The sequence below is a fragment of the Hydrotalea sp. GW822-HT8A01 genome (genome assembly GCF_058798575.1).
Genome location: NZ_CM179506.1, coordinates 1,358,187 through 1,588,872 on the forward strand (window position 1 = coordinate 1,358,187; position 230,686 = coordinate 1,588,872).

At 36.8% G+C, this 230,686-nt stretch carries 195 protein-coding genes, 2 pseudogenes and 2 riboswitches (2 of these 199 only partly in view); of the genes and pseudogenes, 112 read left to right on the forward strand and 85 right to left on the reverse strand.

All coding sequences use genetic code 11. The features are described from left to right. The 3 genes in view from AC3QLY_RS05975 to AC3QLY_RS05985 are tightly spaced (at most 36 nt apart) and all read left to right on the forward strand, a layout consistent with a single transcriptional unit that may run on beyond the window. Positions 1–1,532: the 3' portion of a peptidase domain-containing ABC transporter gene (locus tag AC3QLY_RS05975; protein WP_218330958.1), read on the forward strand. 151 nt of this gene lie to the left of the window's left edge; only the last 1,532 of its 1,683 coding nucleotides appear in the window; its start codon lies beyond the left edge, outside the window; the stop codon is at positions 1,530–1,532. Next, positions 1,529–2,893, forward strand: coding sequence for an HlyD family secretion protein (locus AC3QLY_RS05980; protein WP_492990938.1), 1,365 nt, complete (start codon positions 1,529–1,531; stop codon positions 2,891–2,893). The genes AC3QLY_RS05975 and AC3QLY_RS05980 overlap by 4 nt, the downstream gene beginning before the upstream one ends. Before the next feature lie 36 nt (positions 2,894–2,929). After that, entirely contained in the window at positions 2,930–4,330 is a 1,401-nt protein-coding gene (locus AC3QLY_RS05985) for a TolC family protein (RefSeq protein WP_218330956.1), read from the forward strand. Position 4,331: 1 nt separating this feature from the next. Here AC3QLY_RS05985 and AC3QLY_RS05990 read toward each other — a convergent pair whose 3' ends face one another. From AC3QLY_RS05990 to AC3QLY_RS06000, 3 genes are all read right to left on the reverse strand, one after another. Beyond that, on the reverse strand, positions 4,332–5,102 hold the full coding sequence (locus tag AC3QLY_RS05990) for an enoyl-CoA hydratase/isomerase family protein (RefSeq protein WP_074417834.1): 771 nt from the start codon (positions 5,100–5,102) through the stop codon (positions 4,332–4,334). Positions 5,103–5,113: 11 nt separating this feature from the next. After that, a complete protein-coding gene (paaZ, locus tag AC3QLY_RS05995; RefSeq protein ID WP_288071418.1) occupies positions 5,114–7,159 on the reverse strand; it encodes a phenylacetic acid degradation bifunctional protein PaaZ in 2,046 nt (681 codons plus the stop codon). Between the two features lie 169 nt (positions 7,160–7,328). After that, positions 7,329–7,907 carry an adenylate kinase gene (locus AC3QLY_RS06000; RefSeq protein ID WP_074417832.1) on the reverse strand — a complete coding sequence of 193 codons (579 nt, stop codon included), beginning with the start codon at positions 7,905–7,907 and terminating at the stop codon, positions 7,329–7,331. A 331-nt stretch (positions 7,908–8,238) separates the two neighbouring features. Between AC3QLY_RS06000 and msrB the strand changes: the two genes are divergently transcribed. Both msrB and AC3QLY_RS06010 read left to right on the forward strand, forming a co-directional pair. Continuing rightward, positions 8,239–8,712 (forward strand): peptide-methionine (R)-S-oxide reductase MsrB, encoded by a 474-nt coding sequence (gene msrB / locus AC3QLY_RS06005; protein ID WP_228733164.1) that lies wholly within the window; start codon positions 8,239–8,241, stop codon positions 8,710–8,712. Between the two features lie 120 nt (positions 8,713–8,832). Further along, the gene (locus AC3QLY_RS06010) at positions 8,833–10,092 is read left to right on the forward strand and encodes a pyridoxal phosphate-dependent aminotransferase (protein WP_218330954.1); all 1,260 of its coding nucleotides are present in this window, start codon (positions 8,833–8,835) and stop codon (positions 10,090–10,092) included. Positions 10,093–10,286: 194 nt separating this feature from the next. On the opposite strand, the gene AC3QLY_RS06015 is transcribed toward AC3QLY_RS06010, so the two are convergent. Further along, entirely contained in the window at positions 10,287–10,535 is a 249-nt protein-coding gene (locus tag AC3QLY_RS06015; RefSeq protein ID WP_068242312.1) for a hypothetical protein, read from the reverse strand. A 205-nt stretch (positions 10,536–10,740) separates the two neighbouring features. Between AC3QLY_RS06015 and AC3QLY_RS06020 the strand changes: the two genes are divergently transcribed. Then, complete coding sequence (locus AC3QLY_RS06020; RefSeq protein ID WP_492990942.1) at positions 10,741–11,853, forward strand: glycosyltransferase; 1,113 nt, start codon at positions 10,741–10,743, stop codon at positions 11,851–11,853. A 31-nt stretch (positions 11,854–11,884) separates the two neighbouring features. Then, positions 11,885–12,820, forward strand: coding sequence for a DMT family transporter (locus AC3QLY_RS06025; protein ID WP_492990944.1), 936 nt, complete (start codon positions 11,885–11,887; stop codon positions 12,818–12,820). On the opposite strand, the gene AC3QLY_RS06030 is transcribed toward AC3QLY_RS06025, so the two are convergent. The 7 genes from AC3QLY_RS06030 to AC3QLY_RS06060 all read right to left on the reverse strand — a co-directional run bounded on the left by AC3QLY_RS06030 (position 12,780) and on the right by AC3QLY_RS06060 (position 18,613). Next, on the reverse strand, positions 12,780–13,283 hold the full coding sequence (locus AC3QLY_RS06030; RefSeq protein WP_492990946.1) for a SixA phosphatase family protein: 504 nt from the start codon (positions 13,281–13,283) through the stop codon (positions 12,780–12,782). The two genes, AC3QLY_RS06025 and AC3QLY_RS06030, sit on opposite strands and share 41 nt — an antisense overlap. Before the next feature lie 18 nt (positions 13,284–13,301). Beyond that, on the reverse strand, positions 13,302–15,149 hold the full coding sequence (locus tag AC3QLY_RS06035; RefSeq protein ID WP_288071424.1) for an amidophosphoribosyltransferase: 1,848 nt from the start codon (positions 15,147–15,149) through the stop codon (positions 13,302–13,304). A 55-nt stretch (positions 15,150–15,204) separates the two neighbouring features. After that, entirely contained in the window at positions 15,205–15,768 is a 564-nt protein-coding gene (locus AC3QLY_RS06040; RefSeq protein WP_492990948.1) for an NADPH-dependent FMN reductase, read from the reverse strand. Between the two features lie 135 nt (positions 15,769–15,903). Beyond that, positions 15,904–16,431 (reverse strand): YceI family protein, encoded by a 528-nt coding sequence (locus tag AC3QLY_RS06045; RefSeq protein WP_492990950.1) that lies wholly within the window; start codon positions 16,429–16,431, stop codon positions 15,904–15,906. 43 nt (positions 16,432–16,474) lie between these two features. Then, entirely contained in the window at positions 16,475–17,347 is an 873-nt protein-coding gene (locus AC3QLY_RS06050) for a pirin family protein (RefSeq protein WP_074417824.1), read from the reverse strand. Between the two features lie 21 nt (positions 17,348–17,368). Next, the gene (locus tag AC3QLY_RS06055) at positions 17,369–18,079 is read right to left on the reverse strand and encodes a pirin family protein (protein WP_074420746.1); all 711 of its coding nucleotides are present in this window, start codon (positions 18,077–18,079) and stop codon (positions 17,369–17,371) included. 75 nt (positions 18,080–18,154) lie between these two features. Further along, on the reverse strand, positions 18,155–18,613 hold the full coding sequence (locus AC3QLY_RS06060) for a MarR family winged helix-turn-helix transcriptional regulator (RefSeq protein WP_218330949.1): 459 nt from the start codon (positions 18,611–18,613) through the stop codon (positions 18,155–18,157). 243 nt (positions 18,614–18,856) lie between these two features. Here AC3QLY_RS06060 and sufB point away from each other — a divergent pair, with 243 nt between their 5' ends. The 7 genes from sufB to AC3QLY_RS06095 all read left to right on the forward strand — a co-directional run bounded on the left by sufB (position 18,857) and on the right by AC3QLY_RS06095 (position 25,034). Continuing rightward, positions 18,857–20,302, forward strand: coding sequence for a Fe-S cluster assembly protein SufB (gene sufB, locus AC3QLY_RS06065; RefSeq protein WP_074417822.1), 1,446 nt, complete (start codon positions 18,857–18,859; stop codon positions 20,300–20,302). 33 nt (positions 20,303–20,335) lie between these two features. Further along, entirely contained in the window at positions 20,336–21,097 is a 762-nt protein-coding gene (gene sufC, locus AC3QLY_RS06070) for a Fe-S cluster assembly ATPase SufC (protein WP_074417821.1), read from the forward strand. Positions 21,098–21,124: 27 nt separating this feature from the next. After that, a complete protein-coding gene (sufD, locus tag AC3QLY_RS06075; RefSeq protein WP_492990953.1) occupies positions 21,125–22,444 on the forward strand; it encodes a Fe-S cluster assembly protein SufD in 1,320 nt (439 codons plus the stop codon). A 7-nt stretch (positions 22,445–22,451) separates the two neighbouring features. After that, on the forward strand, positions 22,452–23,696 hold the full coding sequence (locus AC3QLY_RS06080; protein WP_492990955.1) for an aminotransferase class V-fold PLP-dependent enzyme: 1,245 nt from the start codon (positions 22,452–22,454) through the stop codon (positions 23,694–23,696). Between the two features lies 1 nt (position 23,697). Then, positions 23,698–24,132, forward strand: coding sequence for a SufE family protein (locus tag AC3QLY_RS06085; RefSeq protein ID WP_068242339.1), 435 nt, complete (start codon positions 23,698–23,700; stop codon positions 24,130–24,132). Positions 24,133–24,144: 12 nt separating this feature from the next. Then, complete coding sequence (locus AC3QLY_RS06090; RefSeq protein ID WP_492990957.1) at positions 24,145–24,456, forward strand: iron-sulfur cluster assembly protein; 312 nt, start codon at positions 24,145–24,147, stop codon at positions 24,454–24,456. 83 nt (positions 24,457–24,539) lie between these two features. Next, positions 24,540–25,034 carry an RrF2 family transcriptional regulator gene (locus AC3QLY_RS06095; protein ID WP_074417819.1) on the forward strand — a complete coding sequence of 165 codons (495 nt, stop codon included), beginning with the start codon at positions 24,540–24,542 and terminating at the stop codon, positions 25,032–25,034. Between the two features lie 187 nt (positions 25,035–25,221). Here the strand turns inward: AC3QLY_RS06095 and AC3QLY_RS06100 are convergent, their stop codons facing one another. From AC3QLY_RS06100 to AC3QLY_RS06115, 4 genes are all read right to left on the reverse strand, one after another. After that, positions 25,222–26,592 (reverse strand): peptidylprolyl isomerase, encoded by a 1,371-nt coding sequence (locus AC3QLY_RS06100; RefSeq protein ID WP_218330945.1) that lies wholly within the window; start codon positions 26,590–26,592, stop codon positions 25,222–25,224. 212 nt (positions 26,593–26,804) lie between these two features. Beyond that, a complete protein-coding gene (gene infB, locus AC3QLY_RS06105) occupies positions 26,805–29,879 on the reverse strand; it encodes a translation initiation factor IF-2 (RefSeq protein WP_074420745.1) in 3,075 nt (1,024 codons plus the stop codon). 143 nt (positions 29,880–30,022) lie between these two features. Further along, entirely contained in the window at positions 30,023–31,276 is a 1,254-nt protein-coding gene (gene nusA, locus AC3QLY_RS06110) for a transcription termination factor NusA (RefSeq protein WP_218330944.1), read from the reverse strand. A gap of 57 nt (positions 31,277–31,333) precedes the next feature. Further along, complete coding sequence (locus tag AC3QLY_RS06115) at positions 31,334–31,804, reverse strand: LSm family protein (protein ID WP_218330943.1); 471 nt, start codon at positions 31,802–31,804, stop codon at positions 31,334–31,336. Positions 31,805–31,974: 170 nt separating this feature from the next. Here AC3QLY_RS06115 and AC3QLY_RS06120 point away from each other — a divergent pair, with 170 nt between their 5' ends. Then, positions 31,975–32,211, forward strand: coding sequence for a hypothetical protein (locus AC3QLY_RS06120; RefSeq protein ID WP_068242352.1), 237 nt, complete (start codon positions 31,975–31,977; stop codon positions 32,209–32,211). Between the two features lie 82 nt (positions 32,212–32,293). Beyond that, a complete protein-coding gene (locus tag AC3QLY_RS06125) occupies positions 32,294–34,036 on the forward strand; it encodes a glycoside hydrolase family 13 protein (RefSeq protein WP_492990961.1) in 1,743 nt (580 codons plus the stop codon). Positions 34,037–34,041: 5 nt separating this feature from the next. Here the strand turns inward: AC3QLY_RS06125 and AC3QLY_RS06130 are convergent, their stop codons facing one another. The 8 genes from AC3QLY_RS06130 to trxA form a co-directional block, all read right to left on the reverse strand. Further along, positions 34,042–34,656: an HAD family hydrolase gene (locus AC3QLY_RS06130; RefSeq protein WP_218332056.1), complete on the reverse strand. Its 615-nt coding sequence runs from the start codon at positions 34,654–34,656 to the stop codon at positions 34,042–34,044. A gap of 74 nt (positions 34,657–34,730) precedes the next feature. Beyond that, positions 34,731–35,207: a PAS domain-containing protein gene (locus AC3QLY_RS06135; RefSeq protein WP_218332054.1), complete on the reverse strand. Its 477-nt coding sequence runs from the start codon at positions 35,205–35,207 to the stop codon at positions 34,731–34,733. A gap of 178 nt (positions 35,208–35,385) precedes the next feature. After that, positions 35,386–37,770, reverse strand: coding sequence for a ribonucleoside-diphosphate reductase subunit alpha (locus AC3QLY_RS06140; protein ID WP_218332052.1), 2,385 nt, complete (start codon positions 37,768–37,770; stop codon positions 35,386–35,388). 48 nt (positions 37,771–37,818) lie between these two features. Further along, on the reverse strand, positions 37,819–38,790 hold the full coding sequence (locus tag AC3QLY_RS06145; protein WP_218332050.1) for a ribonucleoside-diphosphate reductase small subunit: 972 nt from the start codon (positions 38,788–38,790) through the stop codon (positions 37,819–37,821). A gap of 115 nt (positions 38,791–38,905) precedes the next feature. Beyond that, positions 38,906–39,092, reverse strand: a riboswitch (cobalamin riboswitch). A gap of 227 nt (positions 39,093–39,319) precedes the next feature. Next, positions 39,320–39,661: a hypothetical protein gene (locus AC3QLY_RS06150; protein ID WP_218332048.1), complete on the reverse strand. Its 342-nt coding sequence runs from the start codon at positions 39,659–39,661 to the stop codon at positions 39,320–39,322. 122 nt (positions 39,662–39,783) lie between these two features. Next, entirely contained in the window at positions 39,784–39,948 is a 165-nt protein-coding gene (locus AC3QLY_RS06155) for a hypothetical protein (RefSeq protein WP_218332046.1), read from the reverse strand. Positions 39,949–39,997: 49 nt separating this feature from the next. Further along, positions 39,998–40,594, reverse strand: a complete 597-nt coding sequence (locus AC3QLY_RS06160) for a class I SAM-dependent methyltransferase (RefSeq protein WP_218332044.1) — start codon at positions 40,592–40,594, stop codon at positions 39,998–40,000. A gap of 83 nt (positions 40,595–40,677) precedes the next feature. Then, on the reverse strand, positions 40,678–41,052 hold the full coding sequence (trxA, locus tag AC3QLY_RS06165; RefSeq protein WP_218332042.1) for a thioredoxin: 375 nt from the start codon (positions 41,050–41,052) through the stop codon (positions 40,678–40,680). Positions 41,053–41,255: 203 nt separating this feature from the next. Here trxA and AC3QLY_RS06170 point away from each other — a divergent pair, with 203 nt between their 5' ends. The 5 genes from AC3QLY_RS06170 to AC3QLY_RS06190 all read left to right on the forward strand — a co-directional run bounded on the left by AC3QLY_RS06170 (position 41,256) and on the right by AC3QLY_RS06190 (position 47,605). Further along, positions 41,256–42,587, forward strand: coding sequence for a TolC family protein (locus AC3QLY_RS06170; RefSeq protein ID WP_287101034.1), 1,332 nt, complete (start codon positions 41,256–41,258; stop codon positions 42,585–42,587). Positions 42,588–42,608: 21 nt separating this feature from the next. Continuing rightward, complete coding sequence (locus tag AC3QLY_RS06175; RefSeq protein ID WP_218331763.1) at positions 42,609–43,715, forward strand: efflux RND transporter periplasmic adaptor subunit; 1,107 nt, start codon at positions 42,609–42,611, stop codon at positions 43,713–43,715. Positions 43,716–43,804: 89 nt separating this feature from the next. Beyond that, positions 43,805–47,050 (forward strand): efflux RND transporter permease subunit, encoded by a 3,246-nt coding sequence (locus tag AC3QLY_RS06180; protein WP_492990966.1) that lies wholly within the window; start codon positions 43,805–43,807, stop codon positions 47,048–47,050. A gap of 21 nt (positions 47,051–47,071) precedes the next feature. Continuing rightward, positions 47,072–47,380, forward strand: a complete 309-nt coding sequence (locus AC3QLY_RS06185; RefSeq protein WP_218331759.1) for a hypothetical protein — start codon at positions 47,072–47,074, stop codon at positions 47,378–47,380. Positions 47,381–47,401: 21 nt separating this feature from the next. After that, complete coding sequence (locus AC3QLY_RS06190; RefSeq protein WP_074421167.1) at positions 47,402–47,605, forward strand: YgaP family membrane protein; 204 nt, start codon at positions 47,402–47,404, stop codon at positions 47,603–47,605. Positions 47,606–47,669: 64 nt separating this feature from the next. Here the strand turns inward: AC3QLY_RS06190 and AC3QLY_RS06195 are convergent, their stop codons facing one another. From AC3QLY_RS06195 to AC3QLY_RS06220, 6 genes are all read right to left on the reverse strand, one after another. After that, positions 47,670–48,149 carry a hypothetical protein gene (locus tag AC3QLY_RS06195; RefSeq protein WP_492990969.1) on the reverse strand — a complete coding sequence of 160 codons (480 nt, stop codon included), beginning with the start codon at positions 48,147–48,149 and terminating at the stop codon, positions 47,670–47,672. A 9-nt stretch (positions 48,150–48,158) separates the two neighbouring features. After that, positions 48,159–48,815, reverse strand: a complete 657-nt coding sequence (locus AC3QLY_RS06200) for a hypothetical protein (protein ID WP_492990971.1) — start codon at positions 48,813–48,815, stop codon at positions 48,159–48,161. 1 nt (position 48,816) lies between these two features. Continuing rightward, positions 48,817–49,143, reverse strand: a complete 327-nt coding sequence (locus tag AC3QLY_RS06205; RefSeq protein WP_111296850.1) for a hypothetical protein — start codon at positions 49,141–49,143, stop codon at positions 48,817–48,819. A 569-nt stretch (positions 49,144–49,712) separates the two neighbouring features. After that, positions 49,713–50,366, reverse strand: a complete 654-nt coding sequence (locus AC3QLY_RS06210; RefSeq protein WP_111296848.1) for a hypothetical protein — start codon at positions 50,364–50,366, stop codon at positions 49,713–49,715. Between the two features lie 19 nt (positions 50,367–50,385). Next, complete coding sequence (locus tag AC3QLY_RS06215; protein WP_146250508.1) at positions 50,386–51,903, reverse strand: hypothetical protein; 1,518 nt, start codon at positions 51,901–51,903, stop codon at positions 50,386–50,388. Between the two features lie 436 nt (positions 51,904–52,339). Beyond that, positions 52,340–54,568 (reverse strand): transferrin receptor-like dimerization domain-containing protein, encoded by a 2,229-nt coding sequence (locus AC3QLY_RS06220; protein WP_492990974.1) that lies wholly within the window; start codon positions 54,566–54,568, stop codon positions 52,340–52,342. Between the two features lie 246 nt (positions 54,569–54,814). Here AC3QLY_RS06220 and AC3QLY_RS06225 point away from each other — a divergent pair, with 246 nt between their 5' ends. Continuing rightward, positions 54,815–55,987, forward strand: coding sequence for an amidohydrolase family protein (locus AC3QLY_RS06225; RefSeq protein ID WP_074421161.1), 1,173 nt, complete (start codon positions 54,815–54,817; stop codon positions 55,985–55,987). 12 nt (positions 55,988–55,999) lie between these two features. Here AC3QLY_RS06225 and recO read toward each other — a convergent pair whose 3' ends face one another. Both recO and pheS read right to left on the reverse strand, forming a co-directional pair. Next, positions 56,000–56,746 (reverse strand): DNA repair protein RecO, encoded by a 747-nt coding sequence (gene recO, locus AC3QLY_RS06230; protein ID WP_074421162.1) that lies wholly within the window; start codon positions 56,744–56,746, stop codon positions 56,000–56,002. 72 nt (positions 56,747–56,818) lie between these two features. Further along, positions 56,819–57,847, reverse strand: a complete 1,029-nt coding sequence (gene pheS / locus AC3QLY_RS06235) for a phenylalanine--tRNA ligase subunit alpha (RefSeq protein ID WP_074421163.1) — start codon at positions 57,845–57,847, stop codon at positions 56,819–56,821. A 138-nt stretch (positions 57,848–57,985) separates the two neighbouring features. Between pheS and AC3QLY_RS06240 the strand changes: the two genes are divergently transcribed. From AC3QLY_RS06240 to AC3QLY_RS06255, 4 genes are all read left to right on the forward strand, one after another. Beyond that, positions 57,986–58,735: a DUF4290 domain-containing protein gene (locus AC3QLY_RS06240; protein ID WP_074421171.1), complete on the forward strand. Its 750-nt coding sequence runs from the start codon at positions 57,986–57,988 to the stop codon at positions 58,733–58,735. Between the two features lie 97 nt (positions 58,736–58,832). Continuing rightward, positions 58,833–60,140 (forward strand): UDP-N-acetylglucosamine 1-carboxyvinyltransferase, encoded by a 1,308-nt coding sequence (gene murA / locus AC3QLY_RS06245; protein ID WP_074421164.1) that lies wholly within the window; start codon positions 58,833–58,835, stop codon positions 60,138–60,140. 283 nt (positions 60,141–60,423) lie between these two features. Continuing rightward, a complete protein-coding gene (locus AC3QLY_RS06250) occupies positions 60,424–61,233 on the forward strand; it encodes a glucose 1-dehydrogenase (protein WP_492990977.1) in 810 nt (269 codons plus the stop codon). A 28-nt stretch (positions 61,234–61,261) separates the two neighbouring features. Next, entirely contained in the window at positions 61,262–63,886 is a 2,625-nt protein-coding gene (locus AC3QLY_RS06255) for an MGH1-like glycoside hydrolase domain-containing protein (protein ID WP_492990979.1), read from the forward strand. 93 nt (positions 63,887–63,979) lie between these two features. Here AC3QLY_RS06255 and AC3QLY_RS06260 read toward each other — a convergent pair whose 3' ends face one another. From AC3QLY_RS06260 to AC3QLY_RS06285, 6 genes are all read right to left on the reverse strand, one after another. Beyond that, on the reverse strand, positions 63,980–64,684 hold the full coding sequence (locus AC3QLY_RS06260; RefSeq protein WP_228733245.1) for a GDSL-type esterase/lipase family protein: 705 nt from the start codon (positions 64,682–64,684) through the stop codon (positions 63,980–63,982). 272 nt (positions 64,685–64,956) lie between these two features. Beyond that, a complete protein-coding gene (locus AC3QLY_RS06265) occupies positions 64,957–65,211 on the reverse strand; it encodes a SemiSWEET transporter (RefSeq protein ID WP_492990982.1) in 255 nt (84 codons plus the stop codon). An 84-nt stretch (positions 65,212–65,295) separates the two neighbouring features. Further along, the gene (gene bcp / locus AC3QLY_RS06270) at positions 65,296–65,763 is read right to left on the reverse strand and encodes a thioredoxin-dependent thiol peroxidase (RefSeq protein WP_492990984.1); all 468 of its coding nucleotides are present in this window, start codon (positions 65,761–65,763) and stop codon (positions 65,296–65,298) included. 479 nt (positions 65,764–66,242) lie between these two features. Beyond that, entirely contained in the window at positions 66,243–66,758 is a 516-nt protein-coding gene (locus tag AC3QLY_RS06275; protein ID WP_492990985.1) for a stage II sporulation protein M, read from the reverse strand. Position 66,759: 1 nt separating this feature from the next. Further along, positions 66,760–67,419, reverse strand: coding sequence for a hypothetical protein (locus AC3QLY_RS06280; protein ID WP_492990987.1), 660 nt, complete (start codon positions 67,417–67,419; stop codon positions 66,760–66,762). Between the two features lie 197 nt (positions 67,420–67,616). After that, entirely contained in the window at positions 67,617–67,895 is a 279-nt protein-coding gene (locus AC3QLY_RS06285) for a hypothetical protein (protein ID WP_492990989.1), read from the reverse strand. A 306-nt stretch (positions 67,896–68,201) separates the two neighbouring features. Between AC3QLY_RS06285 and AC3QLY_RS06290 the strand changes: the two genes are divergently transcribed. From AC3QLY_RS06290 to AC3QLY_RS06305, 4 genes are all read left to right on the forward strand, one after another. Continuing rightward, complete coding sequence (locus tag AC3QLY_RS06290) at positions 68,202–68,519, forward strand: response regulator (protein ID WP_492990991.1); 318 nt, start codon at positions 68,202–68,204, stop codon at positions 68,517–68,519. Between the two features lie 254 nt (positions 68,520–68,773). Further along, a complete protein-coding gene (carB, locus tag AC3QLY_RS06295) occupies positions 68,774–70,420 on the forward strand; it encodes a carbamoyl-phosphate synthase large subunit (RefSeq protein WP_492990993.1) in 1,647 nt (548 codons plus the stop codon). Positions 70,421–70,542: 122 nt separating this feature from the next. Then, positions 70,543–73,953: a trifunctional glycoside hydrolase family 18/polysaccharide deacetylase/glycosyltransferase family 2 protein gene (locus AC3QLY_RS06300; protein ID WP_492990995.1), complete on the forward strand. Its 3,411-nt coding sequence runs from the start codon at positions 70,543–70,545 to the stop codon at positions 73,951–73,953. A 156-nt stretch (positions 73,954–74,109) separates the two neighbouring features. Further along, a complete protein-coding gene (locus AC3QLY_RS06305; protein WP_218331733.1) occupies positions 74,110–75,078 on the forward strand; it encodes a transketolase family protein in 969 nt (322 codons plus the stop codon). Between the two features lie 221 nt (positions 75,079–75,299). Here the strand turns inward: AC3QLY_RS06305 and AC3QLY_RS06310 are convergent, their stop codons facing one another. From AC3QLY_RS06310 to AC3QLY_RS06320, 3 genes are read right to left on the reverse strand one after another with little or no spacing between them, the layout of a single operon-like run. Then, positions 75,300–75,530: a 4a-hydroxytetrahydrobiopterin dehydratase gene (locus AC3QLY_RS06310; protein ID WP_218331798.1), complete on the reverse strand. Its 231-nt coding sequence runs from the start codon at positions 75,528–75,530 to the stop codon at positions 75,300–75,302. Between the two features lie 18 nt (positions 75,531–75,548). Continuing rightward, entirely contained in the window at positions 75,549–75,992 is a 444-nt protein-coding gene (locus AC3QLY_RS06315; protein WP_228733248.1) for an IPExxxVDY family protein, read from the reverse strand. A 21-nt stretch (positions 75,993–76,013) separates the two neighbouring features. Further along, positions 76,014–77,270 carry a hypothetical protein gene (locus AC3QLY_RS06320; protein ID WP_492990998.1) on the reverse strand — a complete coding sequence of 419 codons (1,257 nt, stop codon included), beginning with the start codon at positions 77,268–77,270 and terminating at the stop codon, positions 76,014–76,016. 128 nt (positions 77,271–77,398) lie between these two features. On the opposite strand from AC3QLY_RS06320, the gene feoB reads away from it, so the two are divergent. Next, complete coding sequence (feoB, locus tag AC3QLY_RS06325) at positions 77,399–79,552, forward strand: ferrous iron transport protein B (RefSeq protein ID WP_228733249.1); 2,154 nt, start codon at positions 77,399–77,401, stop codon at positions 79,550–79,552. 245 nt (positions 79,553–79,797) lie between these two features. On the opposite strand, the gene AC3QLY_RS06330 is transcribed toward feoB, so the two are convergent. Beyond that, a complete protein-coding gene (locus tag AC3QLY_RS06330; protein ID WP_074421027.1) occupies positions 79,798–80,694 on the reverse strand; it encodes a helix-turn-helix domain-containing protein in 897 nt (298 codons plus the stop codon). Between the two features lie 153 nt (positions 80,695–80,847). Between AC3QLY_RS06330 and AC3QLY_RS06335 the strand changes: the two genes are divergently transcribed. From AC3QLY_RS06335 to AC3QLY_RS06355, 5 genes are all read left to right on the forward strand, one after another. Further along, complete coding sequence (locus AC3QLY_RS06335) at positions 80,848–81,837, forward strand: aldo/keto reductase (RefSeq protein ID WP_492991001.1); 990 nt, start codon at positions 80,848–80,850, stop codon at positions 81,835–81,837. A 133-nt stretch (positions 81,838–81,970) separates the two neighbouring features. Then, complete coding sequence (locus tag AC3QLY_RS06340; RefSeq protein ID WP_492991003.1) at positions 81,971–82,276, forward strand: hypothetical protein; 306 nt, start codon at positions 81,971–81,973, stop codon at positions 82,274–82,276. A 675-nt stretch (positions 82,277–82,951) separates the two neighbouring features. After that, complete coding sequence (locus AC3QLY_RS06345; protein WP_288072711.1) at positions 82,952–83,761, forward strand: DUF3050 domain-containing protein; 810 nt, start codon at positions 82,952–82,954, stop codon at positions 83,759–83,761. Positions 83,762–84,098: 337 nt separating this feature from the next. Then, positions 84,099–84,289: riboswitch (cobalamin riboswitch) on the forward strand. Positions 84,290–84,463: 174 nt separating this feature from the next. Next, positions 84,464–86,791, forward strand: coding sequence for a 5-methyltetrahydropteroyltriglutamate--homocysteine S-methyltransferase (gene metE, locus AC3QLY_RS06350; RefSeq protein WP_288072713.1), 2,328 nt, complete (start codon positions 84,464–84,466; stop codon positions 86,789–86,791). 139 nt (positions 86,792–86,930) lie between these two features. After that, positions 86,931–87,116 (forward strand): hypothetical protein, encoded by a 186-nt coding sequence (locus tag AC3QLY_RS06355; protein ID WP_143439591.1) that lies wholly within the window; start codon positions 86,931–86,933, stop codon positions 87,114–87,116. 79 nt (positions 87,117–87,195) lie between these two features. Here AC3QLY_RS06355 and AC3QLY_RS06360 read toward each other — a convergent pair whose 3' ends face one another. After that, positions 87,196–87,981, reverse strand: coding sequence for a hypothetical protein (locus AC3QLY_RS06360; protein WP_074421031.1), 786 nt, complete (start codon positions 87,979–87,981; stop codon positions 87,196–87,198). Between the two features lie 922 nt (positions 87,982–88,903). On the opposite strand from AC3QLY_RS06360, the gene AC3QLY_RS06365 reads away from it, so the two are divergent. Further along, positions 88,904–89,173, forward strand: coding sequence for a cyclic nucleotide-binding domain-containing protein (locus AC3QLY_RS06365; RefSeq protein ID WP_218331818.1), 270 nt, complete (start codon positions 88,904–88,906; stop codon positions 89,171–89,173). A 140-nt stretch (positions 89,174–89,313) separates the two neighbouring features. Beyond that, complete coding sequence (locus AC3QLY_RS06370) at positions 89,314–89,652, forward strand: Rossmann-fold NAD(P)-binding domain-containing protein (protein ID WP_218331828.1); 339 nt, start codon at positions 89,314–89,316, stop codon at positions 89,650–89,652. A gap of 235 nt (positions 89,653–89,887) precedes the next feature. Here AC3QLY_RS06370 and AC3QLY_RS06375 read toward each other — a convergent pair whose 3' ends face one another. Continuing rightward, entirely contained in the window at positions 89,888–90,118 is a 231-nt protein-coding gene (locus AC3QLY_RS06375) for a TIGR03643 family protein (protein WP_218331830.1), read from the reverse strand. After that, positions 90,115–90,591 carry a flavin reductase gene (locus tag AC3QLY_RS06380; protein ID WP_218331832.1) on the reverse strand — a complete coding sequence of 159 codons (477 nt, stop codon included), beginning with the start codon at positions 90,589–90,591 and terminating at the stop codon, positions 90,115–90,117. The genes AC3QLY_RS06375 and AC3QLY_RS06380 overlap by 4 nt, the downstream gene beginning before the upstream one ends. Before the next feature lie 383 nt (positions 90,592–90,974). On the opposite strand from AC3QLY_RS06380, the gene AC3QLY_RS06385 reads away from it, so the two are divergent. After that, positions 90,975–95,150: a PAS domain S-box protein gene (locus tag AC3QLY_RS06385; protein WP_492991007.1), complete on the forward strand. Its 4,176-nt coding sequence runs from the start codon at positions 90,975–90,977 to the stop codon at positions 95,148–95,150. Positions 95,151–95,369: 219 nt separating this feature from the next. Beyond that, complete coding sequence (locus AC3QLY_RS06390) at positions 95,370–96,776, forward strand: PAS domain-containing sensor histidine kinase (protein ID WP_074421033.1); 1,407 nt, start codon at positions 95,370–95,372, stop codon at positions 96,774–96,776. Positions 96,777–96,921: 145 nt separating this feature from the next. Here the strand turns inward: AC3QLY_RS06390 and AC3QLY_RS06395 are convergent. Both AC3QLY_RS06395 and AC3QLY_RS06400 read right to left on the reverse strand, forming a co-directional pair. Beyond that, positions 96,922–97,299, reverse strand: a pseudogene (locus AC3QLY_RS06395) (GxxExxY protein). 62 nt (positions 97,300–97,361) lie between these two features. After that, positions 97,362–98,141, reverse strand: a complete 780-nt coding sequence (locus tag AC3QLY_RS06400; protein ID WP_074417939.1) for an SDR family oxidoreductase — start codon at positions 98,139–98,141, stop codon at positions 97,362–97,364. A 786-nt stretch (positions 98,142–98,927) separates the two neighbouring features. On the opposite strand from AC3QLY_RS06400, the gene AC3QLY_RS06405 reads away from it, so the two are divergent. From AC3QLY_RS06405 to AC3QLY_RS06480, 16 genes are all read left to right on the forward strand, one after another. Next, the gene (locus AC3QLY_RS06405; RefSeq protein WP_288073159.1) at positions 98,928–99,377 is read left to right on the forward strand and encodes a hypothetical protein; all 450 of its coding nucleotides are present in this window, start codon (positions 98,928–98,930) and stop codon (positions 99,375–99,377) included. Positions 99,378–99,455: 78 nt separating this feature from the next. Next, entirely contained in the window at positions 99,456–99,983 is a 528-nt protein-coding gene (locus AC3QLY_RS06410) for a DUF3347 domain-containing protein (RefSeq protein ID WP_228733261.1), read from the forward strand. A 90-nt stretch (positions 99,984–100,073) separates the two neighbouring features. Next, on the forward strand, positions 100,074–100,694 hold the full coding sequence (locus AC3QLY_RS06415; RefSeq protein ID WP_218332017.1) for a DUF3347 domain-containing protein: 621 nt from the start codon (positions 100,074–100,076) through the stop codon (positions 100,692–100,694). A gap of 2 nt (positions 100,695–100,696) precedes the next feature. Continuing rightward, the gene (locus AC3QLY_RS06420) at positions 100,697–101,164 is read left to right on the forward strand and encodes a heme-binding domain-containing protein (protein ID WP_218332020.1); all 468 of its coding nucleotides are present in this window, start codon (positions 100,697–100,699) and stop codon (positions 101,162–101,164) included. Between the two features lie 90 nt (positions 101,165–101,254). Continuing rightward, a complete protein-coding gene (locus AC3QLY_RS06425; RefSeq protein ID WP_492991011.1) occupies positions 101,255–103,297 on the forward strand; it encodes a copper-translocating P-type ATPase in 2,043 nt (680 codons plus the stop codon). Between the two features lie 622 nt (positions 103,298–103,919). Continuing rightward, entirely contained in the window at positions 103,920–106,505 is a 2,586-nt protein-coding gene (locus tag AC3QLY_RS06430) for a multicopper oxidase domain-containing protein (RefSeq protein WP_228733263.1), read from the forward strand. 491 nt (positions 106,506–106,996) lie between these two features. Beyond that, positions 106,997–107,326, forward strand: coding sequence for a TolC family protein (locus AC3QLY_RS06435; protein WP_218332022.1), 330 nt, complete (start codon positions 106,997–106,999; stop codon positions 107,324–107,326). A 381-nt stretch (positions 107,327–107,707) separates the two neighbouring features. Further along, a complete protein-coding gene (locus tag AC3QLY_RS06440) occupies positions 107,708–108,088 on the forward strand; it encodes a hypothetical protein (RefSeq protein WP_287101517.1) in 381 nt (126 codons plus the stop codon). Positions 108,089–108,170: 82 nt separating this feature from the next. After that, positions 108,171–111,431: a SusC/RagA family TonB-linked outer membrane protein gene (locus AC3QLY_RS06445; protein WP_492991014.1), complete on the forward strand. Its 3,261-nt coding sequence runs from the start codon at positions 108,171–108,173 to the stop codon at positions 111,429–111,431. 19 nt (positions 111,432–111,450) lie between these two features. Further along, a complete protein-coding gene (locus AC3QLY_RS06450; RefSeq protein ID WP_218331537.1) occupies positions 111,451–112,932 on the forward strand; it encodes a SusD/RagB family nutrient-binding outer membrane lipoprotein in 1,482 nt (493 codons plus the stop codon). A gap of 173 nt (positions 112,933–113,105) precedes the next feature. After that, positions 113,106–113,786: a response regulator transcription factor gene (locus AC3QLY_RS06455; protein ID WP_068246340.1), complete on the forward strand. Its 681-nt coding sequence runs from the start codon at positions 113,106–113,108 to the stop codon at positions 113,784–113,786. Positions 113,787–113,836: 50 nt separating this feature from the next. Beyond that, positions 113,837–115,111 carry a sensor histidine kinase gene (locus AC3QLY_RS06460; protein WP_218331539.1) on the forward strand — a complete coding sequence of 425 codons (1,275 nt, stop codon included), beginning with the start codon at positions 113,837–113,839 and terminating at the stop codon, positions 115,109–115,111. Then, a complete protein-coding gene (locus AC3QLY_RS06465) occupies positions 115,111–116,352 on the forward strand; it encodes a TolC family protein (RefSeq protein ID WP_218331541.1) in 1,242 nt (413 codons plus the stop codon). Before AC3QLY_RS06460 ends, AC3QLY_RS06465 begins: the two co-directional genes overlap by 1 nt. 6 nt (positions 116,353–116,358) lie before the next feature. Next, positions 116,359–116,586: a hypothetical protein gene (locus tag AC3QLY_RS06470; RefSeq protein WP_492991017.1), complete on the forward strand. Its 228-nt coding sequence runs from the start codon at positions 116,359–116,361 to the stop codon at positions 116,584–116,586. Positions 116,587–116,592: 6 nt separating this feature from the next. Beyond that, complete coding sequence (locus tag AC3QLY_RS06475) at positions 116,593–117,543, forward strand: efflux RND transporter periplasmic adaptor subunit (protein WP_218331543.1); 951 nt, start codon at positions 116,593–116,595, stop codon at positions 117,541–117,543. Positions 117,544–117,693: 150 nt separating this feature from the next. Continuing rightward, positions 117,694–120,762 (forward strand): efflux RND transporter permease subunit, encoded by a 3,069-nt coding sequence (locus AC3QLY_RS06480; RefSeq protein ID WP_288095669.1) that lies wholly within the window; start codon positions 117,694–117,696, stop codon positions 120,760–120,762. 157 nt (positions 120,763–120,919) lie between these two features. Here AC3QLY_RS06480 and AC3QLY_RS06485 read toward each other — a convergent pair whose 3' ends face one another. Next, on the reverse strand, positions 120,920–123,091 hold the full coding sequence (locus AC3QLY_RS06485) for a TonB-dependent receptor family protein (RefSeq protein ID WP_218331553.1): 2,172 nt from the start codon (positions 123,089–123,091) through the stop codon (positions 120,920–120,922). A 198-nt stretch (positions 123,092–123,289) separates the two neighbouring features. Continuing rightward, positions 123,290–125,101, reverse strand: a complete 1,812-nt coding sequence (gene typA / locus AC3QLY_RS06490) for a translational GTPase TypA (RefSeq protein WP_074418345.1) — start codon at positions 125,099–125,101, stop codon at positions 123,290–123,292. Between the two features lie 112 nt (positions 125,102–125,213). Here typA and AC3QLY_RS06495 point away from each other — a divergent pair, with 112 nt between their 5' ends. After that, complete coding sequence (locus tag AC3QLY_RS06495; RefSeq protein ID WP_176713008.1) at positions 125,214–126,083, forward strand: formylglycine-generating enzyme family protein; 870 nt, start codon at positions 125,214–125,216, stop codon at positions 126,081–126,083. A 1-nt stretch (position 126,084) separates the two neighbouring features. Here the strand turns inward: AC3QLY_RS06495 and AC3QLY_RS06500 are convergent, their stop codons facing one another. The 7 genes from AC3QLY_RS06500 to AC3QLY_RS06530 all read right to left on the reverse strand — a co-directional run bounded on the left by AC3QLY_RS06500 (position 126,085) and on the right by AC3QLY_RS06530 (position 132,438). Further along, entirely contained in the window at positions 126,085–127,215 is a 1,131-nt protein-coding gene (locus tag AC3QLY_RS06500) for an acyltransferase family protein (RefSeq protein ID WP_074419563.1), read from the reverse strand. 176 nt (positions 127,216–127,391) lie between these two features. Then, a complete protein-coding gene (locus AC3QLY_RS06505) occupies positions 127,392–129,428 on the reverse strand; it encodes a M13 family metallopeptidase (protein WP_218331555.1) in 2,037 nt (678 codons plus the stop codon). A 270-nt stretch (positions 129,429–129,698) separates the two neighbouring features. Continuing rightward, on the reverse strand, positions 129,699–129,812 hold the full coding sequence (locus AC3QLY_RS06510; RefSeq protein WP_068246315.1) for a 30S ribosomal protein THX: 114 nt from the start codon (positions 129,810–129,812) through the stop codon (positions 129,699–129,701). Positions 129,813–129,898: 86 nt separating this feature from the next. Further along, complete coding sequence (locus tag AC3QLY_RS06515; protein WP_068246313.1) at positions 129,899–130,168, reverse strand: HU family DNA-binding protein; 270 nt, start codon at positions 130,166–130,168, stop codon at positions 129,899–129,901. Between the two features lie 298 nt (positions 130,169–130,466). Further along, positions 130,467–130,772: a DUF4286 family protein gene (locus AC3QLY_RS06520; protein WP_218331565.1), complete on the reverse strand. Its 306-nt coding sequence runs from the start codon at positions 130,770–130,772 to the stop codon at positions 130,467–130,469. Next, positions 130,769–131,560 carry an exodeoxyribonuclease III gene (locus tag AC3QLY_RS06525; RefSeq protein WP_228733238.1) on the reverse strand — a complete coding sequence of 264 codons (792 nt, stop codon included), beginning with the start codon at positions 131,558–131,560 and terminating at the stop codon, positions 130,769–130,771. The genes AC3QLY_RS06520 and AC3QLY_RS06525 overlap by 4 nt, the downstream gene beginning before the upstream one ends. A gap of 41 nt (positions 131,561–131,601) precedes the next feature. Continuing rightward, complete coding sequence (locus AC3QLY_RS06530; RefSeq protein WP_288072660.1) at positions 131,602–132,438, reverse strand: hypothetical protein; 837 nt, start codon at positions 132,436–132,438, stop codon at positions 131,602–131,604. A gap of 280 nt (positions 132,439–132,718) precedes the next feature. Here AC3QLY_RS06530 and AC3QLY_RS06535 point away from each other — a divergent pair, with 280 nt between their 5' ends. Beyond that, a complete protein-coding gene (locus AC3QLY_RS06535) occupies positions 132,719–133,450 on the forward strand; it encodes an LOG family protein (protein ID WP_218331576.1) in 732 nt (243 codons plus the stop codon). 893 nt (positions 133,451–134,343) lie between these two features. Next, a complete protein-coding gene (locus AC3QLY_RS06540; protein ID WP_218331580.1) occupies positions 134,344–135,801 on the forward strand; it encodes a Gfo/Idh/MocA family protein in 1,458 nt (485 codons plus the stop codon). Positions 135,802–136,484: 683 nt separating this feature from the next. Here the strand turns inward: AC3QLY_RS06540 and AC3QLY_RS06545 are convergent. Continuing rightward, positions 136,485–137,033, reverse strand: coding sequence for an REP-associated tyrosine transposase (locus AC3QLY_RS06545; protein ID WP_218331590.1), 549 nt, complete (start codon positions 137,031–137,033; stop codon positions 136,485–136,487). 712 nt (positions 137,034–137,745) lie between these two features. Here AC3QLY_RS06545 and AC3QLY_RS06550 point away from each other — a divergent pair. From AC3QLY_RS06550 to AC3QLY_RS06605, 12 genes are all read left to right on the forward strand, one after another. Then, entirely contained in the window at positions 137,746–140,220 is a 2,475-nt protein-coding gene (locus tag AC3QLY_RS06550; protein WP_492991023.1) for an SLBB domain-containing protein, read from the forward strand. A gap of 17 nt (positions 140,221–140,237) precedes the next feature. Next, positions 140,238–141,299: a Wzz/FepE/Etk N-terminal domain-containing protein gene (locus tag AC3QLY_RS06555; RefSeq protein ID WP_492991025.1), complete on the forward strand. Its 1,062-nt coding sequence runs from the start codon at positions 140,238–140,240 to the stop codon at positions 141,297–141,299. A 12-nt stretch (positions 141,300–141,311) separates the two neighbouring features. After that, the gene (locus AC3QLY_RS06560) at positions 141,312–142,238 is read left to right on the forward strand and encodes a glycosyltransferase family protein (protein ID WP_492991027.1); all 927 of its coding nucleotides are present in this window, start codon (positions 141,312–141,314) and stop codon (positions 142,236–142,238) included. After that, entirely contained in the window at positions 142,232–143,008 is a 777-nt protein-coding gene (locus AC3QLY_RS06565) for a methyltransferase domain-containing protein (protein WP_492991029.1), read from the forward strand. The genes AC3QLY_RS06560 and AC3QLY_RS06565 overlap by 7 nt, the downstream gene beginning before the upstream one ends. A 1-nt stretch (position 143,009) precedes the next feature. Beyond that, positions 143,010–143,747 carry a glycosyltransferase family 2 protein gene (locus AC3QLY_RS06570; RefSeq protein WP_492991031.1) on the forward strand — a complete coding sequence of 246 codons (738 nt, stop codon included), beginning with the start codon at positions 143,010–143,012 and terminating at the stop codon, positions 143,745–143,747. Then, positions 143,740–144,369, forward strand: a complete 630-nt coding sequence (locus AC3QLY_RS06575; RefSeq protein WP_492991033.1) for a class I SAM-dependent methyltransferase — start codon at positions 143,740–143,742, stop codon at positions 144,367–144,369. Before AC3QLY_RS06570 ends, AC3QLY_RS06575 begins: the two co-directional genes overlap by 8 nt. After that, positions 144,366–145,829 carry an oligosaccharide flippase family protein gene (locus AC3QLY_RS06580; RefSeq protein ID WP_492991035.1) on the forward strand — a complete coding sequence of 488 codons (1,464 nt, stop codon included), beginning with the start codon at positions 144,366–144,368 and terminating at the stop codon, positions 145,827–145,829. The genes AC3QLY_RS06575 and AC3QLY_RS06580 overlap by 4 nt, the downstream gene beginning before the upstream one ends. Further along, positions 145,819–147,075 (forward strand): O-antigen ligase family protein, encoded by a 1,257-nt coding sequence (locus AC3QLY_RS06585; protein ID WP_492991037.1) that lies wholly within the window; start codon positions 145,819–145,821, stop codon positions 147,073–147,075. Before AC3QLY_RS06580 ends, AC3QLY_RS06585 begins: the two co-directional genes overlap by 11 nt. Beyond that, positions 147,059–148,201, forward strand: coding sequence for a glycosyltransferase family 4 protein (locus AC3QLY_RS06590; RefSeq protein ID WP_492991039.1), 1,143 nt, complete (start codon positions 147,059–147,061; stop codon positions 148,199–148,201). Before AC3QLY_RS06585 ends, AC3QLY_RS06590 begins: the two co-directional genes overlap by 17 nt. Continuing rightward, complete coding sequence (locus AC3QLY_RS06595) at positions 148,198–149,166, forward strand: glycosyltransferase family 2 protein (RefSeq protein WP_492991041.1); 969 nt, start codon at positions 148,198–148,200, stop codon at positions 149,164–149,166. Before AC3QLY_RS06590 ends, AC3QLY_RS06595 begins: the two co-directional genes overlap by 4 nt. 1 nt (position 149,167) lies before the next feature. Beyond that, positions 149,168–150,325: a glycosyltransferase family 4 protein gene (locus AC3QLY_RS06600; protein ID WP_492991043.1), complete on the forward strand. Its 1,158-nt coding sequence runs from the start codon at positions 149,168–149,170 to the stop codon at positions 150,323–150,325. A 116-nt stretch (positions 150,326–150,441) separates the two neighbouring features. Further along, positions 150,442–151,152, forward strand: a complete 711-nt coding sequence (locus AC3QLY_RS06605) for a sugar transferase (protein ID WP_492991045.1) — start codon at positions 150,442–150,444, stop codon at positions 151,150–151,152. Between the two features lie 246 nt (positions 151,153–151,398). Here AC3QLY_RS06605 and AC3QLY_RS06610 read toward each other — a convergent pair whose 3' ends face one another. Then, positions 151,399–151,743 carry a hypothetical protein gene (locus tag AC3QLY_RS06610; RefSeq protein WP_074418069.1) on the reverse strand — a complete coding sequence of 115 codons (345 nt, stop codon included), beginning with the start codon at positions 151,741–151,743 and terminating at the stop codon, positions 151,399–151,401. After that, entirely contained in the window at positions 151,740–152,543 is an 804-nt protein-coding gene (locus AC3QLY_RS06615) for a type II toxin-antitoxin system antitoxin SocA domain-containing protein (RefSeq protein WP_074418068.1), read from the reverse strand. Before AC3QLY_RS06615 ends, AC3QLY_RS06610 begins: the two co-directional genes overlap by 4 nt. Positions 152,544–153,160: 617 nt before the next feature. Between AC3QLY_RS06615 and AC3QLY_RS06620 the strand changes: the two genes are divergently transcribed. The 3 genes and pseudogenes from AC3QLY_RS06620 to AC3QLY_RS06630 all read left to right on the forward strand — a co-directional run bounded on the left by AC3QLY_RS06620 (position 153,161) and on the right by AC3QLY_RS06630 (position 153,827). Continuing rightward, positions 153,161–153,379: a UPF0175 family protein gene (locus AC3QLY_RS06620; protein WP_492991049.1), complete on the forward strand. Its 219-nt coding sequence runs from the start codon at positions 153,161–153,163 to the stop codon at positions 153,377–153,379. After that, positions 153,372–153,542 (forward strand): PIN domain-containing protein, encoded by a 171-nt coding sequence (locus AC3QLY_RS06625; protein WP_492991051.1) that lies wholly within the window; start codon positions 153,372–153,374, stop codon positions 153,540–153,542. The genes AC3QLY_RS06620 and AC3QLY_RS06625 overlap by 8 nt, the downstream gene beginning before the upstream one ends. Beyond that, positions 153,493–153,827, forward strand: a pseudogene (locus AC3QLY_RS06630) (PIN domain-containing protein). The gene AC3QLY_RS06625 and the pseudogene AC3QLY_RS06630 overlap by 50 nt, the downstream one beginning before the upstream one ends. Positions 153,828–153,883: 56 nt before the next feature. Here the strand turns inward: AC3QLY_RS06630 and AC3QLY_RS06635 are convergent. Continuing rightward, positions 153,884–155,047: an ATP-binding protein gene (locus AC3QLY_RS06635; RefSeq protein WP_074418078.1), complete on the reverse strand. Its 1,164-nt coding sequence runs from the start codon at positions 155,045–155,047 to the stop codon at positions 153,884–153,886. 394 nt (positions 155,048–155,441) lie between these two features. On the opposite strand from AC3QLY_RS06635, the gene AC3QLY_RS06640 reads away from it, so the two are divergent. The 7 genes from AC3QLY_RS06640 (at position 155,442) to AC3QLY_RS06670 (ending at position 160,397) form a co-directional block, all read left to right on the forward strand. After that, positions 155,442–155,792 (forward strand): type II toxin-antitoxin system HicB family antitoxin, encoded by a 351-nt coding sequence (locus AC3QLY_RS06640; protein WP_074419065.1) that lies wholly within the window; start codon positions 155,442–155,444, stop codon positions 155,790–155,792. A 4-nt stretch (positions 155,793–155,796) separates the two neighbouring features. Then, on the forward strand, positions 155,797–156,045 hold the full coding sequence (locus AC3QLY_RS06645; RefSeq protein ID WP_074419066.1) for a hypothetical protein: 249 nt from the start codon (positions 155,797–155,799) through the stop codon (positions 156,043–156,045). An 885-nt stretch (positions 156,046–156,930) separates the two neighbouring features. Then, positions 156,931–157,125, forward strand: coding sequence for a hypothetical protein (locus tag AC3QLY_RS06650; RefSeq protein ID WP_074418064.1), 195 nt, complete (start codon positions 156,931–156,933; stop codon positions 157,123–157,125). Positions 157,126–157,225: 100 nt separating this feature from the next. Continuing rightward, complete coding sequence (locus AC3QLY_RS06655) at positions 157,226–157,714, forward strand: RNA polymerase sigma factor (protein ID WP_074418063.1); 489 nt, start codon at positions 157,226–157,228, stop codon at positions 157,712–157,714. Between the two features lies 1 nt (position 157,715). After that, complete coding sequence (locus AC3QLY_RS06660; RefSeq protein ID WP_074418062.1) at positions 157,716–158,801, forward strand: hypothetical protein; 1,086 nt, start codon at positions 157,716–157,718, stop codon at positions 158,799–158,801. Between the two features lie 19 nt (positions 158,802–158,820). Continuing rightward, positions 158,821–159,723, forward strand: coding sequence for an outer membrane beta-barrel protein (locus AC3QLY_RS06665; protein WP_074418061.1), 903 nt, complete (start codon positions 158,821–158,823; stop codon positions 159,721–159,723). Positions 159,724–159,863: 140 nt separating this feature from the next. Next, complete coding sequence (locus tag AC3QLY_RS06670) at positions 159,864–160,397, forward strand: L,D-transpeptidase family protein (protein WP_492991056.1); 534 nt, start codon at positions 159,864–159,866, stop codon at positions 160,395–160,397. Here the strand turns inward: AC3QLY_RS06670 and AC3QLY_RS06675 are convergent. Both AC3QLY_RS06675 and serS read right to left on the reverse strand, forming a co-directional pair. Next, positions 160,394–161,341 (reverse strand): alpha/beta hydrolase, encoded by a 948-nt coding sequence (locus AC3QLY_RS06675; protein WP_288071699.1) that lies wholly within the window; start codon positions 161,339–161,341, stop codon positions 160,394–160,396. The two genes, AC3QLY_RS06670 and AC3QLY_RS06675, sit on opposite strands and share 4 nt — an antisense overlap. Before the next feature lie 40 nt (positions 161,342–161,381). Continuing rightward, the gene (gene serS / locus AC3QLY_RS06680; protein WP_218331416.1) at positions 161,382–162,653 is read right to left on the reverse strand and encodes a serine--tRNA ligase; all 1,272 of its coding nucleotides are present in this window, start codon (positions 162,651–162,653) and stop codon (positions 161,382–161,384) included. An 80-nt stretch (positions 162,654–162,733) separates the two neighbouring features. On the opposite strand from serS, the gene AC3QLY_RS06685 reads away from it, so the two are divergent. From AC3QLY_RS06685 to AC3QLY_RS06710, 6 genes are all read left to right on the forward strand, one after another. Next, the gene (locus AC3QLY_RS06685; RefSeq protein WP_074419069.1) at positions 162,734–163,087 is read left to right on the forward strand and encodes a hypothetical protein; all 354 of its coding nucleotides are present in this window, start codon (positions 162,734–162,736) and stop codon (positions 163,085–163,087) included. A gap of 18 nt (positions 163,088–163,105) precedes the next feature. Beyond that, the gene (locus AC3QLY_RS06690; protein WP_074419070.1) at positions 163,106–163,786 is read left to right on the forward strand and encodes a peptidylprolyl isomerase; all 681 of its coding nucleotides are present in this window, start codon (positions 163,106–163,108) and stop codon (positions 163,784–163,786) included. Positions 163,787–163,832: 46 nt separating this feature from the next. Continuing rightward, the gene (gcvH, locus tag AC3QLY_RS06695) at positions 163,833–164,207 is read left to right on the forward strand and encodes a glycine cleavage system protein GcvH (protein ID WP_074419071.1); all 375 of its coding nucleotides are present in this window, start codon (positions 163,833–163,835) and stop codon (positions 164,205–164,207) included. A gap of 100 nt (positions 164,208–164,307) precedes the next feature. Continuing rightward, on the forward strand, positions 164,308–164,814 hold the full coding sequence (locus AC3QLY_RS06700; protein ID WP_074419087.1) for an RNA polymerase sigma factor: 507 nt from the start codon (positions 164,308–164,310) through the stop codon (positions 164,812–164,814). A gap of 2 nt (positions 164,815–164,816) precedes the next feature. After that, the gene (locus AC3QLY_RS06705; RefSeq protein ID WP_074419072.1) at positions 164,817–165,635 is read left to right on the forward strand and encodes an anti-sigma factor; all 819 of its coding nucleotides are present in this window, start codon (positions 164,817–164,819) and stop codon (positions 165,633–165,635) included. Between the two features lie 171 nt (positions 165,636–165,806). Then, on the forward strand, positions 165,807–166,220 hold the full coding sequence (locus tag AC3QLY_RS06710; protein ID WP_074419073.1) for a VanZ family protein: 414 nt from the start codon (positions 165,807–165,809) through the stop codon (positions 166,218–166,220). Positions 166,221–166,421: 201 nt separating this feature from the next. Here AC3QLY_RS06710 and AC3QLY_RS06715 read toward each other — a convergent pair whose 3' ends face one another. From AC3QLY_RS06715 to AC3QLY_RS06760, 10 genes are all read right to left on the reverse strand, one after another. After that, on the reverse strand, positions 166,422–167,129 hold the full coding sequence (locus AC3QLY_RS06715) for a sulfite exporter TauE/SafE family protein (RefSeq protein ID WP_218331418.1): 708 nt from the start codon (positions 167,127–167,129) through the stop codon (positions 166,422–166,424). Continuing rightward, positions 167,129–167,563: a FixH family protein gene (locus AC3QLY_RS06720; protein WP_074417379.1), complete on the reverse strand. Its 435-nt coding sequence runs from the start codon at positions 167,561–167,563 to the stop codon at positions 167,129–167,131. Before AC3QLY_RS06720 ends, AC3QLY_RS06715 begins: the two co-directional genes overlap by 1 nt. Positions 167,564–167,574: 11 nt before the next feature. Continuing rightward, on the reverse strand, positions 167,575–168,900 hold the full coding sequence (gene ccoG / locus AC3QLY_RS06725) for a cytochrome c oxidase accessory protein CcoG (protein WP_394369758.1): 1,326 nt from the start codon (positions 168,898–168,900) through the stop codon (positions 167,575–167,577). A gap of 114 nt (positions 168,901–169,014) precedes the next feature. Next, positions 169,015–170,193: a cbb3-type cytochrome c oxidase N-terminal domain-containing protein gene (locus tag AC3QLY_RS06730; RefSeq protein WP_288071710.1), complete on the reverse strand. Its 1,179-nt coding sequence runs from the start codon at positions 170,191–170,193 to the stop codon at positions 169,015–169,017. A gap of 38 nt (positions 170,194–170,231) precedes the next feature. Beyond that, positions 170,232–170,405 carry a CcoQ/FixQ family Cbb3-type cytochrome c oxidase assembly chaperone gene (locus AC3QLY_RS06735; protein WP_074417382.1) on the reverse strand — a complete coding sequence of 58 codons (174 nt, stop codon included), beginning with the start codon at positions 170,403–170,405 and terminating at the stop codon, positions 170,232–170,234. A 17-nt stretch (positions 170,406–170,422) separates the two neighbouring features. Further along, complete coding sequence (ccoN, locus tag AC3QLY_RS06740; RefSeq protein ID WP_074417383.1) at positions 170,423–172,573, reverse strand: cytochrome-c oxidase, cbb3-type subunit I; 2,151 nt, start codon at positions 172,571–172,573, stop codon at positions 170,423–170,425. A gap of 33 nt (positions 172,574–172,606) precedes the next feature. Then, on the reverse strand, positions 172,607–172,822 hold the full coding sequence (ccoS, locus tag AC3QLY_RS06745; RefSeq protein ID WP_074417420.1) for a cbb3-type cytochrome oxidase assembly protein CcoS: 216 nt from the start codon (positions 172,820–172,822) through the stop codon (positions 172,607–172,609). 206 nt (positions 172,823–173,028) lie between these two features. After that, positions 173,029–175,428, reverse strand: coding sequence for a heavy metal translocating P-type ATPase (locus AC3QLY_RS06750; protein WP_492991062.1), 2,400 nt, complete (start codon positions 175,426–175,428; stop codon positions 173,029–173,031). Next, on the reverse strand, positions 175,421–175,951 hold the full coding sequence (locus AC3QLY_RS06755) for a hypothetical protein (protein WP_074417385.1): 531 nt from the start codon (positions 175,949–175,951) through the stop codon (positions 175,421–175,423). The genes AC3QLY_RS06750 and AC3QLY_RS06755 overlap by 8 nt, the downstream gene beginning before the upstream one ends. Positions 175,952–176,070: 119 nt before the next feature. Continuing rightward, entirely contained in the window at positions 176,071–176,850 is a 780-nt protein-coding gene (locus AC3QLY_RS06760; protein WP_492991064.1) for a glycoside hydrolase family 25 protein, read from the reverse strand. Between the two features lie 130 nt (positions 176,851–176,980). Here AC3QLY_RS06760 and AC3QLY_RS06765 point away from each other — a divergent pair, with 130 nt between their 5' ends. From AC3QLY_RS06765 to AC3QLY_RS06775, 3 genes are all read left to right on the forward strand, one after another. Continuing rightward, positions 176,981–178,012: a radical SAM/SPASM domain-containing protein gene (locus AC3QLY_RS06765; protein WP_218331422.1), complete on the forward strand. Its 1,032-nt coding sequence runs from the start codon at positions 176,981–176,983 to the stop codon at positions 178,010–178,012. Positions 178,013–178,037: 25 nt separating this feature from the next. Next, complete coding sequence (locus AC3QLY_RS06770; protein ID WP_074417388.1) at positions 178,038–178,481, forward strand: MarR family winged helix-turn-helix transcriptional regulator; 444 nt, start codon at positions 178,038–178,040, stop codon at positions 178,479–178,481. A 171-nt stretch (positions 178,482–178,652) separates the two neighbouring features. Further along, on the forward strand, positions 178,653–180,143 hold the full coding sequence (locus AC3QLY_RS06775) for a glycoside hydrolase family 10-like protein (RefSeq protein WP_492991067.1): 1,491 nt from the start codon (positions 178,653–178,655) through the stop codon (positions 180,141–180,143). A 26-nt stretch (positions 180,144–180,169) separates the two neighbouring features. Here AC3QLY_RS06775 and AC3QLY_RS06780 read toward each other — a convergent pair whose 3' ends face one another. The 4 genes from AC3QLY_RS06780 to mgtA all read right to left on the reverse strand — a co-directional run bounded on the left by AC3QLY_RS06780 (position 180,170) and on the right by mgtA (position 187,185). Beyond that, positions 180,170–182,155 (reverse strand): KUP/HAK/KT family potassium transporter, encoded by a 1,986-nt coding sequence (locus AC3QLY_RS06780; protein ID WP_492991069.1) that lies wholly within the window; start codon positions 182,153–182,155, stop codon positions 180,170–180,172. A 253-nt stretch (positions 182,156–182,408) separates the two neighbouring features. Beyond that, complete coding sequence (locus AC3QLY_RS06785; protein WP_492991071.1) at positions 182,409–182,915, reverse strand: SRPBCC family protein; 507 nt, start codon at positions 182,913–182,915, stop codon at positions 182,409–182,411. An 86-nt stretch (positions 182,916–183,001) separates the two neighbouring features. Then, on the reverse strand, positions 183,002–184,342 hold the full coding sequence (locus tag AC3QLY_RS06790; protein ID WP_288095244.1) for a carbohydrate porin: 1,341 nt from the start codon (positions 184,340–184,342) through the stop codon (positions 183,002–183,004). Positions 184,343–184,473: 131 nt separating this feature from the next. After that, positions 184,474–187,185 carry a magnesium-translocating P-type ATPase gene (gene mgtA / locus AC3QLY_RS06795; RefSeq protein ID WP_218331427.1) on the reverse strand — a complete coding sequence of 904 codons (2,712 nt, stop codon included), beginning with the start codon at positions 187,183–187,185 and terminating at the stop codon, positions 184,474–184,476. 477 nt (positions 187,186–187,662) lie between these two features. Between mgtA and AC3QLY_RS06800 the strand changes: the two genes are divergently transcribed. The 9 genes from AC3QLY_RS06800 (at position 187,663) to AC3QLY_RS06840 (ending at position 198,735) form a co-directional block, all read left to right on the forward strand. Then, positions 187,663–188,226, forward strand: coding sequence for a helix-turn-helix domain-containing protein (locus tag AC3QLY_RS06800; protein ID WP_218331428.1), 564 nt, complete (start codon positions 187,663–187,665; stop codon positions 188,224–188,226). Between the two features lie 127 nt (positions 188,227–188,353). Next, positions 188,354–190,573: a heavy metal translocating P-type ATPase gene (locus AC3QLY_RS06805; RefSeq protein ID WP_492991074.1), complete on the forward strand. Its 2,220-nt coding sequence runs from the start codon at positions 188,354–188,356 to the stop codon at positions 190,571–190,573. 114 nt (positions 190,574–190,687) lie between these two features. Continuing rightward, positions 190,688–190,900 carry a heavy-metal-associated domain-containing protein gene (locus tag AC3QLY_RS06810; protein ID WP_074417395.1) on the forward strand — a complete coding sequence of 71 codons (213 nt, stop codon included), beginning with the start codon at positions 190,688–190,690 and terminating at the stop codon, positions 190,898–190,900. 209 nt (positions 190,901–191,109) lie between these two features. Next, a complete protein-coding gene (locus AC3QLY_RS06815) occupies positions 191,110–191,514 on the forward strand; it encodes an HYC_CC_PP family protein (RefSeq protein ID WP_492991076.1) in 405 nt (134 codons plus the stop codon). A gap of 111 nt (positions 191,515–191,625) precedes the next feature. Continuing rightward, the gene (locus AC3QLY_RS06820; protein ID WP_492991078.1) at positions 191,626–192,897 is read left to right on the forward strand and encodes an efflux RND transporter permease subunit; all 1,272 of its coding nucleotides are present in this window, start codon (positions 191,626–191,628) and stop codon (positions 192,895–192,897) included. A 10-nt stretch (positions 192,898–192,907) separates the two neighbouring features. Further along, positions 192,908–194,845 (forward strand): efflux RND transporter permease subunit, encoded by a 1,938-nt coding sequence (locus AC3QLY_RS06825; RefSeq protein ID WP_492991080.1) that lies wholly within the window; start codon positions 192,908–192,910, stop codon positions 194,843–194,845. An 11-nt stretch (positions 194,846–194,856) separates the two neighbouring features. After that, on the forward strand, positions 194,857–196,107 hold the full coding sequence (locus AC3QLY_RS06830; protein ID WP_492991082.1) for a TolC family protein: 1,251 nt from the start codon (positions 194,857–194,859) through the stop codon (positions 196,105–196,107). A 10-nt stretch (positions 196,108–196,117) separates the two neighbouring features. Next, positions 196,118–197,515 carry a heavy metal-binding domain-containing protein gene (locus AC3QLY_RS06835; RefSeq protein WP_492991084.1) on the forward strand — a complete coding sequence of 466 codons (1,398 nt, stop codon included), beginning with the start codon at positions 196,118–196,120 and terminating at the stop codon, positions 197,513–197,515. A gap of 2 nt (positions 197,516–197,517) precedes the next feature. After that, positions 197,518–198,735, forward strand: a complete 1,218-nt coding sequence (locus AC3QLY_RS06840) for an efflux RND transporter periplasmic adaptor subunit (protein ID WP_492991086.1) — start codon at positions 197,518–197,520, stop codon at positions 198,733–198,735. Positions 198,736–198,739: 4 nt separating this feature from the next. Here the strand turns inward: AC3QLY_RS06840 and AC3QLY_RS06845 are convergent, their stop codons facing one another. The 7 genes from AC3QLY_RS06845 to AC3QLY_RS06875 all read right to left on the reverse strand — a co-directional run bounded on the left by AC3QLY_RS06845 (position 198,740) and on the right by AC3QLY_RS06875 (position 208,782). Continuing rightward, the gene (locus AC3QLY_RS06845; protein WP_492991260.1) at positions 198,740–198,955 is read right to left on the reverse strand and encodes a membrane dipeptidase; all 216 of its coding nucleotides are present in this window, start codon (positions 198,953–198,955) and stop codon (positions 198,740–198,742) included. Positions 198,956–199,150: 195 nt separating this feature from the next. Then, positions 199,151–200,590, reverse strand: coding sequence for a hypothetical protein (locus tag AC3QLY_RS06850; RefSeq protein WP_492991088.1), 1,440 nt, complete (start codon positions 200,588–200,590; stop codon positions 199,151–199,153). Next, positions 200,590–203,835 (reverse strand): Eco57I restriction-modification methylase domain-containing protein, encoded by a 3,246-nt coding sequence (locus tag AC3QLY_RS06855; RefSeq protein WP_492991090.1) that lies wholly within the window; start codon positions 203,833–203,835, stop codon positions 200,590–200,592. Before AC3QLY_RS06855 ends, AC3QLY_RS06850 begins: the two co-directional genes overlap by 1 nt. Before the next feature lie 131 nt (positions 203,836–203,966). After that, positions 203,967–204,428, reverse strand: a complete 462-nt coding sequence (gene tnpA / locus AC3QLY_RS06860) for an IS200/IS605 family transposase (RefSeq protein ID WP_492991092.1) — start codon at positions 204,426–204,428, stop codon at positions 203,967–203,969. 4 nt (positions 204,429–204,432) lie between these two features. Further along, positions 204,433–207,936, reverse strand: coding sequence for an SNF2-related protein (locus AC3QLY_RS06865; protein WP_492991094.1), 3,504 nt, complete (start codon positions 207,934–207,936; stop codon positions 204,433–204,435). After that, positions 207,933–208,220, reverse strand: a complete 288-nt coding sequence (locus tag AC3QLY_RS06870; protein ID WP_492991096.1) for a helix-turn-helix domain-containing protein — start codon at positions 208,218–208,220, stop codon at positions 207,933–207,935. Before AC3QLY_RS06870 ends, AC3QLY_RS06865 begins: the two co-directional genes overlap by 4 nt. A gap of 130 nt (positions 208,221–208,350) precedes the next feature. Then, a complete protein-coding gene (locus tag AC3QLY_RS06875; protein ID WP_492991098.1) occupies positions 208,351–208,782 on the reverse strand; it encodes a hypothetical protein in 432 nt (143 codons plus the stop codon). A 226-nt stretch (positions 208,783–209,008) separates the two neighbouring features. On the opposite strand from AC3QLY_RS06875, the gene AC3QLY_RS06880 reads away from it, so the two are divergent. From AC3QLY_RS06880 to AC3QLY_RS06915, 8 genes are all read left to right on the forward strand, one after another. Continuing rightward, positions 209,009–212,140, forward strand: coding sequence for an ATP-dependent helicase (locus AC3QLY_RS06880; protein ID WP_492991100.1), 3,132 nt, complete (start codon positions 209,009–209,011; stop codon positions 212,138–212,140). Positions 212,141–212,234: 94 nt separating this feature from the next. Then, positions 212,235–213,650 carry an Ig-like domain-containing domain gene (locus AC3QLY_RS06885; RefSeq protein WP_074420897.1) on the forward strand — a complete coding sequence of 472 codons (1,416 nt, stop codon included), beginning with the start codon at positions 212,235–212,237 and terminating at the stop codon, positions 213,648–213,650. Between the two features lie 65 nt (positions 213,651–213,715). After that, the gene (gene recR / locus AC3QLY_RS06890) at positions 213,716–214,333 is read left to right on the forward strand and encodes a recombination mediator RecR (protein ID WP_074417417.1); all 618 of its coding nucleotides are present in this window, start codon (positions 213,716–213,718) and stop codon (positions 214,331–214,333) included. Positions 214,334–214,490: 157 nt separating this feature from the next. Beyond that, the gene (locus tag AC3QLY_RS06895; protein WP_074420896.1) at positions 214,491–214,907 is read left to right on the forward strand and encodes an OB-fold protein; all 417 of its coding nucleotides are present in this window, start codon (positions 214,491–214,493) and stop codon (positions 214,905–214,907) included. 62 nt (positions 214,908–214,969) lie between these two features. Continuing rightward, a complete protein-coding gene (locus AC3QLY_RS06900; protein WP_074420895.1) occupies positions 214,970–215,497 on the forward strand; it encodes a YceI family protein in 528 nt (175 codons plus the stop codon). A gap of 365 nt (positions 215,498–215,862) precedes the next feature. Then, the gene (locus AC3QLY_RS06905; protein WP_074420894.1) at positions 215,863–216,879 is read left to right on the forward strand and encodes a homocysteine S-methyltransferase family protein; all 1,017 of its coding nucleotides are present in this window, start codon (positions 215,863–215,865) and stop codon (positions 216,877–216,879) included. A 26-nt stretch (positions 216,880–216,905) separates the two neighbouring features. Next, entirely contained in the window at positions 216,906–219,629 is a 2,724-nt protein-coding gene (gene metH / locus AC3QLY_RS06910; RefSeq protein ID WP_074418469.1) for a methionine synthase, read from the forward strand. Between the two features lie 130 nt (positions 219,630–219,759). Continuing rightward, entirely contained in the window at positions 219,760–220,680 is a 921-nt protein-coding gene (locus AC3QLY_RS06915; protein ID WP_074418468.1) for a PfkB family carbohydrate kinase, read from the forward strand. Between the two features lie 32 nt (positions 220,681–220,712). Here the strand turns inward: AC3QLY_RS06915 and AC3QLY_RS06920 are convergent, their stop codons facing one another. Next, positions 220,713–221,411: an SDR family oxidoreductase gene (locus AC3QLY_RS06920; protein WP_074418467.1), complete on the reverse strand. Its 699-nt coding sequence runs from the start codon at positions 221,409–221,411 to the stop codon at positions 220,713–220,715. A gap of 75 nt (positions 221,412–221,486) precedes the next feature. Here AC3QLY_RS06920 and AC3QLY_RS06925 point away from each other — a divergent pair, with 75 nt between their 5' ends. Further along, the gene (locus AC3QLY_RS06925; RefSeq protein WP_068243789.1) at positions 221,487–222,182 is read left to right on the forward strand and encodes a YjjG family noncanonical pyrimidine nucleotidase; all 696 of its coding nucleotides are present in this window, start codon (positions 221,487–221,489) and stop codon (positions 222,180–222,182) included. A 72-nt stretch (positions 222,183–222,254) separates the two neighbouring features. On the opposite strand, the gene AC3QLY_RS06930 is transcribed toward AC3QLY_RS06925, so the two are convergent. Both AC3QLY_RS06930 and AC3QLY_RS06935 read right to left on the reverse strand, forming a co-directional pair. Further along, a complete protein-coding gene (locus tag AC3QLY_RS06930) occupies positions 222,255–222,437 on the reverse strand; it encodes a hypothetical protein (RefSeq protein ID WP_141676812.1) in 183 nt (60 codons plus the stop codon). Positions 222,438–222,499: 62 nt separating this feature from the next. Then, the gene (locus AC3QLY_RS06935) at positions 222,500–223,168 is read right to left on the reverse strand and encodes a phosphatidylserine decarboxylase family protein (protein WP_074418465.1); all 669 of its coding nucleotides are present in this window, start codon (positions 223,166–223,168) and stop codon (positions 222,500–222,502) included. A 259-nt stretch (positions 223,169–223,427) separates the two neighbouring features. Between AC3QLY_RS06935 and AC3QLY_RS06940 the strand changes: the two genes are divergently transcribed. The 4 genes from AC3QLY_RS06940 to AC3QLY_RS06955 form a co-directional block, all read left to right on the forward strand. Continuing rightward, positions 223,428–225,416: a M1 family metallopeptidase gene (locus AC3QLY_RS06940; protein ID WP_492991106.1), complete on the forward strand. Its 1,989-nt coding sequence runs from the start codon at positions 223,428–223,430 to the stop codon at positions 225,414–225,416. 70 nt (positions 225,417–225,486) lie between these two features. Continuing rightward, positions 225,487–226,092 carry an RNA polymerase sigma-70 factor gene (locus tag AC3QLY_RS06945; protein ID WP_492991108.1) on the forward strand — a complete coding sequence of 202 codons (606 nt, stop codon included), beginning with the start codon at positions 225,487–225,489 and terminating at the stop codon, positions 226,090–226,092. A 53-nt stretch (positions 226,093–226,145) separates the two neighbouring features. Beyond that, the gene (locus tag AC3QLY_RS06950; protein WP_288097227.1) at positions 226,146–227,282 is read left to right on the forward strand and encodes a FecR family protein; all 1,137 of its coding nucleotides are present in this window, start codon (positions 226,146–226,148) and stop codon (positions 227,280–227,282) included. A gap of 168 nt (positions 227,283–227,450) precedes the next feature. Further along, a protein-coding gene (locus AC3QLY_RS06955) for a TonB-dependent receptor (RefSeq protein WP_492991110.1) crosses the window boundary here: on the forward strand, positions 227,451–230,686 show its 5' portion. 118 nt of this gene lie beyond the right edge of the window; 3,236 of the gene's 3,354 nt are visible here — the first part of the coding sequence; the start codon lies at positions 227,451–227,453; its stop codon lies off the right edge, out of view.

Genomic DNA, 230,686 nt, shown 5'->3' on the forward strand with positions numbered 1-230,686 from the left:
TCATCAGTTTTGTACAGGCAAATACCATCTCAATATCAATTGTGGTGCTTATTTCAATTGTATTGATAAGTGTATTTATCAATGGTTTATTACAGATACGGCAGATGGAAATAATAGAAAAAATTGAGCAAAAAATTTTTGTAAGATATGCATTAGAATTTGCTGACCGTATTCCTAAATTGGATGTTGAAAAATTAGACCACTACCACCTGCCGGAACTGGTGAATCGTTTCTTTGATACTACTGCTTTAATCAAGAGTATTGAAAAAATTTTATTAGATATACCGGCAGCAATCATTCAAATATTTTTTGGTTTGGTTTTATTGTCCTTCTATCATCCTGTTTTTATTGCATTCGGTGCTTTACTGGTAATAGTACTTTCTGTTATCATTAAATTTACTTCACCCCAAGGTTTTGAAACCAGTTTAATTGCAAGTGATTATAAGTATAACATTGCCGCCTGGTTTCAGGAAATGGCTGCAGAAATTAAAACGTTTAAATATGCAAAGAAAACAAACATTCATATTAAGAAAGCCGATGAAGATGTAAATGGATACCTCATCGCAAGAACAAACCATTTTCGCATTTTAGTAATGCAGTATTGGAGTTTTATATCATTTAAAATTATCATTATTGCCACAATGCTGATTGTTGGGTCAATATTATTGGTGAACCAGCAAATTAACATTGGGCAGTTTATCGCCTCAGATATTGTTATCATTCTCATTATCAACTCCATCGAGAAATTAATTCAGTCGCTGGATAAAGTGTATGATACCCTTACTTCAGTTGAAAAATTAAGTAAGGTGGTTCACGCACCCATTGAAAATGAAGGCAGCATGCTATTGCCAAATAATAATGTTGGCGTGCAAATAACACTGAATCAGGTAAATTTTACCTATCCTGATGGTAAAATAGCCTTAACTGATATTCATGTAAATATACCTGCAGGCAGTTTGGTGCAATTGTGTGGTGCTTCCGGTTCAGGAAAATCATCATTTCTGCGTTTATTAACCGGGGCATTTAATCATTATACCGGTAATATTTTAATTGACGGAATGCCCATCAATAATTTTCAATTGGCCGATTTACGTGCCAAAACTGGTATTTTATTTGGCAGGCAGGATGTTTTTAAAGGTACATTACTCGAAAATATTACAATGGGGAATGAGGCCATTGCAGTGCAGGATGTTTTAAAATTGGCTGAACAAATCAATTTTCTTTCTTACATTAATGAACTGCCAATGGGACTGTATACACCGATTGATCCTGTTGGTAAACGATTGTCGCAAAAAATAAAAAAAGAAATTTTATTAATGCGTGCCCTGATTGGCGATGCACGTTTAATATTACTGGAAGATCCTTGTGCACACAAATCTGAACAACAAATGTTAGCCTTGCTTGAATTTTTAAGAAAGAAAAAAAGCAATGCTACCATTATTATAACAACCGAAACACCCGTGGTAAAACATTTGTTTGATATGTTCATTCAATTAGATAATGGTAAAATAATTTTTATTGAGGAAAAATGAATACAGAAAAATCAACTTATTTAAACATTGAAATTGAATCGGCAACAACAAATCATTCGTTGCAATCATTTCATTCTATCTATAAAATACACAAAAAAAAATACATCAAAAAATGGGTTATTGGCTTAATTGTTTTTTGTGTAATTGTACTTTTTTTACCCTGGACACAAAATATCAGAACCAAAGGAAAAATTACTACTTTACGTCAGGAAGCTCGTCCGCAACAGCTCAATACCATTCTGCCCGGTAAAATTGTAAAATGGTATGTAAAAGAAGGTGATATGGTAAAACAAGGTGATACCATATTACAATTGGGAGAAGTAAAGGTAGATTATTTTGATCCACAATTATTAAACCGCACACAACAACAAATTACTGCAAAAAAACAAAGTATTCAGGCTTATCTTGAAAAAGCTGCAACTGCCGATAAACAGGCTGCTGCATTAAAAAAAGGGTTGCAATTAAAATTAGCATCTTTCGATAATAAAATTGCGCAGCAACAATTAAAAATAGTGAGCGATAGTATGGATGTTTTAGCAGCTGTGAATGATGTAAATATTTATAAGCGACAAATTGAAGCTGCCAGGCTAATGCTGGATAGTGGCGTAATTTCATTAACAGATTTTGAAAAACGAAAAGCGAACTATCAAAATGCTATTGCAAAAAAAACAAGTGCCGAAAATAAATTTTTACAAAACAAACAGGAACTGTTGAATCTTAAAATTGAAAAAAACAGTGCCATTCAGGATTATACCGATAAAATTTCAAAAGCCGAAGGTGATAAGTTTGCTGCCCTTTCGCAAGTTGCTTCAACCAATGCCGAAGTAAGTAAATTAGAAAATATTTATACAAATTATGATATCCGAAATCAACTCTATTATATTACCGCACCTCAGTCTGGCCAAATAACAAAAGCTAAAAAAGCCGGGTTAGATGAAATTGTTAAGGAGGGGGATATGATCGTTGAAATTGTACCCGATTTCAGCAATTATGCTGTTGAAATGTATGTATCACCCACCGATATTCCGCTCATTTCTAAAGGGCAAGAAGTGGCTATTATTTTTGACGGATTTCCTGCCATTGTTTTTAGCGGATGGCCCGAATCGACATATGGCACTTTTACAGGTAGGGTTTCAGCTATCGAAAATAATATCAATACATCAGGAAATTACAGAGTGTTAATAGCACCGGATACTACCAAAAAACCATGGCCCAAACAATTAAAATTAGGTGGTGGGGCTAAATGTATTGCGCTGTTAAAAAATGTACCGGTTTATTATGAATTATGGCGAACCATTAATGGCTTTCCACCAGAGTACTATTCAGCAGAAAATAATTTTGAAAAAATATCAAAAAAATAAACTAATTTTTGAATGTGTAAATAGAAGTCATTTGATATGAAAGTATTTTTTATTGGTATATTATTGTTTTGCATCAACAGCTTTGCTTCAGCCCAAACTGAATCAGAGATTGTGTTTTCATTCAATGAGTATATACAAGGAGTGAAAAAAAATCATCCGGTTGCACGTTCTGCAAATCTGTCTGTTGAAAGTGCTCAGGAAGGAATTGTAGCCGCGAAGGGTGAATTTGATCCGAGCATTAGTTATACAAACAATCAAAAAACTTTTAACGGAACCAATTATTTCTATTATAACAATGCTGAACTAAAAATACCCATACCAATTGGTATGGATATTAAAGCCGGAGTAGAGGACAATGGGGGCAACTACATTACAAGAGAAGTAACAACAGGTAAAACAAGTTATATTGGTGCAGAAGTAGCAGTATTAAAAGGATTATTAATTGATAAAAGAAGAGCCGCTATTCAACAGGCTAAAATTTTAAACAGCCAGTCAGTTCAGGAAAGAAATGCAATGGTCAACGATTTACTGCTTGATGCAGCATTGCGCTACTGGCAGTGGTATGGTGCCTATGCACAAAAAAAACTGTATGAAAGATTTTTGGACGTTGCTAAAAACAGGTTACATTTAATAGTGATTGCTTACCAACAAGGTGATAAAGCTTTAGCAGATACTATTGAAGCGAATGCACAGGTTTTAAACTATCAGTTATTGCTGGGTGAATCAATCATTAAATTCAATAAAGCAAGTTTTGAATTAACCGATTTTTTATGGGATGAAAACGCAATGCCTTATTTTTTGCCCGGTCATTTTATTCCTGATACCACAGCACTGCAGGATTATATTGTTCCATTGTCATTGGATGATTTGATGAATCAGGCAGTACCTAATCATCCGGAAATAAAACAATATGAATTTAAGCTAGATGCATTGGAGGTTGAGCGGAAATTAAAATGGCAAAGTTTTCTGCCTGCACTAAATCTAAAAGCAAACTTGCTTAATAAAGGGTACAATGCTTTATATAATGTTGCTGATGCAGCTTTTCTTGAAAATAACTACAAGTTCGGCATTGATTTTAAAGTGCCTTTGTTTTTACGAACAGCCCGTGGTGAGTACAGGAAAACACAAATTAAAATTCAACAAACCAATTTAAGTTTGGCTTCAAAAAAATGGCAGATTCAAAACAAAATAAATTCTTACTATGTTCAAAATCAATTGTACGCAGCACAATTTCAGCAAGTTGCAGCTCTGATTAATAGTTTTGAAATTTTATTTAGAAATGAGTTGTTGAAATTTAATAATGGCGAAAGTTCTCTGTTTTTAATCAATAGCCGTGAATCCAAATTATTAGAAACAAGGCAAAAAATGATTGATTTACAAACAAAATTGGTTGTATCAAAATTTCAAACCGAGTGGGCTGCGGGTTTACTTTTTTAAACTATTTCCGCTTATTTTTAAATTGCTCAATAAACTTTTTGGTATAGTCGCTCAGCACCAATTTACCGCTAACGGATGCACGTTTGTGTAAAAGGTCATCCCAGTGTTCTGTTCCCTGCCAAAATACATGTTTCAGTTCTTTAATGGCAGTGATGCTGCTTTGCGATAAAAAGTTAGCCAGACGATGAATGCTTTCATCCATTCCTGAAATTTCAGCATGCAGCTCGGCATACAAGCCTTTTTGTTTGGCCCATTCTGCCGGTCGCCAGTTGGCTGCATCAATGGCTAACTGCGAAAAAGCAGATAATCCTATTTTTCTTTCTACTGCCGGTCCTACAACAAATGGCCCAATGCCTACTGCCAACTCGCTTAATTTAACATCAGCACCTGTTGTTGCAATGGCATAATCGGCTGTAGCTGCTAATCCTACGCCACCACCTACACATTTTCCCTGTATACGTGCAATAATGAGTTGTGGTGCTTTACGCATGGCATTAATAACATGGGCAAAACCACTAAAAAATTGCTCTCCGGCTGCTTCAGTTTGAATGGCTGCCAATTCCTCAAAAGAAGCGCCGGCACAAAAAGTTTTTTCGCCGGCAGAACGCAGTATAATCACTTTTATATCTGCATTAATGCCTTCATTGTGTATGGCTTCTGCTAATTCATGCAAAATTTTTCTGGGTAATGAGTTACTTTGTGGATGATAAAATTCAATGGTGCTAATACCATGACTTCTGTGCACTGATACATATCCATGATCGTTATCCATATAAAATTATTTTATTGTTTTTGTTTTTTTACCATCGTTAAAATGGTGGCTATACCTACCAATTCATTCGTATCATCTATCATTTCTACCAGCCATTTTACAATGCCCTTTGCAATATCAGTTGGTTCTTTTCTTTCCTGACTAATTTTTTCTTTACAGGTAAATTTAACATGCATTGACGTGCCCGGATATACCGGCTTGGTAAATCGCAACTCATCAATGCCATAATTCAACAATACCGGATTTTTTTCATAACTGTCTACAAACAAACCTGCAGAAAGGCTTAATAACAAATACCCATGTGCTACCTGTTGAGTGAACATGGTGCCTTCAAAATTGGTATTTCTTAAATGAGCATAAAAATGATCGCCCGATAAATCGGCAAATGCATCAATCAAATCGTGGGAAATGGTTACAGAGGGGGTAATCATTTGCTCACCAATCCTTAGTTCTTCAAAATATTTTTTGAAAGGATGAACGGTTGCAGCTATACCATTTGCGCCTTGTTGGTATTGTTGTAAAACAGCAGTGAGCATATCTGGCGAACCCTGAATGGCTACGCGTTGCATATAATGTTGCAGGCCTCTTAATCCGCCCATTTCCTCACCTCCTCCTGCACGTCCGGGGCCACCATGTACAAGCAGTGGCAATGGCGAACCATGTCCGGTATTTTCTTTGCCACATTGCTGGTTTAAAATCAATATTCTGCCATGATGAGTACCTGCTCCCAATACATAATTTCGGGCAGTTTCTGCAGATGCGGTAATAATGGTAGATACCAATGATCCCTTTCCTAATTTAGTAATGTGAATTGCTTCCTCTAAATTGTGATAGGGCATTAAAGTTGAAACAGGCCCAAACGCTTCAATAGCATGTACTTCGGGTGAATGCAGTGGGTTATTGTTTCGCAATAGTAACGGACTCATAAAGGCGCCTGCAGTAGCATCTGCATCCATTACCTCAACAGTATCTAAATTGCCATACACCAATTCACTGCTTTGTAATAATAATTGTACCTGATGAAGCACTTCTGCTTTTTGAGTTTTGCCTGCCAGGCTACCCATTCTTACTTTTTCATGCAATGGATTGCCAATGATTGTTTGCGACAGTGCTTTGCTGATATCTTGTTGCACTGCTTCAATTTTATTTTCCGGAACCAAAATGCGGCGAACACCTGTACAACGTTGTCCGCATTTTAAAGTCATTTCCTTTCTAACTTCCTTAATAAATAAATCCCACTCGGGCATTCCGGGTGCAACATCGTTACCCAAAACAATGGCATTCAATGAATCCGCCTCCATTGTAAATGATACGTTGTTTTGCACAATAGCAGGAGTGGTTTTTAGTTTTAATCCGGTATGTGCACTGCCGGTAAATGTAATGGTGTCTTGTGCATTCACTAAATCCAACAAATTCCCTGTACTGCCACAAAGCAGTTGTAATGCACCTTCAGGGAATATGCCTGATGCAACAATTTGTTTAACCACAGCCTGGGTTAAATAACATCCAACGGTAGCAGGTTTTACAATAGCGGGCACACCTGCTAAAAAATTTACTGCAATTTTTTCTAACATGCCCCATACGGGGAAATTATAGGCATTAATATGAATGGCAACTCCTTCTTTCGGTAACAATAAATGGTGCCCCATAAATGTATGGGCTTTGCCCAGCATGTGCGCCTCTCCTTCGGGCCAGTAGGGCAAATCGGGGAGTTTTCTTCTCAGCGATGCATATGAAAATAAATTACCGATTCCACCCTCAATATCTACCCAGCTATCTGCTTTGGTTGCACCGGTTTTGTAACTGAGGGTATACAATTCGGGCAAGTACTGTTGTAAATGCAGTGCTAAGGCTTTTAATAGTAATCCACGTTCCTGAAAAGTCATTTTCCGTAAAGCGGTATTTCCTTTTGTTCTGGCATACTCCATAATTGTAGCCATATCAAACCCTTCTGTACTGGCCGCTGCAATGTATTCGCCGTTTACTGCATTGTACAAAGGCTGCCCTTCGCCGCTGCCGGCAATCCATTTTCCTAAGATATAACTTTCTAATATCATTTCTTTTGTTAAGATTATTGCTGCAATAATGCGCTTCAAAAATAAGGAAAGCAGTATTTAAATACTAATGATTGTTAGTTTAAATTGAGGTTGCATAAATAAAAAACCCGCTTCAAGGTTTGTATACTCAAGCGGGTTAGCAGTTGGTTTTGGTAGTATCTTTCTGCTATTAAGACAAGCGTTTGTTAATTTCGCTGCATAAACTGTTAAAAATTTCTTCAACAGTACCTTCGCCTTTTACATCTACTACCTTATTAAATTTTGCGTAATATGCTTTTACGGCTGCTGTTTTAGCATTGTATTCTTCAATTCTGGCCCTGATAATAGCCTCATTGGTATCATCACTACGACCACTGGTTAAGCCTCTGTTCAATAGGCGTTTCACCAATTCTTCTTCACTTACTTCCAGCGCCAGCACTACATTTATCTGGGTATGTTTTAATTTTAAAAGTGCATCCAATGCTTCACATTGTGTTTTGGTTCTGGGAAAACCATCAAACAAAAATCCTTTGGCATCAGGATGATGCTCCAACGCAGAACTAATCATACCAACTACTACTTCATCGGGAACCAATTGCCCTTTGTCCATTAGGCTTTTGGCTTCCAAACCCAAAGGAGTTTGCGCTGCAATTTCGCTGCGTAATAAATCGCCGGTACTTAAATGTTTCAGGTGATATTTAGCTACTAATTTTTCACTTTGTGTTCCTTTTCCGCTTCCGGGAGGGCCAAACAGAATAATATTAAACATAGCCACACGCTCTTTAAATGAGGAACAAATATAAGCCTTGCGCTTTACATTTCCTTTAACAAATGAACAAACTACTGCGCTACCTGTTAATTATTTGGCTTTAACATTTGCCTCCAAACCATTTTCTGTCTATTTGCGTAGTTTTATTGTCTGCATATAGCATGCTGAAATTTTTTATAAAGCGCTTTGCAATGCATTCATAGAATCTCATACAATCATTGCTGGCAAGCAAATGGTTAAAACGAAAATCATGAAATTAAATTTATTTTCAATAACACTATTTTTGCTAATGAATAGTTGTTATAGTCAACCCCAAACAAAAACAACAGTTATGGAAAACAATTCCAAAAACGAATTTTCAAAAACCGGTGCAGATGCCGGTGCTGCCATTGTAAAAACCGATGCGGAGTGGAAAGAATTGCTTTCACCCGAAGTGTATTATGTGGCAAGAGAAAAAGGCACCGAACGTCCATTTACCAGTAAGTTTGAAACTTTTAAAGAAGTGGGTACCTATTATTGCGCTGTTTGTGGTAATGCATTATTTAAAAGCGATACAAAATTTGACAGTGGATGTGGTTGGCCAAGTTTTTATGAACCCATTAGTAAAAATTCAGTAATTTATTTACCGGATAACAGTTATGGCATGAAAAGAACTGAGGTGGAATGCGGTCGCTGTAAATCGCATTTAGGCCATGTGTTTGAAGATGGTCCGCCACCAACAGGGTTGCGTTATTGTATTAATGGCGTGGTTTTAGATTTTAAAAAGGCACAGGAAGCAGAAAAAAAATACAACGAGAATCATTAATAGTACATATGTATCATTCAATAGCGGCTCTTTAAAAGCGGTCGTTTTTTTTATGGCCACTCCGCCCGATTACTGTAATTTTGCTAACAGTTGTAAGTTTTAATCAATAAAAATTTGGAAATGGTAAAAGTAAGTAAGTTGGCTGAGAGCCTGATTGGTAGTGAAATTGTAAAGTTGGGCAATGCTATTACAGAACGCATTAAGAAAGGAGAAAAAATTTATAATTACACCATTGGCGATTTTGATTCTTCCGTATTTCCTATTCCTACCGAGTTGGAGCAATATATTATAGAAGCCTATCAAAAAAAGTTTACCAATTATCCGCCTGCAGATGGTATTGCTTTGTTACGTAAAGCTGTTTCGGCATTTTTGGCGCAAAGAGAGGGGTTGGTTTATGCTGAAAATGAAATACAAATTGCATCAGGTGGCAGGCCATTAATTTATACCTTGTTTGAAACATTGGTAGATGCAGGCGATAAAGTAATTTATGGGGTACCATCCTGGAATAATAATCACTACGTTCATTTAACACAAGGGCAACATTGTACCATTGAGTGTACTGCGGAAAATAATTTTATGCCTACAGCCGAAGCCATTGCACCACACATCAAGGGGGCTACGTTACTTTGTTTGTGTACACCGCAAAATCCTACCGGAACTACACTATCCAAAACATCTTTAGAGCAGATATGTGATATGGTACTGGAAGAAAATAACAACAGGCCGCCCGATGCAAAAAAATTATATGTGATGTTTGATCAAATGTATTGGACACTTACCTATGGCGATATTCAACATTATAATCCGGTTACCTTAAGGCCAGCAATGCGGGAATACACCATCTTTATTGATGGTATTTCTAAAGCTTTTGCAGCAACGGGTGTACGGGTAGGATGGGCAGTTGGTCCTGCTGCTATCATTGCCAAAATGAAGGCAATTTTAAGCCATCTTGGTGCATGGGCGCCAATGGCAGAACAGCATGCAGTTGCAAAATATTTGGGACAAACAGAAGCAATTGATCGGTATTTGAACAGCTATAAACAAGCACTTGAGTTTAGATTGAACAGTATTTACCAGGGTATTAAAGCATTGCAAAAAAAAGGATATTCTGTTGATGCCATTGCACCGCAGGCTGCTATTTATTTAACTGTTCAAATGAATTTAACCGGCAAAAAAACAAAGGAAGGCCAACTGCTTGAAAACCAGGATGCGGTTACAGGTTATATTCTATCTGAAGCTAAAATAGCCATTGTTCCTTTTTATGCTTTTGGCGCCGGCCGCAATAGCAGTTGGTACAGATTGAGTGTAGGTACCTGCCGGGAAGAAGATATTGTTCCTATGCTGAATGGATTGGAAAAAGCTTTGGCTGCATTACAATAACTGAAATAAAACGTATAAAAAAGAGGAAATTTCAAAAGTAAAATGAAGCGTTTGAGAATGGCTTAAATGAAAACTTTCTCCACCACCCCCCCCTTACCGAATAAAAAGAGGCTGCCTCGGACTTTTGAGACAGCCTCTCTTTTTAAAATTATTTTTGGATCAATAGGACGTGGAACAGGTGATGAAGGTGGCAATTAGTTTTTATTGCAGATAAAAACAAAAGGTTTGTATAACCGGTCTTTAATAGCTTGTTGCATTAAATGTTGCGAACGGATTATTTTCGATCGGTTCACATCAATTAATTCATTGGCAATACAAAAATTACGGAAACTTTCTGTTCGGTGCAGTAATAGATTTAATTGCGCAACTTCATTGGCAAAATCATCGGGTCCAATTAACTCGCTTTTAGAAAGTACTAAAAGATCTCTGCTGCTATTTTTCATATATATTTAATTCATTTGGGGATAAATGAAATTTTTTATACAGGTTTATAAACAGGGCACATACAATGTTTCTTATAATTAGATTTACTCAAAATTCCGCAGGAAACTAATCCCATCATCATTAATAATAACAGAACTATTCGTATTTTGTTGCGCTGATGAAACATGATTATTTTCTTCCGTAAAAATAAAAATACGGTATAAATTGATAAAAAAATCATCAACACCAAATATTTCGGTGAAAATTAAGGGCAAAAATGTATTGGTAGCACCATTAGATTGGGGGTTGGGTCATACAACCCGCTGTATTCCTATAATTAATGCCCTGATTATCAATCATTACCATGTAATTCTGGCTGCATCCGGTAAGTCGGCTGCTTTGCTGCAAAAAGAATTTCCTCATTTAACCATTGTTCCCTTAGCCGGATATCATGTTCAATATGCGCAAAGCAGTACATGGTTGCCAGTTAAATTATTGCTGCAGGTGCCTAAAATTATTCGTGCCATTAAAAATGAACATGCAGTACTGAATGAAATGGTACAGCAATATTCCATTAATTGGGTAATCAGTGATAACCGTTTTGGATTATACCATCCTGCTGTTCATTGCACCTTCATTACCCATCAATTAACCATTCTGGCTCCTTATCAATGGTTAAGAAATTTGCTGCAACGTATCAACTACCAATACATTAATCGTTTTGATACTTGTTGGGTGCCTGATATGGGCGGTGATGAGGGATTAGCGGGAATACTGTCTCATCCCAAACAATTACCTGCTATTCCAGTGCAATACATGGGAATGTTATCTAGATTTGAAAACACTGCTACATTCCATTCGGAATATGTTTATGATTATTGCTTTCTGTTATCCGGCCCCGAACCGCAGCGTACCCTTCTTGAAAATATAGTCCTTTCTAAAATAGAGCAGATAGATGCAAGTATTATTGTTTTGCGAGGGTTGCCAGAACAGGCAAATGCCATCAAAAGCAAACACAATATTTTATCACATTTACCGGGTAAGGCATTGCAACAGGTAATTGAGCAGAGCAAATTTGTAATTGCAAGAAGTGGTTATACTACGGTAATGGAATTATTATCATTGCAAAAAAAATGTTTTTTTATACCTACGCCCGGGCAAACGGAACAGGAGTATCTGGCAAAACGTTTAGCCGACTTACAATTATGTTTTATGGTGAAACAAGAGCATTTGAATATAGCAGAACAGTTAACAGCACTTGAACAGTTTCCTTTTAAAACTCTACAGCCCAAAATTTTTACCGCGCAACAATTAAAGTTGCTCATACAAAATCTTTAAAACCAAGTAAGCGTGCTGCTATATTTGCAATATGCTCAGTAATACCAGGTGGAATGCACATGCAGCCGTATTAATCACCAATCTGCTTTTTGGCGTAAATTATGCAGCCGTAAAATATATTACCCCTGCATTTATTTTACCTTTTGGATTAAACTTTGCGAGGGTAGTAACAGCACTGATATTATTTTGGACATTGTTTTTATTAAAGCCTGGAAACAGTGCCGGCATTGAACGCAAACATATTTCCTTATTTGTGCTCTGTGGTATTACAGGTGTAACAATTAATCAGTTATTTTTTATTAAAGGCCTGTCACTTACTTCTTCTATACATGCATCGCTACTTGCTTTGGCAACGCCCATATTCATTACATTCATTGCTGCATGTTTGTTAAAAGAACAATTATCTGTTGTAAAAATATTGGGATTATTAATGGGCGTATCAGGCGCTGTTATTTTAATTGTCATGAAACAAAATAGTGGCAACAGGCAAGACAGCCTTATTGGCGATTTGTATATTTTGGTGAACGCCATCTCTTATGCTTTTTATATGGTTTGGGTTCGTCCTTTAATGCAGGTATATAGCGCATTGCATGTAATGCGCTGGATTTTTACCTTTGGAGCTTTGTTTTTAATTCCCTTTTGCTGGGACGATTTTTTTGTAACCCAATGGTATGCTTTTGGCATATTTGAATGGCTGATATTGGCATTGATATGTGTAGGTGCCACATTTGTGGCATATCTCTTTAATGTGTATGGTATCTCAGTTATTGGCGCATCTGTTACGGGCAGTTACATTTATACTCAACCGGTATTTGCAGCTATTATTGCAGTATGGCTTTTGGGCGAACATTTTACACTCACTAAATTACTGGCAGGCTTATGTATTTTTATCGGTGTGTTTTTGGTGAATAGTAAAAAAAATGTATTTAAATTTTTTTGGGGGAATAGAAAAACAGAAAATGCTTAGGCGCTGCGCTGAAATCTTTCCAGGAAGCTGCATCTACAGCAATGCCAACTACCCCGCAGGTAGGTATGGGCACTATTTCTTGTTTAAAAGAGGAACATTTGTAGGCAAACTCTGTAATGCCCGGATTGTGTGAAAACAAGGCGGCTGACTGAATGGCATCATCTAATTTTTCAGTAACATGAAAAAAAGTATCTAATTCGGCGTCGTACAATTCGGGTGCTTCAGTAATTTGATTGTACAACAATTTTCCCTTTTGTTGAAAGGCTTCTAAAAAATAAGAGGCAGTGCTTATGGCTCTTAAAGCCGGGCTTGAAATAAAAGCATCTACCGTAATATTTTCTGCAATGAGTTTTTGGGCCATTTCAGCAGCCTCCATTTGCCCTCTATTGTTTAAAGGTCGGTCAAAATCAGTAAGTGCATCCAAACTACTTTTGGCATGCCGAATAATTAATAATTGCTTCATGATGCATTTAGCGTTTAATTAATAGCCTCTTACATTTTTCCCTTCCATGTAATTCATAAAAGCTTTATTGCAAACCTTGTTGCCACCAGGGGTGGGATAGTTGCCAGTAAAATACCAGTCGCCGGTATTGGTAGGGCATGATTCATGCAAATCTTCAATGGTTTGAAAAATCACTTCTACATCTAAATTTAATTCAGAAGGCGTAATTAATTGGGCAATTTCAGCCGATATTTCTTCTGTACTAAAGGGTTTATACACCTGCCGAACCATATTTTCGGTATGTAACTGATTGTTGCGTTCCATTTCTTTGCAGGTTTGGAACAACTGCTCCAGATCGGCTTCAATATCCCGTTTTTTGTGCAATGAAAGGGCTGCTTTAAAAGCAATGAAATCGCCCATTTTGCTCATGTCAATTCCATAGCAATCCGGGTAACGTATTTGCGGGGCTGAAGAAACTACAATAATTTTTTTAGGCTCTAAACGGGCCAACATTCTTATAATGCTTTCTTTTAAAGTAGTACCTCTTACAATACTATCGTCAATAACTACTAAAGTGTCTTCCTGTTTTTTTACGGTACCGTAAGTAATATCATAGACGTGCTGCACCATTTCATTTCGGCTATTGTCTTCTGTAATAAAAGTGCGCAGCTTCACATCTTTAATCGCTATTTTTTCCTGTCTTATTTTACGGTTAATCATTTCCTGCAGTTTATCTTCCGTAAAATCATTGCCCCAACTTAAAATGCGTTGAATTTTAATTTGGTTCAGGTATTCTTCCATTCCCTTTACTAAGCCATAAAATGCTACTTCTGCGGTATTGGGTATGTATGAAAAAATGGTTTGTTTTAAATTATAATCAATGCTTTCTAATACTGTTTTGCTTAGATGGTGCCCTAAGGCAATTCTTTCGCGGTAAATTTTTTCATCGCTGCCACGTGAAAAATAAATGCGTTCGAAAGAGCAGGCTCTTCTTTCCTTTGGGGGTAAAATTTGTTCAATGGCATATTTCCCATCATCATTTACAATTAAAGCACAACCGGGCATTAATTCTTTTACTTCATTTTCGCCCACATTAAAAGTAGTGCGTATGGCGGCCCTTTCACTGGCTGCCACAATAAATTCATCATGCACAAAATAATAGGCAGGTCTTATGCCATGTGCATCACGCATCACAAAGCTGTAACCGTTACCTGTTAATCCGCCAAAAGTATATCCACCATCAAACAATGGTGTTGCTTTTTTTAGCACTTGTGTTATGGAGGCCTGGTTGGGGTTTGCTTCATCTTCTTTTACCAAAAAATGATGCACCACTTCCATCATGGCAGCCAAATCGCTTTGTTTTTGAAATTCGCCGGGTTCAATATTCAGCAATTGATACAGTTCTTCCGTATTCACCAAATTAAAATTGCCGGCTAAGGCTAAATTCCTTCCTGGTAATAAATCTCTTTTTATAAAAGGGTGGCAAAATTCTGCATTGTTTTTTCCCTGGGTACCATACCGCAAATGGCCTAACATTAGTTCGCCCAGCATGGGTAAATGACCTTTTAATAATTCGGGCTGTTGTGTAATGTCTTTCTGGTATTTTTCCAGTTCTTGTACTTCTAAACCAATTCTATAAAATATTTCTGCAATAGATTGTGGAACAGCGCTGCGCATTCTGTTTAAAAATGCATAGCCATTGGGTACATTTAATTTTACGGAAGCAATACCGGAGCCATCCTGCCCACGGTTGTGTTGCTTTTCCATTAAAAGGTACAATTTGTTTAAACCGTAAAGGGCCGTTCCGTACTTTTCCAGATAGAATGATAAGGGTTTGCGTAACCGGATGAATGCCAAACCGCATTCGTGTTTTATTTCGTCGCTCATGTAAAGTTTATAAAAAGAAGTGGCGAAGTTACAACTCCGCCACTTTATTGAAAGGTTAATTATAGGAAGTTACCGTTTCGGGGTGCAAACTTTCTGCAAGCCATAAAAATTCTTTGATGAAATTGTCGATGTTTTTTTGAAAACTGCTATCCAATAGTTTGCCTTCGGGGCTAAATTTTTGATCAACAAAAGGGGTTACCAATAAATAGGGAGAAACTATGCCAAACAGGGCGGGTACCAGCAACAGTAATTGCTGTGCGCTGCGCATACCACCCAATGCACCGGTTGATGCGGTAACAATGCCAAACGTTTTATGTGGTTGTTTGGGGAAGTGATCCAATAAATTTTGCAATGCGGCGGAATAGCTGCCATTGTATTCGGGGGTTACCAAAATAAAGGCATCGGCTGCAAAAATTCTCCTGGCCAATGGTTTTAGATGTTCAGGAGCATGCTCTTCTGAAGTATATACCTGCTGTAAAAGCCCTATTTCCCAATCTTTTACATCAATCATTTGTACAGTATGTGCTGTATTTTCTGCCAAATAATTCTTTAAATAAATGGATAGTCTTTGGGTAACACTATCTTTTCTGGGACTGCCTGAAATAATTTCAATATTCATAATCAATATTTGTTGCTTAATTCAACAGCAAATGTGTTGGAAAGTTGCTTTTATGGTTTTTATTTCCGGAATAAAGCAGGATGAATAGCAAATGTTCATCCTGCCATTATTTTGAAATGGGTATTGTGCATGCTATCAGGCTTGTTTTGCCAGCTCAAAATTCATGTGTAATTTCACTTCATCACTTACTACTATACCGCCAGTTTCGGTAGTGGCGCTCCAGGTAAGGCCAAAATCTTTACGATTAATTTTTCCTTCTACTTCAAAACCCAATTTGGTTTGTCCCCAAGGGTCCACAATCTGACCGCCGTAAGAAACATCTAAAGTCACGGTTTTGGTAATATCTCTAATGGTTAGGTTGCCGGTTAAGCTGTATTTTTCATCATTTACTTTCTTAATATCGGTTGATTGGAAAAGCAGCTTTGGAAATTTGTCGGCTGCAAAAAAATCATCACTTTTTAAATGCCCGTCTCTTTGTTCATTGCCAGTAGTAATGCTGTTTACATCGGCTTCAAAGTTGATTTTTGCATCGGTAAAATCATCTTTCACAACTTGTAAACTCCCGTCGAATTGCTGAAATTTTCCGGTTACACTTGAAATCATCAGGTGTTTTACTTTAAATGTTACTTCACTGTGTGCTGCATCAATTTTGTAAGTGGCCATTTTTTTTGTTTTTAAAGTTTAATGAATAAATATGTGTTTGTATTTAAGATGTTGCTTCAATTAAAACCCCCATTTTGCCCATTTGGTAATCTTTAAACGATTGTAAAATTTCTGTTTGTGTATTCATTACAAAAGGGCCGTGTGCCGCAATGGGCTCGTTCAAAGGTTCGCCACTGCCAATAAATAAATTACTGTCTTCGATAGCATCAATGGTAAATGTTGTTCCATTTTGCTGCAACAATGCTAACCGGCGGGCAGCAATGCTTGTGTTGGAATTGAATAATATGGCCCCACTTAATACATACACCAGCGATTGGTGTGTAGCCGGAATATGAAAAGTATACACACCGCCTTTTTTCATTTGCACCATCCATGTATTGACTGGTGTAAAAGTTGGAATGATACCTTTAATGCCATCCAGTTCTCCGGAGGGGATTAAGATGTTGGTTAAACCATCTGATGTTTGAATGGAGGGTGTTTCCGCTTGCGTTGCGGGATAATAATGCGGCTGATCCATTTTATAGGCTGCAGGTGTATTAATCCAAACCTGTAACAATTCCTGTACACCGCCGTGTTCAAAAATATCGGCAGGTAGGCGTTCGCTGTGAATAATACCCATTCCTGCATGTATCCATTGGGTACCGCCTGCATATACTACATGATTATTGCCCCGGCTATCCTGGTGATGCACACCTCCTTTATAAATAAAGCTAATAGCCGAAAAGCCACGATGTGGGTGTGGACCAACACCCTGCAAACGGATGGGAATGGCAGGGTCTGCTTTGGCTATGCCATGATGGAATACTAAAAAAGGATCAAAAAAATTGCCGCTGTTGGGCAGTAATTCCAGCACATCAATACTACCAACTTGGGTAGGGTTACCGGAAATAAGTCGCTGAATATTTTTTGTTGACATGTTTTTTTGTATGTTTTATATTTATTGCAAAATGGGCACTTCCATTAATAAAATATGTGAGCCTGCCTGAACAGACAATGGAATGTTATCGGTTGCTGAAACCCCCAGCGCATCTCTTTTGTTTAATGTTATTTTGTTAACATTTGCGGCACCCTCTATCATAAAAATGTAAACGCCATGGTTCTTGTTCTGCAAACGATACTCGATCGTAGTATCTTTTGAAAATTTGCCCATGCTGAACCATGCATCCTGATTGATCCATAATGCATTTTCATCATTGGGTGCAACAATGGTTTTTAAACGGTTCAATAAATCTTCCTGCTGTAATGTGATTTGCTGATACCTGGGCGCAATATTTAAATTTTTAGGCATTACCCATATTTGTAAAAACTGTACCTGTTTGTCTTTGTTGGCATTGGTTTCGCTGTGCACAATGCCACTGCCTGCGCTCATTATCTGTACATCATTTTCTTTAATAATGGCATCACGGCCCGTATTGTCTTTATGATGTAAATCACCATGCAGGGGTATTGATATGATTTCCATATTTTGGTGTGGATGCGCTCCAAAGCCCATTCCCGGAGCAACAGTATCATCATTTAAAACCCTTAATGCACCAAAATGCATACGTTCCGGATTATAATAATCTGCAAAACTGAAGGTATGCCAGCTGTTTAACCAGCCATGTTGTGCATGACCTCTTGAAGCCGCTGTATGTAAAATGGTTTTCATGTTTTAATACTTTAAATTTTGAATGTGCTTATTTTGTTAATTATATGTATGTACATCTATCTACTTAAAAAATTTTTATACTTCTTTCGATCGGATTTTTTCGAGTAATGCATTGAGTTGCCTTGCTTCTTCATTATTTATTGCAAATTCAGTGGCTCGGTGTGTATCTATCGCCTCACTGCATTTTTCTAAAAGATTTACACCTAATGGTGTTAAATGAATTACCGTTTCACGTTTGTCAATTTGTGATTGCTTGCGTTCTACCAATTTTTTTAGTTCCAGTCTGTCTATAATTCTGGGCACATTTGAGTTTTTTTCAATCATCCTTCCTGCAATGTCTCTTACGCACATGTCATCCGGATGTTTCCCTTTTAAAATACGCAGTACATTAAACTGTTCATGTGTAATGCCAAATTGCTTTAAAATAATGGCCGATTGGGTTTTTAACCACCAGGCAGTATATAAAATGTTCAATGCCGATTTATGCACCTCGTCTTTAAATTTATTACTTTGTATGGCTTGTTCTAATTTCATAACACAAATGTATGTACATACATGCAATTTTTCAAATTTTTCTTATTTTCAATCAAAAAGGGAATTTTAGAAGCATCAGTCAATCGTGCTTTTTTAAATTTTTATAAAAACTAACCAACGGGAGCCTACTTTTGAAATGCAGAAAATTTAATTTTCTGTTTATACTATTTTGTACAAACAGTAAAAAGCTGTTAACTTTGCAGTTGTTACCGAATTGCTCTTCACGATAAAAAAACAGGTAGAATGAAAGAAGAAATGGATGTTTTGGAACAAACCATTGGTTCAGAGTACAAGTACGGGTTTGTTACAGACATTGAAACAGATACTGTTCCAAAAGGAATTGATGAATCAATTGTACGGCTCATTTCAAAGAAAAAAAATGAGCCTGAATGGATGCTGAACTGGCGGTTAAAAGCTTTTGCCCACTGGCTAAAAATGGAAGAGCCCCAATGGCCCAATGTAACATATCCACCTATTAATTTCCAGGATATTATTTATTATGCTGCTCCCAAAAAGAAAAAGGCCTTAAACGGATTGGATGAAGTAGATCCCGAATTACTGAAAACCTTCGAGAAATTGGGGATATCGATTAATGAGCAAAAACGATTAACCGGTGTGGCTGTGGATGTGGTAATGGACAGTGTGTCTGTAGCTACTTCCTTTAAAAAACAATTGGCCGAAGTGGGTATTATTTTTTGCTCTATGAGCGAGGCCATTCAAAACCATCCGGAGCTGGTCCAAAAATATATAGGCTCTGTAGTGCCCATGACCGATAATTATTTTGCAGCCCTGAATAGTGCTGTTTTTACCGATGGTTCATTCTGCTATATTCCCAAAGGGGTTCGTTGCCCCATGGAATTATCTACTTATTTCCGAATAAATACTGAAAATACAGGTCAGTTTGAAAGAACACTGATTGTGGCAGAAGAAGAATCTTATGTAAGTTATCTGGAAGGTTGTACTGCCCCTAAACGGGATGAAAATCAATTACATGCCGCTGTGGTTGAATTGGTGGCGCATCGCAAAGCCGAAATTAAATATTCGACTGTACAAAACTGGTATCCAGGCGATGCCAATGGTGCCGGAGGTATTTACAATTTTGTTACCAAAAGAGGTATTTGCTTAGGCGAATATGCTAAAATATCTTGGTCGCAGGTAGAAACAGGTTCTGCCATTACTTGGAAATATCCTAGTGTAATTTTGAAAGGCGATAATTCTGTTGGCGAATTTTATTCAGTAGCACTTACCAATCATTTACAGCAAGCCGATACCGGTACCAAAATGATTCATTTGGGCAAAAACACCCGTAGCCGAATTGTATCAAAAGGTATTTCAGCTGGCAAAAGCCAGAATAGTTATCGCGGATTGGTTCGGGTGGGTAAAAATGCCATCAATGCCCGTAATTTTTCTCAGTGCGATTCTTTGCTTTTGAGCGATCAGTGTGGTGCACATACCTTTCCTTACATAGAAGCTGCGCATCCATCAGCTGTTATTGAACATGAGGCCACCACTTCTAAAATTGGTGAAGACCAGCTTTTTTACTGCCGTCAACGCGGTATTGATACTGAAGCTGCCGTAGCGCTCATTGTTACGGGCTTTGCAAAAGAAGTGATGAATCAATTGCCTATGGAATTTGCTGTAGAAGCACAAAAACTGCTGGCTATCAGTCTGGAAGGAAGTGTTGGTTAAAACTAATTTTTTCATTAATTACATTTTAATAATATGTTATCTATTCAAAACATTCATGCTGCTATTGAAGGTAAAGAAATTTTAAAAGGAATCAATCTTGATATTCAACCCGGCGAAGTACACGCCATCATGGGTCCGAATGGTTCGGGTAAAAGTACGCTGGCATCTGTACTGGCAGGAAGGGAAGAGTATGAAGTAACTGAGGGCTCAATTGAGTTTCTTGGGAAAAATATGTTGGAACTTTCGCCTGAAGAAAGAGCCAGAGAAGGGTTGTTTCTTGCCTTCCAATATCCGGTTGAAATTCCGGGTGTAAGCACTACCAATTTTATTAAAACTGCTTTAAATGAAAAAAGAAAATACCATGGCTTAGAACCCTTAGATGCCGTAGCTTTTTTGAAATTAATGAAAGAAAAAATGCAGTTGGTTGAAATTGATAAAGCCCTGCTGACACGATCAGTGAATGAAGGCTTTTCAGGCGGTGAAAAAAAGAAGAATGAAATTTTTCAGATGGCGATGCTTGAACCGAAGCTCACTATTTTGGATGAAACAGATTCAGGATTGGATATTGATGCCTTACGAATAGTGGCCAGTGGTGTAAATAAACTGCGAAATAAAGACAACGCTATTATTGTTATTACCCATTATCAACGTTTATTGGATTATTTACAACCCGATTTTGTACATGTTTTGTATAAGGGACGTATTGTAAAATCAGGAACCAAGGAGTTAGCACTAACTCTGGAAGACCAAGGCTACGACTATATTAAAGAAGAGTTTGGGGCTACAACTATTTAAAATCAATTCCAAAAATATTCCAGTAATATGGCAATTTTACAAACGGCGTATATAAATGAAAAGTTTGGCACATTGCAATCATCGCATCCAAATGTGTTGTTGAATGAGGTTAGACAAAAAGGTTTTCAAACCTATCAAAATGTAGGTATACCATCATATAAAAATGAAGAGTGGCGGTATACTCCGGTCAGTCATTTATTTAAACAGTCATACATTTTTTCAGAAAAAATTTCAACTATTAATCAGGCGTCTGTTAATACATTTCGCTTGCCTGATAGTGCAACAGCCAACGAATTGGTATTTGTAAATGGTTTGTACAATCCGTTGCTTTCTAATATTCGTTCTGCAGCCAATGAACTGGTTATTTTATCAATGGAAGAAGCAGCCAATGATATACGTTTTTCTGATATTTTGAAAGAGCACTTGGGTAAAAGCAGTTTGTATTTGCAGGATGGTATTCATGCACTAAATACCTCTTTCATTAACGGTGGTGTATTTGTGTATGTTCCCAAAAAAGTACAGGTAGCACTGCCATTGTATATTTATCATATTGCCGATACTGTTCAAAATCCGGTTCTGGCTCAGCCCCGCAGTTTGATATACCTGGCAGAATCAGCTGAATTGAAGTTGGTTGAAACATATAAAACTGCAGGTAGTTCAGATAGTTTTACAAATGAAGTAATGGAAGTGGTGGTTGCAGGCAATGCGGTGTTTGAATATTATAAACTACAAAATGATATTGCAGTAGCCAATCAGGTAAACACAACCCATATTCGCCAAATTGGCAAAAGCTATGTGCATACCGTAGTGGTTACTTTAGATGGTGGCATAGTTCGTAACAACACCAATATTATTATGGAAACACCAGGTAATGAGGCACATATGTATGGCTTGTATTTGTTGAAAGGGAATACACATACTGATAATCATACATTGGTTGATAACAGAGAACCCCATTGCTTTAGTAATGAGTTGTATAAAGGTGTAATGGATGAAGCAACAACAGGCGTTTTTAGCGGGAAAATTTATGTGCGGCCACAGGCTCAAAAAATCAATGCATACCAGAGTAATAAAAATATTTTGTTGAGTGCAAGGGCCAGTGTAAATACCAAACCTCAGTTAGAAATTTTTGCTGACGATGTTAAATGTTCTCATGGATGTACTATAGGAAGGTTAGATGAGGAAGCTTTGTTTTATCTGCGTTCCCGTGGTATTGATGCTGCACAGGCTAAAGCTATGTTGTTGCAGGCATTTGCAAACGATGTTATTGAAAAAATTAAAATTGAATCATTACGCGAACACATTGAAGCACTTATTGTAAACAGGCTCTCCGTTCAAATCAGCTGATATCATTATGGAAACATCAACCCTTATATTGAATAGATTGCAGGTGGAAGATATTCGGAAACAATTCCCAATATTGAACCGCACTATTCATAACAAGCCTATCGTATATCTCGATAATGCTGCAACTACACAAAAGCCAATGGTTGTTATTGATGCATTGAGCCGTTATTATATGCACTCAAATGCCAATATTCACAGAGGTATTCATACACTTGCAGAAGAAGCAACGGCTGCTTATGAAGCAACACGCACAGCAGTACAGGTTTTTATCAATGCATCTTGTAGCGAAGAAATAATTTTTACACGAGGTACCACTGAGTCAATCAATCTGGTTGCTAATACATGGGGAAGAAAAAATATTCAGGAGGGTGATGAAATCATCATTTCTGAAATGGAACATCACTCCAATATTGTGCCTTGGCAAATACTTTGTGAAGAAAAAAAAGCAGTATTAAAGGTTATTCCCATTAGCGATGAAGGTGAGTTGTTGTTAGATGTATACCGGCAACTACTAACGTCTAAAACGAAATTGGTTGCCATTACTTATGTATCGAATAGTTTAGGCACCATTAATCCGATATCTGAAATCATACAAATGGCACACAAGGCTGGTGCGCTTGTGTTAGTGGATGGCGCTCAGGCTACTGTTCATTTAGATATTGATGTACAAAAAATGGATTGTGACTTTTATGTTTTTTCAGGACATAAAATTTATGCTCCAACAGGCGTTGGTGTTTTGTATGGTAAAATGGCTTTGTTAGAAGCAATGCCCGTATTTATGGGAGGCGGCGAAATGATAAAAGAAGTAAGTTTTGCCAAAACTATTTATGCTGAATTGCCGTACAAATACGAAGCAGGCACCCCAAACATTGCTGATACCATTGCATTAAAGGCAGCGATTGATTTTATGCGTGAAACCGATATTGCAATGATACACCAACATGAAAAAGAATTATTGGAATATGCTACAAATCAAATGCTCCAAATTCCAAATTTGCGCATTTATGGAACGGCTGAAAATAAAACCGGAGTTATTTCTTTTCTGGTAAACAATATTCATCCGCAAGATATGGGTGTTTTATTAGATAATCAGGGCATTGCAGTTAGAACCGGGCATCATTGTACACAACCCTTAATGCACCGTTTGGGTATTCCCGGAACGGTTCGTGCTTCTTTTGCCGCATATAATACAATGGAAGAAGTAGACCGGCTAATTAACGGCATTCAAAAATCAATTAAAATGCTTTTATAATATGGGTGAATCAAGCACTATTGCAGCAAGAGAGGCAGAAATAATTGAAGCATTTGCTTTATTGGATAGCTGGGAAGAAAAATATGAATACATCATTGAACTGGGTAAAAAACTTCCACCGCTGGATGAGCGATATAAGTTAGCAGAAAATATCATTAAAGGCTGCCAGTCAACTGTTTGGTTAGTAGCCAATTATTCAGATGGGAAAGTATTTTTTAAAGCAGATAGTGATGCGGTAATTGTAAAAGGATTGGTGAGTTTGCTGATTAAAGTTTTATCCGGTGTTACACCTCAGGAAATTTTACAAGCACAATTAGATTTTTTGCAAGAAATAGGCATGATGACACATTTGGCACAAACTCGTTCCAATGGTTTGCGTGCCATGATTCAGCAAATGAAACATTATGCATTGGCGTTTCAATCTATTAACTCCTGAAAAAGGAAAACTATGGAACCAGAAGTATTAAAAGAAAAAGTGATTGAAGTTTTACATGAAATATACGATCCGGAAATTCCGGTAGATATTTTCGAGCTGGGTCTGATTTATGAAGTTGAAATTCTGCCTATTAACAATGTGCAGATTGTAATGACTTTAACTGCACCCAGCTGTCCGGCTGCTCAGGAATTACCAATTGAAGTTGACCAAAAAGTGCGTGCTATTGAAGGGGTAAATGATGTGCATGTTTCAGTAGTTTGGGATCCGCCATGGGATAGAAGCATGATGAGTGAGGCTGCTCAACTTACTTTAGGATTTATGTAACGCCAGCATTCAAATTTAATACTGAAAATAAATTATTTTTTAATATATTTTAAATCTGTACGCTTACCTTAAAAAATTGCAACATGAAAATAACTTCACAGGAAGAATATGGTTTTCGTATTTTACTCCGCATTGCAAGGTGTAAGGATAGTGAAAGCATGAGCATACAAGCACTGAGTGTTGCCGAGGGTTTAACAATGGCTTATGTGGCTAAATTAACCCGATTGTTGCGGAAGGCAGGATATATTAATAGTACACCCGGTAATGTGGGCGGCTATGTTTTGGCCCGACCTGCATCTGAAATTAATGTAAATAAGGTATTAAAATCATTGGGTGGGGCATTGTTTTCAAAAGAGTTTTGCGGTACGTATTCTGGCTCTATGCGTTTTTGCAATAATTCGGTAGATTGTTCTGTTCGTTCATTGTGGCAAATGGTACAGTTCTCCATTGATCAATTATTAGATAAAGTGAGTTTACAGGATTTGATTGGTACTGAAAAAAAATCTGAAAATTTGTTGAGCAATTTGTTTCAGGCGCATCTGCAATTGTTGAAAGAGGCCGAAGTTGCTACCGTATAAATTTTGAATTTACTTTAAAATAACGGTGTACAGTTGGTGTAATGATACAAAGTGGGCTGTAATTCTGCAATTTTTTTATTGCAGCTAGATTGCCCTCTTTTAAAAAATAAAAAACCATTTCTACTGTTGGTAAAATGGTTTTGAATATGTTTGAAGAAAGTGGATTGAACTAGATATGCTACAACTTTTAATTTCTGGCAGCATATTTCCACCACTCATCCAACGATTTGCAACCTTTAAATTCTTTATCGATAGTAATGTAGAAATTAGGTAAATGATCGTTAAACCATTGTTCTAATTTCGATTGTTTTTTATCTTCCAGCGCCTGCTGGGCAATTTTGTTATAATCTTCTTTCAGGTTTTCGCGATGTGGCTCTGTTCTGGTTTTCAGATAAACCAATCGTACCATTTTTCTGCCCCGGTCGTCGGTATAAACTTGTGGTTGCGATATTTGTCCGGGCTTCAGTGTTTTTAATAATGGAATTAAGTCTTTATCGGGTAACTGATCAATGGTAATGTATGAACTGCCATCCCTTCCCTGAATTTGACCGCCGGTAAATTTGCTGTTATCATCGTCGCTAAAGCGGTTAACAGCTTCACCGAAAGTCATTTGTTTGGTTTCAATTAAATTACGAACCGAGTCTAATTTTTGAACGGATAAATCAATTTCTGTTTGTGTTACCGGTGGAATTTTAAGAATGTGGCGTACTACAGCATCATCGCCGGAACGGCTTACTAATTGAATGATGTGTAAACCAAATTTTGATTTAATAACCGGAGAAATTTGACCTTCCTTCAATTTAAATACAGTGGCCAAAAATGTAGGATCCCAGAATTTATCGTTTCTGTTCAGGTGTAATAAACCACCTTGTTTTTCTGTTTCCACATCATCAGAATATAGCTTTGCTAACTGATCAAATCTTTTCTGGCCCGATTCAACTTGTTTTTTATAGCTGTATAAATCTTTTGATACATAATCTTCTACTTCTTTATTCGCTTTTGGCTGTGCCAAAATTTGGCTCACTTCAATTTCGCTTTCAAAAAATGGGAGACTGTCTTTTGGAATTTTATCGAAATATGCTTTTACTTCATTGGGAGTAACTTTTACGTTCTCCAGAATTTTATTGCGCATCTGGTCGGCTAATTTTCTGTCTCTGAATGCCGGCCTGAAATCTTCTTTAATTTGATAAATGGTTTTACCTGCAATTTCCTCCAGTACTTCTTTCGAACCATATTCTCTGATAAAACCTCTGATTTGATTGTCTAAAGCTGCATCCAAATCTTCATCAGAAACAACGAGTGAATCTTTTTCAGCTTGTAAAACCAATGCTTTTTGAATGAGTTGTGCTTCTAAAAAGGCACATTCAGGATGTGGAGGTAATGATGCTTCCTGACCCTGACGTTTGGCATCTGAAATAGCATTCATTACATCTGATCGTAAAATAATTTTATCGCCAACCTGGGCAACAATTTTATCGGCTACTACTTTTTGTACCTGCGCTTTTATAGTGGCAGATACGGAAAAGAAAAGAATGCTTACTAATAAAAACTGCTTCATAATTTTTTACTATGTATCACCTGCAAGGCTATTTCATTTATTTAAAAATGTTTATTCCTGCATGCTATTCAGGATAAAATATTTAGGTATTGTGTGTTTCAAAAGTACTTCTAAACTGTGTGAAACTGCTCACTGCTAAAGCTTTTAACAAAAAAATTTGCTTCAGGCAGGCTTACCCGCTACATCCTGAAGCAAATGATAGGAAAGTATGGTTATAATGTACGTTTTATTTCTACTTCTTCATAAGCTACAATGGTATCACCTACTGCTAAATCAGTATAATTTTTAATGGTTAAGCCGCACTCCATATTAGAGGGCACTTCTTTTACATCATCTTTATATCTTTTTAAACTGCCTAATTCAGCAAATGCACCTTCCTGACGTGGATAAATTAAGATGCCATCTCTAAACAATCTGATTTTTGCATCTCTTTTTATACGGCCTTCTAAAACAAAGCAACCTGCAACGGTAGCTTTATCAAATTTATATACTTCGCGTACTTCAACGGTGGCCACTTCTTTTTCCTGAATTTTGGGTTCCAACATACCCTCCATGGCGCTCTTCACTTCTTCAATAGCATTGTAAATAATGGAGTACATTTTAATTTCTACGCCCTCATTTTGTGCCAGACGGGCAGCTTGTGCCGATGGGCGAACATTGAAGCCAATTAAAATGGCATCAGAAGCGGTAGCCAGCAATACATCACTTTCTGAAATCTGACCCACTGCTTTGTGTACAACATTCACTGCAATTTCAGCGGTAGAAAGTTTTTGTAAAGAATCGCTCAATGCTTCTATTGAACCATCCACATCACCTTTGATGATAATATTTAATTCTTTAAAGTTACCCAAAGCTAATCTACGTCCAATTTCATCTAGGGTAATATGTTTACGTGCTCTAAGTCCCTGTTCACGCATTAATTGTGCCCGTTTATTGGCAGATTCTTTGGCTTCAGATTCACCTTTATATACTTTAAATTTTTCACCGGCCTGTGGTGCACCATTTAAGCCTAAAATAACTGCGGGTGTTGATGGAGGTGCTTCTGTAATTTTTTGATTCCGTTCGTTAAACATGGCTTTAACACGGCCATAATATTGTGCACTTACAATAATATCACCTTGTTTAAGGGTGCCATTTTGAACCAGAATAGTAGCTACATAGCCGCGACCTTTATCTAAAGTGGCTTCTATAATAGAGCCGGATGCTTCTTTATTGGGGTTGGCTTTCAGATCTAACAATTCTGCTTCCAGCAATATTTTTTCTAAAAGTAAATCAACATTTAAACCTTGTTTGGCACTCAGTTCTTGACTTTGGTATTTTCCACCCCACTCTTCCACCAAAATATTCATATTGGAAAGTTGTTCATATATTTTTTGTGGATTGGCGCCTTCTTTATCAATTTTATTGATGGCAAAAATCATGGGTACATTGGCAGCTTGTGCGTGGCTAATGGCCTCTTTGGTTTGTGGCATTACGGCATCATCTGCTGCAATAACAATAACTGCAATGTCTGTAACTTTTGCACCTCTAGCACGCATAGCGGTAAAGGCTTCGTGTCCGGGTGTATCTAAAAATGTAATGTGTTTGCCACTTTCGGGTAAGGTAACTTCATACGCACCAATGTGCTGGGTAATACCGCCTGCTTCACCTGCAACTACATTGGCATTTCTAATATAATCGAGTAATGAGGTTTTACCATGGTCAACGTGGCCCATAATGGTTACTATTGGTGGGCGGCTTACTAAGTTTTGGGTATCTTCCTCTTCTTCTTCCTCATTTAATTCATCCACGTCATCCACGCCAATAAATTCTACTTCATAGCCAAATTCACTAGCCACTAATTCAATTACTTCTGCATCAAGGCGTTGGTTAATAGACACCATAATGCCCAGGTTCATACATTTACCAATTACATCTGCAAAACTTACGTCCATTAAATTGGCCAGTTCGCTTACGCTGATAAATTCTGTTACCTGTAGTTTATTATCTTCCGATAATTCGCCCATTGATTCGGCAGCTTCATCTCGTTTGGCACGGCGATATTTTGCTTTTAGGCTTTTACCTCTGCCACCTGCACCGGCTAATTTAGCCTGCGTTTCTTTTATTTTTTCCTGAATATCTTTTGCGTCAATTTCTTTTTCTTCTTTTCTATGATCACGTCCGGCACCTCGTTGGTGTGGGGTATGTCGGTTATTGTTGTTCCGGTTGCCACCTGTTCCGCCACCACCTTGCGGCTGATTATTGCGGTTATTAGCGGGTTGTATGGGCCGGTTGGGTCCTGTAACCGGTGTACCGCCTGCATTAACAGTAGTACCTGCAGCTACATTACCCTGACGTGGGCCGCCACCTGCTTTGGGTTCGCGGTTAAATTGTCCTCCGGGTTGGTTACCACCTACTTTGTTTAGCGGAATGCGTTTGCGTTGCTTACGGCTTTCTTCACGTGAAGAAGGTTTGGGCCGGGTGTCACTGTCAATTGGCAATTGTATTTTCCCTAATATTTTGGGGCCGGTTAATTTTTCCACTTCAATATTTTCAATAACCGGTGCACCATCCTGGTGTGGAATGTTGGATTCTATATTGGTTACAGGTGTTGCTGTGGGTTGTTCTTCTTTAGCAACAACCGTAATTTCTTCGGGTTGAACACGTGGAGTAACCGGGGTAGTACTTTCAACTATCGGTTCCTTTTTATCGGATGTATCTTCTTTCTTTCTGGAAGATTTTTTAGGTCTGGTAGAAGTATCTATTGCATCTAAATCAATCTTTGCAATAATTTTAGGCCCTTCTATTTCGGGAACCTCTAACTTAATAAAGTCATCTTCTGCAGATTTTTCGGGTACAATTACTTCCGGTTCGGGATGCTTTTCCTGGATGATGGGCGCTTCTGTAAGAATAGGTTCAGATGGTAATTCAACGGTAGGAACTTCGGCTGGTGTAGTTTTTTTCTGAACAGATTCCGATTCTGTTTCTTTCAATGTTTCCTTAAGTTCTTCTTTGGGGAGTGATTTTTTTTCCTCTTTTTTAAAACTTACTTCTTCTTCTTCCTTTCTTTTTCTTGGTTCTGCCGGAGCAATTTTAGGTATTTCTACCTGATCAGCTTTATTCTTAGCTTGTTTATCACTTTGGAATTCGGCCTGAAGGGCAAGATACATTTCTACCGAAAGTTTGGCTGTTGGTTTCAGCTCCTCTTTGTTAAAACCTCTCTTCCCCAAAAATTCAATAATGGTATCCTGACCAACATTAAACTCTTTGGCTGCTGCTAATAATCGTGGTAATTTCAGTTCTGACATTCCGTTTTATTTAATCCATCCGCGCCTTTTTGTTAAAGGCAACGTTCAAATGTATATATAAGACCGTTTATGGCCTAATATGTTGCTTTAAAATACTCAAGTTTTTGCATAAACTTTTTTTATGGTATTAAAAAAGAAAGGTTTTATGCTTCATCGTTATCAAATTCGGCCTGTAAAATTCTTCTTACTTCGGCAATGGTTTCTTTTTCCAGATCGGTTCTTCTTTCCAGTTCATCTTCATTTAAATTTAAAACACTGCGGGCCGTATCGCATCCTACTTTTTTGAATGCTTCAATTACCCAGGGTTCAATTTCATCGCTAAATTCTTCCAGGTCAATGTCAAATTCATCTGTTTTTTCTTCATCTTCCCTAAACACATCTAAAGTATATCCGGTTAGTTCAGAAGCTAATTTAATATTTACGCCTCTTCGGCCAATGGCAAGCGATACCTGATCAGCTTTCAAATAAACATCAGCCTGCTTCTTCTCTGTATCAATATTCATGAAGCTGATTTTAGCAGGTGTTAAAGAGCGTTGAATGAGTAGCTGGATATTATTGGTGTAATTAATAACATCAATATTTTCGTTTTTCAATTCACGTACAATTCCATGAATACGACTTCCTTTCATGCCTACACAGGCACCAACGGGGTCAATTCTGTCGTCATAAGATTCTACTGCTACTTTTGCTCTTTCACCCGGCTCACGAACAATTTTCTTGATTGATATTAGTCCGTCAAAAATTTCCGGTACTTCTATTTCTAAAAGTTTGGCTAAGAATAAAGGGCTGGTTCGTGAAAGTATGATGACAGGGGAATTGTTTTTTAAATCAACTCTTGCAACAACTGCACGTATGGTTTCGCCTTTGCGGAAAAAGTCTTGTGGTATTTGTTCAGATTTTGGCAAAATTAATTCATTCTCTTCTTCATCCATTAATAAAACTTCTTTTTTCCAAACCTGATGCACATCGGCAGAAATGATTTCACCAATGCGATCGCTGTATTTTTTTACCAGTACATTCTTTTTTAAATCGTTGATACGGCTGGCCAAAGTTTGTTTGGCAGCTAAAATAGCACGGCGGCCAAAGTCGAGCATATCAACTTCTTCATACAATTCTTCGCCTACTTCAAAATCGGGCTCTATTTTAACGGCTTCTGAATAGCTGATTTCGGCAAGTGGGTCATGCACTTCTCCATCTTCTACAATCATCCGGCGGCGGATGATTTCCAAATCGCCTTTTTCGGCATTTACAATTACGTCAAAATTTTCGTCGCTACCATATTTTTTGCGTAATAAGGTTTTAAAAACATCTTCTACTACTTTCATCAAAGTAGGTCTGTCCAGATTTTCGGTGTCTTTAAATTCCTGAAATGCGTCAATAAGATTAATACTTGCCATAATTCAATTTTTTAGCGGTAGTTCAGGCTTTGTTGATACAAACGGGCCTGATGAATATTAAAATTTAATTTGAACGGTTGTTGTTTTTATAGTAGTAAATGGTATTAAAATTTGTTGTGTGATAGCTTTTTTGCCTTTTCCTGTTGTATGTTCCAATAAAATATCCTGTTCTGCCACGGCCAGCAAAACACCTTGTTTAATGGTGTCGTCGGTAAATACTACTTCAACATTTCTGCCAATATTTTTAACATATTGCCTGTGTAGTTTTAGCGGCTCACCAACGCCGGGTGAAGAAACTTCCAAACTAAATTCGCCCTCCGGAAAAATACCCGCTTCTGTGATTAATTGATACAGTTTTCTATTAAAGTACACGCATTTTTCAATGGGCAATCCTTCATCGCCATCTAAAAACACCTTTATATTTTGTGTGGGTTTTACTTTAACCGCTACGCAAAAAAATGAAGGCTCGGTTTCCAGCATGCTATTTACAATGCCGGTAATTTGTTCTATGTGTGTTTGTGTTGACATACCTATAAAGCAGAAGGGAACGCTTCCGTTCCCTTCTATCGTTCTTTTTTCCGTTGCAAATGTAATGGATAAAATGATTACGCTCCAAATTAGAAATAGGAACTTATTATAAATGGTTAAAAAATGGCCGGAGGGTTGTAATTAAACCCTGTTATTGTATTTTTGCCACTATGTTAAAAATTATTATTTGGAGTTGTGTATTGTATCTGATTTACAAGTTTGTATTTGATTTGGTGGTGCCAATTGGCAAAGCTACTTCTGAAATGAAACAGAAGATTAATGCCATGCAACAAGCGCAACAGCAGGCTGCTGAATCGCAAAATAATTTTAATGCCACATCTAAAGCTGCATCTTCTAAAACAAAACCGGCAGATGAAGAGTATATTGATTTTGAAGAAATGAAATAAAGCCGGATATATTAAAGGAATGCGCTTCTGCTTTCTGATACATTGTGTTATTTAAATACTTCATCCTTTCATCAAACTATTTATGAAACAAAATATACTTGCCATTTTTTTATTATGTCTCACTGTTTGTGCTGAAAATAGTAATGCACAATCTGAACTACCAAAAGCAGATGCCAATCAAAAATGGTGGAAAGAAGCCATTGTGTATCAAATTTATCCCAGAAGTTTTAAAGATAGCAACGGCGATGGCGTAGGCGATTTAAAAGGCATTATCTCTGAATTAGATTATATTAAAAGTTTAGGTGTTGATGTGGTTTGGTTAAACCCCATTTACCAATCGCCCAATTTTGATAATGGCTATGATGTAAGCGATTACCGCAAAATTTTGCCTGAATTTGGGACGATGGCCGATTTTGATTCTTTGTTAAATGGAATGCACCGCAGAGGTATTAAATTGGTAATGGATTTGGTGGTGAACCACAGTAGCAACGAACACGAATGGTTTCAGAAAAGCCGGAGTTCAAGAAATAACCCCTATCGCAACTATTATCATTGGTGGAATGCTGAAAATGGGAAACCACCTTATCGTTATAGTTTGTTCGATATTAATCATGATGCCTGGAAGTATGATACACTCACCAATGCCTATTACCTGCATTATTTTTCAGATAAACAACCCGATTTAAATTGGGAAAATCCTAAAGTTAGAAATGAAGTGTACAATATTATGCGCTTTTGGGCTGATAAAGGCATTGACGGATTTAGGTTAGATGCTTTTCAATTTGTGGCAAAAGATACCACCTTCCCCATGTTCCCGAAAGGGTTTGAAAAAGATTTTACACGTTATTATGCCATGCAGGGTAATATACACAGCTATTTACAACAAATGAACCAGCAAATTTTTAGTAAATACGATGTAATGAGTGTAGCAGAAGGTGCCGGTAATACGTTTGAAGATGCACATAATTTGGTAGATAGTAACCGGCATGAACTGAATATTGCTTATGCTTTTAATGGGGTAGACCTTGCGAAGCCTAACGGATACAGCTTGTTGCAATTTAAATCGATTTTTTCGCAATGGGATAGTGCTTTTGAACACAGTGGGTGGCTGGCTGTTTTTTTGGCCAATCATGATCAGGCCAGAATGGTGAGCAGATTTGGAAATGATCTACCACAGTTTAGAACCCATTCCTCACAAATGCTCTCTACTTTTTTACTTACCATGCGGGGCACTCCTTTTTATTATAATGGGGATGAATTGGGCATGACCAATCCCAAATTTTCATCCATTCATGATTATCGGGATCAGGTAATATTAGATGAATACAAGCATACACAAATGACGGGCGGCAATGTGCAAGCACTGCTGAAAAATCTTTCTTTTGGAGCAAGGGATAATGGCAGAACCCCCTTTCAATGGGATAGTTCCAGAAATGCAGGTTTTACAACCGGAATGTCCTGGATTGGCATCAATGCGAATTATAAAACAGTGAACGTTGCTGTTGAAGAAAATGACCCGAATAGTTGTCTGCATTATTTTAGAAAATTAGTACAACTGCGTAAAAACAACCCAACCCTGGTTTATGGCAAATACACATTGCTGGATAAAGCCAATCCACAGGTATATGCATACCTTAGAGAAGATGCTGCCGGTAAATTTTTGATACTATTGAATTTTTCTGCTAAAGATGCGGTATTTAGTAGTCCTACATTATCTGCTAAAGCAAAAGTGGTATTGGCCAATTATGTAAAAACACCTATAACTATCACATTAAAAAATAAAATGCCCTTACGCCCTTATGAAGCCATGGTGATTCGATTATAGAACAGTTATAACGGTATATCTAACACCGTTAGTGGTGCTTTCAGGTGTATGGTTTGTAATCCTAACGAATGGGCTGTTTGTATGTTAGGTAACGTATCATCAATAAATAAAGTTTCTTCCGGGGCTAAATTTTGTTCCTGTAAAATAAGTTGAAATCCATCTGCATCCGGCTTGCGCATTTTTATTTTGTGAGAATAATAGGCTTTTTTGAAATAGCGGTTAAAATTGTCTTTGCCGGTATCACGTTTAAACATTTCCATGAAACAATCGTAATGAATTTGATTGGTGTTGGAATACAGAAAAACATCGTATTTATTTTGTATCAAATTGAGCCATTCAATTCTTTCGGGTGGAAAGTTAATTAACATAGCATTCCAGGCATGGGCAATGGCTTTGTTTGTTGCCAGGATACCTGTTTGTTTTCTGAAAGCATCATAAAAATCATGTGTTGCAATGGTGCCGGTTTCTAAAGCTGCAAAAAGGCTATTGGAGTGGGTTTGTGAAAAGAAACTGTAGAATTGTGTGGCACCTAGTTGTTGAAATGCCTCATTTGTTTTTTGAAAATCGAGGTTTATGAAAACACCACCTAAATCGAAAATAATATTTTTAACTAACTTCATACTACAATATTAAATCAAATTATGTTGATACAATACAGTAGTCAATAGCTGAAGTAATGGTTTAAAAATATTGATTAAGCTGCTTTTTCAATAGCCATAAAATTTACCAACCTGCCTGATTGGTTGAATATGGGGAAGCCTTCAATATGGCAGGTATATATACTGCCGTTTTTACGATAATTTACTAATGAGGTTTGGAAAGGTTGCAAGGCATCAATAGCCATTTTAATGGCTTTACGTGTATCAAGAGAAGTGGCCGGCCCCTGAAATAGCGTTGGGCGTTGGCCTATTACTTCATGGGGCCAATAACCATTCATGGTATGTAAGTTTTCAGTGGCGTGAATGATGTTTAATTGGGTATCGGTAACTATAATGGTTTTATCTTCCCAAATTAAGGCTTCCTGAAAAGCAGCACGCACTTCTTTCCATTCGTTCCGGTACATAATATTTTGTAGTGCTTCCAAATCTTTTTTTAATTGCTTGCGCCGTTCTATTCCTTCTAATACAATATCCCAGCAAAGCAAAGGATGTGGCGTTGGGTTGTTCTCCATGAATTTATTTTTCTGATGTTTAGTAAAATTCATTGTTATTCTTCGCCTAAGTATATTCTGTTATCCTTTCAGTCTAAAAAAGCCTTTAATCATTGAACAAACTTCAATATTTTAATTGATATAAAAAAACAGTTATATAATTTATAACGGTTTTTTAAAAAGTATCCATTTGCTGATTTTATGAGCCGCAACTAATACATCCTTCCTGCATGGTGCAAACAGCGCCTTCTGTTATGGTGGCTGTTACATCGGTTTCGGCTGCAGCTTCTGCCACTGGTATTACCGGTTGTGCAGTAATTTCTGCCTGTTTCTCTACAGTAAACTGAACAGCCTGTGTGGCTGCCTGTGACCGCAGATAATACATGCCTGTTTTAAGGCCTTTTTTCCATGCATAAAAATGCATAGAAGTAAGTTTGGATGAGTTGGGAGCATCTACAAACAAATTCAATGATTGCGATTGGCAGATAAATGCACCTCTGTCGGCAGCCATATCAATAATATTTCTTTGTTTAATTTCCCAAACTGTTTTGTACAATTCTTTAATATCTGCGGGTATTTCTGCTATGTTTTGAATAGAACCATTGGCCGCAATAATCTTCGTTTTCATGGTGTTATTCCACAAACCCAATTGAATTAAATCTTTCAGTAAATGTTTGTTTACTATGATGTATTCACCGCTTAATACCCTTCTGGTATAAATATTAGAAGTGTAGGGTTCAAAACATTCATTATTGCCGAGTATTTGCGAGGTAGAGGCTGTGGGCATGGGTGCAACCAGTAATGAATTGCGAACGCCATATTGTTTTACTTCCTGCCTCAGTGCTTCCCAGTTCCAACGGTTAGAAGGGGTTGCATCCCACATATCGAACTGGAAAATACCTTTTGATAAGGGTGAGCCGGCAAATGTTTCATAAGCACCTTCCTGAATGGCCAGGTCTTTACTGGCTGTCATGGCAGCAAAATAAATAGTTTCAAAAATTTCTTTATTTAACATTTTAGCTAAGTCACTTTCAAAAGGCAGGCGTAATAAAATAAACACATCTGCCAACCCCTGTACACCTAAACCAATGGGGCGGTGTTTTAGGTTTGAATTTCTGGCTTCTTCTACCGGATAATAATTATGATCAATGATGCGGTTTAAATTAATGGTAGCGGTATAAGTAACCTCATATAATTTTTCGTGATTAAAACTGCCGTTTTCTACAAAGCGTGGCAATGCCAGCGAAGCCAGATTACATACCGCCACTTCTTCAGGCGACGTGTACTCCATAATTTCAGTACATAGGTTACTGCTTTTAATGGTGCCTAAGTTTTGTTGATTGCTTTTGCGGTTGGCAGCATCTTTATACAACATATAAGGTGTGCCGGTTTCTATTTGCGATTCCATTATTTTAAACCAAAGCTCTTGTGCTTTAATGGTTTTGCGGGCCCTGCCTTCTGCTTCATACTGTGTGTACAATTTTTCAAAAGCTTCGCCCCAGCAGTCGCTTAAGCCGGGTGCTTCATTAGGGCAAAATAAACTCCATTCTTCGTTGGCTTCTACTCGTTTCATAAACAAATCGGGAATCCATAGTGCATAAAATAAATCTCTTGCCCGCAATTCTTCTTTGCCGTGATTTTTTTTCAGGTCTAAAAATTCAAATACATCGGCATGCCAGGGTTCTAAATACACTGCAAAGGCGCCTTTTCTTTTACCGCCTCCTTGGTCTACATATCGTGCTGTATCATTAAATACCCGCAGCATAGGCACAATGCCATTGCTGGTGCCATTGGTGCCGCCAATATAACTGCCCGTAGCACGTATATTATGAATGGCTAATCCAATACCACCCGCACTTTGCGATATTTTTGCGGTTTGTTTTAATGTATCATAAATGCCATCAATACTATCTTCTTTCATGGTTAACAAAAAGCAGGAGCTCATTTGTGGTTTGGGTGTGCCTGCATTAAACAGGGTAGGTGTAGCATGGGTAAACCAGCGCTCACTCATTAAATGATAGGTTTTAATGGCGCTTTCTACATCTTTTTTATGAATACCAATGGCTACCCGCATATACATGTGTTGCGGCCGTTCTACAATTTTGCCATTGATTTTAAGCAGGTATGATTTTTCTAATGTTTTAAATCCAAAATAATCAAAGGCAAAATCGCGGTCATAAATAATGGTACTGTCTAATAATTCTGCGTTGGTTTCAATTACTTCCATTACATCATCTGCTATTAATGGCATTTTTTTTCCGGAATGTGTATCAGTGTAATTGTATAAAAGCCGCATGGTTGCAGAAAAACTTTTGATGGTGTTTTTGTGTAGATTGCTTACGGCAATACGTGAAGCCAGAATAGCATAGTCGGGGTGCGTAATGGTGAGCGATGCGGCGGTTTCGGCAGCTAAATTATCTAATTCTGCAGTGTGTACGCCATCGTAAATACCCTCAATGGTTTTTTTGGCTACATCAATCACATTCACCATTGGGCTAAGGCTGTAGGATAATTTTTGTATTCGTGCGGTTACTTTATCAAATTTTACGGTTTCTTTTCTTCCGTCTCTTTTTATTACGTGCATGGTCAAACTATTTTAATTGAAATTATTTTATTGGGATATTGAATTACTTTAAAAATCCTCATCCAATGAAAAAGATTGTGATACATTGTTGGTACTCATTACACCGGCTTTTTGATAGTCGCCCACTCTTTTTTCAAAGAAATTGGTTTTGCCTTGTAGCGAAATCATTTCCATAAAGTCGAATGGATTGGTGGCATTGTACACCTTTGGGTAGCCCAGTTCAACCAACCAGCGGTCGGCCACAAATTCAATGTATTGTTGCATTAATTTGGCATTCATACCAATTAAATCTACCGGTAGTGCTTCCGTAATAAATTCTTTTTCAATGGTCACTGCATCAGTAATAATGCTTTTTACCTGTGCTTCCGATAATTTGTTTTGCAGCATTTTATACAACAGGCATGCAAATTCGCAGTGCAAACCTTCATCACGTGAAATCAATTCGTTACTGAAAGTTAATCCGGGCATCAAACCTCGTTTCTTGAGCCAGAAAATAGAGCAGAAGCTGCCACTGAAAAAAATGCCTTCTACGGCTGCAAACGCAACCAGTCTTTCTGCAAAATTGCCATTGGTTATCCAGCGCAAAGCCCATTCTGCTTTTTTCTTTACGGCAGGCACAGTATCTATGGCATGAAATAATCTGTTTTTTTCTTCGGGATTTTTAATGTAAGTATCTATTAACAACGCATAGGTTTCTGAGTGAATGTTTTCCATCATAATCTGAAAGCCATAAAAACAGCGTGCTTCCGGCAGTTGAACTTCGCTCATAAAATTAACCGCTAAATTTTCATTGACAATTCCATCGCTGGCTGCAAAAAAGGCGAGGATATGTGAAATAAAATGGCGTTCGCCGTTATTCAGGTTTTCCCAATCTTTTAAATCTGAGCTCAAATCAATCTCTTCTGCGGTCCAGAAACTGGCTTCATGTTGTTTGTATTTTTCCCAAATAGCCGGATAGTTAATGGGCAGAATTACAAAGCGATCTTTGTTTTCTTTCAATAAAATTTCATCACTGCTCATAGTATTACAATTTTTTTGTTTTATGAATATTCGGTGCTGAAGTGGTTGTTATATAAACCGGAATAAGTGGTTGCCGGCCTATACTGAACTAACCTGCTTTTCGCCCGAAAGCATTGCTATGTGTTGGTTTAAGGCAGGTCTTCTGACTTCCCATGATTTGGCTACCTTCCCATTTCTTTTGAAACAGTGGTGTGTTTTGCCAAAACATTTGAAAATGGGTAACAGCTACGGGGATAGTTCAGGACTTACACCTGATTCCCTATTCATTCCATGTGAAGGAAACCCTAAACCGAGCAGCAAAATAGTTAAGCTTGGGTTTAAATGGCAAAATTGTTATTAACCCCATGTTGAAAACATATTTCTCTTCAAACAAAAAAAACTGCACTAATCTTTTTTGTTCAATCCACCTCATACAAAGGAATGATTTTTTTTAACGAATACAATTTGTGGAAGGCCTGTGAAAAATTTTTGGATTCAATACTTTGGAGATATTGGGTTTTCAGATAAAATATATCGAAAAATAATGGAATTAGGATGGGATTTTAATTTGAAGTGAAGCTGCCGCCGGTTTTAGTTCATCCTCAGAAAGTGTGTTGGTTTCTATGTTAATGAGTAATCTATCGTTTGCTAAAAAAATTAATTCGTATTTATTGTTGTTTTTTTGATATGTTTCCATGTCTTTTTGCCCCATAAAATCAATTGATTTGGTGTAGCCGTCTTCTGATTCGGATTGAATATTCATTTTTGTAAGATGATTCAGCGAATAAATACCTGCTCCGGCATCGCCTGCACAATCAAATAGCGTTAATTTAATTTTTTGGCTGCCATCTTCGTTTTTATAAGTAGCATCTGCGGTTGAAAAGCCCATCATGTGGGTTGCCTCAAAACTGCTTCTTTTTAAGTTGAGCAATTGTTCGGGTAATAAAGCATTGTGCTGACTGGTAGTTAGTGGAGGTAGTTTTTTAATTCATTTACTTTTTGCCCCATTGCCTTTTACCGGCGGCATCTGAAAGGCCGGCCATTCAGGTCAACATCAACTTTTGTTGTATCGTCATCGCTGGTAATGGGGGTTTTGTGTTTGTTTTGCAGGCAGTTGAAAATGCAATCAATACAATTACAAGCAGCAATATTCTTTTCATAAAAAAGTTGATGTTCCATGCATCAAAATTGGTGCATTGCATAGCCTATTCATCCACGCAGTAATAAATTACAACTTCTGGGCTACTAATCGCAACACATCGGCACTGCCTGAATGAAATTTTCCTTCTGAAAGGATTACTTCTTTTTGGCCACAACTGATAATATGTAATAATTGAAAATCGGCACAGAGTGTGGGTGCATCGTATAATAAATTAGGATCGGTTGGTCCTCCACTTTTATGATGTATTTGTTCTTTGCTGAAAGATTCTACCACTAAGTAACCACCGGGTTTTATGGAGGCTACTACATTGGCGTGAAACTTTTTTCGGAGGGGTTCGGGTAAATGCACATAAATGAGTGCTACCGCATCATATTGTTTTTCCGGAACATAATCATTGATATCTTTTACTTCATAATGAATAGTGACACCCAATGATGCTGCACGTTGCAGTGCTTTTTCTTTTGCTACTGCACTGTAATCAAATGTATCAACGGTACACCCTTGCTGTGCAGCATAAATGGCATTGCGCCCTTCGCCTTCGGCGGGTAATAATATTGTGCCCGGTTTGTTGTTATCAATAAATGTTTTGAAAAACTGGTTTGGTTCTAATCCATACACTGAGTCATTTTCTGCATACCGTTGGTCCCAAAAATTTGTCATCATTTTATTCTTTTTTCAATATCACCCATTAACAATAAAAATAGCGGGCACAATTATTACAATATAACCCGGGTTCTCACTTTTCTTTATTTTTCTTCACTTGCAATAGGCAGTAATTCTTCTTCAATTACCTGTTTAAATACTTTTTTGGGTAAAGCACCGGGCTGCATCATGGGTTGACCTTCTGCCGGTATGAATAAAAAAGTAGGTATGCTTTGAATGCCAAATACGCCAGCCAGTTCCTGTTCTTTTTCGGTATCTACTTTATAAACAATCAGTTTTCCTTCATATTCATTCGATAATTCCTCTAAAACAGGAGCTACCATTTTGCAAGGCCCGCACCAGTCTGCATAAAAATCAATAATAGCAGGCAAGTTGCCTTTGTATTTCCATTCCTGTTCTTTGGTATAATCAAAAACAAAGTCTTTGAATTCCTGGGTGGTTAAATGTTTCGTTGCCATTGTAAAATTTTTAGCGAAGTTACAACATCAGTTTTTGTTGTTTGGTGATGTTTATCACATAATGGGTTGTATAACCGGGCAAAAAGAGGAACCATTATTTGCTGTTTGTTTAAAAAAAGGAATTTTTTTTGGGTGATATATGTCACAGTACAGGCTTTTTGCTGATGATAGTTTTGCATCAAATTTTTAACACGATGCTAAGAATGAAAAGAAAGTATGCAGTCAGTGCCTTCATTGGCGTATGTTTAATGTTGTTCAATCATCTGGTATCAGCGCAGGATAGTACGCAGGTTTTAACCTTGGCCGATGCTATTACAAGGGCATCTTCCAATAACAAATCAGTACAACTGGCAGGGGTTGACGAACAAATTGCTCAAAGCAATTATAAACAAACCGATGCCATATTTTTACCACAGGTTGGAGTTTCTTATACAGCTATGAGTACCAATAATCCCTTGAATGCATTTGGATTTAAACTGCAGCAAAAATCCATTACACAGGCTGATTTCAATCCTGATTTATTGAATCATCCTTCTGGTACACCAGATTTTTCCACCCAATTATCTGTACAGCAACCGCTATTAAATTTGGATATGTTGTATATGCGGAAAGGTGCAGCTAAACAATCTGAATTGTATCAGTTTAAAACAAAGCGTACAAAAGAATATGTTACCTATGAAGTACAGAAAGCTTATCTGCAACTTCAGTTGGCTTATGATGCAGTGAAAGTGTTGCAGGAAGCGGCACAAACTGCACATGCCATGTACCAGCTCACCAATAATTATTTTAATCAGGGTCTGGTTCAGAAATCTGATGTACTGAATGCACAGGTGCATGAAAGTATGGTAACCACCAATTTGGCCAATGCAAAAAGTAATATTAGAAATGCAAGTGACTATTTAAGTTTTTTGATGGGCGTACCTGCAGGCTTGGTATATGTGATTGCCGATAAAAATATTGATGATATTATCGTTGCAGATACAGCTATAAAAGTTCCGGATGCACGTGCCGATTTTATGGCTATGAAAACCGCAATAGAAGCCAGTAATCTGATGATTAAAAGCAGCAAAATGAGTTATTTACCTAAGCTGAATGCTTTTGGAAATTATCAACTGAACGATAGCCGCATGTTTGGCTTTGGTGCCAATGCTTATTTGGCCGGCATACAACTTTCCTGGAATATTTTTAATGGTAACAGAACCAAAAATACCATTGTTACCAAAACATTGGAGCGCAATAAGCTGGAACAACAATTGGCACAACAAAAAGACCAAAGTCAATTAGAACTCAATAAAACTAATCGCGATTTACAGGATGCCCGGTTTCAAATTGAGCAGCAGCACGCTGCCATTCAACAGGCTGCAGAGGCTTTGCGCATTCTGCAAAACAGATACGAGCAGGGCTTAGTAAAAACTACTGATGTGCTGATGGCCGAAACACAACTGGCACAACAAAAATTAGGACTGGCACAGGCACAGTATAATTACCAGTCAACCAAAGCTTATATACAATTTTTAACTACAACCACTCATTAATAAAAATTTCAAAAAATAGCTATGAATAAAAATGTAAAGACCACTACCGTTATGTTGGCAATGACAGGCCTGTTTTTTTCTGCCTGCTCATCTAATGAAAAAAAGCAGGAAAATACAACTGCGATTCTTCCGGTTGAAGTAAAAATGGCCTTACCCAATGCTGCAACCCAAAATGCATTGAGTTTAGGCGGACAAATAGAAGCGGTGCAAAGTGCCAATATCAGCACACGTGTAATGGGTTATATTACATCAATGAAAGTAAAAGTAGGTGATCACGTAACACAAGGTCAGTTATTGGCTACCATCAGCAATCAGGATATGTTGGCCAAAAGAGCACAGGCCGATGCCATGATTGCAGAAGCAGAAGCTGCATTAAAAAATGCACAAAAAGATTACGATCGCTTTACTGCATTGTACCAACAACAAAGTGCTTCTGCCAAAGAGTTGGATAATGTTACTTTACAATACAATGCTGCCAAATCAAGAGTAGATGCTGCCAGGCAAATGCGTAATGAGGTAAATGCCATGTTAGCTTATACCAGTCTAATAGCTCCATTTAGTGGTGTTGTAACACAAAAAATGGCCGATGCAGGTAGTATGGCCAATCCCGGAATGCCATTGTTAACCATTGAAAAATCAGGCAGTTTTCAGGTAAGTATTGCAGTGCCGGAATCGCAAATTAACAATATGCACATGGGTAACGTAGTGCCATTATACATTCAGGCCATTAATAAAACCATAAAAGGAAGCATTACACAAATAAGCCAGAGTGCACAGTACACCGGCGGTCAGTATATTGTTAAAGTAGCCATTCCCGAAAATGAAAAAACTGGTTTATATGCAGGCATGTATGTAACCGCACAATTGCCTGTTAAACAAACTACAAATGTATTGAATACAAGCAACGATGCTGTAATGGTTCCCGTATCTGCTATTTTTTATAAAGATGAACTAACCGGTTTGTATACAGTTTCAGCCAATCATACTGCTTTATTACGTTGGGTTCGCTTAGGTAAACAAATGGGTAATGATGTAGAAGTGTTATCCGGATTAAGTAAAGATGAGCCATTTATATTGAGCGCAAACGGAAAATTAGCGGATGGAGTTCCTGTGAAAGAAATAAAATAATACCAGGTTGTTGAATAACATTGAAAGTTGCACCAATTAAGCGGTTAATAAAATAATTGCTGACATTATAAACTATTAGAAAATTTATTATGGAAAAAGGATTTGCGGGAAATATTGCCAAAGCATTCATACAGAGTAAACTCACCATTCTGTTAATGATTGCTTTTTTACTGATAGGTGCATACAGTACCTATTTAATTCCGCGGGAAGAAGAACCACAAATTGAAGTGCCAATGGCCGATGTGTTGGTAGGGTTTCCCGGGGCAGAACCACAAGAAGTAGAATCGAAAGTTACTGCACCATTAGAAAAAATTATTTCTAATGTAAAAGGTGTTGAATATGTATACTCAACTACCATGCAGGGAAGAGCCATGTTAATTGTACAGTTTTATGTAGGGGAAGATGTAGAACGTTCATTGGTAAAATTGTACAATGAACTGATGAAGAATATGGATAAGCTGCCACAGGGCGTTACACTGCCATTGGTGAAAACACGTGCTATTGATGATGTTCCTGTATTAGGTCTTACCTTATGGAGTAATCATTACGATGATTATGCTTTGCGCCAAATGGGCGAAGTGCTTACCAACGAAATTAAAAAAGTACCTGATGTATCGGCTGTAAATATTATTGGCGGACGAAGCCGTGTGGTAAAAGTAATTTTGAACAAAGATAAAATGGCCGAGTACCATGTTGATTTTTTGAGTATCGCCAAACAAATGCAGGGCAATAATGCACAATTAGCATCAGGTACTATGTTAAAAAGTGATACAGCTTTTGCGGTTGAAACAGGAAACTTTTTAACCAATGCAGATGATGTGGCTAATTTAATTATCGGCACCAATCAACAACAACCGGTATTTCTGCGCCAGGTGGCAAAAGTGGTAGATGGCCCTGAAACACCCAGCCAATATGTATATTTTGGTTATGGAAAAGCAGATACGTCAAAAGATGCCCGTTATGCATCTGCCTATCCTGCTGTAACTTTATCCATTGCTAAAAAGAAAGGAGCTGATGCCATGCAGATTTCTGAGGAAATTCTTTCTAAAATCAACCATATTAAAAGCCAGTTAATTCCGGCCGATGTGCATGTAACTACAACGCGTAATTATGGTGAAACAGCCTCTGAAAAAGTATCTGAGTTATTGTTTCACTTATTCATAGCCATTGTGGTAGTTACCTTATTTGTAATGCTGGCGATGGGCTGGCGCGGTGGATTAGTGGTATTCTTATCCGTACCGGTAACTTTTGCATTAACTTTATTTGCCTATTATTTTCTGCATTACACATTGAATCGTATTACCTTATTTGCACTGGTATTTATTACGGGTATTGTTGTAGATGATTCCATTATTATTGCCGAAAACATGCACCGGCATTTTAAGATGAAACGGCTTCCGCCATTGCAGGCTGCAATCTATGCCATTAATGAAGTAGGTAATCCTACTATTCTGGCTACATTTACGGTTATTGCAGCGGTATTGCCTATGGCATTTGTATCTGGATTGATGGGACCATACATGAGCCCCATGCCCATAGGCGCCTCTATTGCTATGATGTTGTCTTTAATTGTAGCGCTTACATTAACACCTTACCTGGGTTATTTATTCTTGAGAGAAAAAGAACATCATGGCAAAGAGAAACCTCCGGTAGTGCTGGAAAAAACAGGTATTTACAAAATTTATAAATCATTTATCAACCCCATGCTGCAAACCAGATGGAAGCGTTGGGCATTCATGATTAGCATTGTTGTAATTCTACTTGCATCCATGTTGATGTTCTACACAAAGGCAGTTGCCGTTAAAATGCTACCTTTTGATAATAAGAATGAGTTTCAGGTAGTAATAGATATGCCAGAAGGAAGTACTTTGGAAAAAACTGCTGCTGTTACCAAAGAAATTGCTGAATATGTTTCGCATCAGCCCATGGTAGAAAACTATCAGGAATATATTGGAACAGCCGGGCCTATTAGTTTTAACGGGTTGGTACGCCACTACGATTTTAGAAGAGGCGATAATATGGCCGATATACAAATAAACTTAGTAAAAAAAGAAGATCGCAAAGAGCAAAGCCATGCCATAGCTAAAAGCATGCGTCCCGGCATTCAGGAAATTGCCAAGAAGTACAATGCCAATGTTAAAATTGTGGAAGTGCCACCGGGCCCTCCGGTATTATCAACTTTAGTAGCTGAAGTGTATGGCCCCGATTACAGGCAACAAATTGCCATTGCCCGACAAATTAAACAGTTATTTGCCAAAACGCCAGATGTGGTGGATGTAGACTGGCGGGTAGAGCACGACCAAACTGAATATAAGTTTGATGTGGATAAAGAAAAAGCCATGCGTTATGGTATTGCACCGGCGCAGGTGGTAGCTACCATGCATGCAGCTTTATCGAACAGCAATGTGGGTACGTTACATGTACCTTCCAGTTATGATCCGGTGAATATTTCGCTTCAGTTAAGTGATGCCGATAAATCAGATATCAATGCGCTTAAAAATTTAAAAGTGATCAATCAGCAAGGCAATGCCATTCCGGTTGGCGATTTGGTAACCATTACACGTGGCATTAAAGAAAAAAGCATTTATCGCAAAAACCAAAAACGGGTGGTATATGTAACGGCAGATATGGCTGGCAAATTAGAAAGCCCATCTTATGCCATGAGTGATATTTCTGACAAACTCAATACCATACAATTACCAGCAGGCTATACATTAAAAGAAGAGTATACCCATGCGCCTAAGTTAGAAGATCATTTCTCATTAAAGTGGGATGGTGAATGGCAAATTACTTATGAAGTTTTCCGCGATTTAGGTATTGCTTTTGTAGTAGTTATTTTAATTATTTATATGTTAATAGTAGGCTGGTTCCAAAACTTTACCGTTCCTATTATTATGTTGGCGGCCATACCTTTATCTTTAATTGGAATTATTATTGGGCACTGGATGATGGGTGCATTCTTTACCGCCACTTCTATGATTGGATTTATTGCCTTAGCAGGGGTAATGGTGCGTAATTCGGTGTTGTTAATTGATTTTATCAATATTCGCTTACGCGAAGGTATTCCATTAAAGCAAGCTATTATTGAAGCCGGTGCCGTTAGAACCACGCCTATTTTATTAACAGCAGGAGCGGTGGCATTGGGTGCTATTGTTATTTTGTTCGATCCTATTTTCCAGGGTTTGGCTATATCTTTAATGGGTGGTACCATTACTTCTACCTTCTTAACTTTATTGGTAGTGCCATTATTGTATTATAAAATGATGCGTAAAAAATATCCTGAACCTACTAATCTCAATCAACAACCTGATGGCGAAAATACCATCACACAATAATCACCTTAAAAACAATGGTATATGAAAATGTTAGTCATCACAAGTATTAAAGAGGATTTGCTGGCTGTAACACATATCCTCGAAAAAGCCAAAGTGCCGGTATTTAGTGTTACCGATACCATTGGCCATAAGTCAGAACACAATAATTATGTGTTGAATAATTGGTTTGCCAGTGGTGATGCACAAACCAGTGCTTTATTTTTCTTCAGCTTTACTGATGATGATAAAGCCCAACATGCGCTGCAAGAAGTAAAGAAGTTTAATAATGAAACGCCCAGTGCATTTCCTATCCGGGCTTTTATTGTACCTGTTGAAACAAGTAGTTATTAATCAATTTTAAAAAATAAACAAATGAGAGAACGTATTGTACGTGCCGTTGCCGGCAGTTTGGTATTAGTAAGTGTAGTATTAATTTATTTTGTTTCCATAAACTGGATATGGTTAAGTGTGTTTGTAGGTGTTAATTTGCTGCAATCATCCTTTACCCGGTTTTGTCCGTTAGAAAAAATATTAGATGGTTTTGGTGTGCCATCTAATAATGGAAAATGTTGTTGAGTTAGAGAGAACAGTGGCGTAAGGTTAGGCTAACAGTGTGGTTGCTGTTAGCCTTTTTGTATTACTAAAACCGTTTGCCAACTGAAAAACCTATCCAGGGTACAAATCCATACTGATTAATAACCGGTGTGCAACTTATTCTCCACATCATGTTTTTAGTGGTATGTCTTCTGTAACCGATACTTGGAATAAAGTTTACAAAATGATCATCATAAATGGTTTTCTTTTGCCAAAATAATTTTGCATTTTCTCGGGCAAAGGTGGTGCCTATTCCTACATCTAAAAATCCTTTAGGGTTTTTGGTGGCAAATAAATAGTTAATGCCAATTGGCAGCGTTAAGTAAAATGTATTTTCTGAATACATGCCTACGCCTAAACGCACTCCTAACCCCGGTTTTTTGGATAATTGCCGTTCATAATTAGCAGAAATAAACAGGCCATTACCGCCTGCTTCTATATAGATATCGTTTTTTTTAAAAGATGTTTGGGCAAAGCAATGCTGAGCCAACAATAACAAGGAGATGATAAAAATATATATATTCATTTTGTTTATTTAGAAATGATAAGATAAGGCAGGTGTTAACGTAACCGCTTCAAATGTTCCGGTTGAAATGAGGAAATAAACCCTACTACGAATACCCAAAGAAAAATGCCGATCAATTGGTTTAAAATAACCTAAACCCACAAATATGCCACCTTCTTCTAACCCATTGTTTTTATAATTACGCTCTGCCAGATTAATCAGGTTATTATAATTTTCTAGTGAAATTTCCTGCTGGTTAGAACGGAGATAAAACAACCCTGCCTGGAATTTCCAATTGTTTTTAAGTTTATTAAAAGTTCCCTCATAAGCAAACTGGTAAAAATGGTTGATATGACGAATGGTGAAATTTTCTATTTGTAAATAAATGGAATTAAACGGCCCATCGAAATTAATTTTTTTACCATTTACCGATTGTGCATAAGCTATGCTGAGGGTAGAACTACTATCCATTTGAAATTTTAATTCTAAGCCTGCAATTGAACCCACAAAATTCTTTTTATAAAAATAGGTTTTAGGGTTAGGCCCACCCAGCTCATCATAGCTTCTCACAAAAAAATTTCCATTTAATCCATAATTCGCTTCTAATGAAAATTTACTTTTTTGAGCGTGTAACACCACACTATTTATAAGAAAAATACCCATAATTAATGTTATCTTTTGTTTCATGTTACTGTGGTTTTACATTGTAAATAACTTTTTGTTTTGGTGGTGTTATCATAGTGTTGCAAAACATCACTTCATCTGTGTTACTCAAATTTCTCATTTGAAAATTTATTTTTGTACCTGATAATTTAAATTGAGTGGGAAGTGTAAGAGTAGATAAACTATCTTCTGTGTTGTTTTTAGTTATATATTTAATAATAAATACATACCCGGTACTACCTGAACAGCTGTTTATATTTCGATCTACACTACCTTTAAAAAATTCAGGAGAATTTTTACGACACGATAAAAATGTCAGCAAAACTGCGGAAATAAAAAAGAAAAATTTCATAATGAGATTTTTAATTGTTTTGAAATAGTCTTTTATATGCATAGTGGGCTATGCTCCCTTAATAATTGATGGTTTTTATTTTCATGACCATTGTGTTTTATTCTGCAATCACTTAATTATTGGGGTGTGTCCAACAGGGTTGCTTACAAATTTTAAATTGATGATGTATAAGAATATTTTTTTATTGTATTGATACATTTTGAATATAGCTAAAAAATGAAATAGGATATAATTATACATGGTAATAAAGTTTAACGCAACAATATTAAATAATAAAATTAATAACTATTCAATTATTTTAATTAAATTTTAAAAATATCGTGTTTTTATGGTGTTTTATTACCAAAAAAGGTAAAATTTGATGTAAATGAGTAGATTATAAATAATATATTATTTTATTTAATTGCAGTTTAACAACTTTAAATTAAATAACTTATCATTTGTATTGTTATGAGTTGTAGCAGTGGTTACAAAGTAAGGAATGGGCAATGTGTAATTTCCCCCATTCCTATTTTTTCGTTGTGTACAAGTTGCTTAAAATGATTGTTGCGTTTCGAGTGGACAATGGTTTATTTAAAAACATAACCAATTGAAACAACCGCTTGCAGCGCCCCATTAAATCCGGATACTGTTGTACTGGTTTCATTTAATATCAAAATACCACCATAGCCATTAAAATAAAATTGTTTAAATTGTTTTTGATAGCCTATGTTTAGGTAAATACCTGCCTGTTTCGGTGCTGCATCTTTTTCCGAAACTTGTTTTGATTTGCTTTGAATGGCAAATGGGTTGGTTAACAGATATTGACTGAGTGAAAGATAACCACCTGTATAATTTTTGGTATGCCTTAATTTTTTTGTTCTGTTTTGCAAAGCATAATAATATCTTATTTCCGCAGTTCCTGTAAAATGATAACTAGTAACCGGGTCTGCCACATAAACACCAAATGATTGATTATACATTCTTACCCCCGCATTCACTGCTACCGATACATTTTTATCCAGCGCATGTTCATAATTACCCAGTAACATTATATCAGGTACATAGTAGCTCAAATTCTTTAGGGGTGTTGCTATGGTTAACCTATAAATATTTTTCTGTATAAAATAGGCATTACTATCCGAACTATTCAGTTTCTTTTCATTAAAATCATTGTTTCCCCCTTTTTGACAAAACACATAAATAGGTATAAAAAATATAGTTAACAAGATAATTTTTTTCATATTATATATTTTATTACATTTATTTTTTCTGTATAATTGCTCTTATGCCATGCCAATTACTTCCTACTCTTGCTCTGGCATAAAAACTTCCAGCTTTCAATTCATATTTGTAATTATACTGAGCAGGGTAACCACCTGGTACACCTCCATTAACTTTATAAGTAACTCCAATATTTTGATCTAAAATCCATGTATTTTCGTGGCTATATCCTTGTGCTTTTTCTCCTTTACCTAATTGCCACTTTAACCTATACTGATTGTCAAGATTATTCATCACTTTTGTATATTCTGCCCATCTTGTACTATAGGATCTATCGATTTGATTTAATATTTTATTCTCAAATTGATTAAATAAATTAGTATATACATTCCCAACAAGATGATTAAATCCATTATCTAAATAAGTTGCAACTTCACTATTTGTAAGTGAATATTGTAATGCACTTACACTTATGTTTACATGTAATGCCTGTAATAAGTGATTCCCTAATTTAAAGTCTGCAAAACCTGCTACTTCTGGTTTACTAGGAACGGCATAAGAGTTTGGATGTGGCATTATATAATTGGTTTCTAAACTCATATTATCAAATCCAGTAAATAATTCATCAGCGTAAGATGCGCCCCAGTATGTAATCCATAAAAATTTTTTCTCTCTTTGTATCTTAGCTTTCATTTCAATTTTATTGTAAATGCCTAAAAATTCAATTTTTCTTGTTTTAAAATTCAATCTTCTCTTATCCCAGTCATTAAATATTATGGCTAAATTATCATTGTTAAAATCTGGTTTTATGAAATTAACATAATAATCCGGAACACCATTAATACCCGGTGCACCTCCGCCGCCAAAGTCGGGCATGCCACCGTTTATTTCTTGTAAATAAATAATTTTATTTAAATTTAATATATCATCGCCTAATGCAGCTTCATCTCTGATAACACCTGTTATCACTTCGTATTGATTATTGCCTAGTGGTGTTTCATTGGGAATAGCTAAAAAATTTGGATTATAGAATAGATTATCTACATTATCCTGGAATAATTCCAGATAGGCATCAATAACATCCATATTAACCTGAAACTGTCCAATACGCGTAAATTGGTATAACTGGTTTTCAATAATTACATCTAAGTCTTCATTAACAATTTGTTGTAATGTTTCATTGGGTAGCGCTTCCATTTTCATGTCTATCAAATACTCTTCCTGACTCACTATTGAATTGGGAGTTGAATTTTGTGTTAATAATGCAGTATGTTTATTCTCTGATGATTTAGCTTCAAAATTGTTTACAACTGTTTTAAAACTTTTAAAGTGGGGTAATACCAGGTGAGCATACTCCGGAGATTGTTCTACTTTTTCATAAAAAGCTTTAAAACTTTCTTTGTTGGCAAATTGTAAAATTCCATTGGGAAAGTGTTTGTCTATTCTGATGGTTGGAATTAGTAAATTGTTATAATTGTTTATCCCCCGGAAATCTTTAGAACATGAGGCCATGAATAGAAGAACCGGTAGTGTTGCTAATATAATTTTTGTATTCATTTTCATTACATTTTAAATTATTATGTAAAAACTATTTTTATAGGTTAATTATTAAACCGGAAAACGGGTAAAAAAAGAAATAGGATAGGGTTTTACATGATAATTTATTTTAACGCAACAATATTAAATAATAAAATTAATAACTATTCAATTATTTTAATTAAATTTTAAAAATACCGTGTTTTTACGGTGTATTATTACCAAAAAAGGTAAAATTTGATGTAAATGAGTAGTGTATAAATACTTAAAAATAATTATATTATTATGGTTTCTTTCAATCCTTAAAAAAGTAGATGGCATCATTCGTCTGAAACCTGTTCGCCAAGCCAACTTGTGTTTTTATAAACTTTATTATAAGAGTATACGACATAAAAATAAAAAGGCTGCCGTTGAAAGGCAACCCTTGTATGTTGTAATGTAATTGGTAATAAGATAATTATAACTGAGCTGCTTTGGCTAAATAGGCTGCCAATTGTTGAATGGCGGCGGCATCTACTTTAATTTGTTCCTGTGCTTCCTGCCAGTTGCGTTGCTCTATGGCTTCGCGTATGCCGGGCATGGTTTTAACGCCATAGCCGGTATAAAAGCCCGGTGCATATAAAGTGTGTTTGTACCAGGGGCGGCGGGGTAATCCGTTTAACGATAACAATTGCTGCTCGGCCCGGTATAATGCTTTGTTGAGCGATTCCTGCATACTGCTGTTTTGTAATGCTTTTTCCCAGGTAATGGCCAAACTGTCGCTGCTGTTTTTTAATGCCACCACCGCATTTTGTAAAGGCGAAAAATCTAAGTAGGGTACTGCGGGTTTTTCAGAAGGGAATACCATTTTTTTAGTTGGGTCGGCAGCTAATTGAAACTGATGGGTGGCAATTATTTTATTTTCTACCATCGTACTCATGCGCATTTGTTGCACGTTTTGCATTAACTCGTTAATGTACCCATCAACTGTTTTGTGTAAACTTCTAAAATCAAAAGGCAATACATCGGCTTCTGCCATGCGTAAAGCAGCTCTTCCTGCGGTTTGCGCCAAGGCCACACCGTAAGCAAATGTAGGGTCTTTAAAACGGCGGTACATATCCCATGAATCATAAATAGAGTGGTATTCGCCGCCTGCATCTTCACCCCCAAAACCTAAATCTAAACAAGGCACGCCTAAGTGCTGAATAAAAGAAGAATAATCAGAGCCTGAGCCCATGGCGCCTAATTCTAATGTGTGTTCTTTCATTAAAGCCTGTTTCTTTTCATCAGAAGGAGCGTGTACAATCTGCTCGGCCAGTCTTCTTTTAAAAATACTCACACCAGTTTCAGGATCTTTTACTGTTTCACTAATTTGGTACATAAAATTATTCAGTGCATGTGAGCCTTCTGCATTCAGAAAGCCCCTGCCGTTACCATCAGAGTTAATGTATACTACTGCTTTTTGTTGCAATTCTTTTCCATGATCTTCGGCCCATTCGGTGCTGCCCAATAAACCGGGTTCTTCTCCATCCCATGCGCAGTATACTAAAGTACGTTTGGGTTGCCAGCCTTTTTTCACTAATTCGCCAATGGCTTTGGCTTCTTCTAATAATGCAGATTGCCCGCTGATAGGGTCATTGGCGCCATTTACCCATGCATCGTGGTGGTTGCCTCTAATTACCCATTCATCAGGGAAGGTACTGCCTTTTATTTTCGCAATTACATCATAAGCCGGCCGAATCTTCCAATCAAATGCCAATTTTAAATGTACAATGGCATTGCCGGGGCCAACATGGTAGGTAATGGGTAAGCCGCCTGTCCAGTCTGCAGGTGCTATCGGCCCGTCTAAAGCGGCTAATAAAGGTTGTGCATCATGGTAACTGATCGGCAGTACCGGAATTTTTAATATGGTGGTAGCATCTTTACGGTCTAATCTCTGTGCATTTTCAGTAGCACCAACACCCGGTGTTAAGGGGTCGCCGGGGTATAATACCATATCCATTACACTGCCACGCTGAACACCATATTCATTTTTGAATGGGCCTTTGGGGTAAACATCACCACGGCTGTAACCATCATCTTTTGGGTCGGAATAAATAATACAACCAATAGCACCATGTTCATAAGCTACTTTTGGTTTAATGCCTCGCCAGCTTCTGCCATATTTGGCAATTACAATTTTCCCTTTTACATCAACGCCTAATTTGGCAAGGGTTTCATAATCGCTGGGTAATCCATAATTTACAAATACCAATTGTCCGGTTACATCACCATCGGCACTCCAGGCATTGTAAGTGGGTAATTGCCCATCCTGCCCGCTGGTAGCATCTTCTTTTAAGGCAGGTTCTTTTAAAATGGCAGTGTATTTAGTGGGTGAAGTCATTTCTAAAACCCTGGTAATAGGTGTGGGAAATAAAACCTGATAGGTTTCAATATGTGCATCCCAACCCCATGATTTGTATTTGGCTAAAATAGTTTCTGCAACGGCTTTACTGCCGGGCGATCCAATTTCGTGTGGTTTGGCTGATAGCTCCTGAATGGTGTTGCCTACATTTTGTGCACTTAATAAAGCATCAAATTGTTGCTCTAATGCCATTTGTTTGGCACTTGTTTTTTCGGTAAAGCCAGTGATGGCAGTAGGTTGCGACCATGTGCTTTGTTGCAAACTTAATAGGCCAATGCCCATTAGTAGTAATGTTTTTCTCATGTTCCTTGTTTTGTTAGTGGGGAAATAAAACCTATAGCAATATAGGCTTTTTAAAGGAATAGATTGGGCAAATAAAATGGCATCCATCATTTTTAATGCAATTTTTAAAGGGGTAAAATGATGGTAGATGTAATAAAATTATATTTTAATTCTTATCAATTGCGCTACTTGCATCAATGCGGTATGTAAAACAGGCTGCTGAAAACCATTGAAAATACAGAACTTAGCTGTTTAAAATATACAGCATTGTATCAGAAACTACAGGCCGATTTTTTATTTACGGGAAAAGATTGGTTACATAACGGTGAGGTATTGATTACTTTGCCAGACGGAACCATTGAAGCTATTGTTGCGGAGGCAGATGCAGGTGAAGCGATACAAAAAATAGAAGGTGTACTTTGTCCCGGATTTGTAAACACCCATTGCCACTTAGAGTTGAGCCATTTAAAAGGTACTATCCCTATGCATACCGGCCTGGTAAATTTTGTTTTGGAAATTATTACCAAACGATTTGTTGAACCAGAAGCTATTGAACAGGCAATTGTTGCAGCCGAAGCAGAAATGCTACGGAATGGTATTGTTGCAGTAGGCGATATTTGTAATACTGACCATACCCTTGCACAAAAACAACAATCTGCTTTACATTACTACAACTTTATTGAAACCAGCGGATGGCTACCTGCTATTGCTACAAAACGCTTTGAACAAGCTAAAAATTTATGGCAACAATTTTCAATGCCTAAAAGCATCGTGCCACATGCGCCTTACTCTATTTCTACTGTATTATGGCAAAAAATAGCACCCCAATTTTCAGGCAATGTTATTACCATGCACAATCAGGAAACACCTGCTGAAGATGCTTTATTTAGGAATGGTACCGGCGAATTTTTGCGTATGTATCGGCAAATGCAAATAGATAACGGCTTTTTTATTCCTTCGGGAAAAAGCAGTTTGCAAACTGTAGCGCCTTATTTCAACAATGCCTCTGCTGTTGTTTTGGTACACAATACATTTTCAACGAAGGATGATTTAATGTGGATACAACAATGGGCACAGCAATATAACAAGCAGCTTTTTGCTGCCATTTGTATTAATGCCAATTTATACATTGAACAGCAAGTGCCTCCCGTTAGTGATATGATTGATGCTGGTATAGCTATAACCATTGGTACAGATAGTTTGGCCAGTAATCATTCACTCAGTGTGTTGGACGAAATAACAACTATTAACCAGTATTTTCCAAAAGTTCCATTATCTAATTTACTGGAATGGGCAACGCACAATGGCGCCAGGGCATTGGGTATGGAAAATAATTTGGGCACTTTTATGCCACATACTAAACCGGGTATTTTGCAATTGAAAGGCATAGATGTTCAATGCAATAGCATTAAAAATGCACAGGTAAAAAGGCTTATGTAAAATTCCACTGGATTAAGCAGATAGTATTTCCTGTAAAATATCTAAACTTTTCAGCTTCCCGAATTCGGGAATATGTAAGGATAGGTAAAGCTGCAATGCTTGTAAAATGGCTCTTCTGGTACTTTGGTTTAACACAACTTCGCCAATAGTTTCAATTTGTTTGGGCATAATTTGCAATAAAGCAGCGGTGGCTTTTGCTGTTTCGTTTTCCATAAAATAATCATGATTGGGTTGCCTGGTTACATAAAAGCCTTCCTGTAAATCGAGCCAGGGTGTTGCAGCATTATATTGCCCTTGAATTTGGAAACCCAGAATCGCTGCAGCCTGCAGGGTAAAATAAATGGGAAGATTGGCTACCAGCAAATCATTTCCGGTATCAGTTAATTGTAAAGCCTGCCGGGTTAAATAAAACAGTTCAACATGTGCTTCGGGTTGTTGTAAGCTGTGTTGCAGCAATTCTACAATATATGAGGTAACGGTATGCCTCTTTACATCGTTTAAAACATTATGGTAAATATAACTCCAGCTAAATTCTTTAATAAACTGCAGTTGTTTTTGCTGGTGGTGATATACTTCTAATGCCAATATAGCACCGGGTTGAAAATAAATAGCCTGCGCCTGTTTGCGGCGGGTTGACTGGTGTACACCTTTTACAATATAGCTCTGTATGCCAAATAACTCAGTATATATTTGGGTAATAATACTGGTTTCGCCATAACGGGTAGTTCTTAATACAATACCATTGGTTGTAAATACCATGATGTGGAAGCTAATAGTTGTAAATAGGCTTCAAATATAACAGTAGCCACCACAATTTAGGTTGCTTTAAATTTATAAAGCAGCGGTAAATTGTTGTAAAAATCGAACATCGTTTTGTGAATACAGGCGTAAATCATTTACACGGTATTTTAACTGGCAAATGCGTTCTATGCCCATGCCAAATGCAAAGCCGGTGTATTTGTTGGAGTCAATATTAAAATTCTCCAATACTTTGGGGTGAACCATGCCACTTCCTAAAATTTCTACCCAGCCGGTATGTTTACAAACGGTGCAGCCTTTGCCAGCGCATATCAGGCAACTGATATCCATTTCTGCACTGGGTTCGGTAAAAGGAAAATAAGATGGCCTGAAACGCACTTTGGTATCTTTTCCAAACATTTCCTGTACAAAAAAATAGAGGGTTTGTTTTAAATCGGCAAAGCTTACATTTTCATCTACATACAAACCTTCTACCTGATGAAAAAAGCAATGTGCTCTGGCGCTAATGGTTTCATTTCGGTAAACGCGGCCCGGACAAATTACCCTTATAGGTGGCTTTTGTTGTTCCATTACCCTAGCCTGTACACTGCTGGTATGGGTTCTTAACAGCCATGCGGGGTTTTGGTTAATGTAAAAGGTATCTTGCATGTCGCGTGCCGGATGATCTTCAGGCAAATTCATGGCGCCAAAGTTGTGCCAATCGTCTTCAATTTCAGGCCCTTCTGCTACCGCAAAGCCTAATCTCTGAAAAATAGTAACAATTTGATGTCGCACAATGCTTAATGGGTGCAATGTACCTGCGGGAATGGGATCACCCGGTAAGCTCCAGTCGGTATCAACTGTTGCAGCTGTTGATGTATGATTGAGTGCGGCAAAAGATTGAAATCTTTCTTCTACCAGCAGTTTAAACTCGTTCAATAGTTGGCCCGCAGCCCGCTTTTGTTCGGCGGGTACCTGTTTCATTTCAGCCATTAAACTTTTTACCAAACCTTTGGTACCCAGATATTTTATTCGAAAACTTTCTACCTCATCTACATTTTGCGGGGTAAAAGCCAGTACTTCTTTCTTGTAATTTTCTAACTGTGTTGCTAACTGTTCCATTTGGCGAAGATAAAGAAATGAAAGCATCTGCTACAGAGGCATTTTTATGAATTTTACAACTGAAACAGGGCGATATTTTCAAAAAATAGCAATCAAGTACTTAAATACCTACATTTGCCTTTGATGAATGTAGATAATATGGAATACAACACCGCAAGAAGCTTATTAAGTATGCGGGAATATGGCAGGCATATTCACAAAATGGTTGAGTATGTAATGACCATAGAAGACCGCCAAAAAAGAAATGAACAGGCTAAGGCTGTAATAGAATTGATGGGTTTTTTAAACCCGCATTTGCGGAATGTAGAAGATTTCAGGCACATGCTTTGGGATCATTTATTCTTTATCAGCGATTTTAAATTGGATGTTGATAGTCCATACCCCATTCCGCAGAAAGAAACGTATAAAGCAAAGTCCGATCCGCTGCCTTATCCCAAACACAAACCCAAATATTCACATTTAGGCAGGAATTTAGAAGTGGTAATTGATAAAGCATTGAAGGAAGAAAATCCGGAAAAGAAAGCCGGATTTGCCAATGCCATTGCCTATTACATGAAACTGGCCTATAGCAACTGGCATAAAGAGTTGGTGCATGATGATGCTATTAGAAGTGAGTTGGATAGTATTACCGGTGGTGCATTAGAGTTTAGCAATACACCCTATATTAAACACCGCAACCAGAATTTTGAACGCGATGAGTATGCCCGTTCAGGTAACAATGGCCGCAGGCAGCAAAATTTCAGTAATCGAATTAATAATAACCAGCGCAATAATAATAACGGTAACAGAAATGGCGGTACATCCGGTAATCGCAATAATAACCAACGCGATAACCGCAATGCCGGACAACGCGATACCCGAACCAATAACTTCAAAAAAAGATATTGATACCCTATCATGCCGGCTATTAAAAATATTTCATGCAAGGGGAGCTGTCTACGATAGCTCTCTTTATTTTTGAGCCATTATTTTAAAACAATTGTTTATGCACGCATTTGAAGTGATAGGGGGTAAAAAATTACGCGGCGAAATTGTACCGCAAGGCGCTAAAAATGAAGCGCTTCAAATTTTAGCTGCCGTTTTGCTTACGCCGGAAACAGTTACCATTCATAATATTCCCGATATTATTGATGTAAATATTTTAATTGATTTGCTGGCCGATATGGGTGTAACGGTACAGCGCTTGGGTAGGCATAGCTGTAGCTTTACAGCATCAAATGTAAATACCGATTATCTTTCATCTGAAGCATTTAGAAATAAAGGCAGTAAGTTAAGAGGCAGTGTTATGTTGGCCGGCGCTATGCTTGGGCGTTATAAAAAAGCCTATTTGCCCAAACCGGGCGGCGATAAAATTGGCCGAAGAAGATTAGATACCCATATTATTGGATTTGAAAAATTAGGAGCCAGTTATGTATATCAGGAAAAATTAGGTTGCTTTGAAATGTCGGCTCCACAATTAAAAGGGGCATTTATGTTATTGGATGAACCTTCTGTTACCGGAACGGCCAATATTGTTATGGCTGCTGTATTGGCCGAAGGCAATACCTCCATATACAATGCAGCCTGCGAACCCTATATTCAACAACTGTGTAAAATGCTGAATAGAATGGGTGCCCGCATTACAGGCATTGGTAGTAATTTATTACAAATTGAGGGGGTAGATGCCTTAAGCGGAACTGACCATACCCTGCTGCCCGATATGATTGAAGTTGGCAGTTTTATTGGTTTGGCAGCTATGACGCAAAGTAATCTTACCATAAAAGGTGCCGGTGTACAACACCTGGGCGTTATACCTGAAAAATTTCAGCAATTGGGTATCCATCTGGAAATAAAAGGCGATGATATTATGATACCTGAACAAGATGTATATGAAATTCAAACCTATTTAGATGGGGGTATTCTCACCATCTATGACCATCCCTGGCCCGGCTTTACACCCGATTTACTCAGCATTGTGCTGGTAGTGGCCATTCAGGCAAGGGGTAGTGTATTGGTGCACCAAAAAATGTTTGAAAGCCGTTTGTTTTTTGTAGATAAATTAATTGATATGGGTGCGCAAATTATTTTATGCGATCCGCATCGTGCAACCGTAATCGGCCTGGCACGCAAAAATAAATTAAAAGGAATTACCATGAGCAGCCCCGATATCAGAGCCGGTCAGGCTTTGCTCATTGCTGCTTTGAGTGCTGAAGGTACCAGTATTATTCAAAATATTGAACAAATTGACCGAGGCTATCAAAACATTGATGAACGCTTACGCAATATTGGTGCACAAATTAAACGAATTGATTAATGCTGCTTTTATAAGATAGTAAGAGGTATAGTCTCATCAACATCTGCACTACAAGTTCTATTCATATAATATATTACTTGCTGTAAGCGAATATAGGCCTGTTTTTAAGAAGGTCATTCTCTCAATTCGTGTCTTCGGTTATTTAATAACGCATTGTTAACTTTAATTTATTTTTTCATTTATTTTTCTTTGCCTTACTAAATTTTTATACCTTACACTACATAATTGTAATGTGTATTAATCTTCACATTGCGTTTTATTATTTCACTAAAATTTAATGGGTATGGAGCAAAAACTACAAAATCAGGTAGCTATTATTACAGGAGCTAATAGCGGCATAGGTGCCGGCGTAGCTGCTGCATTAGCCGGCGCTGGTGCAACGGTTGTAATTAACTATCCTTTTCCTGCATTACAGCCCGCTGCTGAAGCGGTGTTAAAATCAATAACCGATCAGGGTGGTAAGGGTATAGTATATTGTTGCGATGTGAGTAAAGAGGATGAGGTACAACAAATGTTTGCAACAGTTGTTCGTCAGTTGGGTACCGTTGATGTTTTAGTGAATAATGCCGGAATACAAAAAGATGCTCCGTTTGAAGAGATGTCATTAGACCAATGGAATTTAGTGTTGGGCATTAATTTAACCGGACAGTTTTTATGTGCCCGTGAAGCCATTCGCGAATTCTTACGCCGTGGTATTGATACTTCAAAAAGTGCAGCAGCAGGAAAAATTATTTGTATGAGCAGCGTACACGAAGTAATACCCTGGGCCGGCCACGCCAATTATGCTACCAGCAAAGGTGGTATTATGATGTTAATGAAAAGCATTGCACAAGAGTTTGCACCTAAAAAAATTCGCATCAACAGTATTTGTCCGGGTGCTATTCAAACGCCTATTAATAAAGCGGCATGGGATACGCCTGAAGCTTTACAAAAACTGTTAACCCTAATTCCTTACCAGCGCATTGGGGAGCCCGATGATATTGCTAAAGCAGCAGTATGGTTAGCCAGCGATGACAGTGATTATGTTACCGGCACCTCTTTGTTTGTTGATGGCGGTATGACCTTATACCCAGGCTTTTCTACCAATGGATAATTTTTTAATCTTATTAAAAAATAAAAATATGAGTGTTGAACAGGAACGACTGAAAGATAAAAAATGGAAACATTGGGGACCTTATCTTTCAAACCGGCAATGGGGTACCGTTCGTGAAGATTATAGCCCCAATGGCGATGCCTGGAATTATATTTCGCACGATATGGCACGCAGTAAAGCGTATCGCTGGGGCGAAGAAGGTATTGCAGGTATTTCTGACGCGCAACAATTATTTTGTTTTTCAATTGGCTTGTGGAATACAAAAGATTCTATATTGAAAGAGCGTTTGTTTGGGTTAACCAATCAGGAAGGTAATCATGGTGAAGATGTAAAAGAGTTATATTATTTTTTAGATGCTACGCCTACACACAGCTATTTAAAAATGCTGTACAAGTATCCACAGGCTGCATTCCCTTATGAACAAATCATTAACGAAAACAAACAAAGAACCCGGAATGACCCGGAGTTTGAGTTAATAGATACCGGATTATTTAATAACAATGCCTACTTCGATGTTTTTGCGGAATATGCCAAAGCCAATGTAGATGATATTTTAATTCAAATTACAGTGCACAATCGTAATACAGAAGATGCCCGACTACATATATTGCCCACCATCTGGTTTAGAAATACCTGGTGCTGGGGCTATGATACGTATAAACCGCAACTCATTTCATCGAATAATGAAGAAATTATTATTGACCATCATCAACTTCCTAACTATAAACTGCACATTGAACAAAAAACAGATATTCTTTTCTGTGATAACGAAACCAATGTTGAAAGGCTGTATGGTGTGCCCAATACACAGCATTTTACCAAAGACGGTATTCACCGCTATATTGTGGAAGGGAATGAAAAAGCAGTAAACATTAATGGCTCCGGAACCAAGGCTGCAGTGCATTACAATACCAACATCAAAGCAGGGGAAAGTTATACCATAAAATTGCGGTTGGAAGCCCACCAAAGCAATCGGCCATTCCAGGATTTTGATGCTGTTTTTAAACAGCGGGTTCAGGAAGCCAATGATTTTTACAATGAATTGCAACAAGCCATTACAAACGATGAAGAAAAACTAATACAACGTCAGGCCCTTGCCGGAATGATTTGGAATAAACAATTTTATTATTACGATATTCCGCAATGGTTAAATGGCGATCCGGCCGAACCTCCGCCACCCGCCGAACGGTTAAAAGGCCGGAATGCAGATTGGAAACACTTAAACAATGCTGATATTATTTCTATGCCCGACACATGGGAGTACCCTTGGTTTGCCTCTTGGGACTTAGCTTTTCATACCATCCCTTTTGCTTTAATTGATTCCGGCTTTGCTAAACAACAATTAGAGTTGCTCACTAAAGAATGGTACATGAAACCGAATGGCCAGTTTCCGGCTTATGAATGGAATTTCAGCGATGTAAATCCGCCCGTACATGTCTGGGCTACCTGGCGGGTATATACTATTGACCAGCGCAATAACAATGGCAAAGGCGATATAGCTTTCTTGGAAACTGTTTTTCATAAACTGCTGCTCAATTTTACCTGGTGGGTAAACCGAAAAGATAAACAGGGCAACAACATTTTTGAGGGTGGATTTTTGGGTCTGGATAATATCGGGATTTTTGACAGGAGTGCTCCTTTACCTACCGGTGGTTATATAGAACAGGCCGATGGTACCAGCTGGATGGCTATGTATTCTTTATGTATGTTGCGTATTTCTTTGGAATTGGCATTGCACAATCCGGTGTATGAAGATATGGCTACCAAATTTTTTGAACACTTCCTGTACATTGCCGCAGCAATGGATAATATTGGCGATGAACAAAATGGTTTATGGGATGATACTGATCAGTTTTTTTACGATGCACTGCATTTGCCAGACGGGCAAAACATTCAACTGAAAGTGCGCAGTATGGTAGGAATTATTCCATTGTTTGCCGTGGAAGTATTAGATCATGCTACTTTAGAAGCCCTGCCTGGTTTTGCCAAACGGTTAGAATGGTTTTTGAACTACCGCCCCGATTTAGCTGCACTGGTTTCACGCTGGCAAGATAAGAGTGCCGATGAAAAACACCTGCTCTCTTTACTCCGTGGTCATAGAATGAAAAAGATACTGGAAAAAATGCTCGATGAAACCGAATTCTTAAGTCCTTATGGCATTCGGTCGGTTTCAAAATATCATGAACAGCATCCCTATATATTTGATGTAAGCGAAAATCGCTTTGAAGTGAAATACACACCTGCAGAATCTACCAGCGGTTTGTATGGCGGCAACAGCAACTGGCGAGGTCCGGTTTGGATGCCATTAAATTTTTTAATTATAGAAAGTTTGCAACGCTTTCATTTTTATTATGGCGATGATTTTAAAGTAGAATGCCCCAAGGGTAGTGGTAATTTTATTTCGCTCGATGCGGTAGCCGATCAATTATCGCAACGTTTAAAAGAATTGTTTCTGCCCGACCAAAATGGCCACCGGCCTTATTTGGGCGATAATGTGTTGCTGCAAAACGATACCCATTTTAAAAACTATTTATGGTTTCATGAATATTTTCATGGTGATGTAGGCAAAGGATTGGGCGCATCGCATCAAACCGGATGGACGGGACTGATTGCCAAATTAATACAACCCAAACGGCCATTGTTGCATCAATAAGCCGGCATCCGCATCGCACTACTATGGTGGCGAGGCATACCATGGGAGTACAAACTTTACTGCATGGCAAAAAAGAGTAGCAGTTTTTTAACTTTAATTTTTCTGCAAAGTATGGGTAATGGCTTTTTCCACCAATGTATCCATTACTTGGTAACCGGCTAGGGTGGGGTGTACGCCATCTAAAGTGTACCTGGCATCCAATCCTTTATCGGCATCCACCATTCGGGTATAAAAATTAACATACGTAAGGTGATGGGAGGTAGCATATGCTTCAATCATTTTATTCAGGGCAATCACCTTATCGGCAGGATAAATAGAAGGGCGCCAGGGGAAACGATTAGCGGGTAATACCGAACACAATATTACCTGAATATGGTGCACCCGGGCCAATTCAGCCATAGAGGCAATATTGCCCATGGTGGTAGTTAGTGCAATAGGTCCGGTATTTTCAGCAATATCATTAATACCGGCTAAAATAACCACAGCTGCCGGATGCAGATCAATCACATCTTGCCGGAAACGCAATAACATTTGCGGCGTGGTTTGTCCGCTAATACCCCGGTCAATATAATTAAGATGGGTTGCAAAGAAGCCACTGTCTCTTACTTTCCAAAACTCGGTAATGGAATTGCCCATAAAAACTACCCTGTCTTTTCCCGCCGGCGCTTCTTGCAGCAAAAGCAAAGCATTTTCCGCCGCATATTTTTGTAAGTTAGGCCAGTCTTGTACTTGGGAGTTTTTCTGGCTAAATACAAAGGTTTGTACCAATACAAAAAAAATGAGTAAAGTATATTTCATGTGTTTATTTTTAAATGATTACACAATAACCGGCACCTTACAGTAATCAACATCCATTCACTGCTGTCATATTCCTTAGCTTGCTTTTTCAAATGTAGGCAAGTAAAACGGGTAATCACAAATCATCAATAGGAAGAGTATATTTTTTGATATTGCTCAATGCCAGGGCAGGTAGCAAATCCGAACCTGCTTCGACCCATGTTCAACTCAACAGCGTTGCACAACGCTGTAAATAAGTACAGGCATTGAATCAGGTAACTGTTTGATAGGCATTATTTGTATTTGATTTTGTAACCCAAAATAATGGCCGAAAATAAAAGCGTAATAGCATTGGCAATGGTAACCGGTAGGCTATGGCTTAAAATGCCATAAATTAACCAGCACAAAGTGCCAAAAGTAAATAAGGCATACATACCCAACGATATACCCGAAGTATTTTTGGTTTGAATGGTTTTAATGGCCTGCGGTATAAAGGAAGCAGTAGTGCCAAAAGCAGCTATTAAACCAATAATAGTAATATAATTCATGCCGGTATTTTTAAGCAAAATACACTAAAAAATACAGGCGTGAAAGGTTTAATTGCTACCTGCATACAACCAGATACGAATAAATTACAACTGCTGCCAGGCTTCTAAAACCTGAGCCGTGTGGTTTTTAGTATCGGGCTTATCGATAATGCCTGCAATATTACCCGACTCATTAATTAAAAAAGTAGTGCGTTGTATGCCCATATATTCCCTTCCCATAAATTTTTTCAATCCCCAAACACCGTATTTTTCAGCAATGCCATGGTCGGTATCGGCAATTAAAGGAAAGTGTAAGTCGAATTTTTCTTCAAATTTTTTGTGGCTTTTAACATCATCGGGACTTATACCAATTACAGCATAGCCTTTTTGAAGCAGTTCGGTGTAATGGTCGCGTAAATTACAAGCTTGTGCCGTGCAGCCGGGTGTATTATCTTTCGGGTAAAAGTACAGCACTACTTTTTTACCTTTAAAATCACTTAATGCAACTGTTTCATTATTTTGGTTGGTACCACTAAATGCGGGTGCTTTTTTTCCAATAGTCGGTTTAGTCATCTTACAATCAATTTTTCTTTCAATAATGCAATTTGCAGTAAAATGTTCAAGTATATGCGATTTACCATAACGAATGGATGTAAGTGCCTCAGAGCAAAATTGTTTTTCTATACATGTAATTCATAAGATTATTTCAAAAATTACTTTCGCTCTAAATATTTACATAAGTTAAAAAAATATAAATATATACAGAGCCGATTAGCATTAAAAAAGAAAAATATTTCAATTCTTTGAACTTAATAAGACTATTAAGGAATAGCAATGAAAGAATTTTTTTAATCAATGAAGATATTATATAAAATTAGTTGATAACTCATGCCTTCTTCATATTTTTAAATATTAATCTAAATATAATAGGTAATACTAATATTGTAACCCAAAAGGCAACATTGTTAGAAAAAAAATATGCAACTAATCTATTTAATGTAAAGAAAACTATGAATAATATAGAAAATAATAAAATTTTTTTTATCATAAAATTAAAGTTTATTGGTAATAAAAAATTCAATTAATACTCCAAGAATGACAACAAAATATCCAAAAAATATTTCTTTAATTAATTTAGAACATTGAAAGTCATTATTCTTAATATCATTAAATTCTTCAAATAAAATTATGGAAATTTTTGTAGAAATATTCGTTACAATAATAATCCAAAATATTTCAAAAAAAACATGAGGTGAAAATAAACTGATAGCATTTACTAAGTTTGATTTATACATTGTTGTTTTGAATACAGTTCCCCAAAAAAATGAGTTATATGCAACAAGAGGATATAGTGAAATATTAAATGATAGAAATCCAAATAATAATACTAAATAATATCCTGAATTATTGATTAATAAACTTTTAAATGAAAGCGTATTTAATGATAAATTTTTGAAATGAAAATTTATGTTTTTTAAGCTAAAAAAGCCAATGAAAAAAAATACAATAATTACAATTAAAATAATTAATTTATTGTATTTATTAGTCAATAATAAAAACTTATACATTTCAAATTTGTAATAGGTTACTAAAAATAGTTTTCAATAATAACAATAATATTGTTGGCAAAGTAGCTATTACAAAGCTTTTAGGTAAAGAAAATTTGTCTGAATTATATATTCCTAAACTTATTAAAATCAAAACCAATGATTCACCTGATTTGCCAAGCCAATTGTAAAATATTGATTTTTCATATGTGATGTTGAAGTCTGTTAAAGATTTATAGTTTACTACAAAAAAATAATTTATTGTAATTGAAATTATCGTTAGAACAACAAATCCTATATATGAAAATCCTACAATTTTTAAATATGCGTTGAGTGGTTTTTCTGATCCAAATATGACCGCCAACATATAAATTAATATTGCTTGAATACAAAACCCACCAAATTGGGTTATAATTATTGATGTAACATTAAGAGCTTTTACTATTCGAATAATATTTTCAATATTAATATCGCCATCTGTCTTAATCTTGTTCATGATTATGTAAGAATTTGCTACTGCAAGCAAAACATTTAAAACTAGAATAGCCAATATATAATATTTGTACTTAGTTTCATTTAAATATCTATCTGAATATGATAAAATTAAATGAATAATCTTATGTGGATTATTATTTTTATTTTGAATTATATAATCATTTTTGTCATCTACAACGAATAGCATAAGTAGAACGAATATTAATGATACAATTGAAAATATATTAATGTTATTGTTCCCGAATATAAATAGTAACATCCACATTATAGAGTTGTAAATCAAAAAAAACAATAACGATATTGATATTTTGTATTTCATATTTTATATATATTAAAAAAAGTTAGAGAAAGTATATCTTATACTTTCTCTAAACTATCATATGACTAACCCGCCAGCAAAATTCCTGCTACTAATTGAATTCCGCACAGAAGCTCTAATGCAGCACCTGCACTAACAGCAGTAGTGACAATTGCAGCACCATCGGCGCTAGCATAACCGTGATTTGCTGCAATTTGCCAGGCATCTGAACCTTTTACCGACAAACTTGCCAAAAGTGGTAATGCAACGATAGCGATTAGAAAAATCATTAATGCCATAAATCGTTTTTTCTTTATTTTTTTTGGAATCATTAATGTTAAATTAGATAACAATAACCAATTCATAATATTCAATTTTTGATATAATCCCCCCTGCCTAACACTCATGGGGTCAGATATTCAGCGGTTTTTTAAACTGCTTTTCTGCAGAGGAATACATCTACCCATTATATGGCCATTATAATAAGCAGGCATTCCCTTTTTTTACCGGTAAATACTATTTGTTTGCGTACATCAAATAATAGAACACAAACATAATGTGTAGTATTATAATAAACAAGCGTATTTCTACGCAATTTTTTTAAAAAATCTAAACAAATTTTCTAATTAGTTTTCTTTTACATAATATTGGAATATTAAATGTATTTCTGTATGGCTACCCCTTTTTCCGCAGCCATTGTTGATGACCGTTTGCGAGTTTTGGAATTAGTGAAAGCCAATCTCCAGAAAATAAAAAATTGTTCCATTCTTTTCACCCATACCAACCCTTATCATTTTTTTGAACATTTAAATCCCCCCCCCCGTTATTTACCCGATATTGTTATTATCGATTGCCAAATGCTCGAAATTGATAGCATGACATTAAGTCGTTTAATGAAACTGTTTTTCCCTTCCATTCAAATAAATGTTTCCGGCTTCTTGTTTGAATCGGATGTGGTGGAACTGATGACATTTGTACCATTGCCTTAATTGCCAATGGGTCTTTACAAATGTTGAACAATTAAAGCTTCCAATCTAAATAAATAAAAGTTGTAGTATAATCGTTCATAATAATTAAAAAAAATAATTATTAATTGGCCTAAAAAGATGCTTCATAAAAATTGTAATTATTCATACAACTAAATGAATAAAAAAAGGGGGTTGCAGGCATTTTTTTCATTTCATACAAATTTTAAACTACCGCATGGTTTGAATGCCTTACATTTGCGCAATTTGTTTTTACCATGCCAAAAGATACCTCTATTCAAACCGTGTTAATTATTGGTTCTGGTCCCATTATTATTGGCCAGGCCTGCGAATTTGATTATTCCGGCTCACAAGCTGCCCGAAGTTTAAGGGAAGAGGGCATAAGAGTAGTGCTGATAAACAGCAATCCCGCTACAATTATGACCGATCCTATGATGGCCGATAAAGTGTACCTGTTGCCACTTACGGTAGAAAGTATTGAGCAAATTTTATCTGAAAACCAAATTGATGCGGTACTGCCCACTATGGGGGGACAAACTGCACTGAATTTGTGCAAGGAAGCCGAAGAATTGGGTGTGTGGGAAAAATTTGGTGTACGGTTAATTGGGGTAGATGTAGCCGCCATTGATACAGCCGAAGACCGCGAAAAATTCAGGCAGCTAATGGGTAAAATTGGCATTAAAGTAGCCCCCAGCCATGTAGCCAATAGCTTTTTAGAAGGAAAAGAGTTTGCACAACAAATTGGTTTCCCCTTAGTTATCCGCCCTTCATTTACACTCGGCGGCACCGGCGGCAGTTTTGTTCATTCCAAAGATGAGTTAGATGCTGCTTTAGAACGTGGCCTGAAAGCTTCGCCCATACACGAAGTTTTGGTAGAAAAAGCAGTATTGGGCTGGAAGGAATATGAATTAGAATTGTTACGTGATAAGAACGATAATGTAGTGATTATTTGTACAGTAGAAAACGTTGACCCCATGGGGGTGCATACCGGCGACTCCATCACAGTAGCTCCGGCCATGACCCTCAGCGATACTGCTTTTCAGGATATGCGCAATCAGGCTATGTTAATGATGCGCAGTCTTGGTAATTTTGCCGGTGGCTGTAATGTGCAGTTCGCCCTTAATCCGCAAAATGAAGAACTGATTGCGGTAGAAATTAACCCAAGAGTGAGCCGATCTTCTGCTTTGGCTTCAAAAGCTACCGGTTATCCTATTGCAAAAATTGCAGCCAAATTAGCCATTGGTTATACATTAGATGAACTCAAAAATCAAATTACACAAACCACTTCTGCCTATTTTGAGCCGGCATTAGATTACGTAATTGTAAAAATACCCCGTTGGAATTTCGATAAATTTAAAGGCGCCAATGACACCTTGGGCTTGCAAATGAAAAGTGTAGGTGAAGTAATGGCCATTGGTCGTAGTTTTAATGAAGCCATCCAAAAAGCTTGTCAGAGTTTAGAAAATGAAGCCGTTGGTTTGGGCTATTATGGCAAAAGCTTAATGAAGAGTGATGAGATAGTGGAATATATTAAAACGCCAAAATGGGATCGAATTTTTAGAATTAAAGATGCTTTAATGCAGGGCGTTACCGTTAAAACCATTGCACAGGCAACCGGTATTGACCGTTGGTTTATTTACCAGATAGCTGAAATATGTAAAATAGAAAAAGAACTCAGTAATTACAATTTAGAATCTTTGCCGGATGAATTATTACGGAAAGCGAAAATAGAAGGTTTTAGTGATGCCCAAATTGCTAAAATTTTACAGGGCAATACCCATGATGAAGCAGTGTATGAAAAAAGAAAAGCACTGGGCATTACCAGAAGTTATAAAATGGTAGATACCTGCAGCGCAGAATTTGAAGCCAAAACTCCCTATTTCTATTCTACTTTTGAACGCTGATACGTTTATATTTCCTTAAAATTTGCTATATATGCAAGGTTACTTCTGCCGAAGTGGCCTTTTTTGTTGTTTTAGTAGGAACTTCGTACTTTAAATAACAGGTTTGTTGTTATATCCTTTCTATGAGTGCATCTTCACAAGTTTTTCAAACCACCAATACAACCCGCTGGCAAAGGTTTAAATGGCTGGGCAGGTTATTGTTGTTTATTCTAATCATTTTTGGACTTATATTTTCTATTGCGGTTCATGTAATTAGTAAACAAAATCCTACCATTCCTTTGGAAGGCCGGGCAGTAAAAAAAGTGCTTGCAGGCGATGTTCCTGCCTATCGGCAAAGTAATCTGGCAAAAAAATACCGGGGTTTTCGTTCTATGATCAATGTAAAATGGGCAGCGGGCAGGGGCTGTGGCCAGGCAGATACGGTATTGAATTTATCTAAAAACAACGATTTTAGCGATAGTTTGGGTATACGGGCTGCTTTTTTTGTAAACTGGGATGCGCAGTCTTATTTTTCGCTTAAAAAAAATATTTCCAAACTAAACCTGGTATTGCCCGAATGGCTGTTCATTGATCCCAAAGCCGATACCCTTTTTTCTGTGATGGAGCCCCGGGTGCTGGAATTAATCAAAACCTCCGGTGTTAAGGTAATGCCCATGCTTTCCAACAATTACAATGGGGTATTTACCGGTAAGGCACTGCACAGGATTTTAAATGACCCTACTAAATCAGACAGGCTGGTTCAGGATGTAGCACGCTTTCTGGTAAAAAATAATTTAGCTGGTATTAATGTGGATTTTGAAGATTTGAATGAAAAAAACAATGATGTATTAACCAATTTTGAAAAAAAATTATATACCACCCTGCACGATTTAAACCTGCTGGTTACGCAAAATGTTTCGCCTTTTAATGAAGATTATGATTATGCTCAATTAGCTAAGTACAATGATTATATTTTTTTAATGGCCTATGATGAGTTTAATGATGGTACGAAACCCGGTCCTATCTGTTCTCAAAAATGGATAGAATCTGCGGTAGATGATTTGGCAAAAAAAGTAGATCCTTCTAAAATAGTTTTAAACCTTGCTGCATTTGGTTACGACTGGACTAAAAAAGGCAAAACCATCCCCGTTACCTATCAGGAAGCGTTGGCCACTGCAAGAGAAAGTGATGCTACCATTGATTACAACAACGATACCTATAATTTGAATTACAGTTATTATGATGATAAAAATGTAATTCATGAAGTGTATTTTACAGATGCAGCTACCAATTTTAATTCCCTTCGTTTTGCTACGGAATATGGACTGGCCGGAACTGCGCTCTGGCGTCTTGGTAGTGAAGACAGCCGGGTTTGGGAATTTTATAATAAGCCCATGAATAAGGCTGCGCTGCATAATTTCGATTTTAAAGCATTGACAGATGTTCCCTCAATGGCTACGCCGGATTTTATTGGGCAGGGCGAAATATTGGATATGCTTTCCACACCAACGGATGGGCATATTACACCCGAAATTGATTCTTCGGCAATGCTCATAAGTGAAGAACAGTATGACAAACTCCCTTCAACTTATGTGGTAAAAAAATATGGTCAGTCGTCCGAAAAAAAATTAGTGCTCACCTACGATGACGGCCCGGATCCAAAATATACACCTGAAATATTAGACACACTGGCCTATTACCATGTACCTGCCGCATTTTTTATGATTGGCATTAATATGGAGAACAATATTCCATTAGTAAAAAAAATATTTAGCGAAGAGCATGAAATCGGTAACCATACTTTCACCCATCCCAATATGGCCGAGGTAAGCAAAAAAAGAGCTTATCTTGAAATGGATGCTACCCGGCTTTTGTTAGAGTGTATTACGGGGCATAGTACTATTTTGTTTCGGGCACCTTATAATGCCGACAGCGATCCGGAAAAATATGAAGAAATGGTACCGGTGGCTTTAAGCCGAACACGGCATTACATCACTATTGGCGAAAGTGTTGATCCCGAGGACTGGGAACAGGGCGAAATACCCCATTTTAATGCCGATACCATTTTTAACAGAGTGGTTTCTATTTACAATCAGCACTTGGCCAATGGCGACAGTTCTAACATCATATTATTGCATGATGCCGGTGGCGATAGAAGGGCTACCGTAAAAGCAACGGGTATGATTATCCGCTACTTTCAAAGTAAGGGATATACCTTTACTACCATTGCCGATTTATTGCATAAAACACATGCCGATTTAATGCCCCGTGTACCCAAAGGAAGCGGCTATCGGTTAATACAATTCAATTATTTCCTGGCCGAAACAGGTTTTATAGTTGGGCAGATATTGTACGTGTTATTCCTCACCTTTATGGTGCTGGGTGCTATTCGTTTACTGTCTTTGGCCATACTTACCATACTTGAAAGGCGAAAAGAAAAAATACCACTGGGCACATTTACAAGTTTCCCTAAAGTATCTATTATTGTACCGGCTTATAATGAAGAAGTAAATGCAGTTAGTTCGCTGCAAAATTTATTAAAATGTACTTATCCTGATTTTGATATTGTTTTTGTAGATGATGGCAGTAAAGATGCCACCTATGAAAAAGTAGTGGCTGCTTTTCAACAAAACAAAAAAGTAAAAATATTTACCAAGCCCAATGGCGGCAAAGCTTCTGCACTGAATTTTGGCATAGCGCAATCTGATGCCAGGTATGTGGTTTGTATTGATGCAGATACCAAATTGTTGCCCGATGCAGTTGAAAAATTAATGCAACATTTTACCAATCCTGCTGTTGGCGCTGTAGCCGGTTCTGTAAAAGTGGGCAACACAATTAATTTGTTAACCAAATGGCAAAGCATTGAATACATTACCAGCCAGAATTTTGACAGGCGTGGTTTTGCCTACGCAAACGCAATTACTGTTGTGCCGGGTGCCATCGGAGCATTCAGAAAAAAAGCCATTGATGAAGCAGGTGGATTTACAACTGATACCCTTGCTGAAGATTGCGATTTAACCATCCGTATTTTAAAAGCAGGTTATGTAATTGACAATGAAGCCCAAGCCATTGCTTTAACCGAAGCACCCGAAACATTGAAAGAGTTTTTTAAACAACGTTTCCGTTGGACATTCGGTGTGATGCAAACTTTCTGGAAACACAAAGATGCCTTGTTCAATAACCGGTACAAAGGTTTGGGCTGGATAGCATTACCCGATATTCTGATATTTAAATACATTATACCCCTGTTTTCACCGCTGGGCGATTTGTTTATGTTGCTGGGCCTGTTTACAGAAAACAGAAGCAAAATTGCTGTGTATTACCTGATTTTTTTGGTGGTAGATGCACTAATTGCAGTGCTTGCTTTTGCTTTTGAAAAGGGAAATATGTTAAAGTTATTTTGGATTATTCCGCAACGCCTTATTTATCGTTGGTTAATGCTCATCATTTTATTTCGTTCATTCAGGCGGGCATTAAAGGGCGAATTACAGCATTGGGGTGTATTGAAAAGAACAGGCAATGTAAAAGATATTTCTTTAGCTGATGCTACTTAAATAATATTTGCATGCCGGAATTATCCTTAATTTTTTCATTTTACACCTTGCCATATTTGCCTTACCTTGCAAACCACTTTAAAATAAGCATAAGCTAAAAGAGAAATTGCTATTGTTGGAGTTTTTCTACAGCTTATAAAGTAAAACAATTTATCGATGAAATTGAAAGACATTCAGTTACAGAATGAAAAGGAAACAAGAGCAGGTTTTGGCGAAGGCATTTACGAAGCAGGTAAAGCCAATAATAAAATTGTAGTATTGACTGCAGATTTGGCCGGCTCAATGAAAATTGCTCCTTTCATCAAAGAGTTTCCGGAACGATTTGTGCAATGTGGTATAGCCGAAGCTAATATGATTGGTATTGCAGCCGGATTAACCATTGGCGGTAAAATTCCTTACACTACTACTTTTGCCAATTTCAGTACCGGAAGGGTATATGATCAGATTAGACAGAGTGTAGCCTACAGTAATAAAAATGTGAAAATTTGCGCATCACATGCCGGTTTAACACTGGGTGAAGATGGTGCCACACACCAAATATTAGAAGATATTGGGTTAATGAAAATGTTGCCGGGTATGACGGTGATTGTACCCTGCGATTTTAATCAGACAAAGGCCGCAACCAAAGCCATTGCAGATTATGAGGGGCCGGTTTATTTAAGATTCGGCCGCCCCAAATGGCCCAATTTTACCAAAGCAGATGGCAGTGATTTTGTGATTGGTAAAGCACAGGTATTAAGTGAAGGTGCCGATGTTTCTATTTTTGCCTGTGGCCATATGGTTTGGAAAGCTATTGAAGCAGGCCGAATGCTGGAAGAAAAAGGGATATGTGTTGAATTGATAAATATACATACTATTAAACCTTTGGATGAAGCGGCAGTCTTGCAATCTATTACCAAAACAAAATGTGCCGTAACAGTAGAAGAGCACAATATTATTGGCGGCCTGGGCGATTCTATTGCACAGGTGGCTGCCAAACATTTACCTATTCCTATTGAATATGTAGGCACCAAAGATACTTTTGGCGAAAGTGGTACACCCATGGAATTATTGCAGAAATATGGGTTAGATGCCCCGCATATTTTTGCTGCGGTTGAAAAAGTATTGCAACGCAAAAATGGTTAATCAATCCTATTGTTTAAAATATACAAAGCCTTCAACAATAAATGAAGGCTTTTTTGTATGCTTTAGTTAAAGAATGATAGCTTTTTTGGTGCATATACTGCTATTCAATTCATTATCTGCTCAACGAATCAATTCCAAAATCGTCGGCCTGATGTATAAAATGATAATGTTCATAAATATTTCATACTTGAATATTTACAAGAGCAGGAAGTATGCCTTTTTTATAAAAGAGCGTCAATTTTTTGGGATAGGGTATGGTCTTTTTCAGTTACCACATCACCCGCATCATGGGTATTGAGCCAAATTTCAACCGTGTTCCAAACATTCGTCCATCGTGGATGGTGGTTCATTTTTTCGGCTTCAATAGCCACCCGTACCATAAAAGCAAATGCTACAGAAAAATCGGCAAATTGAAATTTTCTGTATAAATGATTGTTGCTTTCCTGCCACATAATTGTAGTTTTATTAGATTAAATAATCAGGTTGCTGATATTTTTAATTTGCTCCTGTGGTATTTCCAATACTAACTGCACATTGCCTAATTTTTTGATGCTATCCATCATACGGTTGCATCTTTCATCATCTATTCTGTCGCCTTTCATTAACCATATAAAATCCAAATGCTTTAGTTCAGGTAATAAAGCTTCTCCGTCGCACTGGTTATGGTACAAATAATGCACTAAGCTGCCTTCATGTTGGCCAGATATGTAAAGATTGAAATGATAGGCTCTGTTTTTTTTGTGCATTTCAATAGGTGCATCTGTATATAAAAAAAAATTAAAGCCTAAAAAGTTATTCAGCATCCAGATAAAATAATAATTCTTTACCGGCGCCATGATGCCTACTATTTTGGTATCATCAAAAAAATCATGATTCAACTGGCTGATATCTAACTTCTGTTTTATCATGGCCATATTAATAGATGTTTTTTTGTGTTACAGTTTACTGTTATTGTTTACCTGTATTGCCAGAATATGTGTTTGTATATCTTGTATCATTTGCTGTATTACCAACGTTTTTTCTGAACTGCTATTGGTTAAACTTTGTTTTGTGAACAAATATTGTATGCCGGGTATAATGGTGAATGGGTATTCGGCGCTTTTTTCAGCTGTAGTGATTTCATCAGGTTCGCCAATAGAAATATTTAAATGCCTGCTGTAATAGCCGTTATTGGTTGTTTGTGCAGTTGTAGTACTATCAGTAGATGCAGTATTTATTTCAATTGCATATTGCCAATGAATATTGCCAGTGGTAGTGGCTGTTTGTAATAATCCGGTTTTGGCCAATGTATAATGCTGGTAGGGCTGATACACTATTACATAATTCAGCCTATTTTGCTTTTTAAGTACATCTGTTAGGCTTAGCATAGTAGCCAATCCTTCAATCGGTTGCCGTGTATACAGCAACAACGTACTGTCTGCATGGTGGTTAATGATTGCAACATAATTTACAGAACGAAATATTTTGGGTTGTATGTGAACAGAAACATCAATATCTATTGTATTCAATTCAGCTGCATTGCATTTTTTCCATCCTGATGGGGTAATATAAACAATAGGAATGGGCAGTACTGAATCTTTTTTAAAAGCTTTAAATGCAACTGCATCTAGCAAAGTGGGGTCAGTGTTGTAAAACAATAAAGCAGTAGCCCCTTTTGCAACAGCTCGTTTTGATTCACTGATGCAATATTCCGCGCAATCAAACTGTTGATCACCGGCATGTTCACTGATAATATCTGCCAAATTTCTGAACCAGGGCGCTCCATTTTCATTCAATGCAGGTGCAGCTGAACCGCTAATGTGCCTATTTGAACTGTAATGCAGTGGAAAAAAATCAGTGCCGGCTTGTAACTGTACCCCATTTAAGGAGAGATAGGTATTGGGGTTTTGATAATCATTCCCCTCATGAATGGAAAAGCTATCTGTAAAGGTACTGTTATGCAAAGGGGTTGCGCCTTTCTGCTCCATAAAAGCTTGAAAATATCCGGCTATACTTTGCGGTTCTATTGCATGCAATTGTATTAAATGATGCATCACTTCAGTTTTCAATTGAGCCGCAGCCGCTTTTTCTTCTCTTAATTTCTTTCTTTTGAATTGTGCTTGTGTGGCCGATGGGAAAAAAAGTACCCCTACAATCATTATGCAAACAATAGGTGGTGTTTTTTCAAAAGGCCATAAAATTATTTTTTCCAAAATCGTTGAATAGTTTTGAAGGTGACAGGATGCTTTCAGATAAAATCGTATACAAAAGTAACAGGCATCAGCAATTTGTGTACTAAGGTGTATAAATATTCTTTTCCCAACCTCGAAACAGCATAGCTTTGGCTACCGTTAATTTTGCTTACTTATACATGCACGTGAAGCAACAACAATTATTACGCATCGCTTTAGTAGGAAATCCAAACAGTGGAAAAACCTCTTTGTTTAATGCATTAACCGGCTTAAACCAAAAGGTAGGTAATTTTCCGGGGGTAACGGTTGATAAAAAAACCGGGATATTGGATATTGACGGGTCATTAAAGGCTGAATTGATTGATTTGCCGGGCACTTATTCATTGTATCCAAGAAGGGCAGATGAATGGGTGGCCTATAAAGTGCTCATGAATGCTGATGTAGATTTGAATGCAGATATTATTGTGCTGGTAGCCGATGCCAGTAATTTAAAACGAAATTTTCTATTCTGTTCACAAATCATCGATTTAAAAAGGCCGGTGGTAGTGGCATTAACCATGAACGATCTGGCAGCCAAAAAAGGAATTAAAATTGATGTGGCAGGCATTGAAGCTGATTTAGGTGTGCCTGTTGTGCCTGTTAATCCAAGAAAAAATAAGGGGCTGGCACATTTACGAAAAGTGATTGGAATGGTAGCCAAACAACAATATTCCATTCCATCCCGCGATTTTATAGATAATAAAAACGTTGCCAGCAATGCTATTGAATCTGTACAACAGTTGTTCCCACAGTTAAGTGATTATGCGGCCATCCATTTTTTAATTAATCACGAAAATTTCCCTTTACCGCAGCACCTGCAGGAAGCAATAGAAGATATTGAACAAAAAAACAATTTTAATCCTACCAAAACACAGGCAGAAGAAATTTTAAAACGATACCAGCGCATCAAACAAATACTGCAAAAAAATGTGGTAGAGCCCGATCCGTTAGAACAAAAGTTATTTACCAATCATTTAGACAATATTTTTTTGCATCGGGTTTGGGGCTATTTAATTTTACTAATTGTACTGTTTCTTCTGTTTCAAAGTATATTTTGGCTGGCTCGTTACCCAATGGATGGAATTGAATGGTCATTCACTCAATTGAGTCATTATTTAAGTAATACATTGCCGGATGCTTGGTGGAGTAATTTATTGATTAATGGAATAGTGGCAGGGATGAGCGGAATTATGGTATTTATTCCACAAATCATGATTTTATTTGGATTAATTACCATTTTGGAAGATTCCGGCTATATGGCGCGAATTAGTTTTTTGAGTGATAAATTAATGCGGAAGGTTGGTTTGAATGGGAAAAGTGTAATGCCCATGATTAGCGGATTTGCCTGCGCGGTTCCTGCAATCATGAGTACGCGGAACATTGAAAATAAAAAAGAAAGGCTCTTAACCATTATGGTTACCCCGTTAATGAGTTGCAGTGCCCGCTTGCCGGTGTATACCATTTTAATTTCGCTGGTTATAAAAAATACTTATTATTTCGGATTCCTCAGTTTACAAGGCTTGGTAATGATGGGGTTATACCTGCTGGGTTTGGTAATGGCTTTAATTGTAAGTGCTGTATTGAAAGGCTTTATTAAGATGAATGAAAAAAGCTTTTTTATTTTGGAATTGCCTATTTACAGGGCACCCCGTTGGAAGAATGTTGGCATTACTATGGTTGAAAAAGCAAAGATTTTTGTGCGGGATGCCGGAAAAGTAATTATGATCATCAGCTTGTTGCTCTGGTTCTTAAGTGCTTATGGTCCGGGTAAACAAATGCAACAGTTAGATGCACAATATACCACTTTAATACAACAGCAACCACAGCAGGAGGCAGCACTGCAAAGAGAGCTGGCTTCACTAAAATTACAACATTCCTATGCCGGAATTTTGGGTAAAACCATTGAGCCTGTTATCCGCCCTTTGGGTTTTGATTGGAAAATTGGCATTGCTTTAATTACCTCTTTTGCGGCACGGGAGGTTTTTGTGGGAACAATGGCCACTTTGTATTCAGTAGAAGAAGGGAAAGAAGATGTTTCACTGCGTGAAAAAATGCAGCAGGCTAAGTATTCAGATGGCAGTAAAGTGTACACATTGCCTGCAGGAATATCATTAATGGTGTTTTATGTACTGGCAATGCAGTGCATGAGCACACTGGCTGTTGTAAAACGTGAAACCCGCAGTTGGAAATGGCCGGTTATTCAGTTTGTATACATGACGGGACTGGCCTATATAATGAGTTTCATTGTTTACCACATTTTTTAATGATAATAATCCCACAATAGTTTAGAAATCTTTCGGGTTAATTCCCAGGCTTCATTATTGGGTTCCCAGCTTTGGTCGCTATTATGGTTGGTGCAAATACAAAAAATATAGCTTGCTTTTTTGCCATTCACAAATAGTACTTCACTTCGGCTGGCATCTACGGCGTCATGTTATCAAATTTAATAACTGTCAGATTAAGTTTTAACTATTACCAATAATTTTTGAATAACTAATGGGGGGGATACTTAGTTCAGCATTCTGTATTCGTTTGGGGATTGCCCAACCCGTTGTTTAAACAAACGGTTAAAATGCTGGGGATACTTAAAGCCTAAATCATAGGCAATTTGACTGATTGATTTACTATGGTCAAATATTCTTTCTTTTGCCACATCAATTACTTTTGATTGTATATATTCCTGTGCTGTTTGGCCTGTTTCTTTCTTTATCAAATCGCCAAAATAGTTTGCTGATAAATGTACCTCGCCGGCACAATAAGCTACTGAAGGCAAACCAATGGTTTGTGGCTTATCAGATTGAAAATATGCGTTCAATACTTTTTCAAACCTTTCTAAAATGCCTTTATGTACATTGTCACGGGTAATAAATTGCCTGTCGTAAAAACGGGTACAGTAGTTCAAAAACAGTTCAATATTCGACACAATCAATCTTTTACTGTGTTTGTCAATGGCATGTTCTAATTCATATTCAATTTTTGAAAAACAATCCAATACAATTTTCCTTTCTCGTTCTGATAAATGTAATGCTTCATTCGATTGATAGCCGAAGAAAGAATAGTCTTGAATATGTCGGCCAAGCGAAATGCCATGAATTAAATCAGGATGAAATGCAAGTCCAAAGCCTTTGGGCTGGTATGTTTCAGCATTGCTATCGATCCCGGCAACTTGTCCCGGTGCAATGAATACCAGGGTGCCTTCCTGGTAATCGTAAGTATGCCGCCCATAATGCAAATCACCGCATTTTATATCTTTTAGCAAGATAGTATAAAAGCCAAAATACATTCTGGAACCTTGTCTTGGTGCTGCCTTTGAAAAATCAATCACACTAACCAGCGGGTGGAGTGTTTCAGTATTGTTGAAAGCATTGTAATCGCTAATTGTATCAAATCGGCGTAGTTTATCCATAACACTATTGTTTCATCAAATGTAAAATTACTGATTTATGCTTCTGTTATTGAGTGTGTATTGCATCATCAGTAATATTGGTACAGCGATCCGTAATCTATATACCATTCATGCAAAAAAATACGAAGACCTTTGCATAAACATTAAAATTGAATGATGCAAAAAAGAAAATTAGGAAATGAAGGACTTGAAGTTTCTGCAATTGGTTTGGGTTGTATGGGAATGAGCTTTTCCTATTATCCATTTCCGCAAAAAGCAGATGCCATTCATCTTATTCGCAAAGCAGTAGAGCAAGGTGTTAATTTTTTTGATACTGCTGAAGTATATGGGCCTTATAGTAATGAGGAACTGGTTGGTGAAGCGCTTGAACCTTACAAGGGCAAAGTTATCATTGCAACAAAATTTGGTTTCAATATTCAGAATGGTAAAATGGCGGGTGTAAACAGTAAACCGGAACAAATAAAAAAAGCGGTTGAAGGTTCTCTCAAAAGATTAAAGGTTGATGTGATTGATTTATTATATCAGCATCGTGTTGATCCCAAAGTGCCGATTGAAGATGTTGCCGGAACTGTGAAGGATTTAATTAAAGAAGGCAAGGTTAAATATTTTGGTTTATCTGAAGCAGGTGCCCATACCATTCGCCGTGCACATGCTGTGCAAACTGTAAGTGCATTACAAAGTGAATATTCACTATGGACAAGACAACATGAAAAAGAAATTATTCCAACCATTGAAGCATTGGGAATTGGGTTGGTTTCGTTTAGTCCGCTTGGAAAAGGATTTCTTACCGGGAAGATAGACGCAAATACAAAATTTGAAGCAGGCGATTTTCGTAATCATCTTCCAAGATTTACGGAAGAAGCTCGTAAAGCAAATGCAGCGTTGCTGGATGTAATCGAAAAATTTGCACAACAAAAAAATGCTACGCCTGCACAAATTGCACTGGCATGGGTACTTGCCCAAAAGCCTTGGATTGTACCCATTCCGGGAACAACAAAATTGCATCGTCTTACAGAAAACAATGGTGCAGCTGCTATTGCGTTTACAGCAGCAGAATTGAATGCAATAGAAGAGGCTTCTGCACAAATAAAAATTTTGGGTGATCGGTATCCTGAAATGTTGGAAAGAGCAACAGGGTTGTAAAGTATACAATAAATTTTATAACTGTTCATCAATTTGTACCCATTATATGCAACGAATTACTGTTTAAAATGATCATGTATAAAACGATGGTTATGCAAAAAAAGTTTTATTAGCATGCATTATAATGGTATGCATGAGCAATTTTTGCAAAAAAGCGGTTGGAACCAATAACAATATAATAGGGCAATGGCAATGGAAGTATTCCATTGGCGGTATTGCTGTACAAACAATTACAGCTTCGGATACCCATGTTATATTAACTTTTCAACAAGTCTCTACTTATACGCTTTCCGAAAATGGCACCATACAATCAAATGATCAATTTTTTATTACTTATGACAGTACTTATAAAAAATTGTACATCTCCTCAATTTTACATCCGGCAAGCTATGGTTTGGGCCAAATGGAACAGCTTTTTCTATTCAAAATAATCAATTGATTTGTGATGATCATCCGGTATCGGACGGATATCGGCATTTTTTTCAAAGAATAAAATAAATGCATTCAGCAATGCATAGAAATGACAATGAACCAACTCTCATCAGCGTAAATTAGCTTTATCTGCGGGAGATGATTTTTCCGATGAATCCGCAGATGAACTACAGAATAGGTTGATTTTAAAAATAAGTAAAAAATTTTCTGTGTAATCCTCTGTTACCGTTGTGGTTTATTTTTTCACGCAAAGCCCGCAAAGTATAGGCGCAAAAGGCAGGGAGTTGGATTAAAATGTAAATGATTGATCCATCAGCGCTATCTGCGGAAGATTTTTTTCCCGCTGAACTCGCAGAAAAATGCAGAAAAATTATTTGATAAAAAATAGTGATGTCATTTTTGAATTTGTCTATCATTAATTGTAGATTCATCAAAATAAATGAAAGAAATTTTGCCTAACATAATTATTTGTGTGCTGTTGGCCTCATAGGAACCAACAATCAACTTAAGTTTACTATCATCTTTATTGCAGCATGGGCGTATCAATTGATCGATAGCTTTTTCTTATCTACCTACTCTTAATTAAATTTTTGTGCAGATGATTTGTTCATTACTTTGCATGCTTCAAAAAAAACAATGCATACTTAATTTAAATAATTAATAAAATTAATACATTTAAAAGATGAACGAATCAATAGCGCATATAAAAAAGGCAATAGAGCCTTACAGACAACAAATCATGCAGCATAAAGTATATGCAGCCATTAGGAATACGGATGACCTGAAGGTTTTTATGCAGTATCATGTTTTTGCTGTTTGGGACTTCATGTCATTATTAAAAACATTACAAAATAATTTAACCTGTACTGTCATCCCCTGGTTTCCCAAAGGTGCTGCTGATACAAGATACCTTATCAATGAAATAGTAGTGGGGGAAGAGTCTGATATGGATAGTTTTGGCCATAGAAAAAGTCATTTTGAACTTTATTTGGATGCCATGCAGCAATGTGGCGCCGATACTAAGCCAATGGAAACATTTATCCGCGTGTTAAAAAATACCGGTAATATGGTTACTGCATTTGCAGCAGCTGAGGTGCCATCAGCAGCACGTGAATTTGTTGACTTTACATTTGAAATCATTAACAGCCAAAAAGATTATTTGCAATCAGCCATCTTTACATTTGGGCGCGAAGATTTAATTCCGGGGATGTTTGTTTCAATGGTTAATGATATACATAAAAACTTTCCACAAAGTATCTCAATTTTCAAATATTATCTGGAAAGGCACATTGAAGTTGACGGCAACCACCATAGCCAGCTTGCCCTGCAAATGACAACAAACTTATGTGGTACTGATGAACAACGTTGGAAAGAAGCAGAACAGGCAATTATTACCTCTTTACAAAAGCGTATAAGCCTGTGGGATGGTGTTTATAAACAAATAATAGCACCAACAACAACTGCCAGCTTAAACGTTGTAAAAGCAGAATAATGGTGCAGGTAAGCTGAAATGCTTCAGACATAAATAATAAATAATGGTTTGCTATCGTGATAACCGTTAATATTACCAACCATTCATTTTTAAAGGTATTGATTTCGGAATGAATGTTATATTCAATTGCTGTTAAAAGGATAAAACCCTAAATAAAAGTTTTGTGTTATATAGTCACAATAGTAGGAACAATAATACTAAAGTTGACAAAAAAAACAAAAGAAAGGCTAATCGATAACACATGTATGGCTTGATTTGATTTAGGGTAAAATTGCAGAGATGAAATTTTAATAGAAAGTTATAATATATTTGTATTCAAATAGTTCTTTACTACATTTCTTCATCAAACGGAAAAGGTTTTACTTAACGTAAATTAATAGGGAATTGTGTGCAAATCACAAACTGTCCCGCAACTGTAAGTAACGTTAAATTTTTACCCTTGTGTATCCACTGTTTTGCCTTGAGCGAGATGGGAAGGACGGTAAAAATGTTACAAGTCAGGAGACCTGCCTTTACCGTGTTGACAATGCTTTCGTGGAATGAAGCAGACAGTCAGAATTGATGTGCCCATTATTTTGCAGGATTATTGACTCTTGCAGGATTCATTGTGTGCATACCATTTCTTTCACTTCTTCTACAAAACATTATGAGGTTTAGCAAAAGAGCTTTAAACTGATTTCATCATTTTAAAAGCATCAAAAAATGCAAACACACAACTTAGGCTACCCGAGGATAGGCAGCCAACGTGAACTCAAAAAAGCTTCCGAGCAATATTGGTCGGGCAAAATTCCTGTACAGCAATTACTGCAAACAGGTAAAACCATTCGCCAGCAAAACTGGCAATTACAAAAAGAATTAGGTATTGACCTGATACCTTGCAATGACTTTTCTTTTTACGACCATGTATTGGATATCAGCTTAATGGTTGGAGCAATTCCGGAAAGGTATCATTCATTGATGGAAACGAAACAATTGCCAGACATTGATTTGCTTTTTGCAATGGCAAGAGGTTACCAAAAAGATGGCTATGATGTTACTGCCATGGAAATGACTAAGTGGTTCGATACCAACTATCATTACATTGTTCCTGAATTTACTGCCACTCAAAAATTTACTTTATATTCAAATAAAGTGTTAAATGAATTTTTAGAAGCAAAAGCAAATGGTATTCAGGCAAAGCCTGTACTACTGGGGCCAGTATCTTACTTACTTTTGGGTAAGGAAAAAGGAGAAGGCTTTCACAGGCTTGAACTCATCGAAAGACTGTTGCCTGTTTATTTGGAAATATTGAAAAAATTAGATGATGCTAATGCCCACTATATCCAATTTGATGAACCTTGTTTAGCACTTGACTTGAGCCAATCAGAACAACAAATTATTGTAAAAACATATCAGAAAATAAAGAATAAATTACCCGGCCTTCATATAATTTTAACAAGCTATTTTGAATGTTATGGGCAAAATCTACAAACCGTATTAAGCCTTCCTGTGCAAACAATACATCTTGATTTGGTACGCTGCCCATCACAGTTAGACGATATCTTAGCAACTGATTTTGTGAAAACAAAAACCAATCTTTCATTAGGCTTAGTGGATGGCAGAAACATTTGGAAAAATGATTTTCAGCAGTCGCTTGCATTAATTGATAAAGCAGTTAAAATAATTGGAGTAGAAAGGATTTGGATTGCTCCTTCTTGTTCATTAATCCATTCACCTTGCGATCTGGAATTAGAAACAAACAATAAAACATTAAAACCTGAAATTAAACAGTGGCTTGCCTTTGCAAAACAAAAAATTGACGAAGTGGTAACGCTGAAACAATTGGCAAATAAGGAACATCAGGCAGATGCAATTTTAAAATTGCAGGAAAATATGGAGGCACATCAAAGTAGGAAAATATCAACTCTTATTCACAATCAGAGCGTAAAACAACGTGTTGCTGCTATTACTGAAAAAGATACACAGCGCTTCAATGATTTTTCTTTGAGAAAAATTAAGCAACGTAAAGCCTTGCAATTACCCATGTTCCCCACTACTACTATCGGTTCATTTCCACAAACTGCCGAGGTAAGAAGTTGGAGGACTAAGCTTAAAAAAGGCGAAATTACACAAGAGCAATACGATGATTTAGTTGCAAAAGAAATATCAGAGGCCATCCGTTGGCAGGAAGCAATGGGTATTGATGTATTGGTGCATGGAGAATTTGAACGCAATGATATGGTGGAATACTTTGGTGAACGATTAAACGGATTTGCATTTACCCAAGACGGCTGGGTACAAAGCTATGGCAGCCGTTGTGTAAAGCCACCAATTATTTATGGCGATGTAAGCCGCCCTGCACCAATGACATTGCGGTGGACTTCTTACGCTCAATCGTTAACCCAAAAATGTGTTAAAGGAATGCTTACAGGCCCTGTTACTATTTTGCAATGGAGTTTTGTTCGTAATGATCAACCACGCAGTGAAACCTGTAAACAGATTGCTTTTGCCATCCGTGATGAAGTAATGGATATGGAAAAAGCAGGTATAAAAATTATACAGATAGATGAACCAGCCATTCGTGAAGGGTTACCATTACGAAAAGAAAATTGGCAGGAATATTTACAATGGGCTGTTGGAGCATTCCGAATATCGGCAAGTGGTGTACATGATGAAACACAAATTCATACACATATGTGCTATTCTGAATTTAACGACATCATTCAAAATATTGCCGACATGGATGCTGATGTGATTACAATTGAATGCAGTCGTTCACAAATGGAATTACTGGATGCTTTTGCCGATTTTAAATATCCCAACGAAATTGGTCCCGGTGTTTATGACATTCATTCGCCAAGGGTTCCTTCTAAAGCAGAAATGATAGCATTAATGGAAAAAGCAAAAGCGTTTATACCTGCTGAGAAACTATGGGTAAATCCTGATTGCGGTCTGAAAACAAGGCATTGGGATGAAACAAAAAAAGCATTGGTAGAAATGGTAAATGCTGCAAAAGAGTTGCGATTATCTGTCCATCAACCTAAAAATTGATAATTTGATAATTAGGTAATTGCATACTGTAATTACCTAATTATAACTTATTAAATAATTAAATATTATTTATCATAGTCAATTGATACTGCTATTTGTTTATATGATTGTATGAGTTGTTTTAAATTTTTCGCTTTTTGTGCAGTACACTAACATGCATCAATCAAAAGCATTAATGTGCTGTGGCTATACCTGTGCCTATTTTTATGCAACTTATGGCCACACTAACACAATGCCCATCAATATAGGTATTACAGAAAAGGCAGCATACAGACACAGTAACGCTATGGCCGATACAGTAAGGGAAGGATTGTTGAAATTGTAAATGTAGTCATTTTACATCCTGCTTCACCTATAGAAAAATATAGGTGCAAACTGCCTGTATATAGGATAGGTGTATACAACTAATTAAATTTTCTTCTCGATAAGTTAAAACCCAGTCTAACTAAGAATCCACTTAATACAACATTTGAATTATTATAAATACTTGTAAAACCCCTTTGATATGATATATCTATATTAATCATAAAAAGATATAAACATACACCACCTACAAACCCAACATACGATGAATTTAGTTGGTTATTGTTTAAAACATATTCGTTGCCATTTTGATTGTGAAAAGCTTTAGCGAGAAAATTAATGGATGGCCCGGCATACAAAAATATTGCATCAGAAAATGGAACTCCGCCTGGACTATACCCACCCGGATTGACCGTAGTGTTGCTTACAATATTATCTCCATATGAATGACTGTAAATATAGGTTTGTGTAGTAGATGAGGGTGCTATATAGCGGGCACTTGTAACTTTATTTTTAAAGGAAATACAATATTCAAATAATACCGGAGCAGATATATAGTTTAGTGTGAAAGATTCTAAACTATTGCCCGACTGCGCATTATTTGCTGTAAAATAATCCCATACTAATTTTGTTTTTAGCCCAAAATCCGGACCAGAGCTTTTGTATTTTCTATGTAACCATTCTATATATAGATCGCCAGTATATGCTATTTGTGTTTTTAAATCACCCGTTAATACAGGATTATCTGTTGCTTTTAAAGAAGAAATTCCTGTTCCGCCCCACCATGCTCCAATATCCAAGCCGGAATTAAACATCCATTTTTTATTTGTTTGTCCATTAATAAAAGTGACTGATAAACAAAATATAAATACAAGCATCTTTTTCATAAATTCAAATTTAGCAGTTAAAGAAAAGGTTGGTATAAAAAAGAAGGTGCGTAAATCTGTTAAAAGAATGTTAATAGCAAGATAGATTAATAATTTGAAAATTCCTAATTTATTTTAAAGTTTATTAAACCTGTTGCAGGATTTCTCGTTTTTGATTTGCAGCCTTTTTAGCACCCGGTCAATTTTACAAATGATATTTTTCTTTTTTTGAATTATATAATTTTATATTTTTATGTTGTAATATTATATCAGAAGGCAACCATTCCGTTGACGTATTGTAAGTGCTGATGAATAAAGTGCAAAACAGGATGAAATAACCGAAGCTATAAATTAGACTATATTCAGCAGATGGGTAGTATTTGCAATTGTTCATTTTCCCGCATTTATGACGAAGCTCAAAGGAGAGACTTTTATACACAATAGTCGGTGAAAAACTTGGTCGAAATGCAGAAAATTACCAGAAAAACAACAATTTCTTTAAATAAAAGTTATATTTAAAAAATCATTGTTGTCCGACAAAAATTGTAAAATAATGGTTCAAACCCTTTACAGAAACATATTTCAGCCGATTTCAAAAGATGGGGTACTCCCTCCAATTTTGAAACAACCATTTTTTAGCCTGTAATTCTTTACAGCAAAGGATTATAGCTATTTTTAAGTTAAGTTTTGCCGGACAATAATGACTTAAAAAGAAAAGTTACTTTTCAGAACCGCATAAAGTGTGCACCAATCTTGGGTTTATTGTGTCAGGCTCTGTGCGCTATTACAATATTAAAGACGGTGAAGAAATTACCGGCTATTTTATTTTTGAACGCGATTTTGTTACTTCCTTTAAAAGTTATTTAACCTAACAACCTTCCTTGTATTATATACAGGCTTTGGAAGATAAGATAGCTTGCTCATTACCATCAGTTACAAGAATATGCAGTTGTTGCTGAATTATCCGTTATTGGCATATAAAATGGAACGGTTTGGCCGATTATTGGCTGAACATTATTTGGTATGTTTTGAAGATCGGATTAAATTATTCATTTTAAAAAGTCCTGAAGAACGGTATTTAGACTTGTTGCAGTATGAAAAAGATGTACTGGAGCGAATACCACAGCATTATATTGCCAAATATATTGGTATTACACCCGTTTCCTTATCACGCATAAGACGCAGGATATTTAGTTTGCCCAATGCAAAATAAGTATGCATTCAATTGTATTATGATACATCAATCGATTTCTTATCTTTTGTTAACGGAATAGTACGGCCATCCGGACGAGTTTTGTGGGAACAAAAAAAGATATGCATACCATTCTATGAGCCGGCGGCGCCGTTGCCAATGTGCTAACCCGCGAATTATTACAACATCAACAACCCGTTCAATTGGTGAGCCATAGGCCGGTGAATGCCAAGTTTCCGAATGTGGCCTGGAAAAAAGCAGATTTGTTGCATGCTGTTGAAGTTTTGGAAGCAGTAAAAGGTGCCCATACCGTTTATTTAACTGCAGGCCTGCCTTATGATAAAAATATTTGGAAAGCACAATGGCCGGTTATTATGCACAATGTAATATATGCGGTTAAAATATCCGGGGCCAGACTGATATTTTTAGACAATATGTACATGTATGGAAAAGTAGAGGTGCTATACATGAAGATACACCCTATAATCCCTGCAGTGTAAAAGTAGAAGTGAGTGCCCATTTAGCAACTACTTTAATGGAGGAAGTGAAAGCAGGGAATATGAATGCCACAATTGGAAGGGCTGCTGATTTTTACGGTATTTAAAAAATTAACAATTTTTTGTATATGATTGTATTGGGTAAGTTATTGGCTATATTTGAGGAGCAAGGACATTCATCACACACAATGGAATGTATGGTGCTTAAACGCCTTATCGTTTACTGATTTTATTCAGGTTATTTGCTTTTGAACCTGTTTATACCGGTGTTGCGCTTGTGTACGTGCTTTTTACTGATGCCGTTGTTTAAACGTTTGCGCCAAAGATGAAAACTACTGCGCTTTAGTTCGCTGCACATCAATGCAATTACATCCTGTTCGGTTAATCCAAATTGAAAAGCAATGGCTTCAAAAGGGGTTCTGTCTTCCCCGTTCATTTCAAAAATGCGGTCTGTTTCCTGTTGCGTCATATGCTAATGATTTTTTTATTGGATAGAATAGCTGTGGTTAAGATATTGGCCGATAGTGATTGATATTGCAACACTTTACATAGAAATAAAACATGGTCACCTTCCGTATCAAAGGTATTTATTTTTTTTAACCGGACATAGGCCGCAGCACCATGCAATACTTTAAATTGATTCCAGTAGGTTAACAGTTGTTTTTTTTCTAGCCATTCTTGTTTATTGAATTTGAGGCCGCTTTTTTGGCCTAAACTACGTACCAATGTGTATTGATTTTCATTCAATAATTGTAAAACGGCTTCATCTGTTTTTTGCATCCATTGCAGGGTTCGGGTATTATGATATAATGCTACGATGTATAATTTCGGACGCATACTAACCGGGGTAACATATGTACAAATGTTCATGTTTACAGCATGATTCATATAGGTAGCAAAACTGTAAACGGGAAAACTGGGTAAATTCCAGGGTCGTTGCATATTTCAAAATTTTAAAAGCATATATGTTGGTAGTGGTGCTTTATTACCAGGTCTTCACCATAGTTACATATCAACTGTTAAATAGGTATTTTGTTCATACCGCAAAACGAATAGTTATAGAAAGAGGATGATATGGCTGTTGTGTGGTAAAGTATCAGTAAATACATCATCATGTTAAAACATTATAATTTGTATAAAATTATGCGGAACTAATGATAAGGTGATTGAATTTGGTTTTTGGTGGAGTCGGTAAGTGGTTTCACTCATTTTTATATATTTTTTCATGAAGTTGCATTTTTTTATATATTCACGCAATACCTTTAACGTTAAAGGAGATAAAAGCGTATTATATTGCGTTTATCCAATCCTATAAGGATTTGTGTATGCAAGAAATGTATCATCTAACTATATTACACGCACCGCTCGCCGTTTTTCTGTCGAAACCCGATGGTACGGTGTTAGAGGCTAACCATGCAGCTGCCGAAATGTTTGGTTATAGTTTAGAAGCCTTACGTGGTATGCATTGTAGCCGGTTGATAGATGAAAACATGCCCGGATTTGCTGAACTGTATGAACAACGAGCTAAAAGCGGATTGGTGAAGGGCCGGTTTATCGGCATAAAAAGCAATGGGGAAAAATTTCCTGTTGAAATGCATTCCCGGTTGTTTACAACTACCTCTGGCGAACAAAGGGCATCGGCTATTATTGCCGATATTTCCGAGCGCCAACAACATGCTGCAGTTACCCAAAAATTAATGGCCGAAATGCAGCTCATTTTAAATAATACAGATGAGTCGTTTATAATTTTAGACCGTAACCTAAACATTACTGCTATCAATGCTTCAGCCGAAATTAAAAGTGAAGCATTACTGGGCAAAAATTTAGTTGTAGGGCACTCTATTTTAGAATATGCACAGCCGGAACGTATACCTGCATTGCAACAAGTATATAGTGATGTATTGGCCGGTCATACGCATAAAACCATTATTGAACTGCCATTTGAAGGTAGTGTGTTGTTTTATCAAATCAAGTACAAACCCATTCAAAATGCTGAGGGAGTGGTTACCCATATTATGGTGAATACCATGGATGTAACGGTACAAAAAAATATTGAAAAGCAGTTACAGGAATTGTTGCATACATCAGAGTATTTAAAAAATATTTTTGAGAAAGAACGGAATTATTTCATTAATAGTTTAGAACAATTGGCCGATGGATTTGCCACATTTGATGCCACCGGAAAGAGCATATTTTTAAATTCTAACGGCCGCCGCTTGTTGCATCTTCCGCTCGATGGAAAAAGTGCCAATATTATAGAGGCCATTCCGGGTACAGAACGGCTGGTGTTTGAGCAGGTCATCAACAATGCCCTTCAATTGCAACAATCTAATGTACTGGAAATTTTTCATCCGCAATGGCAGGAATGGATGCGTTACCGGATTTATCCGAATCAACAAGAAACAACCTTGTTTTTTAGAAGTATAACCCATGAAGTGCAGGTAAGACAAGCATTGGAAACTTCAGAAAAAACTTATAAATACCTGTTTTATTATAATCCGCAACCCATGTGGATTATACACCCCAATACCAAAGCTTTTTTAGAAGTAAATGAAATGGCAGTGCAGAAATATGGGTATAGCAGGGCTGAGTTTTTACAAATGACGATTTACGATTTGAGAGATGAGCAAGATGCCAGAGCCTTACAACTTATTCAGCGTGAAAGAAAAGGTTCAATTTTGGCCTACCAGGGTTTATGGAAACACCGTACCAAAAAAGGAGATTGGTTAGAAGTAGAAATTATTTCGCACCTGATAGAATTTAACCAGCAACCGGCTGCATTAATTCTGGTAAATGATGTAACGGAACGTTCAAAAACAAGGCAACAATTATTACAAAGCAACGAGCGGTTTGAATATGTTGCACAGGTGTCGTTTAATGCAATTTGGGATTGGGATTTAACTACCGGTCAAATGTACTGGGGAGATGGGTATACCGAATTGTTTGGCTATCCGGTGAACTTTCATCAGGGTAATATTCAGGATTGGAAAACAAGATTACACCCGGATGATGCAGAACGAGTCGCTGCCAGTTTACAACAAGCGATTGATAACGCTGCAGAATTCTGGCAGGAAGCCTATTATTACAAAAAAGCAGACGGCTCCTGGGCCTATGTAATAGATAGAGGTAAAATATTGAAAGATGAAAATGGGAAACCTTACCGCATGGTAGGGGCCATGCAGGACATTACCCTGCAAAAGTACCAGCAATCTATTCAGGATATTGAATCACTGGTATACAACTTAAACCTGCAGCAACAGGTTGCTTTTAAAGATGTGGTAGATGTTTTACTGATTGAATTAGAAAAACTGCATCCCGGTATGCTGGCTTCGGTGCTTACTTTGCAATCCAACAATACCGTACAACACCTGGCCGCCCCGCACCTGCCTGCTGCTTATCTGCAAGCCATTAATGGTGCACCCATTGGCCCTGCTGCCGGCTCCTGCGGTACCGCCATGTACACCAAAGAAAGGGTGATTGTAGATGATATTGCAAATGATAAAAGATGGAAACTGTATAAAGAAATTGCCTTACAGTATGGGTTACAGGCCTGTTGGAGTATCCCCATTCTCAATAAAAATAATACCGTTTTAGGCAGCCTTGCATTTTATTACGAGGTGCCCAAAACACCTACCGCTTTGCAATTGCAAACATTAGAGCGCATGAGCAAGCTGGTAGGTATTATCATGGAAAACCATTACAACTATCTGTTACTGGCTACCAATAAGCTACGGTACGAATTAATTGCCAAAGCTGCCAGCGATGCGCTATGGGATTGGAATATTGCCAATCATACCGTTGAATTACTGGGAGATGGGTTTGAAAAATTGTTTGGTTATCCCTCAGAATTGATAAAGCAGAATCGCAATTTCTGGACTAGCCATATACATCCAGATGATTTGCCCAATATTCTGAAAAGAGGAAAGCTGGCTTTTAAAAATAAAAATCAAAATATATGGGAATCGGAGTACCGGTTTAAAAAAAGTGACGGCAGTTATGCATTTGTGCGGGATAAAGGTTTTATTATTAGAAATGAAGATGGAACAGTTTCAAGAATGATTGGCGCCACAGAAGATATTACACAGCGTAAAATGCAGGAAGAAGAATTGAAACGCTTGTCGATAGTAGCTAAGGAAACCACCAATGCCGTTATTATTACCGATGCCCATGAAAACATTACTTATGTAAATGAAGCATTTACAAAAATTACTGGTTATACTTTAACTGAAAGTATCGGAAAAAATGCTCGTTTTTTACAAGGGCCTGATAGTGATGTAGCTGTAAAGACCTATATGCGTCAACAGATTGCCGCTCAGCAACCTTTTGAATGTGAAATTAAAAATTATACCAAATCAGGCGAGGCCATTTGGCTGCACATACAGGTACAACCAATTTTTGATGAACAAAAAAAATTAGTGCAGTTTTTTGCTATTGAAACAGATATTACCGAAGCTAAAAAAACACAGGAGCAATTGCATGTATCGGAAGAAAAATACAAACAATTGTTTGATACCAACCCTAATTCCATTTTTGTATGGGATATCGGGAGTCTGAAGATTTTAGATGTCAACAATACTTCCATAAAAGAATATGGTTATTCAAGAGAAGAATTACTGCAAATGACTATTTTAGATTTATATCCTGCTTCCGAGCATGAAACTTTGAAGCAATTTGTACGGCAAATTCAGTTATCTGACAAAATCAAGTATATTAAAAACTGGAAACATCAGAAAAAAGATGGAAGTATCATTCAGATGCAAATTGCTTCGCACAAAATAAAATACGAAGGCAGAGATTGTGTGATGGGTATTGGTACAAACATTACAGAAAAATTAGCATTAGAAGCGAGGTTGGCAGAAGAACAGGTGCAGCGCCGCAATGAGGTAATACATGCCGAAATAACAGCGCAGGAAAAAGAACGGCAGGAAATTGGGCGTGAATTGCATGACAATGTAAACCAGATTTTAACGGCCAGCCGTATTTATGTAGAAATGGCACGTAAAGCACATCCTGAAGAAAATGAGTTATTGCAGCAATCATCCTGGTATATTTTGCAGGCCATCGAAGAAATCAGGAAACTCTCTAAAGCATTGATTAACCCGGTTGAGAAAGATGTAAGCCTGAAAGAAGCTATCCGGAAATTGGTGAACGATATGTTGCTTTTATTGAAAAATAATGTAGTAATTGATTTAACGCATTTTAATGAAACAGGATTAGAACAAAAGTTTCGCTTGAATTTGTATCGTATTATACAGGAGCAATTAACCAATATCAGTAAACATGCAGCAGCCACTAAAGTAAAAATTCAGTTAAAACGAAATGGCAGTCATATTACATTGCGGATAGTAGACAATGGAAAGGGATTTGATGTAAATGCTGTAAAATCGGGTATTGGATTAAATAATATTCAAAAAAGAACGGAGATGTATAAGGGTAAATTTACCATACAAAGTTCGCCGGGAAATGGAACAGTATTGTTAGTAGATTTTCATAATATATAAAACAAGTAATGCATGTATAATAAAAATCGAGTCCAATAAATTTGGCAACTTGTAGATTTGTGTAGATATTAGCAAACTAATTTGCATCATTATCCTTGAAAAATCAGTTTCACTTCTTTGTTGGTGCTGTTTCTTTTCATGAGATAATTTGTTAGTACGCAACTGCTTGTTTTGGCATTGTTGTTTAAAACTAAGATTATTTCAATATTTAAACACAGCATGGATACAACTTTACCTGCCGGTAATGAATGGAGTGGTCAGCTATGGGCGTATGTATTGCAGCCCATGTTAATTGCCGATGCAAAAGGGGCTGTACATGCAAACAATCCGGCATTGGTGCAATTAACGGGTGGTTCTGTAGCTGATGGGTTACGGCACTCAGTGCTACAATTATTGAATTGGGAAATATCATACTGGCAAAAATTATGTGTTGATGTGCAAAACAATACAGTAGCATCGGTTACAACCAATATGCAAATTTTGGGAGAAGCTGCCATCCCTGTATCGGTACATTGTACCATGCTTGCTCCTGAAAAAGAATGCTTATTGCTGTTACAAATAACTGACCTGCGTGAAAAACTAGCCAATGAAGCATTGGTGCAATCGGCCAATGAAAAATACCGCTACCTGTTTTTAAATAATCCGCTGGCTTTAATATTGTGGGATTTAGAAACCCTGCATATCATTGATGTGAATTATGCTGCCTGCAAAGAATATGGTTATGCCCGGCGCGATTTTGTAAAATTATCAATGAAAGATATTCATCTGCGGGAAAACTTGCCAGACTTTTTAAAATTTGCGGCTGATTTTGCGAATACCGATAAACAAAAAAAGAAAGGTGTGTGGATACATCAAAATGCTTTGGGCAAAAAAATGTGGATGGAAACGGTATCGCATAAAATTGTATATGATAACCGGCAGGCGGTAATGGCCATGTTGAATAATGTTACTGAAAAGCTGGCATTAGAGCAGCAATTAGTCAATGAACAATTATTGCGGCAGCAACAAATAGCGGAAGCCGTAATAGCCGCGCAGGAAAAAGAACGGAGTGAAATTAGTCAGGAGTTGCACGATAATGTTAATCAATTGCTCATTGCTTCTCGCATTTATGTAGAGTCGGCAAGGCAGCATCCTAACCGGAAAGAAAATTTATTGAGTCAGGCATCAGGTTTTATTTTAAAGAGTATTGAAGAAATCCGTAAACTATCTAAAGCGTTAATAACACCCTTAGAGACCGAGATAAGTTTGCAGGAGGGGTTGGAGAAATTAATGGCTGATATCAGAGAATTAAAGTCGTTACAATTTGAAAGCCGGTTAACCGATTTTGAGGAAGAAGGACTAACTTATCCCTTTAAAATCAATATTTACCGCATAGCACAGGAGCAGTTCAATAATATCATCAAACATTCAGGTGCCAAGAAGGTAATATTGCGTTTGCAACGCAATGAAAGCTATGTATTCTTTACCATTGAAGATAATGGTATAGGATTTGATGTAAACAGTCAGCGAAAAGGAATAGGCATTAATAATATATTACGCCGTGCCGAAATGTACAATGGCGTAGTAGAAATTGATAGTGCACCCGGTAAAGGATGCAAAATTCATATTCAGTTTAAATTACGGTAATATTTATCTTTCACTTCTTAGTTCACCCAAAATTTCACAGATGGATCAACAATCTAAAATAGCCTTTGTGTTCTCTGCGAAAAACTTTGTGTACTTTGTGGTTAAATAAAAAAAATCTCCAACTTTTTTAGTGTCAGAATTTCTATTAAAATCCGTTTATTACTCTTTTAATGCCATGCTTCAATAATGGTACATTAAAATTGATAAGTAAACCCAATTTAAAATTTCCTAGTTTTAAATAGGTGGGTGTTTGGGCTAAATGAACATCATTTAATGCCTCTACACTTTTCACTTCTATTACCACTTTATTTTCAACTAATCAATCAATTCTATAACCACATTCTAAATGGATTTCTTCAAATACTAATTGCATAGGCTTTTGTTTTTCAATAATTAGCCCTTCTTTCAGCAAAACATACAATAAACATTCCTGATAGGCGCTTTCCAATAAACCAGGGCATAAAGCTTTATGCACTTTCATTACAGCGCCAATAATTGTATTAGAAATTTCGTTTTCTGTCATGAAAAGATGGTTAGAGTTGGTGAATGTTATTTTTTATAATTAATATTTAATTATATATAATATTATCCAAAAACACCTTTCACCATACCGCCATCAACACAAATGGTTTGCCCGGTAATATAACCTGCATCTTCGCTCATTAGCCAAATTGCTAATTGTGCAAATTGCTGTGCATTGCCCAATTTGTGAACAGGTATTTTTTCTATTTCTGTTTGTTGTATGGTTTGCCAATCAAGACCGGTTTGTTCTTGTTTCTTTTTAAAAACCCGTTCAATAGCCGGTGTGTTATGAGGCCCGGGCGCCAAAATATTAACAGTTATGCCTTTAGCTGCTACTTCATTCGATAAGGTTTTTACAAATCCGGTTACAGCCAGTCGAAAAGCCGTACTCAATACTAAATTTTCCATGGGTTGTTTTACGGTAGCACTTTCAATAAATAATAACCGGCCATATTGTTGATTTTCTAATTGAGGCAGCAATGCTTTTACCATAGCTACTTTCCAGCGCAATACAGATTGATAAGCCATATCCCAATCCTGCATTGTTGTTTCGTTAATAGTAGCTGCCGGTGGGCCTCCGGCATTCATACAAATGCCTGCTATGTACATATTTTGTATCGCATCCAATACAGTGTTCTGTGTAACCGGAAGGGTAATATCTCCGCAGATAGTGGTAACCTGTTTCGGGTAGTTGTAATACAACTGCTGCAATGCTTCCGTACTCCTGCCAAGTGCTATAAGATTAGCCCCTTTTTCCAGTAAAAGAAGCGCTATCGCTTTCCCAAGTCCTGAAGTAGCCCCGCCTACAATAAAGGTTGGTGGTAGTGAAGATGGTTGTGTCATAATTATTGATTGATGTAAGCCCAATCGGCTGCTGTTATTTTATTAGTTAGCAAAATAAAAATGAGCTGAAAAAACATACGATTGAATGAACAAAAGTTTTAGATCCTTGAAATATAAAATCAATCTTAATATTGTAAGAAGTGTTATATACATTCCGGGTAAAATTACAGAAGTATATGAATCCTTACAAAATTTATGAACCGGAGAAACATTGCTGCCTAAAACGGATAGGATATCCTGCTTTTCATGCATAATACCCCCTGCTTATTTTTAAGGATGTTTTTAAAATAAATACCTGTGCAACATCTCACATATTCTTCAATATTGCATAGTAATGAAAACAGGTACTTGGTGGCCGAGTTATTTTTTAATTTTCTTAGAAGAAATGTTATGGCTTCTCTTTTAAAGAACTTTTATTCATTGTAACGCTTAAAATTAGTGGTATATTTTACTTTTCAAGGTCTTATGGTGTAAGCGAAACTCTATATGGCTTTTAAGCAGGTGTTCTTCCCATCATTAAGTTTTGTATACTTTCAATGGGAATGCGTCTAAATTGAAAAAAGTTTAAGTATGTTTAAAGCTAAAATGGCAATATTTACTTTAATCTGGTCATTGTTTTCCTGAATGTCATTTTTGAATGAGGAAGGATTGTTTTAATTTTATTCCTGCGCTTAAAATTTTGCAAATTCTTCAAATAATTATGTAACAAACAAACAGTTTTCGTGGCTACTTTTGCATTTAAAAAAAACAATTTGATATAATAATTGTAATTTTACTTTAGGCAACATGAAATATAGTTTATCATCCATACAGTTTAAAGCAATTTTCCTGTTAACCATATTCTCCCTGAATATGGTGGTGGGTTTTGCCTGTGCTATGGGGGTAGATATGGGGTTTAATGAGCACCATCATGAGGCTGAAGCGGAATTTTTTGTTCATACCAAAGGTCATCCACAACATCTGGAAGTTGTAGCACATCAACATGCGCATTCAGATTCAGACGGTAAAAATAATTGTTGTAATGATGAAGTATTGAAAATAGTACGGGCTGATAAAGTAGTTCCACAAGTTGTTAAGCAATTAAACCCGGTATTTTCTACTGCTTTTGTAATCACTTACCCTGACACCATTATATTGCCTGCTTCACAGGTTAGTAAGTCTAACAAATATTTTGTGTGTGGTTATCACCCTCCCATTCCGGACATTCGAGTTGCTATTCAGAGTTTTCAAATATGATTTCATTTTATGTTTGTAGCATGATAAAGGCATACTTATGCCCCTACCTATTTTGTTAAACATAAAAATCAAACTAAAATGAAATCAATAATTCAGGAGCTGAAAAGCGTTATAAATATAAAAATGTTTTCAATTAAAAAATCATTTATAATGCTTGCCCTTATCGTCATGGCATTTGCTCAGAACAGCTTTTCACAAAGCAATACAAAAACACAGCCAGTTCAATTACTCAATACATATTATAAGCTTAAAGACGCTTTAGTAAGCAGTAACCCTGTATTAGCGGCAAGCAGTGCAGATGAATTGGTAAAAACCATAAATGGTGCCGATCTGCAAATAATGAATGATGCTGAAAAGGCAGGCCTGTTAAAAGAGGCTGTTGCTATTTCTCAATCAAAAGATATAAAACTGCAAAGGGAAAAATTTGTCACTTTATCGAACAATATGTTTGAGTTGGCAAAAAAAGTAAAGCTCTCTGCCGAGCCTATATACCAGCAATATTGTCCCATGAAAAAGGCTATATGGCTAAGTAATAATAAGGCAATCAAAAACCCATATTTTGGCAGTGCAATGCTTTCTTGCGGCAGCATAAAAGCAACTTTGTAATTGATTTGCCTGCATTGAACAATTCACATTTATTTTTGGAAAACGCATTTTAAAATCGATATTTAAATTAAAATATAAAAATAACTAAATATGAAAATATCTATATCTTTAGCAATAATGGTTGCAATAGCAGCCACTACCTTAGCCATTGCTGCCTGCAATACCGGCAACGATAAAACAACAACATCAAAAGAAAATGATAAAACCGGCGATACATCAATGGCCATGCACCAGCAGTTAACGAACCATGCAACAGGTACACAAAATGCTGCAATGTTCCCGATCAAAGCAATCATTGCAGGTTACCTGCAAATGAAGAATGCGCTGGCAAATGATAATGCAAATGATGCCGCTGCTGCAGGTAAATCCATCGTTGAACTTTTAAATAAAGTAAATCAATCAACTCTGTCTGCTGACCAAATGAAAGCATATGCAGATTTACATGACGATATAAAAGAAAATGCAGAACATATTGGTTCAAATGCAGATAAAATTAAACACCAGCGGGAACATTTTATGATGCTGAGTAGTGATATTTCAGACCTTATAAAAGCCTTTGGTAATAACGGACAAACTTTATATAAAGATTTTTGTCCAATGGCAAACAATGGTAAAGGAGCAATATGGATTAGCGAAACCAAAGATATTAAAAATCCTTATTTGGGAAAATCAATGCCTACTTGTGGTACAATAAAAGAAGAAATGAAATAACCATGCGCCCTACAAAAAAGTATATACTCATTTCTTTAGGTGCCATTTTAGTCCTGATTCAACTGATACAACCTGCCCGAAATAAAAGCGGGCAGGTCTTTCCTACAGATTTTAGTAAAATGTATGTTGTTCCGGATAATGTACACAAACTTTTAATAAATGCCTGTTATGATTGTCACAGCAACAATACCAGTTATCCATGGTATGCTAATTTTCAGCCGGTAGCATGGTTGATGGCGAATCATATAAAAAATGGTAAAGCAAACTTAAATTTAAGTGTGTTTGGCAGCTATGCACCACGCAGGCAAATTAGTAAGCTGAGAGATATGGCTGATCAGGTTCGAGATAATGAAATGCCTTTATTGTCATATAAAATAATACACAGGAAAGCCCGGCTTTCAAAAGAAGAAAGAGTACAGCTTTCCCAATGGTTAAATAAAGTAGCCGATAGTCTTTTAGCAAAAAATTAATTTTTATGAAAACAATAAAGCAAATAATTTTTAAAATTTTTAAAGCAATTTTTATACACAAAAAAGATTGCTGCAAATAAAATTTATATTATGGAAAAGCAACATCAAAACAATTTAATCAACCATGCCGGACATGCAATGGGCAATATGCAGCACACAAAAAAAACATCAATGGGTACGGCAGGGCATAATCACCATGCCATGATGATTGCTGATTTTAAAAAAAGATTTTATGTGGTGCTTATCCTCTCCATTCCTATTATTCTGTTATCACCCATGATACAAAATTTTTTAGGAGCCAGCTGGCAATTTAAAGGATCGCAATACCTTCTGTTCGCTTTATCTACTATTGTTTTTTTATATGGTGGTTTCCCATTTTTAAAGGGATTGTTAGATGAAGTAAAAGCCAAAAGCCCGGGTATGATGTTTTTAATAGGCTTTGCCATAACGGTAGCATATATTTATAGTGTAGCCATTGTTTTCGGATTGAAGGGAATGGATTTTTTTTGGGAATTAACAACACTAATACTCATTATGTTGTTAGGGCATTGGATTGAAATGAAATCTATTGCAGGCGCTTCAAAGGAATTAGAATTATTAGTGCAGTTGATGCCAGCCGATGCACATATGGTAATGCCTGAAATGGTGCATGATGTAAAAACCGATACACTAAAAGCAAACGATATTATTTTAGTAAAGCCCGGCGAGAAGGTAGCAGCAGATGGAATAATATTAGAAGGCGAAAGCTACCTCAATGAAAGTATGCTTACAGGTGAAAGTAAACCGATACAAAAAGCAAAAGGTGATAAAGTAATTGCCGGTTCAATCAATGGTAATGGCTCCATTAAAGTTACTGTTTCACATACGGCAAGTGATTCTTACTTATCGCAGGTTATCAGGTTGGTAGATGATGCACAAAAATCAAAATCAAACACACAGTTATTAGCAGATAAAGCAGCAAAATGGTTAACGATTATTGCATTGGTTTCGGGAATTGGCACTTTTTTATTTTGGTATTTTACGGGGCAGTCTTTGGCATTTGCAATGGAAAGAATGGTAACGGTAATTGTTATTTGCTGCCCCCATGCTTTGGGTTTGGCTGTTCCGTTGGTTGTGGCAAAATCAACAGCCCTATCCGCAAAAAATGGATTACTCATTAAAAACAGAACAGCCTTTGAAAATGCAAGAAAAATAACTACAGTAGTATTTGATAAGACGGGTACATTAACTGAAGGAAAATTCAAAGTGTCGAAAATTGTGCCGCTGCATAAGAATTTAAGCGAAACTGAAATCATTCGAATGGCTGCCGCATTGGAGCAAAACTCAGAACATCCTATTGCAACCGGTATTATGCAAAAAATAAAAGACTTAGCCATCAAAGTACCGGCCGCAGATAACTTTAAAGCCATCACAGGAAAAGGTGTTGAGGCAATAGTTGAAGGAAAAAAAATAATGATAGTTAGTCCGGTTTATCTAAAAGAAAGCAAATTGGCCGTTCCAAAAGATTTTTCTACAAACGTAAGGGAAACGGTTGTATTTGTGATAATAGATGATGAATTGGCCGGATATATTGCTTTATCAGACGAAATACGATCTGAATCGGCCGAAGCAATAAAAGTATTAAAAGAAAATAATATTAAATCAATTCTGCTCACAGGTGATAACAGCAATGTTGCTAAAAGCGTAAGCGATACTTTAGGTATGGATAATTATATTGCCGAAGTATTGCCGCATCAAAAATTAGAGGAAATTAAAGCGTTGCAAAGTAAAGGTGAATTTGTTGCCATGACAGGTGACGGTGTGAATGATGCCCCTGCATTGGCCATTGCAGATGTAGGTATTGCTGTGGGTAGTGGCAGCGATATTGCTGCAGAGACTGCCGGTATAGTTTTAGTGAACAGCAATCCAAAAGATATTGTAAGCCTGATTTTATTTGGCAAAGCTACTCATCGTAAAATGGTACAGAATTTAATTTGGGCAACAGGTTACAATGTAATTGCGTTACCATTGGCAGCAGGAATTTTATACAAACACGGTATTTTATTAAGCCCGGCAGCAGGTGCAGCTTTAATGGCTGTTAGTACAATTGTAGTTGCCATCAATGCAAGTATGTTAAAAGTAAAAAATTATTAAAAATGGAAATTGTAAATCAAAAACAACATTGGGAAAGTATCTATATAACCAAAGAAGAAAAGGGTTTCAGTTGTTTTCAGAAATATCCTAAAACTTCAAAAGAATTTCTTTCATCTTTCTACAACTGCCAATATTATTGATATCGGTGGAGGTAACAGCCATTTTGTTGATGGTTTAATTAAATTAAATTATGAAAATATTTATGTATTGGATATTTCAGTCAATGCCATTGAAAGAGCCAAAAAACGATTGGGCGAAAATGCGGCAAAAGTAAATTGAATTGTTTCAGATGATACCGGGTTTGCACCTTCAGTAAAGTTCGATTTCTGGCACGATTGAGCAGCATTTCATTTTCTGATTCATGAAGATAAAATAGAAAAATGTGTACAAATCGCAGCACAATCAATCGTATCTGAAGGCTATTTGATATTAGGAATATTTGCAAAAGCAGACCTCAGAATTATAGTGGATTTGGAATAAAAGAATATTCATAAGATGCTATGGTTAAAGGGTTCGAGAACGATTTTTACAGAATAAAGTGTATCGGAGAAGCACATATCAAGCCATTCAATACGAAACAGAATTTTTTGTTTTGCAGTTTTTAAAAAAATAATACATAGAAATGAAAAAAATAATCTTAATAATATTGCTTTTTGCGTCTTATTCCTTCGCTCAGGCACAAGACATGAAAGGAATGGACATGCATCAAAAAGATATCGTAAAAAAACAGCAAATCACCTCGTATTATACTTGTGTGATGCATCCTGAAATTCATGCAGATAAACCAGGCAATTGTCCGAAGTGTGGAATGGTTTTGTATAAAAAAATAGTCAATACAGCAGCGCAAAAAACGCAATTGCCAAAGAAACAAACCATGCCGATGCCTTTAAAAGGCAGTACACAAAAACAAGACCTAAATAATATGGCAATGCCCATGCTAAAAATAGCACCTGCGAAAACCTTACAGAAAAGTGAGCCTCCAAAAACCGTGCGCTATGATTTATATGTAAGGGATACCATTGTAAATTTTACGGGTAAAGTAAAACATGCCATTGCAGTAAACGGACAGATACCCATGCCAACTCTTACTTTTACCGAAGGTGATACAGCAGAAATTTATGTACACAATGAACTCAATGAACCAACAGGATTGCACTGGCATGGTTTGTATGTACCCAATAAGGAAGATGGTGTTCCCTATCTTACCCAAATGCCTATTCAACCCCACACTACCTATCTATATAAGTTTCCAATCATTCAAAATGGCACCCACTGGTATCATAGTCACTTTGGATTGCAGGAACAAATAGGTATGTACGGATCATTGATTCTTAAAAAGAGAAATGATGATACCAGTTTCCGGCGGAGTATAGATGACTTGCCCGCAATTCCAATCGTATTAAGTGATTGGGCAGACATGAATCCCAGCGAAATTGATCGTAGTCTGCATGCAGCAACTGATTGGTTTGCAATAAAGAAAGGGACTACACAAAGTTATATTGAAGCCATTAAAAGTGGAAACTTTAAAACAAAACTAACCAATGAGTGGAAACGGATGAATGCAATGGATGTAAGTGATGTTGCTTACAACAAGTTCTTCATTAATGGGAAAAGTGAAAGTGAAATGCCACAGTTCAAGGCGGGCGATAAAGTCAGGCTTCGAATCTCAAACGGGTCAGCTTCTACTTATTTCTGGCTAACCTATTCAGGTGGTAAGATTACGGTAGTAGCGAACGATGGTAATGATGTAGAACCGGTTGAGGTTGATCGATTGATAATAGGGGTTTCAGAAACCTATGATGTCGTGGTAACAATACCTGACAATATGCAGTATGAATTTTTGGCAACGCCGGAAGACCGTACTAAATCTGCGTCATTATGGTTGGGCAGGGGTATGAAAATGCCAGCGAAAAAATTGCCTAAACTCAAATACTTTGCAGGAATGAAAATGATGAATGACATGATGGATATGAAGGGCAATATGGTTCAGATGGAAGGCATGAATATGCAAAATCAGGAGATGGATATGAATACGGTAATGTACCCGGAAATAACAGGATATGACAATATAAAGAAAAATAAAAGTAATGATTCCATGCAGATGCGCAAAGGTAAACAAATGCAGATGAATCATGGCAATCAAAGTATGGCTGGTATGGATATGAATGATGATAATCCGGATATTCAAACATTGAATTACGGCATGCTACGTGCCACCCATCATACCGATTTACCTCCGGGGCCACTAAAAGAGTTGAATTTTGAATTAACCGGGAATATGAATCGGTATATGTGGAGTATCAACAATAAGGTATTATCTGAAGCCGATAAGATATTAATTAAAAAAGGTGAAAATGTTAGAATTATATTATATAATAATACTATGATGCGTCATCCCATGCATTTACATGGTCATGATTTTCGTGTACTGAATGGGCAGGGTGATTACGCTCCTTTAAAAAATGTGTTAGACATCATGCCAATGGAAAGAGATACGATAGAGTTTGCAGCAAATATGAGCGGCGACTGGTTTTTCCATTGCCATATATTATACCATATGATGAGTGGTATGGGAAGGGTATTTAGTTATGAAAATTCACCACCCAATCCGGAAATACCTAACCCAAAACTGGCACGAAGAAAATTATTTGCCGAAGGGAGAATGTTTCATACTATGGCTAGAATTGGTTTGGAAAGCAATGGGAGTGATGGGAATGTGATGCTTGCAAATACACGCTGGAAGGCAACTACCTTATGGAATCTGGGGCTAAACGATAAATTAGGATATGAAAGTGAAACTATGTTTGGCCGTTACCTTGGCAGAATGCAATGGTGGTTTCCTTACATTGGGTTTGATTATCATTATAAAGTAGAAGGCGGACCAAAAAATATTTTTGGTAGCGAAAAAAAGAATTGGTTTGGTCAAACAAGTGATAAACTAGATCGTCATACAATAGTAGCCGGTATTGCTTACACGCTGCCTTTGTTGTTTGTAGCTGATGCAAGAATTGATGGTAATGGTAAATTCCGGTTTCAGTTAAGCAGAGAAGATGTACCCATTAGTAAACGCCTGCGTTTTAATATGATGATAAATACTGATAAAGAATACATGGCAGGTTTCCGGTACATTGCCACCAAATATATTTCTTTATCTACTCATTATGATAGTGATATGGGTTTGGGTGCCGGGTTAACAATTACTTATTAATATATTATACTATTAACGTGTAGTGCTATTAAGCTCTGAAAAGCTTGCTGGGCATAAGTTTCAATAAAATAGGCTCAACAGCCATTAGTTATACAGCGTTTACTGAAACACCATTAGGCAATAAGTTTCAAGCGAAAACTGATTTTAATAGCACAACACGTTATACTATTAATATTTTAAAAAAAATAATTTAATATAATCAGAATTATATTATTTCAGACTATAATTAATGATGCGTAATAATAATACAGGTTGACTTGTTCGAAAAACCAACATGGGCTTAATGCTTAATATTACACAGACTAAAATCTGCTCTGTGTTAGCTGCTTGTATGTTTATTCATTGAATTGTAAAGTAAATATACTTCCTTTATAGATGATGGAATGTACCTGAATATCGCCCTTGTGTAATAGTATAATTTGATTAAAGGTAAAGCTAATTAAAAGGCAAATTATCCAATTCTTCTGATATTATTATTCATAAAATTATACATGCAACAAAATAATTATAGCAGCCAAAATATTTCATACGGACAGCGATGGAAAAATAATTTCAATGCTTCATTGAGTTTGATATTGCAAATACCCATTTTAAATGGATTGCAGGTACGTGCCAAAATAAGGCAGGCAAAAATTCATGTCTATCAATCTCCTTTTTTATTAAAAACCACCAAAACCCAATTACAGCAATCAGTTTATGGTACTTATATCAATATGCAGCAGGCATCGCAACGGTTGCATGCACTGGAACAACAATATGCTGATTTCGAAAACTCTTTCCATGCTGCCACGGTAAAATTTGAAGCAGGTATAGGCACTTAAGTAGATTGTATCAAAGCAAAAAATAACCTGGATAATACAAAAAATAACCTTATTATTATCAGGTATGATGCGTTGCTGCAGCAAAAAATATTTGATTATTACCAGGGTTTATTTTCTTTCTAATTAAAGTTTTTTGGTTTGAATATATGGAAGCATAAAAATTTTTTTCTAAGCAGTGTTACATTCATAGCTGCTATTTTTAGCTGGCCATTCGTTTTCTTCAGCCTGTTGCAACTGCAGCAGGTTTTTTGCTGTATGTAGAAAGTCAATGTTAACAAATTGTAACCTTTTGGTTGTTTTGCTAAATGTTTACAATTTGTTAATCTCATTTATTTCAACCATACAATCATGCGCTGTTAGCTTTGCGACCTGATGAAACCTATGCATAACAGACTACTGAATTGTTTATTGTTGCTTTGCTTTGTATTACTGCAAAATACAGGAGTAAAAGCAGTTGCCTTATTGCATCCTTCAAAAGTGAATCATACTTTTTTCTCGCTGCAGGAAAAATCACCTGCCTTTTTATCCGTTTTTTCTTCACAACATTCACTGCCCACGCCATTAGCCATCATTCAAGATGTTATAGATGGCGATGATGATTCGGATAGGGACTTGAATCCATGTTATTCTCAGGTATCAATGGTACATTGTAAAATGCCGGTATCTGTTTGTTCAATCTTATATGGCTTGCCTGTTTTTTTTCCGTCAAAAAGCACATTACATTCCACATTACTTTTTCGCATTGGTTCACTCAGAATTTGATGCAAGCACTTGCCACTTAGGCATTTTTCCATTCTAACTTTTATATTTTTTCTATATCAACTACTAAAACAAACCTTTATTTATGCGCAGCAATTTTACAGTGCTAACAGCATTTATCATCTGCCTTTTAATGGCCATTATACCGGTGGCAGGCCAGTCACAGGACATCAACATTATTAACGGTAAAGTATTGGATGCACAGGATCAAACACCTATTGTGGGTGCCAGTGTTTCTATCAGTACAACTCAAAAAGGAACAGTTACGGATGCACAAGGTAATTTTACCCTGAGTGTCAATGCCAATGCTGTTTTAATAATTACATATGTGGGTTATGCACCCGAAAAATTTCCATTAAGGGGCAGGAAGAACATTACCATTGCCTTACAGAAAGAAGTAAAATCATTGAATGAAGTGGTGGTAACCGCATTGGGCATTAGTAAACAATCCAAAGCATTGGGCTATGCAGTACAATCGGTAAATACCCGTCAAATTACTCAGGCGGAAGATCCCAACTTAATTAACAACTTAAGCGGAAAAATTGCAGGTGTATATATTACCAATGGCGGTGCTGGTGTTGGTTCTACATCACGAATTGTTATAAGGGGAGAAAATTCATTCAGCGGCACCAATCAACCTTTGTTTGTAGTAGATGGGGTGCCTATAAATAATGAAACATATTTTAACAATGCCATAGAAAATTCAGCTAATCAGGGTACATGGGCTGAGGTAGATTATGGTAATGGCGCAGCAGAAATTAATCCGAACGATATTGCAAAAGTAACCGTGTTAAAAGGTTCTACAGCAGCAGCATTATATGGTTCAAGAGCAGCCAATGGTGCCATTGTACTGACTACAAAAAAAGGTACACCCGAAAAAGGAATGCAAGGCATTAGTTTCAATTCAACAACAACATTTGAAACGCCTTTAAAATTACCTCGTTTGCAAAATCAATATGGTGCAGGTATTAATGCTTATCCTTTATCCGGCAATCCGAGTACGTATACTTATCAGAATGGCGGTGCTTCTAATGAAAACAATATACCGAATTGGGGTTTAAAATTTGATCCAACCTTAAATGTGGTGCAATTTGATAGTCCTATTTCAGGCACACCCTATCAGGCGGCCGATTTGGTTGCACGTAGCATTAATCCGGGTTTAACGCCACAGGGTACACCATGGGTTGGCCATGCCGATCATTTTAAAAATTTTTTACAAACTGGTATCACTACCCAAAATAATATTGGTTTTGGTGGTGTAAGTGACAAGGGAAGTTATCACTTTTCTATCAGCAATTTATATAACAGAGGTATTTTACCAAATACTGATTTAAGAAGGAATGGTATTTCTTTAAGAACAGAGCATAAGTATAGTGATAAGCTGACTTCAGATGTTTTTATCGATTTCATTAACAGCAACAGCAGCAATCGGCCCAATATTGGGTATGGTTCTGAAAGTGTAATGTATACTTACTTTGGGGTTTATGGCATGCCAATTAACATTGATTTGAACTCTTTGAAAAAACAATGGCAAACAGGTCGTACCAATTTAAATCAGTTTCGTTACTGGAATAACCACGACAATCCTTATGTAACAATGTATGACAACGTAAATAGTTTTAATAAAAACCGTTTAATTGGAAACGCTTCATTGAAATATGCGTTTAATAAACAGTGGACAGCAATGGTGCGTACCGGCACAGATTATTATACCGACCACAGAGAAGGACACCGTGCGTTTACTACTGTTCGTTTCCCCAGTGGTGGCTTTAGAACGGATGATATTAATTATTTTGAAAACAATACCGATTTCTTAGTTAGCTATAACAAAAAACACAGCAATATCTGGAATTTTGACGCATCAGTAGGGGGTAACCGATTTATGCAGAATGTATCATATAATAGAAATATTGCCAACACATTAATTACCCCGGGTTTATACAATTTCTCAAATGCGCAAAGCCAGTTGCCTACTTTTTTTCAACAATTTAATAAAGTAGTATACAGTGCTTACGGTTTTGCAGATGTTGATTATAAAGGTCTGTTGTTCTTAAACGTTACCGGTAGAAATGATATATCCAGTACTTTACCGGTAAATCACAATTCATTCTTTTATCCTTCTGCTTCATTAAGTGCCATTGTATCTGATATGGTAAGGCTGCCTGCTGCTATTTCATATTTAAAAGTAAGAGCCTCTGTTGCCAAAGTAGGCCGCGATGCGGATCCTTATTCTATTAACAATACCTATCTTACCAATACCCCATTCAACAATTATCCGCTAACAACAGGCAATAATGTACTGGCCAACAACAATCTGTTGCCTTCTTCTACTACTACCACAGAAGCAGGTTTTGAAGCCCGTTTCCTGAATAACAGAATTGGTATTGATGCAACAGTGTATAATTCCAATACCAAAAATGAAGTAGTGCAATTGCCTATCCCTGTTTCCTCAGGTTATTCAAATGCTTATGTAAATGGAGCATCTATTAACAACAAGGGTATTGAAATTATGATCAATGCTTCACCCATTCGTTCTAAAACGCCCAATGGTTTTAACTGGGATATGAATTTGAACTTTAGTCATAATATTTCAAAAGTGACAGCATTGCCTGATGGTATCAATACATATGTATATGCACAGGTAACACAGTACGACCGCTACTTCCGTGCTATTCAATATGATGCGGTTGTTGGTCAAAGAATTGGTAATATGTATGGGAATGTTTTTGTAAGAGACCCTCAGGGAAATATTGTTTATAAAAATGGCGTACCTCAATTTACTTCCAGTCAAAATTCATTATTGGGTAATTATAATCCTGATTTTGTGTTGGGATGGACCAACAATTTTACTTACAAAAATTTCAATATGAGTTTTGTATGGGATTGGCACCAGGGCGGTAAATTTTATTCCTACACTGCTTTGGGGGTTTTGGCCGGTGGTATGTCGGTTGAAACTTTACCCGGCAGAGAAACAGGTATTATTGGTAAAGGTGTGATGCAGGATGCCAGCGGAAAATATGTACCTAATAATGTTAGGGTAGATGCTGCAACTTATTACAATGGATATTATAATGCTTCGAATAACGAAGCCTTTATGTACAATGCTACCTATGTTAAATTAAGAGAATTTAGAATTGGTTATACTTTCAAGAATTTGTTTGGTGCTACTTCTAAAGCCAACATGAATCTTTCATTTGTAGCAAGAAATATATTAGAGTTTACCCAAAATAAAGATGTAGATCCTGAAACACTGGCATTAAGAGGACAACAAATATTACCTGGTACAGAATTTTTAAGTATCCCTTCTACCAAAAGTATGGGTTTATCGTTAGGATTAAACTTTTAATTAAATAAAACATTGATTTATGAAAAAAATATTTTTGAATACAGGCAAGTTAATGATAGCAATTTTGCTGTTTAGTTCCTGTTCTAAAGAATTACAAACGGTAAATATCAATCCGAATAATTTGGAAAAACCGGATGCCACTACTTTGCTTTCCAATACTGTTGTTTCTTTGTTCTACAATAATGCAAATATTGTATGGACACTCGGTAATGGGTATAATCAATACATGACGTACAGTCAATCCTACTATGACCAGCCAACCCGTTACCAACCCGTTACCAATGAACCCTATTGGATTCCTTTATATGAAACTGCAAGAGATGCCAATACATTATATGGACTGGCAGTAAGGCAAAACAATCCATTATTACAGGCTGCTGCATTAACTTTGCGTTCTTATGCATTTGCACAATTAACCGAATTGTGGGGCGATATTCCTTTTACACAAGCCTTACAAGGTGCATCCGGTGTATACACACCTGTATATGATAATCAGCAAACAGTGTATACCGATCCTGCTGCAGGAATCATCCCTTCTTTGAGAAGAGCCGATAGTTTATTAAAAGCCAATCCTTCCGGTTTAATTAGTGGCGACATGTTATTCAATTCAAACACCATGGCCTGGCGCAGATTCATTAATGCGTTGCGTTTGCGATATTTATTGCGGGTATCTTCTAAATTAAGCGTAAGTGCAGAAATGCAGGCCATTGTAAATGATGGTGCCATTATGCAAAATGCATCACAAAGTGGTACTTTGGCATTGCCAACTACAACCCCTTATAACTTTGTGAGCTTAACAGAGCGTACAGGTGATTTTCAGGTAAAATACATGAACAACCTTTTGTATAATACTTTTGTAAACACTACAGATACTGCCAGAATTATGGCATATTTTGCTCCCAATTCGCTTACTGCAAGTGGTGCACCTTTTAATTTTACCAATTACGGCGGATTGCCATTGGTGGTAGATGCTACCAACTCTCAAACAGCTCAGGCTTCTAACTTCAATAGTAGTTTTACAAAAGGAACCAACGTTAATTTAATTAAAGCCAGAATTATTACTTATGCAGAGCAGCAATTTATATTAGCAGAAGCAGCTTTAAAAGGTTTTATTGCCGGCAGTGCACAAAACTATTATAACAGCGGCGTATTGGGTGCTTATGCCGAAATTGGTATTGACCCCAATACAGCAACCAATTATTTAACCCATGCCGGCGTAGCTTTTGATAACAGCAGTATGGCTAACTCAATGAAACAAATCATTACCCAAAAATGGCTGGCTAATATTAACAATGGTTTTGAAGGATGGATTGAATACAGAAGAACAGGATTTCCTGCATTTGATCCTGGTGGTTCTGTTAACTTAAATAACGGAGTGATACCAACCCGGTTTTTATATCCAACTTCTGAAAAAAATATTAATACAAAAAATTATAATGCAGAAATTCAATTAATGGGTGGCCAGGAAATAACAACTTACAAAGCCTGGTGGGAAAAATAAAGTACCATACCAATTGCTTTCTACAACCTGTTGCATCCGCAGCAGGTTTTTTTATGCTTGGAATAATAAGCCAACTTGAAAGTGCTATGCCAACAATTCAAATTTGCTTCAGAATTCATGGGTTAATTTGTATATTGAAAATGAAAGACTTTTTTTAAACATCATATTGCATTATGAAGCTACTGATTATAGAAGATGAAATAACACTGAACAAAACCATGACCGGCTTTTTAACCGCAGCAGGCTATCTATGCGAAACAGTTACCAACTATAACGATGCTATTGAAAAAATTGATTTGTATGAATATGATTGTATTGTGTTAGATATTATGCTGCCAGGCGGTTCCGGTTTAGAACTGTTGCAATATTTAAAAACCAACAAAAAAAACGACGGAGTTATTATAATTTCAGCCAAAGATTCATTAGATGATAAAATTACCGGTCTGCAATTGGGGGCAGATGATTATCTAACCAAACCTTTTCATTTACCCGAATTAAGTATGCGGGTAGCAGCCATTATACGGCGAAAAAAAATGGATGGACATAATATCCTGAATATTGGCAACTGGCTGTTCATAGATACCATTGCACAAAAAGTTACGGTACAACAGCAGGAAATTGAGTTAACACAGAAAGAATACCAGTTGCTGCTGTTCTTTGTGGTGAATAAAAACAGGGTATTGTCTAAAAGTGCCATTGCCCAGCATTTGTGGGGCGATGATATGGACTTGGCCGATCATTATGATTTTATTTACACGCATATCAAAAATTTACGTAAAAAGATGATGGCAGCTGGCGGGGAAGATTGTATTCGTTCTATTTATGGTGCCGGATATAAAATGCAGGTTGACTAATACATGTATCATTTTAAATATGATCAACTAAAAACGAATCGTACGCAATCATGAAATCATTTGCCGCGTATCAACGCTTTAATACCTTGACTGCTATTATTATTCTTTTAATGGGTAGTATTGCTTTTTATGGCGTTTTGCAATATGTGCTCATTCGGCAATTAGATGAAAGCCTGAAGGCTGAACAACAGGAAGTTTCTGCCTATGTGCAGCAATATCATCAGTTACCTGTAATACAAAATACCAAAAACCAATGGATTATTGTAGACAGTAACGTAATTGCATTGCCTAAACACAAATTCAGAACCATAACTGCATTTAATAAGGCTGAGCAGGAAATGCGGGAAATACGGCAATTGCAATTTCACTTGCAGGTAGGTAATCGTCATTATTTGGTACAAGTCAATAAATCGCAGGCAGAAACGGAAGATTTATTGCAATTGATAGCCATATTGGCATTTGGAATGATTACTTTGCTTTTGGTACTGAATTTTTTTGTGAACAGAAAATTGGTCAATAAATTATTTAAACCTTTTCAACAAACGATTACGGCCATTCGCGAATACAAAATTGGTCAATCGCAACCCTTGCAGTTGCCTGGCAGCCCTATAACTGAAATTCATTTGCTAAATGGTAGTTTAAATGAAATGTCGCAACGCATTTATACCGAATATCGTTCTTTAAAATCTTTTACCGAAAATGCAGCACATGAAATGCAAACACCGCTGGCCGTTATCCGTTCTTCTATTGAAAGTATGATACAGCAAAATAATTTAGATGAACTTGGTGTTCAACAACTGATGGCCATTGACGATAATATGCAGAAGTTAATTAAACTGCATCAGTCATTATTGCTGTTGGCTAAAATTGAAAACAATCAGTTTGCATTGAATGAAACAGTACAGTTAGATCAGATTATCCGGAATAAATGTGAAGAAAAAGCTGCTTTTATAGAAGCCAGACAATTAACCATACAACGGCAATTGGTACCCGTTACAGTATTGTTTCATCAACAGTTAACAGAAATACTCATCAATAATTTGCTGAACAATGCCATTCGGTATACTGCACAAAATGGACAAATTACCATTGTATTAACTGCAAATAGTTTTACCATTCGTAACACAGCTACACAGAGTAGTTTAGATACAGAAAAGGTATTTAAACGATTTTACCGGCCACAGCAGCAAACCGAAGGAACGGGTTTGGGCCTGGCAATTGTACATGAAATATGCCGATTGGCAGAATGGCATATACAATATACATTTGAGCAAAACGAACATTGTTTTATTATTCAATTTGTTAATCAGGAGGAGAAAATATAATGGGAAAGCAATTATTCGTCATCATCGGCAGTTTGCTATGTTTGGGATGGGCGCAGGCACAGCAAAAAAACCTTCCATTTTTTGTGAATGCCGCCATTGAAAACAGTCCGCTTTTGAAAGATTACCACAATCAACAGTTAAGCAATATCATAGACAGTCTTCGTATTCATGCCATCTATCAACCACAAATTAATGCCATCAGTGTAAATACGTATGCGCCTTCTTATCAGGGTTGGGGCTATGATGGTGCCATTACCAACGGTGCCAATGTTGCGCAACAACTTACTGCCAACAAACTGCTGATTGGTAAAGAAAACATGCAAAACCAGCAACAGGCTATTCAACTGTTAAATCAAAGTTTACAAGTGGCGGGTAAAATAACAGAGCAGGATATTACCAAAGCCATAACTGCTCAATATATTACGGCCTATGGCACACAGCAGCAAATTCAGTTCAATAAAGAATTGGTTGATTTGTTGAAAAAAGAAGAAGTGATTCTGAAAAAATTAACCGAATCAGGTATCTACAAACAAACTGATTATTTAAGTTTTTTAGTAACCATTCAGCAGCAGGATTTATTGATTCATCAATTGCACATTCAGTTTAGCAATGAATATGGTACGCTCAATTATTTATGCGGCTTAACAGATACGGCTTACACTGTATTGCAAAAACCAGATATTCAACTGGTATTAACACCGGAAATAGAACAAACAGTTTTTTACAAACAGTTTTTTGTAGATAGTTTAAAACTGAAAAACAGTGATGCACAAATTGATTTTAGTTATAAACCAAAAGTTAGTTTGTATGCAGATGCGGGCTATCTCTCATCTTTTGCTTACCGGGCTTATAAAAATTTTGGAACCAGCTTTGGTGTATCGATTATATGGCCCATTTATGATGGGAAGCAAAGAAAAATGAAACACGATAAAATTGCCATTGCCGAACAAACCCGTCAGCAATATCGCGATTATTTTAAAGTACAGTTTCAGCAGCAAATTGCACAATTGGCCCAACAACTACAATCGGTGCAGGAACTGATTAATGAAACCAATACGCAAATAAAATATACGCAAATATTAATTGAGGCAAACCGGAAGTTACTGCAAACCGGTGATGTAGTGATGCCGAATTATATTTTAGCTATTGGCAATTATTTGAATGCGAAAAATTTAATTACACAAAATACCATCAATAAATTACAGATTATTAACCAAATTAATTACTGGAACAGAAACTAAACAATTATGATGTTGAAAAAATATATACTTGTTTCATTTGAAACCAATACGCAAATAAAATATACGCAAATATTAATTGAGGCAAACCGGAAGTTACTGCAAACCGGTGATGTAGTGATGCCGAATTATATTTTAGCTATTGGCAATTATTTGAATGCGAAAAATTTAATTACACAAAATACCATCAATAAATTACAGATTATTAACCAAATTAATTACTGGAACAGAAACTAAACAATTATGATGTTGAAAAAATATATACTTGTTTCATTTTTTGCATTTGCTATGGTAATGCAGGCTTGCAAAGAGAAAACCCCCGATGCAAATACAACGCTTGTTGCCGATGCCGCTACCGGCACACCGGTTACCATTACCCATCCTATTAAGGGTATGATGCAGGAAACTGTTACCCTGAATGCTGTTTCTGCTTTTTTATTGAAGAGTTTTGTGAAAGCCAATGCCAACGGCTATTTACAACAGGTAAATATTCATTTGGGCCAATATGTACAAAAGGGCGAAACCTTATTTGTGATTACTACCAAAGAAGCAAGGGCATTGGGTAATACCATTAATGCATTAGATACTTCTTTGCGGTTTTCAGGAACCATTGCCATACATGCACCGGGGAATGGTTATATTACCCAGCTCAATTACCATGCTGGCGATTATGTGTTAGATGGAGAGCCATTGGCAGCAATTACCGATAACAGGAGTTTTGTGTTTTTATTAGACCTGCCTTATGAATTGAAGCCCTATCTTCCACAAAATAAAATGGTACATTTATTATTACCCGATGGTACACAACTAACAGGTACAATGGGTACTCCGTTACCTACAGTAGATCCTGCGGCACAAACACAAAACTTCATCATCAGGGTAAATACCAATAAACAAATACCAGAAAATTTAATTGCTAAAGTAAACCTGATAAAAGTTCAAAAAATGAATACATTATCGCTTCCAAAAGCAGCCGTGTTAAGCGATGAAGTGCAAAGTAATTTTTGGGTAATGAAAATGATAGATAGCATTACTGCAATAAAAGTACAGGTACAAAAAGGTGTTGAAACGAATGATGCCGTGGAAATAATTACCCCTGCTTTTAAAACTACCGATAGTATTCTTGTAAAAGGGAATTACGGTTTGCCGGATACTGCAAAAGTGATGATTCTGTCAACTCCATTGAAAGAATAAGTAATATTTCATGTATGGCAAGTCAGTTTTTTCAGAATACTGTATTGAAATGAAGCTCTAAATCAAGTACAGTATAACAGAAAAGTAATAAAAATTATTTCTAATTTTTTGTAAGGTCAAGGTGCTTTGCAAATTTTAAATATTTTTTGGATGAAAAATTTCTTTGTAAAATATAAAAGTCCTTTGGCTGTTTTTATGGCCATTATCATTATGGGCGGATTGTTTGCTTACAGCAAATTGCAATCTTCACTATTTCCTGAAATTACTTTTCCAAAAATTAAAATCATAGCTGATGCCGGACAGCAGCCGGTGAATAAAATGATGATTACTGTTACCAGACAGTTGGAAAATGCTGTAAAGCGGGTGCCTGATTTGCACATGATACGCAGCATTACCAGCCGGGGAAGTTGCGAAATATCTGCTTTTCTGAATTGGAATGCGAATATTGATGTGAGTAAACAAAGAATTGAATCTCGAATTACAGAAATTATGAATACGCTGCCGCCTGGTATTCAAATTACGGTGGAACGTATGAATCCTTCCATTTTGCCGGTAATTGGGTATTCTTTGGAAAGTAACACCCGATCGCCCATTGATATGAAGCTGCTGGCTTTGTATACCATTAAACCCTTTTTATCGCAGGTAGCCGGTGTTTCTGAGGTGCGGGTTATTGGCGGAAAAACAAAAGAATACTGGTTAATTGTGAATACCGATAAAATGTCGGCATTGGGTATTACTCCCGATTCGGTGAACTATGCATTAAGCCAGACCAATTTCATCAAATCGAACGGCTATCTGGCCGATTATCATTTATTGTATTTATCACTTACCGATGCATCGGTAGTTTCGAAAGATCAATTACAACATATTGTTATCAGCAATAATGGTAAGCGCATTGTGCAGTTGCAGGATATAGCCGATGTGCAAATTCGTGAAGCGAAGGAGTATATCAAAATCAATGCAAACGGAAGGGAAGGTATTTTGCTGGCTGTTATTAAACAGCCCAATGCCAACTTAATTCAGGTAAGCAGCGATATGGATGCCAAACTGAATGATCTGAAAAAAATACTGCCTCGCGATGTAACCATACATCCTTATTATGAGCAGGCCAATTTTGTAAAAGATGCCATTAAAAGTGTAAGCGATAGTTTATGGATAGGGTTATTGCTTGCAATAGTGGTGGCTATTATTTTTCTGCGTTCACTGAAAGCCAGTACCGTTATTCTGTTTACCATACCGGTTACAATTTTACTCACTATTATCTGTTTGTATGCTATCGGACAAACATTAAATATTATGACGCTGGGCGCACTGGCGGCTGCTATCGGTCTAATTATTGACGATGCTATAGTAGTAGTGGAGCAAATCCATCGCACCCACGAAGAACATCCTGCCGAATCCACCAATACCCTGTTGCAAAAAGCCATTCATTATTTATTTCCTGCCATGGTGGGATCTTCCTTAAGTACCATCGTTATTTTTTTACCTTTTGTATTGATGAGTGGTGTTGCAGGTGCTTATTTTAAAGTAATGACCAATACCATGATTATTACTTTAGTCTGCTCATTTTTTGTAACCTGGTTACTGTTGCCTGTTTTGTATTTGTTGTTTACCCGCAATGCGTCTGTAAATGCAGTAGGCAAAAAAATAAAACATGGCCATGAAGTAAAGCAACAGAAATGGGTGGGTTTTTTTATCCGTAAACCTTATATCAGTATATTGTTCATCGTAATTTTAGGTGCTTCCATTTATGTTGTATATCCTAAATTAGCTACCGGCTTTTTGCCCGATATGGATGAAGGAAGTATTGTATTGGATTACAGTTCACCACCCGGTACTTCATTGGAAGAAACAGACCGGATGTTAAGGCAGGTAGAAAAAATAATTGTAAAAGTGCCTGAAGTAGAAGCTTATAGCCGTAGAACCGGTACACAAATGGGATTTTTTATCACAGAACCCAATCGGGGAGATTACCTGATACAATTAAAGAAAAACAGAACCCGGACCACGGTAGAGGTAATTAATGATATTCGGTTGAAGATAGAAGCAACGCAACCGGCTTTGCGAATTGACTTTGGGCAGGTAATTACCGATATGTTGGGCGATTTAATGACATCGGTACAGCCAATAGAAGTTAAAATTTTTGGGAATGATCAGTCGAAGTTGCAAGAGCTGTCCCGACAGGTGGCTGCAGTGCTGAATACTGTTCAGGGAACGGCTGATGTTTTTGATGGTATTGTTATTGCCGGGCCGTCGGTGGTGGTTACACCTAACTATACCGCCTTGGCGCTATATGGTATTACACCTGCCAGTTTTCAATACCAAATGCAGAGTGCTTTAGAAGGCAATGTGGTGGGTAGTGTATTTGATAAGGAACAGTTAAGTAATATTCGGTTTATTTATCCAAACAGTGCCAAATTATCGGTAGCACAGGTAAAACAAGCACTCATTTTTCTTCCCAATGGGAAAAGAATACCTATTACTAATTTGGCCACAGTTGCATTAAGTAGTGGCGATGCAGAAATACAAAGAGAAAATTTGCAAAATATGGGGGTAGTTACTGCAAGGTTAGATAATCGCGATTTGGGTAGTACCATGCAGGAAATTCAACAAAAAGTGGCCGCAAAAGTAGCATTGCCGCAAGGTTATTTTATCAGTTATGGCGGTGCTTATGCAGAGCAACAGCAGTCGTTTAAAGAGTTGCTGGTAATTTTAATTACAGCCAGTTTGCTGGTGTTTGGGGTCATATTGTTTTTATTCAGAGATGTAAAAATTGCATTGATTATTATATTGGTAGCAGTACTGGGTATCAGTGGCAGTTATTTGGCACTCTACCTCACCAATACTCCGTTAAATGTGGGTAGTTATACCGGTCTCATCATGATTGTGGGTATTATAGGTGAGAATGCCATTTTTACTTATTTGCAGTTTAGGGATTCATTAAAAGGAAAAACCAATGTGGGCAGGGTAGATGAAGCGATTATTTATTCCATTTCTACCCGGTTAAGGCCCAAATTAATGACGGCGTTGGGCGCTATTATTGCTTTAACGCCTTTGGCGCTCGGTATTGGTACTGGAGCACAAATGCACCAACCCTTAGCCATTGCTGTAATTGGCGGATTTATTGTAGCATTGCCTTTGTTATTGGTAGTGTTACCAAGCTTGTTGCATTTGTTATATAAGAACAGTAAACCTTTGGTACAGGAAGAAGAAATGTAGAATATAAAAAACAGAATTCTGTTATGGTAATTTCATAAAAAAGAGGCTTTCTCTTGCTTTTGAGATAGCCTCTTTTAATTTGAGCCAATTATGAAAATGGATATTTTGTATTGGGCTCAATTTTTTTATTTGTTGTGAATTACCTTTATCAGGAAATTTAAAATTGAGTTGAAAATCCAAAATAATAACTTCTTCCAATGGAAGGAATAATACCTGGTCCAGGATATTCATCAGTTCTTCGTGTAAAATATGATTTATCAGTTAAGTTATTCACACCCACTTTGATTGCAATTTTTTTGATGGTATATGTCATGCTGAGGTCAGCAACTGTATATCCAGGTATATAACCTGCAATTGGGTCAGTACTTGTTTTTACATTTGAAGCATCACCGTAAGCATCACCAATATTATTTATCTGAAAAGTTGCTGAAAAATGGGGGTTATTAAAAATAATTCCAGTGCGATTGATAGTCTTGGCAGCAGCTTCAACCCGGTTGCCCTTGAATTCTCCGGTGGTATATCTGGCATCAATGAAAGCAAACGAATTAAAAATACTAAGTCCTGTTTTTGATTGTGCATTCAGGTATTTTAAAATATTAAATTCCAAATAATTCTCAACACCTTTATGAACACTATTCGCTATATTCTTGCGTACAGAGTATTCCATTCCGGTATTTGGGTCTGTTTGTACTAATACTCCAATTCTATTATTATAAGCCAGATAAAAAACACCCAAATCAAAATTAAAATAATTTTTAATGGTGCCTCTATAACCTAAATCTGCATTGAAGCCATAACTGTCTTTTAGATTGGGGTCAATTCTGGATGTTATTCCGAATGGTTCTAACTGGCTATATTCAATAGGCCGGTATGCCTGGCTGATATTACCGTAAATATTGGTGTAGGTTCCTGTTTTATATGAAATGCCCATGCCAAACAATGGAAAAGTTCTTGATCTGTTTTCTAAAACATTTTGTTTTGTTCCATTAGTAGTTTTATAACCAGTTGCAGTACTGTTTAAATATTCAAATCTAAAACCGGGGATGATGGACAGCTTGTCACCGAACTTAAAAATATTTTCAATAAAAGGAGCGATGTTTGTAGTGGTAAAATTTAAGTTATAACCCCAATCGCCCCGGATTGATAAATCAAAATCACTGTTGGTAGTTCCTTCTCCTCCCCCAAGCCTTTTTAACCATGCATATGAATGTCTGATACCTCCTGAAATAGTTGCTTGTTGATGTACAAATTGGTATTGATGCGAAAATCTGAATTCTGTTGTGATGTTTTTCATATTTTGTATCCCCACTTCTCTAGGAACATAGGTATTTGTAATGGGGTCAATTGTATCTTGGGCAGCCGGGCCACCATCTTCGTTTCTCCATACCAGAGAACGATTCCCATATAAATATGTGCTCTTTATACTAATTATGCTGTTTTTAGATAGATTGTAATTCATTGATAAATTAACAATATTCCAAGGCGTTTTCAGCCAGTTTCTGGAACGTGTTGACATTCTGGGATTAGCCTGAAACTGGCTATCTGTTAATCCCCCCGGCATTTGTATGGTATTACGAAGCAAAGAATATTCTGCTGTAACATTCAGCTTTTCAGAAATTTTATACTGCAATTTTCCAAAACCTGATAACTGCCATTGTTTACTATTAGGTCTGTACCCATCCATATAGCGATATTGGATGAAAGCATAATATGATAGTTTTTTAAAATTACCTCCAATTGAATTAAAAGAATTGAAAAGCCCATAACTGCCTGCAGTTTGCGAAGTATAAAATTCAAAGGGTTTATTGGCAGGTGCATCTTTTGTAATATAGTTTACCAAACCTCCAAATTGAGCGCCAAATTGCAATGCTGCTGCACCCCTTACCATTTCAATTCTTTGAACTGCTTCCATAGGAGGAAGGTAATAGGCTTCATTGTATCCATATATATCAGCACTAATGTTATAACCATTTTGGCGGGTATTCATTTCAATGCTTTGAATAGGGTTAAGCCCCCTTGTTGCAATTCCGTTTGCAGTAAAGCCACCTGTTTCAGTTTCAACAATATTTAATCCGGGTATCCTGCCTAAAATTTGTCTGGTATTATTGATAGCCTTATTTGCATCCAAACTATCTACCATAATCACTTCGCTTTTTTTACCGGCATAAATAATTCCATCTTTAAAATCTGGCATGTGACCTATTCCGCGAACGGTTTTAAAACCAATAACTGAAACATTTTTAAGTGTGTGTACGTTTATGCTGTCAATTTTTTGTGAGAATAAAATAATGGGTAATAAAAGCCATTGTAGCAGAAGTATTTTCTTCATGAGATTTTTTTTTCACAAAGAAAATTGCGAAATCAATGATATAATAACTGTATCGGGAAATTCTGTTTACGATATCTGGAATTCAAAATGAGCTACTAAAATATATTTTATTAAAATTATTCTTATATTACTTTGATGCAAAAAAAACAGCAATAGTTTATAAATGCTGTTTTTTATATATTTTTAAAATTTAATTATTTATTCAACCTCAGCACCCATTCTTTTGCTTACTTTTTTTCTGTCTTCTTCATCCAACACCACTTTACGCATTCTGATGTTTTTAGGCGTTACCTCAATACACTCATCCTGCTGAATGTATTCCATACATTCTTCCAATGTTAATTGAATTTTTGGGGTAATGCGTACACTATCATCGCTACCGCTGGCACGGTGGTTGGTTAATTTTTTAGCTTCTACTGCATTTACATTCAAATCGCCGGGTTTAATATGCTCGGCAATAATTTGTCCGGCATATACTTCTTCGCCGGGTTCAATAAAGAAACGGCCGCGATCCTGTAATTTATCGATAGAATAGGCAGTAGTGGTACCGCCAAATTTAGCAATCAGCACACCATTGTTTCTTCCGGGAATAGGCCCTTTCCAGGGTTTGTATTCACTAAAGCGATGTGCCATTACAGCTTCACCTGCAGTGCCGGTTAACATTTGTGAACGCAAACCAATTAAACCTCTTGAAGGAATTTCAAACTCTAAGTGCTGCATTTCACCTTTGCTTTCCATCACCAGCATTTCACCCTTGCGTTGGGTTACCAAATCAATTACTTTACCACTAAATTCAGCCGGTACATCTACTACTAAAATTTCATAAGGTTCATGCTTCTTGCCATCTACTGTTTTCACCAATACCTGTGGGTTTCCCACGGTTAATTCATATCCCTCGCGGCGCATGGTTTCAACCAATACACCTAAGTGCAGAATGCCCCGTCCAAATACCAAAAAGCTATCGGCACTGTCTGCATCTTCTACTCTAAGGGCTAAGTTTTTCTCTGTTTCTTTCATCAGGCGGTCGCGCAGGTGGCGAGAGGTAACAAACTTTCCGTCTTTACCAAAGAAGGGTGAGTTATTGATGCTGAACATCATACTCATGGTAGGTTCATCCACGCTGATAATGGGTAATCCTTCGGGATTTTCAGTATCGGCAATGGTATCGCCAATGTTAAAATCTTCCAGACCAACAACCGCACATAAATCGCCACACAATACTTCCGTTACTTTGCGTTTGCCCATTCCTTCAAAAACGTATAATTCTTTTACTTTATTTTTTTTGATGCTGCCATCTGCCTGCACCAATGCAATGTTCTGGTTTTCTTTAATGGTACCGCGGGTTACTTTTCCAATTGCAATTCGGCCTAAGAAAGAAGAGTAATCTAATGATGTAATTTGTAATTGCAATGAACCTTCCTGAATGGTAGGTGGTGGTACATGTTTTAAAATGCCATCCATTAACGGGAAAATATCTTCAGTAGGGGTTAGGCTGTCATTAAACCAGCCATTTTTACCGCTGCCATAATAAGTTGGGAAGTTCAGTTGTTCTTCAGTAGCATCTAAGTTAAAGAAGAGTTCAAATACGGCATCATGCACTTCATCGGGGCGGCAATTGGGTTTATCTACTTTATTGATAACAACAATAGGATGCAGATTTAATTGCAATGCTTTTTGCAATACAAAGCGGGTTTGGGGCATGGGGCCTTCAAAAGCATCTACCAATAATATTACCCCATCTGCCATTTTCAATACTCGTTCTACTTCACCGCCAAAATCACTGTGGCCGGGCGTATCAATTACATTGATTTTAACGTCTTTATAAGTAACAGCGGCATTTTTACTAAAAATAGTAATGCCCCTTTCTTTTTCCAGATCATTGCTGTCCATAATTAAGTCGCCGGTTTCCTGATTGTCTCTAAAAACCTTGGTAGCCTGTAGTATGCGGTCTACTAATGTGGTTTTTCCGTGGTCAACGTGTGCAATGATCGCAATATTTCTAATATCCATAAAAAAATTTAAGGCTGCAAAGGTAAGGTTTTACAATGGGTTTACCGCTATTCATCTTTTAGTTAACCTGCTGTTAATACGGAATGCCTTAACTTTATAAAAAATAATACTATTGATACGTTGGATAATTATGCTGTTCGTAAGTGCCATTGGCCTTTCGTTTGTTACCCAAAAAGCTGTGAATGGAGATAAGGTAACAACCCCGCCGGGTACTGTTTTGCTGAAACCGGGGTTATACATCGATGCTTATGAAATTAGTGTGAGCAACTGGAAAGATTTTGCCGAAGGATGGTTATTGGGCCGGGAGAATGATACCGCTACCTATGCCGCTATGTTGCCCGACTCGCTGGTATGGATTTCTTACCGGCAAAGAGGGGAAGAATTTATTCAAACCTATTATCGCAGCAATAGTTACAATAATTATCCCATGGCAGGTATTAGTTATGAACAGGCGCAAGCATTCTGTGCCTGGCGTACCGACCGGGTAAATGAATTGCTGGCACGCATGCCGCATCCTCCTTTTAGAAGTGTTACCTACCGCCTGCCCACTGAGGCTGAATGGGAGTTGGCAGCCAATGGGAAATTAGATTCTATAAAATATCCCTATGGTTATACGGGTATTTACAGCCTGTATAAAGGCGATTCTGTTAAAAATTTTAATTGCCGTTATCCGGATGATGATTCCCTTCGGGTGGGGCAACGCGATATTATGCCGGTTAGTTTTTCCATCCCCAATCAATATGGTATTTACAATATGATTGGCAATGTGGGTGAAATGATTGCCGAAAAAGGGGTAGCCAAAGGCGGGCATTACGATTTGCCAATAGCATATTGTACGGTTAAAGAACGCATGTCGTATAAAAGCCCCAATCGATGGTTAGGGTTTCGGTGTGTATGCGAAGTTGTAACCGCTGCACCCTTTAACCGGAAAAATGAAAAACCAAAAAAACGAAAACCGGTAAAAGGGTTTAGCGATCAATAATTTATACCCGCACATAAATTTTGCGTTTGTCTAAATAATAACCAACCAGCCAGCAAAGCAGCATATACGAAATAGAAAACAAAAACGAGCCGAAATAGGCACCTGCATGGCTATATATGTTTGTGTACAACCACTGAATAACGCCATGGTATCCTTCAATGGGAATCATGTAAAATACCGTTACCAATAGTTCTGACAACAGATAAATGAATAGCGGATTTTTTCCGAATACCTGAAAGAAATAGCTGATTTTACTTTCGCCTAAATTTTTGAAGCTTACAAAATACATAACGGCAGCTATCATCATACAGTCTAACCCAACGGTATGCAATACAAATGCACTGGTCCATAATTTTTTGTTGATGGGGAAGGAGAAGTTCCAGAAATACGACAATACAAATAATCCAAAACCTGCTAATAATAATTTGGTGAGGGTTTCATACGTATTTCCTTTTTTCTGAATAAAGGCGCCTGCCATATAACCTGCAATTACATTGGCAATGGCGGGAATGGTGCTAAGCCAGCCTTCGGGGTCAAAGGCAACCCCCTCGCCATGATACATATGGTTGGGGCCCATTAACCAAACATCTAAGTAATAACCTGCATTGGTAGTCATGCCATAGGGATCGGTAGGGTCGCCCAAATAATACATAATGGCCCAGTAAATAAACAATAGGGCAATGCCAATATATAAAGCAGTTTTAGGTTTTAAAAACCAAATGAGCAGCGATGCAATGCCATAGCAAAGGGCTATCCGTTGTAACACACCCATAATACGTGTGTTGGCAAATGGTGCTGCTTGTATATGGTGTTGTGCATCAAAGTGAAAAAAAGGAAACCAATACATCAGGTAACCCAATAAAAAAATGAGCAGGGTGCGTTTTAAAATTTTGCCTACTACCCAGCTATTGGCTTTGCCTGCCCATTTGGGCATTACAAAACTCATGGCATTTCCTACCGCAAAAAGAAAAGAAGGGAATACCAAATCGGTTGGCGTAAATCCATTCCAGTGGGCATGTTGTAACGGCGCATACGATAATGGACCACCAGGGGTGTTTACAATAATCATGAAACAAATGGTCATGCCTCTGAATATATCTAAGGCAGTAAAGCGTTGTGTGGGGGTTAACATAGCAATCGTTGGTTTGTGGTTAGGGATGCTTAAAAATAAGCAATAAAAAACGCAAACAATGCAAGTGGCCATTAAATTATACCCTTTTTAATGCACAAACCTTTGCGTAATTGCAAAAAAATGCCGGTTCTTTCGGGAATAAAGAACCGGCAAATGTTGGGATGCGTATGAAAAGATTACCAGATTTTTATCCGTTCGTTTTCGGGTAAATACATTTTATTGCCCGGCACCACATGAAATGCTTTGTAGAAAGGGGTAAAATTCATTAAGGGGCCATTTACCCGATACATAGCAGGTGAATGGGGATCGGTATTAATTAACCTACGGGTGTAAGCATCTTTTTCTTTAGAACGCCAAATTTGGGCTAATGATAAAAAGAAGCGCTGGTCGGGTGTAAAGCCATCTGTTTTTTGGGTACTGTCCTGTCCTTCATTAGTCATTTTAAATGCATCATAGGCAATGGCAATACCTCCTATATCGGCCATGTTTTCTCCGGTGGTAAGCGAGCCGTTTACATGCACGGTATCTAATACCGTAAATCCATTGTACAAATGAACAACTTGTTGCGATTTGTTTTTGAACTGATCGTAATCGGCTTTACTCCACCAGTTTTTCAGGTTGCCCTCTTTATCGTATTGCGCACCCTGATCATCAAAACCGTGGGTCATTTCATGGCCAATTACCATGCCTATGCCGCCATAATTAATGGCATCATCGGCCTTGGGATCAAAGAAAGGGAATTGCAGGATACCGGCAGGAAATACAATTTCATTGTATAATGGATTGTAGTAAGCATTGATGGTAGGGGGTGTCATTTCCCATTCTGTTCTATCTACCGGCTTGCCCAATTTCTGTATCATGTATTGATAATTGTTGGCTTCTGCTGCCATTACATTGTTAAAATAATGATTGCGGTCAATATTTACTTTGCTATAATCTCTCCATTTGTCGGGATAACCAATTTTTTTAATAAATGCCTGTAATTTTTCTTTGGCTTTTTGTTTGGTTGAATCGCTCATCCAGTCTAAGCGGTCTATCCTTTGTGCAAAGGCGGTTTGTAAATTATGTACCAATGCATCCATGCGTTGTTTGGCTTCTTTGGTAAAATATTTTTCTACGTACAATTGTCCCAAAGCTTCTCCAATTTGGCTGTCAATGGTACGGTAAACACTTTCCCAACGGGGCTTCATTTGTGTTTGTCCGCTCAATGCCTTCCCGTAAAAGTTAAATGATGCCTGTACAAATGGGGCGCTTAAAATACGTGCTGCACTGTTAATGGTATGCAGGCGCAAATACAACTGCCAGGTGCCTAAGGGCTGAGTAACAATTAATTGATTGAGTTTGGCAAAAAAATCGGGCTGCTGTACGTTTACTGAATCAACCTGAATATTTAATGTTTTTAACAACATGGGCCATTGTAAATTGGGCATTGTTTTGGCAAGTTGGCTTACCGCCATTTTATGATAATTGGTTTGCGGGTCGCGCAGGGCAACATTGGTTTTATGGCTTTCTGCCATTTGTTTCTCCAATGCATACACCAGTTCTACCTGTTTGCCTGCGGTAATGCTATCGGTGCCGGTTAGCATCAATAACTTTTGCATGTAAGTTTTATATGCAGCCACTACAGCCTGAGTAGCAGCATCTGTTTTAAAATAATAATCGCGGTCGGGTAAACCTAAGCCACCCTGCCCAAATACGGCAATGGTAGCCATGCTGTTTTTATCGTCGGGATACACGCCAAAATCGAATAGCATATTGCTGCCGCGGGTATGTGCCTGAGCTGCATATTGAATCATGTTTTCGGGGGTTTTAATGCTGCTGATGGCAGTAAGAAAAGGCTGAATGGGCGTATAGCCCAACTGATCAACTTTAGCTGAGTCCATACCCGATGCAAAAAAGTCGCCTACTTTTTGTTGAATACTGCCTGCCTGCCCCGGATTTTTTTCTGCTTCTTCTAAAATGGTGTGAATGTTGTTTTTGGTGCGGTTATACAAATCCAGAAAAGAGCCAGCACCTACTTCTGAAGCCGGAATGGATGTTTTCTTCATCCAATTGCCGGTTGCATATAAAAAGAAATTATCACCCGGCTTTACCGATGTGTCAATGGCACTCAGGTCAATAAATGCCGATGGCTTTGCCGGCTTTTCTTTACAACCGGTGAATAATGCAACGCTTAACGTAGCGCTGCAAAACGCTGTTTTTACAATATTCATGTGCATGGTTTTTGTGAATGGAATGCCGGTAATGGTTACCACACAGCAATTCCTTTTAATGAAATTCTAAAGTAATACAAAAACATATTGACTGCCTAAAAAGTTGATGAGTGGGAAGTGATGGCATTAAAAAAAATGGAAGATATACAAGCCTGCATTAAAAAAATTACTAATTGTGGTAACAAAATATTTGTTGCCGCAGAATGGATGGGAAGTGTAGTTATAAAAAAAGGCCGTCTAACATAGAGACAGCCTGCATTGAATGATGTGTTAAGAAGCTTTTACCACTTCTTTTTTTTCATTTTGTTTTTTGTGTGGTCTGCTTTTGCCGAAAGAACCTTTAAAACGTTTTCCTTTCGCAGTTTTTTTGTCGCCTCTACCCATAATGAAATAATTTTTAATATTTGTGTGAGGAACAAAAATAAAAAATCCTGCTGAAACAGCAGGATTTAATTCTGTAGTGCAGAAAATTACATTTTGCTGCTTAATTCTTTACCTGCTTTAAAACGGGCAACTTTTTTTGCTTTAATTTTAATAGGTGCACCGGTTTGTGGGTTACGGCCTGTACGGGCAGCACGTTTAGAAACAGAGAAAGTTCCAAAACCTACTAAAGTTACTTTACCGCCACCTTTTAAAGTTTTGGTTACTGCTTCAACAAATGAATCTAAAGCAGCATTTGCCTGTGTTTTAGTGATTTCAGCGTCTTCTGCAATTTTTGCAATTAATTCAGCCTTGTTCATAGATGATTGTTTAATTAGTTAAATAACAAAAACAAATGTATAGGCTTTTGGCAATTAACAAAATAATTTTTCTCAATTTTTAAGCACAGGTTTTGCCCCAAAATCCTGTATTGATAAGGCTTTTGATACAAAATAGAACAAAGTGCTCTTATTTTACTCTGAATAAAAATTTGCTGAAATACAGTGCTGGCAATGATTTTAGCGATTGGTGCGCAAGAAATGAGGTGTAGTAAGGGTTTAGGAGAAATATAGGGAAGTTTGTTCAATGAAAAAACAGGTGCAGAAAAGCTTTCCACATTCAATGCACAACCTGCATTAATGAGCGAAAATTAGTGATTTTATCGCCCCAGGTTTCCGCAATATCCTTTCCTAACTGCGGTGCATGATGCTGTCTGTATTGCTCAAAATCACGCATTTCTCTGGCATAATATTGTATGGCATAGGTATATCCTTCACTTTCATCAGTTTCCAAAACCTTTACCCATTGGTATTGGTAAAAGCAACCCGTTTGCATTACCAATGGAATGTGTTTTTCTTTCATCCATTGCAGCCATGCTTCATGTATGGGCGCTGCTACGTGCGAGGTTACGTTGTATATAATCATATATTCAGTTTTAATGCAGCATATACCGGGCAGTGGTCGCTGTGTTTTACATCAGGTAAAATGGCGGACTCGGTTAATGCATCGGCTAAATTGTTGGTTATGGTAATATAATCAATACGCCAGCCTTTGTTTTGCAGGCGTACGGAAGGAAAACGCTGGCTCCACCAAGAGTAAGCACCTTTTTCGTTGGGATGCAAATGTCTGAATGTATCTACAAATCCTGTTGCTAAAAAGGTATCCATCCAGGCTCTTTCTTCCGGTAAAAATCCCGATGAATTTTTATTGCCTTTCGGATCATGAATATCTATTTCTGTATGTGCAATATTATAATCGCCGGTAATAATTAATTGCGGCCTTGTTTGGCGTAATGTTTTTAAATAATCTAAAAACTCATCTAACCAATGGTATTTATAGGTTTGCCGTTCAGAGCCACTGGTGCCGGATGGGAAGTAGGCATTGATTAACGTAATGGCTCCAAAATCTAATCGTATTACCCTTCCCTCAAAATCGCTTTGTTCTTTTTGGTGGCCCCAAAAAACAGCATCGGGTTTTATTTTGGTGAAAACCGCTACGCCGCTATATCCCTTCTTTTGCGCCGAAAACCAATAGGTATGGTAGCCTAATGTTTCAAAAGCACTGCTGTCTACATCTTCTTTAACGGCTTTGGTTTCCTGTAAACAAATTACATCAGCAGGGTCGGTTTGCAGCCATTCCACAAAACCTTTTTTTATGGCAGCACGGATGCCATTTACATTATAAGAAATAATGCGCATATTTTTTGTTGCCATGGTTCAATTTTTTAACTGAATGTAGTATAGCGGTTATTGTATTAATTTACTTGAATTACTTTGCCTGTGGGGAAAGTAAAACCCAAACTTAACACCAGCTCATAGGTTCCAAAAGCTTGTTTGGCACGGCCTTCATACACTTTTAAATTGCTGTAACGTGCATAATCAACCTTGTTGGCAAATTCTAAATAAGCATATTTAAAAAAGGTAGCACGCACGGCGCCTTCAAAACCCATATTCCACCCACCCAACTGAAAGCCGGCATCGTTATTTTGCCCAAACAACATATTTTGTACATGCGGAATAACAGGACCAATGCCACCTTTGCCCAAGGCATCTATTTTTAAATTGCCATCACCCGTTTGGTAAATATGCCAGCGTTTTACTAAATTAAACAATAAAAAATTAGCACCATTATTTAAATAATAGGCAAAGCCATTGGGTTCATTAAAGGCAACCGTAGTATCTACCTGCCGGTTATTCAGTTTGCCAACTATATGTGCATTCTGGTCGGCAAAAATATATTTGGTGTGGTCGAAGTTGATTTCAAAAAACAAATCTTTTTTTCTGTTAATTAAAAAACCCAGGCGGTAATTGTATTGCGGAATGGAAATAGGAATGCGCAAAATACCTTCATCCCAACCAATATGGTCGTGTGCTTTTACGGCTTTGAAAGTATAATCGTTACCTAATGCCGGTTGTACTACTTTAATGTTGCTGTGGGTGTACCACTCTTTGTTATAACCCCACGAAAAATAAAATTCTCCTTTTCTATTTTTTTTGTGTTTTGTTGTTCCTGTTGTTTGTGCTTTTACAAAGTGCATGCTGCCTGCTACATAAATGAATACCATGGCCATTGCTCTTAACTTACGCTTCATAGTTTGTATTTTATATTTTGATTGCCTGCTGTTTAACCTGTCTATTCAACTCCCCCGATGGTTTGTATGGTTGATAGTGCTATTTCCTTCATGGGTTTACCAATAGGGTATATGAAATTGCCCGCAAAAGTATTGTGTAAATGTTAACCTGCAATTTTTTGATTTCAATTCATTAATTACCGTAATTTGAAATGTAAACCTTACCCCGCATGCTTTATTCTATTGAAATAATAGACAAAGGCGCAGGGCTTTCATCAGGAAATGTTTTAAGTGGATTATTATGAAGACAAGCGAAAGAATTATTCCGGCCACACAGAATTTTTATTTAGAGGGTTCTAAGCCCCGAGTACATGAATTGAAATTTGCATGGCGTGTATTCATAGAGTTTTTGAATAGTTTTCGGGTATTGCATTTTGTAGGCCCCTGTATTACGGTATTTGGAAGCGCAAGGTTTAAACCCAATCATCCATACTATCTGGCAGCAGAAGAATTTGGGAAACGAATTGCCAAAATGGGTTTTACTACCATGACAGGTGGCGGACCGGGCACAATGGAAGCCGCTAATAAAGGCGCTTTTGAAAATGGCGGTCAGTCGGTGGGTTGCAATATTAAACTGCCTTTTGAACAAAAACCCAATCCCTATGTGCATACCTCAATTACGTTCAATCATTTTTTTTCCCGAAAAGTAATGATGGTAAAATATTCGTATGCATTTATTATTATGCCGGGTGGTTTTGGTACCATGGATGAATTTTTTGAAACCCTTACCTTAGTGCAAACCCGCACCATTACTCAGTTTCCAATTGTAATATTTGGGAAAGAATTTTATAAACCATTAATGGATTTTATAGAAGAAATGGCTGAGCAGGGTACCATTACACGTAGTGATATGGATTTGGTACTGTTTACAGATGATTACGACGAAGCCATGAACCATATTAAAACTTATATCCGTAAAAACTATGTGCTAAAGCCCAGAAAGCGTTTCTGGTGGTTATTGGAAACAAAATAGGGTACAGGTTTTACTAATACCTCTGTTTTTTAATCATTCATGCAACCATTTAATTTATTCCCGGATTCAGCTTCCTTAAAAAAATTAGAAAAATTGTAAAGGCAATTTTTATAGCAGTGGTTGTATTTTTGTATGCTTTTTACATTATAAAAAATATAAAATTATTTAAAAAATTAATCATTGTAAACAATACTGATTTCCATAGTGCTTCTTCTAACCGGTTTTTAGGAAACCCCATTTCTTTTGTCTGGCCAGTAGACAGGTTTACATCCATTCTTTTAATTAATTACAAAATGTGCTTTCGGGGCTAATCCGTTTTAAAATATATGCAATGCACTGTAATGTTGTGTGTAGTTTATTTGGGTAGATGGATTTACTTTTATTGTTATTTTAAGCTATTTATCCAAAACCATCCATTCCTGGATGCTGCGGTATACAAACCAATGCATCATCATAACAAATTAAATAGGCTAACTATTTTTAGTTACACCCTTCAAAAAATGTTACATCTTACCACAGCGTGATGAATGGGCCGGCGAGGGATACTTAATTACAGCTGCATACACCACATCCCACTTCACCTTCAATTGATATTCATCAAAAAAAATCATTGCTTCGTTAATAACAGGTTGATGCGAAAAAATAGATTCGCCCGTTGCAAACCGAATACAGACCGCCATTTCCTCCCATTTCCTGCACATTCATCGGCTAACAAAACAGATGGCCATTTACCCAATTCTTTTTTTATATTCTTGATTAATCACTACATTCATTGCGCTAATTTTTTAAGAAGTGCATAGAGGAATGGGGCCTGCAATCGCTGGTAGTTTCATCCTTATTGCCTGTACAAAATAGTGTAAAGCATATTTATCCATATCAATCAACACAACCGTATGAAAAAGAAATCGAACGATGCTACAACCAACCATTCCCGCCGCAATTTTTTACGCAACACTGCATTAGCCGCTACCGGCTTCTATATTGTTCCGCGCCATGTTTTAGGCAAAGGCTTTATTGCGCCTAGCGATAAACTGAATGTTGCCGGTATTGGGATAGGCGGAAAAGGCGAAAGCGATTTATGGAATTTTTACCAAAGCGGCAAAGCCAATATTGTGGGTTTATGCGATGTAGATGACCGTATGGCAAAGACAAGCCGTGCCCGTTATCCTAAAGCAGCTTATTATAAAGACTATCGGGAAATGCTCGATAAAATGCACAATAGCATTGATGCGGTATCTGTATCTACCCCCGACCATATGCATGCGGTAATAGCCATGGCTGCCATGCAATTGCACAAACATGTGTATGTGCAAAAACCCATGGCGCACGATATTTATGAAGCCCGTACCATGACCAAAGCCGCCCATCAATATAAAGTGGTAACACAAATGGGTAACCAGGGTGCTTCCGGTGATGGTGTTCGGCAGTTAAGAGAATGGTACAATGCCGGCATTATTGGTGAAGTAGATACCGTATATTGTTTTACCGACCGTCCCGTATGGCCACAGGGTATGGGCTGGCCCGCTCCTGATCCAAATATACCTGCCGGATTAGATTGGAAATTATGGCAGGGTACAGCTCCCCTAAAAGAATATGTGGATGGCCTGTTGCCTTTTAACTGGCGCGGTTGGTGGGATTATGGTACCGGTGCATTGGGCGATATGGGTTGCCATTTAATGGAAGCGCCATTCCGTGTGCTGGGTTTGGGTTATCCTACCGCCGCAGAATGTAGTGTGGCTACACAATACACCAAGCCATGGACAAGATCCTTTCATCCGGAAAGTGGTCCTATTGCTTCACATATTACCTTAACGTTCAACGTCAATGGCCGCACCGTTAAATTGCATTGGATGGATGGCGGCATACAACCCGACCGTCCGGAAGAGCTGGGGCCAAATGATGTATTTGGCGATGGCGGCAATGCCATTTTATTTGTAGGCAGTAAGGGGAAAATGATGGCTTCCACCTATGCTGAAAATCCTAAATTATTGCCTCTATCCCGAAATGAAGAAGTACATGTGCCACAAACCATTGCTAGGGTTCCTGGCAGTGCCAATGGCCATTATGCCGCCTGGGTAGAAGCCTGTATTGCCGGTTATGGCAGTAAAGAACAGAAAGAACTAAGCTCTAACTTCGATTTAGCCGGTCCCTTAACAGAAATTGTGATTATGGGAAATTTAGCCATTAGAAGTTACAATATTCAGGAGCCCAATCCCAAGAATCCCAATAGCTTTATTTATCCCGGCCGAAATATTCAATTGCAATGGGATGGCGCGAATATGCGGGTAACCAATTTTGATGCTGCCAATGCATTTGTAAAACGGAATTACCAAAATGGCTATCATTTGTAAGCAACGAAAGTTAACCTAATCGTATATATGCACAACGGCGTAGTTTTTCAGCTACGCCGATTTTTTGTAGCATTGGCTATGGATAATCATTTTTTTAAAGCAGAATTGTAGATGTAGCAAAAGCTATAAATTTATAAATGTATCTCGGCGTATGTTTTCAACTACGCCGAATTTTTATGTAGCATTGGCTACGGGAAATCATTTTATCATCATTGGTTGAGTGTAGCGGATGCTACAAAAAAGCAGGGCGTAGGCACAGCCATACGCCCAGTATTTTCTTTTATTAATGTAGCTATGTTGTTATTGATGGCATCTCGGCGTATGTTTTCAACTACGCCGAATTTTTTTATAGCATTGGCTATGGATAATCATTATTTAAAAGTAGAATTGTAGATGTAGCAAAAGCTACAAATTTATAAACGTAACTCGGCGTATGTTTTCAACTACGCCGTTTTTTATGTAGCATTGGCTACGGGAAATCATTTTTTCATCATTGGTTGAGTGTAGCGGATGCTACAAAAAAGCAGGGCGTAGGCGCAGCCATACGCCCAGTGAATTCGTTTATTTTTTCAGCTATGTGGTTTTAAAAGCATCTCGGCGTATGTTTTCAACTACGCCGTTTTTTTTTGTAGCATCCGCTACGATTATTCAGTTAATATTTAAAACAGCTGTTTAATCTGAATTCATATAAAATTAACTTTTATTAATCCTTGTCTGCCAATATAATCTCTTGCACTGCTCAGTAAATAATCCTCTGCATTTTCAACTAACCCTGCATTAACTGGATTTTGATGTATGTAGGATAATTTTGTAGTGTACATGTCTTTAATATGTGGATCCATATATATCGCATGATTTTCATGTGTCCAAAGTTGATAATTAGTATTTCTTACATGTTGTTGCGCTGCATGTTTAAATTGAAATAACATCCAGATTCGTCTGCTTTCTACCTCTTCTTGTATTGAATGAAGAATTTGCTTACTGGTGTGGCGTTTAAAATCCCGGATAGTATTTGATAGTGTGTTATTGGAACTGGATAATATGCAATGCACATGATTGCTCATTATACACCAGGCATGTACATTTAAACATTTTTGTTCGATGCAGAAATTTAAAGAATCAATTACTATATCGCAATACCTTTTTCTGGTAAATACATCTATCCAGGCAACTACTTGAAAGGTTACAAAATAAACGCCACTTTGGTCTTTTATTACATAACTATCAGGCATAAATAATAAATGTTTTATTAAAATTACATTATTGTTGTATTATTCTATTTACACTATAATAGCAGTATTATTTGTACAAGTTAAGCCGTAACTCGGCGTATGTTTTCAACTACGCCGAATTTTTATGTAGCATTTGCTACGGGAAATCATTTTATCATCATTGGTTGAGTGTAGCGGATGCTACAAAAAAGCAGGGCGTAGGCGCAGCCATACGCCCAGTATTTTCTTTTATTAATATAGCTATGTTGTTATTGATGGCATCTCGGCGTATGTTTTCAACTACGCCGAATTTTTATGTAGCATTTGCTACGGGAAATCATTTTTTCATCATTGGTTGAGTGTAGCGGATGCTACAAAAAAGCAGGGCGTAGGCACAGCCATACGCCCAGTATTTTCTTTTATTAATGTAGCTATGTTGTTATTGATGGCATCTCGGCGTATGTTTTCAACTACGCCGAATTTTTTTGTAGCATTGGCTACGGATAATCATTATTTAAAAGCAGAATTGTAGATGTAGCAAAAGCTACAAATTTATAAACGTATCTCGGCGTATATTTTCAACTACGCCGTTTTTTTTGTAGCATTTGCTACCCAACTCCCATCCCCAATTTTTAACAAAACCAAAATTTCACCACACCAAATTATTCTGTTTTAGTTTAATACAAACATCCTTATATTTGCGCTCATTATAACGAAACTTAATACTGCCCGCATGGTGCATTCATACAAAACCTTCTTGCTTCGTTTTTGCCTGATGATGGGTTTCGCATTGCTTACCCTCTTATCCCGTGCACAATTGCCTGTTGATATCAATCAATTAACCGACCAACAACTCATTCAATATGTACAACAAGCCAATTTGTCCGGTTTAAGTGAAGCCGATCTGGTAGCCAAAGCCCGTGCAAAAGGTTTATCTGACGATCAAATTGCTACCCTTAAACAACGTATTCAGGCACTGAACCTTGGTGCTACCACCGGCAGTGGCAACAGCAGCGGCAATATTAGCAGCAAACGCAACCGCATCCCCCCCACCGGCCCAGGGTACCGCGATTCAGCCATGGGCTTACAAATATTTGGGGCCGACTTATTCTCGCAAGATAACCTCACCTTCGAACCTAATTTAAACATACCCACTCCCGCCAATTATGTGCTGGGTGCCGGCGATGAATTGGTGATTGATATTTATGGTTATTCTGAAAATACCAAAAAATTACAGGTAACCCCCGATGGGTATATTCGTTACCCCAATCTCGGCCCTTTAAAAGTAATGGGGTTAACCATTGAGGAGGCTACCAAAAAAATAAAAGGTGCTTTATTAAAAATATATCCCGGCATTGCCGCCGGCAATACCTCTGTACAGGTAACCCTGGGGCAAATTAGAAGTATTAAAGTAACCATGATTGGCGAAATTGCCCGTCCGGGTACTTATTCACTGCCTTCCCTTGCAACCATTGCCAATGCCCTGTATGTTTCCGGAGGGCCAAATAAAATTGGTAGTTTGCGGCACATCAGCCTCATGCGCAATGGCAAACAGGTAACTGCCTTCGATTTTTATGATTTTCTCCTGAAAGGCGATTTATCTAAAAATGCCCTGTTGCAGGATGGCGATGTAATTAGTGTGGCCCCTTATCAATTGCGGGTAGCCATTAAAGGTGCCATTAAAAAGCCCGCCATTTATGAGCTGGGTGCAGCAGATAATCTTTCCACCGTATTGCAATACAGCGGCGGTTTTGCCGATATTGCCTATAAAGCCAGGGTACGCATACAACGTTTTGGCACTGCCAACCGCGAAATGTTAACCATACCTGCCAATCAGTTCCAACAATTCAAATTGGTATCGGGCGATGCCATATTGGTAGATAGTATTGCCAATCTGTATGCCAACAGGGTATTGGTAAGCGGTGCGGTGTACCATCCCGGCACTTATGGTTTAAACGATATGCCTACCCTGCAACAATTGGTAAAAGCGGTGCAGCCCAGAGAAGATGCGTATGTAACCCGTGCCGTTATCCGCCGGTTAGATAAAGATTACCAGCCTTTGCTCCTGAATTTTAATGTGCAGGATGTAATGGATGGTAAATACAATATTCCGCTGCAGCGGGAAGATTCCATCCATATTTATGCCATACCCGATGTACGGGAAAAATACCGGGTAACCATTACCGGCGAAGTGAATAAACCCACTCAGTATCCTTTTGCTGAAAATATGAAGGTGGAGGATTTGATTTTAATGGCCGGCGGACTAAAAGATGGGGCTAGCTTAAAACAAATTGAAGTTTCTCGCCGCATTCGTAACGCCAATAATGGTACCGACTCTAATGCCTATGCTATTATTAAAGAAATTAACCTAACTACCGATAATCTGGCCAATGATACCGCCAATAATATCAGTCTGCAACCCTTCGATATTGTTTCTGTTCGCCGTTCACCATTGTATAAAGACCAGATTACCGTGGAGGTACAAGGCGAGGTACTCTATCCCGGCCAATACACCGTATCAGCCAATACCGAACGGTTGAGTGATGTGATTAAAAGAGCCGGTGGTTTAAAAGAAGATGCCTATCCATCCGGGGCCATCCTCATCCGCAATACTTACCAGCAGCAAACAGCGGCAGATAGTACGCTGATTAATAATAAACTGAATGCCTTAGAGGCCCAAAGCGGTAATGCTTTAAACACTACTGATGCTAATGGTGCAGCCCTTTTAACCGACAGTACCCAAAAAAGCCAGTTAGAAGCTTCCATTACCGAAGCCAAAAAGCAGGTAGGTATCCGTTTAGGGGAGGCATTGAACAACCCAGGTTCTGTATATAATTTACTGTTAGAAGAAGGGGATGTAATTAAAGTACCCAAACAATTGCAAACCGTACAATCCTTTGGTGGGGTATATGTATCGCAGAAAGTGGTGTACACCAAGGGCTTAACGTTTCGGAAAGTAATTGACCAGTCGGGCGGCTATCAGCAAAATGCATCCCGGAAAAGAAGTTATGTAATTTATCCCAATGGAGAAATACGGAGTACCAAACACTTTCTGTTCTTTAAAACCTATCCGGCCATTAAACCGGGGGCAGAAGTGTATGTACCCATCCGCAAGCGCACATCGGCTAACGAAATTGCCAGTACCGGTGCTGCCTTTGCCTCTATTGCCGGATTAATTGTATCGTTGGTATATTTAATTAAAAAATAAGCAAGCCGCAACGGTGTATGACACAAACAACCGAACCACAGGAAGAATATTATAGTCTGGCCGATATACTGCAACAGGTAAAAGCTTTTCTGCGCTACCTGCGGCAGCAATGGGTATGGCTGTTAATAGCTGCTGTATTGGGCATTGGCGGTGGTGTATTGTATTATTACCTGCAAAAACCGGCTTACCAGGCAGAAGAAACCTTTATATTAGAAGAAAAATCGCCCGGCGGCGGTGGCTTAGCCGGACTGGCCTCACAGTTTGGGTTTGATGTAGGTAGTTTAACCGGTGGCGGTAGTATTTTTGCAGGCGATAATATTCTCGACATTTTAACCTCCCGCCGTATTGTAGAGCATGTATTGTTAAGCAAGGTAGACAGTACCCGGCCCGACAGCCCTACATTAACCGACCTGTTTTTAGATTTTACGAAACTAAAAAAAGCCTGGCATAAGAAACCGGGTTTGGATACCATTAACTTTTACCGGGTAAACGGACGTAACAGCATGAGCTTGTTGCAGGATAGTGTGCTGCACGAAGTGTATAAATTGGTTACCAAAAAATATGTATCGGTAAGCCGGCTCAATAAAAAAGGTTCCATCATAACCATTAATGCCACTTCCATTAACCCCGATTTTTCGTTGCTATTGGTACAGCGCATGGTAAGAGAAGCCAGCGATTTGTATATTGATATCAAAACCTCGGTATCAGCCGCCAATGTAAACCGCCTGCAGCAAAAGGCTGATTCCCTGTTGGCCTTATTGAACAACAAAAGCTACCAGGTAGCCGGCATGCAAATTAACGATGCCAATCCGGCGTTAAAATCATTATTGGTACCAACCGAATTAGCCTCCCGCGACCGTACGGTATTAGCCACCTTATATACCGAAGTAGTAAAGAATTTAGAAACCGTACGTACCACCTTAATGTTACAAACCCCCGTAATTGAGGTATTAGATATGCCCCATGCACCTTTAGAGGATGGGAAGAAGCATAGAGGTATTTTGTTGGTGATTGGAGTTTTTATTTCTCAAATAATAGTTTTATCTGTTTTATTTTTAAAGAAATTTATTTTTAAATAGTTAAAGCATATTATGAGAATAAATTTTTTGTCTTTTCTTAATCCTTATAAATTCAATGGGGGCGGTGAGTTAGATAATCGAATGTTAATTGAGGAAGGAAGAAGATTAGGCCATGATATAAAAATAGTATCACGTGTAAATAATAAGTATTTAAATCGAATCTTTCAACCGCATTATAATTATCATGAAAATCCTGATATATGGATTTTAAGCGATCTTTTTAATGTGCCAGAATATAATCTTAAATATCCAGTCAATTTTATTGAGGATATTATTGAAAATTATAATTATGTGCATATTGATAATGCATATGTAGATATATGTTCAAAACCTGCACTACCTTGTCATGGAGATAAAAATAAATGCGTTAAAAACTGTGGTAATACAATTTCTCAAAAAATTTATGAAAACTCGTTAGCAAATTTTTTCTTATCTCCATTACATGCAAATATAATTAATGGACTAATGGATAATAAGTTTTTACTTAAATCAAAAATAATTAGGCCATTAATTGATATTTCAAAATTTCATTTTGATACTAATACTAACAGAGATATTGATTATATTTATGTCGGAACAATTTCTAATTACAAAGGGTATCAAAATATTAAAAATAAATATAAAAATTGTAGTAGTTTTTTATTCATTGGCAAAAATGCAACAAACGAAATTTTGTTTGGCAAACATATTGAGTATGTTCCAAATTATGGACTAGTGAAATATTTAGCCAGAGCCAAAAATTTTGTACATCTTCCAGAATGGAAAGAGCCAATGGGTAGAACAGTTATTGAAGCCGCATTATGTGGATGTAACATCATTTCAAATGAAAATGTAGGTGCTTGTAGTTTTGATTTTGATTTAAGTAATAGTGAAAATTATAAGAATTCTAGCTTTGAATTTTGGGAAAATATACATGAATTAAAAAAAAATATATGTTGAATTTTTTAAAATATTTGAAGGAAATAAATTTAAAAATTATTGATGAATCTTATCAGAAAAGAAAAATTGAGAGAGAAAATAAATTATTATTCGAGACTTTAGCTAAAGAAAAAAAAATTTTAGATGGAATTTTCAAAGGGATGATTTATCCTACATTTAAATCGTTTGGGAGTTCCATCTATCCAAAAATTATCGGTACGTATGAATATGAACTACAAATTATTTTTAAAGATTTAATAAAAAAAAAATATAAAACAATAATAGATATAGGTTGTGCCGAAGGATATTATGCTGTTGGATTGAAAAAAGCTATTCCTTCTGCAAAAATAATTGCTGTTGATATAAATCCTAAAGCCAGAAATTTTTGTATTGAAATGGCTAAATTAAATAATGTTTATAATGATTTTCAGGTTTTAGATCAAATGAATGAAGATTTATTGCTGTCGAGCTTGGATGAAAACACTTTAATAATTTGTGATTGTGAAGGATGTGAAATTGAGTTGTTTACAAAGAAAAATATTGCAGAATTTGTAAAATGTGATCTTATTATTGAGACCCATGATATGATAAATAATTCAATATCTACTACGTTAACTAATTTATTCTCTAAGACACATAATGTTCAAATAATTCAAAGTATTGATGACAATTTAAAAGCTAAATATTATAACTCTGTTTTTTTAGAAGGGTTAGATATAAGTATTCGAAAATATTTAACTCGAGAGAATCGTCCTCAAATTATGGAGTGGCTCATTTGTATAAAAAAATAATATGTTAAGTATCATTATACCAGTACAAAAAATAAAAAAGACAATAAATCCTAGATATTTTTATAAAAAAGTATTTGGAATCAAAGAAACTATTGATTCAATTAGAAAAACTATAGATGTTGAATTTGAATTAATAATTATAATTAACGATTCTGAGAATGTAGAGCTAATTGAATATATTAAAAATGAAACAATAGTTTCAAAGTATGCAGTTATATCGAAAAATATTGGTGTAAGTAGATCTTGGAATATAGGAGCACATTTAGCAGAGGGTAAATATTTGTGTTTTTGCAATGATGATGTTGAATTTCAATATTCTTCGTTTAAAAATCTATTGAGTACATTTAGTCATCATGATAAAGTTGGTCAGATTGGACCTCAAGGAACAAAATGGTTACGAGACAAACCTGGGGAATATTTAGTTAGTAATCAAATTATGGAAGCTGATGCAATAGCTGGATACTTTTTCATTGTTCCCACAACTGTGTTTCATGAGGTCGGGGGATTTGATAATTTTTATACACCCGCTGGATGCGAGGAAATTGATATGTCTTTTGCTATAAGAAACAAGGGATATAAATGCTTAATAGTTCCAAATACTGGTATCATTCATCATGGCAATCATGGAATTAGTTCTAGAAATGCAATTATCAAATATTTTGATAAAGAAATTAACACTTTAGAGTTGGATAAAAGAAATAAAGCCTATTTTGTAAAAAAATGGTATAGAGATGAATAATGAATATTACAGTCTTGACAGACCCGAGGTATTTGATATGATAATAAATAATCCAAATTCAATCGTTGAATTTGGCTGTGGATTTGGGGAATTAGGCAAGAAAATTAAAAGTACATGGGCATGTAATTTAATAGGTGTAGAATTAAATCCTGTTGCAAAAAATTATTTATTAAATTATTATGATTCATATTATATTGATAATATTGAAAACTTTAATATAGAAAAATTAAATCAATCTTTTGATTGCTTTATATATGCCGATATTTTAGAGCATTTACGAAATCCTGAAGAAATTTTAATGTTTCATCTTAATTTTTTAAAAAAGAATGGTCAAGTTATAATTAGTATCCCAAATATTAGGAATCTTAAAATAATTTATGATTTATTCATTAAGGGAGAATGGAAATATTTAGACTCTGGAATATTAGATAGAACGCATTATAAATTCTTTACTCGTAAATCAATTCTTGACATGCTTAATAATGTTGGTTTGAAGGTTGAGAAAATTTCAAGTAATAAGGATAAATTTAGATTCCCTAAGAATATTGTTTCTTACATACCTTCGGTTATTATACCTGATTTACAAGTTTGTCAATGGATTATTCGAGCAAGAAAATTATGAGTAAGAAGAAATATTTTATTTTTAGTGCTAGTAAAATTTTTATTTTACAAATTATTAGTAGAGCTATTTCATTTTGGGTATTTATTTATTTAGCTAGAATACTTGGTGTAGATAGTTTTGGAAACTTTAATTATATACTTTCACTTTGTGCTTTGCTTTCTCTATTTATCGATTTTGGTACTAATCAATTAGTAGTTAAAATTATAGCTGAGGACACCGATAGTAAAAGTTTATTGGCTTTTATTTTAATTAATGTATCAATTTTAAAATTGCTTCAATTCATTTTTGGTTTAATTTTTATTGTTTTATTAGATTCTAAGTTAATGGTTTATAACTTTTCAATTTTTAATTTTATATTCTTATATACTTTTTTTGAGGGGGTTGGCCAGATTTGTATTAGCGTACTTAATGGACGAAGGCAATTTCTTAAGGCTAATTTATTTCTTTTCTCATATGAGATTCTACGATCATTTCTAATATTGTCATCTCTATTTTTAATAAAAAAAATAAATTATATTCCATTTATTTATGTTTTCTGTGCATTTGTATACGCTTTCATTTTGTTAAATAAAATACTTAATGAATATAATTTATCTTTTCATTTATATGATAATAAGCTTGAAGTAATAAAAAAATATTTCAATCGAAAAAATTTGTTTAATTATTATAAATCATCTTTTTATTTTTTCTTATCAGCTATTGCTTATCAATTGTATTTCCGAGTTGATATTATTTTGATGAAACACTTATCGACCGAACATGAACTTGGTTTATACAGTACAGCATATAAGTTTTTTGATGTATTTCTATTTATACCAGCAATTATTTCTGGTATGATATTCCCAATGGTGGTTCAATTTTATACTAAAAATTCTATTTTAAAACTACAATCATTTATTACTGAAATTCAAATTACTTCTTGTATCTTATTATCTTTTATACCTGTTTTTATTATTTTTTTTAGTGATTCTATTATTAAATTTTTTTTTGGTTATAGTTATGATGGTTCTATTAAGGTATTACAACTGATTTTTTTAACTTCTTATATTTATTTATATAATTTGGTGTATCCTATACTTTTTAATGCAACGGGAAATGAAAAATTAGGATTGTATATTTATGCAATTGGTTTTGGTTTCAATTTTATTTTGAATTATTTTTTTATTCCTCAATATGGGGGGATAAGTGCTGCAATAATAACTTTATTATCGGAACTATTGGTAACTAGTTTATACGTTTTTTTTACAAAAATTAGATTTAATTTCCCAATTAATGTTAAAGCTATTGTATTTCTAATTATTCCAGTATTATTTTCACTAGTAAAAATAATAGATTTTAAATTTGAGTGGTCGGTTTATAAGTCTACAGTTTATTTTATTATCTTCATTTTTATTTCAATTGTTATTTTTTACAAGCATTTTTATCAAATTTTAAAATTATTGAAAAAAAATGCGTTTTAAAAAGATTTTAAGAAATATTACTGTCTTAATTTTTATTATAATTATTTTATTTGGAGAAGGATTTAAGATTAAAATATTAAATTTAAATATAAACCTATCTTCTATTATTTTATTGTTTGCATTTTTAATTTTTATAGCTTCTAATCCTAAATTTTATTTTTCAATTTTAGATAAACTTTTAATTTTCTTATTTTTCTTTACAATATATTTCAGTTTTTTTGGACTAATAAGAGGGAATCATCCAAATGATATTTTAGAGGATGCCTATCCAATACTTATTTTCATTTTTCTTTTTTTTCTTTTTCGAAATTTTAATATTGAGGATAGTTATTTCATTTGGGAAGCGATTTTAATAATAAGTTTAATAGCATGTTTTAAGATTATCTTAATTAATTTTGTATCATATGACGTTGATTGGTCTAATGCTTGGCAAGCAACTAAGGAACCAATCCCATTCACTAATGCAAATCGAATAATTCTACGTGGTGGTGATCTGTTTTTTTCTTTTTCTTTTGTAACTTTTTTATTAATATTTTTATATTTTAAAATAATTAATAAAATTTATATTATTCCTTTTATTCTCCTACTTTTTTCGGTTTTTATTTCGTTATCTCGAAGTAGCTATTTAGCTATTGCAATTGCTATTATTATTGTTTTGATATTTTATTCTCGATATTTTATTAAAAATCGATTAATCAAGTTGTTTTTTATTTTAATTACTTTATTTTTTTTATTGTTCCCTTTTATTAATATATTTAACCTTGCATCAAATATATTTGAGCAAAGAACTTCTGCTTTTGATAACAATAATATTTCTATTGAATTTCGAAATGAAGAAAGAGATATTATTTTTAATAAATCTAAACCATTTTATTATTTTGGTAATGGATTAGGAAGTTATTATTATTTAGCTTATTCAGGAAGCGAAAAAAGTGACGACAGGAGTATTTACTCCCATGATTTTAATGCTTGGTTTATTTTTAAAATGGGCCTTTTGAGCCTAATTATAATTTATTTAATTATGGTTATATCCTTTCTTAATTTCCATAAAATTTTAAAAGTGAATAATCAAGAAGGTAGAGATAATAATATAATATTATTTATAATTAGTTTGCAAGCTGCATTTGTTATTTTTTTTGTTGTATCTATTTTTGCCAATAAAGTTAATACTTCTTCCGGTTCCATTTTTTTTGCTTTTTATGCTGCTAATTCTTTAAATGTTTTTAAAAATGAAAATTGCTATTGATTTAAAAAACTGTTCTTTATATGGAAGAGGGATAACTATGTTTATAACAAATTTTTTGTCTGATTACAACAGTGTATATAAGGAGAGGAATGATGTTTTATTATTGGCCCCAGATTTTAATTTTATTACTCCTGCTAATAAATCAGTATTTGATAACTATGATAAACTTCCAACACATTCTATTAATAAAGCCAGTAAAATTTCAAAGGTTTTATATGATCAATTTCATTTAAATAATTTTTTGAATAAACTTAAACCTGATATTTTTTTTTCACCTTACTTTGATTTACCTTATCTATATGATGGTCTAACTATCACCACTATACATGATTTATCAATTTTATTTTTAAAAAATAGCTATTCCTATTTTTTTTATAAATATTATGAGATATTGTTACGAAAATCAATAAAAGTATCTTCTAAAATTTTAACTGTATCTGAATTTTCTAAAAATGAGATTCTTAATAGTTTTCCAAAATTAAGTAATGATAACGTTATTGTAATTTATAATAAATCTAGTCAATCAATTATTAATTTTTCAATTAATCCAATAACTTATTTTGAAAAATATTTTGAAAAATATTGTTCCTTTAATTTACCCCAAAACTTTGTTTTATATACAGGTGGTTTTGAAAATAGGAAAAATATTGATCTTTTGATTAATGGTTATTTAAATGCTACTAAGCAATGTTCCTCAATTCCACCATTGGTTTTGACTGGTGTTACAAAAAAGGCATTTTCTGAATTCAGACTAATGGAATTTAAAAATAATAATTTGATTTTTCTCGATTACGTTTCTGAAGAACTTTTGCCGTTGTTTTATGCTAATGCTGATTTAATTGTTAATACCTCACGATATGAGGGATTTGGTATACCTATTTTAGATGCATTGACAACGAGAAGACCTATTCTTTGTTCTAATTTATCAGTATATAAAGAAATTGCAAAAGACCTTCCAATTTACTTTGAGAATGATGATATTAATGACTTTATTAATAAATTAGTTTCGTTTTTCTATGGGAAACTTCCATATCCTGATTTAGATCAATATTATGAACGATCAAAGTTTTTCAATAATACTTGTAATAAAGAAGCAATTTTAAATACTTTCAATATTTCGATATGATAAATAATCCAGCTGTATCTGTTTTAATTACAGTTTATAATGATGAAAAAAATATTTCACTTGCTATTAAAAGTATACAAGAACAAACTTTTCAAGATTTTGAAATTGTTGTTATTAATGACGGCTCTACTGATAATACCCAATTGATTGTAGAAAAAATTCAAAATATAGATAATCGTATTGTTTTAATTAACCAAAATAATCAAGGAACGACAAAAGCTGCAAATAACGGTTTGCAAATTTGTAAAGGTAAGTATATAGCTAGGCTTGATTCTGATGATTTTTCTTATCCTCACAGGTTGCAATTTGAATTTAATTATTTAGAATCTCATCCAAATGTAGTTTTAATTGGCGGTGGAAGCCATATTGTTGATAAAGATGGTAATATTATTGGACAAAGAAATATAAAAACTACTAATCCTGCTAAAACTTTATTTCATAGATGTATATTTCAACAAAGTGATGTCATGTATAGAAAGAATGCTGTTTTATCAATTGGAGGATATAGGGAAAAATTCAAAAATGCACAAGACTACGATCTATGGTTGCGTTTATCAGCAATTGGTGAAATTGCAAAGGTTCAAGAAATTTTTGGAGTTTGGCGTTTAAATCCGGGTGGTTATACCCTTTCTCGCAAAATTGAACAACGAAAAGAAATTAAATTAATTAAAAAAATGGCCTTTTTAAGAAAACAGAATATAAATGATGGTTATGATAAATATTTACCAAATAATCCGGTTATAGCACATAGAAATGATATTTCAGATGATGATTATAATTTTTGGATTGTACAGTCTTTATTAAAAGATGGGCGAAAGAAAGAAGCAAGGTCATTGATTTTTTCAAAATTTAACAATAATATGTTAATTAAAAAGTACATTTTATTGGTAGTTACTTATTTTCCTGATTTTATTTTAACATCTATAAATAAAATTCGTGAATTCTATTTAAATAATATACAATAGTATGAAACGAAATATTGCAATTATCTTAGAAGCAACATTAGGTGGTACCAGAAAGCATGTTGTAGATCTATTGTATAATCTGCCTCTCGATAATTTTAATATTCATTTTATTTATTCTAAAGAAAGAGCGGATAATGACTTTTTATGTAATATAGAAAATTTGAGAAAAACTGGAATAGTTTTATGCGAAATAAAAATGAATTCTAATATATTAAGTTTTAAAAACTTTTTTTCTTTATTTAAAGTTAGAAGATATATAAAGTCAAATAAAATTCAAATTTTACATTTACATGGCGCTATTGCAGCTGGGATTGGTAGATTATCTGCAATTTTGGTACCATCAGTTGAAACAATTATTTATACACCTCATGGTGGTGTTTTTCATAAAATGCATGGTTTCAAAGGTTATTTTTATTATATAATTGAAAAAATATTAATTAGTAAAAAGCTATTTTTCATTGCTGTTTCCAATTCACAAAAACATGAAATAATAAACAAATTACATATTGCTAATGAAAAAATTTTTTTAATCCATAATGGTATTAGCATTCCTTCTTTTATTTTTGATGAATCTAAAAAAGATGATATTTTAAATGATCTTAACTGTAATATTCCAAATCCATTAGTAATATTATATCCAGCACTTTTTTTAGAGGCTAAGGGGCATATCGAATTTTTTTTATCTTTAAAAAACTCTAAAAAATTAATAAACACAAATGTTATTTTTTTATTAGCAGGGGACGGACCTTTGTTGGAACAAACAAAAGAAATAGTTGGTAAAATAAGTTACCTGAAGGAAAAAATTATTTTTCTTGGTTTTACAACTCAAATGAATATATATTATCAACTCTGCGATATTGTAATTCTTCCATCAAAAGGCGAAGCTTTTGGTTATGTTGCTTTGGAGAGTTTCCAATATAAGAAGCCTATTTTTTCCACAAGAGTTGGAGGTTTATTAGATTTAATAAATGATGGGATAGATGGTAAGTTTTTTTCAGTAGATAAAATTGACGATTTTATTGATGATATTAATTATTATACTGAACACAAAAATGAACTTAAGATATTTGGTGAAAATGGATTTTTAAAATTACAATCTAAATTCAGCCTTCAACATATGGTCGATAAAACTGTAGCCATTTATGAAATAAATCGTTGATTGAAAATTATTCTCAATTCAAATTTATTTGCTCTTATTATCTTTTTTCCTACATTTGCTTACCCCCCAATTGAAAAATGTTTATTTCACGGATATAAACGTTTAAATGTATACTTATGCTGCAAACATTTTTAAGAAGAAGGGAAACGGCTGTTATTGCATTGGAAGGGGAGGTTCGGGATGAAGCCTCAGAATTGTATTACAAGGCGGAGATGGTAAATAACAGTTTTGCCAAGCGTTTTTTTGATGTAGTATTTACTTCAATTTTGTTTCTACTCGTTTTTTCCTGGCTATTTCCTATTATTATTTTGTTAATAAAATGTACATCTAACGGGCCTGTTTTCTTTCAACAGCAGCGTAATGGGGTAAACAATACTACTTTTACCTGTTATAAATTTAGAACCATGTTTGCCAATTGCCCCAATGTAGATGAGCAGGGTAATTATTTACAGGCCAAAGCAGCAGATCCGCGGGTAACAATGGTGGGTAAATTTTTGCGCAAAACCAGTTTAGATGAGCTGCCGCAGTTTTGGAATGTATTAATGGGGAACATGTCCATAATTGGCCCCCGGCCGCACCCTGTTGCGTTAAATGAAGTTTCAGAAGGGGTAATAGAAAATTATGCTTTGCGTTATTTGGTAAAACCCGGCGTTACCGGTTGGGCGCAGGTTTCGGGATATCGTGGGCCCACCCAATCTGCCAATGCCATGCAGGGCAGGGTAAACCATGATATTTGGTATATACAAAATTGGAGCCTGTGGTTAGATGCTAAAATTATATTCCTAACCCTTAAAACCGCTTTTTGGGGAGATAAGAATGCGGTATAAAGGACGCTTTCTATAAAAAAATAATTCTTCACCACCCGGCATTTGCCGGGTTTTTTTGTGGGCGAAGGAAATTGTATGATTAATCAAATTATTTTTTGTTCCCTTTCTTTTTGCCATCGCAACAAAGTTCAATAAGGGCAGCATACTAGGCATATAGCCTAATTGTCAGGATTAAAAAGGTTGCCAATTTGTTCACTAAAAGAACTACCGTTTCTATCAGTATTGTTTTTTCTTGACATAGTTTACTTATTTAAAATTGTCCGTAATTCTGTTTCTATCTTCATTTTCCTTATCGTTTTTATGATACAATTCAATGAAAGTGATTTTTTGTTCGTCAGAAAAGTGAGCATAAATCAATCTCAAACCTGAATTTACTCCTCTACCTTTTAATGCTTTACAAGCAATTTTTTTAACCTTTATGATACACGTTTCTAAACCCAAATTATCAATACGAAAACTAAACGGTGGTCTTTCATCGGGTGTAATCTCCAACACTTTTTTAACCACGCCTAAATCTTCATTTAGCGTTCTATATTTTTTCAAAAGGTTTTTCAAGTCCTTTTTAAATTCAGTTAATTCATCAAAGGTCATTGTTCTTCAATTTCATCTCCGTAGTTTCTTACAGAGAAAGGGGCATCTCTATAAAAAGCTAATTCATAATTTATTTCTTCTCCTTCTTTTGAAGCCAGCCAAGGCATATCCTTATGAGAATAGTTGCTGATAGCAGCAGCAGACCAATCACTAAACTGTTCGATAACTTTATCAATCACTTCTTTTTCTGCTCCATTTATGGTTTTCAAATCAGCTGAAACCAAAGGGATATATCGTGTCTGAATTTTATCAAAATACGGAACCTTAATTCGTTCAATTTCTCCATTTTCAATCATTTGGTTGATGATTGTATCTAACTTTTGTGGCACAGGACCAAAGGGCAACTTTCGATATTTAGCACCTGTTAAATGTTCCTCATACAATTCATAATAGTTAAAGTCGGCGAAATAAAGCAGTTTGTAAAGAACAGTTTCGCCAACATTGGGTTTACCTGCACAACGCTCAAGTATATACAACAAAACGTTTTTAAACTTATTGACTTGTAGCGTTGGCACCGAAATACGTTCTTCTTCTTTCTTTGCCTTTTTTTCTTCTTTGACAAAAACCTCCTGGCTTGCAGAAAAATCTTTAGACATAAAATCATCCAATGAGAACCCTAAAACTTGCGATAGTTTTTGCAGTTCCAGAACATCAATACTTCTGTTTCCTAACTCAATCTGAGCCAATGACGGACGGGAAATCTTGATATTTTTAGCCAAATCTTCCTGAGACAAGCCCTTCATTTTACGGAGTTCGGCTATCCTCTGACCAATTTGCTTTTGTAACAATTTTATGTTCATATCAATTATGTATGCGTTTCGTTGTTTAACGGAACAAAGATAAAAATTGTTTCATTACAAAACAAATATTTGTTCTAAATAAAAACATTTGTTTAAATTGACAAAATGAAAACCCAACGCATTTGCAAACACATTGCCAAAGCCCCACAAGCCAACACGCAGACCAAAGCTTTGTCAAGAGCTTGCAAAGTCAACCCAACGAAAAATTGGTTTTAAAAAATTCCCCAACCCTCCAAAAAAGTAAGCCTCCCATCCCCTATAACCAATGTTGGTCGCCCTTAGACACTTTAAAGCCAGACTTGATAATTTCTTTCGAACTTTTTATATCAGTACCATGAAAGCCCTCTAATGTTTTATTTCCCATAGAGTAAAAATAAATAATGACTATCAACTAAAAAAACATGGCAATAGATTAGGCCGGATTGTTATTTCAAAGTTTTGGGATGTATGTATCTGCTGCGCTTGAGGTTCACTCATTTTTAGGAACGGATGACACGAATGAACACGAATAAAAAAATCTACGTGCCTATTTCATTGTGTTGCAGGCAGGTACATGGAGGGTACGCCTTATAATTTGACAGTTCCATTAAAAAAGGTAAATTTGATGTATGAAAGTTATGACGCTACAAATACCAGACAATGTGGATTTGGATAATACGCAAATGGCTATGCTGGTTGCCGGCCAACTTTATGAACAGGGAAAATTATCGCTTGGGCAAGCCGCTGAACTTGCAGGCCTTACAAAAAGCACTTTTGCAGAACTATTAGGCAGGTATAATGTTTCAATTTTCAATTATCCTGCCAACCACCTTCCAAGAGATGTTGCCAATGCATAGAACAATTATTGCTGACACAAGTTGTTTCATTATATTTTCCAAAATTGATGAACTTGAACTTTTGCACAAAGTTTATGGGCAAATAACCACTACTGTTGATATTGCGATGGAATATGGGGGCATTGCTTCCGGAATGGGTAGAAATAGTGGAAGTGAAAGATAAATCAAAACAACAAATTTTAGAATTACAAATAGACAAAGGGGAATCCAGTGCTATAGCCTTAGCGTTGGAAATACCCGATAGTGCCATTGTTTTGGATGATATTAAAGTCCGAAATATTGCAGATAAACTTGGCTTGAACTATACGGTACAATTGGTATTGTTGTGAAAGCAAAGCTGAAAGGAATCATTCCAAGTATAAAACCCATTATGGCTAAAATAAGGCAAACAGATTTTCGATTATCTGCGGAAATTGAGTTGCAGGCATTGCTACTGGCTAATGAATAGTTACAATGGGTGGTCTTTGGGTGGTTGTGTAACGAGTGGTTGGTAAGCTTTCAATTTTATATGTCGCCAATGGTTCTCCAGGAGGCAACTTGTAACTGATCGGTGATCATTGTACTTTCTTCTCCTGCATAGATTAACATCTTTTGCGCATGGGGATGATGTTTATCCCAGTAATGTAAACCACGCAGCATGCCGGTATCCCATTTTTTACTTCCTTTTATTTCAATGGCCATATCAATGCCATTTTTTTCGAATACTATATCTATTTCATTGCCTGTACTATCTCTATAAAAGTGTAGGTTATCGGGGAATCCTTCATTGAGTCGGTTTTTTTTAATTTCCGAAATTACCCAGTTTTCCACAATAGCACCATAAGAGGGATGTTGATGGAGTTGCGTTGTCGTTTTTATGTTTAATAAATAACACAAAAGCCCGGTATCATAAAAATACAGTTTAGGGCTTTTAATAATGCGTTTGCCGGTATTGTTATGCCAGGGTGGTAATAGGTATATAATAAAACTGGTTTCTAATAAACCTAACCAGGATTGAATGGTTTTGTTATCTACCCCAATAGCCGATGCAAAGGTTTCGCGGTTTAATAATTGTCCGGCATGCGCTGCACATAAATATATTAGTTTAGTAAATGCGGCTAAGTTGCCAATGTTTTTTAATAATCGCACATCTCTTTGTACATAGGTTTGCAAATAAGAAGCCAGCCAAATATGGGGCTGCAATTGTTCATGCCATATTTCAGGATAACCACCGGTTAAAATAAGTTGTTGTAGGGTATGTTTTTTTTGTTTGAATGCATGGGTTTGTGATAACTCAGCATAGCTTAATGGCAGTAAAGTTAAATAGCCTGTTCTTCCTGCCAGCGATTGAGACATCTGTTCCTGTAATAAAAAATGATTAGAACCTGTTAGTATAAACTGGCCGCGAGACTGGTTATTGTCTAAAATTTCCTGTAAATACCTGAATAGCACAGGCAATCGTTGTACTTCATCAAAAATTGCACCGTTGGTATAATTTTGTAAAAATGCAGCCGGATTTTCTTCGGCTTTTGCCTGTGTATCGGGATTTTCAAAATTTACATAAGGCTGCTTTTTAAAAAGCATTTTGCTTAATGTTGTTTTACCGCTTTGCCGGGGCCCTGTAATGCAAACTGCTCTAAATTGTGATAAATACAATTGCGCCTGCGGTAAAATAGCCCTTGGTATCATGGATTCCATTTTTGCAAAAATATGTAAATTTGGAATTGGATTCCATTTTTGCAAAAAAATGCAAATTTGGAATTGGATCACTAATTGTTAACCACGAATAGCACAAATGAACACGTATGAAAAACCTTCGGGTATTTGTGGCACAGGTATTTTGTGGTTTTTGGGTGCTGGTTTTTGGGTATTAGTCATTGGGTGGTTGGGTTGCTGTGTTCATCCATTGTTAGCCACAATAACCCTTCGTGCATTCGTGGTAGCCAATAGTTGAATGCTAATCATTTTTAAAGATAGTTTGTCATGTCAAATAAATGCCTAATTTTATTTCCTGAAATTTTAGAATGTAAACGCAATCTATCGGCATACTTTCTGGACATAAAAATTGGTATTCTGATAAAACATGAAAAATTACATTAAAACAGATGGGTTTGACAACGTAATTGAGCTTCAGTTGAATGTGTTAGTACTTCAACAGGGTGATTACTATGTTGCATACTGCCCTTCTTTAAATCTTTCTTCTTACGGCGATACTATTGATGATGCTAAAGTTGGTTTTGATGAAGTAATGGAAGCATACCTTGAAGAATGTAAAGAAAATGGTACACTACATGATGATTTAGTTAAAAATGGATGGACTTTTAATATTCACAACCACAAAAAAGCCGAACCTCCTGCCATGGTTGAGCTAAATATTCCAGCCGGAGTATTAAGACAACAATTCAATGAAAACTGGAGCGTTCCAGTTTGTTAGAGACATGGGTGTAAAACAAATCATCGCTACTCATAAATTCATTGCATGGTTAGAAAGTTTGGGTTTGAAATATGAACGAACCAAAGCATCTCATGACCATTATAATTATCCCAAAGGCCATCCTAAGAGGTTAATAAGAACCATTACCATAAGAACAAAATATAAGGAGATTCCCATTTTGCATATTCATACAAATCTCAAAACCTTAGGTATTTCTAAAGAACAGTTTGAGAAAGAAATCCAAAATTTCTAATCCAAAATAATAATTTACTTAGCACATCAGGAATTGATAAAGTGGTACGAGCTAAGCCACTCCATTTTTAGCCAAATAGCCAAGCATCTAAAATCCTTCGTGCATTCGTGGCAACTAATAAAAGTGTTGGGTGGCACGCAAAGCCAGCAAAGGTTGCTCGCCAAGGGCGCAAAGGGGAGCATACATAGGAAGATGGGTGGGATATAGTTTTCTGAAATAAAGGTGTTTGTGGAGAAACTTCGGGTGCTCGAGTAAGAACAATACATGGGGCGTAATGCAGCTTGTTGCTTCCGCAAATGGATATCCGTTAGGCACCTATCAGGGTAATCATTAAATCCTATAAATCCTATAAATCATAGTTCAGACCCTATTCGTGCATTCGTGGCAACTAATAAAAGTGTTGGGTGGCACGCAAAGCCAGCAAAGGTTGCTCGCCAAGGGCGCAAAGGGGAGCATACATAGGAAGATGGGTGGGATATAGTTTTCTGAAATAAAGGTGTTTGTGGAGAAACTTCGGGTGCCCGAGTAAGAACAATACATGGGGCGTAATGCAGCTTGTTGCTTCCGCAAATGGATATCCGTTAGGCACCTATCAGGGTAATCATTAAATCCTATAAATCCTATAAATCATAGTTCAGACCCTATTCGTGCATTCGTGGCAACTAATAAAAGTGTTGGGTGGCACGCAAAGCCAGCAAAGGTTGCTCGCCAAGGGTGCAAAGGAATAGGGTAAACAGATGTTGGGTTATTCATTTCAAAATACAAAATTCGTGTATCCATGGTTACTTATAAGCTTACAGGTAGAAACTCACCCAAAAGAACCATTTTTGCTTAGGCTGTAACTTCTTTTCATTAAGCACGTTTTAATACAAAATCAATCAAACAATGGCCAAGTCGTTGCTGCAATTATTGGTATTAATGGTGATAGGCATAGCCTGTTTATGGGTTATGAAACAATGGGAAACCGGTAAGCAGTGCCCACAATGCAATATTCCTGTGCAACAACCTGCCGGTCAACCTACACCTGACCATTATTTTCGGGAGCCTGCCAATAAATTTAATATTGCCGCCTATTTTTAATATTGCCAATAGTAGGATAGATAAAACGCAAAATTTTTTTATTTACCTGTAACTTTTTTACCACCAGCACGTTTCACTTAAAAGCAGCCTATTACTGTTTATGACTGAAAAAATGTATAACCAATGTGTAAACGAATATGCAGACAATGTATATCGGTTTATATGGAAGAATTTGCGTCATGAAGCAGATGCAAAGGACATTGTTCAGTCTGCCTTCGAGAAACTATGGGTCAACAGGGCGCAGGTGCAGGAAGGAAAAGAAAAATCGTATTTGTTTACCATTGCTTACCACCAGATGATTGACCATATCCGCAAAAACAAGCGCATAGATTTACAGGAAGATTTTGGAGAAGAAGCCATAGGCAACATAAAACAACCCAATGCCATGGGGCATCAAAATTTAATGGCGGCATTGGAACAATTGAATGAATTGCAAAAAAGTTTGGTGATGCTGAAAGATTATGAAGGGTATAGTTACCAGGAAATAGGCGAGATAACCGGATTAAATGAAAGTCAGGTGAAAGTGTACCTGCACAGAGCCCGTATAACCCTGCGGAATTATTTAGTAAGCCCTGAAAATGTGATGTGATATGATGGAAATCAACCGCAATAATATTGAATCCTGGCTGATTCGCTATGTAGATGGCGAATTATCGGCCATAGAAAGACTGGCGGTAGAAAACTATCTGGTATTGAATTCGGATTTAGCAGCAGAGCTCAAAGCTTTACAACAGGCTAAATTACCACCGGAGGCAGTATTATATCCTTATAAAACTGCTTTACTGAAACGCCTGAAAACCCATTTTGAGGAAGCAGAACTATTGAATTTTATAGATGGGGAATCAGGCAGCCATACAGCCGCCGCCATTCAGGAAGCCATGTTGGATGATGCAGCATTAGCTGAACAGATAGCGGTATTACAAGCAGCAAAATTACCCGATGAAAAAATAGTGTTTGCCGCAAAAGCTGCTTTATACCGCCACGAGAAAAAACCGGTAGTGGTACTTTGGCAACGCATGATGGCCGCCGCCGTACTTTTGGCAGTAGGAATATTGCTTTGGCAAATAGCACCGCCGGTACAACAAAAAAAGTTGGAGCAGGTTAAAGAAACCGTGGCTTTGCAAAACAATAAGCCTAATGATGCAGCGCCTGTTAAAGCGGAACCTTTACAATTGGAAGTAGCCATGCCACACAAAAAAGCATTGCAGCAAAATACTGAGGTATTGGCCGCTGTAAAAGAAAAATCAACAGCACCCAAAACAAGTGCTATGCAAACTGTAACCAATAACCATACTACTGAAACGGATACCACATTAGCAGTGGAGCAGCCTTCAATGCACCATGTAAATACCGGTACCGTAAGTGCGCCGGCTACAATGGTTACCATGCCTGCCACAACAATTATTACAAACCAGGCAGTAACTACAAATGTAATGGCTGCAAAAACACCTGAAAATGATTTGGAAAGAAATACAACAGTGGCTGCACAACCAGTGGTATACAGGTTATTGGAGACAGATAATGATAACAATGGTTCGGTTTACATTAATAACATACCTATTAACAAAAATAAAGTAAACGGCATTTTACAAAAAGCAGGCGGTTTATTACATACCCTACGTTCGCAGGAAACAGGCGTTCAGGAAAAATTAACCGCAACAGCAAAATTACGTTAATAATTAAAATTGAAATGATATGAAGCAATGGATAATTGTAGCAGGTATGCTTTGCGCAGCCGGCAGTATTTCTGCCCAAAACAGGGATAGTGTAGTGGTTCAGGCAGATAGTATTCTGATAAAATCAGATACCATACAGGTAGGTAATTTTGTCATTATTCAAAAAAACAAAAATAATCGTACCCCGCAGGAGCAAGCTACTGCACGCCATAACAAAGTGGTAAGCATCAATTTTGATACCGATCGGCCAACTAATAAAAAGCGTAATGATAATGTAACAACCAATTGGGGCATATTAGATTTGGGTTTTGCCAACTTGAACGATAATACCAATTACACCACCGCCCAAAGTGCAGGTTATTTAACCACCGTAAATGGTAATCCCGTTACCAAAAACAGTTTTAACCTCAATGCCCGCAAATCATCTAATGTCAACATTTGGTTTTTTATGCAAAAACTCAATGTTACTAAGCATGTGGTTAACTTAAAATATGGATTAGGATTGGAAATGTATAACCTGCGATTCGATAATAATATCAGTTTTAGAAATACACCACAACCCATGGTATTAAATGATAGCATTCCTTTTACAAAAAATAAATTGTATGTGGGCTATTTAACCGTACCCTTTATGGTGAACTTTAATTTAACACCCTCTAAAGACAATGGATTGAGTTTTAGTGCAGGGGTTAGTGCCGGTTATTTAATCAATAGCCGTAACAAACAAATTAGTGGTGAACGTGGAAAACAAAAATATAAAGGCGATTTTAATTTACAACCCTGGCGTGTAGCGGCCATTGGAGAATTGGGATTAGGCCCCATACGTTTGTATGGCAGCTACAGCCTGAATAACTTGTACAAAGAAAGTACGGGGTTAGATCAAATACCCTATGCAGTGGGTATAAGGTTCAGCAGATTTTAGTTTTTTTCTCATGTTATATGTAGTTAAACAAACACTTCTTTTCTAAGCGGTGTTTTTATTTTGGAGTGAGGCAAACGTGAATGTTTTTCTAAAATATTAAAAAGCGGTATATCGGCATAATTTTAGAAATATATTCCGTTATGAAATTTCGGCAAAACCTGCATCCCTTTGTATTGCTTGCTGCACTTGCTTTCAGCAGTGTTTCTTTTACCCGTTCGGGAGTGGATAAAGATGACTATTATGTGGTGATTAAAAAATCGGATTACACTTTAACGCTGTATAACCGCAATCAAGTATGGGTAGCTAAATATCCGGTGGTATTTGGCAGTAAAGATTTGGGGGATAAAATGATGGCCGGTGATCGGAAAACACCCGAAGGTATTTTTCATATTGTGAGCAAAAAACTACACCCTAAATGGTGCCGGTTTTTAGCATTAGATTATCCGAATGCGGAGAGTTATGAAAAGTTTAATCAACGCAAAGCCAATGGCGTTATATTGCCACATGCAGCAATAGGGGGTGGTATTGGTATACATGGTACCTGGCCGCATGAAGATTTTTCGGTAGATGGTTATCAGGCATGGACGGAAGGTTGTATCAGTACCAGAAATGAATACATTATTGAATTATACAACCTGTTACCGATTGGTACAAAAGTGATAATAGAACCTTAGTATTGTTTGTATAAAAAATCACTGACTGTTTTCCCCCATTTAGCCGGTTCATTTTGTAACAGGCTTTGGTGGTGGCTGAGGGCATATATCATCATTTCTTTATGATGTGATGCAAGGTTTTTAAAAATGGTATTGGTTTCATTTTGTGTAACCCTTTGATCCTGTAATCCCCATTGCAATAATACCGGGCAATGAATAGCAGCAGCAGCATCTTCCGGTTTTAAATTAAATGCCCAGAAACCCTGTTCAATACCACCCCAAAATGTAAGTGCGGCAGCCAGGGGTTCTGCGGGTAAATGCATGGTACGCAATTTGCCTTCGGCAGCTTTTTGTAAAGTACCAAAAGGCATTTCCAAAATTATTTTATCGGGTATTAATGCATATTGTTGCATGGCCTGTAAAATAGTAGCAGCACCCAATGAAATGCCATATAAAATAATGGGCTGTTGTGTATGGGCTTTTACATAATCGTATGCTGCTTTTACATCGGCCACCTCGTGATAACCAATGGTACAGGCAGTTCCCGTACTGTTGCCATGTGCCTGGAAATCAACCGCCAATACACGGTAACCCATAGTGTAAAAAGCCTTTTCTTCGGGAATTAAAGCACTTTTATTACTGCCGTGCCCGTGAAACAGAATAATGGTGCCGAGTGCACTGTCTTTGGGTATTAACCAGGCAGCCAGTTCCTGTCCGTCAGCGGTAGCAATGGTAATGTTTTGGTGTGGAAGATTTAAAGAATCAACTACCCGGCTTTTATAAAAAGGCATTCCTAATAGCAATGCTTTCCATTTGGCCATGCCACTCATTTGGGCAGTAGTAGCCGGTTTTTCTGTTAGCGGAAAAAAATGTGTAAAGTAGTAAGCCTGCGAGGCCATCATTACATTAAGCAGAATAAAAAATGCCAGTAAAACATAGCCGGTGCGCTTTAACCATTTAGGCATGGGTAGGTGTTTTAAAAATTTATTCAAGTGCGGCCTGCTGTTAAACCAAGGCTTCTGCACCAAAATAGCGATGCAATACTTTCGGCAATGCAATGCCGTTATAATTTTGATTATTTTCCAATAAAGCGGCAACAATTCTGGGCAACGCCAATGCGCTACCGTTTAAAGAGTGTGCCAACTGTGTTTTGCCGGTAGCATCTTTAAACCTGCATTTTAAGCGATTGGTTTGAAAGCTTTCAAAATTGCTCACACTGCTTACCTCTAACCAACGTTGTTGTGCAGCGCTAAATACCTCAAAGTCGTAAGTAAGTGCAGAGGTAAAGCCCATATCGCCACCACACAAACGTAGAATGCGATAAGGCAATTCTAATAATTGCAATAATCGTTCAACATGGTTTACCATTGCATCAAGTGTTGCATAGCTGTTATCGGGGTGTACAATTTGAATAATTTCTACTTTTTCAAACTGGTGCAGTCGGTTTAATCCGCGTACATCTTTTCCAAAACTACCGGCTTCTCTTCTAAAGCAGGGTGAATAGGCTGTCATTTTAATGGGCAGTTCTTCTTCTCTCAAAATGGTATCGCGGTAAATATTGGTTACAGGAACTTCTGCGGTAGGTATTAAGTAAAAATTATCTTCCGTAGCATGATACATCTGCCCTTCTTTATCGGGTAATTGGCCTGTACCATAGGCACTGGCTTCATTCACCATAAATGGCGGTATGTATTCAGTATAACCGGCTGCGGTATTTTCATCCAAAAAATACTGAACCAGGGCTCTTTGTAGTTTGGCGCCTTTACCTTTATACAGCGGAAAGCCGCTACCCGTTATTTTGGCACCGGTTTCAAAATCAATTAAATCGTATTGTTTAATCAGTTCCCAATGTGGTAGTGCATTTTCAGGCAGTTGAGGCATGGAACCTCCGGTCTTAACAATTTCATTGTCATCGGCAGAGCGGCCGGGTGGTACGATGGCTGCAGGCAGGTTGGGTAACTGAATAATTTTTTCCTGTAATTTTTTTTCGGTTTCGGTTAAAGCATTGCTAAGTGCGCCCGCTTCTTGTTTCAGGTTGCTAACATTGGCTTTCATGGTCTCAGCGGCTTCTTTTTGCCCCTGTGCCATCAGTTTGCCAATTTCTTTTGCGGCAGCATTCGCTTGTGCCTGTACCGCATCAAACTGAGCTTGTGTTTTACGGCGCAGATCATCTAAAGCAATGATTTCATCTACTAATTCCGGTTGTTTAAACTGTTTCAGCGCTAATCTTTCTTTTACCCATTCCGGATTGTTGCGCAGCACCTGTACCTGTAACATAAATAGCAATTTGCAGCAAATATAGGCGTAGATAAAGAGATAATTTATATGGAAAGAGAAACAGTATTTACCTTTGCGGCATGTTTGTACAAGATGATTTACAACAACGCTGGTGGGCTTTAGAGGCTCGGTTAATGGAGCAGTTTGGAAAAAAACCTGATTTGGAAGCAGTTTTGTTTTTAATTGGTATGCAGGAAACGGGATTTATTCGTGATAAAATATCGAAAGAACAGAAGCAGGATTTAATGCATGTGGCGGTTTGCACGGTATTGGCACCCGGTGGATATTTTATATTAGAAGGAAAAGATGAAGATGGATGGCCGCATTTTAAACAGTTGAAAGAAATACCGGTGATGGCTTTGCCCGAACAGGAAAATTTTTTAAAAGATTATATCCTCTTGTATTTTGAACAACCATACTGGGATAAGGAATAGCTTCAAAAAACAAATTACATGAAGTATGTATTGATGATGATAGTTTTGATGCGTTTTGTATCCATGACCTATGCTCAAAAACCGGTAAAAGTAAAAGAACAATATGTATTGTTTACCACACCATACGGCAATATGGTGGCTAAATTGTACAACAATACACCCAATCATCGTGATAATTTTATTAAAAATGTAGCAGCAGGGGCATACGATAGTACCATTTTTCACAGGGTAATTGCCGGATTCATGATACAGGGAGGTGACCCGGCTACCAAAACATTAGCCGATACATCGGCCATGCAATACACATCTACGCCACCCGATCAGCAAATATTACCGGAGTTTCGGAATGATATCATACATGAACGTGGAGCTTTGGCTGCTGCAAGGGATGGAAACCCCCGAAAAGCCAGTCACGCTTACCAGTTTTATATTGTTCAGGGTAAAACTTTTGATAGTACAGCTTTGGAAACGCATTACCAGCAGCGGGTGAAGCCTGCCAATCCTAATTTTCACTATACAAAAGAACAGGCCGAACGCTATGCACGAATAGGTGGCACACCATACTTAGACCAGCAATACACGGTTTTTGGGCAGGTAATTAGTGGCTTAGAAGTAATTGATAAAATTGCTGCTCAGTCAACCAATAAGGCAAACAGACCATTAAAGAACATCAGAATAACCATTACTTTGTTGAATTAATGCAATAAAACCAATTTTTCTAACAATATTTGTAAAAAAATACACTATGAATTTTCCTGCTAATCTTCGTTACACAAAAGACCATGAATGGATACAATTAGAAGGTGATGTGGCCACCGTAGGTATTACTGATTTTGCACAAAGTGAATTAGGTGATATTGTTTATGTGGATATAGCCAATAACCAAACTTTGGATGCTGAGGCAGTTTTTGGTACTGTTGAAGCGGTTAAAACAGTGAGCGATTTGTTTTTACCCGTTGCAGGAACCATTATAGAAGTGAACGCTGCTTTGGAAAAACAACCTGAATTAGTGAATACTGACCCCTATGGAGCGGGATGGATGATTAAAATGAAAGTAAACAATCCTGCAGATGTGGCCGAATTATTAGATGCTGCTGCCTACCAACAATTGGTACACTAAAACCAAACCGGTTATTTTGCCGTATATCAGTTACCATCTGCATTAAACACCCAAAATAGCATTGCAAGAAGAAAAAAAATACAGTGAACCTGAACTGGTTATGTTGTTGAAACAACGACAAGAAGCTGCTTTTAGTTATTTGTATGATAACTATTCAGGTGCATTGTATAGCATTATTCAAAATATTGTTACCGACAGTGAGCTGGCAAACGATGTGTTACAGGAAGTGTTTGTAAAAATTTGGAAACAAATAGCACTGTATGATGAGGTGAAAGGGCGCCTGTTTACCTGGATGCTGAATATAGCCCGGAATGCTTCTATTGATATGATTAGAAGCAAAGGGTTTCAAAACAGTCAGCAAAACCGGGAACTGCAGGAAAGCGTATATGAACAAGCGGGTATCACCAGTATTGCAGTAGAGCAAATTGGTTTACGAAAAGTGGTACATCAGCTTAAACCCGAACAAAAGCAGTTGGTAGAACTGGCTTATTTTGAAGGCTATACACAGGATGAAATATCGAAAATGCTGAATATACCTTTGGGTACTGTTAAAACCAGATTGAGAACTGCATTAATACAGTTAAGGCAAATGTTAAAACACCATTGAAATTGGATATACAGGCTTACATAGAAAGTGGGGTAATTGAAAGTTACGTATTAGGTTTGGCCACCGAACAGGAAGTTGCCGAACTGGAGCAGTTGCGTAAACAATATCCCGAAATTAATCAGGCACTGGCTGCATTTGAGGCTTCGCTGGAAGCCCAGGCACTGGCCAATGCCAAGCAGCCTCCTGCACATATTAAACAACAGTTGTTTAAAACATTGCATGAGGAATTTGATGATGTGGCTATTACTGCAACCCATCAGCAGGCAACAACATCAGGTAAAGTTGTTTCATTGTTTTGGAATAAATATGCGGCGGCAGCAACTGTAATACTCATAGTGGCCAGTGCCGGTTTAAATATTTATTTCTTCAACAAAGTAGAACAACTACAAAACAAATATCTGGCATTGGTTAATGAAAGAAATTCATTGGAAGCCGGGTTGAATATTTATAAAACAAAAGCTTTAGATATTTACAACAGCATGCAGTTAATGAGCGATCCGAATATGTTGAAAGTATCTATGCCCGGTATTAAAGGGAAAGAAAACAATTTGGCAACTGTGTTTTGGGATAAACAATCTAAAGAAGTATATCTCTTACCCAATCGTTTGCCACAGGCACCCGAAAATAAACAATATCAGTTGTGGGCTTTGGTAAATGGTAAACCTGTTGATGCCGGATTACTCGGTGCCGATTGCAATGGGTTGTGTAAATTAAAAAATGTGCAAAATGCCCAGGCATTTGCCATTACGCTGGAAAATAAGGGTGGTAGTCCTACACCGCATTTAGATCAGCTCTATGTTTTTGGAAAAATCTCAGGTTAAATAGATTACTTATATTTTTTACAAGATTCATGTATAAAAGCGCATCCGTTGGTGCGCTTTTTTCGTATGTAAATGCATGAGGATAATGATTCCTGCTGATTGCTTAGCAGGGGTTTTTCAGATGGAAGGGGAGCTATTTTTATGGCTCCCTTATTTTTGTAAAAAAATAGTTTGAAACGAACTTCTTACTACATCATTGCTGCCATTATTTGGTTGCTTACTACCACATTTCTTTTATGTTTGCCCGGCAATGATTTACCCGATATTAGCTGGATAGAACAATGGCATGTAGATAAACTGATCCACATTACTTTATTTTTTGGAATGGTATTTTTATTTGCAAATACAATTGCTGATTACAGGAAAAGGCGTGTATGGATTGTGTGGATTGTTATTGCGGGTGTGGTGTATGGAATTGCCATGGAGTTTGTACAGAAATATTTTATACCGCATCGTTCATTTGATGTGGATGATATGATAGCAGATGCAGCAGGTTGTTTGCTGGCATGGTTGTGGCAAAGAAAAAAATGGTATGGGGTTAAAAAGATTGGCCCCGATGGAAATCGAGGCCGCAACCAAAACTAACTGCTTATGAGAAAATTGACTACTTGCCTAATTGTTATCTTATTTACGTTTAACGAGTTAAAAAAGTTTTCATTGCATCGTTAAAATCGTTTTTTCTTCTATTGCACTAAATTAATATTTATTCATCACATTCACAACACAAATGTCAGTAATAAAGACTGAAAGAAATGTCAATGGTTTAACAATAAAATGTTAATGATTTTAGTGACACGATATCGCATTACCTGAAGTGCTGCTAAAATAAGGGCTTAGGTATGGAATTCCCAGATTCATTCCTCTGATAATCAATAAGATAGCCATTACCCCTAATGCATACGGGATGATTTTTTTGAGATAATTACGCGTATGGATATTGATGATAAACCCAAAAAAAGAAAGTAAAGCCATGAAAGGAAGGGTGCCCAAGCCAAAAGCAATCATAAAGCCCCAACCGTTTATTACAGATCCCGCTGCCAATGAACCCGCAATGGCAAAATACACCATACCACAAGGTAACAGGCCATTTAAAATGCCTATGAATAATAAATTTTTTAGTTTTCTTTTTTGTAACAATTTGCCCAAATATTGTTGTATCCAATAGGTAAAACCATCCATCCATGCCAAGTGAAAAATATGTTTGCTGAAGTAGGGAATGCTTACATATAATAGTATGATTACCCCCATACTGATAGAAAAATATTGTTGAAATCCTGCAATGGAAATTATTCTGCCTATAAAACCAAAAACAATACCCATACTGCTATAGGTAATAATGCGGCCAGTATTGTACAGCAAAATACCGGCTATTTTTTTATACAGGTTTTGCTGCGGAAGTGGTAAAGCAAAAGCAATAGGCCCGCACATGCCTACACAGTGAAAACTGCTAAGTAAACCTAAAGTTAATCCGGATATGATAAACGCCCATTGCATTATTGAATATTTACCGGCTGTTCAGAATAATAATCTTTGTTATTTGAAATCCATTTTAATTTCAAAGCATAATTTGTTTTCAATAATGGTTTTTTGGAAAGTGTCATTATATCATTTTCATCTATCTTAATTGGGAATTTTTTATCAAAATCTGCATTGGTTTTACAATAAAACCAGGCTTCTCCCTCAATGGCTGCACCTTTTAATTCTGCCGGAAAAACAATCACAATGGTACTGTCTGTTTGTATCACTTTTACTGCTGAAAGTAAATTGGCATTGTGGGTTCCATCAATTTGTTGTTGAAAGCGCAATTCTTCTTTGTAATAATCTGTGCTTACCAAATCAATTTTGGTGTGCACTGATTTGTACACCAAAAAACCAATTAAAAGCGTAAAGCTTACAAATACTGCGGTAATTTTAAATCCCCAATTCATAAATAATTATTTTAATTGTTTACGGGTCCTAAAAAGTTTGTTTTCAATGTTGCAATTTTTTTGTGATCAGCCATTAAATCAATTGTGATATGTGATGATCTTTCTTTGATGGCATTTTTAGGTAACGTAATAAAAAATTCACCGGAGCCCTGACCTTCTTTGTGTACCATTACATAGGGTTTCCCAATGATGTCAATTTTGCCATTACCCTGATGCAGTTGCAATTGTAATTGTACGTTTTTGGTTGTTTTATTCACTACTTTAATGTTGTATAAATTAGAGATACTATCCGTTCCTCTTTCCTGGTATAAAATGCCGGGTGTGCGAATGATGGTGGCATCTACATCCTTTCTGGTTGCCAAAATACTACCTAATATGAGTAATACAATAGCGCAAAGTGCCGTATAAAACTTCATTCTCGAGGTATACGTTAAGGGTATACCGTTAGCAATAGAGTTTTCTGAAGCATATCTTATCAATCCTTTTGGCTTGCCAATTTTATCCATTACATTGTCGCAGGCATCTATACAGGCGGTGCAACCTACACATTCCATTTGAACGCCGTTGCGGATATCAATACCTGTAGGACAAACTTTTACACATTGAAAGCAATCGATACAATCGCCTAACTGATCAGTATGTAATTTTTTAGCATTACCCCTGGGTTCACCTCTTTTATAATCGTATGCCACAATCATAGAATTTTTATCGAGCAATACGCTTTGCAGGCGGCCATAAGGACAAACCACTGTGCAGGCCTGTTCTCTGAAAAACGCATATACGCCATAAAATACAGCACTAAAAACCAGAATGGAGGCAAAGCCTACCAGATGTTCAGATACCGGTTCTGTAATAATTTTAATGAGTGCCGGCATACCAATAATATAAGCCAGAAAAAAATTGGCAATGATAAATGAAAGCAAATAAAATACAACATGCTTTAAACCAACTTTAAATATTTTTTTACCGGTCCATGGTGCATTACTGAGTTGCCTTTGTGCAGGCGCATCACCCAGTATCAGGAATTCAATTTTACGGAACATCATTTCCATAAAATTGGTTTGTGGGCATGCCCAACCGCAGAAAAGGCGGCCGAATGCAGCCGTAAATAATACCACAAAAAATACGAAAGTAATCATGGTTAACCCGAAGATGAAAAAATCCTGAGGCCAGAAAATTTTGGTAAACAGAATAAATTTTCCTTCGGGTATATTGAACATGAATAGCGGCCTGCCATCTATCTGAATAAAAGGCGTACCAAAGAATACAATAAAATAAAAAACACTTAACCAGGTTCTGATGGAATAAAATTTTCCTTTGGGTTTATAAGCATACACCCATTTGCGTTTCCCTTCCTCATCTACTGTTGCAATTCTGTCGCGAAAACTTTCTGAAAGGGGTTCATTGATATGTTCTACATCTTTACTCATACAAATGGGTGTTTTGAATGCTTATTGAATGGCTGCTGCCGATTTTTGGGTTGAATCGGTACCCGATGCAGGCGCAGCACCCTGATCGGTGCAGAGGGTACCTTGTGGTTCTTTCGGTGTTTTTGGTTTAGTGCCGTGTAAACTTTTTACATAACTGGCAATTTGTTCAATTTGTAAGGGTGAGTAATCATCTTTCCAACTCTTCATACCTTTTTCGGGCCAACCATAGGTAATGCTTTTAAAAATATCTTTAATACTGCATCCGTGTAACCAATAATCATCTGTAAGATTAGGGCCTACTAAGCCGCCGCCATCGGCTAAATGGCAAGCTGCACAGGTGGTGGTAAAAATTTGTTTACCTGCTTCTAAATCGCTGGCATCGGTTAAATATTTAACCGTATTTTCATCTACATTTGCTTTTGATGCTTTTAAATAAGCTTGTTTCTCAGCTTCGGCTTTTGCCAACGAAATTTGTAATTCTTCTTTACTTAAGGGGGCACTGTGTAACACATGGTACCGAACTAAATAAATACCGGCAAAAATAATACTGGCATAAAATCCATACAACCACCAGGGTGGAAGTCTGTTATCTAATTCCCGAATACCATCGTAATCGTGTCCTAAATCAATTTCTGCTTCTTCTTTTATGGGTTTAAAGCGGTTAATATTAGCCCACCAGGTTTTAAAGGCATTGGGTTTATGAACCAACTGTGTGGCAACTTCACTTTCGGCAATGGCTGTGCGTTGTTTGCGTAACAGAAATTTTATATTGTAAATCAGCAATAATAAAATCAGCAATTCTAATAATACCACACCCACCAGGGTAAAATATCCAATCGGTGTTAGTCCGCCGTAATTAGCGGGTGCAACGGTTGTTGTTGGGTTATCAGCTCCAAAAGCATGCAGACTTAGCAGGCTCATTACCCCAATCATCATTAAAACGGAGGTATTATTATTTTTCTTTTTTTCTATGGCTTCTTTTTCTTCCTGTAATTTTATTTTAGCAGCTCCTACCAGTACATTAGCCAATAGTACAATTGCAATTAAAAGAAAGATAATAATCACTACCATCAGTTGTGTAACAGGGAATGAAAGTGAAGAAGGCTGTGGAGGGCCGGCTGCAAATGCACCAACCGGCAATAAAGCCAATATGCTTAACAGCCATTTATTGCTTCTGATTTTGTTGAAATATGCGTTCATTGTTGTTTGTTTTGTTGTTATGAACAATTTTGGCGTTATTAATAGTTGTGATCTTCCTCCAGCGGAATATTGCTAATTTGCTGCATGGTTTTTTTGTCTGCTTTCCATACCCACAATACCACTCCAATAAAAAACAGGAAGAAGATGATAAACGAGGATAATGCGTAAACATCTACGCCGATAATTTTTTCCAGATAATTGATAAATTTCATCTTACAGTTTTTTAAGGTTATTGCGCATTCATATTGGTAGATTCGCTGTTATTGGTAGCAGATTGTGCTTTAATATCAGTACCCATTCTTTGCAAATAAGCAATCAGCGCTATAATTTCAGCATTGCTGCTGATGTCAATTTTATCTTTCTTCAAAATTTCTTTGATGCTTTTTGCCTGTGCTTCCAAATCTTTATTGGCAATTTTATCATAGCCGGCCGGATAGGGAACACCTAATGTTTGCATGGCTCTTATTTTAGCAGGTGTAATAGCTGTATCAATTTTATTATCGAACAACCATCCATAAGAAGGCATAATTGAACCGGGGCTCATAGAACGGGGATCTAACATGTGGTTAAAATGCCAGCTATCGGGGTATTTGCCACCAATACGTGCTAAATCGGGTCCGGTGCGTTTACTGCCCCACTGAAAAGGATGGTCGTACACAAATTCACCGGCTTTACTATATTCGCCATAGCGGGCTACTTCATCTCTAAAAGGCCTAATCATTTGTGAGTGGCAGAGATAACAACCTTCCCGAACATAAATATCTCTTCCCTGCAATTCAAGTGGTGTATAAGGTTTTACTGAAGCAATGGTTGGAATATTGCTTTTGATTAAAAAAGTTGGAACCATTTCAATAATACCACCAATGGCAACTGCTATTAAACTGAAAATCAACATTTGAATGGGACGGGCTTCAATCCATCTGTGCCAGTATTGTTTGCCATGTGGTTCAATTATTTTTGGTAAAGCAGGTGCTTCAGCCGCTTCATTGGCTACTAATTTGCCGGCCGCAATGGTTTTCCATAAATTATACACCATTATGAAGGCACCGGTTAAGTACAATGTACCACCAATACTACGAGTAATATACATCGGTAGTATATGTGTTACGGTTTCTAAGAACTGATATTTTAAATGACCATCGGGCGTAAATTGTTTCCACATTAAAGCCTGGGTAAAGCCGGCCCAATACAACGGTACCGCATATAATACAATACCAATGGTGCCAATCCAAAAATGTGTAGTGGCTAATTTTTTAGAATACAATGGTGTATTGAAAATGCGGGGAATTAACCAATACAGTACACCAAAAGTTAAAAATCCGTTCCAACCTAATGCACCAATATGCACGTGTGCAATGGTCCAGTCGGTAAAATGTGAAATTGCATTTACACTTTTTAAACTCAGCATCGGGCCTTCAAAAGTTGCCATACCATAGCAGGTAACAGCCACCACCATGAATTTTAAAACAGGATCTTCCCGAACTTTATCCCAGGCGCCACGCAGGGTGAACAAACCATTCAGCATACCACCCCAACTGGGTAATAGCAGCATGATACTAAATACAGTGCCGAGACTTTGTGCCCAATCAGGAAGTGCGGTGTACAATAAATGGTGCGGGCCAGCCCAGATATACAAAAATATTAAAGCCCAAAAGTGAATGATAGAAAGGCGGTAGCTATAAATTGGCCGGTTGGCTGCTTTTGGCAGAAAATAATACATTATACCCAAATATGGGGTGGTTAAAAAGAAGGCAACCGCATTGTGCCCATACCACCATTGTACCAAAGCATCTTGCACACCGGCATACCAACTGTAACTTTTCATGAATGAAAATGGTAATTCAAATGAATTTACAATATGCAGCATGGCAACGGTAACCCAGGTAGCAATAAAAAACCAGATGGCTACGTACAAATGGCTTTCGCGGCGTTTAATAATGGTGCCGAACATGTTGATGCCAAAAATTACCCACACTATGGTTATGGCAATATCTAATGGCCACTCTAATTCGGCATACTCTTTACCGGAAGTATAACCCATTAACAATGTTAAAGCGCCAAATGCAATAATAAGTTGCCATCCCCAGAAGTGAAATTTACTGAGTGCATCACTAAACATTCTGGCTTTACATAAACGCTGCAATGAATAATATACCCCCATAAAAATTCCGTTGCCCACAAATGCAAATATTACTGCATTGGTGTGTACGGGGCGCACTCTTCCGAATGTGGTGTAGGGTAAGCCTAAGTTGGCGGCAGGAAAATACAGGTCGATGGCGGCCCATAATCCTGCAAGCATGCCAATAATGCCCCAGAATATGGTGGCATAGGCAAACATTTTTACAATTTTGTTATCGTAGTAAAACTTCTCTAATTGCATAAACGGCTGGTGTTTGTGTTTGAGTAAATGGTTTTATGGGATGGTTTCAATTTTTTGTTCGTTGTTGGTTTTTGTTTCGTCCTTATTTGTTGAGGTGGTTTCGGTAATTGGGGCATCATTAAAAAGGATGCGAATGGGCGGACTGGCCTCATCGTTATACTGCCCACTTTTTACGCTCCATAAGAAGGCTGCAAGAAAAAGGGCTGCAACAGAAATACTGGCGACTAATAACACAACTATTACACTCACAAGGCTTATTTTAATTTGTTTCAAAAGTATTTTGTGCCGGTTCAAGAGAATATGACTTTCATCAAGTGGCCAGATGATTTTTGTCATGTTTTAGTTGGAATGTTCATTTTTACGGTTTTTGCTGCCTTATGCATTACAGATGAAGTGATTGCGACGCAACAGACGATGCCATGAAATACAGAAGCCGGTATCATTTATTCCTCTCCTCATTTTAATCTTAATTTTTTTGCATACAGGTTACTTAAACCATAGGTAATGAATACAATGCTGATGGTACTTGCAGGCATTAAAATGGCTGCTATCATGGGCGATAGTATGCCCTGCACTGCAAAATATATTCCAATAATGTTGTATATAATTGAAACTGCAAATGCGGTAATGATAATCCACTGATTGGCTTTGGCTAATTGAATAAAGGCCGGTAACCGGTGTAATTGAGCTGCATCCAAAATTACATCGCTGGCAGGCGTAAAATTGTTGCTGTTTTCTGAAACAGCAATGCCTATGTTGGCTTGCTGTAATGCGCCGGCATCATTAAGTCCATCACCCACCATCATAACGGTATGGCCCTGACTTTGCAGTTGTTCAATAAACAATAATTTATCATTCGGTTTTTGGTGAAACAGCGTAATGGCATTAAAGCCGAGTAATGATTGCAGATAATTTTTTTCGCCGGCATTATCGCCACTTAATATGGCCAGTGCGTATTTATTTTGTAATTGTTTACTTAAAGCTTGTATTCCGGGCCGGTAGCTGTTTTTGAAAATAAATTTTCCAATTACCGTTCCTTCTATGGCAATGTATACCGATGAGGCATCATCGGCATTTTCTTCCTGCTGTGAAACGAACGATTTTGCACCAATGGCTATCCATTCATCATCTATCATCCCTTCAATTCCTTTGCCGGGTATTTCGCGGTAGCCGGTTATTTTAGCACCACCGCTTATTTTTAACCATTGTACAATTGCCTTGCTTAACGGGTGGGTTGATTGTGCCGCTAATGTGGCAATTTTCCTTTTTAAGAATTCCGCAAGTGGCATACCGTTGTATGTAATATTTTCATAACGGCCGGTAGTAAGTGTTCCTGTTTTGTCAAATACAATATAATCTACTTTTGCAATGGTTTCAATAGTAGCTGCATTACGCAGGTAAAAATTATTGCGGCCCAAGCGGCGTAATATGGTACCATTGGTAAAGGTATTGCTCAGTAATAACGCACATGGGCATGCAACAATTAAAACAGCAGTTACTGCCTGCCAAAGTTTTGAAACATCGTGCATGTACCAATACAAACCGGCAATGGCTGCAATGGTAAATACAATCCAGGTGAAATAACGACTGAGTGCATCAACAAAAGAATGTTTTGATTTTTGTTCAGCTTCTTTAAAAGTGCTACGGTTCCATAATTTTGTTAAATAACTTTGTGCTACTTCTTTTATAACCAACAGTTCTATATTGTTACCCAATTGTTTACCGCCGGCATATATCATTTCGCCCATTTGTTTTTCAACGGGTATGCTTTCACCGGTAACAAAACTGTAATCAATCAACGCTTTACCCTTGGTTAAAATGCCATCTGCCGGTATTAGTTCCTGGTGATGAATGAGCAACGTATCATCTAACTGAATATTGGGCAGGGTAACAATTTCTTCGTTGTTGTTTTTGATGCGTGATACTGCAATGGGGAAATACGCCGTATAATCCCGATCAAAATTGAGCTGTTCGTAGGTTTTATCCTGTAAAATACGGCCTACCAGCATAAAAAAAACAATGCCACTCATGCTGTCTAAATACCCACTGCCTGTGTGTGTAAAAATTTCTATCATGCTTCGTATAAAAGTTACCCAAATAGCCAGCACAATAGGCGTATCAATATTCAGGTATTTGTGGCGCAAACTTTTAAAAGCGCTGTTGTAAAATTCTGTTGCTGCATACAATATTACCGGCAAACTGAGTAAAACACTTATGTAACGAAACAGGCCTGCTAAATTTTTTTCTTTATCATCAATTCCCAAATATTCGGGAAAGCTTAATAGCATAATGTTGGCAAAGCAGAAACCGGCCACCCCTAATTTGTAAATTTTTGATTGATTGATACGTGGTTTTCCCTGCTGTAAATTTTGCAGGCTAATATAAGGCTCATAACCAATAGAGGTAAGTAACTCAGCCACTTTGCGTATAGAAGTTTTTGAGTGGTTGAACACAATATCGGCTTCTTTTCTGGTGAAGTTTACTTTGCTGCTAATGATATGTTCATTGAGCCGGTGCAGGTTTTCTATCAGCCAAAGGCAACTGCTGCAGTGCATGTGCGGCAAATAAAATGTTACATGTGTATGGGTATCATCTTTAAATACGGTAAGGGCTTCTTGTACGGAATCATCTTCTAAAAAAGCAAACTGGTTGTGTCGAACTTTAATTTTTTGACTGCTGCCCGGATTGTTGCTAATGGCATAATAATCGCACATGCCGGTTTTGTTCAATATTTCATAAACCGATTTGCAGCCTTCGCAACAAAAGTTTTTATCGTAAGCCTGAATGGGTTCATTGCCACAATCTTCTCCACAATGATAGCAGGCTGTAACAACGCCGGTAAATGATTTACTCATGCTTTCTGGTAGTTTTAATGAGATAGGGATATAATTTCTTTCGCTCTAATTCCATCCATGATTGAATTTTTTTCTCTAACAGAAACAGATGATTGATGTAGTTTTTTAAATCGGTATCCCAATCTTTTTTTATCATGTAGTTGTTCACTATTTTACGTTGCTGATGTAATGCTTTGGTGAACAGATCATGCTTTTCCTGCATGGTTTCTAATAAATGTGTATTTAAAATATACTCATCGCATGCAGATTCCTGATTGGATTGTTTTTTTAAATATGGAAAAAAATATTCCTGTTCGGCCCTGATGTATTGGCCAATTTCTTTGTTAATTTGAAACAATCTTCGGCTTAGTTGCGGTAAAAGGGTAGAATGGTATTTCCCGGAATGAAGTAATATTTCCAGTTGATGTTTTGATTGTTCCAGCATTTCCAATATAACCGGATGATGTTCTACCATAATTAAATTGCACGACCCTTCGAGCGTAAGTGGCCCATCTAACCATTTATTTAAAAAATTCAATCGCATCTTCTTCCCCTTTTCATTGCAAATTATTGTGCAATGCTGAGCGGGAATATGACGTTCCTCAACCGGAAATATGATAGTTATCAGTTTTTATTTCCGTTGCCTGCTGATATAGTAGAAGATTAATGCAACACCATTTGTTGAAAGGCGGCTGAGTCACCATTAAATACATCAAAATCAACTTTTGTTTTAATGCCATTGATATGCCCTTCATTGCTGTGTTGCCAAAACTGCCAGGGTCTTTGAATACGCGGTTGTTGGGGTTCTTTATAATGAGCCACCCATAGTGGGTAATCATCAAATTCTTTACCTAAGTAACTTTCATAAAAACTGGCATAGGTGTAAATGATAGGCTTTACTTTATAAAAATTTTCTATGGTTTGTAGGTAATCTTTCAATCTTTTTTTGAGTTGGGTAGGGTTTACACCATACAATTCTTCTACATCAACCGCCGGCGGTAAATCGCCGGTTTGTAGTTGTACGGTGCGAATAAAATTTTGTGCCTGTTGTGCTCCGTTTTTAGTGGCAATAAAAAAATGATAGGCACCACGTGTAAAGCCAAATTGCTGTAAGTGCTGCCAGTTTATTTTAAATTGTTTATCGGCATCCGATAGTCCTTCGGTTGCCTTAATAAACACAAAACCAATGGCAATATGGTCTGATCTGGTATTTTTGACCATGCCCCAGCTAATATTGCTTTGATGTACACTCACATCAATGCCATGTATACTGTAGTTGTCGGGCAGTGGTATGCCAAAATCAGCATCATACGTAAATTCAATGGGGGTGGGGGTGTCTTTTTCCTGTTGAAACAAATATACCAACAGCAGCAGCAGTATCAGGAAAATGCCTGTAAGCATCCATATAACCGGCGATGTTTTTTTCTTTTTTTTCTTAGCCATGCTGCGCAGCGAAATTGAGTTACAAAAATGACATATTCATGGAATAAAAATCAAAATCATTTTTCGAATAGAGGAAGATGTTGAAGATAAACGGCATTTTACCAGGAATGAACTTATTTTTACATTCATTATGCCGTATTTTAATTTAAATGATAGTCTGAATTTAATCAGTAAGTTCACCTTCGCCCGACTGTGGAATGCCGGCAAAGTATGGAGTAGTTATCGGATTAGCCGAATGCTCGGAAAGCCTGTTCAATGGGGTTTACCCATTTCTGTTTCGTTTGAACCTACTACTTCCTGTAACCTGCGTTGCCCTGAATGTCCGAGTGGTATGCGGGAATTTACCCGGCCTACCGGCATGCTGGAAAGCAGTTTCTTTAAAAAAACAATTGATGAAATTCACAAGGAACTATTGTACCTGATTTTTTATTTTCAGGGAGAACCTTATTTGAATCCTGCTTTTTTAGAGATGGTACAATATGCACATGGTAAAGGTATTTATACTGCTACCTCTACCAATGCCCACTATTTAACCGATGAAAAAGCCAGAAAAACTGTTGAAAGCGGATTAGACAGGCTTATCATTTCTATTGATGGAACTACTCAGGATGTGTATCAGCAATACAGGGTAGGAGGTAAATTAGAAAAAGTAATTGAAGGAGCCCGTAATATTGTAAAATGGAAAAAAGCGCTGAACAGTAAAACACCTTTTGTATTTTTTCAGTTTTTAGTGGTGAAGCCGAATGAACATCAGATAGAAGCCATTAAACAATTGGGAAAAGAAGTTGGGGTAGATCAGGTTCGGTTTAAAACCGCACAGGTGTATGATTTTGAAAATGATCCCAATCAGTTAATTCCATCTATTGATAAATACAGCCGTTATAAAAAAGATAAATCGGGTAAACGTGTGGTGAAAAGTGGATTAGGTAACCATTGCTGGAAATTATGGCATGCCAATGTAATTACTTGGGATGGATTGGTGGTGCCTTGTTGTTTTGATAAAGATGCGCAGCACCAGTTGGGTAATTTGGCAACGCAAAGCTTTAAGGAAACCTGGCAAAACGAAAATTATAAGCAATTTAGAAGTGCTATTATGCAAAGCAGGAAAAATATTGATATTTGTGCCAATTGCAGTGAAGGATTAAAGGTTTGGGAAGATTGATAAAGGTTAAAAATAAATTTTATTTATGGAAATTGAGCAGGAAATACCGCAGTTACATTTTCGTAACGAACATCATAAAGCCATTGTAAATATTATTTTTACAGCAAATTGGTTGCAGGAAAAAATCAGGCAGTTTCTGACGCCTGAAGATATTACCGCTCAGCAATACAATATTTTACGTATTGTGCATGCCAGTGCCGTGCCCCTTTCTACCTTGCAGATAAGAGCGCAGATGTTGGATAAAATGAGTGACACCAGCAGAATGGTTGACCGCCTGGCGGCTAAAAAATTATTAGAAAAACGGATGGCAACGAATGATAAACGGAAAGTAGCCATTTATTTAACTGCTGAAGGTGTGGGTGTTTTGCACAGAATTGAAGCAAGAATTCATGAGTTGGATGCAATGGTTGCTGCTTTATCGGTGGAAGATGCTCAATTGCTCAATGGTTTATTAAATGCTATCCGGTAAAATTACCTGCATTTTTTATATATTAATATTATCTAACCGGTACATATTTATATTTCATCTACTTTAAAACAAAATGTACCAACTAACATTATCTTCGGTTTTTACAATGAATAGAATAAGCCAGTTTTGAATGGCTTGTGAATTTGTAATCTCCCAAAAATGAATCGCCTTATGTATGTAAAGCTGTTAAAGTCATTTTGTTTGCTTTTGTTTTGTTTAACAGGAAATGCACTTTCACTTTGGTCGCAAAAAGCGCCGGTATTTGAAATGCGTGGTGTTTGGGTAGCAACAGTGGTAAATATTGACTGGCCTGCAGAAAAAGGCATGTCGGTTGAAGCACAAAAAGCCGATTTTATTCGTTTGTTAGATATGCAACAACGCAATGGAATGAATGCTGTTTTTGTACAGATACGGCCTGCTGCCGATGCTTTTTATCCTTCCTCATACGAGCCTTGGAGCGAATTTTTAAATGGGAAGCAGGGTTTGCCGCCTACGCCGTATTATGATCCGCTGGAGTTTATGATTGAAGAAACCCATCAACGCGGTATGGAATTTCATGCCTGGTTAAATCCATATCGGGCTGTTTTTAACATTCACACATCCTCTGTATCACCATCTCACATTACTAAAATTCATCCTGAATGGTTTGTAACGTATGGTAATACAAAATATTTCAACCCCGGCCTGCCGGAAGTGCGGCAATTTGTTACCCGGGTAGTTAAAGATATTGTTACCCGTTATAAAGTAGATGGAATACACATGGATGATTATTTTTATCCATATAGAATTGCCGGTAAGGAATTTCCTGATGAAAAAGCATACCGACAATACGGGAATGGATTGAGTAAGGATGATTGGCGAAGAAATAACTGCGACAGCATTATTCATGCATTGTATCAAACCATTCGTGCCGTGAATCCTTTTGTGAAATTTGGAATCAGCCCGTTTGGTGTTTGGCGAAATAAAAGTCAGGATCCTGATGGAAGTAATACCAAAGCCGGACAAACTAATTATGATGATTTATATGCAGATATTTTATTGTGGTTAAAAAAAGGATGGATTGATTATGTAGCACCACAGTTATACTGGGAGCAAGGGCATAAGTTAGCCGATTTTGATACCCTGCTGGCCTGGTGGAATGCACATACTTATGGCAGAGATTTATATATTGGCCAGGCTATTTACCGTGCCGGAACCAATGCTGCCTGGCGTAACCCTAATGAATTACCCAATCAGTTAAAAGCTATTAGAAGCTATTCTACCACACAAGGCAGTATTTTTTTTAGCAGTAAAAATTTTGAAAGTAATCCCAATGGCTGGTCTGACAGTCTTCGCTATAATTATTATGCATTGCCTGCTATAGTGCCGCCCATGCCGTGGATTGACAGCACAAAACCACCAACACCCATATTTGCAAAAAGTAATGGCAATCTGTTTACGTTACATTATTCCGGTAAACAACCCGTTAAAGCATTTGCGATATTTGCCCTGCCCGAAAATGTTACTGAAAATATAGCCTATGCCACACTGATTAAATTATTGATTGCCGATAAAGCAGTAACTTATGAAAGGTTAGCTTCACTAATACCTGCCAATAACCGTTTATTTGCTGCAGTAGTGAGTGAACATAATGTGCTCAGTAATTGGATTGAGTTGAAATAATTACATGCAATAAAGAAGTGCTATTATTACTGTTGCGCAAAACTAATTCGTTTTAAAGGAAGATATGTTTTGGGGGTAATTAACAGCGGCACCCTTTCAACAACGGTAGTGGCATTGTCTAAACCAAATGCTTTTTGGTCAGATTGAGCCAGGTGCTTAATGGCAAAGTAAGCATCCATAATAAAACCTTCTTTAACCGAAAGTTCATTCTCTACCGACAGGAAGGTTTCCAGAATAACATAAGTAATATCTGTATGAAAGTTGCTTGCATCTAAGTCCTCATATTTATTAATACAGCACAGCTCATTATTTTTTCTCATTTCCTGCATTACCATTTTAACCAGTAAATTAATTCGGGGCTGAATACGGAAACCAAGTTTGAAGTTTATTTTAATTACTTTATCCTGCAGTAACTCTGTAACACTATATGCCATTTCATAAGGGTTATCGGCCCTGTCAATGTGCACAAACCAATACACATCAGCACGTTTTGGTTTTCGGTTTAAAATGGAATCAATAATTCTTTTTTCTATATCTCCATCACTATCGGCCTTGGTTAAGTAAACCAAATGAGTGGCATATTTGGGTACTTCTTTATCTGCACTCAGCAATTGCAAAGGGGTTGTGTAGTCTTTTACTTTTAAGAATTGCAAATAACTGTTGGTAATTTTTCGGGCTTTAAACCAAACAAACATGATAAACATCAGGCCAAATTCAAAAAATAAAAACATCCAGCGTTGTTTTATTTTGGCAACATTGGTAATAAAGAAAGAAAATTCTACAATTAAAAAAATGGTCATAATAACGGCAATCAGCCAATGGTTCCATTTTTTTACACGGTACATAAACACAAACATGAGGCTGGTGGTCATTAACATAGCTATCACAATAGAAAAGCCATAGGCAGCTTCCATAGCAGAGCTATCTTTAAAATACAGCATCATGCCTACACAACCAATCCATAATATCCAGTTAAGGCTGGGTATATAAATTTGGCCTTTTACGTTGGTAGGATATTTCACGGTAACTCTTGGCCAAAAGTTCATACTTATGGCTTCACTAATTAAAGTAAATGAGCCGCTAATTAAAGCCTGACTGGCAATAATGGTAGCAAAAGTGGCCACTATAATTCCTACCAACAAAAACCAATGGGGCATTAATGCATAAAATGGATTGGTGTTACCTAAATATGTTTCTTTTTGAGTTAATAACCAGGCTCCCTGCCCCATATAATTAAAAATTAATGCAATTTTTACAAATATCCAACTCACCTGTATATTTTTTTTACCGCAATGCCCTAAGTCGCTATACAATGCCTCAGCACCTGTTGTACATAAGAATACCGCACCCAACAGCCAGAATCCATGCGGATAATTTATTAATAATTCAATACCATAATAGGGGTTGATGGCGTTGATGATTCCGGGATGATGCCATACTTGTAAAAAACCCAATAAAAAAATCATGCTAAACCATACCAGCATAATAGGGCCAAATGCAAATCCTACCACTTTGGTTCCAAAGCGTTGAAAGAAAAATAAAAGCGAAATAATACCTACTACAATGCCAATGGTAATTGCATTTCCGGGAATGATGGTATTTTGTAAAGAATGAATGCCATTTAAGCCCTCTACAGCTGAAGCTACAGAAATGGGTGGGGTAATAATGCCATCTGCCAATAAAGTGGCTGCACCAATTATAGCTGGTATGTACAACCATTTTGCATAACGCCTTACCAAAGCAAATAATGAAAAAATGCCACCTTCACCTTTGTTATCGGCCTGAAGGGTTAATAATACATATTTGAAAGTTGTTTGCAGGGTTAATGTCCATATAATGCAGGAAATACCCCCATAAACTAATTCTTCAGAAATGGGCCTATCACCAATAATTGATCTGAAAACATATAGAGGCGAAGTGCCAATATCTCCATATATAATACCTAATGTAACCAATAATCCGGCAGCAGATAATTGGTGTAAATGCTTTGAACTGCTTGATTCAGTTTTCATGATTTGCTTTAATTGTTATCATTTGGAGGTGTAACAGCATTGCTACTGTTGCATGCGAAATGTGGCAGTTATATTTTAAGAAAACAGGAGAAAGGTGAATGATGGTAATAGCCACGTAAAAATATTACGGACAGAAAGTGTAAAGGTTGGGTTGCCATATTGATAAGAATGTGCAAAGTTATAACACATTAATACCCACTATGGATAACAGGTAACCGTATTAAGCAAAATTTAATACGTTAGGGGTATATTTTTATGTCAAAACAACATTAGCAACTGATGTAGATAATTGATTCCATTTTCCAAACAGGGTTTCTACTGCGGTGAATCGATAATTGAAAATTTGTTGCAATTGTTTTTTTACCATAAGGCTGTTGACAATATCACCCAAAAAACTAAATGGAATTTTGTAGTGAACAATATCCGTCATCTCAACGCCACCGTTAACTGATTTAAAATGGTGTTGGTGATGCCAGAATGTATAAGGTCCAAAGCGTTGTTCATCCACAAAATATTGTTGCGGCACTACATGTGTAATTTCGGTCATCCAGTATAATGGAATACCCAATATTGGTTTTAACGTATATTCAATAATTTGTCCGGCATACATTTCAGGGCCGTGGTGTTTGCTGATGATTTCAAATCCTAAATGGGCGGGTGTAATGGTTTTTAAATTATGGGGTTTGCTAAAAAAATCCCATGCTGTAGCAATATCTGTAGGAATATATTGAATGGTTTTGATAGAATAAACTTTTGACATCCTTTTATTTTACCGTTATAACAAAATAAAAACAGTAAGGTTCTCAGTGACGATGAAAAACCTTACCGTTATGCGTATTTCTTAAGTTACAACGCAAAGTGTCCGCGAATGCCAAATACATGCACCGGACCCCTGTCTTTATTATACCCCGGATTGTTCACAAACTGATAATCGAAGGTTAACCAAAAGTTGTTGAACAAGTAAGTATTGTAATAAGCTTCAATAATGCCTTCGTGTCCATAATTCAATGCGCCATCACCAATAATAAAACCATAACCTCCGGCAGCCAAAAAATCGCGATGTTCTTTCGAAATGCCATTCAGTACACCTGCAATACCTGCCACATCCGCCGGCCTATGCCAGCGGGTTCCTTTCACAGCCAGCCCAATACTGGCCGACTGATCAATTTCTGTGAATGCCCAGGTGGCATATTTGCCATCATTCCAACCTAATCTTGAAAAAATACCAATATCATCATTCAATGCCTGTTCTGCACTCAGGCCTAATCCAAATTTTTTACCTCCATAAGTATTATTTTCGGCTTCCCCACTAATTACACTTAATAAATAATTATTGTTGTTATTCAATGCATTGATTCCTTGTTGATAAGCAGGTGCACGGGTATAGGAATTGGTAATGATAAAACGAACGGCACCGGGTTGACGATTGATGTTATATTTTTTCTCAATTTCAAGTGTTTCAGAATGCGCTTTAGATAAGTGGTATTCCATTTTATGGGAATTGGCTATGGTTGGAACAGCTACACTGGATAAACGAAATGACCAGTTGTTTTGATACCATTCTGCTACAATGCCATAAGTATAGCCACGTGTGTTGGCAGGATAATCCCATGCACCGTTACCCATTAACGACCAGTTAAAAAATTGTGTTCTGGGGTCGTGACTATAAGTATTGTCATCATAAAAATCGCTGATAGCAAATTTTCCGGCAGTAATGGTGATACGATTATTAGGTACTTTATCGGTCACCTGATTTTCATCATCGGCAACGTTGGTGTATTTGCTATTACCCAGTGCAATATTTTGCTGCAAATAGGCTCTTGCTATAAATAATTGTGGTGCAACATTACCCACCCGATAGGTTTCACCGTTTAATGCGCCTGCAACACCTTGTGAATAACTCAGCCCATTACCTCCCGACATTTCAGGATTAAAATATGCTGCTGCTCCTTTCCATAATTTTCTTCCAAGAAATAAAGTTGTAGTTAAACTGGTGGCACCGGTTTCTACAGCATTGTCTAAACTGTTTTTACCACTATATGCAGCTGAAAAACCTGAATGGCTCTGTGAAATTACCGTTAGCTGAAAATGATGGCTCCAATTGCCGGAGCTATCCATCTGAAATACAGGTTGTGCATGTATTTTAACGCAGGCAAATAATAGGGTAGAAGTAAATATCCATTTCATGAGGTAAAAAAATTGAAAAATGATTGTATTCGATTCATGTTTATTTGTGTTAGTAAAATAGTTAACCTATCAGGAAAATAATCCATTCATAAACTAATAGGAAAAATATTTTTTAAACTACAATAATTGATTTAAAGCCATTGGCCAAATTTCCTGATAAACCAGACCTTGATTAATTGGGTTAATATACAGTAAGCGATTAATATTACAATAAGAAATGGGAAATATATCCAGGGCAGGGGTTGCATTTTTAGTGCATCTGCCAATGGCGAGAAGGGAATATAAATTCCAAGTATCATAATGGCCAATGTTAATGTAATAACCGGTACCGTTGCCCAACTTTGTATAAATGGTATTTTGGTTGTTCTAATCATATGAACAATCAATGTTTGTGATAATAAACCTTCTATAAACCAGCCACTTTGGAAAAATGATTGATGTGCTGGACTATTTGCTTTAAAGAAAAAGAACAATAAAGCAAATGTTGCATAATCAAAAATTGAACTGATAGGTCCAATAAAGAACATAAACCTGGCTATTCCACTTGCATCCCATTTTTTGGGTTTTTCCAAATATTCAGCATCCATTTTATCCCATGGAATGGATATTTGCGAAATATCATACAATAAATTTTGCACCAATAACTGAATGGGTAACATGGGTAGAAAAGGCAGAAATGCACTGGCGCCCAGCATACTGAACATATTACCAAAATTGCTGCTGGCAGTCATTTTAATGTATTTAATGATATTGCCAAATGTTCTTCTTCCATAAATCACCCCTTTTCTAAGTACCATCAAATCTTTTTCCAACAGAATAATATCTGCACTTTCTTTGGCAATATCCGTAGCCGTATCAACAGAAATACCCACATCGGCATCACGAAGTGCACCGGCATCATTAATGCCATCGCCCATGAAGCCAACGGTATGCCCTTTGGCTTGCAATACTTTTACTACCCTGCTTTTTTGTAGTGGACTTAATTTGGCAAAAATGTTAATGTCGTCAATTCTTGCCATCAGTTCATCGTCAGAAATTTTCTCTAACTCATTACCCAGTAAAATATGTTGTACAGTAATGCCTACATCTTTACAAATTTTCTTAGTAACAGTTTCGTTGTCGCCGGTTAATACTTTTAAAGTAATACCTAATTTCTGTAATGCCTCAATGGAAGGTTGTGCAGAGGGTTTTGCCGGATCCAGAAAACCAATAAAACCCGTAATGGTCATGTCTTTTTCATCAGCAACAGAATAGGTAAGTGCTCTGTTATCAAATTCCTTGATGGCTACCAATAAAACCCTTAACCCTTCTTTGTTTAATTTTTTTGAAGTGTTTAAAATGGTTTTACGCATAACTTCATCAATCGGAATTACTTTATCGTTTTCAATATGTAATTCTTTGTCTTCTCCGGGATCAAAAGCATGTGTGCAAAGGTCTAAAATTTCTTCCACTGCACCTTTGCAGATGAGCAGGTGTTTGCCGTTTTTCTGTTTTAGAATAACAGACATTCTTCTGCGTTGAAAATCAAATGGAATTTCATCCACTTTTGTATATTGTTCTTCAGCTTTCAGATAATCATGTAATTCGGCATGTTCCAGTACAGCAACATCTAACAGGTTTTTTAATCCGGTTTGGTGGAAGCTGTTCAGGTAGGCCCATTTTAATACCTCATCATCATCATCTCCAAATACGTTCAAGTGGCGTTCCAACACAATTTTGTCCATGGTTAATGTGCCCGTTTTATCGGTGCATAAAATATCCATGGCGCCAATGTTTTGAATGGCATTCAGGCGTTTTACAATTACTTTCCTCTTACTCATGTTTAACGCACCTTTTGCTAAATTGGCGGTAACAATCATGGGTAGCATTTCGGGGGTTAAACCTACCGCTACAGCAATGGCAAACAGTAAGGCTTCGAGCCAGTTATGCTTTACTACACCATTTAAAATAAAAATGAGCGGAACCATAAACAGCATAAACCGAATTAATAGCCAGCTTACACTGTTTACACCTTTATCGAAACTGGTTTCTGCCCTTTTGCCGGTTAGCGATTTACTGATAGAGCCAAAATAAGTTTGGTTGCCTATGTTCACTACAATAACAGTTGCAGCACCACTTACCACATTGGTGCCCATAAAACAAATGTTCTCTAATTCCAAAGGCGATTTTTGTTCGGCATCTGTAATGCTGATGTCTCTTTTTTCAACAGGTAGCGATTCGCCGGTTAACATAGCCTGACTTACAAATAAGTCTTTAGATGCCCAAACACGGCAATCGGCAGGAATCATATCTCCTGCAGAAAGTAATACCACATCTCCAACAGTTAAATCCTTAATATCCACTTCTTTTTTTCCTTCACCATTACGCAAAACCGTTGCCGTTGTTTTAACCATGCTTTTCAGCTGCTCTGCAGCTTTATTGCTTCTAAATTCCTGCCAAAATCTTAAAAAAGAGCTGAGTAATACCATTACGCCCACAACAGTTACTGTTTTATAATCTCTTTCACCGGGTGCAGCAGTAATAATATCTGTTATAATAGAGATGGCAGCTATTATAATTAATACTCCAATAAATGGATTCAGAAATGCCTCGAGTAGTTGAAGGTACCAGGATGGTGCTTTTTCGTGTGAAACCTCATTGAGCCCAAATTCCTGTTCTCTTTCTTCTTTCTCTTCTGTTGAAAGGCCGGTTTCTTTTGTTTTTAATAAAGTAATTACTTCGGGTTTTGAAGCAGTAGCTACCTGTTTTAATTTGGTTACAGAGGCAGATTGAACGGCCTGAGCTGTATTTTCTCCTGAAAAGGAAATATGCTTCACTAATTTAGCTGCTGTTGTTTTTAACATAACGCCCGGATTTTTCCCGTTAAAATTAATTGTGTTTCATGCCGGTAGTAAACAACCCACTGTAATAGCAAAGCTTTACAATAGGTTATAGCAATGCACCACAACTTCGGCTAAAAAGTAGCGTATGACAAAAAAGTGAAAATACAATATGCATGAGTATTGTTTTTAACTGTTAACGACTATTTGCTTCCATAGCCACAGTTAAAAACGTTTGTGCAGCTTAGGAAGAGAATCTTAAATTACTATGGTCCGAACCGGTTTCCATTTGCTTCATAATTAAATTGCGTGCAAAAGTAAGGGTATATCTTATTTCAAAAGTCAATTCAAGCTGTTTTTATTTTATTAAATAAATATTAAAAAGTAGTTACTTTAAACAGGCTTTATATTGCTTGTGGTAATAAATATTTAAGTACAGTACTTGAATGCAGTACTTTTTAATAAATTTTGTAAACTTGGTTGAATCTTAAAAATTGTAAAATGAAATTATTGATCAAAAATATGGTTTGCGACAGATGTATTAAAGTTGTAGGACAATTATTGGATGATACCGATATTTCCTATAAAAATATAAAGTTGGGTGAAGTAGAAACTATGTATGTACCATCTGAAACACAATTGTCAGCCTTTAAAAAATTACTTTCCGAAAATGGTTTTGAAATATTGGATGACAAGCGCTCTGCACTGGTTGAATCTCTTAAAAACATCATTATTCAACTCATTCAGAAGAATAGTGAAGAGTTCTTTACCCATAAACTATCATCAATATTAGAAGATGCCACAGGATATGACTATCATTTTTTAAGTACATTATTTTCTTCTGTAGAAGGCGTAACCATTGAAAGATATACCATTTTACAGCGAATAGAAAAAGTGAAAGAGCTATTAACCTATGATGAAATGAATTTAAGCGATATTGCTTTTGCAATGGGGTATAGCAGTGTTGCACATTTATCTGCTCAATTTAAAAAAATGACCGGATTTACGCCTACTGAATTTAAAAAAATTGGAGGACAAAGAAAGCCGCTCGATAATATTATTTGATTCGGAATTATCATCAACCATAATAATCAATACTTTCTTAATGTAATTATTTTGTAAACTAAACTATAAATGTTGTAATACTCAGGCTTTGCTTTGTAAGGAGCTTTGTGGTATCAAACATTTATGTATGCAAACAGTTAAGAAAATATTTCCGGTAATTGGTATGAGTTGCGCATCTTGCGCAATTAGCGTAGAATCAATGTTGCAGCCTGTTAATGGTGTGGTACATGCCAATGTGAATTATGCAGCACAACAGGTAATGGTTGAGTATGATGAATCGGTTGTAACACCACAAAAATTAAAGTCTGTTGTTCAATCAATTGGATATGATTTAATGATTGATGAGAAAGGGGATATACATAAAAGTAAACAGCGCGAGGATTTACAGTTTCGTATGCTACAACAAAAAACCTTTTTTGCTTTTCTCTTTTCCATCCCTGTGGTATTAATCAGTATGGTTTTTATGCATGTACCTTATGGCAATTGGATGATGATGTTTTTATCCATTCCTGTTGTTTTTTATTTTGGACGTCAGTTTTTTATCAATGCATTGAAGCAGGCCAGGCATGGAAAAGCAAATATGGATACGTTAGTTGCACTTAGTACTTTCACTGCTTTTTTATTTAGCACTTTTACAACAGTTTTTCCGTCTTTTTGGATTAGCCGCGGATTACCAGCACATGTTTATTTTGAGGCATCTGTTGTAATTATTACGTTTATTTTATTAGGGAAGTTGTTGGAAGAAAAAGCAAAGTCAAATACTTCTTCCGCACTGAAAAAATTAATGCAATTGCAACCTGATACAGTAACTATTTTTGAAAATGGTGCTGAAAAGCAAATACTGACAGCTGAAGTTGCAATAGGTAATATGGTTGTTATGAAACCAGGTGAAAAAGTGCCTGTAGATGGCATTGTTACAAAGGGAACTTCTTTTGTTGATGAGAGTATGATTAGCGGAGAGTATACACCGATTGAAAAATATGAAGGTAGCAGTGTGTATGCCGGAACAATCAATCAAAAAGGCCATTTTATATTTAGGGCCGAAAAAGTGGGTGGTGACACAGTATTGGGGCATATTATACAATTGGTGCAGGAGGCACAGGGCAGCAAAGCACCTGTGCAACGATTGGCAGATAAAGTAGCCGGTATTTTCGTTCCGGTTGTAATGGGTATTGCTTTGCTTGCTTTTGCTGTTTGGTTGCTGTTAGGCGGAAATGATGCCTTTTCACATGCTTTACTTGCTTTTGTTACGGTATTAATTATTGCCTGTCCATGTGCATTGGGTTTAGCAACACCAACCGCAATGATGGCAGGTATAGGTAAAGGAGCTGAAAATAATATCCTGATTAAAGATGCTGAAAGCCTTGAAGCAGGCTACAAAGTAAATGCCGTTGTTTTAGATAAAACAGGCACACTCACAGAAGGAAAGCCAACTGTAACAGAAATTGTTTGGAATAAAACCATTGCTGATCGTCATTTGTCTGCTAACATTTTATATGCACTTGAAGCTAAATCCGAGCATCCGCTGGCAGAGGCTGTGCTTAATTATATAAAAAAAGAACAAACTGATAATGATATTCATTTAACCGATTTTCAAAGCATTACAGGCAGGGGTATCAGAGCACTTTTTGCAAATAAATTGTGGCTGGTTGGAAACAAACGAATGATAGAGGAACATAAGCTTTCACTCAATAATGAACTGCTTTCATTGGCTGATTCCTGGCAACAATCTGCTAAAACTGTGGTTTATTTTGCCAACGATTTACAGGTGCTGGCTATTATTGGAATAACGGATGAAATTAAGCCAACTGCATTAGCAGCTATACATACGCTTCATGAAATGGGTATTGCAGTGTATATGCTTACTGGCGATAATCAATCCACTGCCGCAGCAGTAGCAAAATCGGTTGGTATAACACATTATACAAGTGATGCATTGCCTGCACAAAAAGCAAAATTCATTCAGGATCTTCAGCAACAGGGGAAGATAGTAGCAATGGTAGGTGATGGGATAAATGATAGTCAGGCCTTAGCATTGGCCAATGTTAGTATAGCCATGGGTAGCGGAACCGATATTGCAATGGATGTAGCCAAAATTACCCTTATCACGAAAGATCTAACTGCGTTGCCAAAAGCTTTAGTACTATCAGCAAAAACGGTACGTATAATCCGTGAAAATCTTTTTTGGGCATTCATTTACAACATAATAGGCATTCCTATTGCTGCCGGTATTTTATATCCGGTTAATGGTTTTTTGTTAAATCCTATGATAGCCGGTGCAGCTATGGCATTTAGTTCTGTTTCAGTAGTGTTGAATAGTTTACGTTTAAAAACAATTCGCTTGTAATGTACCCCATTCACATTGCTGTTGCTTCTAAAAATATTGTAAAGTCGTTTAAAAATTTTGTAATAGTTAGAACATTTATGTTCTCTAATTTTGTTAAAAAATATAAATAATTTTATGAAATCATTAAAGTTTAAAACAAATATCCAGTGCAGCAGTTGTGTTGCCAAAGTATCTCCTGTGCTGAATAACGAAAAAAGTATTGAACATTGGGAAGTAGATACAACGAACAAAAATAAAGTTCTTACGGTACAAACCGGTTCTATGGAAGAAAAGGAGATTGTTCAATTGGTTAAGAATGCCGGATATACAGCTGAGCCACTATCTTAACTTTGGCAAATTATAATTCTATGGTATCTTTACTTATGACATTCAACGTGAATCAAACCTTCTTAAATAAAATCGGTCGTTTTTTTATAAAAATTGTCACTACTCTTTTTGTTCATAAGAAGGATTGTTGTAAGTAATAGTATATTTAAAATTGTGTTATTTTTGTTTTTTAAGATTGTAAAAATTTTTTGTTACACATAAACATTGATTTGAAAAAGCTTTTCACCATATTACTATTGTTACTGTATGGCCTGAGTGTTCAGGGTGCTACCATTCATGTACATTATTGCATGGGTAAATGGGCAGGAATTGAGCTGGTGAAAACTTCCGATAATACCAACTGCAGTAATTGTGGCATGCTGCTCAAAAAGAGCAGAAAAGGTAATTGCTGTAAAGATGTGCAACAAAAAATACAAGTTAGTCAAGACCAGTCTACTGCCCATTCATTTGTTTTTCAAGCTGCACAACCCGTATTTGTATTGCCAGCAAAACCGGCAATGGAAAACTTAGCGCTTTACTTTCCGTCACTATTCATTCAGTTTCCTGCAACACATGTACCACCTGATTTATGCAGTGTTCAGCTTTTTATTCGGAATCGTATTTTTCTGATATAGTATTATTTCTTTACTTGTAGTCCGGGCTCCTTGCCTTAGGGCTATTTTGTATGCCTTTGTGTATAGTGCATTGTATTTTCCACTCATTTTTATATTTAAAAATATTGTAGCATGATTGCAAAGATCATCGGTTGGTCGCTGCGAAATCGGTTTGTGGTATTATTGATTGCCATTGGCTTACTCATTTTGGGTATTCTCAACGTTCAAAAAAATCCTGTGGATGCTATTCCTGATTTAAGTGAAAACCAGGTAATTGTTTTTACGGAATGGTCGGGGCGTGGGCCACAAATTATGGAAGACCAGATTACTTATCCATTAGTAAGTAACCTGCAGGGTATTCCAAAAGTTAAAAACATACGAGCCACTTCTATGTTTGGAATGAGTTTTATTTACTTGGTGTTTGAAGATAATACCGATATTTATTGGGCTCGTTCCCGTGTTTTGGAACGATTGAATTATGCGCAACGTTTGCTGCCTACAGGTATTACCCCAACATTGGGGCCTGATGGAACCGGCGTAGGGCATGTATTCTGGTACACACTGCATGCAAAAAACATGAATCTTGGTGAGCAAAGGGCATTACAAGACTGGTATGTTAAACTGGCGCTTCAAACTGTGCCGGGTGTTGCCGAAGTAGCATCATTTGGTGGTTTTGAAAAGCAGTATCAAATTGTCATTAATCCCATAAAACTACAGTATTATCAAATAAGTCTGCCACAAGTACTTCAAAAAGTGAAAGCCAATAATAACGATGTAGGCGGCCGGAAATTTGAAATGAGCGATATGGGTTATATCATTCGTGGGCTGGGTTATATAAAAAATATAGGTGATATTGAATCTATCGCTGTAGGTAACTACAATGGAATCCCCGTTAGAATAAAAGATATTGGTACAGTACAAATGGGCGGCGATTTGCGACTTGGTATTTTCGATGAAAACGGAACCGGTGAAGTGGTAGGAGGTATTGTAGTAATGCGTTATGGCGAAAACGCCGACAAGGTAATTAAAGCGGTAAAAAATAAAATGAACGACATACAAAAGGGGCTTCCTGATGGGGTTACATTTCATGTAGCCTATGACAGAAGTACTTTAATTGAAGCAGCTATACAAAATATTAAATCGAAGCTGGTGGAAGAAATGATCATCGTTGCACTGATTGTAATTGTATTTCTGTTTCACTGGCGCAGTGCACTCAGCATCATTATTCAAATTCCGATAACTATTGCCATTAGTTTTATTCTGCTGAATTTATTGGGTATTTCTTCCAACATCATGTCATTAACAGGTATTGCATTAGCCATTGGGGTGATAGTAGATAACGGAATCATTATGAGCGAAAATGCTTATCGCCATTTATCAGAAAGACAAAACAATTACCACTAACATTCATTTTATGCAGAACATATTTCAAAAAATGAAACAAAAAAATTACAAGCCTATTCCTGAAACAGAAAGGATAGCGATAATTGAAAAATCGAGCATCCAGGTATCACGTGGCGTATTCTTTTCAACAGTTATTATTATCACATCATTTCTTCCAGTATTTTTATTAACGGGGCAGGAAGGCAAATTGTTTCATCCCTTAGCATACACCAAAACATTCATTTTAATTGTAGATGCCATATTGGTAATAACACTGGCTCCTGTGCTTATTTCTTTTTTTATGAAAGGAAGGTTTAAGCCGGAATCTAAAAATCCTGTAAATCGATTGCTTGAAAAAATTTATACACCTATAATTCGTTTGTGTATAAAATGGAGAAAAACAACACTTTTCGTCAATATCATCGCGTTAGCCATTAGTATTCCATTGGTTAGCAGTTTGGGAAGGGAGTTTATGCCGCCCTTAGATGAGGGTAGCATTTTATTTATGCCGGTAACATTACCGGATGTTTCCAACAGTGAAATCAAAAGAATTTTACAGGTTCAGGACAAGATTATTACTACAGTACCTGAAGTTAAAAATGTACTGGGTAAAGCAGGAAGAGTCAATTCTGCAACGGATAATTCTCCCATTAATATGATTGAAACCATTATACTCCTGAAGCCGCAGAATCAATGGAGGAAGGGTATTACCAAAAACGATATCATCAATGAGTTGAATAACAAGTTACAAATTCCGGGTGTTACCAACGGATGGACACAGCCCATTATTAACAGAATTAATATGCTTTCAACCGGTATCAGAACGGATGTGGGCATTAAAGTATATGGACAAAATTTAGATACCATTTATACTTTGTCAGAAAAAATAAAACAGGCATTATCCGGTATAGCAGGTGTAAAAGATTTGTATGTAGAGCCCATTACCGGTGGCCGTTATATTGATATGAATATTAAACGGGATGAAATTAGCCGTTACGGTTTAAGTGTAGACGATGTGAACGATGTTATTGAAATGGCACTTGGGGGTAAAGTAATTAGCACAACGGTGGAAGGTCGTCAACGGTTTACTGTGAACGCTCGTTTTGCACAAGACTTTAGAAATAGTTTGTACGATTTGGAAAATATACAGGTGCAAACACCTGCTAACGGGCCTATTCCCTTAAAGGCAGTGGCTGATATTCATATAACCGAAGGTCCGCCGATGATTAATTCGGAAAATGCATTATTACGTGGAACTGTTTTGTTTAATGTGCGTGACAGAGATTTGGGCAGTACCGTTAACGCTTCTATGGAACAATTAAATAAGATGATAAAAAAACTACCCAAAGGATATTTTATGGAATGGAGCGGACAATATGAAAATCTAATCAGAAGCGAACAAACTTTGAAATGGATTTTACCTATTGTAATTTTTATCATTTTTCTGTCGATGTATTTTGCTTTTCATTCAGCACGAGAAGCTTTATTAAGTCTGATTTCTATTCCTTTTGCATTAATTGGGGGTGCCTTGATGATTTATTTCTGGCATGTGAATTTATCTGTAGCTGTAGCGGTGGGCTTTATTGCTTTATTTGGGCTGGCAGTTGAAACGGGTATCGTTATGGTAATTTATTTGAATGATGCCATGCAACAGTTAATAACATTGAAAGGAAATTCGGCAGCAACCATTACACGTACAGACCTGAGGGAATATGTAATTGAAGGTGCTACCAAAAGATTACGACCTAAAATTATGACGGTAAGTGTATCCTTATTTGCATTGATTCCCATTTTGTGGAGTCATGGTGTTGGAAGTGATGTAATGAAACCAATTGTATTACCCATGGTAGGTGGTGTATTTACATCTGCTATTCATATTTTATTGGTTACTCCGCTTATTTTTTTAATGAGTAAAGAATATGAATTACGCAAATATGGGCGGATAGAAGTATTTGAATCAAAACATTAAAATATAAATACATGAAAAAAGTAATTATATTAATAATAACAGGGTTGTATTTTGTTCCATTATCTGCGCAACAGGTTTTATCCTTGCAACAAATAAAAGATAGCCTGTTACAGCATTATCCTGCATTTAAAATGTTAGATGCTTCTGCTGTGTCATTGCAGCAAGCGGCCAAAGGTGCATATAGCTGGTCTGCACCGGAAGTAGGTGCCGGATTTTATATGACGCCTTATAATCCTGAAAAATGGAAAGTGATGAATGGCCAGCCGGGTATGGGTGCTTTTATGTTGAGTGCCCAACAAATGTTTCCAAACAAACAAAAACAGCAAACCACGTTTGCGTATATGGATGCACAGGCTGCTGTTGAAAAACAAAAAAAAGAAGTAGTGCTCAATGATTTGATGTTTGAGGCCGGAGAAAAATATGTGGAATGGATAATAGCTGAAAAAAAATTGAAAGTGATTCACGAAAACAAATCCTTGTTGCAATGGATGATGCAGCAGGCTGAAACCCGTTATACCAATGGCGCCGGACAAATAAATGCTTATTATAAAACAAAGGCCGCTTTTGAAAATGTAGAAAATTTACAATTGCAATTACACAATACAATAGATGAAAGCCGTATAGCACTGAATACAATCATGTATCGGGATGTGCATACTCCTTTCGTTATTGATACAACCATTCACTGGATTACATTCAATGATCAAATGTTTAGTGCCACAGCGCTCATGCAACAAAAAAGTGAGGTGCAGGTATTGAATCGTTCTATTGAAGTAAACCAATTGCAGCGTACTGCAGAATTAGCACAACTTAAACCTGAGTATGGACTGCGTTTTGATCAGATGATGGGATGGGCACAACAACCCTGGTTGTTTACTGCAATGGTTACGGTAAAACTGCCTTTTGCCAAATGGGCTTCTAAAATGAATAAAGCAAAGGCAGAAAGTTTGGTTTGGCAAAATGAAGCCCTGCAACAGCAAAAACAAATGATTGTAAATGAAGCATCAGGAAAGGCCAATACTGTTTGGTTAGAACTGCAGTTAAAAAAACAACAAATGCAGTTGTATGAAAATAAAATTATTCCTGCCCTTCAAAAAAATTACCAAACAGCACAAATTGGATTTGCTCAAAATACCGCTGATTTATTTGAGTTGTTTGATGCATGGCAAACTTTGTATTTAACAGAATTGGCTTATTTGGATGAAATGCAAACTGCCTTACAAAAACAAACAGAACTATTGAAAATTATAGAACTACAATAAATACGTTACAATGAAACAATATCGCTTATTGAGCACTGTTGTATTTTCAATTACTTTGATGCTTTTAACAGCATGCCAATGGCCTGCTCATCATCCATCAAATGATGTGAATGCCAAAGCATATACCTGCCCAATGCCATCTGATCATTATTTTTCAGACAAACCGGGTAAATGCCCTAAGTGCGGTATGCAATTAATTGCCAATCCCGAAGCAGGTAACAAAAACAAATCAGATAGTACACAAAAAATACAATCGCATCATACAATAAAATATACCTGCCCCATGCATCCACAAATCATTAGTGATAGGGCAGGTGCATGCCCCATTTGTGGGATGGCATTGGAAATTCAAAAACCCGATTCGTTGGCCAGAACCGTTTCGTTGAATGCTTTATTAAAACCGGTCAATCATCAGGTAATTGCAAATGTGCCCATGATACACATGATGCCCCGAATGGAAAATATTGAATTGAGGGTTTATGGATTTGTGCAATACAATCCTAACTATAATAATAGTATTGTGACCAATGTTAGTGGAAGAATAGATAAGCTATACATTCAATATAAATATCAGGAAGTACATGCCGGTGATAAAATTGCAGAGATTTACAGTCCGGATTTGTTATCTGCTCAGGAAAATTTATTGATGATACTTAAAAATGATCCGGCTAATGCTTCACTCATCAATAGTGCACGACAAAAATTATTATTGTTGGGAATGAGTCAACGTCAATTAGATGCCGTTGAAAAATCAGGGAAAGCTTTCATGCATGTTACCATCTACAGCCAATATTCGGGTCATATTCATGAATCTATTCAAAACAGTGGAATGGGTGAAAATGCAAATGGCACATCCCCAGCAATGTTATTTGTTACACCGCCATTATCTTTAAAAGAAGGGATGTATGTAGCAAAAGGAACTATACTTTTTTACGTTTTTAATCCCAATAAAGCATGGGCTATACTCAATTTATTTGATAATGATGTTCCATTGGTAAAGCAGGGCAATAAGGTTTTGTTTTATTCGGAAACGAATCCTGAACAGCAGGTAGTGGCTGCCATTCATTTCATAGAACCCTATTATCAAAACGGCAATAAAACAACTACTGCACGTGTGGTATTTGATAACAGTACACTAAATATTCCTATTGGAAGCCAGGTTACTGCTACTATTTTTACCGGTAATAAAACTGCAAACTGGTTGCCCAAAGAAGCAGTGCTTTCACTGGGTATGGATAAAGTAGTTTTTGTAAGAAATGGTGAGGTGTTTGTTGCCAGAAAAGTGCAAACGGGGTTGGTATATAAAAATTTAATTCAAATAATGGGTGGACTAAAAGCCAATGAGGCGGTAGCTGCCGATGCACAATATTTGGTAGATAGTGAAAGTTTTATTCAATTAAAATCATAGTTATGAAAATGCATGTTTGGATAGCAGTTTTATTGTTGTTTTTTATCAATGCCTGTAAAGAAAAAGCGCAAACCAAAACAGATGCAGATACTTATTATACTTGTAGTATGCATCCTCAGGTAATGCAGAATCATCCAGGCAATTGCCCTATTTGCCATATGGAGTTGATTGCAGTAAAAAAACAACAGACTACTGCAAATGAAATCCTGTTAACTGACGAACAAATGCAACTGGCTAATATTCAAACCGATACCATTCAAAATGGTAGTATTGAGAATAAGATAATACTTACAGGAACGGTTGCTTTCAACCAGTCAGCCATCAATAGTGTGAGTGCCAGAATTACAGGAAGAATTGATCATTTGTATTTTAAACAGTTAGGTGCCAGTGTTTCACCGGGTCAGCCCTTGTTTGATCTATACAGTGAAACATTGAACAACGCCAAACAGGAATATGTACAACTATATCAACAACAGCATCAGTTAAACAATAGTGCTGTTCAGGTGGCTCAATTATTACAAAGTGCAAAAAATAAATTGTTGTTATGGGGAATGAATGAACAACAAATCAGTAGCTTGTTAAAAGAAAAAACAATACCCCCCATCACTACTTTTTACAGTAATGTTTCCGGGGTTATTACTGAATTGCCTGTAGTGCAGGGGCAATATGTAACAGAAGGTGCCACTGTTTTGAAAGTTGCTGATTTGTCGACCATTTGGGTAGAAGCACAAGTGTATGCAGCTAATTTATCAACAGTTCGTCAGGGGCATACCGTTGATGTACAGTTTCCTGATTTTCCCGGCCTTATTTTGAAGGGGAAAATCGATTTTATCAATCCTGAAATGACTGCTGAAGAGCGAGTGGTATTGGCAAGAATTGCTTTGTCAAATGTAAACGGGCAATTAAAGCCCGGTATGCCTGTTTATGTAATTGCAAGTGCCCATCAGCAAAATGGACTTATGTTGCCTTTGCATTCGGTACTGCAATATGGTAATATGAATATTGTGTGGGTACAAACAGCCTATCATACCTTTCAGCAGCGAATGGTGCAAACAGGCACGCAAAACAGCACTGCTATTCTCATTACAAAAGGTTTAAAAAATGGCGATGTGGTGGTTACCAATGGCACTTATTTATTAAATAGTGATGCGGTATTTAAGCATGGAGATAATATGCAGACGAATATGCCGGGTATGGATATGCATGCACACGAAAAGTGATTGATTATTCTTTGGGTAAATTGTTCAATAAAAAATCACGAATATTACCACCCATTATTTTTTCAATCTCATTCCGGTTAAAGCCCTCTGCTATTAATGCATGCACAATTGCAGGGAATCCGGTAATATCATAACTGGCTGTAATGGCACCATCAAAATCAGAGCCTAATGCAACTTTATCAACACCAATTCTGTTGGCTACATAACGTATGGCGCTAATTCACAACTTTAAATCAATTGGCTTTTTCACAATTTTAGGATAATTTGTGTTGACAGGTTTTAAAATTTTAGAAGGGGGATATTTAAAAAAATAATTCTTTTTTGGGTGGAAAGTTCCAATCTCTTTTGCAAACTTTGGTTGCAGCGTTGGCTTTTTGCGGTTTGCAAATGTGCTTGCAAGTGTTTGTTGGCAGCATTATATCTTATTGTTGACTCTTAAAAAATTTAGCAACCTCAGAAGTATTTCTCTTTCATCATTATATTTTAATTCGAAATTTTCCTTGATTAAATCTTCAAAGTTTATCGCAAACTTTTCATTCAATGCAAAGTCAAGAATTTCTTTAAGCAATTCATTGGGTATCTTTTGAATTACATTATTTTCAATAGAAGATTTTATTTCATCATGTTTAGCATCAAAATAATGAGAGAGGATATCGTAATAGATGATTTTGTTCAAAAATTCCATTGTAATTTTATTCGTGTTTAATCCTTTATACAATTCTGACAAACAACGCGATATCGAATAAGGAATAAACGTAACATAACTGCTGTCTTCATCAAAATTTCTTTCTTCCTCATAATGTATATCTCCAAACGAAGTCAACCAATTGCGTTGCAAATCAAAAATCTTACTTAACAGCCAATGATAGTTGGTTGGATATTCTTTGCTGGCATTTTCTTCCGTTACAATAGCATTATTAATCATTCGCGACACCATACCGGAATAAATGGTTTGCATATTTTTGTATCGTTTCGAAACTTTAGAAATGTCAATCCTGTTTTCAATAGCAGATGAGTACATCAATCCAATGAAACGAATGTGATAGTATACTGGTAAATCAAAGCCTTCATCTTCACTAATTCGAGGATGATAATGTTCCTGATTATAAATACTTTCTTTGCCGTATTCCGACTGCAAATGGTTTGAAACATGGTCGGTAAAAACCATCAGGATACCGTTATGAATAGATTGCTTTATGTTGTCTTTTATTACCGTATTTAAAAATGGCTTATCATTAAGCAAACTGTAACTGTTCCAATGTTCTTTAATTTCAGCATAATATGCCGAATTTGGATTTTCTAAGAACAGGCGAAAGATTGATTGAAAATCATTCTCGGAATTGAACTTCTCCCAAAATTGCAAAAGATAAGCAGGCTTTCTTTCAATTATATTTTTTAAAAATACGGGTTGAAGAAAAATTGTTTTATAATGTTCCCAATTATCAGCAATCTGTTGGGCTGTTGTATATTTTGTAAACAGTTTAAAAAAATCATCAAAAGGTTTTTCGTACAGCAATTCTTTATAGTAACGCAATATTTTATCATTGAAATTGTTGTTATTAGGCTTAGCAAACAAGCGAAAAAGCATCCACAGAAAGGATGTGTAGAATAAGACAAAGGCAATGTTTTCAGGGTCAAAACCCCATGAAAAGGTGTACTTTCCAAAACAACTCCATCGTTGAACTATTTTTTCAAAAAAGAGCAAATAGGGAATAATAGCAATGTTAATGATAACAAATAAATATCTTTCAAACCGGCTGGTGCTAAGAAAACGGAGAAATAAATCATCCTTCGGCAATAAAGCAAATATTGCCGTAAATACTGTAATTACTGTTAACCAGCCATTAATGTCCATTATCCAATTTTTATTTTTGCATACTCCTCCTCACTCAACCAAAAATCTCTGTCAATTATTTTCACTTCATCATAAGTGAGTTCATACAATTTGTAAACCAGCACATCTATTTCTTTTTCCAAGGCAGTGGTGTCTTGGTTTGATTTTTTCCTTTTCAGAATTTCATCTACCAATTTTTCTATTTGCTTTTGTTTTAAATTCTTTGGAAAAGGAAGCTGCTTTATCTCATATCCCATTACATGATTATTGGTCGAGGTTTTTCTAAAGAACCAATCCAGCAACTTTGAATTAAGTAATGCTAAACATGATGAATTCAGTGACTCATCATTCAATAGAATCTTATTTGCAGTGTTTCCGAATAGAAATTTTTCATTCTTATCCGTTAAGCAGGCATGTAATCGGTATTTATCAGTTGTTCCTGTAATTTGTTGCAATACAATAAAAGTATGTTCTTCATTCTCTTTTACTTTTTCTTTCCTGAAATTCTTATTTACATATTCATCAACCGAATTAAGAAGCTGATATTTATGGATATTTCTTCCACGATAAAGTTTTACTTCAGTTTTGTTTTCTGAAAATTCATTTGCACTGGTTGTTAAGTTTAAGTCACCTTGACTGATTGATTGTATGTATTTGCTTAAAGGTATTGTGTTGCTTGATATTCTATTGAGAACTTTAGAATCTCCTTCCGAAATAAGAGGAATATAATTTGTATCAGGATAAAGTTGCAATAAGGAAAGTTGATTTACCTTTTCGAACTTTGGGTTTGCTATTGTTGAAGTATCATTATGAATTGAAATTGATAGTTTATGGTCTTTATTCGGAATGCGTTTAGTGAAAATATAGGTGCATGTTCCTTGTAAAACGGAATCAAAAACCTGAGCTTCCGAATTAGATGCACTTTTAGGATATTCCAAAACCTTTTCAACTTCTGTTTTGGTTAGAAGAAGTTCTCTTGTGTATGTTGATGACAAGTCGCACATTAAACTACTTTGAACAATCATAGTAGCTGTTCCATTTTTTTTGAGGTTATTGTAAGAAGCTTCAACAAATACTTTGTAAAGATTTTGTTTGCCTTTGTCCTTTCCTTCTGAATAAGGGAAAGTATTTTGACTATAAATTCCCTTTTGCATCTGCACATAAGGCGGATTCCCAATCACCACATCAAATCCCTTGTCAATACCAAACATCCATGTGGGTGAAAAAAAACTGCTTGGCTTGCTATCGTCAAACGGGTCCCAGTCTTTTATCTTTAGAGCAATCTGTTTTAGCAACAGGTCGCTGTCGGCTTCAATGTTTGCAATTACTTTATCTCTCTCCGTAAAGTAATCTTTTTTCAGTTTTTCTTTTTCGGTGCTTGCCAATGCCGGTGTAAAAAATTGTTTCCTCAACTCTTCAAGGTCTTTCAGTTGCCTTACCAGTTTTTGTGTGAACCCTTCGTGCAGTGTGCCTTTGCTTTCCTGTATAAAAGCATCCAACCCTAAATCAATCAAACTATTTGCACATACAAATTTAAAATCAAGGTTGGGCAATGGCTTCACGCCAAAATTGTGCACGGGGTCTTTCGGGTTGTAGTTTTCTTCCAGCACCAAACTCAACCAGGCCCTCAATCGTGCAATCTCAATGGCCATCGGCATAATGTCCACTCCGTAAATGTTCTGGCTTAGGATGTCTTTCTTTAGTTCGTAACTGCTCTTTACCGTTCCCAACACTTCATGCAACTCTACCAGCTTGTGCAATATGCCCATGGGGAATGCACCGGAACCACAGGCAGGATCTAGTATTTTTATCTGCTCCAAAAATTGAAGCAACAACGTTTTTTCTTCTTTCTTTAGATGCCCTGCATCGGTGTTGGCCGTAAACAGCGGCTCAATGGCTTTTTCAATTTTGGCTTTTTCCTCTGCTTTCAGCTCATAGCGTTTTATTTCAATGGCTAATTGATGGGGTTTCTTGTTTCCGAAAATGCCAGCAAGCGGTTCGGGATTGTTCAAGTGTTTGCTTTTCTCCTCAATGATGTGCTGCTCCCATTTGGTTTGCAAATACGCCTTGATGCTTTCGTTCACCATGTAGTCCACAATTTCCCGTGGGGTATAAAAAGCACCAAATGCCTTGCGTTGGTTGGCAAGCTTTTCGGTTTCTTCGTTTTGGCTGGCCAGCAGGTTTTCAAAAATCCGTCCTAGCATTTCGGGGTCAACTGCCGCCTGCTGATACTGGCTGCTGCTTTCATCCACCGTAAAATCGTAGCTCTCCAAAATTTCTACAAAGGGTAACAGCCATTTATCCAAATCCAGTTTTGTAAAAAGTTTGTCTTCCTCGCTTTCGTCAAACAAACCGCCGTTCAGGTAAGGGATGTTTTTAAAGGCAGGATGTTGGGCAATGAATGTCGCATCTCTGTCCTGCACCTTGGTGTTTAGTGTTTGAAAGAAGAGCCTGAGTAAAACGGTTTGATAATAATTCTCCGTTTTTTCAATGACTGCTTTCCCAATCAGCGAATGGGCAATAATGCCTTTCTCTTTCAGAAACCAGCAGAAAATATATCTGCCAATTAAACGTACCGTAAATTGTTTTACCTGGTTTTCGGTTCCCGTGTTGTGTTGTATTTTTACAATACCCAATAAGGCATCAAAGCGTTCTTTAATTTGTTTGTAGAACTCTTTGTTTACTTCCTTAATGTCAAGCGATTTCCAGAGCAGGTCGGCAATTTCAGGTTTTGATTTTGTGCCGATGCCCTGCCACGACTGAATAATCTTATTGTATTGTGTATTGGTTAAGCGGTTACGAAACGATACAATTCTTTTCTGCTCACCCTGATTGAAAATTAATACCAACTTGTCGTAATCTGGTGTGGTTACAAAGTGAATGAAGTAAGGTTGTGTAGGAATGAAACCTGTTCCATTCTGCGAAGTCAGTCCTTTGATGAATGACTGGTAACTGCTCAGCCCTGGGTCGTTGTCCACCAACTGGCTGATATACTCTTTCTTCAATTTTTTTAATACAGCAAAGCGTACACGGATATTCTGATTATCGGCTGAAATTCTATAAAGTTGCGGTTGCACTGTTTGCGGTGCGGTTGCCAAAAAATCTTTCAGCTTTTGTGTTTGCGGTGAAAGCAGTTGCGGTTTATTTCCTGTGTTGGGTTCAATATTCATCCATTGCAGCAAGGTAAAAGCAAACTCCAACACATTATCTCGTGAAGGATTTTCAGCCAGTTGAGCTAATTTTTTATTGATGTCGTTAATCGTCATTATTACTTTTTATTATAATCTTGAAGGGATTGAATGTTTATAGATAAATCGTATCATATTTTGATACGACCCCAACGGGGTCGAATACCTTTCACTTTTCAGTCTATAAACATTTGAATCCTTCGGATTCATTATTCTATCCATTCAAATAAATATTCGTTTTTAAAATCAACTTCAAACTTCTTTAAAAAATCTACATATTCATCCTTGAATGATTTTGTTTTGTGGTGTTCTTTCTGATTTTTTACATATGTTATTACATTATCCAAAGACGAATGCGAATAAGAGAATGCTCCGTAACCTTCTTGCCACTGAAAATTATTTTTAGTGAACTTCTTTTCTTTTATGAACTCATTGCTTGCTTTTTTTACCTCCCTAACTAAATCAGACAAACAACACGATGGCTTCATGCCAATTAAAAAATGAATGTGGTCAGGCATTCCATTAATAGCTAGCATTTTTTGTTCTTTGTTTCTTATAATACCGGATATGTATTTAAACAATTCTTCTTCCCATTCTGGCCTAATCAGACTATCTCTACCTTTTACGGCAAAAACTATTTGAATGTAAATTTGTGAAAATGTTCCAGCCATATTTTTACACGAAAATTTGTATGATTTCACTAAGCGGTGCTTTTTCAGTTTTTTCTTCGGGCTTGTATTGGTTTGCAAGTGAAATAAATTGTTTGATGATTTCATCCGACACATGTTTGTTTCTGCGATTCAAACGATTTACCAGTCGCACCAACTTCAAATTTTCTTTATTGATGTATGCGTTTTGCGAATGCAAAACAGAATTGCTCACCTTGTCAATTTCTGAAACTGCATAACCGTATTCCATCATTTTGTTTATCACAAATGCAATAGCTGCCTGTTGCGGTTGGTTGTATCGCACCTGATGTTCTTCTTCCGAAAACTGATAGCGTTGTATAAAATCCAAAATATATGCTTCTGTTTCTGGTTTGTGTTTAAATTTATCGGCAAAGCGTTCATTTTGCTCACTTGTGGCCTTAATGTGAAGCAAACCTTCGGTTGTGGTCATCAATTCACCAATTTTGTCTTTGCTGAACGCAACAAAATACCCAGCTTCAAAAGATTCTTCCTCACCTGCTGCCAAATGCGCTAAATGAATAAAATCATCTTCCTCTTTTCGCATCTGCACTTTGCCCCATTTGCCTTTAGGCATATTTTTTATTTGCTCTTTGTATTGCAGTGTATATTCTTCGTTTCGGTCAAATGTTCTCAGGTCGTCCATGAATAAATCTTCGGCAGCCAACAGTTCCGATGTTTCAAAGATTTTCTGAAAAGCAGCCAGCCGTTTCTTTTCATCACGGCTGTAAAGGTCTTCGGTAAAATCCTGCGGAATAGGTTCTTCATCCAGCACACTTTGGTCACTGCCAATAGTGTAACGAATGAGATTGATTTTGTCTTGTAGTTTGCGTACTAATTGCAGATAACTTTCCAATTGTTCCTCAGGTCTGAAATTGTAGATAAAAATTTCTTCGTGAACTGTTCCTAATCGGTTTATTCTTCCGTTGCGTTGTATCATGCGAACAGGATTCCAATGCAAATCGTAATTCACAATCATTCCGCAGTCCTGCAGGTTTTGTCCTTCCGAAAGTTTATCGGTTGCAATCAGGTAATTGATTTCTTTTTCTCCGTCTTTGAGTTGATACTTTTTTGAAACAGGTGCAAAGCGTTTGGCGAAATCTTCTATTTCACTTTTTGAACCCAATGCAAATTCAATGTTTTTCCCTTTAACCAAATAACCGGGAAGGTTTTCAGAAAGGTATTTCAACGTATCAGCAAAGTAGGTGAACACCAAAACTTTTCTATCCTCATTCTGATTGAGATGCTTTGCCAACTCCTGAATCTTATCATCTTTGTCAATAAGCAATTTGATTTGCTCTTTAAGGATGCTGATTACAGAAAGGTCTTTGTCAATATCGGCTTTCAGTTGTGCAACGTTGAACACACCTTCGTCTGCAACAATGGTTACAAATTCCTGTTCGCTGTTTTCAAAATCTTCAATGTCAAAATCCAATTCATCTTCATCCGCATTTTCCTCGTTGTAAGCTTCAATGGCTTTATTCAATGCTGAAAGATTTTTTACTGAAATAATTTTATTGAACTGTTCCAGTTTGGTTTTAAAATCTTTCAATTTGGTTTCATAACTGCCGATTGATTTACTGATGCTGAACAAAGAAGATTCAAGCCGCTTTAAAAAAACGGTTCTGAAAATGCCATAGATACCAATTTGTCTGCTGAGTTCACGGTTCTCATCTGCATTTAATTCTAAGTCGCCTCTGCGCCTTCCATAATAGGCATGTCTGTATATGTTATACCTGTAACACGGGAAACCCAAACTCAGTAATGCGGTGTAAATGATTTCAAGTGATGAATGAATAGGTGTTGTCCGTTCCGTGTAGTTGTCAAACAAGTCAAGGGGATGAGCAAGAAATTCTAATTCAGCCAAACTGTTTATCTCGTAGTTGAATGCTTTTGTGAGCAGAGCATCTTTCTCAGCCAATTTTTGTAATGCCGATTTGAATTGGTTCTGAACTTTGTATTCCAGATTGTTTGGTGTTGATTTCGGAAATTTTTGAAGTTTCCCGTTTATCTCCAAACCATCGGGATATTCTTTTTCAATTCCTTGTCTTGTCCGTCTTACAATAAAGCGATTGAGCAACGGAGTAAGCTGTTCTTTGATTTGCTGGTAATTGATAAATCCGCTTTCCCGGATTTGCCTTCTCATGTCGGTTTGTAACAGTTCAAGGCGTTCTTTCAGCGTAAAATACTTTTGTCTGTTGCGGTCGTAGAATTTACCCAACTTAAAAATATCACCACCCGAACCCAACATGATTTGATTGGTAAGGTCGGCTAACTGGTTGTTGATTGGTGTTGCTGTAAGCAACAATGTTTTGGCATTTTCATTTTCTTGTCGCCATTTGATGAACACATCAAAGCGTTGTCCGCCAGATGCTCTCAGGTTGTGGCTTTCATCAAATACAAATAAACCAACAGGAATAGATTGCAGGTTTTCACGAACATTATTTATTTTTTCCGTGTCCTGCAAACTGTAAATTTCAGGAATGTGAATCACCTTGAAATCATCAAAAGCTTTTCTCCATTGGGGTATCAGACCTGCTGGTGCTATCACAACCACTCGTTGATTCATGTTCTGTTTGTAATACTCAATTACTTTAATGGCAGTGTACGTTTTTCCCAAACCAACAGAATCGGAAAGCATGGCAACGCCCTGGCGTTCCAATTTCTTTATTAAACTGTTTGCATTTTGAATTTGAAATTTCAACAGTTGTGGTTTACCTGATGCCGGGTCGTCAATGTCAACTTTATTTTCTTTCTCGTCTTGCAAATCTTGTCCGTAAATACGATATAAGGCATGTATATACATTTCATATGCACTGAAACAGATGTCTCCGTGCTTGCTTAACGCAAGAATTTCTTCTTTGAAAGTTTTTGCCCAATCCTCGCTATCGTTCCAAAGTTCTTCAAACCATGTTCGGTGCGATGGATGCTGCGTTAAATTCTTGCGAAGAAAATTTACGGTTGCATTGTTGTCCTCAAACTGATTCAATTCAAGATTGCCAAACATTCCCTGCTCGGTGAAATTGGAACTGCCGATAATGCCAACGGCATTTTCTTCATCAGTTCCAAAAATGTAGCACTTTGCATGAAGGAAATTTTTTCGATAAACTTTGATTTGAATTTTATCTGTGTTGTTTACATTCATGTATTTGCCTAACAGGTCGGCAACTTTTTGAAACTCCTCTTTTAGCTGTAAGTCCTCTAAATCTTTTTTCAAATATTTTTCAGGAAAGTCCGGGTCTTGTTGTGCAGGTTTCTTTACCTGATATGCTTTTACTGATGGTTCTTCGCCTAATATCAGTCTGAATTTAATATTGTCTCGTTCTAAAAATTGATTTAGTTCTGTAAGTATTGTTACCATACCTGGCAAATCCCAATATCCCGTTGCAATTGAAATTTGAGAAAAAGAATTGTCTTGTATTAGTTCTTTTAATACACTCCCAAGCTGATACTCGTTTGATGAATTGTCTATGAGTTTAATTCCTTTCTTCATTTCTTCAATTTCTTTTTTAGGATGTTCAAAGCATCGGGAGCTAATTCCTTTTCGTCACCTACAACATTTTCCAACTTGTCTGCTAGCCAAAGTGTTAGCAGTTCGTCTTCGTTTGCCTTCAAGAATTTGGCTATTTCAATCACCTGTTGTTTTGAAGCGTTTCTCTCGCCTGTTTCAATTTTACTTATTAAGGCAGTGTCCACTTCAAGATGAGCAGCAACCTGTCTTAAAAGCAGATTTTGCTTCTCTCTAAGTTCTCTTATTTTTTGTCCCAAGTGCTTCACGTTACTTGTATTATTGTTGGCTTGTCAGAATTTGTCAAATGTAGCAATTATTTCCTGTCCGTTTACCGTGCGGTGGATATATTTTGCTCTTTTGGTTTTGTGAAGGGTTGGGCTTTTGTTTCGGGCAAAACTAAATGTGCAAAATGCGGGTGGAAAAAATTTTAAAACTTTTGCGTTGGATAGTGTGTCGCCAAGTCAGCTTGCTGGTCTGTGTCGAGTTACAGCGAAATTGTCTGCTTTTATCTGTATTGTTTTCTATATTAATGCCGCTTGGTGTTTTACTTACAATAGTAAAAACCTGAAATGCCGCATTAGCCTGTTGCATTCGGGGAATATCAACATGCCCGTCTTTACTGCGGTGTAATAAATTCCTATCCCATAATAAAGTATCGCAATGTAAATCGGCAATAAATGGAATGGAATCGTACCAACTTACCGGTTGTATTACATTATTCCGGTGAATGGTTTTATTCATAGAACGATCTACAATGCCCGGAGTAAACACAAAAAATGCTATAAGGATGAGTATGATGAGAATAATAATACCGTATACAATTTTCATTGTTTAAAATTTATGGATAAAAACACAAGTACTGTTTTTAAATATAATCAAAGTTCAATAAAATACCTAAGTTGTTTATTTGAAATGATTTAAATTGTTTTGAATTTTTATACGATAAATAAATGATTGCATAAACTTGTAATGGATATTTGAAGCAAATAGATGAATTTTGTAATTCATCAATACTTTATGTAACAATCAAATTAATGTAAAAACTACTACCTATATGCAACTCAATGAAGATTTTCAAAAAATATACCAACAATTAAATGATGAGCAAAAGAAAGCGGTAGATCAAATAGAAGGCCCTGTAATGGTCATTGCCGGGCCTGGCACAGGGAAAACACAAATTTTATCGGCACGAATAGGAAAAATTTTGTTGGAAACCGATACACTGCCCGAAAATATTCTTTGCTTAACTTATACTGATGCCGGTGTTGTTGCCATGCGTAAACGCCTCATGAGTTTTATTGGGCCCGATGCTTATAAAGTGAACATTTATACCTTCCATGCCTTTTGTAATGATATTATTCAGGAAAATCTCTCCATGTTCGAAAAAACAGTACTCGATCCAATTTCTGATTTGGAGCTTACTGCATTGCTTAAACAACTCATTGATACTTTTCCCAAGAATCATCCGCTCAAACGTTACAGGGGTGATGTATATTTTGAAATAGAAAACCTGCAGAAATTATTCAGCACCATGAAAAAAGAAGGGTGGACACCTGAATATATCCTTTCTGCTATTGATGCTTATTTGAATGATTTGCCCAATCGTGAAGAATTTATTTATAAAAGAAAAACCGGCCGTAATAATCCGGGCGATTTAAAAGAAAAACAAATACACGAAGAAAAAGAAAAAATGGAAAAACTCCGTGCTGGCGTGCAGGAATTTGACCGTTTTCAGGCAATGATGAAACAAAACAACCGCTACGATTTTGATGATATGATTAACTGGGTAATTCAGGCATTTGAACAAAACCCGGGTTTATTGTTAAAATATCAGGAGCAGTTTTTATATATTTTGGTAGATGAATACCAGGATACCAGCGGTACACAGAATAAGCTGGTACAATTGCTCATTAATTATTGGGAAGAACCCAATGTTTTTGTGGTGGGCGATGATGATCAAAGTATTTACCGTTTTCAGGGTGCTAATATCGAAAACATGTTCACGTTTGCACAACAATACCAAAATAGTTTAGAAAAGATTGTGCTCACAAAAAATTATCGTTCCATTCAACCTATTTTGAATACTGCTAAATCTGTGATTGATCGCAATGAAGAGCGTTTGGTAAAACACATGGAAGGGTTATCAAAAGAGTTATCTGCCGCTAATCCTCATATTAGTGAAATGAAGCAACCGCCCGTTGTGCAGGAATACGATAATCAACAGGCAGAAATGATAGGCATTACGCTTCAAATTGAGGCCCTTTTACAACAAGGAATTGCACCCGGAAAGATTGCGATAATTTATAAAGAACACAAATTTGGAGAAGAACTGGCTAAATATTGCACTGTTAAAAATATTCCTGTTTTTACCAAAAAGCATGTCAATATTTTCACCATTCCTTTAGCAAAAAAAATACTCTTGCTATTAGAGTATTTAGCTGCTGAACACGATGCACCTTATGGGGGCGATGAAATGTTATTTGAAATTTTGCATTTTAACTGGTTTCAAATTCCACCCATTGAAATTGCAGCACTCTCTGTTGAAGTGGCCGATTTGAAATACACTACAAAAAAAACATCCATCCGAAAATTATTATACGATAAAGCCAATGCACCTGCCAAAGATTTATTTACTGAATCACTGCTTCCTGCTTTAAAAGAAGCTTCTTTCATCATCGAAAAACTGATTGCTGCTGTACCCAATGTTACCCTGCAACATTTATTTGAAAAAGTAATTTCCGAAACAGGTATTATACAACACATCATGCAGCAACCCGATAAGTTTTATGCATTGCAGGTACTCACCGCTTTATTCGATTTTGTGAAAGAAGAAACCCGCCGCAATCCTTTTTTATCACTAAAAGAATTTGTATCTCTCATTCAATTAATGCAAAGCGAAAAAATTCCATTGCCCTTAGTACAGGTGAACGGAAACGATAAAGGCGTTAACTTTTTAACAGCGCACGGTTCTAAAGGGCTGGAGTTTACTTATGTATTTTTTGCAGGTTGTAATGCATCTTTCTGGGAAAAAAAGCGCAAACAAAGTGATGGGTACAGTTTTCCCGATACCCTTTTTGCTTCTACTCCTAAGCATAAAGAGGAAGAAGAATTGCGCCGCTTATTTTATGTAGCACTTACCCGGGCAGAACAATATTTAACGGTAAGCTATGCGGCATTTAAAAATGATGGCAAATACCTTGAACCTTCTATGTTTATTGCCGAAATGATGGAGCACAATGGTGTAACCATTGAAAAGAAAACCTTGGATGCGGCAACTATCGCCGATTTTCAGGCGCTTAGTTTTGCCAATACTGCTGCACCTGAAATTGATAAATTAGAAACCGATGTGATCAATCGCCTGCTCGAAAAATTTGTAATGAATGTTACGGCATTGAATAATTATTTAAAATGTCCGCTGGAGTTTTATTATAAAAATTTAATTCGAATTCCTTCACCTAAAAATGAATCAACCGAATTTGGTTCAGCGGTTCACTATGCACTGGAAAAATTGTTTAAAAAAATGAAGGAAGATCCCAATAACCAATTCCCTCCATTGGAAGAATTTATTTCCGATTTTGAATGGTACATGCACCGCCATCGCGAAAGCTTTACTAAAGAGCAGTTTGAACGCCGGTTAGAATACGGCCAAATTGTATTAAGCAACTATTATCAGGAACATATTTTAACCTGGCATAAAATTGTAGTAGTAGAACATACCATCAAAAATATTGTCATCAATGGGGTACCGTTAAAAGGAAAATTAGATAAATTAGAATTTGATGGGAAATATGTAAATGTGGTAGATTATAAAACCGGCGATTATGAAAAAGCGCAAACAAAATTATTACCCCCGAACGATAAAAACGAATTGGGTGGCGATTACTGGCGACAAGCCGTTTTTTATAAAATTCTGGTAGATAACGATGCCACCAAAAATTGGGAAGTGGTTAGTACAGAATTCGATTTTGTTGAGCCTGATAAAAAAAACAATTACATCAAACAAAAACTGGTGATTGAACCCGAAGATGTAACCACCGTAAAACAACAAATTACCACCGTATGGGAAAAAATTCAGGCACATGATTTTTATACCGGCTGCGGCAGCACTGACTGTCATTGGTGTAATTTTGTGAAAGATAATCAATTAGCCATTGCTTTACACGAGCTGAATGAAGAGGAAACATAGATTTTATAGTTCTGTTAATCGGCTTTACCCATTTCTAAGCGTAAGTTTGCGCTTGCCGGTTCACTGCCATTTCGTTGTATAAAACAATAATTACATGCAAAAAATAATTGGATATTTCTTCATAGCTGCCTTGTTTATTCCCTTTACTTTTACGGGATGTGCTAATATTATTCCACCATCTGGCGGCCCAAGAGATACCATTCCACCTCATTTGGTAACCGCCGTACCCGATGATTCTATGTTGTATTTTAATACCAATAAAATTCTGCTAACTTTCGATGAATATATAGATGTAAAAGATGTACAAAAAAATTTAATTGTTTCCCCCAACCCTAAAAGTACCCCCATTATTGAAAATCATTTGAAAAATGTAACCATTAAATTAAAAGATACACTCCATCCCAATACTACCTATTCCATCAATTTTGGAAATGCTATTCGCGATGTAAATGAAGGAAATATTCTTAAAAATTTTATTTATGTATTCTCAACCGGTAATCATTTAGATACGTTTAGTTTCAGAGGCAAAGTATTACTGGCCGAGACCGGAAAAACCGATTCAACCCTAATTGTGGTTTTGCATGAAAATTTGAACGATACAGCCGTGGTAAAAGATGCACCTAAATACTATGCTCGTGTAAGTGGCAACGGCAATTTTGTATTTCATTTTTTACCTGCCAAAACATTTGCAGCCTATGTATTGCCCGATGATTACAGTAAACGTTATGATGATTCAACCAAAATGTTTGCTTTTCTCGATTCAAATATTGCTGTAGGTACGCATACACCTATGGTTACTTTCTATGCATTTGAGGCAGCAAAGAAAAAAGAAAAAACAGCTAAACCCAATGTGCCACCTGCTGCTAAACTCAGCAAAAACAAAGAACGGAATGAAGAGCAGAAGCGGCTGCGCTTTAGCATTAACTTCGACAATGGTAAACAGGATTTATTAAACCCGGCACTTCAAATTAAATTCAATACACCTTTAGATACGCTCAACACTGCGGCAGTGGAGTTGTTAGATACCTTGTTTAAACCTGTAAAAGGTTATACTGTTCAGTTAGATAGTACCAAAACCATTTGTAGTATTACTTATTCTTGGAAAGAGGCTGAACATTTTGTATTGCTGCTTCAAAAAGATGCGGCGGTTGATACCAACCACCTGCAATTAGCCAAGACCGATACCATTCGCTTCACCACTAAAAACGAATCAGATTACGGCTCGCTGCGCATACGTTTCAATCATCTCGATTTGGCCAAACATCCGGTGTTACAAATGTTACAAAACAATACCATCGCTGAATCAATCCCCATTACTTCAAAAGAAATTTACAGAAAATTATACCGCCCCGGCGATTATGATTTGCGTATTCTTTACGATACCAACCAAAATGGCATTTGGGATACCGGTAATTTTAAAAAACACCTGCAACCTGAAATTGTATTCGATCTCGATAAAAAAATTGTGCTGAAAAATAATTGGGATAATGAGTATGAGTTGAATTTGTAAATGCCATTTTTGTTTTTACGCTTCAACAAAATGTGTTCCTTACTGCAAAACTTTATCTTTGCGCCATGCAGTTACCTTCCGGTTTATTAGAAAATGCAGTGGCGCAATTTGCCAAATTACCCGGCATAGGCAAAAAAACTGCCTTACGCTTAGTTCTGCATTTATTAAAACAAAACGAGAATGAGGTAACCGTTTTTGCCAATACCATTGCCAAAATGCGCCGCGAAATAAAATTTTGCCAACGCTGCTTCAATATCAGTGATGGCGATATTTGCAGCATTTGTGCCAATTCTATGCGCAACGCCGGGGTTATATGTGTAGTAGAAAATATTCGCGATGTAATAGCTATTGAAACCACACAACAGTTTAACGGAACGTATCATGTGTTAGGCGGCATTATATCGCCGTTAGATGGGGTTGGCCCCGATCAGCTTACCATACAGCCATTGGTGCACCGCTTGGAAACCGAACATACCGAAGAGTTGATTTTTGCATTAAACCCCACCATTCAGGGCGATACCACCATTTATTATATCCAAAAAAAAATACAGCACCTGCCCTGTAAAATTACTACCATTGCCCGTGGCATTGCTTTTGGCGGCGAGTTGGAATATGCCGATGAAATGACTTTGGCCCGCAGCTTAGCCAATCGCTTACCCATACAACAATATGTTAAAGGTTAGCTGACGGTAGTACAATAATTTTTTTAAAAATTTACAGCTCATTATTTTTAGGTAATTACACTGTTGGTAGCATATTGGTACAACATTTAAGTCATCTGTTGGTTATATATAAAATAAATAATACAATTCAGCAGTTTTACAAAAATTGAATACACACATGAAAAAAACATTGAAATATTTTTTAATTCTGGTAGTAGTAGTAGCCATTGCTGCTACCGGTTTTGTAGTGTATGTGTATAATAAACCACACAGAAATGTTGCTAAAGAAAAAGCAGTAACCCTTACTGCAGAACAATTATATCATGCGTTTAAAGACAATGAACAACAGGCCAATCAGCTATATTTAGATAAAGCCATTGAATTAACAGGTCGAATTGCACAAATTGCTACCAATCAGCAAGGCCAAACCGTTATCGATTTTAATACCGCCGATTCAATGGTAACCATTAATTGTACCTTTAAAAATAAGCCTGCTAATATTAAAGTTGGCGATTCTGTTCACTTTAAGGGCATTTGTACCGGCTATATCCCCGATATGAATGTGGTAATGAACAATGGCATTTTAGTAGAATAGATGTTTCAATCAATTACAGGCATCTGAAAACAATTCATAAAATAGTATAAAATCATCGCTTCATGTATACTAAACTTTCTCTTCTATTCCTTTTCTGCGTTTTAAGTGTTTCCTGCCTTCAGGCACAAAAATCGTTTGTTACCCGTAACGGGCAAATTAGTTTTGTAGCCACCAATGATGATGATGTAAGTGCTGTGAATAATGAAGTAGCCAGCCGTATCACTACTAACGGACAAATCACTTTTAGTCTGTTAATCAAAAGTTTCTTTTTTCAATATGCCGAAATGCAGGATCATTTCAACAGCGATTATCTGCAAAGCAATACCTATCCGCGTTCCGATTATAAAGGCAATATCACCAATATCCAATCCGTTAATTTTTCGAAAAACGGAATATATCCTGTTACCGTACAGGGTAATTTAACGCTGCATGGCATTACAAAACCCATCACCGTTCCCGGTACCATAGAAGTGGCAGACAATAAAATTATTGCCAAAGCCAGGTTTATATTGGTTTTGAGCGATTTTAACATTCATGCCGACAGGGTAGCCAAAAAAGTAGCCATTCAATTCAATTGCACCTGTCAATAATCTATTGCTACTAACATTTGTTTGTATTTTTTCCCGCTTACTTACCTTAACTTTGCAGCACTTCAGGTGGATTTGTTTATTGTTCGGCCTGTGCAAATTGAACTAATAAACGGTAAAAGCTGCTGCATTTTCTTCACAGTAACTCAATCGTTCAACAGTTCAAAATTTTTATGTTACCGGCTGCAGTAAGGCTATTGAACTGCCGTTGCGTCGCACACTGCATCGTTCAAAACACTGCTCAGCCAAACCGCTCCGCAACAAACATTCCACCATCGAAGTAAAGTTTGTTATAAAATGGCATGTGCACAGCACGCAAAACTTTATAACAATATTTATCCGGGTATCAAAAAAAAACAGATACAAAAATGAAATCAATTAAAGAATGTTTACAGGAACGCATATTAATCATCGATGGAGCCATGGGTACTATGATACAACGGCATCAATTACAGGAGGCCGATTACCGGGGCGAAAGATTTAAAGACTGGCCGGTAGATGTTAAGGGAAATAATGATTTGTTGTGTATTACCCAACCCGAGATTATTAAAAATATACACCGCCAATACCTGGAAGCCGGTGCAGATATTATTGAAACCAATACGTTCAGCAGTACGGCCATTGCCATGGCGGATTATAAAATGGAAGCGCTGGCTTATGAACTGAATGTTGCAGCCGCAAAATGTGCCCGCTCTGTAGCCAATGAGTTTACCGCCAAAAATCCCGATAAACCGCGCTTTGTTGCCGGTGCCATGGGGCCGCTGAACAAAACACTCAGCCTTTCGCCCGATGTCAATAATCCAGGTTTTCGTGCTGTTACCTTTGATGAGGTAATGCAAGCCTACTACGAACAGGTAAAAGGTTTGGTACATGGCGGCGTAGATGTATTGCTGATTGAAACCATTTTCGATACCCTGAATGCTAAAGCGGCCATATTTGCCATTAAAAAATATTTTCGCGACCATCAGCAACCGGAACTGCCCATTATGATCAGCGGTACCATTACCGATGCCAGTGGGCGCACTTTAAGCGGACAAACACTCGAGGCGTTTTATACCTCTGTTATGCATGCACAACCCTTAAGTGTTGGTTTAAATTGTGCATTGGGTGCAGCAGAAATGCGCAGCCATATTGAAGAGTTATCGCAAATTGCTGCCGCATACACCTCTGCCTATCCCAATGCCGGCTTGCCTAATGCCATGGGCGAATACGATGAACAACCTCACGAAACGGCACATTTTATTGAAGAATGGGCAAAACAGGGCTATGTAAACATTGTTGGAGGTTGCTGTGGTACCACGCCTGAACACATAAAACATATTGCCAATAATGTAAAAAATATAAAGCCGAGGCCGTTACCTGTTGTTGAAAATGAAATTGTATAATCCTATACTAAGTGTAAATTATTGTTATGAGTGAGCTAATTGTAATACATCCTTATTTGCGTTTAGCAGGACTGGAACCCTTAGTGGTGCGACCCGAAACCAATTTTGTGAATATTGGAGAGCGTACCAATGTAACCGGTTCAAAAAAATTTGCCCGGCTTATTCGCGAAAATAAATTTGAAGAAGCGCTTTCTGTTGCCCGGCAACAGGTTGAAAATGGTGCGCAGGTGTTGGATGTAAATATGGATGATGCCATGTTAGATGGCGTATTAGCCATGACAACATTTTTAAACCTGTTACAGGCAGAACCCGATATTGCCAAAATTCCCATCATGATCGATTCATCTAAGTTTGCAATTATTGAAGCAGGCTTAAAATGTGTACAGGGAAAATGCATCGTCAATTCTATCTCCCTGAAAGAGGGAGAAGAAAAATTTATTGAACAGGCCATCATTTGTAAATCATTTGGTGCAGCAGTGGTGGTCATGGCTTTTGATGAAGCAGGCCAGGCCGATACCCTGCAACGCAAAGTAGAAATTTGTAAACGTGGTTATCAAATTCTTACAGAAAAAGTGCATTACCAGCCTCAGGATATCATTTTCGATCCAAATATTTTCGCCATTGCTACCGGTATTGAGGAACACAATAATTATGCAGTAGATTTTATAGAAGCTACCCGGCAAATAAAACAACTGATGCCAATGGCTAAGGTGAGTGGCGGTGTATCTAATGTGTCATTTTCTTTTAGAGGTAATGATGTAGTACGCGAAGCCATACATGCCGTATTCCTGTATTATGCTATTCAGGCAGGTATGGATATGGGTATCGTCAATGCAGGGCAATTAGCTGTGTACGATGAAATTGAACCTACATTAAGACAGTTATGTGAAGATGTGGTACTGAACCGGAATAATGACAACAACCAGGCTACCGAAGCCTTGATTGCTTATGCCGAAACTGTAAAAAGTAAAGGGAAAACAATTGTTAAAGATGAAGCCTGGCGCAATGCCCCTGTTGAAGAACGCCTGAAACATGCACTTGTAAACGGCATTACCGATTATATTGATGTAGATACTGAAGAGGCTCGCTTACAATATTCGCAGCCTTTAGATGTAATTGAAGGCCCTTTAATGGATGGCATGAATGTAGTGGGCGATTTATTTGGCGCCGGTAAAATGTTTTTACCACAGGTGGTTAAAAGTGCCAGAGTAATGAAAAAAAGTGTGGCCATATTAACGCCTTATATTGAAGCGGAGAAGGAAGTTCGTAAACAGGCACATTTGGCAGCAGGCACCGAAAATACAGAAGCAGCAGGTGCGGCAAAAATATTGCTGGCCACCGTAAAAGGTGATGTACACGATATTGGTAAAAATATTGTAGGTGTGGTATTGGGCTGTAATGGTTATGATGTAATTGACTTAGGCGTGATGGTGCCCACCGATAAAATTTTAGATACCGCTATTAAAGAAAAGGTAGATATTATTGGTTTGAGTGGATTAATCACTCCTTCACTCGATGAAATGGTGCATGTAGCCAAAGAAATGAAACGCCGCAATATGCAGCAGCCATTGCTGATTGGAGGTGCCACTACTTCACGCATACATACTGCCGTTAAAATTGCACAGGAATATCCAAATGGCGTAGTGCATGTGTTAGATGCTTCCAGAAGTGTAACAGTAGCAGGCGCTTTATTAAGTGCAGAACAAAAAGATGCTTTTTTACAACAAACTGCTGCTGAGTACCATAAATTACGTGAATCATTCTTAAATAAAAAGCCCGTAAAACAATACATCAGCTATCAGGAAGCGCTGACACATAAAACCAAAATAGATTGGAACAATTATACTGCTATTACTCCAAAATTTATAGGCAATAAAGTTTTTGATGATTTTCCTTTAAATGAATTAAGGCCTTTTATTGATTGGAAACCCTTTTTTATCGCATGGGAAATGCACGGAAACTTTCCGGATATTTTAACCGATGAAGTGGTGGGCGTAGAAGCTTCAAAATTGTATAAAGATGCCAATGCCTTATTAGATAAAATTATTCAGGAAAAATGGCTTACAGCAAAAGGCACCATTGGGTTTTATAAAGCCGGTAGCCATAACGATACCCTGTTGGTGCAGCATGGTAATGAAACCTACCGGTTAGAATGCTTGCGTCAACAGGTAAAAAAAGCTGCCGATCAGCCCAACTTATCATTGGCCGACTTCGTAAAACCTGCCAATTCAATCAATGAAGCAAATGATTATATAGGTGCATTTGCCGTTGCCATTCATGGTATTGAAAAACATATTAAAAAGTTTGAGCAGCAATACGATGATTATAATAAGATCATGTTACAGGCATTGGCCGACAGACTGGCTGAAGCTTTTGCAGAATGTTTGCATTATAAAGTTAGAACCAACTATTGGGGTTATGCTTCTAATGAACAGCTGAGCAATGATGATTTAATTCATGAAAAATACCAGGGTATTCGCCCGGCACCGGGTTATCCTGCCTGCCCCGACCATACCGAAAAATATAAGTTGTTTGCTTTGCTCAATGCTACTGAAACAACCGGCATACAATTAACCGAATCACTGGCAATGTATCCGGGAGCAGCAGTTTGTGGCTGGTATTTTTCGCATCCGCAAAGCCAGTATTTTGGTATTGGCAAAATTCAGCGCGATCAGTTGGAAGATTATGCACAACGTAAAAACTGGCCGTTGGAAGAAGCAGAAAAATGGCTAAGTCCGGTATTGGAATAGGTTGTACGCATTCAATTATGCTGCACAATGAATGAATATTAAAATTAATTGAATGCTGTAGCTGTAAAAAATTAGGCATATCTGCTGCATTTTGTATAGTTTCGCTCCCCGATAATCAAATTTTTTTATTATGTCATTAGTTGTTGTCGGTTCTATGGCTTTTGATGCCATTGAAACGCCTTTTGGAAAAAGCGATAAAATAGTAGGAGGTGCTGCCACTTATATAGCCTGGTGTGCCACTAATTTTACACCGGTTAAACAAATTTCTATAGTGGGGGGCGATTTTCCGGCAGAGGAATTGAGTGCTTTGAAAGCAAGAGGCGTTGATTTAGAAGGGGTGCAAATTAAAAAAGAGGAAAAATCTTTTTTTTGGAGTGGCCGCTATCATATGGATATGAACAGCCGCGATACATTAATTACCGAATTAAATGTACTCGCCAATTTTGAACCCAAAGTGCCCAAAAGTTATCAGGATTGCGAATTTTTAATGTTAGGAAATTTGGTACCATCTGTTCAGCGCAGTGTAATTGAACAATTACGCCAACGGCCAAAACTCATTGTAATGGATACCATGAATTTTTGGATGGATACCATGCCGGAAGAGCTGGAAAAAACCATTGCTATGGTAGATGTTTTGATGGTAAATGATAGTGAAGCCCGACAGTTAAGCGGTCAATATTCTTTAGTAAAAGCTGCAGCCACCATTTTAAGAATGGGCCCTAAATTTTTAGTGATTAAAAAAGGCGAACATGGTGCATTGTTGTTTCATGATAACAAAGTTTTCTTTGCTCCTGCATTGCCGTTAGAGGAAGTGTTTGACCCAACCGGTGCCGGCGATACTTTTGCTGGTGGCTTTATTGGTCACTTAGCCAAAACAAAAGATATTTCATTTGAAAATATGAAAACGGCAATTATTATTGGTTCGGCATTGGCCAGTTTTTGCGTAGAAAAATTTGGCACTGCCAAACTTCGTGAAATTTCAGCAAACGATATTACTGAGCGTATTGAAGAATTTGTACAATTGGTACACTTTGATATTAACCTGAAATAAAGGAAATTGAATGAAATGTATTTCGGCCTTTTTTATAAATCGCCCAATTGTGGCCTGATGATGATGTCTTCTACACAGGCTTGCGGTGATAAGTTTGCTGCTGAAAATATTAAATTGGCAATATCCTTTACTTCCATAATGCGTTGTGGGTCAATTCCACTGCCATACCAGCTTTCGGTATATACAGCGCCGGGCATTACAGCCGTTACTTTTACATGATGCGGTTTTAACTCTTCACGTAAATTTTTACTGAATCCCAATAAAGCAAATTTACTAATGCTATATGCTCCTCCGTTAGGATAGGCATTTAATGATGCAATTGAACAAATATTAAAAATATGTCCTTTTTTTTCTGATATCATTGCAGGGGCAATGATTCTGGTTAAATGATAAGCGCTAAAAAGATTTACCTGCATTAAATCCATCAGGGTACCTTCCGGTTCAGTTAAAATAGAGCCGGGCTTATATTGGCCGGTATTATTTACCAGAATATCCGGTGCGCCAATACCCAGGCACCAATCACCAAAAGCAGCTACTTCATTGTAATCAGACATATCCGTTGCCCTGAAATGAATAGTTGATTGCGGGTATTTTTGTTGCAATTCATCTGCTGTTGCCTCAAGTGTTACTGCATTTCTGGCACATAACAATAAGGTATACCCCTGCTCGGCAAATTTTCCTGCAATCGCTTTTCCCATTCCTTTTGAAGCGCCGGTAATAATGATATTCATGGTATTGCTGGTTAATTGGTAATAAATTCTGTTACATTTGTTCTCAAATATCGCACATTATTCAGAATAAATAATATGAAATATCAACATATATTTTTTGATCTTGACCATACGTTATGGGACTTTGAAGCCAATGCAAAAGCTACACTGCAGGATTTATATGCGCTGCATCAGTTGTCAGACAAAGGTATTGATTCATTCAACCATTTTTTTGAACGCTACAGTTATCATAACGAACGTTTATGGGATAGATATACCAAAGGGTTTATTAAACAGGATGAATTGCGTTGGAAAAGAATGTGGCTTGCTTTATTAGATTTTAAAATTGCAGATGAGCCACTTTCCCGGCAAATGGCTGTTGATTTTTTAGAAAGATTGCCATTCAAGAATGCAGTTTTTCCCTACACGAATGAAATACTCATTTACCTTACACAAAAAGGCTATCAGTTACACCTCATTACCAATGGCTTTGAAGCTGTTCAACACAAAAAATTATACAATGCCGGCTTGCAGGGTTATTTTAAAAAAGTAATTACTTCTGAGGTTTCCAATAGCTTAAAGCCCAATAAAGAAATTTTTTTATTTGCAATGGAACAAGCCGGTGCAGTTGCAGAAAACAGTATTATGATTGGCGATAATTTAGATGCTGATATTCAGGGTGCAGTGAATGTGGGTATGGATAGTATTTTTGTAAATCATTTGGGCATAGAGCCACATATTCAGGCCACTTATGCAGTAAGTCATTTACAGCAATTGGAAAATATTTTATAATTTTAGGAAATTAAAAACCGGCTACTCATGTTTGAATGGGCAGCCGGTTTTTTATGGGAATCAAAATATTTCTTATTTATACATGGCGGTAGTTCCAGACTTTTTGCAACAATCCTTTTTGCAAATTTTTTTGCACTCTTTTTTAGAACAGTCTTTACAATCTTTATTATTGCATTTCTTTTTTCCACCATCCTGAGCAATTACGGTTCCTGCCAATAGCAGAACCAGTATTCCTGCAGTTGCAAATTTTTTCATGTGTTGATGATTTGTTTGAATTAAAGTTAAGGAAATTTTAATTATTTGTACTGCCACAAATGTTAAATATTAAAAGTCCAGGTGGCTAAAACGGTTACTCCGCCCTGTACTTGTTGGTTAAGTTTTACTTTAATATTGGTATGTAAAGGCAATATAACATCTACCCGGCTGCCAAATTTAATAAAACCATATTCAGCACTCTGTTGCACTTTATCGCCCACTTTTGTATAATTACAAATGCGTTTGGCTAAAGCTCCGGCAATTTGTTTGTATAATACTTCACCATAACCATTTCTAACTACCACACTCCAACGTTCATTTTCAGTAGAGCTTTTCGGGTGCCAGGCTACCAGATACTTTCCTTTGTGATATTGGTTGTAAACAATTTCACCACTCATTGGGTTTCTGTTTACATGAACGTTGGCAGGGCTCATAAAAATGCTTACCTGAATACGTTTATCTTTAAAATATTCAGTATCTGTTATTTCCTCAATCACCACAACTTTCCCGTCTGCCGGACAAACAATGGCATTGTCCTGTATGGTTAATGTGCGATGCGGTATCCTGAAAAATGAAATAATAAATAATAACAAAATTAGAGTAATGATAAAAATGGCAATGGACAGCCATAGTACCGCGCCGCTTAAAAATGCAAATGATAAAACATTGATGAGCCCGAACAGCAAACTGGCAATGCCTATAGTACGGTAACCTTCGTGGTGTATTGTCATTCTAATTGGTTATGCTGCAAAGTTAATAGATGCAGGGTAAATTTGTAAATTCAGTGTTCTATTGGTTTTTCGCATATCCCGGATAATAGAATAGTACCCATTTTAATTTTAAATTCAAAATTAGTTGTTGCATAATTTTCGGAGCATAGTTAATACAATCTGCTTAATTTCAATTTTTGAATGAAGGTGGGCTTTGATGCTGTAATTTTTAAAATATTGATCCAGCAGCCTTCAACATCTAATCGTTAAATATTGTACAATGAAAAGTAGTTATGTTTTTTTAGGAATGGTATGGTTAATGACTTTTTCAAGGGTGCAGGCACAAAATATACAGCAAAAAAGCTCATTAAACGGCAATTGGCAGGTATTTGCGCCACTCAGTTATCAAGGTAACGGAAGTGTATACCGTTCTGCTAATGGCGCTCCGTTAGCAGATTATTGGCAAAATAGAAGCGATTATAAAATACATGCAACTTTAGATACTGTGCAGAATATACTCACTGCTTCTGAAACAATTACCTATACCAATAACAGTCCCGATGCGTTAAATATTTTGTGGTTGCAATTGGACCAAAATACCTATTTACCCAATGCCCGTTCTCAATATTATACCAATCGTATCCGAAATGAATCTACAAATGGTTTTCAAATTGCATCTGTGCAAATTGAAGAGAATGGAAAATTGCAGCAGGTAAACTATTTGGTGAATGATACCCGTATGCAGATACAATTATCAAAAGCGCTGGCAGCAAAAAATGGTAAAATTTTCATTCATATTCAATATCAATATCAGATTCCAGGTGCATTTGGCGGTAGAACCGATTATGTTGCTACGCAATATGGTAAAATTTTTGAGATAGCACAATGGTACCCAAGAATGTGTGTATACGATGATTTGGAGGGATGGAGTACTTTGCCATTTTTAGGTAGCGGAGAATTTTATTGTGATTATGGCGATTACGATTACACCATTACATTACCTGCAGGAATGATTGTGGTCGGTAGTGGCGAATTGCAAAATCCGGAAGAGGTATTAACTCCTTTGCAACGGAATAAGCTTGCTGAAGCTGCAAAAAGTAACCAAACCGTATGGATTAGAACACTTGCTGAAGTGCAACAACAGCCTACTTTAAAGGGAAATAAAACCTGGCATTTTAAAATGTTTAATACACGAGATGTGGCGTTTGGTGCATCAAAAGCATATATATGGGATGCATCAAAAGTAAATTTACCAAGTGGTAAAAATTGTATGGCCATGTCGGTTTATCCGGTCGAAAGTATAGGGGATAGCGCATGGGGCAGGGCAACTGAATACTTAAAAAAATCAATTGAATATTTTTCTGAAAAATGGTTTGAATATCCCTATCCGGTAGCCATTAACGAGGCAGGCATTGCCGGTGGAATGGAATATCCGGGAATTGTATTTGATGGCATTACCGATAAAGGAAAAGAATTATACTGGGTAACTGCGCATGAAATTGGGCACAACTGGTTCCCCATGATTGTAGGATCTGATGAACGCAGGTATCCCTGGATGGATGAAGGCTTTAACACATTTATTGATGTGTATGCATCTGATGTGTTTAACCATGGCGAATATGCTCCTAAAAGAGATGGCGAGTATGCACCGGATGGAGGTAATCCTGCAGATGAAATAGTGCCTTATTTATCTGATCCGCATGCTCCGGTAATGATGACCAGGGCAGATGGTATTCCCGAAAAATATCGACATCCTATGGTATATTTTAAACCGGCGTACGGGTTGGTTTTATTGCGTGAAGTAATTCTGGGCCCTGATAGATTTGATGCAGCTTTTAAGCACTACATTCAGCAATGGGCTTATCGGCACCCTGCACCATTCGACTTTTTCAACACCATGAATAATCAGGGTGGCGAAGATTTATCGTGGTTTTGGCGGGAGTGGTTTTTTGACAATCAATCGCTCGATCAATCCATTGAAAATGTTGTGTATACAAATCAAAACCCGGCTGATGGTATAGATGTTACTCTTATAAATTTGCAATCCATGGTAATGCCAATACCCTTGGAAGTTAAATACACCAATGGCGCAAAAATGCAATTGCAGTTACCGGTAGAAACCTGGTTGCAAGGCAATCACAGAACGGTACATCTTGCTACCAGCAGCCCCGTAAAAAGCATTGTTATTGATCCCAAAAAGCTGTTACCGGATGAAAACAGAAAGAATAATGTATTTATGATGGCAACTGTGCAGCACAATTCTAATTAAGTTTTATGGTAAATTCCCATAACGTATTACGCAAAAAATATTGGCGGCAATTCTAAATGAATGAATAACTTTGAGTGAAAATCTGCTGAAATTGGCTGCTAACAATAGTATATTCAATTGTAATATTGCTGAATTGCAGTACCAAATAGCCTCTTATGAAGATGAGACTGCTTACAAGAAATTATTTTTTTGTGTCTTCCCCTCTCTTCAAAATCATGCCTATGCTATTTTGCAATCAAGACAATTAGCTGAAGAGGTTGTTTCAGATGTATTAATTGAAATTTGGAAACGCAGGGCAACCTTACTTGAAATAGAGAATTTAAGACTTTACCTGTTCGTGAGTGTTAGAAATGGCGCGTTAAAAAAATTACAGCAGGAGAAAAAAACATCTCGATACCAACCCATTCATGAGTTGAAGGTAGAATTGATTTCTGAATACATTCAACCGGATGAAACCCTTCAGCTTTCAGAAACAGCGCAACAATTAAAAGAAGCCATTCAACAATTACCACCACAATGTAAACTCATTTATAAACTGGCCAAAGAAGATCAGTTGAAATATCGGGAAATTGCCAGTATACTTCAAATCAGTGTAAAAACAATTGATCATCAATTGACTATTGCACTTCGAAAGCTGGCAGAACGGCTTTCTATTTCCCGCAAACAAAAAAAATAATGATCCCCCTTTAGGGGATTTTCTTTTTTGAATACTCTTATTGATACAGAACTATGGAGAAAAATGACAGAATATGGCAATTATTGGCACGCAAGTTTACCAAAGAAGCTACGGAAGCTGAATTGGAAGAATTGGCTGGTCTTTTAAAACAAGATGAAGTCAATGCTGCAGTTGCTGCCATTCTTGAAGAAAACTGGCAAACATATCCGGATGTGGATATGGAATTTTTAGATGCCACTTTCTTATTGCACCTGCAACGTATGCAGGAGCAGGGTATAACAATGGGAACTGCCCATCAGAGAGATTCAACTGTTATTCATTCTGCACAACCACTTCATAGCAAACAACGTATCAATGCATACATGACAGCCGGTGTGTTCTCATTTATTTTGATATTGCTTATTGCAGGTTGGTGGCGTTTTTCAGAAAACAAGCAGCAGCCCATTCCACAACCTGCCGTTAAAACAGTAGAAATACCTAATGAAATTGTTACAAAAAATGCATCTAAAACAAAAATTATATTACCAGATGGTTCTACCGTTTGGCTCAATGCCGATAGTAAATTATGGTATTATAAAAGTTTTGGAAATGTACAACGTGAAGTTTATTTGACCGGTGAAGCATTTTTTGATGTTGCAAAAAATGCTGCGAAACCCTTTATCATCCATACCAAACTGATTGATGTAAGGGTATTAGGTACCTTATTCAATGTACGTTCATATCCGAATGATAAAACCGTAGAAACCAGTCTGGTAAGGGGTTTGGTGCAGGTTACTTTGCATAGTCGCCCGGATGAAAAGTACTTTCTGAAACCCAATGAAAAATTAGTAGTGTTGAATGTGCCTGATTCTGTAAATGCGCAGAAAAACATACAACCTGTTTTGAAAAACTTAGATGATAATCTTGTTGCCATTAAAAACTTAACACCGCTACAACAGGATGATTCATTAAAAATTGAAACTGCATGGACTAAAAACCGATTGTGTTTTATAGATGAAAGCTTTGATGAAGTAGCGCACCAGTTAGAACGTTGGTACGATGTACAATTTGTGTTTAAAAATGACAGATATAAAAATATAAGGCTAAACGGTTCTTTTGTAAATGAAACGCTAACTCAAGCGCTTGATGCGTTAAAATTTTCTACCAATTTTCATTATGAAATAAAAGATAAAACGGTTACCATTTATTAATTCAAATTTTAAAACGACTGCCTATGCCCATCCTCAACTCCGGTTAAATCAACAACTATATTCAAAAAAAAGCGGGAAATGCTGCAACATTCCCCGCCGGAAAAACACCAGAATGCTTGCTATGAATAGCAGGTTCTTAGCATTATTCACTTATTCAAACACTAATGTATGAAAAAATCGATTGCTGTTGCAGGGAAGTTGCGTCTTCCCTTAAAGCCATTAATTTATATGAAACTAACACTACTACTTAGTATTTTTTGCATTTTTAATGCCACTGCCGGTACCCATGCGCAAACGGTTTCTGTAAAAATGAATAAAACAGAAATAGCCAAGGTGCTGGGAAATATTGAGCAGCAGGGCGGATACAGATTTTTATTCAACAGCCGCTTGAAAGACCTGAAGGAAAAGGTAAACCTCAACGTTAACAATGCGGCCATTGAAACTGTGCTTGACCAATTATTTTCCGGCACCAGTTTAACCTATAAAATTTTAAGCAATAATTTAATTGCCATTCGTTCTGTTAATCCAGATGAACAGGATATTAAAATAACGGGAAAAATAGTAAACGAAAAAGGAGAACCGTTAAGCGGCGTAAGTATTTCCATTCAGGGTACATCAAAAGGTACGGTTACCGATAATAATGGTAATTACTCATTGAATGTTGCGCCTAATGCGGTTTTAATTGTTTCCTATATTGGCTATACCACACAGGAAGTAAAAGTAAATAACCAGAATGTGATTAATATATCATTGGTTGCTTCCGAGAAACAGTTAGATCAGGTAGTAGTAGTGGGATATGGTACCCAACGTAAACAGGATGTTACGGGTTCAATTGCTACCATTCAAGGTTCTGAAGTTTCAAAACAGGCTTCTGTTAATCCCATTAGTGCATTACAGGGTAAGGTAGCCGGTGTGCAAATTACCAACTCTGGCGCACCGGGTAGTGCACCACAAATCAACATTAGAGGCCTAGGTACTTATTGGTCAAATACCGGCCCGTTATATGTGGTAGATGGTGTTTGGTTAAATGACGTTAATTTTTTAAACCCCGCCGATATTCAATCTATCAGTATTTTAAAAGATGCCTCCAGCGAAGCTATATACGGTATTAAAGGGGCCAATGGTGTTGTAATTATTACAACTAAAAAAGGAACGGGTGCTAATAGAAAGCCGGTAGTTAATTATACAGGTTATGTGGGTTATCAAAAAGCTACCAATCAGGTAAAAATGGCCGATGCTCATCAATATGCTGTTTTATTTAATGAATTGGGCAGAATGACAGGGGCTACCAACTTCTTAGATTCTTCGAAATTTGGCACAGGTACCAATTGGTTTGATCAGGTTTTACGCAATGCCATCATTACCAATCATCAGGTATCGGTAACCGGTGGTTCTGATAAAAACACCTATAATTTTTCTTTGGGTTATTTAACTCAACAAGGTATTTTAAAAACAAACGACTATACCCGTTATACTGCCAACTTGAGTAATGATATGCAAATATCTAAAAACATCAAAGCCGGGTATACTGTTATTGGTAATTTTAATAACTCGCACAATGCACCGGGTGGTATCTGGCATGCATTGTATGCTGCTCCTCCTGTTTTACCTGTAAAATTTGCCGATGGTGTTACTTATGGCGATCCGGGTTATTATGGATTGGGTTCTGCAGTTAGCAATCCGCAGGCAACATTAGATTATAATAATTCATATAGCAGAGGATACAACTTTACCGGTAATGCTTATGTAGATATTCGCTTTGCCAGTCACTTTGATTTTAAAACAACCATTAGCGGGGTATATGGCGATAATGAATCTAAAAATTATGTGCCTGTTTATAAAGCTACCTCTACGCAACAAAATTCTGTTAGTAACCTGGGTGTTTCCCGAGGTGAAAACAGATCGTGGATCGCAGAAAATACCATTACTTATTCCAACACATTTGCTACCAATCATCGGGTAACTATTTTAGCCGGTCAGCATGCGGAATGGAATAATTATAATTTTATTTCAGCATCTGCACAAAATGTTCCGAATGTTAATTCCGGTAACTGGTTTTTGGGTTTGGGTAATAACCCCTATGTAAATGATGTGGATAATAGTTATAACCAGCAATATCCATTACAATCTACCATCTCCTCTTATTTTGGAAGAATCAATTATGCGTTTAAAAATAAATACATGTTGAATGCTACCATGCGTGCAGATGGTTCTTCTAAATTTACCGGAAGTGAAAGATGGGGATATTTCCCATCTATAGGTGCTGCATGGATTGTTTCTCAGGAAAATTTTATGCGCAATCAACACATATTTAATTCGCTGAAATTAAAGGCTAGTTGGGGTAAAGTGGGCAATGCAGGTGTACCCACATTTGTGAGTACACAACAAACCGTTTCAGGCGGCGCATACAGTGTAATTTATGGCAATAGTGGTACCGTTTCGCAGGGTGTAAGTGTTGCATCCATTCCTCCACCACCATTAAAATGGGAAAAGAGTGTTGGAACAGATATTGGCCTGGAAGCCTCTGTTCTAAATAGTCGCTTAACTATTGAGGCAGATGTGTACAATAAAAAAACACAGGATATTATTATGAATGTTTATTTGCCGGGCTCTGCAGGATTGGCCAACCAATTTATTACAACTAATGTGGGTGATGCACAAAATCAGGGTTTTGAATTATCGTTGAACTGGCATGATAATGTAAACAAAGATTTCAGTTACTCTATTAATGGTAATGTTTCTTATAATGAAAATAAATTTTTAAGTAACAGTGCAGGCGGGCAAAAAATTTATGATGGTGGTTCCGGTGCTACCGGTGGTCAGTTTACTACGTTAACAACAGTAGGCCAACCTATTGGGGTATTTTATGGATACAGAGTAGTGGGCATTTTTCAAACTGCTGCAGATGTAGCGAATTACAAAGACAAATCCGGTAACTTATTTCAACCCAATGCTCAACCGGGCGATTTTAAATATGCCAGCACAACAGGCGTAGGACCCATATCTGCTAACGACAGAGTAGTATTGGGCAACCCAAATCCAAAATACATTTATGGTATCAGTACCAATTTTGTTTACAAACAATTTGATTTGTCGGTTGATTTTCAGGGAGTAGCAGGTGTAGATGTGTACAATGCCAATAAGGGTTTGCGTTATGGTGCTGAAAACTGGACACAGGATTTTTACAATAACCGCTGGCATGGTGTAAATACTTCTAACAGTTACCCTTCTGTAAATATTGGCGGTGGTAATAATTACTGGCCCAATTCATGGTATGTAGAAAGTGGCAGCTATTTCAGAATTAGAAATATGCAATTGGGTTATACTTTACCGAATGCCCGTTTACAACATTTAGGTATCCAAACACTTCGGCTATATGTAAATGCGCAAAATGCATTTAATTT

What these genes read in the sequence shown, in the direction of transcription:
- AC3QLY_RS05980 (WP_492990938.1), top strand. Translation starts at nt 1,529, where the DNA reads ATGAATACAGAAAAATCAACTTATTTAAACATTGAAATTGAATCGGCA.
- AC3QLY_RS05985 (WP_218330956.1), top strand. Translation starts at nt 2,930, where the DNA reads ATGAAAGTATTTTTTATTGGTATATTATTGTTTTGCATCAACAGCTTT.
- AC3QLY_RS05990 (WP_074417834.1), bottom strand. Translation starts at nt 5,102, where the DNA reads ATGGATAACGATCATGGATATGTATCAGTGCACAGAAGTCATGGTATT.
- paaZ (WP_288071418.1), bottom strand. Translation starts at nt 7,159, where the DNA reads ATGATATTAGAAAGTTATATCTTAGGAAAATGGATTGCCGGCAGCGGC.
- AC3QLY_RS06000 (WP_074417832.1), bottom strand. Translation starts at nt 7,907, where the DNA reads ATGTTTAATATTATTCTGTTTGGCCCTCCCGGAAGCGGAAAAGGAACA.
- msrB (WP_228733164.1), top strand. Translation starts at nt 8,239, where the DNA reads ATGGAAAACAATTCCAAAAACGAATTTTCAAAAACCGGTGCAGATGCC.
- AC3QLY_RS06010 (WP_218330954.1), top strand. Translation starts at nt 8,833, where the DNA reads ATGGTAAAAGTAAGTAAGTTGGCTGAGAGCCTGATTGGTAGTGAAATT.
- AC3QLY_RS06015 (WP_068242312.1), bottom strand. Translation starts at nt 10,535, where the DNA reads ATGAAAAATAGCAGCAGAGATCTTTTAGTACTTTCTAAAAGCGAGTTA.
- AC3QLY_RS06025 (WP_492990944.1), top strand. Translation starts at nt 11,885, where the DNA reads ATGCTCAGTAATACCAGGTGGAATGCACATGCAGCCGTATTAATCACC.
- AC3QLY_RS06030 (WP_492990946.1), bottom strand. Translation starts at nt 13,283, where the DNA reads ATGAAGCAATTATTAATTATTCGGCATGCCAAAAGTAGTTTGGATGCA.
- AC3QLY_RS06035 (WP_288071424.1), bottom strand. Translation starts at nt 15,149, where the DNA reads ATGAGCGACGAAATAAAACACGAATGCGGTTTGGCATTCATCCGGTTA.
- AC3QLY_RS06040 (WP_492990948.1), bottom strand. Translation starts at nt 15,768, where the DNA reads ATGAATATTGAAATTATTTCAGGCAGTCCCAGAAAAGATAGTGTTACC.
- AC3QLY_RS06045 (WP_492990950.1), bottom strand. Translation starts at nt 16,431, where the DNA reads ATGGCCACTTACAAAATTGATGCAGCACACAGTGAAGTAACATTTAAA.
- AC3QLY_RS06050 (WP_074417824.1), bottom strand. Translation starts at nt 17,347, where the DNA reads ATGTCAACAAAAAATATTCAGCGACTTATTTCCGGTAACCCTACCCAA.
- AC3QLY_RS06055 (WP_074420746.1), bottom strand. Translation starts at nt 18,079, where the DNA reads ATGAAAACCATTTTACATACAGCGGCTTCAAGAGGTCATGCACAACAT.
- AC3QLY_RS06060 (WP_218330949.1), bottom strand. Translation starts at nt 18,613, where the DNA reads ATGAAATTAGAACAAGCCATACAAAGTAATAAATTTAAAGACGAGGTG.
- sufB (WP_074417822.1), top strand. Translation starts at nt 18,857, where the DNA reads ATGAAAGAAGAAATGGATGTTTTGGAACAAACCATTGGTTCAGAGTAC.
- sufC (WP_074417821.1), top strand. Translation starts at nt 20,336, where the DNA reads ATGTTATCTATTCAAAACATTCATGCTGCTATTGAAGGTAAAGAAATT.
- sufD (WP_492990953.1), top strand. Translation starts at nt 21,125, where the DNA reads ATGGCAATTTTACAAACGGCGTATATAAATGAAAAGTTTGGCACATTG.
- AC3QLY_RS06080 (WP_492990955.1), top strand. Translation starts at nt 22,452, where the DNA reads ATGGAAACATCAACCCTTATATTGAATAGATTGCAGGTGGAAGATATT.
- AC3QLY_RS06085 (WP_068242339.1), top strand. Translation starts at nt 23,698, where the DNA reads ATGGGTGAATCAAGCACTATTGCAGCAAGAGAGGCAGAAATAATTGAA.
- AC3QLY_RS06090 (WP_492990957.1), top strand. Translation starts at nt 24,145, where the DNA reads ATGGAACCAGAAGTATTAAAAGAAAAAGTGATTGAAGTTTTACATGAA.
- AC3QLY_RS06095 (WP_074417819.1), top strand. Translation starts at nt 24,540, where the DNA reads ATGAAAATAACTTCACAGGAAGAATATGGTTTTCGTATTTTACTCCGC.
- AC3QLY_RS06100 (WP_218330945.1), bottom strand. Translation starts at nt 26,592, where the DNA reads ATGAAGCAGTTTTTATTAGTAAGCATTCTTTTCTTTTCCGTATCTGCC.
- infB (WP_074420745.1), bottom strand. Translation starts at nt 29,879, where the DNA reads ATGTCAGAACTGAAATTACCACGATTATTAGCAGCAGCCAAAGAGTTT.
- nusA (WP_218330944.1), bottom strand. Translation starts at nt 31,276, where the DNA reads ATGGCAAGTATTAATCTTATTGACGCATTTCAGGAATTTAAAGACACC.
- AC3QLY_RS06115 (WP_218330943.1), bottom strand. Translation starts at nt 31,804, where the DNA reads ATGTCAACACAAACACACATAGAACAAATTACCGGCATTGTAAATAGC.
- AC3QLY_RS06120 (WP_068242352.1), top strand. Translation starts at nt 31,975, where the DNA reads ATGTTAAAAATTATTATTTGGAGTTGTGTATTGTATCTGATTTACAAG.
- AC3QLY_RS06125 (WP_492990961.1), top strand. Translation starts at nt 32,294, where the DNA reads ATGAAACAAAATATACTTGCCATTTTTTTATTATGTCTCACTGTTTGT.
- AC3QLY_RS06130 (WP_218332056.1), bottom strand. Translation starts at nt 34,656, where the DNA reads ATGAAGTTAGTTAAAAATATTATTTTCGATTTAGGTGGTGTTTTCATA.
- AC3QLY_RS06135 (WP_218332054.1), bottom strand. Translation starts at nt 35,207, where the DNA reads ATGGAGAACAACCCAACGCCACATCCTTTGCTTTGCTGGGATATTGTA.
- AC3QLY_RS06140 (WP_218332052.1), bottom strand. Translation starts at nt 37,770, where the DNA reads ATGCACGTAATAAAAAGAGACGGAAGAAAAGAAACCGTAAAATTTGAT.
- AC3QLY_RS06145 (WP_218332050.1), bottom strand. Translation starts at nt 38,790, where the DNA reads ATGAGCAGTGATGAAATTTTATTGAAAGAAAACAAAGATCGCTTTGTA.
- AC3QLY_RS06150 (WP_218332048.1), bottom strand. Translation starts at nt 39,661, where the DNA reads ATGATGGGCTTTTCAACCGCAGATGCTACTTATAAAAACGAAGATGGC.
- AC3QLY_RS06155 (WP_218332046.1), bottom strand. Translation starts at nt 39,948, where the DNA reads ATGGAACATCAACTTTTTTATGAAAAGAATATTGCTGCTTGTAATTGT.
- AC3QLY_RS06160 (WP_218332044.1), bottom strand. Translation starts at nt 40,594, where the DNA reads ATGATGACAAATTTTTGGGACCAACGGTATGCAGAAAATGACTCAGTG.
- trxA (WP_218332042.1), bottom strand. Translation starts at nt 41,052, where the DNA reads ATGGCAACGAAACATTTAACCACCCAGGAATTCAAAGACTTTGTTTTT.
- AC3QLY_RS06170 (WP_287101034.1), top strand. Translation starts at nt 41,256, where the DNA reads ATGAAAAGAAAGTATGCAGTCAGTGCCTTCATTGGCGTATGTTTAATG.
- AC3QLY_RS06175 (WP_218331763.1), top strand. Translation starts at nt 42,609, where the DNA reads ATGAATAAAAATGTAAAGACCACTACCGTTATGTTGGCAATGACAGGC.
- AC3QLY_RS06180 (WP_492990966.1), top strand. Translation starts at nt 43,805, where the DNA reads ATGGAAAAAGGATTTGCGGGAAATATTGCCAAAGCATTCATACAGAGT.
- AC3QLY_RS06185 (WP_218331759.1), top strand. Translation starts at nt 47,072, where the DNA reads ATGAAAATGTTAGTCATCACAAGTATTAAAGAGGATTTGCTGGCTGTA.
- AC3QLY_RS06190 (WP_074421167.1), top strand. Translation starts at nt 47,402, where the DNA reads ATGAGAGAACGTATTGTACGTGCCGTTGCCGGCAGTTTGGTATTAGTA.
- AC3QLY_RS06195 (WP_492990969.1), bottom strand. Translation starts at nt 48,149, where the DNA reads ATGAATATATATATTTTTATCATCTCCTTGTTATTGTTGGCTCAGCAT.
- AC3QLY_RS06200 (WP_492990971.1), bottom strand. Translation starts at nt 48,815, where the DNA reads ATGAAACAAAAGATAACATTAATTATGGGTATTTTTCTTATAAATAGT.
- AC3QLY_RS06205 (WP_111296850.1), bottom strand. Translation starts at nt 49,143, where the DNA reads ATGAAATTTTTCTTTTTTATTTCCGCAGTTTTGCTGACATTTTTATCG.
- AC3QLY_RS06210 (WP_111296848.1), bottom strand. Translation starts at nt 50,366, where the DNA reads ATGAAAAAAATTATCTTGTTAACTATATTTTTTATACCTATTTATGTG.
- AC3QLY_RS06215 (WP_146250508.1), bottom strand. Translation starts at nt 51,903, where the DNA reads ATGAATACAAAAATTATATTAGCAACACTACCGGTTCTTCTATTCATG.
- AC3QLY_RS06220 (WP_492990974.1), bottom strand. Translation starts at nt 54,568, where the DNA reads ATGAGAAAAACATTACTACTAATGGGCATTGGCCTATTAAGTTTGCAA.
- recO (WP_074421162.1), bottom strand. Translation starts at nt 56,746, where the DNA reads ATGGTATTTACAACCAATGGTATTGTATTAAGAACTACCCGTTATGGC.
- pheS (WP_074421163.1), bottom strand. Translation starts at nt 57,847, where the DNA reads ATGGAACAGTTAGCAACACAGTTAGAAAATTACAAGAAAGAAGTACTG.
- AC3QLY_RS06240 (WP_074421171.1), top strand. Translation starts at nt 57,986, where the DNA reads ATGGAATACAACACCGCAAGAAGCTTATTAAGTATGCGGGAATATGGC.
- murA (WP_074421164.1), top strand. Translation starts at nt 58,833, where the DNA reads ATGCACGCATTTGAAGTGATAGGGGGTAAAAAATTACGCGGCGAAATT.
- AC3QLY_RS06250 (WP_492990977.1), top strand. Translation starts at nt 60,424, where the DNA reads ATGGAGCAAAAACTACAAAATCAGGTAGCTATTATTACAGGAGCTAAT.
- AC3QLY_RS06255 (WP_492990979.1), top strand. Translation starts at nt 61,262, where the DNA reads ATGAGTGTTGAACAGGAACGACTGAAAGATAAAAAATGGAAACATTGG.
- AC3QLY_RS06260 (WP_228733245.1), bottom strand. Translation starts at nt 64,684, where the DNA reads ATGAAATATACTTTACTCATTTTTTTTGTATTGGTACAAACCTTTGTA.
- AC3QLY_RS06265 (WP_492990982.1), bottom strand. Translation starts at nt 65,211, where the DNA reads ATGAATTATATTACTATTATTGGTTTAATAGCTGCTTTTGGCACTACT.
- bcp (WP_492990984.1), bottom strand. Translation starts at nt 65,763, where the DNA reads ATGACTAAACCGACTATTGGAAAAAAAGCACCCGCATTTAGTGGTACC.
- AC3QLY_RS06275 (WP_492990985.1), bottom strand. Translation starts at nt 66,758, where the DNA reads ATGTATAAGTTTTTATTATTGACTAATAAATACAATAAATTAATTATT.
- AC3QLY_RS06280 (WP_492990987.1), bottom strand. Translation starts at nt 67,419, where the DNA reads ATGCTATTCGTTGTAGATGACAAAAATGATTATATAATTCAAAATAAA.
- AC3QLY_RS06285 (WP_492990989.1), bottom strand. Translation starts at nt 67,895, where the DNA reads ATGAATTGGTTATTGTTATCTAATTTAACATTAATGATTCCAAAAAAA.
- AC3QLY_RS06290 (WP_492990991.1), top strand. Translation starts at nt 68,202, where the DNA reads ATGGCTACCCCTTTTTCCGCAGCCATTGTTGATGACCGTTTGCGAGTT.
- carB (WP_492990993.1), top strand. Translation starts at nt 68,774, where the DNA reads ATGCCAAAAGATACCTCTATTCAAACCGTGTTAATTATTGGTTCTGGT.
- AC3QLY_RS06300 (WP_492990995.1), top strand. Translation starts at nt 70,543, where the DNA reads ATGAGTGCATCTTCACAAGTTTTTCAAACCACCAATACAACCCGCTGG.
- AC3QLY_RS06305 (WP_218331733.1), top strand. Translation starts at nt 74,110, where the DNA reads ATGAAATTGAAAGACATTCAGTTACAGAATGAAAAGGAAACAAGAGCA.
- AC3QLY_RS06310 (WP_218331798.1), bottom strand. Translation starts at nt 75,530, where the DNA reads ATGTGGCAGGAAAGCAACAATCATTTATACAGAAAATTTCAATTTGCC.
- AC3QLY_RS06315 (WP_228733248.1), bottom strand. Translation starts at nt 75,992, where the DNA reads ATGGCCATGATAAAACAGAAGTTAGATATCAGCCAGTTGAATCATGAT.
- AC3QLY_RS06330 (WP_074421027.1), bottom strand. Translation starts at nt 80,694, where the DNA reads ATGGATAAACTACGCCGATTTGATACAATTAGCGATTACAATGCTTTC.
- AC3QLY_RS06335 (WP_492991001.1), top strand. Translation starts at nt 80,848, where the DNA reads ATGATGCAAAAAAGAAAATTAGGAAATGAAGGACTTGAAGTTTCTGCA.
- AC3QLY_RS06340 (WP_492991003.1), top strand. Translation starts at nt 81,971, where the DNA reads ATGAGCAATTTTTGCAAAAAAGCGGTTGGAACCAATAACAATATAATA.
- AC3QLY_RS06345 (WP_288072711.1), top strand. Translation starts at nt 82,952, where the DNA reads ATGAACGAATCAATAGCGCATATAAAAAAGGCAATAGAGCCTTACAGA.
- metE (WP_288072713.1), top strand. Translation starts at nt 84,464, where the DNA reads ATGCAAACACACAACTTAGGCTACCCGAGGATAGGCAGCCAACGTGAA.
- AC3QLY_RS06360 (WP_074421031.1), bottom strand. Translation starts at nt 87,981, where the DNA reads ATGAAAAAGATGCTTGTATTTATATTTTGTTTATCAGTCACTTTTATT.
- AC3QLY_RS06365 (WP_218331818.1), top strand. Translation starts at nt 88,904, where the DNA reads ATGCAGTTGTTGCTGAATTATCCGTTATTGGCATATAAAATGGAACGG.
- AC3QLY_RS06375 (WP_218331830.1), bottom strand. Translation starts at nt 90,118, where the DNA reads ATGACGCAACAGGAAACAGACCGCATTTTTGAAATGAACGGGGAAGAC.
- AC3QLY_RS06380 (WP_218331832.1), bottom strand. Translation starts at nt 90,591, where the DNA reads ATGCAACGACCCTGGAATTTACCCAGTTTTCCCGTTTACAGTTTTGCT.
- AC3QLY_RS06385 (WP_492991007.1), top strand. Translation starts at nt 90,975, where the DNA reads ATGCAAGAAATGTATCATCTAACTATATTACACGCACCGCTCGCCGTT.
- AC3QLY_RS06390 (WP_074421033.1), top strand. Translation starts at nt 95,370, where the DNA reads ATGGATACAACTTTACCTGCCGGTAATGAATGGAGTGGTCAGCTATGG.
- AC3QLY_RS06400 (WP_074417939.1), bottom strand. Translation starts at nt 98,141, where the DNA reads ATGACACAACCATCTTCACTACCACCAACCTTTATTGTAGGCGGGGCT.
- AC3QLY_RS06405 (WP_288073159.1), top strand. Translation starts at nt 98,928, where the DNA reads ATGAAATATAGTTTATCATCCATACAGTTTAAAGCAATTTTCCTGTTA.
- AC3QLY_RS06410 (WP_228733261.1), top strand. Translation starts at nt 99,456, where the DNA reads ATGAAATCAATAATTCAGGAGCTGAAAAGCGTTATAAATATAAAAATG.
- AC3QLY_RS06415 (WP_218332017.1), top strand. Translation starts at nt 100,074, where the DNA reads ATGAAAATATCTATATCTTTAGCAATAATGGTTGCAATAGCAGCCACT.
- AC3QLY_RS06420 (WP_218332020.1), top strand. Translation starts at nt 100,697, where the DNA reads ATGCGCCCTACAAAAAAGTATATACTCATTTCTTTAGGTGCCATTTTA.
- AC3QLY_RS06425 (WP_492991011.1), top strand. Translation starts at nt 101,255, where the DNA reads ATGGAAAAGCAACATCAAAACAATTTAATCAACCATGCCGGACATGCA.
- AC3QLY_RS06430 (WP_228733263.1), top strand. Translation starts at nt 103,920, where the DNA reads ATGAAAAAAATAATCTTAATAATATTGCTTTTTGCGTCTTATTCCTTC.
- AC3QLY_RS06435 (WP_218332022.1), top strand. Translation starts at nt 106,997, where the DNA reads ATGCAACAAAATAATTATAGCAGCCAAAATATTTCATACGGACAGCGA.
- AC3QLY_RS06440 (WP_287101517.1), top strand. Translation starts at nt 107,708, where the DNA reads ATGCATAACAGACTACTGAATTGTTTATTGTTGCTTTGCTTTGTATTA.
- AC3QLY_RS06445 (WP_492991014.1), top strand. Translation starts at nt 108,171, where the DNA reads ATGCGCAGCAATTTTACAGTGCTAACAGCATTTATCATCTGCCTTTTA.
- AC3QLY_RS06450 (WP_218331537.1), top strand. Translation starts at nt 111,451, where the DNA reads ATGAAAAAAATATTTTTGAATACAGGCAAGTTAATGATAGCAATTTTG.
- AC3QLY_RS06455 (WP_068246340.1), top strand. Translation starts at nt 113,106, where the DNA reads ATGAAGCTACTGATTATAGAAGATGAAATAACACTGAACAAAACCATG.
- AC3QLY_RS06460 (WP_218331539.1), top strand. Translation starts at nt 113,837, where the DNA reads ATGAAATCATTTGCCGCGTATCAACGCTTTAATACCTTGACTGCTATT.
- AC3QLY_RS06465 (WP_218331541.1), top strand. Translation starts at nt 115,111, where the DNA reads ATGGGAAAGCAATTATTCGTCATCATCGGCAGTTTGCTATGTTTGGGA.
- AC3QLY_RS06470 (WP_492991017.1), top strand. Translation starts at nt 116,359, where the DNA reads ATGATGTTGAAAAAATATATACTTGTTTCATTTGAAACCAATACGCAA.
- AC3QLY_RS06475 (WP_218331543.1), top strand. Translation starts at nt 116,593, where the DNA reads ATGATGTTGAAAAAATATATACTTGTTTCATTTTTTGCATTTGCTATG.
- AC3QLY_RS06480 (WP_288095669.1), top strand. Translation starts at nt 117,694, where the DNA reads ATGAAAAATTTCTTTGTAAAATATAAAAGTCCTTTGGCTGTTTTTATG.
- AC3QLY_RS06485 (WP_218331553.1), bottom strand. Translation starts at nt 123,091, where the DNA reads ATGAAGAAAATACTTCTGCTACAATGGCTTTTATTACCCATTATTTTA.
- typA (WP_074418345.1), bottom strand. Translation starts at nt 125,101, where the DNA reads ATGGATATTAGAAATATTGCGATCATTGCACACGTTGACCACGGAAAA.
- AC3QLY_RS06500 (WP_074419563.1), bottom strand. Translation starts at nt 127,215, where the DNA reads ATGTTAACCCCCACACAACGCTTTACTGCCTTAGATATATTCAGAGGC.
- AC3QLY_RS06505 (WP_218331555.1), bottom strand. Translation starts at nt 129,428, where the DNA reads ATGAATATTGTAAAAACAGCGTTTTGCAGCGCTACGTTAAGCGTTGCA.
- AC3QLY_RS06510 (WP_068246315.1), bottom strand. Translation starts at nt 129,812, where the DNA reads ATGGGTAGAGGCGACAAAAAAACTGCGAAAGGAAAACGTTTTAAAGGT.
- AC3QLY_RS06515 (WP_068246313.1), bottom strand. Translation starts at nt 130,168, where the DNA reads ATGAACAAGGCTGAATTAATTGCAAAAATTGCAGAAGACGCTGAAATC.
- AC3QLY_RS06520 (WP_218331565.1), bottom strand. Translation starts at nt 130,772, where the DNA reads ATGATTATATACAACGTAACCTCGCACGTAGCAGCGCCCATACATGAA.
- AC3QLY_RS06525 (WP_228733238.1), bottom strand. Translation starts at nt 131,560, where the DNA reads ATGGCAACAAAAAATATGCGCATTATTTCTTATAATGTAAATGGCATC.
- AC3QLY_RS06530 (WP_288072660.1), bottom strand. Translation starts at nt 132,438, where the DNA reads ATGAAGCGTAAGTTAAGAGCAATGGCCATGGTATTCATTTATGTAGCA.
- AC3QLY_RS06535 (WP_218331576.1), top strand. Translation starts at nt 132,719, where the DNA reads ATGAAGACAAGCGAAAGAATTATTCCGGCCACACAGAATTTTTATTTA.
- AC3QLY_RS06540 (WP_218331580.1), top strand. Translation starts at nt 134,344, where the DNA reads ATGAAAAAGAAATCGAACGATGCTACAACCAACCATTCCCGCCGCAAT.
- AC3QLY_RS06545 (WP_218331590.1), bottom strand. Translation starts at nt 137,033, where the DNA reads ATGCCTGATAGTTATGTAATAAAAGACCAAAGTGGCGTTTATTTTGTA.
- AC3QLY_RS06550 (WP_492991023.1), top strand. Translation starts at nt 137,746, where the DNA reads ATGGTGCATTCATACAAAACCTTCTTGCTTCGTTTTTGCCTGATGATG.
- AC3QLY_RS06555 (WP_492991025.1), top strand. Translation starts at nt 140,238, where the DNA reads ATGACACAAACAACCGAACCACAGGAAGAATATTATAGTCTGGCCGAT.
- AC3QLY_RS06560 (WP_492991027.1), top strand. Translation starts at nt 141,312, where the DNA reads ATGAGAATAAATTTTTTGTCTTTTCTTAATCCTTATAAATTCAATGGG.
- AC3QLY_RS06565 (WP_492991029.1), top strand. Translation starts at nt 142,232, where the DNA reads ATGTTGAATTTTTTAAAATATTTGAAGGAAATAAATTTAAAAATTATT.
- AC3QLY_RS06570 (WP_492991031.1), top strand. Translation starts at nt 143,010, where the DNA reads ATGTTAAGTATCATTATACCAGTACAAAAAATAAAAAAGACAATAAAT.
- AC3QLY_RS06575 (WP_492991033.1), top strand. Translation starts at nt 143,740, where the DNA reads ATGAATAATGAATATTACAGTCTTGACAGACCCGAGGTATTTGATATG.
- AC3QLY_RS06580 (WP_492991035.1), top strand. Translation starts at nt 144,366, where the DNA reads ATGAGTAAGAAGAAATATTTTATTTTTAGTGCTAGTAAAATTTTTATT.
- AC3QLY_RS06585 (WP_492991037.1), top strand. Translation starts at nt 145,819, where the DNA reads ATGCGTTTTAAAAAGATTTTAAGAAATATTACTGTCTTAATTTTTATT.
- AC3QLY_RS06590 (WP_492991039.1), top strand. Translation starts at nt 147,059, where the DNA reads ATGAAAATTGCTATTGATTTAAAAAACTGTTCTTTATATGGAAGAGGG.
- AC3QLY_RS06595 (WP_492991041.1), top strand. Translation starts at nt 148,198, where the DNA reads ATGATAAATAATCCAGCTGTATCTGTTTTAATTACAGTTTATAATGAT.
- AC3QLY_RS06600 (WP_492991043.1), top strand. Translation starts at nt 149,168, where the DNA reads ATGAAACGAAATATTGCAATTATCTTAGAAGCAACATTAGGTGGTACC.
- AC3QLY_RS06605 (WP_492991045.1), top strand. Translation starts at nt 150,442, where the DNA reads ATGCTGCAAACATTTTTAAGAAGAAGGGAAACGGCTGTTATTGCATTG.
- AC3QLY_RS06610 (WP_074418069.1), bottom strand. Translation starts at nt 151,743, where the DNA reads ATGACCTTTGATGAATTAACTGAATTTAAAAAGGACTTGAAAAACCTT.
- AC3QLY_RS06615 (WP_074418068.1), bottom strand. Translation starts at nt 152,543, where the DNA reads ATGAACATAAAATTGTTACAAAAGCAAATTGGTCAGAGGATAGCCGAA.
- AC3QLY_RS06620 (WP_492991049.1), top strand. Translation starts at nt 153,161, where the DNA reads ATGACGCTACAAATACCAGACAATGTGGATTTGGATAATACGCAAATG.
- AC3QLY_RS06625 (WP_492991051.1), top strand. Translation starts at nt 153,372, where the DNA reads ATGCATAGAACAATTATTGCTGACACAAGTTGTTTCATTATATTTTCC.
- AC3QLY_RS06635 (WP_074418078.1), bottom strand. Translation starts at nt 155,047, where the DNA reads ATGATACCAAGGGCTATTTTACCGCAGGCGCAATTGTATTTATCACAA.
- AC3QLY_RS06640 (WP_074419065.1), top strand. Translation starts at nt 155,442, where the DNA reads ATGAAAAATTACATTAAAACAGATGGGTTTGACAACGTAATTGAGCTT.
- AC3QLY_RS06645 (WP_074419066.1), top strand. Translation starts at nt 155,797, where the DNA reads ATGGGTGTAAAACAAATCATCGCTACTCATAAATTCATTGCATGGTTA.
- AC3QLY_RS06650 (WP_074418064.1), top strand. Translation starts at nt 156,931, where the DNA reads ATGGCCAAGTCGTTGCTGCAATTATTGGTATTAATGGTGATAGGCATA.
- AC3QLY_RS06655 (WP_074418063.1), top strand. Translation starts at nt 157,226, where the DNA reads ATGACTGAAAAAATGTATAACCAATGTGTAAACGAATATGCAGACAAT.
- AC3QLY_RS06660 (WP_074418062.1), top strand. Translation starts at nt 157,716, where the DNA reads ATGATGGAAATCAACCGCAATAATATTGAATCCTGGCTGATTCGCTAT.
- AC3QLY_RS06665 (WP_074418061.1), top strand. Translation starts at nt 158,821, where the DNA reads ATGAAGCAATGGATAATTGTAGCAGGTATGCTTTGCGCAGCCGGCAGT.
- AC3QLY_RS06670 (WP_492991056.1), top strand. Translation starts at nt 159,864, where the DNA reads ATGAAATTTCGGCAAAACCTGCATCCCTTTGTATTGCTTGCTGCACTT.
- AC3QLY_RS06675 (WP_288071699.1), bottom strand. Translation starts at nt 161,341, where the DNA reads ATGCCTAAATGGTTAAAGCGCACCGGCTATGTTTTACTGGCATTTTTT.
- serS (WP_218331416.1), bottom strand. Translation starts at nt 162,653, where the DNA reads ATGTTACAGGTACAGGTGCTGCGCAACAATCCGGAATGGGTAAAAGAA.
- AC3QLY_RS06685 (WP_074419069.1), top strand. Translation starts at nt 162,734, where the DNA reads ATGTTTGTACAAGATGATTTACAACAACGCTGGTGGGCTTTAGAGGCT.
- AC3QLY_RS06690 (WP_074419070.1), top strand. Translation starts at nt 163,106, where the DNA reads ATGAAGTATGTATTGATGATGATAGTTTTGATGCGTTTTGTATCCATG.
- gcvH (WP_074419071.1), top strand. Translation starts at nt 163,833, where the DNA reads ATGAATTTTCCTGCTAATCTTCGTTACACAAAAGACCATGAATGGATA.
- AC3QLY_RS06700 (WP_074419087.1), top strand. Translation starts at nt 164,308, where the DNA reads ATGTTGTTGAAACAACGACAAGAAGCTGCTTTTAGTTATTTGTATGAT.
- AC3QLY_RS06715 (WP_218331418.1), bottom strand. Translation starts at nt 167,129, where the DNA reads ATGCAATGGGCGTTTATCATATCCGGATTAACTTTAGGTTTACTTAGC.
- AC3QLY_RS06720 (WP_074417379.1), bottom strand. Translation starts at nt 167,563, where the DNA reads ATGAATTGGGGATTTAAAATTACCGCAGTATTTGTAAGCTTTACGCTT.
- AC3QLY_RS06730 (WP_288071710.1), bottom strand. Translation starts at nt 170,193, where the DNA reads ATGAACGCATATTTCAACAAAATCAGAAGCAATAAATGGCTGTTAAGC.
- AC3QLY_RS06735 (WP_074417382.1), bottom strand. Translation starts at nt 170,405, where the DNA reads ATGAAATTTATCAATTATCTGGAAAAAATTATCGGCGTAGATGTTTAC.
- ccoN (WP_074417383.1), bottom strand. Translation starts at nt 172,573, where the DNA reads ATGCAATTAGAGAAGTTTTACTACGATAACAAAATTGTAAAAATGTTT.
- AC3QLY_RS06750 (WP_492991062.1), bottom strand. Translation starts at nt 175,428, where the DNA reads ATGAGTAAATCATTTACCGGCGTTGTTACAGCCTGCTATCATTGTGGA.
- AC3QLY_RS06755 (WP_074417385.1), bottom strand. Translation starts at nt 175,951, where the DNA reads ATGCGATTGAATTTTTTAAATAAATGGTTAGATGGGCCACTTACGCTC.
- AC3QLY_RS06760 (WP_492991064.1), bottom strand. Translation starts at nt 176,850, where the DNA reads ATGGCTAAGAAAAAAAAGAAAAAAACATCGCCGGTTATATGGATGCTT.
- AC3QLY_RS06765 (WP_218331422.1), top strand. Translation starts at nt 176,981, where the DNA reads ATGCCGTATTTTAATTTAAATGATAGTCTGAATTTAATCAGTAAGTTC.
- AC3QLY_RS06770 (WP_074417388.1), top strand. Translation starts at nt 178,038, where the DNA reads ATGGAAATTGAGCAGGAAATACCGCAGTTACATTTTCGTAACGAACAT.
- AC3QLY_RS06775 (WP_492991067.1), top strand. Translation starts at nt 178,653, where the DNA reads ATGTATGTAAAGCTGTTAAAGTCATTTTGTTTGCTTTTGTTTTGTTTA.
- AC3QLY_RS06780 (WP_492991069.1), bottom strand. Translation starts at nt 182,155, where the DNA reads ATGAAAACTGAATCAAGCAGTTCAAAGCATTTACACCAATTATCTGCT.
- AC3QLY_RS06785 (WP_492991071.1), bottom strand. Translation starts at nt 182,915, where the DNA reads ATGTCAAAAGTTTATTCTATCAAAACCATTCAATATATTCCTACAGAT.
- AC3QLY_RS06790 (WP_288095244.1), bottom strand. Translation starts at nt 184,342, where the DNA reads ATGAAATGGATATTTACTTCTACCCTATTATTTGCCTGCGTTAAAATA.
- mgtA (WP_218331427.1), bottom strand. Translation starts at nt 187,185, where the DNA reads ATGTTAAAAACAACAGCAGCTAAATTAGTGAAGCATATTTCCTTTTCA.
- AC3QLY_RS06800 (WP_218331428.1), top strand. Translation starts at nt 187,663, where the DNA reads ATGAAATTATTGATCAAAAATATGGTTTGCGACAGATGTATTAAAGTT.
- AC3QLY_RS06805 (WP_492991074.1), top strand. Translation starts at nt 188,354, where the DNA reads ATGCAAACAGTTAAGAAAATATTTCCGGTAATTGGTATGAGTTGCGCA.
- AC3QLY_RS06810 (WP_074417395.1), top strand. Translation starts at nt 190,688, where the DNA reads ATGAAATCATTAAAGTTTAAAACAAATATCCAGTGCAGCAGTTGTGTT.
- AC3QLY_RS06820 (WP_492991078.1), top strand. Translation starts at nt 191,626, where the DNA reads ATGATTGCAAAGATCATCGGTTGGTCGCTGCGAAATCGGTTTGTGGTA.
- AC3QLY_RS06825 (WP_492991080.1), top strand. Translation starts at nt 192,908, where the DNA reads ATGCAGAACATATTTCAAAAAATGAAACAAAAAAATTACAAGCCTATT.
- AC3QLY_RS06830 (WP_492991082.1), top strand. Translation starts at nt 194,857, where the DNA reads ATGAAAAAAGTAATTATATTAATAATAACAGGGTTGTATTTTGTTCCA.
- AC3QLY_RS06835 (WP_492991084.1), top strand. Translation starts at nt 196,118, where the DNA reads ATGAAACAATATCGCTTATTGAGCACTGTTGTATTTTCAATTACTTTG.
- AC3QLY_RS06840 (WP_492991086.1), top strand. Translation starts at nt 197,518, where the DNA reads ATGAAAATGCATGTTTGGATAGCAGTTTTATTGTTGTTTTTTATCAAT.
- AC3QLY_RS06850 (WP_492991088.1), bottom strand. Translation starts at nt 200,590, where the DNA reads ATGGACATTAATGGCTGGTTAACAGTAATTACAGTATTTACGGCAATA.
- AC3QLY_RS06855 (WP_492991090.1), bottom strand. Translation starts at nt 203,835, where the DNA reads ATGACGATTAACGACATCAATAAAAAATTAGCTCAACTGGCTGAAAAT.
- tnpA (WP_492991092.1), bottom strand. Translation starts at nt 204,428, where the DNA reads ATGGCTGGAACATTTTCACAAATTTACATTCAAATAGTTTTTGCCGTA.
- AC3QLY_RS06865 (WP_492991094.1), bottom strand. Translation starts at nt 207,936, where the DNA reads ATGAAGAAAGGAATTAAACTCATAGACAATTCATCAAACGAGTATCAG.
- AC3QLY_RS06875 (WP_492991098.1), bottom strand. Translation starts at nt 208,782, where the DNA reads ATGAAAATTGTATACGGTATTATTATTCTCATCATACTCATCCTTATA.
- AC3QLY_RS06880 (WP_492991100.1), top strand. Translation starts at nt 209,009, where the DNA reads ATGCAACTCAATGAAGATTTTCAAAAAATATACCAACAATTAAATGAT.
- AC3QLY_RS06885 (WP_074420897.1), top strand. Translation starts at nt 212,235, where the DNA reads ATGCAAAAAATAATTGGATATTTCTTCATAGCTGCCTTGTTTATTCCC.
- recR (WP_074417417.1), top strand. Translation starts at nt 213,716, where the DNA reads ATGCAGTTACCTTCCGGTTTATTAGAAAATGCAGTGGCGCAATTTGCC.
- AC3QLY_RS06895 (WP_074420896.1), top strand. Translation starts at nt 214,491, where the DNA reads ATGAAAAAAACATTGAAATATTTTTTAATTCTGGTAGTAGTAGTAGCC.
- AC3QLY_RS06900 (WP_074420895.1), top strand. Translation starts at nt 214,970, where the DNA reads ATGTATACTAAACTTTCTCTTCTATTCCTTTTCTGCGTTTTAAGTGTT.
- AC3QLY_RS06905 (WP_074420894.1), top strand. Translation starts at nt 215,863, where the DNA reads ATGAAATCAATTAAAGAATGTTTACAGGAACGCATATTAATCATCGAT.
- metH (WP_074418469.1), top strand. Translation starts at nt 216,906, where the DNA reads ATGAGTGAGCTAATTGTAATACATCCTTATTTGCGTTTAGCAGGACTG.
- AC3QLY_RS06915 (WP_074418468.1), top strand. Translation starts at nt 219,760, where the DNA reads ATGTCATTAGTTGTTGTCGGTTCTATGGCTTTTGATGCCATTGAAACG.
- AC3QLY_RS06920 (WP_074418467.1), bottom strand. Translation starts at nt 221,411, where the DNA reads ATGAATATCATTATTACCGGCGCTTCAAAAGGAATGGGAAAAGCGATT.
- AC3QLY_RS06925 (WP_068243789.1), top strand. Translation starts at nt 221,487, where the DNA reads ATGAAATATCAACATATATTTTTTGATCTTGACCATACGTTATGGGAC.
- AC3QLY_RS06930 (WP_141676812.1), bottom strand. Translation starts at nt 222,437, where the DNA reads ATGAAAAAATTTGCAACTGCAGGAATACTGGTTCTGCTATTGGCAGGA.
- AC3QLY_RS06935 (WP_074418465.1), bottom strand. Translation starts at nt 223,168, where the DNA reads ATGACAATACACCACGAAGGTTACCGTACTATAGGCATTGCCAGTTTG.
- AC3QLY_RS06940 (WP_492991106.1), top strand. Translation starts at nt 223,428, where the DNA reads ATGAAAAGTAGTTATGTTTTTTTAGGAATGGTATGGTTAATGACTTTT.
- AC3QLY_RS06950 (WP_288097227.1), top strand. Translation starts at nt 226,146, where the DNA reads ATGGAGAAAAATGACAGAATATGGCAATTATTGGCACGCAAGTTTACC.